At 42.0% G+C, this 230,686-nt stretch carries 144 protein-coding genes, 6 tRNA genes and 52 pseudogenes; 96 read left to right on the forward strand and 106 right to left on the reverse strand.

What is annotated here, in order from left to right; genetic code table 11:
* Positions 1–307: 307 nt before the first annotated feature.
* The 3 genes from N4T56_RS07370 to N4T56_RS07380 all read right to left on the reverse strand — a co-directional run bounded on the left by N4T56_RS07370 (position 308) and on the right by N4T56_RS07380 (position 1,699).
* Positions 308–592 carry a hypothetical protein gene (locus N4T56_RS07370; RefSeq protein ID WP_261732763.1) on the reverse strand — a complete coding sequence of 95 codons (285 nt, stop codon included), beginning with the start codon at positions 590–592 and terminating at the stop codon, positions 308–310.
* A complete protein-coding gene (locus N4T56_RS07375) occupies positions 592–894 on the reverse strand; it encodes a hypothetical protein (protein WP_261732764.1) in 303 nt (100 codons plus the stop codon). Before N4T56_RS07375 ends, N4T56_RS07370 begins: the two co-directional genes overlap by 1 nt.
* Before the next feature lie 124 nt (positions 895–1,018).
* Positions 1,019–1,699 carry a hypothetical protein gene (locus N4T56_RS07380; RefSeq protein WP_261732765.1) on the reverse strand — a complete coding sequence of 227 codons (681 nt, stop codon included), beginning with the start codon at positions 1,697–1,699 and terminating at the stop codon, positions 1,019–1,021.
* A gap of 1,559 nt (positions 1,700–3,258) precedes the next feature.
* Here N4T56_RS07380 and N4T56_RS07385 point away from each other — a divergent pair.
* The 6 genes and pseudogenes from N4T56_RS07385 to N4T56_RS07410 all read left to right on the forward strand — a co-directional run bounded on the left by N4T56_RS07385 (position 3,259) and on the right by N4T56_RS07410 (position 10,126).
* Positions 3,259–5,012: pseudogene (locus tag N4T56_RS07385) on the forward strand (protein adenylyltransferase SelO).
* 249 nt (positions 5,013–5,261) lie between these two features.
* Positions 5,262–5,912, forward strand: a complete 651-nt coding sequence (locus N4T56_RS07390; RefSeq protein ID WP_261732766.1) for a hypothetical protein — start codon at positions 5,262–5,264, stop codon at positions 5,910–5,912.
* Entirely contained in the window at positions 5,905–6,771 is an 867-nt protein-coding gene (locus tag N4T56_RS07395) for a DUF3307 domain-containing protein (protein WP_261732767.1), read from the forward strand. Before N4T56_RS07390 ends, N4T56_RS07395 begins: the two co-directional genes overlap by 8 nt.
* Positions 6,772–7,419: 648 nt before the next feature.
* Positions 7,420–8,166: a (Fe-S)-binding protein gene (locus N4T56_RS07400; protein WP_261732768.1), complete on the forward strand. Its 747-nt coding sequence runs from the start codon at positions 7,420–7,422 to the stop codon at positions 8,164–8,166.
* 8 nt (positions 8,167–8,174) lie between these two features.
* Positions 8,175–9,562: pseudogene (locus N4T56_RS07405) on the forward strand (lactate utilization protein B).
* Position 9,563: 1 nt separating this feature from the next.
* A pseudogene (locus N4T56_RS07410) lies at positions 9,564–10,126 on the forward strand (LutC/YkgG family protein).
* Between the two features lie 718 nt (positions 10,127–10,844).
* On the opposite strand, the gene N4T56_RS07415 reads toward N4T56_RS07410, so the two are convergent.
* Positions 10,845–11,234, reverse strand: coding sequence for an ArsR/SmtB family transcription factor (locus N4T56_RS07415; RefSeq protein WP_261732770.1), 390 nt, complete (start codon positions 11,232–11,234; stop codon positions 10,845–10,847).
* A gap of 7 nt (positions 11,235–11,241) precedes the next feature.
* Positions 11,242–11,511, reverse strand: coding sequence for a hypothetical protein (locus N4T56_RS07420; RefSeq protein ID WP_261732771.1), 270 nt, complete (start codon positions 11,509–11,511; stop codon positions 11,242–11,244).
* Between the two features lie 165 nt (positions 11,512–11,676).
* On the opposite strand from N4T56_RS07420, the gene N4T56_RS07425 reads away from it, so the two are divergent.
* Both N4T56_RS07425 and N4T56_RS07430 read left to right on the forward strand, forming a co-directional pair.
* Positions 11,677–12,693 (forward strand): permease, encoded by a 1,017-nt coding sequence (locus N4T56_RS07425; RefSeq protein WP_261732772.1) that lies wholly within the window; start codon positions 11,677–11,679, stop codon positions 12,691–12,693.
* Positions 12,694–12,780: 87 nt separating this feature from the next.
* On the forward strand, positions 12,781–13,464 hold the full coding sequence (locus N4T56_RS07430; RefSeq protein ID WP_261732773.1) for a type 1 glutamine amidotransferase: 684 nt from the start codon (positions 12,781–12,783) through the stop codon (positions 13,462–13,464).
* A 111-nt stretch (positions 13,465–13,575) separates the two neighbouring features.
* On the opposite strand, the pseudogene N4T56_RS07435 reads toward N4T56_RS07430, so the two are convergent.
* Positions 13,576–14,446 (reverse strand): annotated as a pseudogene (locus N4T56_RS07435) (LysR family transcriptional regulator).
* 263 nt (positions 14,447–14,709) lie between these two features.
* Between N4T56_RS07435 and N4T56_RS07440 the strand changes: the two are divergent.
* From N4T56_RS07440 to N4T56_RS07465, 6 genes and pseudogenes are all read left to right on the forward strand, one after another.
* Complete coding sequence (locus N4T56_RS07440; RefSeq protein ID WP_261732774.1) at positions 14,710–15,354, forward strand: GntR family transcriptional regulator; 645 nt, start codon at positions 14,710–14,712, stop codon at positions 15,352–15,354.
* A gap of 54 nt (positions 15,355–15,408) precedes the next feature.
* Positions 15,409–16,287 (forward strand): methylisocitrate lyase, encoded by an 879-nt coding sequence (gene prpB / locus N4T56_RS07445; RefSeq protein WP_261732775.1) that lies wholly within the window; start codon positions 15,409–15,411, stop codon positions 16,285–16,287.
* Between the two features lie 93 nt (positions 16,288–16,380).
* Positions 16,381–17,505 carry a bifunctional 2-methylcitrate synthase/citrate synthase gene (prpC, locus tag N4T56_RS07450; protein WP_261732776.1) on the forward strand — a complete coding sequence of 375 codons (1,125 nt, stop codon included), beginning with the start codon at positions 16,381–16,383 and terminating at the stop codon, positions 17,503–17,505.
* Between the two features lie 80 nt (positions 17,506–17,585).
* A pseudogene (gene acnD / locus N4T56_RS07455) lies at positions 17,586–20,179 on the forward strand (Fe/S-dependent 2-methylisocitrate dehydratase AcnD).
* Positions 20,180–20,524: 345 nt separating this feature from the next.
* Positions 20,525–21,694: a 2-methylaconitate cis-trans isomerase PrpF gene (gene prpF, locus N4T56_RS07460; protein WP_261732777.1), complete on the forward strand. Its 1,170-nt coding sequence runs from the start codon at positions 20,525–20,527 to the stop codon at positions 21,692–21,694.
* Positions 21,695–22,134: 440 nt separating this feature from the next.
* Positions 22,135–24,067, forward strand: a pseudogene (locus N4T56_RS07465) (cation:proton antiporter); the annotation flags it as partial.
* A 339-nt stretch (positions 24,068–24,406) separates the two neighbouring features.
* Here N4T56_RS07465 and N4T56_RS07470 read toward each other — a convergent pair.
* Together N4T56_RS07470 and N4T56_RS07475 are read right to left on the reverse strand one after the other, a co-directional pair.
* Positions 24,407–24,538, reverse strand: a pseudogene (locus N4T56_RS07470) (thioredoxin-dependent thiol peroxidase); the annotation flags it as partial.
* Positions 24,539–25,091: 553 nt separating this feature from the next.
* On the reverse strand, positions 25,092–25,631 hold the full coding sequence (locus N4T56_RS07475; protein WP_160054380.1) for a DUF4377 domain-containing protein: 540 nt from the start codon (positions 25,629–25,631) through the stop codon (positions 25,092–25,094).
* 201 nt (positions 25,632–25,832) lie between these two features.
* Between N4T56_RS07475 and N4T56_RS07480 the strand changes: the two genes are divergently transcribed.
* On the forward strand, positions 25,833–26,756 hold the full coding sequence (locus N4T56_RS07480; protein ID WP_261732778.1) for a M12 family metallopeptidase: 924 nt from the start codon (positions 25,833–25,835) through the stop codon (positions 26,754–26,756).
* Positions 26,738–27,283: pseudogene (locus N4T56_RS07485) on the forward strand (type I restriction enzyme endonuclease domain-containing protein); the annotation flags it as partial. The gene N4T56_RS07480 and the pseudogene N4T56_RS07485, both read left to right, overlap by 19 nt.
* A gap of 129 nt (positions 27,284–27,412) precedes the next feature.
* Here the strand turns inward: N4T56_RS07485 and N4T56_RS07490 are convergent.
* Positions 27,413–28,789: a DEAD/DEAH box helicase gene (locus N4T56_RS07490; protein WP_261732779.1), complete on the reverse strand. Its 1,377-nt coding sequence runs from the start codon at positions 28,787–28,789 to the stop codon at positions 27,413–27,415.
* Entirely contained in the window at positions 28,783–29,310 is a 528-nt protein-coding gene (locus N4T56_RS07495; protein WP_261732780.1) for a hypothetical protein, read from the reverse strand. The genes N4T56_RS07490 and N4T56_RS07495 overlap by 7 nt, the downstream gene beginning before the upstream one ends.
* A gap of 102 nt (positions 29,311–29,412) precedes the next feature.
* Between N4T56_RS07495 and N4T56_RS07500 the strand changes: the two genes are divergently transcribed.
* The gene (locus tag N4T56_RS07500) at positions 29,413–29,718 is read left to right on the forward strand and encodes a helix-turn-helix domain-containing protein (protein WP_261734773.1); all 306 of its coding nucleotides are present in this window, start codon (positions 29,413–29,415) and stop codon (positions 29,716–29,718) included.
* A 343-nt stretch (positions 29,719–30,061) separates the two neighbouring features.
* Here N4T56_RS07500 and bcp (N4T56_RS07505) read toward each other — a convergent pair whose 3' ends face one another.
* From bcp (N4T56_RS07505) to N4T56_RS07540, 8 genes and pseudogenes are all read right to left on the reverse strand, one after another.
* Positions 30,062–30,532, reverse strand: coding sequence for a thioredoxin-dependent thiol peroxidase (gene bcp, locus N4T56_RS07505; protein ID WP_390904023.1), 471 nt, complete (start codon positions 30,530–30,532; stop codon positions 30,062–30,064).
* 134 nt (positions 30,533–30,666) lie between these two features.
* Positions 30,667–31,152, reverse strand: coding sequence for a hypothetical protein (locus tag N4T56_RS07510; protein WP_261732782.1), 486 nt, complete (start codon positions 31,150–31,152; stop codon positions 30,667–30,669).
* Complete coding sequence (locus N4T56_RS07515; protein ID WP_261732783.1) at positions 31,152–33,161, reverse strand: hypothetical protein; 2,010 nt, start codon at positions 33,159–33,161, stop codon at positions 31,152–31,154. The genes N4T56_RS07510 and N4T56_RS07515 overlap by 1 nt, the downstream gene beginning before the upstream one ends.
* Positions 33,082–33,354, reverse strand: a complete 273-nt coding sequence (locus tag N4T56_RS07520) for a hypothetical protein (RefSeq protein WP_261732784.1) — start codon at positions 33,352–33,354, stop codon at positions 33,082–33,084. The genes N4T56_RS07515 and N4T56_RS07520 overlap by 80 nt, the downstream gene beginning before the upstream one ends.
* Before the next feature lie 12 nt (positions 33,355–33,366).
* Positions 33,367–35,721, reverse strand: coding sequence for a hypothetical protein (locus N4T56_RS07525; RefSeq protein WP_261732785.1), 2,355 nt, complete (start codon positions 35,719–35,721; stop codon positions 33,367–33,369).
* A gap of 1 nt (position 35,722) precedes the next feature.
* Positions 35,723–37,123 (reverse strand): tyrosine-type recombinase/integrase, encoded by a 1,401-nt coding sequence (locus N4T56_RS07530; RefSeq protein WP_261732786.1) that lies wholly within the window; start codon positions 37,121–37,123, stop codon positions 35,723–35,725.
* Between the two features lie 90 nt (positions 37,124–37,213).
* Positions 37,214–37,549 (reverse strand): annotated as a pseudogene (bcp, locus tag N4T56_RS07535) (thioredoxin-dependent thiol peroxidase); the annotation flags it as partial.
* 79 nt (positions 37,550–37,628) lie between these two features.
* Complete coding sequence (locus N4T56_RS07540) at positions 37,629–38,165, reverse strand: glycine cleavage system protein R (protein WP_261732787.1); 537 nt, start codon at positions 38,163–38,165, stop codon at positions 37,629–37,631.
* Positions 38,166–38,447: 282 nt separating this feature from the next.
* Here N4T56_RS07540 and dapA point away from each other — a divergent pair, with 282 nt between their 5' ends.
* The 4 genes and pseudogenes from dapA to N4T56_RS07560 all read left to right on the forward strand — a co-directional run bounded on the left by dapA (position 38,448) and on the right by N4T56_RS07560 (position 45,017).
* Positions 38,448–39,329, forward strand: coding sequence for a 4-hydroxy-tetrahydrodipicolinate synthase (gene dapA / locus N4T56_RS07545; RefSeq protein WP_261732788.1), 882 nt, complete (start codon positions 38,448–38,450; stop codon positions 39,327–39,329).
* A gap of 7 nt (positions 39,330–39,336) precedes the next feature.
* Positions 39,337–40,428 (forward strand): annotated as a pseudogene (gene bamC / locus N4T56_RS07550) (outer membrane protein assembly factor BamC); the annotation flags it as partial.
* A gap of 414 nt (positions 40,429–40,842) precedes the next feature.
* Complete coding sequence (locus tag N4T56_RS07555; RefSeq protein WP_261732789.1) at positions 40,843–41,925, forward strand: efflux RND transporter periplasmic adaptor subunit; 1,083 nt, start codon at positions 40,843–40,845, stop codon at positions 41,923–41,925.
* Positions 41,922–45,017: pseudogene (locus tag N4T56_RS07560) on the forward strand (efflux RND transporter permease subunit). Before N4T56_RS07555 ends, N4T56_RS07560 begins: the two are co-directional and overlap by 4 nt.
* 67 nt (positions 45,018–45,084) lie before the next feature.
* Here the strand turns inward: N4T56_RS07560 and N4T56_RS07565 are convergent.
* The 3 genes and pseudogenes from N4T56_RS07565 to fadE form a co-directional block, all read right to left on the reverse strand.
* Positions 45,085–45,309 (reverse strand): annotated as a pseudogene (locus N4T56_RS07565) (PaaI family thioesterase); the annotation flags it as partial.
* A gap of 184 nt (positions 45,310–45,493) precedes the next feature.
* Entirely contained in the window at positions 45,494–45,781 is a 288-nt protein-coding gene (locus tag N4T56_RS07570; protein ID WP_261732790.1) for a hypothetical protein, read from the reverse strand.
* A 90-nt stretch (positions 45,782–45,871) separates the two neighbouring features.
* Positions 45,872–48,320, reverse strand: a pseudogene (gene fadE, locus N4T56_RS07575) (acyl-CoA dehydrogenase FadE).
* Between the two features lie 259 nt (positions 48,321–48,579).
* Here fadE and N4T56_RS07580 point away from each other — a divergent pair.
* Positions 48,580–49,356 carry a class II glutamine amidotransferase gene (locus N4T56_RS07580; protein WP_261732791.1) on the forward strand — a complete coding sequence of 259 codons (777 nt, stop codon included), beginning with the start codon at positions 48,580–48,582 and terminating at the stop codon, positions 49,354–49,356.
* Here N4T56_RS07580 and N4T56_RS07585 read toward each other — a convergent pair.
* From N4T56_RS07585 to trhA, 3 genes are all read right to left on the reverse strand, one after another.
* Positions 49,342–50,340: a DUF3108 domain-containing protein gene (locus tag N4T56_RS07585; protein WP_261732792.1), complete on the reverse strand. Its 999-nt coding sequence runs from the start codon at positions 50,338–50,340 to the stop codon at positions 49,342–49,344. The two genes, N4T56_RS07580 and N4T56_RS07585, sit on opposite strands and share 15 nt — an antisense overlap.
* A gap of 42 nt (positions 50,341–50,382) precedes the next feature.
* Entirely contained in the window at positions 50,383–50,727 is a 345-nt protein-coding gene (locus tag N4T56_RS07590; RefSeq protein ID WP_261732793.1) for an MGMT family protein, read from the reverse strand.
* 100 nt (positions 50,728–50,827) lie between these two features.
* Positions 50,828–51,511, reverse strand: a complete 684-nt coding sequence (gene trhA / locus N4T56_RS07595) for a PAQR family membrane homeostasis protein TrhA (RefSeq protein ID WP_261732794.1) — start codon at positions 51,509–51,511, stop codon at positions 50,828–50,830.
* Positions 51,512–51,767: 256 nt separating this feature from the next.
* Here trhA and N4T56_RS07600 point away from each other — a divergent pair, with 256 nt between their 5' ends.
* Positions 51,768–52,358, forward strand: a complete 591-nt coding sequence (locus N4T56_RS07600; protein WP_261732795.1) for a hypothetical protein — start codon at positions 51,768–51,770, stop codon at positions 52,356–52,358.
* A 22-nt stretch (positions 52,359–52,380) separates the two neighbouring features.
* On the opposite strand, the gene rrtA is transcribed toward N4T56_RS07600, so the two are convergent.
* The gene (rrtA, locus tag N4T56_RS07605; RefSeq protein WP_261734774.1) at positions 52,381–52,962 is read right to left on the reverse strand and encodes a rhombosortase; all 582 of its coding nucleotides are present in this window, start codon (positions 52,960–52,962) and stop codon (positions 52,381–52,383) included.
* A 171-nt stretch (positions 52,963–53,133) separates the two neighbouring features.
* Positions 53,134–53,850, reverse strand: a complete 717-nt coding sequence (queC, locus tag N4T56_RS07610) for a 7-cyano-7-deazaguanine synthase QueC (RefSeq protein ID WP_261732796.1) — start codon at positions 53,848–53,850, stop codon at positions 53,134–53,136.
* Positions 53,851–54,053: 203 nt separating this feature from the next.
* On the opposite strand from queC, the gene queE reads away from it, so the two are divergent.
* Positions 54,054–54,722 carry a 7-carboxy-7-deazaguanine synthase QueE gene (gene queE / locus N4T56_RS07615; RefSeq protein ID WP_261732797.1) on the forward strand — a complete coding sequence of 223 codons (669 nt, stop codon included), beginning with the start codon at positions 54,054–54,056 and terminating at the stop codon, positions 54,720–54,722.
* A gap of 97 nt (positions 54,723–54,819) precedes the next feature.
* Here queE and N4T56_RS07620 read toward each other — a convergent pair whose 3' ends face one another.
* From N4T56_RS07620 to N4T56_RS07635, 4 genes are all read right to left on the reverse strand, one after another.
* The gene (locus N4T56_RS07620) at positions 54,820–55,878 is read right to left on the reverse strand and encodes a PLP-dependent cysteine synthase family protein (protein ID WP_315903022.1); all 1,059 of its coding nucleotides are present in this window, start codon (positions 55,876–55,878) and stop codon (positions 54,820–54,822) included.
* A gap of 196 nt (positions 55,879–56,074) precedes the next feature.
* Positions 56,075–56,159 (reverse strand) — tRNA-Tyr (locus tag N4T56_RS07625).
* A 28-nt stretch (positions 56,160–56,187) separates the two neighbouring features.
* A tRNA-Tyr gene (locus N4T56_RS07630) sits at positions 56,188–56,272 on the reverse strand.
* A 97-nt stretch (positions 56,273–56,369) separates the two neighbouring features.
* Positions 56,370–56,454 (reverse strand) — tRNA-Tyr (locus N4T56_RS07635).
* A gap of 125 nt (positions 56,455–56,579) precedes the next feature.
* On the opposite strand from N4T56_RS07635, the gene N4T56_RS07640 reads away from it, so the two are divergent.
* The 3 genes from N4T56_RS07640 to N4T56_RS07650 all read left to right on the forward strand — a co-directional run bounded on the left by N4T56_RS07640 (position 56,580) and on the right by N4T56_RS07650 (position 60,048).
* Positions 56,580–57,119 carry a VC2046/SO_2500 family protein gene (locus N4T56_RS07640; RefSeq protein ID WP_261732798.1) on the forward strand — a complete coding sequence of 180 codons (540 nt, stop codon included), beginning with the start codon at positions 56,580–56,582 and terminating at the stop codon, positions 57,117–57,119.
* A gap of 58 nt (positions 57,120–57,177) precedes the next feature.
* Positions 57,178–57,468 (forward strand): YfcZ/YiiS family protein, encoded by a 291-nt coding sequence (locus tag N4T56_RS07645; protein WP_261732799.1) that lies wholly within the window; start codon positions 57,178–57,180, stop codon positions 57,466–57,468.
* Positions 57,469–57,816: 348 nt separating this feature from the next.
* Positions 57,817–60,048, forward strand: coding sequence for a bifunctional diguanylate cyclase/phosphodiesterase (locus N4T56_RS07650; protein ID WP_261732800.1), 2,232 nt, complete (start codon positions 57,817–57,819; stop codon positions 60,046–60,048).
* Here N4T56_RS07650 and N4T56_RS07655 read toward each other — a convergent pair.
* A complete protein-coding gene (locus N4T56_RS07655) occupies positions 60,045–60,527 on the reverse strand; it encodes a YchJ family protein (protein ID WP_261732801.1) in 483 nt (160 codons plus the stop codon). The two genes, N4T56_RS07650 and N4T56_RS07655, sit on opposite strands and share 4 nt — an antisense overlap.
* Positions 60,527–61,060: a YybH family protein gene (locus tag N4T56_RS07660; RefSeq protein WP_261732802.1), complete on the reverse strand. Its 534-nt coding sequence runs from the start codon at positions 61,058–61,060 to the stop codon at positions 60,527–60,529. Before N4T56_RS07660 ends, N4T56_RS07655 begins: the two co-directional genes overlap by 1 nt.
* Before the next feature lie 196 nt (positions 61,061–61,256).
* On the opposite strand from N4T56_RS07660, the gene smrA reads away from it, so the two are divergent.
* A complete protein-coding gene (gene smrA, locus N4T56_RS07665) occupies positions 61,257–61,859 on the forward strand; it encodes a DNA endonuclease SmrA (RefSeq protein WP_261732803.1) in 603 nt (200 codons plus the stop codon).
* Positions 61,860–61,950: 91 nt separating this feature from the next.
* Here smrA and N4T56_RS07670 read toward each other — a convergent pair.
* Positions 61,951–63,821: pseudogene (locus N4T56_RS07670) on the reverse strand (M2 family metallopeptidase).
* Positions 63,822–64,015: 194 nt separating this feature from the next.
* On the opposite strand from N4T56_RS07670, the gene N4T56_RS07675 reads away from it, so the two are divergent.
* Positions 64,016–64,657, forward strand: coding sequence for a TetR/AcrR family transcriptional regulator (locus tag N4T56_RS07675; RefSeq protein WP_188924121.1), 642 nt, complete (start codon positions 64,016–64,018; stop codon positions 64,655–64,657).
* An 11-nt stretch (positions 64,658–64,668) separates the two neighbouring features.
* Positions 64,669–66,945, forward strand: a pseudogene (locus tag N4T56_RS07680) (acyl-CoA dehydrogenase).
* A gap of 356 nt (positions 66,946–67,301) precedes the next feature.
* Here N4T56_RS07680 and pyk read toward each other — a convergent pair.
* A pseudogene (gene pyk / locus N4T56_RS07685) lies at positions 67,302–68,741 on the reverse strand (pyruvate kinase).
* 319 nt (positions 68,742–69,060) lie between these two features.
* Positions 69,061–69,915 (reverse strand): MurR/RpiR family transcriptional regulator, encoded by an 855-nt coding sequence (locus N4T56_RS07690; RefSeq protein WP_261732804.1) that lies wholly within the window; start codon positions 69,913–69,915, stop codon positions 69,061–69,063.
* A gap of 339 nt (positions 69,916–70,254) precedes the next feature.
* Between N4T56_RS07690 and zwf the strand changes: the two genes are divergently transcribed.
* The 6 genes and pseudogenes from zwf (at position 70,255) to N4T56_RS07720 (ending at position 78,542) form a co-directional block, all read left to right on the forward strand.
* The gene (gene zwf, locus N4T56_RS07695) at positions 70,255–71,724 is read left to right on the forward strand and encodes a glucose-6-phosphate dehydrogenase (RefSeq protein WP_261732805.1); all 1,470 of its coding nucleotides are present in this window, start codon (positions 70,255–70,257) and stop codon (positions 71,722–71,724) included.
* A 9-nt stretch (positions 71,725–71,733) separates the two neighbouring features.
* The gene (gene pgl, locus N4T56_RS07700; RefSeq protein WP_261732806.1) at positions 71,734–72,432 is read left to right on the forward strand and encodes a 6-phosphogluconolactonase; all 699 of its coding nucleotides are present in this window, start codon (positions 71,734–71,736) and stop codon (positions 72,430–72,432) included.
* An 11-nt stretch (positions 72,433–72,443) separates the two neighbouring features.
* Positions 72,444–74,272: pseudogene (gene edd, locus N4T56_RS07705) on the forward strand (phosphogluconate dehydratase).
* A 20-nt stretch (positions 74,273–74,292) separates the two neighbouring features.
* Positions 74,293–74,937, forward strand: coding sequence for a bifunctional 4-hydroxy-2-oxoglutarate aldolase/2-dehydro-3-deoxy-phosphogluconate aldolase (locus N4T56_RS07710; RefSeq protein WP_261732807.1), 645 nt, complete (start codon positions 74,293–74,295; stop codon positions 74,935–74,937).
* 658 nt (positions 74,938–75,595) lie between these two features.
* Entirely contained in the window at positions 75,596–76,219 is a 624-nt protein-coding gene (locus N4T56_RS07715; RefSeq protein ID WP_315903023.1) for an ATP-binding cassette domain-containing protein, read from the forward strand.
* 76 nt (positions 76,220–76,295) lie between these two features.
* Positions 76,296–78,542 carry a S41 family peptidase gene (locus tag N4T56_RS07720; RefSeq protein ID WP_261732808.1) on the forward strand — a complete coding sequence of 749 codons (2,247 nt, stop codon included), beginning with the start codon at positions 76,296–76,298 and terminating at the stop codon, positions 78,540–78,542.
* A gap of 128 nt (positions 78,543–78,670) precedes the next feature.
* Here the strand turns inward: N4T56_RS07720 and N4T56_RS07725 are convergent.
* A pseudogene (locus N4T56_RS07725) lies at positions 78,671–78,901 on the reverse strand (IS5/IS1182 family transposase); the annotation flags it as partial.
* 5 nt (positions 78,902–78,906) lie between these two features.
* On the opposite strand from N4T56_RS07725, the pseudogene N4T56_RS07730 reads away from it, so the two are divergent.
* From N4T56_RS07730 to N4T56_RS07760, 7 genes and pseudogenes are all read left to right on the forward strand, one after another.
* A pseudogene (locus N4T56_RS07730) lies at positions 78,907–79,107 on the forward strand (tyrosine-type recombinase/integrase); the annotation flags it as partial.
* 3 nt (positions 79,108–79,110) lie between these two features.
* Entirely contained in the window at positions 79,111–80,079 is a 969-nt protein-coding gene (locus N4T56_RS07735) for a PIN domain-containing protein (protein ID WP_261732809.1), read from the forward strand.
* A gap of 1 nt (position 80,080) precedes the next feature.
* A complete protein-coding gene (locus N4T56_RS07740; protein ID WP_261732810.1) occupies positions 80,081–81,040 on the forward strand; it encodes a bacteriophage abortive infection AbiH family protein in 960 nt (319 codons plus the stop codon).
* 384 nt (positions 81,041–81,424) lie between these two features.
* Positions 81,425–81,658: a hypothetical protein gene (locus N4T56_RS07745; protein WP_261732811.1), complete on the forward strand. Its 234-nt coding sequence runs from the start codon at positions 81,425–81,427 to the stop codon at positions 81,656–81,658.
* A 470-nt stretch (positions 81,659–82,128) separates the two neighbouring features.
* On the forward strand, positions 82,129–82,689 hold the full coding sequence (locus N4T56_RS07750; protein WP_261732812.1) for a hypothetical protein: 561 nt from the start codon (positions 82,129–82,131) through the stop codon (positions 82,687–82,689).
* A gap of 435 nt (positions 82,690–83,124) precedes the next feature.
* Positions 83,125–83,532: a hypothetical protein gene (locus tag N4T56_RS07755; RefSeq protein ID WP_261732813.1), complete on the forward strand. Its 408-nt coding sequence runs from the start codon at positions 83,125–83,127 to the stop codon at positions 83,530–83,532.
* Positions 83,533–83,746: 214 nt separating this feature from the next.
* The gene (locus N4T56_RS07760; protein WP_261732814.1) at positions 83,747–84,439 is read left to right on the forward strand and encodes an aspartate/glutamate racemase family protein; all 693 of its coding nucleotides are present in this window, start codon (positions 83,747–83,749) and stop codon (positions 84,437–84,439) included.
* Between the two features lie 57 nt (positions 84,440–84,496).
* On the opposite strand, the gene adhE is transcribed toward N4T56_RS07760, so the two are convergent.
* A complete protein-coding gene (gene adhE / locus N4T56_RS07765; RefSeq protein ID WP_261732815.1) occupies positions 84,497–87,094 on the reverse strand; it encodes a bifunctional acetaldehyde-CoA/alcohol dehydrogenase in 2,598 nt (865 codons plus the stop codon).
* A gap of 674 nt (positions 87,095–87,768) precedes the next feature.
* Between adhE and N4T56_RS07770 the strand changes: the two genes are divergently transcribed.
* The 5 genes and pseudogenes from N4T56_RS07770 (at position 87,769) to N4T56_RS07790 (ending at position 93,876) form a co-directional block, all read left to right on the forward strand.
* Complete coding sequence (locus N4T56_RS07770) at positions 87,769–88,440, forward strand: HAD family hydrolase (protein ID WP_261732816.1); 672 nt, start codon at positions 87,769–87,771, stop codon at positions 88,438–88,440.
* A gap of 22 nt (positions 88,441–88,462) precedes the next feature.
* Positions 88,463–89,425 (forward strand): sugar-binding transcriptional regulator, encoded by a 963-nt coding sequence (locus N4T56_RS07775; protein WP_261732817.1) that lies wholly within the window; start codon positions 88,463–88,465, stop codon positions 89,423–89,425.
* A 162-nt stretch (positions 89,426–89,587) separates the two neighbouring features.
* Positions 89,588–91,304 (forward strand): annotated as a pseudogene (locus N4T56_RS07780) (purine-cytosine permease family protein).
* A gap of 124 nt (positions 91,305–91,428) precedes the next feature.
* Positions 91,429–92,950: pseudogene (locus N4T56_RS07785) on the forward strand (mannitol dehydrogenase family protein).
* A 5-nt stretch (positions 92,951–92,955) separates the two neighbouring features.
* Positions 92,956–93,876, forward strand: coding sequence for a carbohydrate kinase family protein (locus tag N4T56_RS07790; protein WP_261732818.1), 921 nt, complete (start codon positions 92,956–92,958; stop codon positions 93,874–93,876).
* 166 nt (positions 93,877–94,042) lie between these two features.
* Here the strand turns inward: N4T56_RS07790 and N4T56_RS07795 are convergent, their stop codons facing one another.
* From N4T56_RS07795 to N4T56_RS07835, 9 genes and pseudogenes are all read right to left on the reverse strand, one after another.
* Positions 94,043–95,404, reverse strand: a complete 1,362-nt coding sequence (locus tag N4T56_RS07795) for an anti-phage deoxyguanosine triphosphatase (RefSeq protein ID WP_261732819.1) — start codon at positions 95,402–95,404, stop codon at positions 94,043–94,045.
* Positions 95,405–95,412: 8 nt separating this feature from the next.
* A pseudogene (yfbR, locus tag N4T56_RS07800) lies at positions 95,413–96,001 on the reverse strand (5'-deoxynucleotidase).
* 109 nt (positions 96,002–96,110) lie between these two features.
* Positions 96,111–97,325: a pyridoxal phosphate-dependent aminotransferase gene (locus tag N4T56_RS07805; RefSeq protein WP_261732820.1), complete on the reverse strand. Its 1,215-nt coding sequence runs from the start codon at positions 97,323–97,325 to the stop codon at positions 96,111–96,113.
* Between the two features lie 276 nt (positions 97,326–97,601).
* On the reverse strand, positions 97,602–98,162 hold the full coding sequence (gene efp, locus N4T56_RS07810) for an elongation factor P (RefSeq protein ID WP_188922307.1): 561 nt from the start codon (positions 98,160–98,162) through the stop codon (positions 97,602–97,604).
* 49 nt (positions 98,163–98,211) lie between these two features.
* A pseudogene (gene earP, locus N4T56_RS07815) lies at positions 98,212–99,397 on the reverse strand (elongation factor P maturation arginine rhamnosyltransferase EarP).
* Positions 99,398–99,489: 92 nt separating this feature from the next.
* Positions 99,490–100,017 carry a flavodoxin FldA gene (gene fldA / locus N4T56_RS07820; RefSeq protein ID WP_188922309.1) on the reverse strand — a complete coding sequence of 176 codons (528 nt, stop codon included), beginning with the start codon at positions 100,015–100,017 and terminating at the stop codon, positions 99,490–99,492.
* A gap of 51 nt (positions 100,018–100,068) precedes the next feature.
* Complete coding sequence (gene ybfE / locus N4T56_RS07825) at positions 100,069–100,341, reverse strand: LexA regulated protein (protein WP_188925939.1); 273 nt, start codon at positions 100,339–100,341, stop codon at positions 100,069–100,071.
* Positions 100,342–100,347: 6 nt separating this feature from the next.
* Positions 100,348–100,569 carry a DUF2788 domain-containing protein gene (locus N4T56_RS07830; protein WP_160052447.1) on the reverse strand — a complete coding sequence of 74 codons (222 nt, stop codon included), beginning with the start codon at positions 100,567–100,569 and terminating at the stop codon, positions 100,348–100,350.
* A gap of 99 nt (positions 100,570–100,668) precedes the next feature.
* Positions 100,669–101,442, reverse strand: coding sequence for an alpha/beta fold hydrolase (locus N4T56_RS07835; protein ID WP_261732821.1), 774 nt, complete (start codon positions 101,440–101,442; stop codon positions 100,669–100,671).
* A 296-nt stretch (positions 101,443–101,738) separates the two neighbouring features.
* Between N4T56_RS07835 and seqA the strand changes: the two genes are divergently transcribed.
* Positions 101,739–102,374 carry a replication initiation negative regulator SeqA gene (seqA, locus tag N4T56_RS07840; RefSeq protein ID WP_261732822.1) on the forward strand — a complete coding sequence of 212 codons (636 nt, stop codon included), beginning with the start codon at positions 101,739–101,741 and terminating at the stop codon, positions 102,372–102,374.
* Between the two features lie 48 nt (positions 102,375–102,422).
* Positions 102,423–104,067, forward strand: a pseudogene (pgm, locus tag N4T56_RS07845) (phosphoglucomutase (alpha-D-glucose-1,6-bisphosphate-dependent)).
* A 271-nt stretch (positions 104,068–104,338) separates the two neighbouring features.
* On the opposite strand, the pseudogene katG reads toward pgm, so the two are convergent.
* From katG to dacB, 4 genes and pseudogenes are all read right to left on the reverse strand, one after another.
* Positions 104,339–106,528, reverse strand: a pseudogene (gene katG, locus N4T56_RS07850) (catalase/peroxidase HPI).
* 329 nt (positions 106,529–106,857) lie between these two features.
* The gene (locus N4T56_RS07855; RefSeq protein ID WP_261732823.1) at positions 106,858–108,030 is read right to left on the reverse strand and encodes a DUF1624 domain-containing protein; all 1,173 of its coding nucleotides are present in this window, start codon (positions 108,028–108,030) and stop codon (positions 106,858–106,860) included.
* Between the two features lie 1,046 nt (positions 108,031–109,076).
* Positions 109,077–110,490 (reverse strand): annotated as a pseudogene (locus tag N4T56_RS07860) (TonB-dependent receptor).
* Positions 110,491–110,621: 131 nt separating this feature from the next.
* Complete coding sequence (gene dacB, locus N4T56_RS07865; RefSeq protein WP_261732824.1) at positions 110,622–112,259, reverse strand: D-alanyl-D-alanine carboxypeptidase/D-alanyl-D-alanine endopeptidase; 1,638 nt, start codon at positions 112,257–112,259, stop codon at positions 110,622–110,624.
* Between the two features lie 689 nt (positions 112,260–112,948).
* Here dacB and pssA point away from each other — a divergent pair.
* From pssA to N4T56_RS07895, 5 genes and pseudogenes are all read left to right on the forward strand, one after another.
* Entirely contained in the window at positions 112,949–114,289 is a 1,341-nt protein-coding gene (gene pssA / locus N4T56_RS07870; RefSeq protein WP_261734776.1) for a CDP-diacylglycerol--serine O-phosphatidyltransferase, read from the forward strand.
* Between the two features lie 73 nt (positions 114,290–114,362).
* The gene (locus N4T56_RS07875; RefSeq protein WP_261732825.1) at positions 114,363–115,163 is read left to right on the forward strand and encodes a tRNA-uridine aminocarboxypropyltransferase; all 801 of its coding nucleotides are present in this window, start codon (positions 114,363–114,365) and stop codon (positions 115,161–115,163) included.
* Positions 115,164–115,695: 532 nt separating this feature from the next.
* A complete protein-coding gene (locus N4T56_RS07885) occupies positions 115,696–115,917 on the forward strand; it encodes a hypothetical protein (RefSeq protein ID WP_261732826.1) in 222 nt (73 codons plus the stop codon).
* 69 nt (positions 115,918–115,986) lie between these two features.
* Positions 115,987–117,997, forward strand: a pseudogene (locus tag N4T56_RS07890) (RecQ family ATP-dependent DNA helicase).
* Positions 117,994–118,269 (forward strand): hypothetical protein, encoded by a 276-nt coding sequence (locus N4T56_RS07895; RefSeq protein WP_188922334.1) that lies wholly within the window; start codon positions 117,994–117,996, stop codon positions 118,267–118,269. The pseudogene N4T56_RS07890 and the gene N4T56_RS07895 overlap by 4 nt, the downstream one beginning before the upstream one ends.
* Before the next feature lie 80 nt (positions 118,270–118,349).
* Here the strand turns inward: N4T56_RS07895 and eco are convergent.
* Positions 118,350–118,906: pseudogene (gene eco / locus N4T56_RS07905) on the reverse strand (serine protease inhibitor ecotin).
* Positions 118,907–119,098: 192 nt separating this feature from the next.
* On the opposite strand from eco, the gene N4T56_RS07910 reads away from it, so the two are divergent.
* Entirely contained in the window at positions 119,099–120,121 is a 1,023-nt protein-coding gene (locus tag N4T56_RS07910; RefSeq protein WP_261732829.1) for a GGDEF domain-containing protein, read from the forward strand.
* 74 nt (positions 120,122–120,195) lie between these two features.
* Here N4T56_RS07910 and N4T56_RS07915 read toward each other — a convergent pair.
* From N4T56_RS07915 to N4T56_RS07925, 3 genes and pseudogenes are all read right to left on the reverse strand, one after another.
* Positions 120,196–122,913, reverse strand: a pseudogene (locus N4T56_RS07915) (bifunctional acetate--CoA ligase family protein/GNAT family N-acetyltransferase).
* A gap of 204 nt (positions 122,914–123,117) precedes the next feature.
* Entirely contained in the window at positions 123,118–126,306 is a 3,189-nt protein-coding gene (locus N4T56_RS07920) for an efflux RND transporter permease subunit (RefSeq protein ID WP_261732830.1), read from the reverse strand.
* A 5-nt stretch (positions 126,307–126,311) separates the two neighbouring features.
* Positions 126,312–127,496 carry an efflux RND transporter periplasmic adaptor subunit gene (locus tag N4T56_RS07925; RefSeq protein ID WP_261732831.1) on the reverse strand — a complete coding sequence of 395 codons (1,185 nt, stop codon included), beginning with the start codon at positions 127,494–127,496 and terminating at the stop codon, positions 126,312–126,314.
* A 177-nt stretch (positions 127,497–127,673) separates the two neighbouring features.
* Here N4T56_RS07925 and N4T56_RS07930 point away from each other — a divergent pair, with 177 nt between their 5' ends.
* Positions 127,674–128,234, forward strand: coding sequence for a GNAT family N-acetyltransferase (locus N4T56_RS07930; RefSeq protein ID WP_261732832.1), 561 nt, complete (start codon positions 127,674–127,676; stop codon positions 128,232–128,234).
* A gap of 521 nt (positions 128,235–128,755) precedes the next feature.
* On the opposite strand, the pseudogene trxB reads toward N4T56_RS07930, so the two are convergent.
* A pseudogene (gene trxB / locus N4T56_RS07935) lies at positions 128,756–129,710 on the reverse strand (thioredoxin-disulfide reductase).
* 201 nt (positions 129,711–129,911) lie between these two features.
* Complete coding sequence (gene msrA, locus N4T56_RS07940) at positions 129,912–130,391, reverse strand: peptide-methionine (S)-S-oxide reductase MsrA (RefSeq protein ID WP_261732833.1); 480 nt, start codon at positions 130,389–130,391, stop codon at positions 129,912–129,914.
* A gap of 233 nt (positions 130,392–130,624) precedes the next feature.
* Here msrA and astE point away from each other — a divergent pair, with 233 nt between their 5' ends.
* The 5 genes and pseudogenes from astE (at position 130,625) to nadA (ending at position 136,767) form a co-directional block, all read left to right on the forward strand.
* The gene (astE, locus tag N4T56_RS07945) at positions 130,625–131,644 is read left to right on the forward strand and encodes a succinylglutamate desuccinylase (RefSeq protein WP_390904114.1); all 1,020 of its coding nucleotides are present in this window, start codon (positions 130,625–130,627) and stop codon (positions 131,642–131,644) included.
* Between the two features lie 197 nt (positions 131,645–131,841).
* Positions 131,842–133,057: pseudogene (locus tag N4T56_RS07950) on the forward strand (thiamine pyrophosphate-dependent dehydrogenase E1 component subunit alpha).
* A pseudogene (locus N4T56_RS07955) lies at positions 133,023–133,999 on the forward strand (alpha-ketoacid dehydrogenase subunit beta). Before N4T56_RS07950 ends, N4T56_RS07955 begins: the two co-directional pseudogenes overlap by 35 nt.
* Before the next feature lie 9 nt (positions 134,000–134,008).
* Complete coding sequence (locus N4T56_RS07960; RefSeq protein WP_261732835.1) at positions 134,009–135,589, forward strand: dihydrolipoyllysine-residue acetyltransferase; 1,581 nt, start codon at positions 134,009–134,011, stop codon at positions 135,587–135,589.
* A gap of 110 nt (positions 135,590–135,699) precedes the next feature.
* Entirely contained in the window at positions 135,700–136,767 is a 1,068-nt protein-coding gene (nadA, locus tag N4T56_RS07965; protein ID WP_261732836.1) for a quinolinate synthase NadA, read from the forward strand.
* A 206-nt stretch (positions 136,768–136,973) separates the two neighbouring features.
* Here nadA and gap read toward each other — a convergent pair whose 3' ends face one another.
* The gene (gap, locus tag N4T56_RS07970) at positions 136,974–137,984 is read right to left on the reverse strand and encodes a type I glyceraldehyde-3-phosphate dehydrogenase (RefSeq protein ID WP_188923313.1); all 1,011 of its coding nucleotides are present in this window, start codon (positions 137,982–137,984) and stop codon (positions 136,974–136,976) included.
* Between the two features lie 234 nt (positions 137,985–138,218).
* Positions 138,219–139,049, reverse strand: a complete 831-nt coding sequence (locus N4T56_RS07975) for a DUF2989 domain-containing protein (RefSeq protein ID WP_261732837.1) — start codon at positions 139,047–139,049, stop codon at positions 138,219–138,221.
* Between the two features lie 200 nt (positions 139,050–139,249).
* Here N4T56_RS07975 and N4T56_RS07980 point away from each other — a divergent pair, with 200 nt between their 5' ends.
* The 5 genes from N4T56_RS07980 to N4T56_RS08000 all read left to right on the forward strand — a co-directional run bounded on the left by N4T56_RS07980 (position 139,250) and on the right by N4T56_RS08000 (position 142,117).
* Entirely contained in the window at positions 139,250–140,686 is a 1,437-nt protein-coding gene (locus tag N4T56_RS07980) for a glyceraldehyde-3-phosphate dehydrogenase (RefSeq protein WP_261732838.1), read from the forward strand.
* Between the two features lie 482 nt (positions 140,687–141,168).
* Positions 141,169–141,244: transfer RNA gene (locus N4T56_RS07985), tRNA-Gly, on the forward strand.
* 41 nt (positions 141,245–141,285) lie between these two features.
* Positions 141,286–141,359, forward strand: a tRNA-Cys gene (locus tag N4T56_RS07990).
* Between the two features lie 49 nt (positions 141,360–141,408).
* A tRNA-Leu gene (locus N4T56_RS07995) sits at positions 141,409–141,494 on the forward strand.
* Between the two features lie 221 nt (positions 141,495–141,715).
* Positions 141,716–142,117 (forward strand): hypothetical protein, encoded by a 402-nt coding sequence (locus N4T56_RS08000; RefSeq protein ID WP_261732839.1) that lies wholly within the window; start codon positions 141,716–141,718, stop codon positions 142,115–142,117.
* Between the two features lie 675 nt (positions 142,118–142,792).
* Here the strand turns inward: N4T56_RS08000 and N4T56_RS08005 are convergent.
* Positions 142,793–143,660, reverse strand: a pseudogene (locus tag N4T56_RS08005) (PA4780 family RIO1-like protein kinase).
* A 228-nt stretch (positions 143,661–143,888) separates the two neighbouring features.
* On the opposite strand from N4T56_RS08005, the gene N4T56_RS08010 reads away from it, so the two are divergent.
* Positions 143,889–144,362 (forward strand): YciI family protein, encoded by a 474-nt coding sequence (locus N4T56_RS08010; RefSeq protein ID WP_261732840.1) that lies wholly within the window; start codon positions 143,889–143,891, stop codon positions 144,360–144,362.
* A 144-nt stretch (positions 144,363–144,506) separates the two neighbouring features.
* Positions 144,507–144,806 carry a 2OG-Fe(II) oxygenase gene (locus tag N4T56_RS08015; protein ID WP_261734777.1) on the forward strand — a complete coding sequence of 100 codons (300 nt, stop codon included), beginning with the start codon at positions 144,507–144,509 and terminating at the stop codon, positions 144,804–144,806.
* Positions 144,807–144,868: 62 nt separating this feature from the next.
* Here N4T56_RS08015 and yfaE read toward each other — a convergent pair whose 3' ends face one another.
* From yfaE to ubiG, 5 genes and pseudogenes are all read right to left on the reverse strand, one after another.
* Positions 144,869–145,234 carry a class I ribonucleotide reductase maintenance protein YfaE gene (gene yfaE, locus N4T56_RS08020; protein WP_261732841.1) on the reverse strand — a complete coding sequence of 122 codons (366 nt, stop codon included), beginning with the start codon at positions 145,232–145,234 and terminating at the stop codon, positions 144,869–144,871.
* The gene (nrdB, locus tag N4T56_RS08025; RefSeq protein WP_261732842.1) at positions 145,224–146,354 is read right to left on the reverse strand and encodes a class Ia ribonucleoside-diphosphate reductase subunit beta; all 1,131 of its coding nucleotides are present in this window, start codon (positions 146,352–146,354) and stop codon (positions 145,224–145,226) included. The genes yfaE and nrdB overlap by 11 nt, the downstream gene beginning before the upstream one ends.
* 67 nt (positions 146,355–146,421) lie before the next feature.
* Positions 146,422–148,711: pseudogene (gene nrdA / locus N4T56_RS08030) on the reverse strand (class 1a ribonucleoside-diphosphate reductase subunit alpha).
* 536 nt (positions 148,712–149,247) lie between these two features.
* Positions 149,248–149,910: an HAD family hydrolase gene (locus N4T56_RS08035; RefSeq protein WP_261732843.1), complete on the reverse strand. Its 663-nt coding sequence runs from the start codon at positions 149,908–149,910 to the stop codon at positions 149,248–149,250.
* A gap of 94 nt (positions 149,911–150,004) precedes the next feature.
* The gene (gene ubiG / locus N4T56_RS08040; RefSeq protein WP_261732844.1) at positions 150,005–150,727 is read right to left on the reverse strand and encodes a bifunctional 2-polyprenyl-6-hydroxyphenol methylase/3-demethylubiquinol 3-O-methyltransferase UbiG; all 723 of its coding nucleotides are present in this window, start codon (positions 150,725–150,727) and stop codon (positions 150,005–150,007) included.
* A gap of 388 nt (positions 150,728–151,115) precedes the next feature.
* Here ubiG and gyrA point away from each other — a divergent pair, with 388 nt between their 5' ends.
* From gyrA to N4T56_RS08070, 6 genes are all read left to right on the forward strand, one after another.
* On the forward strand, positions 151,116–153,827 hold the full coding sequence (gyrA, locus tag N4T56_RS08045; RefSeq protein ID WP_261732845.1) for a DNA gyrase subunit A: 2,712 nt from the start codon (positions 151,116–151,118) through the stop codon (positions 153,825–153,827).
* A 212-nt stretch (positions 153,828–154,039) separates the two neighbouring features.
* Positions 154,040–155,131 (forward strand): 3-phosphoserine/phosphohydroxythreonine transaminase, encoded by a 1,092-nt coding sequence (gene serC / locus N4T56_RS08050; protein WP_261732846.1) that lies wholly within the window; start codon positions 154,040–154,042, stop codon positions 155,129–155,131.
* Positions 155,132–155,320: 189 nt separating this feature from the next.
* A complete protein-coding gene (locus N4T56_RS08055) occupies positions 155,321–156,721 on the forward strand; it encodes a ferredoxin reductase family protein (RefSeq protein ID WP_261732847.1) in 1,401 nt (466 codons plus the stop codon).
* A 9-nt stretch (positions 156,722–156,730) separates the two neighbouring features.
* On the forward strand, positions 156,731–156,946 hold the full coding sequence (locus N4T56_RS08060) for a 4Fe-4S dicluster domain-containing protein (protein WP_137227248.1): 216 nt from the start codon (positions 156,731–156,733) through the stop codon (positions 156,944–156,946).
* Positions 156,946–157,962 (forward strand): FAD-binding protein, encoded by a 1,017-nt coding sequence (locus tag N4T56_RS08065; protein ID WP_261732848.1) that lies wholly within the window; start codon positions 156,946–156,948, stop codon positions 157,960–157,962. The genes N4T56_RS08060 and N4T56_RS08065 overlap by 1 nt, the downstream gene beginning before the upstream one ends.
* Positions 157,963–158,005: 43 nt before the next feature.
* Positions 158,006–158,734, forward strand: coding sequence for an FAD-dependent oxidoreductase (locus N4T56_RS08070; protein WP_261734778.1), 729 nt, complete (start codon positions 158,006–158,008; stop codon positions 158,732–158,734).
* A 53-nt stretch (positions 158,735–158,787) separates the two neighbouring features.
* Here N4T56_RS08070 and N4T56_RS08075 read toward each other — a convergent pair.
* Positions 158,788–159,982 (reverse strand): annotated as a pseudogene (locus N4T56_RS08075) (amino acid aminotransferase).
* A gap of 425 nt (positions 159,983–160,407) precedes the next feature.
* Between N4T56_RS08075 and aroA the strand changes: the two are divergent.
* The 9 genes and pseudogenes from aroA to N4T56_RS08120 all read left to right on the forward strand — a co-directional run bounded on the left by aroA (position 160,408) and on the right by N4T56_RS08120 (position 168,485).
* The gene (aroA, locus tag N4T56_RS08080; protein WP_261732849.1) at positions 160,408–161,688 is read left to right on the forward strand and encodes a 3-phosphoshikimate 1-carboxyvinyltransferase; all 1,281 of its coding nucleotides are present in this window, start codon (positions 160,408–160,410) and stop codon (positions 161,686–161,688) included.
* 183 nt (positions 161,689–161,871) lie between these two features.
* Positions 161,872–162,561, forward strand: coding sequence for a (d)CMP kinase (cmk, locus tag N4T56_RS08085; protein ID WP_261732850.1), 690 nt, complete (start codon positions 161,872–161,874; stop codon positions 162,559–162,561).
* Positions 162,562–162,677: 116 nt separating this feature from the next.
* A pseudogene (gene rpsA / locus N4T56_RS08090) lies at positions 162,678–164,346 on the forward strand (30S ribosomal protein S1).
* Between the two features lie 77 nt (positions 164,347–164,423).
* The gene (gene ihfB, locus N4T56_RS08095; RefSeq protein ID WP_188920789.1) at positions 164,424–164,711 is read left to right on the forward strand and encodes an integration host factor subunit beta; all 288 of its coding nucleotides are present in this window, start codon (positions 164,424–164,426) and stop codon (positions 164,709–164,711) included.
* 122 nt (positions 164,712–164,833) lie between these two features.
* Complete coding sequence (locus N4T56_RS08100; protein WP_188920792.1) at positions 164,834–165,130, forward strand: LapA family protein; 297 nt, start codon at positions 164,834–164,836, stop codon at positions 165,128–165,130.
* Between the two features lies 1 nt (position 165,131).
* Positions 165,132–166,292, forward strand: coding sequence for a lipopolysaccharide assembly protein LapB (gene lapB, locus N4T56_RS08105; RefSeq protein ID WP_261732851.1), 1,161 nt, complete (start codon positions 165,132–165,134; stop codon positions 166,290–166,292).
* Between the two features lie 55 nt (positions 166,293–166,347).
* Positions 166,348–167,049 (forward strand): orotidine-5'-phosphate decarboxylase, encoded by a 702-nt coding sequence (gene pyrF / locus N4T56_RS08110; protein WP_261732852.1) that lies wholly within the window; start codon positions 166,348–166,350, stop codon positions 167,047–167,049.
* 28 nt (positions 167,050–167,077) lie between these two features.
* A pseudogene (locus N4T56_RS08115) lies at positions 167,078–167,906 on the forward strand (SDR family oxidoreductase).
* A gap of 26 nt (positions 167,907–167,932) precedes the next feature.
* A pseudogene (locus N4T56_RS08120) lies at positions 167,933–168,485 on the forward strand (DUF2058 domain-containing protein).
* Between the two features lie 68 nt (positions 168,486–168,553).
* Here N4T56_RS08120 and N4T56_RS08125 read toward each other — a convergent pair.
* Positions 168,554–169,498, reverse strand: coding sequence for a hypothetical protein (locus N4T56_RS08125; RefSeq protein ID WP_261732853.1), 945 nt, complete (start codon positions 169,496–169,498; stop codon positions 168,554–168,556).
* A 213-nt stretch (positions 169,499–169,711) separates the two neighbouring features.
* Here N4T56_RS08125 and N4T56_RS08130 point away from each other — a divergent pair, with 213 nt between their 5' ends.
* The gene (locus tag N4T56_RS08130; RefSeq protein WP_261732854.1) at positions 169,712–171,469 is read left to right on the forward strand and encodes an acyl-CoA dehydrogenase C-terminal domain-containing protein; all 1,758 of its coding nucleotides are present in this window, start codon (positions 169,712–169,714) and stop codon (positions 171,467–171,469) included.
* Positions 171,470–171,565: 96 nt separating this feature from the next.
* Here the strand turns inward: N4T56_RS08130 and N4T56_RS08135 are convergent, their stop codons facing one another.
* The 14 genes and pseudogenes from N4T56_RS08135 to hyaA all read right to left on the reverse strand — a co-directional run bounded on the left by N4T56_RS08135 (position 171,566) and on the right by hyaA (position 183,845).
* Positions 171,566–171,730: a hypothetical protein gene (locus N4T56_RS08135; RefSeq protein ID WP_261732855.1), complete on the reverse strand. Its 165-nt coding sequence runs from the start codon at positions 171,728–171,730 to the stop codon at positions 171,566–171,568.
* Positions 171,731–171,789: 59 nt separating this feature from the next.
* The gene (locus N4T56_RS08140) at positions 171,790–172,134 is read right to left on the reverse strand and encodes a hydrogenase maturation nickel metallochaperone HypA/HybF (protein WP_188924262.1); all 345 of its coding nucleotides are present in this window, start codon (positions 172,132–172,134) and stop codon (positions 171,790–171,792) included.
* Positions 172,134–173,141, reverse strand: a complete 1,008-nt coding sequence (hypE, locus tag N4T56_RS08145; protein WP_261732856.1) for a hydrogenase expression/formation protein HypE — start codon at positions 173,139–173,141, stop codon at positions 172,134–172,136. The genes N4T56_RS08140 and hypE overlap by 1 nt, the downstream gene beginning before the upstream one ends.
* A complete protein-coding gene (hypD, locus tag N4T56_RS08150; protein ID WP_261732857.1) occupies positions 173,131–174,258 on the reverse strand; it encodes a hydrogenase formation protein HypD in 1,128 nt (375 codons plus the stop codon). Before hypD ends, hypE begins: the two co-directional genes overlap by 11 nt.
* The gene (locus tag N4T56_RS08155; RefSeq protein ID WP_261732858.1) at positions 174,258–174,497 is read right to left on the reverse strand and encodes a HypC/HybG/HupF family hydrogenase formation chaperone; all 240 of its coding nucleotides are present in this window, start codon (positions 174,495–174,497) and stop codon (positions 174,258–174,260) included. The genes hypD and N4T56_RS08155 overlap by 1 nt, the downstream gene beginning before the upstream one ends.
* A 2-nt stretch (positions 174,498–174,499) precedes the next feature.
* Complete coding sequence (gene hypB, locus N4T56_RS08160; protein ID WP_261732859.1) at positions 174,500–175,249, reverse strand: hydrogenase nickel incorporation protein HypB; 750 nt, start codon at positions 175,247–175,249, stop codon at positions 174,500–174,502.
* 176 nt (positions 175,250–175,425) lie between these two features.
* Positions 175,426–176,994 carry a Kae1-like domain-containing protein gene (locus tag N4T56_RS08165; protein ID WP_315903084.1) on the reverse strand — a complete coding sequence of 523 codons (1,569 nt, stop codon included), beginning with the start codon at positions 176,992–176,994 and terminating at the stop codon, positions 175,426–175,428.
* On the reverse strand, positions 176,978–177,382 hold the full coding sequence (locus N4T56_RS22435; protein ID WP_315903085.1) for a Sua5/YciO/YrdC/YwlC family protein: 405 nt from the start codon (positions 177,380–177,382) through the stop codon (positions 176,978–176,980). The genes N4T56_RS08165 and N4T56_RS22435 overlap by 17 nt, the downstream gene beginning before the upstream one ends.
* 81 nt (positions 177,383–177,463) lie before the next feature.
* A pseudogene (locus N4T56_RS22440) lies at positions 177,464–177,727 on the reverse strand (acylphosphatase); the annotation flags it as partial.
* A gap of 157 nt (positions 177,728–177,884) precedes the next feature.
* Positions 177,885–179,774 (reverse strand): NiFe hydrogenase, encoded by a 1,890-nt coding sequence (locus N4T56_RS08170; protein ID WP_261732860.1) that lies wholly within the window; start codon positions 179,772–179,774, stop codon positions 177,885–177,887.
* A pseudogene (locus N4T56_RS08175) lies at positions 179,740–180,297 on the reverse strand (HyaD/HybD family hydrogenase maturation endopeptidase). Before N4T56_RS08175 ends, N4T56_RS08170 begins: the two are co-directional and overlap by 35 nt.
* 5 nt (positions 180,298–180,302) lie before the next feature.
* Positions 180,303–180,969 (reverse strand): annotated as a pseudogene (gene cybH, locus N4T56_RS08180) (Ni/Fe-hydrogenase, b-type cytochrome subunit).
* 29 nt (positions 180,970–180,998) lie between these two features.
* Positions 180,999–182,704: pseudogene (hyaB, locus tag N4T56_RS08185) on the reverse strand (nickel-dependent hydrogenase large subunit).
* A gap of 2 nt (positions 182,705–182,706) precedes the next feature.
* Positions 182,707–183,845: pseudogene (gene hyaA / locus N4T56_RS08190) on the reverse strand (nickel-dependent hydrogenase small subunit).
* 377 nt (positions 183,846–184,222) lie between these two features.
* On the opposite strand from hyaA, the gene N4T56_RS08195 reads away from it, so the two are divergent.
* Complete coding sequence (locus N4T56_RS08195; RefSeq protein ID WP_261732861.1) at positions 184,223–185,074, forward strand: mechanosensitive ion channel family protein; 852 nt, start codon at positions 184,223–184,225, stop codon at positions 185,072–185,074.
* A gap of 59 nt (positions 185,075–185,133) precedes the next feature.
* Here N4T56_RS08195 and N4T56_RS08200 read toward each other — a convergent pair whose 3' ends face one another.
* The 5 genes and pseudogenes from N4T56_RS08200 to N4T56_RS08220 all read right to left on the reverse strand — a co-directional run bounded on the left by N4T56_RS08200 (position 185,134) and on the right by N4T56_RS08220 (position 189,691).
* On the reverse strand, positions 185,134–186,036 hold the full coding sequence (locus N4T56_RS08200) for a DMT family transporter (protein WP_261732862.1): 903 nt from the start codon (positions 186,034–186,036) through the stop codon (positions 185,134–185,136).
* Positions 186,037–186,221: 185 nt separating this feature from the next.
* Positions 186,222–187,323, reverse strand: a pseudogene (locus tag N4T56_RS08205) (alkene reductase).
* A gap of 277 nt (positions 187,324–187,600) precedes the next feature.
* Entirely contained in the window at positions 187,601–188,410 is an 810-nt protein-coding gene (locus N4T56_RS08210) for a RecX family transcriptional regulator (RefSeq protein WP_261732863.1), read from the reverse strand.
* Positions 188,411–188,489: 79 nt separating this feature from the next.
* Positions 188,490–189,089 (reverse strand): hypothetical protein, encoded by a 600-nt coding sequence (locus N4T56_RS08215; protein WP_261732864.1) that lies wholly within the window; start codon positions 189,087–189,089, stop codon positions 188,490–188,492.
* Entirely contained in the window at positions 189,077–189,691 is a 615-nt protein-coding gene (locus N4T56_RS08220; protein WP_261732865.1) for an MFS transporter, read from the reverse strand. Before N4T56_RS08220 ends, N4T56_RS08215 begins: the two co-directional genes overlap by 13 nt.
* Before the next feature lie 350 nt (positions 189,692–190,041).
* On the opposite strand from N4T56_RS08220, the pseudogene N4T56_RS08225 reads away from it, so the two are divergent.
* The 3 genes and pseudogenes from N4T56_RS08225 (at position 190,042) to N4T56_RS08235 (ending at position 194,586) form a co-directional block, all read left to right on the forward strand.
* Positions 190,042–191,233, forward strand: a pseudogene (locus N4T56_RS08225) (efflux RND transporter periplasmic adaptor subunit).
* Between the two features lie 3 nt (positions 191,234–191,236).
* Positions 191,237–193,180, forward strand: a complete 1,944-nt coding sequence (locus N4T56_RS08230; RefSeq protein WP_261732866.1) for a MacB family efflux pump subunit — start codon at positions 191,237–191,239, stop codon at positions 193,178–193,180.
* Between the two features lie 2 nt (positions 193,181–193,182).
* Positions 193,183–194,586, forward strand: coding sequence for an efflux transporter outer membrane subunit (locus N4T56_RS08235; RefSeq protein ID WP_261732867.1), 1,404 nt, complete (start codon positions 193,183–193,185; stop codon positions 194,584–194,586).
* Positions 194,587–194,663: 77 nt separating this feature from the next.
* Here the strand turns inward: N4T56_RS08235 and yddG are convergent, their stop codons facing one another.
* Complete coding sequence (gene yddG / locus N4T56_RS08240; RefSeq protein WP_261734779.1) at positions 194,664–195,554, reverse strand: aromatic amino acid DMT transporter YddG; 891 nt, start codon at positions 195,552–195,554, stop codon at positions 194,664–194,666.
* Between the two features lie 578 nt (positions 195,555–196,132).
* Between yddG and N4T56_RS08245 the strand changes: the two genes are divergently transcribed.
* The 3 genes from N4T56_RS08245 to N4T56_RS08255 all read left to right on the forward strand — a co-directional run bounded on the left by N4T56_RS08245 (position 196,133) and on the right by N4T56_RS08255 (position 200,514).
* Complete coding sequence (locus N4T56_RS08245; protein ID WP_261732868.1) at positions 196,133–197,035, forward strand: multiheme c-type cytochrome; 903 nt, start codon at positions 196,133–196,135, stop codon at positions 197,033–197,035.
* Positions 196,930–197,784, forward strand: coding sequence for a cytochrome c3 family protein (locus tag N4T56_RS08250; RefSeq protein ID WP_261732869.1), 855 nt, complete (start codon positions 196,930–196,932; stop codon positions 197,782–197,784). Before N4T56_RS08245 ends, N4T56_RS08250 begins: the two co-directional genes overlap by 106 nt.
* A 792-nt stretch (positions 197,785–198,576) precedes the next feature.
* Positions 198,577–200,514 (forward strand): Ig-like domain-containing protein, encoded by a 1,938-nt coding sequence (locus N4T56_RS08255; protein ID WP_261732870.1) that lies wholly within the window; start codon positions 198,577–198,579, stop codon positions 200,512–200,514.
* A 640-nt stretch (positions 200,515–201,154) separates the two neighbouring features.
* On the opposite strand, the gene N4T56_RS08260 is transcribed toward N4T56_RS08255, so the two are convergent.
* Genes N4T56_RS08260 through N4T56_RS08270 form a run of 3 tightly spaced genes read right to left on the reverse strand, consistent with a single transcriptional unit; the run spans position 201,155 to position 202,344 of the window.
* Positions 201,155–201,649, reverse strand: a complete 495-nt coding sequence (locus N4T56_RS08260; protein ID WP_261732871.1) for a hypothetical protein — start codon at positions 201,647–201,649, stop codon at positions 201,155–201,157.
* A 33-nt stretch (positions 201,650–201,682) separates the two neighbouring features.
* Positions 201,683–202,162, reverse strand: a complete 480-nt coding sequence (locus N4T56_RS08265; RefSeq protein ID WP_261732872.1) for a hypothetical protein — start codon at positions 202,160–202,162, stop codon at positions 201,683–201,685.
* A gap of 32 nt (positions 202,163–202,194) precedes the next feature.
* A complete protein-coding gene (locus N4T56_RS08270) occupies positions 202,195–202,344 on the reverse strand; it encodes a hypothetical protein (RefSeq protein WP_261732873.1) in 150 nt (49 codons plus the stop codon).
* Between the two features lie 191 nt (positions 202,345–202,535).
* On the opposite strand from N4T56_RS08270, the gene N4T56_RS08275 reads away from it, so the two are divergent.
* Both N4T56_RS08275 and N4T56_RS08285 read left to right on the forward strand, forming a co-directional pair.
* A complete protein-coding gene (locus tag N4T56_RS08275) occupies positions 202,536–202,943 on the forward strand; it encodes a response regulator (protein WP_261732874.1) in 408 nt (135 codons plus the stop codon).
* 3 nt (positions 202,944–202,946) lie between these two features.
* A complete protein-coding gene (locus tag N4T56_RS08285; protein ID WP_315903024.1) occupies positions 202,947–205,325 on the forward strand; it encodes a PAS domain-containing protein in 2,379 nt (792 codons plus the stop codon).
* 356 nt (positions 205,326–205,681) lie between these two features.
* Here the strand turns inward: N4T56_RS08285 and N4T56_RS08290 are convergent, their stop codons facing one another.
* The gene (locus N4T56_RS08290; RefSeq protein ID WP_261732875.1) at positions 205,682–206,158 is read right to left on the reverse strand and encodes a DUF302 domain-containing protein; all 477 of its coding nucleotides are present in this window, start codon (positions 206,156–206,158) and stop codon (positions 205,682–205,684) included.
* Between the two features lie 507 nt (positions 206,159–206,665).
* Between N4T56_RS08290 and N4T56_RS08295 the strand changes: the two are divergent.
* Positions 206,666–207,501, forward strand: a pseudogene (locus N4T56_RS08295) (CLCA_X family protein).
* A gap of 106 nt (positions 207,502–207,607) precedes the next feature.
* Here the strand turns inward: N4T56_RS08295 and N4T56_RS08300 are convergent.
* The 3 genes from N4T56_RS08300 to N4T56_RS08310 are packed head-to-tail and all read right to left on the reverse strand — an operon-like array spanning position 207,608 to position 211,098.
* Positions 207,608–209,797 carry a DEAD/DEAH box helicase family protein gene (locus N4T56_RS08300; RefSeq protein WP_261732876.1) on the reverse strand — a complete coding sequence of 730 codons (2,190 nt, stop codon included), beginning with the start codon at positions 209,795–209,797 and terminating at the stop codon, positions 207,608–207,610.
* Positions 209,769–210,500 (reverse strand): phospholipase D-like domain-containing protein, encoded by a 732-nt coding sequence (locus N4T56_RS08305; protein ID WP_261732877.1) that lies wholly within the window; start codon positions 210,498–210,500, stop codon positions 209,769–209,771. Before N4T56_RS08305 ends, N4T56_RS08300 begins: the two co-directional genes overlap by 29 nt.
* A gap of 16 nt (positions 210,501–210,516) precedes the next feature.
* Positions 210,517–211,098: a class I SAM-dependent methyltransferase gene (locus tag N4T56_RS08310; protein ID WP_261732878.1), complete on the reverse strand. Its 582-nt coding sequence runs from the start codon at positions 211,096–211,098 to the stop codon at positions 210,517–210,519.
* Positions 211,099–211,438: 340 nt separating this feature from the next.
* On the opposite strand from N4T56_RS08310, the gene N4T56_RS08315 reads away from it, so the two are divergent.
* Positions 211,439–212,086, forward strand: a complete 648-nt coding sequence (locus N4T56_RS08315; protein ID WP_261732879.1) for a HEPN domain-containing protein — start codon at positions 211,439–211,441, stop codon at positions 212,084–212,086.
* 456 nt (positions 212,087–212,542) lie between these two features.
* Here N4T56_RS08315 and N4T56_RS08320 read toward each other — a convergent pair whose 3' ends face one another.
* From N4T56_RS08320 to N4T56_RS08370, 13 genes and pseudogenes are all read right to left on the reverse strand, one after another.
* Positions 212,543–212,881, reverse strand: coding sequence for a hypothetical protein (locus tag N4T56_RS08320; RefSeq protein WP_261732880.1), 339 nt, complete (start codon positions 212,879–212,881; stop codon positions 212,543–212,545).
* Between the two features lie 318 nt (positions 212,882–213,199).
* Complete coding sequence (locus N4T56_RS08325; protein ID WP_261734781.1) at positions 213,200–214,288, reverse strand: alkene reductase; 1,089 nt, start codon at positions 214,286–214,288, stop codon at positions 213,200–213,202.
* A gap of 18 nt (positions 214,289–214,306) precedes the next feature.
* A pseudogene (locus tag N4T56_RS08330) lies at positions 214,307–215,395 on the reverse strand (alkene reductase); the annotation flags it as partial.
* A gap of 259 nt (positions 215,396–215,654) precedes the next feature.
* Positions 215,655–217,909 (reverse strand): annotated as a pseudogene (locus N4T56_RS08335) (efflux RND transporter permease subunit).
* Positions 217,860–218,753 (reverse strand): efflux RND transporter permease subunit, encoded by an 894-nt coding sequence (locus tag N4T56_RS22710; protein WP_390904024.1) that lies wholly within the window; start codon positions 218,751–218,753, stop codon positions 217,860–217,862. Before N4T56_RS22710 ends, N4T56_RS08335 begins: the two are co-directional and overlap by 50 nt.
* A gap of 3 nt (positions 218,754–218,756) precedes the next feature.
* Positions 218,757–219,935 (reverse strand): efflux RND transporter periplasmic adaptor subunit, encoded by a 1,179-nt coding sequence (locus N4T56_RS08340; protein WP_261732881.1) that lies wholly within the window; start codon positions 219,933–219,935, stop codon positions 218,757–218,759.
* Positions 219,936–220,088: 153 nt separating this feature from the next.
* Positions 220,089–220,967 (reverse strand): NAD(P)-dependent oxidoreductase, encoded by an 879-nt coding sequence (locus tag N4T56_RS08345; protein WP_261732882.1) that lies wholly within the window; start codon positions 220,965–220,967, stop codon positions 220,089–220,091.
* Positions 220,968–221,453: 486 nt separating this feature from the next.
* Positions 221,454–224,436: pseudogene (locus N4T56_RS08350) on the reverse strand (TonB-dependent receptor).
* Positions 224,437–225,027: 591 nt separating this feature from the next.
* Positions 225,028–225,471 (reverse strand): glutathione S-transferase C-terminal domain-containing protein, encoded by a 444-nt coding sequence (locus N4T56_RS08355; RefSeq protein WP_390904025.1) that lies wholly within the window; start codon positions 225,469–225,471, stop codon positions 225,028–225,030.
* Positions 225,399–225,713: a glutathione S-transferase N-terminal domain-containing protein gene (locus N4T56_RS22715; protein ID WP_390904026.1), complete on the reverse strand. Its 315-nt coding sequence runs from the start codon at positions 225,711–225,713 to the stop codon at positions 225,399–225,401. Before N4T56_RS22715 ends, N4T56_RS08355 begins: the two co-directional genes overlap by 73 nt.
* Before the next feature lie 87 nt (positions 225,714–225,800).
* Positions 225,801–226,153: pseudogene (locus N4T56_RS08360) on the reverse strand (YkgJ family cysteine cluster protein).
* A 172-nt stretch (positions 226,154–226,325) separates the two neighbouring features.
* Positions 226,326–228,565, reverse strand: a pseudogene (locus N4T56_RS08365) (peptidase U32 family protein).
* A gap of 194 nt (positions 228,566–228,759) precedes the next feature.
* A pseudogene (locus N4T56_RS08370) lies at positions 228,760–230,362 on the reverse strand (ABC-F family ATPase).
* Between the last annotated feature and the right edge of the window lie 324 nt (positions 230,363–230,686).

Here is a 230,686-nt window from a genome sequence, read left to right on the forward strand (position 1 = left end):
GTGCGCTTTAGGGGTAATTGAGGCGGGTTTGAAGAGTTTTGGATATCACAAGCAAAGGCCCTGGGACACAGAACATATTGAGTAATGCCAAGCTCGAATAAACAAGCTCGAATAAATAGTGAAGAAAGCAGGATTATATTCACTAAAATATGGATGGATCGCAGTTCATTATTGTAATAACTAGCTAACCAGAAAGTGAGTTAGGTCATTTTTTAAAAAGAGTAAATGAACCGCCCTGTGCGGAGCCGCATGCAGGGTGGTGTGGGAGCTGGAGGTTAGATACCTCTGGCTACCCGATTATAGCCACCTAATCTATTTTCGGTTTTTCTTTTGTGACAGTTGAAATTAGTAATGGGGTAGCGATACCTAAGTGAACTGCCATGAATTCATTAATATTAATGCCAATTTTTTGATATAAGACAACTGTAGCTCCGCCAAGTAAAACCATGATTAAAGTGACAATCCAGTAGTACCAAGAGGTAACCCAAACAGGCTTTTTCCCTTTAGCAAGATGCCTCAAATTATAGAGAGCTAATACTTCAGGTAAGGAACCACCTATAACACCATAAAAAAATGCCTCGTTAAGGGTCACTACGAATCCCCCAATTTTTCAGCGTTCATTGCCCTGAATGCTGTATAGAAATCTCTAATAACTGAACGTCTGTGTTTTAAAGTGTACAAATCTTTTCCAGATTTTGATTTCATAACAGAATGTCTTATTCTTTTGTCAGAATTTAGCACCCCTTTCACCAAGTCAACTCTCACGCTCACAGCTTTAGAAATGCCTTCGGCGGTTCTATAATCCCAGCGATTATCTTCCAGTGCTTTAATGACCTTGGCTTTAACTTCTTCCGAGCTACGATTTCTAGAGGTCTTAGCCTTTTGATATTTCATAATGCTCACCTATAGCTATAACGCCCGCATAACGGGCAAAATACGTAGGCTACAATACCAAGCCAAGCTCAGGGAGCCTACGAGTTTTTGTCCCTTGCGAGCGCAGCGAGTGTTAATGCGTTTGTTAGGTATTCTTTGCCAAAAACTTCAATAGAACACTTTGCGTGTAAGACAGCATTTCCATCCGTTCTTTGCTGGTTGTACTTTTTACTTCTGCCCAACGGCCATGTCTCACTGGACTGGCAAAGTTAGTAATCTTAGTGTCCACATCTTCACGATTAGTACCAAGATCTTTGTGCAGATCTAACCAGCCTTGCGAACCTTGTCCTGTATTATACGACTTAGTTATTGCTTCAAGTGCTCGGTAACAATAAAAAGCACAATCCATAGTGTCAGTGATTGCTCTCATATAATCTCTTAAAGCCATCCTAAAATAGACGTTTTTAACAGAAAAATGTAGGGAATCATTAAATACTTTTGTTTGTTCAAATTCGTTTTTTGTGTCCGCTTTAACGCCAAACACAATCGCCTGATCTTTTTCGTCAGAGCCAAATACATTGATAATTTCTACAGAGTAACCGCAGTTTAAAGAGAAACCCAAAGCGCTCACTATCATTTGCGCATTATGCTCTACGGTTAATTTAGCACTAACTATATCTTTAATTGGAGTATCGAATATTGCATTTAACTGACCAGCATCACAGGTAATTTTTAAATACCCGTGTTGCTTCATGTCCATTGATATTTCACTAAACTGAACAGCTGCTCTTTCTGGAAGAACTTTGCCGGAAATAAAATACTTCATCCTGAATACCTAACAGCTTATTGAAGGGCAAATAAAAATTAAAGTCAGCCTTTAACTTATTGATTATTAACATCCTACATTTACTATCTTCTTGATGTAAAGCAGTTTTATTTAACTCTACTGACAAATTTAAAAGTAGCCCCAAGATGCTGCAACAAATAAAAGTACATTTATTTCAGTGTGTTAAAAGATAAACAAATTGTTTACCGTACAGCTTTAGTTTACTTACTAGCTGATTTAACTAAAAACACACTAAAAACCATTACAACTGTTTTTGTTTACAGTACACACAACATAAAGGTGGGGAATATGGCTTACACAGGATATTTTCCGGTATTTTTAAGTCAGTTAAGATGCAGTTTAACGCTGGAGGTTGCGACACGACGTGAGTGGCCGTAGGCAATAAGTACAAAAGTAAAAAGTATAAAGAAACACCTGGATCCCGGCTCAAAAGCATTGCTGGGACGACGAGCGGGTTGCAACAGGCCTTTTGGCCTGACCAGAATTTAGTTGAATAAGGGGAAAGTAATTAATAAACAATAGTTTATGTTTTTTGAAATGAATTTTTATTTTTTTAAAAATGCCTAAATTCAACTCCGAAATTGAGGCCGTTGAAGAAAATGACGTGAGCTAGCCATGGCCTTTCTAGCACATCCATGTGCTTCAAGGCATTCAGGCATCCTGCCTATCAGAGCCAGCTAGCTTTAGAGGGGAAGGGTCGTTCCTTGGCATCCATGCCACCACGACATTTGTGAATCCATTCACATCAGACTCCCATCTGAAGCGTTAGCATTTTCATTTTTTACCATAAAGAGGTGGCTGAAGAACACCGAAACGCGGTCAAAAGCTGGATTCAACCACGTCGCGAAATTATCGCTTTTCAGATAATTTTGATGTGGCGGCTGGGAGATCCAAGAGGGAACAGACGTTGGTTTCCTCTTGGTCTGGTGTGGGCGAAGCGCCACGACCTTAGTGGCCGTAGGCCATAAGTACATAAGCACAAAGCAAACACCTGGATCCCGGCTAAAAAACATTGCCGGGACGACGACTAATGAAACTTAACTGAATCAGCGTAACATTTAATCCAACTCTGGAGTCCGCGAAGCGCCACGACGTTAGTGTTTGTAGGCCATAAGTACAAAGGCACAAACCTAACACCTGGATCCCAGCTTAAAAGCGTTGCCGGGACGACGGTTAATGAACCTCAATTGAATCAGAGTAACATTTAATCTAACTCCGGAGTCAGCGAAGCGCCACGATGTTAGTGGCTATAAGTACATAAGTACATAAGTACATAAGTATAAAAAAACACCTTATCCCTATGACAAGATGCCAATTTTGTAGTTGTAGCAAAGTCTGCTTTTCATTAGTACAAGCTGTCGTTACCATAGATTTGTTTCTTTCAGGCTCTTTCAACTATTACAGCGCAGGCTTTCTACATATTTGCTGAAAAGATCCGCTTCTAGAACTCGAACAAATCATCGTCGACACGATAAACCATACCGTGGGGAGTTTGACCATAACAAACATCCCTTCGACTCAAACAACAAGGTATCTCTATGACTCATCAACTGTCCCTGCAAACACCCGTTACTGTCGAGACAGTCGACGATCTCGCTCAGTTGGTTGACTATTCATTGATGAATACGCTTAACCGCGATCCTGACGCAACAGTAAATGGCCACGACCATGCGCCGCGGCAAGTGTTTTCAGGCCATTATGTCCCCGTAAAACCGACCCCGATTGAACATCCTGAATACATAGCCCACAGTAGCCGTTTTTTTAGTGAGTTGGGTTTTGCCGATAGCATGGCGCAGTCTGCCGACTTTATGCGCTTATTCTCTGGTGATCTGTCAAACGTTCCTGAGCCAATGAGTAAAGTGGGGTGGGCGTGCGGTTATGCCTTGTCTATTTACGGCACCGAATACATTCAACAATGCCCATTTAGAACCGGTAATGGCTATGGCGACGGGCGGGCGATGTCGGTGGTTGAAGCGGTTATCAATGGCAAGCGTTGGGAGATGCAACTTAAAGGCGGTGGTCGTACGCCATATTGTCGCGGAGCCGATGGCCGTGCGGTATTGCGCTCGAGTGTGCGTGAGTTTTTAGCACAAGAACACATGCACGCGCTGGGTGTGCCCACGTCGCGCTCGCTCAGTTTATATGTGTCTAAAACCGAAACGGTGCAGCGGCCTTGGTACTCTGAGGGCTCGCGTGAGCAAGATCCTGACCGAATGATCACCGAAGCCGTGGCAATTTCGACTCGTGTAGCGCCGTCATTTATTCGGGTAGGGCAGCTTGAGCTCTTTGGTCGCCGAGCTCGTAAACATGAACATCCCCAAGCGATGGCAGAGCTTGAACAGCTGGTGCTGCATTTAATTGATCGTGAATACGCTGATGTTATCGACCCGCAACTTTGCCTGCGCGATAAAGTACTCAAGCTTGCAAGTGAGTTCCGTAACCGTTTAACGTCATTGGTGGCTAATTGGGTTCGCGTGGGTTATTGCCAGGGTAACTTTAATAGTGATAATTGCGCCGCCGGTGGCTTTACGCTGGATTACGGCCGTTTGGGTTTTGTGATGTGTTTAACCCACAATATCAACCATGGATCGGCGGCGGGCAGCACTTTGCCTTTTTAAATCAAGACGCTGCGGCTGAGCGAAACTACTTGATGTTTTGTACTGCATTAAGTCCATTGCTAGCAAATGAAGCTGATGGTTTAGATGAACTTCAACAATTGGTTAATGATTTTTCTACCAAGATGCAAACCCAAATGGAGCAGATGTGGGCGAGCAAGCTTGGGCTTAACTCGTTTGATGCCGCGCTATTTAATGAGCTTGAAACATTGATGCAGCAAACACCAGTGGATTACACCCTGTTTTTCCGTGAGCTTTCATCGTTACCTGTTGATATTGGTCCACTGGCAAAAAGCTTTTATCGAGACTTGTCGCAAGCACCAAAAGGGTTGGAACAACGTTGGGTGGCGTGGCTAGCACAGTGGCAGTCGCTGCTTGGTAAAGATGCCAATAGCGATGCCTCTAGCAATGAAACTAGCGTATTGACTCGCAGCCGTGACGAAATCGTTAAGCAGATGAAACAGGTTAACCCTAAGTACAGCTTGCGTGAATGGTTACTGGTGCCGGCATACCAACAAGCGAGCCAGGGTGATTATACTTTGATGCGTGAATTGCAGAAGGTGATGACCCAGCCATACGCTGAGCAGTCTCAAGAAATGGAAGACAAATACTATCGACTTAAGGCATCTGAGTTTTTTGGCGTCGGTGGCTGCTCGCATTTAAGCTGCTCGTCATAACGCTGAGGTGATAGTGGTATAACAGGCGTGACGCTCAATGCACTTGTTTGGGCTCGCTCAAGTTAACTGAGACGCTACAGTGTCATTGAGATTAGCTTAAAATGGCTAAATGTTAACGTTTAGCCATTAACGGCTAAATCTATCGATATGACTCGTGTTCTTAAGCGCTATTAGCCAAAAAAGGCTAAATTTGCATTATTAGCCGAAAGTGGCTAAATTAGTGTCAGTCTGCAAACAAAGGAGCGTTATGTGGAGCCTACCTATAAGCCTATCGCGGTAATTGTCGGCGATGTTGTTGATTCAACCAAGCTTACATCAACTCAATTTGAGCATCTGCTTGAACGGATTAAATCTATCCAGACATGGATAAGTAAAGGGCATAGCGCCAATGCGCACAGTATTGAGCGCGGAGATGAATTTCAGTCAGTGGTGCATGATATTGAAAATGCCTTGAGATACACCATTGTCTACCGCATTGGCATAAAAGCGCTGGGGAAAGCCTTTGATAGCCGCATTAGTTTTGCTATTGCAGCACATGCTGAGTTACGTGAGTCGGTGTCTGAGTCGATGGGCACTGCCTTTGTGCTTTCTGGGCGAGGGCTTAATGGCCTTAAGCATGACAGATTATTATTCAGCTCAGATAACGTAGCTTTGGCAGAGTATTTTGACTTGTTGGTTAAGTACCTTGATAAACAACTGACCGAACTAACCGCGCGCCAATGTGAAGTCATGCTGCCCATGCTGCAAGCACGTGAAGACTTATCAATTAGCGAGCTTGCAGAAAAGCTTGATATCGCGACGGCAACGGCCAGTAAGTCACTTAAAGCATCAGGTTGGCCATTGATTAATGAGCTTAATTGTCGGTTTGTCGACAAAGTTGCGGGGCTCAAATATGACTGATTTTTTCGGCGTGCTTATTCCATTTTTATTGATCCACATTATCTGTGATTTTTATCTTCAGCCTGACAGCTGGATTGAAGCTAAAAAAGCGCACACTTATCGTTCGTCAAAGTTGTACTTACACTCGCTGTTACATGGCGTAGGGTTAATACTGCCAGCGTTGGTGCTAGATATTGATTGGCGTTCAACTGTTTGCCTCGTTGTGATTGTTGCCGTGACGCATTTTGTGATCGATTTATGGAAGGTGACCACTCCCAAGGGCAATAATGTAGCCTACTTTGTGATTGATCAGGCTTTGCATGTGTTGGTACTGGCAGCGATTGCGTTTCATGTCACCGATGGGGTATCGATTGATGCCGTGTTACAGCATGAACATTTCTCTAATGGCGTGTTAGTAGTGTGTGCTTATTTGCTGATCCTTAAGCCTACATCCATTGTGATAAGTGCTGTGTTAAGCAAATATCCCATCGTTAACCCAGCAGACGTTAATGAAGTAAAAACAGAAGCTGATACTCAAGCTGACATAGATACTCAAACCATCACGAACAGTGCTGCTGCGCCTGTTATCTCTGTTAGCCCTGCTAAAGATGAGTCGACGAATGTCAGCGGTTTAGTTGCGGGTGGCGAGTTGATTGGTTACCTAGAGCGATTATTAATACTAACGTTTACGCTGGTGGGCAGCTATGCCGCTGTGGGGGTTGTATTAGCCGCTAAGTCGATATTCAGATTTGGTGAGTTAAATCAATCAGCTAACCGTAGCATGACAGAGTATGTATTGATTGGCTCATTACTGTCGGTGGTGATCACAACCCTAATAGGGGCGATAGTGTCATTGGGTTTAGGTGTAAAACTGAAATAAATAACCTCAGCCTGACGCTATTGTGATGGCAAGAAAAAATCATAAAAAAAGCCTCTAAATCGATAGAGGCTCGATAATCTTATGCAGATTAAAAGCGATACCTATAATCAGCGTTTATCTCCATTCCCATAACAGATAGACGCTGAGTATAGTCACCAAGCATTGTGTAGACAGTTGATTATATTCAATTAAGCGTTACTGTAATTTCAATTAAGTTTTTCTCAATCAAGATTAAATTCAGCCCTAAATACAATCAAACAATGCCAAAGCGTTGTACCCGCTAGATTAACATCAGTGTGAATAAATCCATTTAGCAACATTGTTAAAAGGGGGAAGTCACTGACGTTACCCTTAAGTTGATTTTGCAAAATTGATGAAAAAGTCACAATCATAAAAGCACTATCTGCGACATTGTGTCGCAGGCATCGTTGACGCGAGGTTAAAAATTGCACGATTTATGTCATTGTTGTTGATCTATTCACCATAAAAATGAAAAAGTCTGTCGCGATATTTGCTAAATAAGCACTACATTTTATAAGGGTATAAGCATACATTGTTGACTCGATAATAAGTCGTTAACCATCAACTTGGGCGAAAACAGTTTGCTAAGTTAATGAGTATTAACGCGTTTGGGGAACATACTATCTTATGAAAATAGCGCTATTTATTCCGTGTTTAGTTAATCAAATGATGCCAGAAGTGGCCATCGCGACTCTGCAAGTGTTGGAGAAGCTGGGGCATGAAGTGGTTTTTCCGCAAGGGCAAACCTGTTGTGGCCAACCCATGACCAATTCGGGTTGTTTTACTGAAGCCAAAAAAACCACGCTTAAGTTGCTTAACGCCTTTAAAGGCGTTGAATGTGACGCCATTGTTTGCCCTGCTGCGAGTTGCCTGGTTGCAGCCAAAGAAAACTTTCATGAGTTTGACAGCAGCCAAGAGGCTCAAGATGTGATTAATAAACTCTATGAGTTGACCGAGTTTTTACATGATATTGCGCCAATTGATGGCTTTGCACGACCAATAAACAAAAAAATCAGCCTGCAAATGAGCTGTCACGGTATCCGTATGCTCAACTTGGCCACACCAACAGAGGAAATGGGTAAACAGCGATTTAATAAAGTGGAGGCTGTATTAGGCAAGATTGCAGGGCTTGAGATTGTTTATCCGGCGCGTATTGATGAATGTTGCGGCTTTGGCGGAACCTTTGCGGTTGATGAGGGCGCTGTGTCGGCCAAAATGGGTAAAGATAAAGCGCAGGCTCACGCCGCAACGGGGGCTCAATATGCTGTAGGTTTTGACCCATCTTGCTTATTGCATTTAGACGGCATGATCCGCCGTCAATTATTGGCCATTGAAACCCGCCATATTGCTCAAATCATTAACGATGCCCTCTAGGAGACACCATGACTGAATTATATTCTGCATCTGGCTCAAAGGTGCATTCACATAAAGCGGATATATTTTGCCGTGACGAAACCCGCGTCGATTGGCACTCAAAAGCCTTATGGGTACTGCGTGAAAAGCGTGACCGTGCAGCGGCGAGTATTCCAGAGTGGGAGCAATTAAGACAACTTGGCTCAGAGCTTAAGCTGCATACCTTAACTCACCTAACAGATTATCTGCAGCAATTTGAACAACAATGCCAAGCCAATGGCATTGTGGTGCATTGGTACAAAGATGGCCAAGAGCATAACCAAATTGTATTGAATATATTGGCAAAGCATCAGGTTAAACGTTTAGTTAAATCTAAATCGATGCTTACCGAAGAATGCCACATGAACCCATTTTTAGAACAGCACGGTATTGAAGTTGTAGATACCGATTTGGGTGAACGGATCATTCAGCTAGCTAAGATGCCGCCATCGCACATTGTGGTGCCCGCCATCCACATGAAAAAACAAGAAGTGGGTGAGTTGTTTCATCAACAATTGGGCACTAAAAAGGGGGAATCAGACCCATTGTATTTAACCCGTGCTGCCCGCGCCCATTTAAGGGAGAAGTTTTTAACGGCTGATGCAGCAATGACTGGCGTTAACATGGCCATTGCAGATAAAGGCGCTGTTGTGGTGTGTACCAACGAAGGCAATGCAGATATGGGCGCGAACTTGCCTAAACTGCAACTGCATTCTATGGGTATCGACAAAGTGGTGCCGAATATGGATGCCGCTGGTGTATTACTGCGTACTTTAGCTCGTAATGCGACAGGGCAACCGGTAACCACCTATTCATCATTTTACCGTGGTCCGCAACAGGGCGGTGAGATGCACGTGATTATTGTTGATAATGGCCGCACAGAAATGATGAAGGATAAAATTTTAGCCGAATCATTGAAGTGTATCCGCTGTGGTGGTTGTTTAAACACCTGTCCGGTTTATCGTCGCTCTGGTGGTTACAGCTATAACTACACCATCCCTGGGCCAATTGGTATTGCAGTTGGGGCGCAGCATGACGACACAAACTCAATTCCGTGGCCTGCACCCTATGTGGCAGTTGTACTTATGTATGCCCAACTAAGGTGCCATTAGACAAAATAATTGCTCATCACCGTCGTTTAAAAGCAGAAGCTAAGACTTTACCTTATGGCAAAAGCGGTTATATGCCTTTGGTTGGTCGATTTATGGCAAATGAAGCCATGATGAATACGTCAATGTCTGCGGCAAGGCTGGCTTTGCGTGTGTTACCTGGCAGTTTACTTAAGCCATTTAGTGGTGCTTGGGGTAAATATCGCGAGTTGCCTATTGCGCCAGAGTCAAGCTTTGCCACTTGGTATGCTAAAAATCGGAGTCGTTAATATGTCGAGCAAAAACAGTATTTTATCAGCGTTAAAACAGTCAGCATTAACCGCGCATCCGATGCCAGTAATCGATATAGAGGTGACACCACAGCCATTAGTTGACACCTTTGCTGCAAGCCTCGCTACTGTTGCGGGAGAGTTACATCAACAAGGCGGTTTGGCGGCATTACAAGCCAAAGTCGATGAATTAATGGCGCAAGGTTTACAAGTCTTGTCATTGGTTGAGGGGGTTAGCGGTAATCGTCAAGTACCTAATACGGCTCATGAATTGGCAGATATTGATTATGCCATTTTAGCGGGGGAATTAGGTGTTGCTGAAAACGGTGCTATTTGGGTGAGCCAAACGCAGCACCGGGTGACGCCTTTTATTTGTGAGAACTTGATTTTAGCCTTACCTGAAAAGGCGCTGGTGGCCAATATGCACCAAGCTGTGAATCAAGTGTCTTTAGCACAAGGAGAATTAGGTGTGTTTGTGGCAGACCATCTAAAACGGCAGATATTGAACAAGCACTGGTTGTGGGGGCGCACGGTGCATGCAGCCTTCAGGTGTATTTGTATTAGTGTTATCCGAAGGTAAATAGGTGCAAGGCTGGCTCATGTTAGGTTACTAACATGAGCCAGCTTAGATAAGTGCTTTGCATCTGTTTTCGAGCAAAAGCATGTTAGCTAGTTTCTCGTCGCCCCAACTCTCACGTCGTCCCGGTAAGGCTTTTGAGCCGGGATCCAGGTGTTTGTACTTTTTATGGTCTGCTGCCACACCAGATCAAGAGTGGTTGAGGCTATCTAACTAAACAAAACTAGGGAGTTAGGCAACGATACTCAATGAAATCACTTCTATGACACGCGGTAAACCCATCCCTGGGCGCTCTACGAAAACATCCATGTTTGTTATTTAAAGATCTGGAAATGACTATTGCCATTAGATGAAGTATTGTAATTGGTTATACCGTAACGCCAACTTAAACTGTAGAATGCTAGCTGAGTTAATGTGGTAGCATTTAGTTTTCTAGACTCTTAACTCTTACTCAAAATACTGCCTTCAAACCGCACAGGACACAGACCATTCCTCCTTGCATGACGGAGATCATGGGTGTAGAGATATTTGATGTAAATGAATATCTTTATGCGTGCCTAAATCCAGTTTTTATAGATTATTCGTTTAACTCTGGTTTGATTCAGCAGAGATAAAACCTTTGAGTCGTCGTATTCAATAACCTGCCAAAATATAACGTCTTGCCATTCTAGTTAAATGTTACTCTCGAAAGATAATAGCTACTCGTTAAGATATTAAATTTAACCATTCCTCGCTATTTGCCCCAATCATGCATTCGCCATCTACGCGCATTGAAAGCCTTTGTTTACATCGGGTCGTGATGTCAGAAAATCTTTCTTTCGGCAGGCAACGCACTGACTCAATTAATTTGTCTAAATGAGGCTCAAGTTGATAAGCAAGTGTGTAGTAAACCCACTTGCCTCGTTTTTCTTGGGTGAGTAAGCCTGTTTTATAGAGCATTTTTAAACTACGTGAAGCGTTGTATTGAGTCTCCCCCGTTACATCCATTGCTTCAGCAACTGTAATACGTTGATCTACATGAACTAACAACCAAAATAGACGTAGTCGATTGGGCTCAGCAAGCGCTTTTAGCGCGTCAATATAATTATCGTCCATCACTGCTTTATGTTTTTCTATTACCATGTACCATTATAGCGATTCCTATGAAGAAAACGATACTTGAATGAGTACCGTGAAACATGACTTCGGCTTCATCTGCGCCAGAAAATAGGGCAAACCAAAAGAAAGGGCAGAAAATCCCCAGCAGTGCGGTATTACGCCCTCCCTTAGTTAACTCTGATATGTCCTTACCACTTAAAAATGCCGAAATCATCTTAAACAGATGAGTATATGCACACAGCTTAGTTAAGCTCTTAAAAATTGCTTTGTTCATCTACTTCTCCTGACATTAATAACTCTCGTTAGCTCTCATTAACCCGAGACGACCACCATCGACACAACATTATTTTCTCACAAATTAACATGCATACTTGCACAGATGTGCATCTGTGTATATATTGCTTTCACATTTAAGATCTACATTTTTTAAGGTGATATTGTGAATACAGATAAATTAATGATTGCACTCAACGAGTTTATCCATGTTGGGGGGGCGTTGGTGATTGTTATTGCCATAGTTTCAATCTTGACAGGCTTTATGCGTGAGTATATTCCACAGGACAAATTACAGAAAAAGCTCACTAAGCATGAAAAGTGGGAATCGTTATTCGGTGCATTATTTGGAATGTTGACGCCTTTTTGTAGCGCATCGGTCGTACCTGTAACGATGGGAATGGCGACAATGGGAGTGTCCTTAGGTACAGTATTGAGCTTCCTAATTTCAGCGCCTTTATGTAACTTCATTGTGTTGGCTTTAGTGTATGCCACTTTTGGATTTAAAATAACCGCAACCTACCTAGCGCTAACTTTCCTTGCAGCCGTCTTTGGTGGCTGGTTCATTACCAAAACACCGTGGCGTAATGAGATCAAACGAGATGGCGAGTTAGATAAAGGAGCAGCACCATCAAGTTGTTCGCCAGCTCCATCCTGCTCAGCAGCACCTAGCGTTTCAGCTTGTGCCCCTGCACCTAAGATGACGCAGATTAATGCAAACCCAGGAAGTGGCTGTGGCTCAGTAGAACCCTCGACGATCGTTGGAACAGAGCCCAGCAAAACACAAAATGCACTACGTTTTGCATTGGCACTCTTTAAAAAAATTATCCCTTACGTACTACTTGGAGCATTGATTAGTGGAGTATCTGCCGCTTACCTACCAACTGAACTAGTTGAAAAATATGTCGGTGGTGACAACATTCTATCAATCATATTTGCAGCGTTCATTGGTGTCCCTCTGTATTTGCGCATCGAAATGGCAATACCCTTACTAAAAGTTTTAATAGTTAAAGGAATGGGGCTTGGCTCTGCAATGGCGCTTATCATTGGCGGGACTGGCGCGAGCTTACCTGAAATTGCTTTGGTCTCTTCGGTGCTAAAACCAAAAGCTGTTATCGCATTTGTTTCTATCATTTTAACCACGGCAATCCTTGGTGGTGTGCTATTTCAATACGTGTTCTAGCCTGCTAAGTGCAAGTACATCAATTATGGTGTACTTGCTCCCTAATTCTTTTCAAAATCAGAGTTTAATATGAAAATCGGAATATTATTGTGTGGCGACACTCCTGAGCCTCTTCAGGCCGAGTTTGGTGAATATTCGGCGTGCTTAGAGCAGCAATTTAGTTTGAAGTCATCAAGTTCAGTTAGTGTTTGGAATGTATACCAGATACATGAATTTCCACAAGATGTAGATGTATGTGATGTATATATCATCGGTGGCAGCCCTGCTGGCGTTAATGATATGGACGAATGGCTTGAACCATTAAACCAATTTATTTATAAAGCGTTCCATGCTCGTAAAAAGTTATTTGGAATTTGCTTTGGCCACCAAATCATCAATCACGCACTAGGTGGTGAAATACAGAAATCAGATAAAGGATGGGGACTTGGCATATACGATGTTATGTTGTTTACGGATTTGGGAGAGCTTAAGCAGGGAGAAGGCTTATCTTTAATTGCCATTCATCAAGATCAAGTCATTAAACCAGCCCCTGATTTTGAAGTGGTAGCGGGTAATGTGTTTTGCCCTAACTATATAACAAAATATCGAGACCAAGTATTAACGGTCCAGGGGCACCCTGAATTTACTTTTCCATTTATGGCAGCCTTATTAAAAGAACGACAAGGAAAATTCAGCTTAGAAGAGATAGATAGAGTATTGGCACAGAGCGTGTTACTCCATGATGGCGAACGTTTTAATGCTGTGGCAAAGCATTTTTTATTTGGGCATTGAAGGTTCACGTATGCCAATCGCTTTATCTCACGGTGAAGGGCGAGTTGAGTTTGAGTTTGTATGGTAGGTATTGCTAACTCATTATTGGACACATCTCTTTTATGCTAGGCGTTAAAATAGATCAAAAATGCTGATACAACGTTGCTGAATAAACTCGATAAACAGCTTCACTTTTAGCGGTTGTTGTCGGCGCTGATGATATAAAATACTGATCCTGCGATGCTCTCCAGCCCAGTCTGGTAATACTCTAACCAGTTCGCCTTGCTCAAGCTGCGGCTTAACAAACAATGCGGGCCCATACAAAATCCCACCATCTGCCACAGTGGCTTTAACCGCAGCATGAATATCGCCTAAGGTCAGTTTTGCTGGTAGCGTCATAGTAAAATTCTTGACCGTTTTTATGTTTAAGGCTCCAATTAAACAGTGGCCATACTTTAATCAAAGGGAACTGAATTAATTGCTGTGGATGACGTAACTCGGTCAACTTTTCGGCAAATGTGGCAGAGGCGTATAACCCATAATCCAGCACACCTAGTGATGTCGATACCCACGACGAGTCGGGTTGAGCACCACCGACAATGGCAATATCAACACCTTCATCAATCAAATCAATCGTGCTGTTATTTTGCGTCACATGCAGCTGTATATGTGGATGTAACTTAGAAAAATCATTTATCGCATCAATCAGGATCATCGACGTAATCGAGATGGGCGTACAGATCCGTAAAGTCGACTGTTGCTCATTAATATGGGTTGCAGATAACTGGTCAAATTGCGCAACGAGTTGATGGTAACGGTCAAACAGCGCGCCGCCTTCTTCTGTTAAGCGTAATTTGCGTGTGCTGCGCATGATCAGCTGAGTATTCAGATTACGTTCTAATTTGCTGATCTTTCGGCTCACCGTCGCGACGGGTAATTGTAATGCAGTTGCGGCAGGCGAAAAACCACCGGCATTAACCACATGAATGAATAAATGAATCAGCTCTAATTGTGGGACCTGATGGCTGGGTCATGCGCATTCCTTGTCGTGTAGCTAGGTTGATCTGTGAGGCACGATATTGGTCGTCATTTTAGCATGCATTGCTTATTAGAGATGCAAGCCAAACACCGGTTAAGCGTTTATCTGATCATTAAATGCACTTTGTCGACAATAAGTAGCCTTTTATGGTTGTTTTATGTTCTAAACTTGCTATATTGTCGACAACTTGGTGTTAATTATTCTATTTACATGTTCAAGGTATCACTATGAGCCAACCGATAACCGCTGCAGATAAGACCTTTATAGCACTACGCGACGACATCGTCGAAGGTCGTATTGAAGCCGGTTCAAAGTTAAGCGAGACTGAATTGTCGACAAAGTTTGCGGTCAGTCGCGCCGTGATCCGTGAGGCCATTAATCGCTTGGAGTCTTGTCACATTGTTGAGCGTAAAGCCAATGTGGGTGCTCGGGTGGTGGCGTTGTCGCCGCAAGGGTTAATTGAGTTGTATCAAGTGCGCGAATCGCTTGAAGGCATGGCCGCACGCTTAGCGGCAACCAATATGACCGACGAAGAAATTGCCGACTTAAGCGCATTATTACAATCTCATTTTGATGAGGTCAAAGGCGGTGAGTCATATTATCAAGAAGCCGGTGATGTGGACTTTCATTATCGGATTATTTTAGGTAGTAAAAACAAGCACCTAATTTCTATGTTATTTGATGGCATTTATCATTTAGTGCGCATGTATCGCGTACAACTTGGCATGGCGGAGCCGCGTGTGACCACCGCTTATGATGAACACAAACACATTGTTCAAGCCATTTTAAATCGTGACGCTGAATTGGCTGAAATGCTAATGCGCCGCCACATTTTATATTCTAAAAACAGTATCGAACATAAATTATTGTAATCGCTGACATGTGGCGTGAAACGTCACTCACGACATTGTATAAAGGGGAATAGCATGAGCGCAGGGAAAAAATTTCGTCAAGCCTTAGTTAATAACAAACCATTGCAAATTGTGGGCACTATTAATGCCTATTCAGCAATGATGGCTAAACAAATTGGTCATCAAGCCATTTACTTGTCAGGCGGCGGTGTGGCCAATGCATCATACGGTTTACCAGACCTAGGTATGACATCACTTAATGATGTGCTGGTGGATGTACAACGTATTACCTCAGCCTGTGACTTACCTTTATTGGTCGATATTGATACCGGTTGGGGCGGGGCGTTTAACATTGCTAAAACCGTGCGTGATATGGAAAAAGCCGGTGCAGCCGCGGTGCACATGGAAGATCAAGTGGCGCAAAAGCGTTGTGGTCACCGCCCTAATAAAGAGATTGTGCCCGTTGAGGAAATGGTCGATCGCATTAAAGCGGCGGTTGATGCGCGTACCGATCCAGACTTTTTCATTATGGCGCGTACCGACTCGTTTGCTCAAGAAGGCTTAGACGCTGCGATTGAACGTGCTAAAGCCTATGTAGCAGCAGGTGCAGACGGTATTTTTGCTGAAGCGATTAAAACCGAAGCACATTACCGCGCATTCTCACAAGCGTTAGATGTGCCTATTTTGGCTAACATTACTGAGTTTGGCCAAACCGAATTATGGAATAAACAGCAGTTAGGTGAGTGGGGCGCGGCAATGGTGTTGTACCCATTAAGCGCATTTAGAGCCATGAATAAAGCGGCTGAAATGGTCTACAGCGCCATATTAACCGACGGCGATCAAAAGGCCGTCGTTGACAGCATGCAGACACGCATGGAGCTTTATGATTACCTGGGTTATCACGACTACGAGCAAAAATTAGACAGTTTATTTGCGGAAGGCAAAAACAAATAAGCGTATAAAATAAAGATAAACAACAAGACTCAAACCCTACATATGTGTGTCCTTGATGGGGGCACACAGCAAGCATAAGAAGGAAGATATATCATGGTAGACAAGAAATTATCAGGTGCAGGATTACGTGGTCAAAGTGCTGGCGAAACAAAATTATGTACCGTAGGTAAATCAGGTTCTGGCCTGACTTATTGCGGATACGATGTGTCAGACTTGGCAGATAACGCCACCTTTGAAGAAGTTGCTTACTTATTATTTAATGGCGAATTACCGACATCTGCACAATTAAGTGCTTACAAAGCCGAGTTAACGGCGCAGCGTGATTTACCCGATGCGTTAAAAGCGGTACTTAAGCTGATCCCTGCTGACGCTCACCCAATGGATGTGATGCGCACCGGTTGCTCATTTTTAGGGAACCTTGAACCTGAAGTGGATTTTACTCAACAACACCAGGCAGCTAACCGTTTATTGGCCGCATTTCCTGCCATTATGTGTTACTGGTATCGCTACAGCCATGACGGTGTAGAAATTGATTGCACTACAGATGAAGAATCGCTTGGTGGTCATTTTCTTAAATTGCTACGCGGCGAAACGCCGTCTGATCAACATCGTAAAGTGATGGATGTGTCGTTAATTCTTTATGCAGAGCATGAATTTAACGCCTCTACCTTTACCGCGCGTGTATGTGCATCAACCTTATCTGATATGTATTCGTGTGTCACGGGCGCTATTGGTACTTTACGTGGCTCATTACACGGCGGCGCTAACGAGGCCGCCATGGACATGATCCAAAAGTTCAGCTCACCGGCTGATGCCAAAGCGCAAATGGCAGGCATGTTAGAACGTAAAGAAAAAATCATGGGCTTTGGTCATGCAATTTATAGCGTGTCTGATCCACGTAATGTGATCATTAAAGCCTGGTCTGAAAAACTAGCCCATGAACATGGCGATACTTCGTTATACGACATCTCTGTCGCGTGTGAAGAGTTTATGTGGGACACCAAAAAGCTGTTCTGTAACGCAGACTTTTTCCATGCCTCGGCTTATCACTTTATGGGCATTCCAACCAAACTGTTCACCCCAATCTTTGTTTGTTCACGCTTAACCGGTTGGGCTGCGCACGTAATGGAGCAGCGCTCAAATAACCGCATTATTCGCCCAAGTGCTGATTATGTGGGTAGTGAGCCTCGTAAAGTTGTGCCAATTAGCCAACGTTAATCCACTGGCCGAGCTTTAAGGCTCGGCTTTTTCGATTTTGATAGTCGATCACCCAATTTGTATTAACTGTGGATGTTGTTATGAATACTCAATACCGTAAATCTCTACCTGGCACTCAGCTCGATTATTTTGATACTCAAGAAGCGGTTAACGCCATTGAGCCCGGTGCTTATGCCAAACTACCTTATTGTTCACGTGTGTTTGCCGAGAACTTAGTACGCCGTTGTTCACCTGATATGCTGGTTGACTCGCTAAAGCAGTTAATTGAACGCAAACGCGATTTAGATTTTCCGTGGTTTCCAGCGCGTGTAGTGTGTCACGACATTTTAGGCCAAACCGCATTGGTTGACTTAGCCGGTCTGCGTGACGCTATTGCTGAAAAAGGCGGCGACCCGTCAAAAGTAAATCCAGTCGTGCCGACACAATTGATTGTCGATCACTCGCTTGCAGTTGAGCATGCTGGTTTTGAAAAAGACGCCTTTGAAAAAAATCGCGCCATTGAAGACCGCCGTAATGATGACCGTTTCCATTTTATTAACTGGACCAAAACGGCGTTTAAAAACGTTGATGTTATCCAACCGGGTAACGGCATTATGCATCAAATCAACTTAGAGAAAATGTCGCCAGTGGTTCATGCCCTCAATGGCGTGGCATTTCCTGACACTTTAGTCGGCACCGACAGCCATACTCCGCATGTTGATGCGTTAGGTGTTATCGCCATTGGTGTGGGCGGGTTAGAAGCTGAAAGTGTTATGTTAGGCCGCGCATCGTATATGCGTTTGCCAGACATTGTAGGCGTTGAAATTACCGGCAAACCACAACCAGGTATTACCGCGACCGACATCGTACTTGCGTTAACAGAGTACCTGCGCGCTCAAAAAGTGGTGTCGTCGTATTTAGAGTTTTTTGGCGAAGGTACGACCCATTTAACCTTGGGTGACCGTGCAACCATTACCAACATGACCCCAGAATACGGCGCAACTGCCGCGATGTTTTATATTGATAAACAAACTATTGATTATTTAACACTCACTGGCCGTGATGATGAGCAGGTTAAGCTAGTTGAAACTTACGCTAAGCAAGCGGGTTTATGGGCTGATACCTTAACTGAAGTGGAATATGAGCGCGTGTTGCATTTCGATCTCTCTACCGTTGGGCGTAACATTGCTGGGCCATCAAATCCGCATAACCGCGTGCCTACTTCGGAACTTGCCGCTCGTGGGATCAGTGGCGTGGTTGAAAACGAGCCAGGTAAAATGCCAGACGGCGCGGTAATTATTGCCGCAATTACCAGTTGTACCAATACCAGTAATCCGCGCAATATGATTGCTGCCGGCTTGTTAGCCCGTAATGCTAATGCCCGCGGTTTATTGCGTAAGCCTTGGGTGAAGTCATCACTGGCCCTGGCTCAAAAGCGGTGCAATTGTATTTAGAAGAAGCAGGCTTGTTACCCGAGCTTGAAAACTTAGGTTTTGGCATTGTTGGTTTTGCCTGTACCACCTGTAATGGCATGAGCGGCGCGTTGGATCCTGTGATTCAACAAGAAGTGATTGACCGTGATTTATACGCCACTGCTGTATTGTCGGGTAACCGTAACTTTGATGGTCGTATTCATCCATATGCTAAACAAGCATTCTTGGCTTCACCGCCATTAGTCATTGCCTATGCCATTGCTGGTACCATTCGTTTTGATATTGAAAAAGATATCCTAGGTATCGATAAAGATGGCAATCCTGTCACCTTAAAAGACATTTGGCCGACCGATGAAGAAATCGATGCCGTCATTAAAACCAGCGTTAAGCCAGAGCAGTTCCGCAAGGTATATGAGCCTATGTTTGACATAAAAGTTGAATATGGCAGCCATGTTAATCCGCAGTACGACTGGCGGCCACAAAGTACCTATATTCGTCGTCCACCTTATTGGGAAGGCGCATTAGCCGGTGAGCGCACCATGAAGGGTATGCGTCCGTTAGCGGTATTGGGTGACAACATTACTACAGACCATTTATCACCATCGAACGCGATTATGCTCGACAGCGCCGCAGGTGCTTATTTAGCTAAAATGGGCTTACCAGAAGAAGATTTTAACTCGTATGCCACCCACCGTGGTGACCACTTAACCGCGCAGCGTGCGACATTTGCTAACCCTAAACTGTTTAACGAAATGGTGCAGGAAAACGGCAATGTTCGCCAAGGTTCGTTAGCCCGTATTGAGCCAGAAGGCCAAGTTACCCGCATGTGGGAAGCCATTGAAACCTACATGGAACGTAAGCAGCCATTGATTATTATTGCCGGTGCTGATTATGGCCAAGGTTCGTCACGAGACTGGGCAGCAAAAGGAGTACGTCTTGCCGGTGTCGAAGTGATTGTGGCAGAAGGTTTTGAGCGGATCCACCGTACCAACTTAGTCGGAATGGGCGTATTACCACTTGAGTTTATTAAAGGTGAAAACCGTCATACCTATGAGATTAACGGCACAGAAACCTTTGATGTCGTTGGCACTCCAAAACCAGGAGCCATGTTGTCTGTTGTGATGACGCGTCTTGATAAGGAGCAAGTGACGATTCCAGTTAAGTGCCGCTTAGATACTGCTGAAGAGTGCTCAATTTATGAGGCGGGCGGTGTTCTGCAACGCTTTGCGCAAGACTTTTTAGCCAACGAAGCGGCTAGCTAGTTCTTAATCGCTATATCGGCAGTGTGTTACTAGGGTCTGTTGATCTTTGCTGGTTGAATTTTGTTCGAGTTAAAAACGTTTTAATCGAGGCGAATGGATTGATGCCTAGCAATCTAAGCAAAATCCATTTAACAAAGAGTAAAACGTTTTTAGCCGAACCCTTCGGGCAGCGTTTGTTGACCATTTTTACTGCGTTATCGACTTTTTATGTAGAATAACTACACCTCAAAGTCTCTGCCGCGCAGTTGTAAATGTGAGTAATGGCCAACAATTCGCTGCAAAAATAACCTTGAAAGATCAACAGACCCTAGGCTACCGATTTTTCATTTTTTGTAGGATGTTGTTATGGCTCATTTACCACAAATTAGAATACCCGCCACTTATATGCGCGGTGGCACCAGTAAAGGGGTATTTTTCAGTTTAACGGATTTACCTCAAGCCGCTCAGGTTGCTTATCCTGAGCGTGATGCCTTGTTATTGCGGGTTATCGGTAGCCCAGATCCCTATGGTAAACACACTGATGGCATGGGCGGGGCAACCTCGAGCACCAGTAAAACCGTGATTTTATCAAAGAGCACTCAAGCCGATCACGATGTTGATTATCTGTTTGGCCAAGTTGCCATTGATAAACCCTTTGTTGATTGGAGCGGCAACTGCGGTAATTTAACAGCAGCAGTGGGATCGTTCGCCATCAGCAACGGCTTAATTGACCCAAACCGTGTGCCGCACAATGGCACCGCAATAGTGCGGATTTGGCAAGCCAATATTCAAAAAACCATTATTGCTCATGTGCCCATGACTGACGGTGAAGTGCAAGAAACCGGCGACTTTGAACTGGATGGCGTGACCTTTCCTGCCGCAGAAGTACAAGTGGAGTTTTTAGACCCTGCCGACGGCGAAGGTGCGATGTTCCCAACCGGTAATGTGGTTGATGTACTTGATGTGCCTGGTATTGGCAGCTTTAATGCCACCATGATTAATGCAGGCATTCCGACCATCTTTATTAATGCAGCAGACATCAATTATGTGGGCACAGAGCTGCAAGATAACATTAATAATGATGACGAAGCCTTAACCATGTTTGAAACCATTCGTGCCTATGGTGCGGTTAAAATGGGCTTAATAAAACACATTGATGAAGCCGGAGCGCGCCAACATACGCCGAAAGTGGCTTTTGTCGCCCCTGCCAGTGAGTATGTATCTTCAAGTGGTAAAGCGGTGACCACTGCAGACATCGACTTAGTAGTACGTGCATTGTCGATGGGTAAATTGCATCATGCCATGATGGGTACGGCAGCAGTGGCTATTGGTACCGCCGCAGCCATTCCTGGCACCTTAGTTAATTTAGCTGCTGGCGGTGGTGAACGCAGTGCAGTGCGGTTTGGCCATCCGTCTGGCACATTACGTGTGGGCGCTGAAGCGCAACTTATCGACGGTCAATGGCAAGTGAAAAAAGCCATTATGAGCCGCAGTGCTAGGGTGTTAATGGAAGGTAAGGTGCGCGTGCCGCAGTAACTTGTATTGATTATTTAGCATGAAAAAAATAAAACCTTGGTATTCCAAGGTTTTTTTTGCTGATTTAATCGTCTGTAAGATAAAGGTGAGATGATAATTCGACATAAATATTTAACAATTAAATTATAGGCTTAATAACAAATTTTGCGAATTGTAGGAAATGTGATAATCGTCAAAAAACACTTGATCATGTAGTAAAATTAGTATGTTATATGCTGAATTTCTCACGGCGCATCGTGTATTTTTTATTGCTGAGGCAGTTATTTTATAAAGAGCAAAAAATTCTGATGGCACAAGGTGTTATCGTTTACATCACATTTACCTTGGTTGGCTTAGGTTATAAAACATCAAGCCAGATAGAGAAAATAGTTCACGTATTATCGTGAAGCACATTGCAAGTGTGGCTAATTATTGCAGTGTTATTAAAAAAGGAATCAAATATGGTTGAACACATCACAGGCATGCTGGCATTAATCGGTGTGCTGTCGCTTTTGTGTCAATGGGTGGGCTGGAAGTTACGATTACCCGCTATTTTACCGCTATTACTGTGTGGTTTACTGTTAGGCCAGAGCTCTAGGCATTTTAGATCCCGATGAGATTTTCGGTGATTTGCTATTTCCGATTATTTCCTTAGGGGTTGCAGTCATCCTGTTTGAAGGTGCACTCACACTTAACTTTAAAGAGATCAAAGATCACGGCCGCATGGTCACCAACCTGGTGAGTATCGGTGCATTAATCACCTGGTTAGTGATTGTGCCTGCTGCGCATTTTTTAATGGGTTTTGATTGGAGTATTGCCGCATTATTTGGCGCTCTAGTGGTGGTAACCGACCCCACTGTAATTGTACCTATGCTACGTACCGTTCAACCAAAATCTAACCTTGCCAGCATTTTACGTTGGGAAGGCATTGTGATTGACCCCATTGGCGCCTTAATGGCGGTATTGGTGTTTGAATATATAGCGGTATCGAATGATCCGACGACACATGTATTACATGCTCTTGGCTTAACCTTAGTCATTGGGTTTGGTTTAGGTGCTGTTGCAGGGTATTTAACGGGTTTGGCTATCCGTAAAAACTTATTCCCACACTACTTACTCAATACCGCAGTATTAACCATTATGCTTGGGGTGTTTGTTGGCTCTAACTTAGTTCAGCATGAGTCAGGTTTATTGACAGTAACCGTTATGGGGATCTTATTGGCTAACATGCGCGGCGTAGATATTGCTGATATTTTAGAATTTAAAGAAACCCTAACTGTGCTACTTATTTCGGCATTGTTTATTCTATTAGCGGCGCGCTTAGATTCTGGCGCCATGCTCGAGCTTGGTTTTGGTGGTTTTGCTGTGTTATTAGTGGTGATGTTTGTAGCAAGACCATTAAGTATTTGGATATCGGGGCTTGGGACTAATTTATCATCAAAAGAAAAATGGTTCTTAAGCTGGGTTGCACCACGCGGTATTGTCGCCGCAGCGATTTCATCATTATTTGCGATTAAGCTAGAAGAAGTTGGCTTAGAAGGCGCCAGCTCGATTGTACCATTAGTGTTTTTAGTGATTATTGGTACGGTTGTAATTCAAAGTTTAACCGCTGGGCGATGGGCAAAATATTTGGGCGTAAAAGAAGGTTCAAACCAAGGGTTATTAATTTTTGGCGCGTCTAATTTTTCACGTGAACTGGCTAAAGTCCTTATGTCTAAAAACATTAAGGTGGTGTTAGCTGATAATAACTGGGACAGTATTCGCCAGGCGCGTATGGAAAACATTCCAGTTTATTTTGGTAACCCAGCCTCTGAACATGCTGAAACCTACATGGACTTAAGTGGTGTTGGCCGTGTGTTAGTGATGTCGCCTTACCGTCAGTTAAACCCATTAGTGACCTTCTATTTCCAAGACTTACTTGGGGTTGAAAAGGTTTATGGTTTGAACAACGCCGACAGCGGCAGTGCTCGCCACCAGTTGTCAGAGTCGTATTTAAAACGCTTGTGTTTGTTTGGTGAAAATATTTCATATGCCAAAATTGCCAGCTTAATGGCCAAAGGCGCGGTGTTAAAAGTCACCAACATTACTGAAAACTTTACCTATGAACACTTTAAAAAGCGTTATGGCGAAACCGCGATGCCGCTGGTGTACCTAACTAAAGAAGGTAAAGTGAAAGTCTTGTCTGGCGTGGGGCCATTTGACTATCCTGTAGGGATTGAGTTGATAAGCTTGTTACCACAAGAAGCCCAAGACCAAGCGGTTATTCAGCGCGCATTAGATGATGAAGCCGACCGTAAAGCAAAAGCATTAGCCGAAGCCGAAGCGAAAGCCGCTGCAGAAGCCCGCGCTATTCGCGAAGCGGAAGAGGCTGAGCAACGTGCAATTGAAAAAGCACGCCGTAAAGAAGAAGAGTTAGCGAAGTTTGAAGAGCAAGAAAAAGCGCGACTGCTTGCTGAAGAACAAGCTGCACTAGTCAAAAAAGAAGCGGCTGAATTAGCCAAAGAACTGGCAGCTGAAGATAAAGCGAAAAAAGCGGCCGTACAAGCTCAAGCAACATCTGAAAGTGCTGATGAGTCAACCCAGGTTGATTCATCTACCGATGAAAATAAGCCAGCACAATCAACAGCCCCTAAAACGGTTTAATCGTCGGCGGGTAACAAAAAAGGCTTAGCAGTGATTGCTAAGCCTTTTTATTGGGTGTTGTACCAATATGAGTATGTAATGGAATTGGTATTATTCGGCTAACGTTGTAAGCACGACTTCGTGATGGTTTTTGGTTTTAAACTTATTCAACACATGGCTGATTTTACCATCAATGCCCACAATAAAGCTTAGACGGTGAATCCCATCATATATTTTACCCATGATACTGCACCCTTGATAATTATTTAAGACAGTACTATGACGAATTCTTATAAACTATATCTTTAACAATGAGTTAAGTTAATTTATTTACGTTTAATACTTACATTATATCAGTTGTCATAGTTTTATGTAAACAGGGTCACATTTAGCGGTTTTTGAGTAAAAAAATTGTCATAAAAAGTTGATCAAAGCTATGTAAGGGTAATAAAGCTAGAGCACTTTTGAAGAGATGCCATATAGGTCTGTGCCCACGTAAGTGAAAAGCTTACAGGTTTCCGAATGGTTTTTGGACATTTCTGAGTTACGAATGCCATCAGTGTATGCCTTGTTCGCATAAATAAAAATATGGGAAAATTCTATATCAGTGGCCAGTTTTAGTGAACCACTATAGATTTCAGTTTTGAAAAATATGGAAAATTCTAAACATGTGAAGTAATGGTGATTCAATACGGCCAATATTTATCGGCCGCTACAAATATTGATTGTTACTAGAGCGAATTTATCACTTATAATTGCACTATAATGGCTTTCTTATTTGCAAATTGATAGATTTCTAATTCCATGAAATTAAATTGATAACACCATTCCCCATATATTTAAAAGTGATTGTCACTATTCCACCTGAGTTATTCATATTTAATAAAGACTCACACAACGCTGTATCTTCACACTCAAATGATTGACTTAAAAAAAAGTACTCACCATCATTCATATGAATTGTTGAGTCAAGAAGTTCAACATTATCAATGACGTACTCCACACCCAATTCATCTTCAACCGATGAGTTGATACTAACCAATGAATACTGTTTACTTGAAGCGTCCGCAGAAGGTGAGCCATCCTCATTGACTTCGACTGTAAGCTCATAAGTATACCCCCACATATAAGTAAAGCCTTCAATTTCGTCATAAAAGAGCTTGCCATCAGCCAAAACGCAAAGCATTTGATTTACACCTGTGCACGGTTGCATATAAGAAGCTATGGAGGTTGACTGTTCATATGATGAAGCGTCTTTTTCGTCTGAATTGTTACAAGCTGACGCGAACATAAGGCAAACAAAAAACAAAAATGAAAATGAAAATTTAGATTGCATAACACTAATCCTTTAGTTTTATTGGATATAAATAAACATAATTATAAATTTTTATATTAGCAACAAAATAAAAACAGTAAATAGACGCAGATCACATCTTGGTAACAAAATTTTGACATATGTTACTATCTTTATTTCTAATTAAATTTCTGAATAAAAACCAATTTCGGACTTTTATTGATTGTAAATAGGATCGAAGGAATGAAATTATTTAACTATTTAATCTTATCTTCATGCATTACACTGTCACTAAACTCACACTCGAAAACGTATGATATATTGGTAGAAGGCGCCGATGAAAATAATGTGTTGGTTCACAAAACTCTAACAGTTGAGAGATCAAAAGGTGAATATATTTTTGAAGGAGATATCATTGTCACTGAGCATATTGAAACTCTAAACACTCCAACTCCTTATTCCGTTATCATTAGCGGTAGTCAATATAGATGGGATTTGGGTGTAATTCCTTATACCATTTCAACAAATTATAGCACCAGTCAAATAAATTCAATTCTTCAGGCGATGAGTGATATAGAAGATGTTTCAGGTGTTATTTTTGTCGAACGCTCGAATCAAGCGGACTATATCTCTATATACAAGGGCTCAGGTTGCAGCTCTCAAGTAGGGAAGCGAGGTGGCTCTCAAAATGTTAGTTTAGCAGATGGTTGCTTTAGCGGCGGAACACCTACACATGAACTCCTACATGCTGCAGGCTTTTGGCATGAACAATCACGGGAAGATCGTGATTCATATATTACAATTAATTGGGAGAATATTATATCCGGGAAAGAGCACAATTTTGAACAACATATTTCTGATGGGGAAGATGTTGTACTCTACGACTATAATTCTATAATGCACTATCACTCGACCGCTTTTAGCTCTAATGGTCAAGCAACTATTTCGAGAAATGACGGTATGTCTTCTCTAGGTGGTTCTGTTATGACTTCGACAGACATTTCTACTCTTCGAGAAATGTACGGTTATCTTCAAGAAGTTGATTTAAACGTAAATTACCATTATTGCTACGGCGAAAACTCTCTCAATTGGGCATCATATAATGATGATGCTGATTATTATGAGATTCAGATAAATTCAGGGTATGCGTTTCACCAGAGTTCTTAGAAGACGTTAAGAACATAAAAGAGAAAAATCTTGCTGTCGAGTTACTGGAAAAGTTACTTCGTGACGAGGTTAAATCTCGGATGAAAAACGATGTCGTTCAGGAGAAAAAATACTCTGAACGCATTATGTCTACACTGCAAAAATACCATAACCGTAGCATTGAAACTGCCCAAGTCATTGAAGAACTGATTCAATGGGCTAAAGAGATGCAAGAAGACGCTGAAATGCTTGATAGGCTCAATCTTTCTGTTGATGAAATTGCCTTTTACCGTGCATTAATCGAAAACGAAGAGTCAGTTCGTCAACTTGGTGATGATAACTTACGTAGCTTGGCGATTGAGTTAACTCAACAATTACGAAAGTCAGCAACAGTTGATTGGCAAAAGCGCGATAGTGTGCGAGCCAGAATGCGTAATCTTGTACGAAGGTTATTACGGCGCTGGAAGTACCCGCCAGATGCGGCTGAAGAGGCGATTAAGCTTGTACTTGAACAAGCTGAAGTGTTGGCCGATGGTTGGTATAGGTAGTATTTTTAATAGGTGATATGGTGTATGTGCGGACTCACTATGCCCCATAGCCAATTAAATATGTTGTTTCTTTGGCCTGTTAGAGTTCCTTTTGCACAATAATTCAAATAAACCATTCTTTGTCTTATGTTATTGAGCATAAATCAGATAGCTCGAAAGGATCTGTGATTTAAACGAAGACAAAACTAAATCATCAATTTTGTTTTTGCCCCTAAGTTGATGATTGTTAATATCACCAGATTCATAATCAAACTGTGTGCTGGTCTTATTCTCGTTAGAAAATGAAGATTTTTTGGGTAAAGATTTTTGTGTTGAATTATCCATGCTGTCGAGTAAATGGGCAGATTTTTGATAAGTGTATGTTCCTGGTACTGCTTCGTCTAATCGTTTGGCATACTCAACTAACTTCGGCTCTGCTAGCATGAACATATAAGCAAAATGACTTTGTGTTTGTGTGACGCGAAGTATCCTGCCTAGTATCTGTCGAAAGTAGAGCTCAGTAGTAACATCTGTAAGATTGCAGCAAACTTGCAGTCTGGGTATATCAGTTCCTTCACTTATCATCGCGATGCTAATAATCCATTCGGATTGATTATTTTTGAAATACTCAATTAACTCTGGTGAGTCATCTAGCCTGCAAGACACTAGGGTTGATTCTTTGTTGAAGTGGCCAGATAGAATAGATTGAATTTGCAAAGCATGAAGGTATGACGACGCAACAATTAAACCTCCTGCATTGAGTGAACTGCATCTAAGGCTATCTAGCTGCTCAATACTTTGAGACAATAAATGTTTGATTACCTCAGGATGTTTAATAATGGCTTGATAGCTAACTTCTCCTTCTTCTAGAAGGTGTTGTAGATTGTCATATGTCTGAAGTTGATGGTTTTTCTTTACGACAACATGTTCAAGATCAATCGCTGTTATTTGTGGCATGCGACATACATTGTCTTTAATGGCTTCGACAATATCATATGAGAAATCACACAAAATATTACCGTCTGGGTCAGTATATTTTGCAAAAGGTATTGGGAGAGTATCGGTGCGCCAGGGCGTTCCGGTTAAGGACAATGTATAAGTCGCTAAGTTTTGGATTGTTGCCAGTAGCTGCATTCCCCAAACATTTGAGGCTGAATCACCATCTCCAGCGCAATGATGTATCTCATCAAAAATAACTAACACTCTGCTATTACTTAAATCACTAATTAACTCGGTTGTATTGATTAAAGAGTGGTAAGTTCTCGACATCCCTAAGGCTCCTAAGCGGCCGTTAAATTTCCGATGTAATACATGTTCAAAAGTGTGCTCAATACTTTGGCAGACTATACGAGATGGTGAAAAGCAAACGACATAATCCACTTTATTATTGTCGATGAGTGATTTAGCAATATGAGCCGCAGCTATCGTTTTCCCTGCACCAGGACAAGCCAGCATAAGATACCCGGTCTGTTGGCTATAGGTGTCTGTCGCGTGTTGGATACAGCGATTTTGCCAGTCCCTTAACATGTTATGTTGTCCTCTATTTCAGTAGCCTTAATTATTTTGTTGATAGCACTAAGGCGACCATATAGATCTGAGGCATGATCTCTTGTCTTATTAAGCAACGACAAAATGGTTTTGTTTTTTTGAGGAAATTGTTCTAAGTAATCTTGATAAGCTTGTATTTCGCCTAAAATTATCTTCAATTCGGTACTTGTCTTAATTTCTTCTGTCATTAATTCGTTTGAGGATGTGCCTTCCACAACATGAGTTTTAGTTGTTTTTTCATACTCACTTTTTTGTAAAATTACGAGAAGTTCAGGGGTAATTAGATAAACGCGTGCATTGTTTTCGCCTGTCGCAACGATTAAATCTTTTGTTGTTAGGGCATGAATATTTCTCGCAACTAAGCGCTGTGCTTGGATCTTCGATAATTTAAATAGATTTTCAGCTAATTCAATAAGTTGTTTTCGGCCTATTGAGGTTCCCTCAACCCGCATCAATAGCTTTCTGAATTTTTGATTCAAAGAAATAGTTTCGTTAGTCATGTTCCGATCTTAAAAAATTAAAAAACTTAGGATTGCTAAGTATACAGGAATAAGTAAAACTTAGACAATCTAAGCATGAGAGATTTTGAAGATGAATATAAATTGCATAACAATCCAATACCTGAGCGGCTTAAACAGGCTCGAAAGAAAGTGGGTATCTCGCAGAAAGAACTGGGCGTAAGAATCGGCATGGATGAAAGTTCAGCTAGTGGCAGAATGAACCATTATGAAAAGGGTAGGCATGTACCCGACATTCAAACGCTCAAAAAAATGGCTAATGAATTGAAAGTGCCACTAAACTACTTTTTTTGTGAGGATGACCAAAGTGCAGAGCTAGCTGTACTTGTTGCTCTGTTAAGTGATGATGAGAAAAAATCGCTAATAGCATTACTTAACAATACAAAATGAATTTAGGGTCAAATATGCAAAAAGATCTTGTTAGTTGTAAGCGATATCCAGATAGAGCTTTTTTTCTTTTGTAAGCCTGTTCAAAGGTATTCGATACCCTGTCGATATGGTATTTATGCCCGACGATACTGTAATCGTGGTTGTAGCAGGAGCTCATTACCGATGCAAATCAGACTTAATAACAGTGCAAACAGATACAACCTCAGTTGAGTTCAAAAAACTTGAAGACTTGAAATATTCAATTAAAGCAGATCAGCTAAGCTTTTATATTCCTGCCCTTGTTCATAAACAACTCACCTTGTATTCCGAATTTAATCAACAAGAAGTTATAAATTAGTCTGATTTATTTATTGCTTGCTATTAAGTAATCTAAAACTACTTCATGGTGATCTTTAGTTTTGAATTTGTTAAATATGTGCTCAATATTACCAAATTCATCAATAAGGAAGCTTGTGCGAACTACGCCCATGCTCTCTTTTCCCATGAATTTCTTCAATTGCCATACGTGGTATTTTTCACATACTGCGTGGTCTTCATCAGCGAGTAGGGTGAAGTTCAATTCTTGTTTATTAATGAAGTTTGTAAGTTTTTTGGGTGTATCTGGACTAATACCAAGAATGACCACATTAAGTGCAGCCAGTTTCGCTTTAGAATCACGTAACCCCTGTGCTTGGATTGTACATCCAGGGGTGCTGGCTCGAGGGTAAAAATAAATAAGTGTTTTTTTTCCTTTAAGTTCAGATAGAGTTACTGAGTTACTTTCCTGATCTAAAAGTGTGAAATCAGGTGCGACCTGTCCAACTTCAATTGTCATTTCCATATCCTTTAAATGTTGATTACAGCGTAAGTTTAAGCATGTCTATTTTGGAACATTATAAATACGCTAGAGTTTACAATAATAGGGTTGCAAGTTAGTCCAGTCTAGTGATTGCTCTAAACAGGACGATTTTATCTGAATTTTCCTTCGATAAGGTTATCTGGCCTTGCTTTTACGACTTTATCCATTGCCTTCTCTCGCTGACTTTCATGCAGCATTCCCATTAAGTCTTGAACTATTTTGATATGGATAGCTGCTTGTCTTGCTAGTGCTTTCTCATGGCTTCTGGAAAGGTCTAAGTATTCCTTTTTCTTATTATTCGCTTGAGTCTTTTCGCTTTTAAGTTTTTTAACTTCAGCTTGTAAAACCTCAACTGGTGATTTACCAGATCCATCCAGTGTTACACGAACTTCAAGTGACTTATTTTTCACCATTATTTGAACATCTTCATGCCTTCTTAGTGAACCCACAGAAAGCCCAGCTTCTTTTTCAACAGCACTATTGTTGATTTTCAGTTTACCTTCTCGTGCTTTTTTTCTTAACTCACGATTCTCTGGCTCACCCTCTATTAATCGCTCTAGGGCTTTTACTAGTTTGTTTTTTGTTGATTGTGTCATTATGAAGTCACTCCGAAAGGAAGAAGCAGGGCTTCTACTTCTTTTGGTATCACTACGGGCTCATAGCTTATACCTAAATCATTCATAATACGCTCTGCTGCTGTGATTTTTATGTACGCCTCTGACGCTGTTTGAGGAGTTAATTCATCATGCTCAATATCCCAAAGCATATTGATTTCAGCCTCTTTACGTTTTGCTTCGGCGAAGACCGCATCGACAATATAGTCGTTCTTACAGTCAACACATTCTAAAAGATTTACTTGTGTGCGCAAACTACAACCTGTTGATGTGCAGTAAACGCCAGGCGCTACAGCATGGATATGACGCTTCTGATCTCGAATCTGCTTTTTCCAGTAACTTATCGAAAGCATGTCGTTATCAATTTTATCTTTAAAAAGATTGCGCTCAGCTTTCATCATATTTTTGGCGAACTCTTTCCCTTTACCACCAGCAACACGCTCTTTATTGGCAAGTTTTTTATAAATGTTTAGGTAGGTTTGTGCTTTTTGGTCAATCCTTTCTTCATCAAGGGCGTAGGCTAAGTTTTGTTTTTGCTTTCTAAATTTCTGGAATTTACTTGCGTTCTTAGCGTAATGCCTCGTCATCGCCATAGACACATGGCTAAACTGTTGTTTGAGCTGTGGAAACGCACAAAGCTCATAACCGATAAGATAGTAAGCAAAAGAGCGTCGAAGTTGATGCCCTGTAAATGTGTAATGATCACCAACATTAAACGAAACCTTAGGGTCTGAAATTTTTAAATCAATTAAATCGTCATTAGTAAGTGCAAGTTTCTCACCCATGACATCTTCAAACCAAGACACACAATGTATACCTATTTGGTCTTTAGAAATAGGGCTTACCTCGTCTTTTGATTTATAGAAAAATGCAGATGCGTCTGTGGCGTATTCTCTTAATGGTTTATTTAAATCCTGAAGTATTTCGAAAGCTTTCGCACCGATCAATGTTGTGACAAACTCATCTTGTTTTGACTGAGAACCTCTTGCTGTCTTTGATAGATCTGCATGAATAACATAGATAGATTGTTTTAAAATTGTCTCTTTTGTTAACCCATTTACAGTATGAAGATGAAAAATCTCATCAGAACGCATTCCAGATCGAGACATTAACGCCCATATACAGCAACCGCTAAACTTTTTAAAGAGTGATCGGGCTTCCATAATATCTGTAATTATCCAGTTTCCTATTTTCAATATTCTATCAGGATAGAATTTGTCTAATTGCTCAGAGCGAATCTCGGGTGAGTGCTTATACAGTAACTCAAGAATGCTTGCTTCTGTTGAATTGCTGAGATTAAGAAATGCTGTTTGAAAGGCTCTTTTTCTTTTATTAACAGCAGGAGTTGAAGATTTTAAATATATAACAGGCTTACCATTTCTGAACAGCAATTCATTGGTGACAAAATATTTGGCGTATCCTTGATAGATCCTGTCATAATAGGTTGTTATATAATCTGTCAACTTTCTCAATTCGTCACGGATCGAGTACAGTTCATTTATTTGCGCTTCTGATGCTTGAAGCCCCAAATAATACAATCGCTGAGGGATGACCATGTATTGTTCTTTTTCTTTAATTTGTAAGGCAAGGTCTGATGACGAGACTTTTTTCGTAAGACCAACCTCAAAAGGTAATCCTTTTTTCTCTATATGTAGCTTATTGAGTGCGTTGTAGATATTTGATCTTTCAAAATCAATATTGGTGGAATCACTCTGTATCCATATTTCTAATCGGTCGATGTTAACGAACTCAAAACTATTCTGGTTGTCTCGTAGAAGTGGCTCAATGAGTTTTTTTAAATCCTTGATAGTATTGTAAATAGAAAGGAATGAATAGTCTTTAGGTGATAGCCATATCATTTTTAAAGCAAGCGCTTTTAATTGATTACGGAGATTGCGCTCAATCACTTTTTTATTTAAAGTGAAATCTAGAGTCTTTGTGAGATCTTTTTTGTGGCTCAAAGAAAGAATGAAGTTTTTTCCATGCATCATTGTCACCAATCTTACCTAACGATTCGCCCGTAACACTAAAGCCGATATCAAGTGCTTCAAATTTATCCCAATCACCGCATTCAATCGCTGGCTTTAAAACATCATTAAGATAGTTTTTGTATGCACCGACTATATTCTGAGCTTTTATGATTGTTTCAAGTTTGTCAATTTCATATTCGGGTATTTTTATCATGAAAAATTCCAATTATCTGTATAAAGCCAAGATAGCGTGATCCATTGTTACTCGAGGATGTCGACCGTTTTTATTAAATAACACCATAGCTCCCTCATACACATCTTCACTTGCAGCATCAAGAATTAATTCAAAAGCGGAAATCTTTTCATGGACTTCCCCTTTTGCGTCTGGGTAGTAGTCTAATGCGTTTTTCAGTACATCAATGAAAGAGAGAAGTTTATAGATCGATTGAACCTCATCAACTGCCTTGGCTGCCTGGCACTTGTAGCACATATCGTATTCAATACAAGGCAGTTTCAAACCCATAGCATTGTTGGTTTCACTCTGAGTATTTTTGCCTTCTGTGTTTTGTTGTCCGTTACAATAAATACCATTTGGATTTGTACTAACTTTTTCTTTCTCTTGTTTCTTTTTCCATTCGTCATGTGCAAGCATTGTAATACCGAGTTTCGCCAAAACTTCTCTTTTAGCATCTTCAAAAGTAATATCTTCACTCAATTGCTCCATCACTTGAATGGCTTGCGAAATGATGATTTTATTAAGGCTAGGGTCACCATTGGCATAGTGTTTATCAATGGTGCTAAGCAGATTTTGAAGAATACTTTGCACACTGCCTTTGCCATTATCTGTATAGACTTGATTACTGGTCATCTCTCTCCAGCGGCTGGAAACAAGTGAAATGAAATACTCATTTGGTTCAATTGACCATGTATTCATTTGAGCAGATGTGATCAGACTAATTCCATCCCAGTCACGAGGATCAGCATTTTTACCACCTCGTTTCAGAAGTAAGCGCTCATGACTTTTTGTACATTGCATATCTGCTAACTCTGTGGCGAATAACTCTATATCTTGAATTATGGTTATAGCGGCAGCTGGAACAGTGAAGAAATGGCTATCACCGTTTCTGTACTCGAATGAAACATTGATATTGCCTTCGGAGTCTTTGTCAGAATAGGATAGAGGAAGAAGGATTCCTTTTAATGGCAGATCGGTATAACACGATAAGATGCAATAGGCGCTATTGGTTGCCCCTATTAGAGTTCTCGATTTGGTTTGTTTGTGATGCTCTTTGCTTACAATGACTCTGCCAAGTTCATTGGTTTTTTTGTTAATCTTTATAGCTTGTTCGTTTCTATAGCTATAAAACAGTTCTATGAACCATGGCAGAGTGGAGGCTCGATTGGGTGATAGTAGGTTTAATTGCACTGATAAATGTTTATTTAGTTCTTTTAGATTGAAGTATTTACTTGGCTCACCTTTATTATTGAGATTATAGATTAACTCCGAGCCCTCATCGCTATTTCCGTACAACTTTGAAAGTGTCTCAAGAGTTTTAATAAATTCTACACCATTGTGCTTATTAATATCGAAACTCTCATTGGTTAATAAGGCGTCTACCTCTCTATTTGCCCGTACTTTAGAGCTAGTTACTTTTACCACCTGTAGACTTTTATCACGTTCATTAGTATGTATAATAATTGGATGAGCGAGGCCTTGTATATCGCTATCGTTCAGCGAAGTGAAAAAACACATAAGATGATAAGCAGCCCCCATCACTAGGTTAAATGCGGCAGAAGGCTTTACTGAAGTTTGTTTTTTATTATGACCATGTGATTGAGTCTCTAGAGAGGTTTTAATTGAAATAACTTCAAGGTGCCCATCCATATCAATCGAAAGCAACAATTTATCAGGCAATCTTAAATTTTGTTTTTTTACTGCAATAAGTTGTGGTGCTATTGTGAAAAATAAATTGCTTAGCCGAGAAACGAGGAGCTTTTCTTCTTGCTCAGAATAGCCTCTGAAAGGGGATTGGTTACCAGTAAATCCTCTGTGTAGGATTGCCCATGAGCTTGCGCTTAACCCACACCAGTCAAGTATATTACGAAGTCCTGAAACAATACCTGAAGCGGTTGTTTCCTTGATTCCAAGCTCATCCCCATTACACCTTTCCCATAACTTTTTAGAAGGGTGATACATTTTTATTCTATGTCTTAACTCTCCATCATTCCCTGCGAATTTTAAATACCCTTCTTCTGAAAAAGGATCTACCTTTGCATAATCACAAAATACAATGTAACCACGTAAAATTTCATACAATGCAGTTACAGTATTAACAGATTTTCCTTGCTGAACGTTGAGTTTAGCATTTTTACAAAATCTCATTAAATAAGGTACACGCTTCTCAATTCTATCGTATTTGACATTGGCACTAAGGTGCAACAAATGTGAAATATCAAAGTCGGTTACTATTCTGCTTCTACAGTCCCTGTAAGGAATATGAAAGGCTATTGGTATGACATTTTTGCTATTTCTAATGTGCTTTATTACTTTTGAGTTTTTAGCAAGTGGGCTTTTTGCCATGCTACCACCCCCCACTAATTTTATTATTTTTGCTTTTAGCGACTTTTAACTGTTCATCATACTTATTCATGAACTGAACGTACTTCTCTGTCGTTGAAGTACTTACATGCCCCATAAGCTCTGCTAACTCGTCCATCAAAAATTCATACCCAACATTTCGTATTTGAGACTGACTCAAAAGCCAATGAGTGGCAAAGGTGGAACGTAAATCGTGTATTCGGTAGTACCATGTGGGCTCTATGGTTCGGATGAACCTTCTCAACACCCCGAAATGAACTTCCAAGGTGTTTTCTGTATAAGGGATACCTTTATTCGATAAAAAAAGGTAATCAGTGCAATCCAATTCACATTTAGAATCGATCAACACCTTGCGTTTGATTAGGTTTTTTTGCCTTTGCTTACTCTCTTTGTATTGTTCTAATTCTTCGTAAAGTGCTAAAGGGATCTCAACAGTACGAGGCTTACTACCTTTGGTGTGTGTAATGAAAATGGGTACAACTTCTAGTTCACCAAAATCGTTGTTACCGATATTGTGTGCTGGAAGGTGTGTGGCTTCATCTATCCTAAGTCCAGACTGCTCGCACAACCGTATCATTAGGGATATAGGCTTTGGCAACGTATCTATATTCCTATAGAACAACTCTTTATGATCTAACGTCATAGGTTTCAATTTTTTATAAATAGGTGTGTTAGCATACCTTGGAAACATCTTCATGATGTTTGACATTTCATAAACTCGTTTAACATCGGATTTAGTATGAGCAAGCATATCGTGTTGATTAATGTCTTCATAAATCTCAACTGAAGTGAAATGCGTTAATACATGTTCATCATCATTTTTCAGATAACCATGTCTGTGCATCCATTTGTAGAATCCAATAACGGCTCCCATATAGCTTCTTGCAGTGGCAAGTGAGTATGCTTCATCACCTGTTGAATTTTGTTTAGCACGACAGTTTGCTAAAAGATGTTCAGCAAAACGCCATGGTGCACCTTCTTCTTCATACTTAGTTAGAGACTTATACGTTAAATACTCTGGAGGAATCTCGTTACCATCGTCATCCAATTGTGGATAATGGGTAGAATCTAAGTAACGAGTATAAGCGAGTAACCCTTTTGCAATTGAGTTTGTGTCCTTAACTGCTCCTGCACCACGTATCTTAGATACAAGGTACAGAGATTGTGGGTAAACAATACTCCCATTAGGTGCAATGATAATATCTGTTTTCTTGGCGCGTGATGGGAGGTTGGAAGGGGAAAGGTTAGCTAAGAAAATGACCTCTCCAGAGTCAGCATTAATGCTCTCTGAAATTTTAAGTTTCGCTAATGAATCTACTACTATTGATAGCAATCGGTAGTCATCATAAATATCACTTTGATTTTCATCATGCGTTCTTGTCACAAAACATCCTCACATATGTTCACCACATATCAAAGATAGCTTGTCATAAAAAATAATCAAGGTTTTTTGTCATGCAATTTTATCAAGGTTGAATTTTTTTTCGCCCCATACGCCGAAAGCATCTGCTACAGCGTGGTCTTCGTCACTGAGTAACGTAAAATTGAGCGCTTGTTTATCAGCAAACTTAGCCAGTTTAGCGACGGGGTCTGGGCTGATGCCAAATACGGTGACGTTTAGGTCGTCAAGCTGTGCTTTAACGTCTCGTAAGCCTTGAGCTTGTACAGTACAACCGGGAGTCGAGGCTTTTGGGTAAAAATATACAAGTACAGGATCATGGGTTAATGCTTGTTGTAATGAAACGGTTTCACCCGCTTGGTTTTGCAAACTAAAATTAGGAGCGATGTCGCCCACGCTTAAGGTGTTCATGATTTTTTCCTTATCAGGTAATTTGCAGACAATACGATGCAATGACGAGCGAGGTTCAACAACTGTTTGAACCTTATCACTAAGGCGCTGCAATGCCTTGCATTCGTTTAATGGTGCACTCTAAAGACATTGACTCAGCCAGCTCATGGATACTATTCTCAAGTGTGAGTAAGTCGACTTTGTCTGGTATATTGATGGCCAACAAAATGGATTGCGTTTTGAGATTGTCGTTATCGTCGGCATGCGAGCGAACCGCTGCGAGATCTAAACCTTTGTCTGCTAAGAATTGGGTAATGATTTTCATCGACCCACGTTGGTCTTCACCATTGAAAATGACTTCTATTCGCGAAATAAAGTTTTTAGGCGTGTGTTTAGAAGTACGCTTCATCACCGTCATTAGTTCAAGTTCGACACTTAAACTCGGTAATAAACTTTCAATTTTAGTGATGGCTGCCCAGGAGCCAGATATCATCATAATTAGGGTAAATTCATTACCAAATAACGCCATACGACTGTCGACGATATCGCACTCACACTCACTAGCTAAACGCGCTAAACGACTCACTAAACCAGGACGGTCAGCGCCCATTGCCGTAACGACCAGGTAGTTGGTCATGGATTTTCCTCACTGTCGATATCTTGTTGCGAAAACGCCTACTTAAGCTCTGCGTTTATATGCGGGAGCTAATGCTAACATTTAACCGCAAAACACCTCAAGATTCTAACTCATATCGGTCACATTAATACGATTATTTTTTACTGGAAGAGCTTTAAAAATGCTAGGTTATACCAGTATAAAGAACTGAAGTGAGTTATTTCGGAGATTGCTTGCCGTAGTGCTTGTCATTAGTGGTTGGCATCAGTAACATAGCGAATCCTGAAAACTTGGGGAAGATAGATGATAAACGGAAGCATCGTAGCCTTAATCACACCAATGAATAGTGATGGCACAATAGATTATGCAAGTCTTGAACGGCTTGTTGAGTTTCATATCGAAGAAGGCACAGATGCCATTGTGGCAGTCGGTACGACCGGTGAGTCGGCGACGTTGCCAATGAAAGAGCATGCTGCTGTAGTGGCTCAAACCGTTAAATTTGCCTCAGGCAGAGTTCCTGTGATTGGCGGTAACGGCGCTAACGCGACCGCAGAAGCCATTGAATTAACAAAGTCTCTGCAAGATACCGGTGTTGCTGCAATGCTCGGTGTAACCCCATATTACAACAAGCCGACGCCTAAGGGATTAATTGCGCATTACAAGGCCGTGGCTGCGTGTACTGATATTCCGCAGATTTTATACAATGTACCAGGGCGAACTGCCGTGGACATGAAACCAGAAACCGTGGCTGAATTAGCAAGCGTAAGTAACATTATTGGCGTAAAAGAAGCCACTGGCGACGTCAGTCGTGTTGCACGTTTGCGTGAACTGTGTGGCGAAGACTTTTTGCTTTACAGCGGCGACGATGGCACTGCTCGTGAGTTTTTATTACTTGGCGGTAATGGTGTTATTTCGGTTGCAAACAATGTGGTTCCACGTGCGTTTAAAGCCATGTGTGATGCAGCATTAGCCAAAGATGCCCAATTAGCTAAAACGATAGATGAGCCGTTAACTGGGTTATACAGTTCTTTATTTTGTGAAGCCAACCCAATCCCAGTGAAATGGGCAGTTCACCACATGGGGTTAATCTCTCATGGACATATTCGTTTGCCTTTAACTGAACTTTCTGAGCAGTTTCATGGTCTGTTAATAGAAACAATGAAACAAGCCCAAATAAAGGTATAATAAATTCATGTTAAAGAAAGTCACTCCGTTACTTCTTGTTGCAGCAGTTTCAGCTTGCAGTACCCCAATTGAGCGTCGTCAGGCCAATGGTACTGACGATTTTCTCAATGCCGAAACCACACCAATTTTAACGATCCCTGAAGGATTAAATGCGCCTACTTACAGCAAGGAATACGATATTCCATCTGTAGGGACTAAAGCTGATAAATCGTTAATTGGTAAAAAACTTGATATCCGTGCACCACTGCAAGTATTGCCAATGGCTGAAGGTACTCATATTGAAGAAACAAGTGACAACATCCGTGTTGTGATTGATTCAATTGAGAGTACCACTGATCTAAAACAAGAAATTTTTGATGTTATCAAAGGTTACTTATTGAAGAACAATATGGCTATTCGTGTTGAAGATTACGAATCAGGTGTGATTGAAACCGATTGGATTGAACACGAAGAAGTGATCGAATCAAACTGGTGGGGCAGTGATAAAGTCTACACCCTGCGTCAACGTTATAGATACAATATTGATGTTAAGCCACACGGCCGCTCAGGCAGTGCTTTAATTAGTTTGCTTGAACATGAAGAGTTCTATGACGGTGAAGATCAAAAAATCTTACTGAGCGGTGACGATAAACGTCGTTACACCACTGATATGCTTAACAATGCCATTAGTTATATGAGCATTGAGCGTGACCGAGCAATCCGCGCTCAGCGTATTAAGCAAAGCTTAGGGATTAAAGTTGATTTAATCACAGGCGGTGTTGATGACCCTGCATATTGGTTAGCTGATGCTAATTATAATTCTGTTTGGAATCGTTTACGTATAGTGCTGCCTGAAATGGGCTTTGATATTGTCGATATGGATAACAGAAAAGGCTTGTTCTTCATTAGTTTAGAAGAAAGCGGTGGTTTCTGGAGCTCGTTATGAGTCGAAGAAAAGCTTACATTGAAAAAGGGTAACTATCGCTTATTGCTTGAAGAGACTGATAACCCAGAGCAAACAAAAATCTTACTACATGATGTAGAAGACAATGAACTGGGCAATGAAGCGATCACCGAAGTGTATCAAGTATTATCTGACTTAATGCAAGAAGATCGTAAGCCAGCTGGCGAGAGCCAACAACAGGCACCTGTTCAACGTGAAGAACGTGGCGAAGGTGGTAAGAAGGACGGTCAAAGACCCTAAGTGTTTTAATCAATAGATTAAAAAAGGCGCATTTATGCGTCTTTTTTTTAAGCTAATTGTCACAATATGTGTCGATTGTAAGCTATTTGTAACAAGTTAATCTGTAATGATGGGTGTTAAATTAGGCTTTATGCGATTTTATGCAATATTTATGCGTTAATGTTGAGTAGGGTGTATGTTTTTTGCATAAACAAACATGATGAACCACTTTTAACATAAATTCGTAATATGTTGGCGCAAGTAAAACGTCTTGAAGCAAGCGGTTTGCTGAGTACAATCTCTGTTATAAATAATAAATATTCATTTTCCCTGGATGGTTACGGACAAACAATGAAAAAAATATTCTTACTGATCGCCTTAGTTGTAATTGGCCTGTTAGGTTACAACTCATTTGTGCCTCAAAAGACTCAAACTCAACGGCCAAGACCCATACCAAACGTAGTGGTGGCAAAAGTTGAAGTGATGCCGATCCGTGATGAAGTTGAAGCCTTAGGTACTGGCAGAGCTTATGAATCGATTATCGTGACATCTAAAGTGTCTGAAATCGTCAATGAAATTAATTTTGATGATGGTGACATCGTTAAAAAAGGTGCCGTGTTAGTGCGGTTACGTAACGATGAACAAAAAGCCAAAGTGGTAGCGGCAGAAGTTAAATTAACGGAAAACCTACGTGAACTTGACCGTATTCGTTCATTGGTAAGCAGTAAAACCATTGCAGAATTAGAGCGTGACCGTTTACAAAGCCTTATTGACACCACCCGTGCTGAAGTTGCGCAAGCTAAAGCGGCCTTAAACGATAGGATTATTTCAGCGCCTTTTGCTGGGCGTCTCGGTTTACGTCAAGTCAGTATGGGCAGTTTAGTCACTCCTGGCGAGCAAATCAGCACCTTAGATGATGTGAGTAAAATCAAATTAGACTTCTCAGTACCTGAGCGGTTTATTCAAGAGTTACAACCAGGCAAATTAGTAGAAGCACGCGCAGTTGCTTATCCTGATCGTATATTCAAAGGGGTTGTGACTTCGATTGATAGCCGAGTCAATCCTCAAACTCGCGCTGTAATTGTACGTGCTGTGTTGCCAAACTCAGATCTTAGCTTATTGCCAGGTATGCTAATGAAAGTGAAGCTGATTAAACAAAGCCGTGAAGCACTTTTATTACCTGAAGCGGCCATCATTCCAATTCAAAGTAAGCATTTTGTTTATATCGTTGGTGCGGACAATAAAGTGATTCAGCAGCAAGTGACATTAGGGATCCGTTCAAGAGGTTGGGCTGAAATTACTGAAGGACTTGATATTGGCCAGCAAGTGATTATTCGTGGCATTTTGAAAGTACGTCCGGGTGATGAAGTTAAAGTTCAACAAGCAGAAAACTTTAAATTTGCCCAAGTCGAAGATATGGAGAAGTCAGCATGATATTAACTGACTTATCTGTTAAACGGCCAGTTTTTGCATCTGTAATCAGCATTTTATTAATTGTATTGGGCTTAGTTTCATTTGGTAAGTTGCCGCTGCGCGAATACCCCAATATCGACCCACCGATTGTGTCGGTTGAAACCAGTTACCGTGGGGCGAGTGCTTCAGTGGTAGAAAGCCGTATTACCCAGCTGATTGAAGATAAAATCAGTGGTGTTGAGGGTATCCGCCAAATCAGTTCATCAAGTAGCGATGGCCGCTCAAACGTGACGATTGAGTTTGATATTAATCGTGATATTGAAGCCGCGACCAACGATGTACGTGACAGAATTTCGGGGTTATTAGAACAGTTACCAGAAGAAGCCGATTCACCGTCTATTTACAAAGCTAACGGCAGTGATGAAGTGATTATGTGGTTAAATTTGGTCTCTGATCAAATGGATACACTAGAGTTAACGGATTACGCTAGCCGTTACTTAGTTGACCGTTTCTCAGTCATCGATGGGGTGTCAACGCTACGCCTTGGTGGTGGTAAGGTTTATGCCTTACGGATTTGGATTGACCGTCAAGCTTTGGCTTCTCGCAACCTTACCGTGTCTGATGTTGAAGATGCATTACGCTCTGAAAACGTTGAATTACCCGCAGGTTCAATTGAATCTAAAGACCGTCACTTTACCGTTCGCTTAGATCGGGTATTCAAAACAGCAGAAGATTTTTCTAACTTGGTGATCACTCAAGGCGATGATGGTTACTTAATCAAACTTGCTGATGTTGCCAAAGTTGAAATTGGCTCAGAAGAAGAGCGAATTATCTTTAGAGGCAACAAAGAATCGATGATTGGCCTTGGTGTGAGTAAGCAATCAACGGCGAATACACTTGAAGTTGCCCGTGCTGCTAATGCGTTGGTTGATCAATTAAACCCAACATTACCAGCAGGTATGGAAATTAAACGCTCATACGACAGCTCAGTATTTATTGAAGCTTCCATTGATGAAGTGTACCAAACCCTGTTTATTGCCATGGTGTTGGTCATTATCGTGATTTACCTGTTTTTAGGCTCAGTTAGGGCAATGTTAATTCCGGCAATCACTGTACCAGTGTCGCTATTAGCGACGTTTATCGTGCTTTATGCCTTAGGTTATACCATTAACTTACTGACCTTACTGGCCATGATTTTAGCCATCGGTATGGTGGTTGATGACGCGATTGTGATGTTAGAAAACATTCACCGGCGTATCGAAGAAGGTGACTCACCATTAAAAGCCGCTTTCTTAGGCGCACGAGAAGTTGCCTTTGCTGTCGTAGCAACCACATTGGTATTGGTCGCGGTCTTCATGCCTATTACCTTCCTAGAGGGCGATTTAGGTAAGCTATTTAAAGAGTTTGCTGTGACCATGAGCGCTGCGGTGATATTTTCAAGTATTGTTGCGTTAACGCTGACTCCAATGATGTGCTCCAAATTACTTAAACCGGCTGATCAAGACCCATGGCTCGTTAAGCAAGTCGACAAGTTGATGGACAAATTATCTGACTGGTACTTAGTTACATTGAATACTGGGATGAAGCGTCCTGTTATGGTGTCGCTCGTGGTGTTAATTGCTTTTGGTTTGAGTGGCTATTTGCTCAATAAAGTGCCGCAAGAGTTTGCCCCGCAAGAAGACCGTGGTTCAATGTTTTTAATTGTTAATGCATCCTCAAGGCGCCAGCTTTGAATACATTGAAAAGTACATGGATGAAGTAGAAGGGCGCTTAATGCCATTGGTAGAAGCCGGTGATATTAAACGTTTACTTATTCGTGCACCCCGTGGTTTTGGTGCAGGAGCTGATTTCTCAAATGGTATGGCTATCATTGTATTAGAGGATTGGGCTGAGCGTCGTAGTGCTAATGAGATTATTGTTGATATACGCGCTCGTTTAGCCGATTTGGCTGGCATAAGAGCGTTCCCTATCATGCGACAAGCTTTTGGTCGTGGCGTTAATAAGCCAGTACAGTTTGTCATTGGCGGTCCCAGTTATGAAGAACTGGCTGATTGGCGAGACACCATGCTTGAGAAAGCCAAAGACAATCAAAATATCATTGGCTTAGATCATGACTATCAAGAAACTAAACCGCAATTAAGAGTGATCATTGACCGTGATCGCGCCGCGGATCTTGGGGTATCTATTTCGCATCTTGGGCGTACTTTAGAGTCAATGTTAGGGTCACGCCTGGTCACTACCTTTATGCGTGATGGCGAAGAGTATGACGTGATCGTAGAAGGTAACCGAGATAATCAAAACACGGCCACTGATATGGAAAATATCTATGTGCGCTCTGACCGCTCACATGAGCTAATTCCGTTATCAAACCTAGTGACGATCGAAGAGTTTGCCGATGCCAGTTCGCTCAATCGTTATAATCGTATGCGTTCGATTACCCTTGAGGCTAACCTCGCACCCGATTACAGCCTAGGTGAAGCGCTTGATTATCTTAATCACTTAGCCAGCACTTATTTACCTGCTGAAGCCGTAATTAGTTACAAAGGCCGTCATTGGATTATCAAGAATCTGGTAACTCGATGAACTTTGTCTTTTTACTGGCATTGGGCATTGTGTTTTTGGTGTTAGCGGCGCAATTTGAAAGCTATATTCACCCGATGGTGATTATGCTTACGGTGCCATTGGCGACCTTAGGTGCGTTAATCGGGTTGTGGCTGACTGGCCAAAGTATCAATATTTACAGCCAAATTGGCATCATCATGTTAGTCGGATTGGCCGCTAAAAATGGTATTTTGATTGTTGAGTTCTCTAACCAACTGCGAGACCGTGGGGTTGAGTTTCAACAAGCCATTTTGCAAGCTTCTTCTCAGCGCTTAAGGCCTATTTTAATGACAGGGATCACCACTGCAGCCGGCGCTATTCCGTTAGTGATAGCTTCTGGTGCAGGGGCTGAAACTCGCTTTGTGATTGGTGTGGTGGTGTTGTCGGGTATTTTATTGGCAACCTTCTTTACCTTGATTGTTATCCCGGTGGCATACAGTCTATTTGCCCGTAATAGTAGCTCGCCAGAAGCGGTGGCAAAACGGTTGGAAATCGAGTTAGCAGAAGATTAATAGCTACTCACAAATAAAAAAGCCAGTCATGTAAATGACTGGCTTTTTTGTTATCCCCCTAAATGTTTTACGGACGCAAAATAAGGCAGCTTGCTGTAGCGGTAGCGAGTAACCTGCCATCTTCTGTGGTTAAGGTACCTTCTGAAATACCTAAAGATTTAGACAAGTTCATTAAATTACCCTTGGCGACTAAACGCGTATTTTGTGGCACAGGGCGAACCATTTTAATATTGAGATCAATAGTTGAATAACTGACGCCTGCTGGTAATGCAGAATGAACAGCACACGCGGTTACTGTGTCTAGGGTCTGTTGATCTTTGCTGGTTGAATTTTGTTCGAGTTAAAAACGTTTTAATCGAGACGAATGGATTGATGCCTAGTCATCTAAGCAAAATCCATTCAACAAAGAGTAAAACGTTTTTAGCCGAACCCTTTGGGCAGCGTTTGTTGGCCATTTTTACTGCGTTATCGACTTTTTATGTAGAATAACTACACTTCAAAGTCTCTGCCTTGTAGAAATGGCCAACAATTCGCTGCAAAAACAACCTTGAAAGATCAACAGACCCTTGTACCGTTGCCGCAAAGCCACCGTGTACACCGCCCATTGGATTAAGATGGTGTTCATTTGCAAAGGCTTCAAACATTACGTTGCCTTCATTGACATCGATGGGATTCATCGGGATGACTTCGTTAATTGAAGGGGCGGGGATTTCGCCATTTAATATGGCTTGCATTTGTTGTAATCCAGTGAGATTTTTCATCATTAACCTTTACGCTTTATTTTGCAATTCACCATTTTTAGCGATAAAAAAAGGTAAAGCGCAGGCTTTACCTTTTTGACTTCAGCTTAGCGATTAAGCTGCTTTTCCTTGCTTGGCTTTAGGCGCAAGTTGTGCACGTAACTCTTCAGTGTCAAAGTCATCAACGTTAATTGATTTCAAACGACCAATTTCAGCACGTTCAAGTAAAGCGATTTCGCTGTCGCTTAACACACCAAGCGCTTTACCTTCTGCAGCAACTTTGTCTAACCACATAAATGGTAGACGCTTACCGGCAGCTTTACAGACTTTGTCATAAAGCGGTTCGGCTGCAAGAATATCTTTAAAGGTTTGTTCTTGAATACCCACAACGTTGAACTCTGATGGGATCCAGAATTGGCCTTTACCTAAACGGTCACGACTTGCACATGGCGTTTGCATGATCTTAGCCACTTTGTGATCTAATACATCACTAGGGCGTTTAATTGGACGACCAAACGGGAAGATAACGGCGCGTAATACAATGCCAAGCCCCATTGGGAAGTTGTTAAGCAAGTCATCTAATGAATCTTGTAACTTGTATAACGAATCTTCTACAGCCCATTGTACTAATGGTAAATCTTCAGTTAAACGGCCATCATCTTGATAACGTTTCAACGTAGCAGAAGTCAAATATAGCTGGCTTAATAAGTCACCTAAACGAGCAGAAATACGTTCTTTACGTTTTAGGTTCCCACCTAATGTTGCCATAGCTAAGTCAGATAGTAGCGCTAAGTTAGCACTGAAACGATTCATCTGTTGATAATAACGTTTGGTTTTATCTGAATACGGGCTATTGGTGAAGTAAGATGAGGTTAACCCCATCCAGAAGCTACGAATAAAGTTAGACGTTGCAAAACCAATATGACCAAAGATGGCTGAGTCGAAGTTATCTAAACCACGGCTAGCATCAGTATCAAATGCAGATTCCATTTCGGCCAATACATATGGATGACAGCGGATTGCGCCTTGACCATAAATAATCATTGAGCGGGTTAGAATGTTTGCGCCTTCTACTGTAATGGCAATCGGTGCCGCTTGATAACCACGACCTAAATAGTTATTTGGTCCAAGACACACGCCTTTACCGCCGTGAATGTCCATTGCATCAATAACACATTTTTGCATTCTGTCTGTTAAGTGGTACTTAACGATGGCAGAAATGACCGATGGTTTTTCACCTAAATCAATTGCAGTCGTGGTCAATGTTGACACGGCATCCATAAGGTAAGCATTACCACCAATACGTGCCATCGGCTCTTCGATACCTTCTAACTTACCGATAGGCAATTTAAATTGACGACGAATACGCGCATAAGCCCCCGTTGCTACCGCAGCCGTTTTAACACCACCTGCAGAGTTTGATGGCAGGGTGATACCACGACCAACAGATAAACACTCAACTAGCATTCTCCAACCTTGGCCGGCCATTTCAGGACCACCAATGATGAAGCTTAGTGGTACAAATACTTCATTACCGCGTGTTGGACCATTTTGGAACATACAGTTCAATGGGAAATGACGACGGCCAGTTTCAACACCTGGAATGTCAGTTGGAATAAGCGCACAAGTAATGCCTAATTCTTCTTTATCACCTAACAACTGCTCAGGGTCACGTAATTTAAAAGCTAAGCCTAATACGGTAGCAACAGGTGCTAGCGTAATGTAACGCTTGTTCCACGTTAGCTTCATACCAAGTACTTCTTCGCCTTGGAATTCACCTTTACATACCACACCGAAGTCAGGAATAGAGCCTGCGTCACTGCCTGCTTCTGGGCTAGTTAGTGCAAAACATGGCACTTCTAAACCTTGCGCTAGGCGAGGGAGGTAGTGGTCTTGTTGATCTTTAGTGCCATAGTGTTGTAAAAGCTCACCAGAGCCTAATGAGTTAGGTACACCCACTGTTGAAGCAAGTTCACTGCTTACACCGGCTAATTTTTGTAGCACACAAGATTGCGCATAAGCAGAATACTCTAAACCGCCGTACTTCTTCTTAATGATCATTGCAAAGAAGCCGTTGTCTTTAAGGTACTGCCACACATCTTGTGGAAGATCACCAAGTTCATGCGAAACTTGATGTTGGTTAAGCATTTTACAGACTTCTTCAACTGTAGCCATCTAAGAATGCTTGCTCTTCGGCGCTTAAGCGTGCTTTTGGATAATTATGAAGTTTGCTCCAGTTAGGGTTACCAGCAAACAAATCTGCTTCCCACCAGGTCGTTCCCGCTTCAATGGCTTCTTTTTCGGTAGAAGACATCTCAGGCATAATGCCGCGATAAACTTTCAACAGTGGACGACTGATGTAATTTTGTCTGAAAGATTTGATGTTTAATGGCAGTGCGATAACAAGGAATACTATCCATGAAATGACACCAATAATGTCCAATGTGCTGCCAACGACCATGACAACTGCCGCAGCAATTGTGGTCGATAATAGCGATACGCGAAGGTATGCCATTGCGCCAAGCACAAAGATCATCGCGATGATCCAAAGTAGGGTGGTCACTGTACTTCTCCTTAAAGCTATTTTACAGGCAGAAAATAGCTTATTTATTATTGATCTGATTCACAGGAACCGCTGTGGTCTGACCTGTGTCACATAAAAGTTAACCTTATCTAGCCTCGAATACAAGTGTTTTTCAAACAATTGTTTGAAAAATTGTGTGTTTGAAACGTTCCACTCAATAAGCATAGTAGATACAATACGTTCGACTTATTAAAATCGGTCAAAATAGCTCAATTTTACCACTATAAAGGCAAGTTTAATGTGCGAATTACTGGCGATGAGTGCCAATGTGCCAACAGATATTGTGTTCAGTTTTACAGGCTTAGCCGAACGAGGTGGGGTAACCGAGCCTCATGTTGATGGTTGGGGTATTACCTTTTATGAAGGCAAAGGTAATCGTACTTTTAAAGATGCGTCTGCGAGTAGTCAGTCGCATATTGCCGATTTGATTAAATCTTATCCGATTAAGAGTGAGATTGTGGTCAGCCATATTCGCCAGGCCAATCGAGGTTGCGTGTCATTGGTCAATACTCACCCCTTTAGCCGTGAATTGTGGGGCCGTTACTGGACTTATGCCCATAATGGACAGTTAACAGGTTACCAGAACAAATTTACGGTATCGCGTTTTCAACCTGTCGGTGACACTGATAGCGAATTGGCTTTTTGCTGGATTTTAGAATCAGTGGTTAACCATTTTGGTGAGCAAGAACCAGAAAACATGAAGCCAGTATTTGACTATATTGCCAAGCTTGCAGATGAAATTCGTGAGTTAGGTGTGTTCAACATGTTACTGAGTAATGGCATTGATTTAATGGCATATTGCACTAACAATTTATGTCACATTACCCGCCGTGCACCCTTTGGTAAGGCAACTTTGATTGATACCGATGTGGTGATTGATTTTAGTCAAGAAACCACGCCAAATGACGTGGTGACCGTGATTGCGACAAGACCATTAACCAACAATGAAAATTGGGTCGTGCTCAGCCCTGGCGACTGGAAGTTATTTAGAAAAGGCGAGTTAGTCCTCGGCTAATTGTTTAATATCATCGAGTTCAGATTCTGTTATTTGCGCATCATTTTCAGCTTCGGCAACGAGTTCATCTATCGATGTCGAAGCATCCGTTGCAGGGTCGTCAATAACAATGGGGGTCATTGGTGGTAACGGTTGGTCAAATTGATAAGTGGCTAACTGAATGTCTAGCTGCTTACTGCCTTTTGAGAAATGGCTTAATCGCACGGGCAAATAGGCTAAGTCAGGCGCCATCCAAAAATAGGTTTGACGTTTTTTGGCTTTCTTTGCAGCGCGAACCACTTCGACTTTAACTGTGTCGTAAGTACCACTGTCTAATACCACTTGTTCTTTGCCCAGTACTCTAAATTGATAGTCATCGACTTCTTTTTCTTTGACCATCTTGTAATCTAACGGCCGGGTATTGGCTGCTAAGTCCATTCTAAATTGCAATTGCACCATGAGCGGGTCAAAGACTCTGTCCTGGTAAGGAAGCTTAAGTGCATCTTGTTTGTAAATGGTGTGAATGAATTCTTGTGCTTTGGCAAAGGCGGTTTGCTCTGTGTAATCGCTACCCGTACCTGTGCGTTCATGTACATACCTAAACGGTACAAGCTTGCCATTTTCTAAGGTAAATTCGCTGGTTAACTGTCGTTTATCAGACAGTAATAGCAGGCTGACATTACTGTCAAAATGGTAAGTGTAATATCCAGTATTGGTAGCGGGCAAGCTATAGCTGGCCTCACCTAATTCGATACTGCCGTAAAACACTTTATAGTTGGCTTTATGCGCCGTTAATGGAGATAAAATTGCGGCTTTTTCAAATTCGGATAACGGAACAGCAGGAATCAATTGTGCTGTTTTTTCTGTCATTACTTGGGCTTCTTTTTTGCTCAACTGGCCTGTAGATTCACTGTCGGTAGGCTGCAGTGAAGCCGCAGCCTGCACATAAAGTGTTGGGCTGATGCAGAGTATTAATGTACAAAATCGCGTTAATTTATTGCTCAATGTATAAATACCTCAACAATTAATATATTTAACAGATTGAAACTAAAAGGGTAATGTCATTACCAATGTTGCAAGATCTGGTTTCCATTGATATTGAGACAACGAAATCTTGCCAGTGTTCACTGCTATCCCTTCTAATCTGAGTAATTCTTGTTGTTGCCTATAGAGGTCAGTGTCTTTAGCAAACGAAATTTTCCCCTGGCTATTTATTACTCTATGCCAAGGTAGTGCTAAAGAGTCAGGCGCGAGTTTTAAGGCTCTTGATACATATCGAGCTCTACCTGGTAATCCCGCCAAATCCGCTACTATTCCATAAGGTAACACAGAGCCGTGAGGGATAAGATTAACAATAAACCATATTCGCTCCATGGGCGTAACTGAAGTCATGGGGATCCGATTAACGTGGTAATATTAGCGACAGATAATAGAAAAACTGCGACTAATGTACAACCGCAATTTTGTATATGAAGGATTGTTAATGAGTGGCTTAGAGTACCGTTAAGTAGATACAAAAGAAGTGACTAAACGCGCCACCAAGTACAAATAGATGCCATATAGCATGATTAAATGGAATGCGTTTACCTACGTAAAAAATCACTCCGAGGCTGTAAAATAACCCGCCAGCTAATAATAAAGTTAACCCTAGCGCCGACAACTGGCTTTTTAAATCATCCATGACAGTGACACACAGCCATCCCATGACTAAATAAAGCACCACACTAAAGGCTTTAAAGCGGCCAATAAACAAGGTTTTAAATATGATGCCACCCAAGGCTAGAGCCCAAATTGCACTAAGTACAATGCTAGCTTGCGGACTGTGTAAACTGATTAGCATAAGCGGGGTATAAGTCCCCGCAATTAACGTGTAAATAGCGCAATGGTCGGCCATTTTAAAACGTTTACGCCACACCATACTTTGGCTTGAATGATATAACGTCGAAGCCAAAAACAGCACAATAATACTTAAGCCATACACCACAATTCCGCTGGTTTGCACAAACGTTAATTGTGCAGGTGCTTTGATCAACATTAATACCAATCCAATCATTCCCGCCAGAACGCCTAAGGCATGGGAGCTGGCATTGGCTAATTCTTCTCTGGCGCAATAGTCAGATATTGACGTGGTCGTCTGGGGTTGAGAAGTCGTTAATGTATCTGTTAAAGAGTTCATAATATCCTGTTTGCTAAGCTGTATGGATTTTCAGCGAAGTTAGTCTATCAGCCTAAATACTAAAATGCCACATTTAAGAGTACACGTGTAAGCTTAAATTGCTGCTTAATGAATTATTGTTTTTTTTCAGTGTTTTGAGGTGGTGAGGTTAATAAAGGTTCATAACTAGAGTGACTTGAACTGTAAGATTTAATGCTATTGAAACGGCATAATCACGTTATACTGAGGTAATTATTCTTGGCTTATTCATTTTTTTATGACGGATAAAAATCATCTTCATCGGCATGACGCTCAATCGTGTGATTCTGATGACTCTCTCGCTAAGTTACCCGCTGAGCCGTTTATGCACTCAGCAACAGACAGCGTACATATTGATTTTGACCCAGCAATGACCCCGTTTGTTGACGCTAAAGAGGACACTAACGACACGCTTTTACAACAACATCAACAACAGGTTGCTGATGAGATTCAGTTACAGTTCTTAGGTGCAATTTCGACTTCCCCTAACGATAATAAGCCACTTTTAATTGACGTTGAAACCGAAAAAAATAAAGGCTTGCAAGCTAAAGTAAGTCAACTCGTTAGTGAACATAGTTGGCTGCTCGTTTTGATGATTCATGTACTAGTGGTAACCATAGCACTGATTTTTGGACGAGTAGATATTAGCGGATTAAACGACATTCCACTTGAGCAAACCGCGCCCAAGCCCTTGCCCGTATTGAATAGTTATCTCATTACTGAAGAGCAATACAACAAGCTAGTTGAAAAAGCACAGCAAGCAGAGCTGTCAACACCTCGCTTGGCCATTGATGATCAACAAGTGCTAACAAAACCAACGGAGCAGTAATCTATACACTGCGGGAGGAGGGTTAAGACAATTTATTGTATTTAAAGCGATTGGCAATCAGTGACCAACACACTGCACACAATAAACCACAAATAAGCCCGACCAAATGTGACTCGGTTGCCACTCTGGCCGCGATTAAATCGGTGATACTTGCAGATGCACCAAAGTATTGCTCATAAGCCACTTTTGCTATCACTCCAATAAGCAGCAAATAACCAGACATATAGCCTTTACGAATGTCCATCATGGCACCAAAAGCAAATAAGCCATGCAGCATACCGCTTAATCCTACATAGGCTTTAAGGCTGGGGTAAAACAGGTACAAACCAATGCCTTCTAGTACGCATAGACATAAAAACAATAAGACGAGTTTTTCAGGATGGCGTTTGTAATGCACCTCATGCAAAAATACGATGACCCAAAACCCCGCCAAATTCATAAGTAAATGCCACAAATTGGTATGTAATAGGTTGCCTGTCAGTAAGCGCCACACTTGCCCATGGGCAATCTCATCATAACGGTAGCTTAAATATTGGTCGATAGGCAAAAATGCAGGTGTTGGAATGTCAGCAGCAAACAAGGCTATACAGATGACACTGATCATCACCAAAAAATGATAGAGATTCAACAGCGTTAGAATGTCTGGCCAAAATTACCTCTAAACATCATTTTTGTGTTTTATCGCAACAATTAATTAGTATAGTCAAATTAGCTCATAAAGTTGGTTTTATTACTTTTAACAATAAAACCTTATCTGTTGAGTGGATCCGCCGGATCAGTTACTTGTCATTTTTTGATTGAGTGATGCCATTACTGATGCTCGGTTTTGCAAGTAATCATCTAAACCGCGTTGGCGTAATAAACAAGCTGGACAATCACCACAACCGGTACCAACAATACCGTTATAACAAGTTAAGGTTTGTTGTTGCACTAAGTCGAGTTGTTGATATTTGTCTGCCAATGCCCAGGTTTCAGCCTTATTTAACCACATTAATGGGGTAATGATTTTAAGCGGTTTATCCATTCCGAGAGCAAGCGACTGCTGCATAGACTGTATAAATTCATTACGGCAATCTGGATAGCCCGAGAAGTCTGTCTCACATACACCAGTAATAATGGCATCGCAGCCAAGTTGATAAGCATAAATACCGGCTAAAGTTAAAAACAGAATGTTTCGTCCTGGTACAAACGTGTTCGGTAAACCATTGTTCATTAACTCATGCGAAACCGGGATAGCATCACGTGTCAATGCGGATATCGCCAGTTCGTTAAGTAATGTGGTATCCATAACTTTATGACTGGCCAAATTCAGTTCAATGGCTAACGCTTTGGCCACTTCTATTTCCTGGCGATGGCGTTGACCGTAATCAAAGGTAATCCCATGGACTTCGTCATATTGCGATAAAGCTTGAATAAGGCAGGTGGTCGAATCTTGGCCGCCGCTGAATACAACAAGCGCTTTAGTGGTGTTTTTTACTGATGTATCTGACATGGGTATACTCATTAACGTTCTGAAAATTGACCTAGGATACTGACCTAAGTCGCTCAGAAAAAATCGAATTGATATTTTACCTAAGGTCAGCTTAAGTGCAAAGCCAGCGGCGTAAATACTTGCAGCTAGATGTAAAATACTCTATAAATGCCGGCCTGTTGTTTGTCTGGTGCTTGGCTGGGCGTAAAAAAGTAAGGTAAAACATGAAATATCCAGTTAACGAAGTATTCGAAACAATACAAGGTGAGGGCTGTTTTACTGGCGTGCCTGCACTTTTTGTTCGTTTACAAGGGTGTCCGGTTGGATGCGCCTGGTGTGATACTAAACAAACCTGGGATGTATTACCTGAAAATAAAGTCAGCGCCGAACAAGTTATTCAAGTCGACGGCACCATTGGTCGTTGGGCCGATCATACTGGCAGTAGTTTAATCCAAGCTTTTAATGATAAAGGCTTTACGGCAAATCATATTGTATTAACCGGTGGAGAACCGTGTTTATATGATTTAACTGAAATGACCAGCGAATTTATTGTTGCAGGGTATCAAGTGCAAATTGAGACCAGTGGCACTTTTGAAGTTAAATGTCATGACTCGGTTTGGGTAACGGTGTCGCCTAAAGTGAATATGAAAGGCGGTTATAAAGTCCTTGAGCAAGCGTTAGTGCGCGCCAACGAAATTAAACATCCTGTGGCCACTGAAAAACATGTTGATGAATTAGATTCACTACTTAATGGCATTGACCTAACCAGTAAAACCATCTGCTTACAGCCCATTAGCCAAAAAGATCGTGCGACAGAGTTGGCGATGAAAGTCTGTATTGCTCGCAATTGGCGTTTGTCTATTCAGACTCACAAATATTTAAATATTGATTAATACCCATCAGTACAAGAATGATCTTGGTATAAGCTCATATATCCAAATGATAAAATAATGCCGCAATCAATCTGCGGCATTATTGTATTGAGGTGACTTAAAGCAAACCACTATCATTAAAATTTTCAAGCTTTTGGCGATAATGTTCAAAGCAGCCAATATGGGTGTCGATCCATTGTGGATTGTAATAAGTATCTAAATAACGCTCACCTGCATCACATATTAAGGTCACAATAGACCCTGTTTGGCCTGCTTGACGCATTTTCGTCGCTAATAATAGTGCACCGTATAAGTTGGTGCCGGTCGACGCACCCGTTTTACGACCAATCAGCTGTTCTAACCATAAAATTGTGGCAACAGAAGCCGCATCAGGTATTTGCAACATCTCATCTATCACACCGGCAATAAACGAGGGTTCTACTCTCGGTCTGCCAATCCCTTCAATTTTGCTGTTTTTATCACTGACAATATTGGCATCGCCACTGGTAAAGTAATCATAAAACACTGAGTTTTCAGGGTCGACAACACACAATTGAGTCGCTTGCTGTTGATAACGAATATAACGACCAATGGTGGCACTGGTGCCACCTGTACCTGGGCTCATCACAATCCAACTTGGAATGGGATGGGGTTCTTTTTCCATTTGATTAAAAATAGAATCGGCAATGTTGTTATTACCACGCCAGTCAGTTGCACGCTCAGCATAAGTAAACTGGTCTATATAGTGGCCATTTAATTCTTGCGCTAAACGTTCTGACTCGGCATACATTTGGCTACCATTATCAACAAAGTGACATTGGCCACCATAAAATTCGATTTGTTGAATCTTCTTTTTTGCCGTGGTTTTTGGCATCACAGCAATAAAAGGTAGCCCTAATAAACGTGCAAAATATGCTTCTGAAACCGCTGTACTGCCAGACGATGACTCTATGATTGGCGTGTTTTGTTTTATCCAACCATTACATAATGCGTACAAAAACAAAGAACGGGCTAAACGGTGTTTTAAACTGCCAGTGGGGTGGGTGCTTTCATCTTTTAAATAAATATCAATGCCGGTTAATTGCGGCAAATCTAATTTGATTAAATGCGTATCAGCAGAACGTTGGTAATCTGCTTCAATTTTTGCGATGGCCTGATTGACCCAAGTTGTCGGCATGATATTACTCGTTATTACAAATGGGCATAGATAATAACCAATATAAATAACGAAAAGAAGTGATAATTTTTTAACAGGGAAGTTGAAGATTATTTTGAATTAAATCATAAGATAATGAACGAAAAAATAAATGAATAAAAAAACGTAGAAAGATTAAAAGCAGGAGGATTAAACGAAGATAGCGCAAGATGTAAAATGGTGGAGGGAGAAGGATTCGAACCTTCGAAGGCTGAGCCGTCAGATTTACAGTCTGATCCCTTTGGCCACTCGGGAACCCCTCCACTGCGAAAGAAGATAACAAAGAAAAGATGGTGGAGGGAGAAGGATTCGAACCTTCGAAGGCTGAGCCGTCAGATTTACAGTCTGATCCCTTTGGCCACTCGGGAACCCCTCCACACGATTTCTTTACTACTTACTTTCTTTTTACACTTTAACGTTTTTGTTTTAGTCATCGAAATCACTAAAACGGGTACATCTTATAATAACGCAAATGGTGGAGGGAGAAGGATTCGAACCTTCGAAGGCTGAGCCGTCAGATTTACAGTCTGATCCCTTTGGCCACTCGGGAACCCCTCCTCAATTGCGGCCGCCATAGTATTCACAAACCCTTTGTATGTAAAGCCTAAAATTGAAAAAAATTCTAAAGTTTTGATTTATTTGGTCGATAAAATATCAATGCACAAGAGTAGTGATGTTTTTATATGCAAATTGAGTCAACATTAGTCAATGAGTTACAAATAGGCAGCCGATTAAACGGGGTGATTGAACAAAATCGTCGTGGTGAATTTGGTTTACTATTGGCTATGTTATCGGCAGATGCCCGCGACATGGCTCAATTTCAGTTAGACAAGGATCTTAATGTAGATCAAAAATTGCGCAAACAGTTTTCACTGCCTCCAGCACAATCTCTAGTTGCTGATGTGTCAACCGATATTCACGTCACCGATAACGCGCCGCTATTTCAACAGCAGGGCGCGCGTCAATTTCAATTACAACAAGCATTAACGCCAGAAGCCTTTGTGATAAGAGACGCGCAACCCGATGCCATGGTCGAAGTATTAAGCAACTGTGATGAGTTAACTAAACGCAAAGCATTGAACAGTTACCAACAACATACTGTGATTGAAGACATGCACTTCATTGATCAATTAGCGACACAGCGTAAAATAAGCCAAACGATGGCCAACAATATGCTTAACAAACAAGTAATTTTTTTACTTATTTGTGAGCTTGGCAAATAAATGTTTGTAACGTTTACGTTAGCATGTGTGCACTAAACCATGCACCCGAGGTGACAAAATGATTAAACAAATTAAACAACAACAATCTGATTCTGTTAATGATAGTTGCACCGACTGCGGAAGCTACGTTGATATTGGCGCGGTAGTAGAAGCTGATGACACCTTATTGCAAGTCAACCTTAATGGTGACAATGCATTAGCACAAGCGCAAGAATTGCAGCAAGCCGCACTCGAACGCTTTAGCGACACTACAGCTAATATTGAGCAGCAAGCTGATAGCGTTACGCTGTCATTGCAGTTTGCTTTTAGTGTAGAAAAAATGATCTTTCAATTAGAACACGCACTGTAATAACACAAAACTAGTGGGTTTGTTTAGTTAAATATATGAGCTAAATGTTTATTATATATAAGGTTTTATGCTTTTTTAACGCAAGCAAAAAGGAATAAGTCACGACAAAATGGATTGCTGTTTGTGGATAACAAGTGTAATCTGCCGTTAATTAAACAAAGGTGTAGTAGCTATAACTTATTTATAGTGGTCTCGGTGCCTTGATGCGGATTTCGCTCCATAGTTTACTGTTATTTATCTGATGTGTTTTATATCCAATTAAGAATAAAAATCATTTTAAATGATTAAGAATCAGATAAATCAGATAAATCAGATAAACCACTAAAGAAGCCATGTTTCGGGATTTAAATGAATCAACAAGAGAAACAGCACTTATTGGAATTAATTGTAAATTCCAGTGCTAAACAACAAGGTGATTTTTCGCAGACTTCAGCATTGGTATGTCAATTGCTGCAAGAGCACTTTGACGCGTCTTTTGTGTCTGTCTGGTTACTGACCACAGACACAGACACGTCCGAGGTAAATCCCAATGATCACTTTGTGTGTTCACACAAGCTTGTGGCCAGCCAAATTGCACCGTCATTAAGCCACACCCCTGCATTACGCAAAATACACAAACTGCTTCCTCAATTTTTCACTGAATTGCGTTCTCACCGATATATTTTATCAAGCGAACCACAACAGCAATCTCTCATAAGTCAATTTTCAGATTATTACCAACAACATGGAATCAAGACCAGTGTTGATGTGGCTATTCGTATTAATGGCCATATTGAAGGGGTATTGTCGATTGAGCATTGTGAAGACACAATATGGCTCAAATCAGCGATTCAATTTGCCATTCAATGTGCTGACCAACTTGCGCTGACATTAGCGACTCGCCACACTTATGACAGTAATGAGCAAATATATTTATTACGTAATGCAACAGAGCAATCTGAGCATGTCGTGATGCTAGTCAATACCGACACTGGGATTGTTGAGTATGTGAATGATGCCCATGAAAAAATGACCGGGTCACCCAGAAACACCATTGAACATCACAGTGCGAAAAATCTCGATATATTCAAAAGTAACCAGCTGCTATATAGCAGCATTATTAGCCAAATACGCAATAATGAAGTGGTTAAGGGTAACTTAAAACTAAAACGTGCCGATGGCAGTGATTATTGGATGAGTTATCACTTTTCTCCTTTTGTGACTGAGCTCGGAAAACACTATGCATTGGTATCAAGCTATGACAATTCAGCGGAATACTTGCATAAAGCAGAGTTAGAGCGCTTAGCCTGGCACTGTAATCTTACCGGTTTACATAACCGCAGTTATTTTATTCCGCAATTAGAGCGTGCTGTTGATGGTACGTTAATACTCATTGATTTACTGAGCTTTAAACGGTTTAACGATACTCATGGCCATGAGCAGGGTGATGCGTTGTTGATTGAAATTGCCCGTCGCTTAAAACATTTCGCCAGTGCCTCAAACGCCATTGATGTCGCTCGAATTGGTAGTGACGAATTCGCCATTTTGTTACCTGAAAGCGAAGATGATAATCCCCAGGCTCTATCTGATTTTGAGCAAGTGATTAAACGTTTATATTTAAACCTTGCAGCACCATCGGTGATATCACGAGAGAAAATTGAACCTAAAACAGCACTTGCCGTCGTTGATATTAAATCGGTGGCGGGATTATTTACGCCTTTATCCTGTGCCGATATCACTTTACAACACGCTAAAAACAAGTCAGAAATGCATTACCAGTTCTTCAATGCAGACCTGTTGAGCGAATTTACCACGAACGCAGAGATTGAACGCGATTTACATCAAGCAATCCGCGGGCGTGAGTTTGAGTTGTATTATCAGCCGTTAATGGATTTAAAAACCAACCAATACATCGGAGCTGAGGCGTTAATCCGTTGGAATCATCCTAAAAAAGGTGTGCTTTATCCTGGCGCATTTATTGAAATTGCCGAGCAAACGGGCATGATAAATCCTATCGGTGAATGGGTACTAGAGTCGGCATGTAAGCAACTTAATTTATGGCAACACAAAGACGTTAATATTGCGATGCACGTAAACGTGTCTGCAAGACAGTTTTTTAGTGGTAATTTATATGAGCAAGTGTGGCGTTTAGTCACTCGTTATCGTATCAAGCCAAAAACCTTAGTGCTTGAAATCACCGAAACCGAGTTAATGGGCGATATTCGCTATGCCATTAACTTGTGTCATGAATTAGCTGAACTGGGTGTAGGATTGGCGATCGATGACTTCGGTACTGGCTATAGTTCTATGAAATACTTGAAACAGTTCCCCATTTCTAAATTAAAAATAGATCGTTCCTTTATTATGGATATTTCATCGAGCCGTGAAAGCCGTGAAATTGTCAGCGCCATAATTGCGATGGCTAATGCATTGAATATTTCGCTGACCGCAGAAGGGGTTGAAACCAAAGAGCAAGAAGCGTTTTTAAGCTCAAGTGCCTGTCACCATGCGCAAGGGTATTTGTACAGTCCGGCTATTCGAGTGAACGATTTTGCGCAATTTATTGAACACCATGCCACCTGGGTACCCGTCGAGCATTAATGGGTTAACTTGGCACAGCATTGTTTAAACTTTTTACCACTATGGCAAATGCACGGCTCATTTCTTTCGGGTAATTTCGTGTGCATTTGTTTGCCCTCAGTATAAAACCACCGTCCTTGTTGCAAAACAAAACTAGATTGCTCGTATATGGCATCTATCTGTTTATCTTCGATATACCAAGCTTTAAAGGTCACTTCGCCAGTAGTGTCTAACTGTTTCGTGTTTATCACTTGTAAACCTAACCAATGGGTATTGCTGTGGGCTAACTGTTCAACGGTTAATCCTTGGCGATAGTCAGGGTGGTGCGTCGCGAGTAAATAATCAAATTGAGCCACCACAAACGCACAATAGCGCGAACGCATCAGTTGCTCAGGCGATTGAGCAACTGATTGCTTTACATGTAACGGCAAGCAACATTGTTGGTAGGCTTGCTGGCTGCCACACGGGCATAAATCAGCAGGGGTAATCTGTGCCGTCATTATGGATTAGTACTCGTCTCGATGTTGGGCGAGCTATTAAATTGGCGACCATAGTAAAGATTAGGCACAGGCTTAGCATCATAATAAAATTTTGCAGTTGCGTGAGTGTTTGAGTCAACACTAATACGCCATTGGTCATCACTGTCTTTTGCAAAAATGGTCACAAACTTACCTGCAAATTCACTCACCGGCTCACCGGAGTCGGCACCCGGGTGAAAACGCACTAAATAATAACCTATGTCGGTGGCGGTATTTTTATCTATATGGCGTACAACAACCCTAAAGTCGACTTCCAGTTTGGCTTGCTTGCGTTTAATTTTGTCAAAAAAACGCGTATACAAACTGACAATATTCGCTTTACCGTGGATAATGCCTTTGTCTTGGGTTTCTGAAATGTAAACCGCATCTTCAGTATAAATTTGTTCTATGCTAGAAAGGTCTAAATGTTCAAATGCATCGGCTAGTTGGGTAAAATTTGCGTTTAGGGTCTTATTCGATACAGTATCTGCCGCGACAGAGTTTGACGTGGTCATACATAACCCTAAGGCCAGTAAAGCCCCAGTAATTCTTAGTGTATTCAAACGGATCAATATTTTCTTCAATGAGTGTTTCTCTTTTTTATAATAGGTAAAACAAACTACAGTAGTGCGTTACCGTTTTCATAACTATAAATTATTCAATGATTTTGCCAAAGCGCATAATCTTTACAAAGTATGTAGGAGGTAAACCATGTCGTTTAAAGAAGATGATTTATTTTTACAAGAAATGGCAGATGTCACCCCCTTAAAGTCAGAGCGTCAAAGCATTGCTGCACAAACATGGTCAAACCCGCTCAGTGTAACCGAGGCTCAACTGGCAAAGCGAGCTGCGGCCGAACAACATGAATTGTTACAGTTATTACCGACCGATCCGCATTTAATTTATCCATTGCAGCCAGATGACATGGTTAGTTATAAAATTGATGGCATTCAAGATGAAGTGTTTAAGCAATTAAGATTGGGTAAATACCCAATTAAAACAGTATTAGACTTGCACGAGTATCGTCTTAGCCAAGCACGCGACAGCTTGGTGAATTGTGTGCTGAGTGCATATGATCGCGGCGAGCGCAATATATTGATTATTCACGGTAAGGGTTACAAAAGTAAACCGTATCCGGCAGTGATGAAATCTGCCGTGTGTCATTGGCTACAACAAATTGAACCAGTGACGGCTTATCACTCTGCTACACGCAATCAAGGCGGTGTGGGGGCGGTGTTTGTGATGTTGAAGAAGTCCCAACAAAAGAAAATTGAAAACAGCGAGTTGAATCGAAAAGGCAGTGGTTTTAGATAAAAAAGTGGCGCTTTTCAGCGCCATTTTTTTGATTTACTTCTGCATCACATTCAAGTATGAACCGAGTAATTAATCTCGGTTTATCACAGTATTACCAACCACATTGGCGGTTAGCTTCAGTGTTTTGCTCATCTAACCATACTTGTAATGGCGCAAAGTAATCTAATACTGCCTTAGCATCCATTTGTTTGGTACCTGTGACAACATTAAGGGCTTCAGGCCATGGTTGGCTCGCACCCATTTCAAGCATTTCATTCAATTTAGCGCCTGCGGCTTTCGTTTCCGTAAATACTGCAACGGTGAACAGTAGCCAGTATCGCCAGCAATATCACACAAAGCTTTGTGGAATTGGAACTGTAATACATGGGCTAAAAAGTAACGTGTGTACGGTACATTTCCTGGCACATGATATTTAGCGCCCGGGTCAAAATCAGCTTCGCTACGCGCAATAGGCGCTTTTACGCCTTGGTATTTTTCTCGTAACTCCCACCATGCTTGATTGTACTGCTCTGGCTTAATCGTGCCGTTAAATACCTGCCAGCGCCACTGGTCAATCATTAAACCAAACGGTATAAATGCAATTTTATCTAGAGCTTGGCGTAATAGTAGACCAATGTCTTTAGAGGCGTCAGGTACTGTGTCTAACAAGCCAATCTTTTGTAAATACTTAGGCGTAATTGACAATGCAATGGTGTCACCAATGGCTTCGTGGAAACCATCATTGGCAGAGTTTTTAAAAATAAACGGCTGATTTTTATAAGCACGCTGATAGAAGTTATGCCCTAATTCATGGTGAATAACGGTAAAGTCTTCAGCACTTTTTTGAATACACATTTTAATGCGAATATCATCTAGGTTGTCCAAGTCCCATGCTGATGCGTGGCATACCACATCGCGGTCTTGTGGCTGAACAAACAACGAACGGCTCCAAAAGGTTTCTGGCAGTGCGTCAAATCCTAACGAGGTAAAAAAGCCTTCAGCTTGTTTCACCATTTTGATTTCGTCATAGCCATTTTTGGCCAATAACTCAGTTACATTATAACCCGGGTCGGCATTTTCGGGTGCAACATTGTTATAAATGGTGCCCCATTGTTGTGCCCACATATTACCGAGTAAATGGTAGGAATAGAGTACGGTTTGAGGCGCAACGTCGTCACCGTATTGCTCGTTTAGTTCACCACGTACATAACAGTGCAATGAGTCATACAGTGGTTTGATTTGGTCCCATAAACGGTCAAGTTCAGCAGAAAAATCATCAGGCTTCATGTCATATTGGCTGCGCCATAGCTCCGACAAGTCAGCGTAACCCAGATCTTTAGCACCTTCGTTGGCGAGTTCAACTTCGCGTTCAAACAAAGGTCGCATTGGCTTGGCGATTTCGCGCCAGCCTTGCCATGCTTCAAGCAGTACAGCTGGGTCTTTCGACTCTGCCATTAAATTAGATAATTCAGGTTGAGTTAAACAGCGACCATCAGCAAAACAATACTTACCTTTACCGTATAAGCCGTTAAGCTCAGAGGCAATACTGGCTAACTCTGCATTTTTGGCAGGATCGAGCGGAGCAGGTAACACTAGGCTACTGCGTAAGCTATTAAGCTTTCGGCTGTTAACCGCATCGAGTGCGACATCAGCATACTTTGCCGCTTCAGTAGCATAGCGAACTGATGTTGAGGTGATTTTTTCACCCATTGCAGCAGATAATGCCGCGGTATCATCAGTAATGAAGTTTGAATAAATCCACTCTGCGCGATTGGCTTCAACAGATAGCGCCGCTAAGTCGGCTTCAGCTTGATTAATAAAGGTAATCGCTGCCGCACTGTCAATTTTAGGTTCACTTGTTATTTGCGGTTGCTCTGTTGTTGACGTGTTAACAGACTCTTGGGTGTCATTACAGGCACTCAGACCTAACACGAGTGACACGATTAGTGCAATTTGAGACGGTTGTTTTAAAGGGAAGTTCATTAATTGGCATCCTTGTTTTTCTTATCGGCGTTAGTTTACCCAAAAATGGCCAACATTGCATAATAGTGACCAATCTGTTGCAGTTATTGCAGTTTATCTTGTTTACTTAACACAAAAAATCCAACAATTTCGATTGACATCTGTGCGCTCAATGATTAATTTAAACGGGTGTTTAAATTAACTTGGGTCATGGGATGGCAAGCCGTACTGATACAAAAACAAGAATACTCGATGCAGCTGAAAAGTTGTTTGCTGAGAGAGGTTTTTCTGAAACTTCGTTACGACTGATCACCAGTAAAGCTGAAGTGAATTTAGCATCAGTCAATTATCATTTTGGTTCGAAAAAAGAATTAATCCGTGCAGTATTAGCAAGATACTTAGATGTGTTTATGCCAAACGCTGCCATAGAGATTAAACGTTTACACAATGCACCTGAAGATGCATCACTAAACGAAATATTTTCTGCTTTAATTAAACCGTTATTAGAACTGAATAAAGTGCGTAATGGCGGCACAATCATCTTTTTACAATTGTTAGGTCGAGGCTACATTGAAAGTCAAGGCCATTTACGCTGGTTTATTACCACGCATTATGGTGAACACTTAGCCACATTTGTGAAAGCGGTAGTCGCTAGTGCACCACATATTCCGCCAGCAGAAATGTTTTGGCGTTTGCACTTTACCCTAGGAACCATTGTGTTCACCATGGCGTCAGCTGACGCATTAAATGAAATCGCTGCAGCCGATTATGGTGAACACAACAACACTGAAGCAATTATTCGCAAAGTCATTCCATACATGGCAGCTGGTGTTGCTGTCCCTGTGTTAAATAATTAAGAAGGTATAAAATGAGTATCGTCATACTGTTACTTATAGTAATCATTGTCCTCTTTGGTGTTCGTAACATCCGGATGCAGTTTATTACGCGCCCGGTGTTTACGTTCTTCAAAAAAGTATTGCCGCCTTTGTCGACAACCGAGAAAGAAGCAATGGAAGCGGGCGACGTGTGGTGGGAAGGTGAGCTTTTCCGCGGTAAGCCAAACTGGAATACTTTACACGGTTACGGAAAACCAACATTAACCGCTGAAGAACAAGACTTTATCGATAATCAAGTTCAAACAGCTTTAACCATGATCGACGATTTTGACATTGTTCATCATCGTAAAGATTTACCGCCAGAGTTGTGGCAATACTTTAAAGAACAAGGTTTCTTTGCGTTAATCATTCCTAAAAAATACGGTGGCCGTGAGTTTTCAGCTTATGCTAACTCAACTATCGTTGCGAAAATTGCCACACGCAGTGTCAGTGCCGCTGTAACGGTAATGGTGCCCAACTCTTTAGGCCATGGTGAGTTATTAACTCATTATGGTACTCAAGAGCAAAAAGAGCGCTGGCTACCGTCTCTTGCTGTCGGTAAAGACATTCCTTGTTTTGCGTTAACTGGCTATGAAGCGGGCAGTGATGCAGGCGCAATCCCGGATTTAGGTATTGTGTGTCGTCGTGAATTTGAAGGTGAGGAAACATTAGGTTTAAGCCTTACGTGGAACAAGCGCTATATTACCCTCGCACCTGTTGCAACGGTATTAGGCTTAGCTTTCCAAATGCGTGACCCTGATGGTTTATTAGGCGATGTTAAAAATTTAGGCATTACCTGTGCTTTAATCCCAACCGATCACGAAGGCGTAGAAATTGGCCGTCGTCATAACCCATTAATGATGGCGTTTATGAACGGTACCACTAGCGGTGAAGATGTGTTTATCCCGTTAGACTGGATTATTGGTGGCCTCAATATGCGGGTAAAGGTTGGCGTATGCTGGTTGAGTGTTTGTCAGCGGGTCGCGGTATTTCATTACCAGCACTTGCTACCGCATCTGGCCATGTGTCGACTAAAACCACCACAGCTTACAGTTATGTTCGTCAGCAGTTTGGTATGCCTATTGGCAATTTTGAAGGCGTACAAGAAGCCATGGCACGTATTATTGCCAATACTTATCAGCTTGAAGCTGCACGTCGTTTAACCACTCAAGGCATTGACTTAAAAGTGAAGCCTTCAGTTGTGACTGCAATAGCTAAGTACCACATGACCGAGTTAGGCCGTGATGTGCTTGAAGATGCTATGGATATTCAGTCAGGTAAGGGGATTCAACTAGAGTATAAAAACTATTTAGGTCATGCATTTATGGCTAACCCAATTTCGATCACGGTTGAGGGTGCAAACATTCTAACCCGTTCATTGATGATTTTTGGTCAAGGTGCAACACGTTGTCATCCGTATGTATTGGCTGAAATGGAAGCCGCTGCGATGGAAGATGAAACATCGGCATTAGATCGTTTCGATTCATTACTGCTTGGCCATATGGGTTACGCCATTGGTAATGCATTACGCTCTTTTGGAAGTGCGTTAACCGGCAGTCGTTTTGCCAGTGCACCCGTTAGCGGCTTCGCTCAGCAATATTACCGCGATATGACGCGTATTTCGTCTGCACTTGCGATTATGACTGATCTATCGATGTTGATTATGGGGGGCGACCTTAAGCGTAAAGAAATGATTTCTGCACGTATGGGTGATGTATTAAGCCAATTGTATCTTGCTTCAGCGACTTTGAAATTGTTTGAAGACAATGGCCGTCAACAAGATGACTTACCCGCAGTGCATTACGCAATGACTGAGCGTTTACACTTAGCAGCAAAAGCGTTAGAAGATGCTATTCGTAACTTCCCAAGCAAAATTGCTGGGGTATTATTACGCGTATTGATTTTCCCATTAGGTAATCACTTTAATGCGCCAAGCGACAAGTCTGCTGTCGATGTGTGTAAAGGCATGCTTAAACCTGGCTTCAGCTCGTAATCGAATTACGTTCTTATGCGGTGAGTTTGAGGGTGACACTAGCGGTATTGCTGAAGTTGAAAATGCATTCTTAGCAAAATATGCCGCTAAAGACCTGTATAAAAAGTTGAAGAAGGCACAACGCAGTGGTCACTTAAAATCTAAGTTACCCATGCTTGAGTTGTTTGATGTTGCGCTTGAAAAAGACATCATTACCCAAGCTGAACATCAGCAACTACTAGAAGCTGATGAATTACGCTTAGCAGCAATCAACGTTAATGATTTTGACAAGCTGTAAATGACGTAACATCGTGTGATAACAATTAAGCCCTGACTCTGTCGGGGCTTTTTTATTGCCGCTATCCGGTGGATCATAAAACACAGCATTAAAGTTTTATTAATGGTTTATATTCTTCACTGTAGTGATTATTCGTCATGTTTATTAGGCGATGGCGATGAATCAAGTGACAGATATTGCCCAATGAGCAACGCAAGTTGACGGCATTGATAAACCGCTTGGTTATGATTGCAGGAATACGACAGAAGCTAACGTAAATTAATTTAGGGCAATAAAAAAGCCAACCGCAAGGTTGGCTTTGTTTTTCGACCCACAAGCTCGCGAGTAAATGCTTTGTGTGGCTCGTAATTTGCTTATTAAGCTACAACAAGTACTTTACAAGTGTTGGTACCGCCGATGGTTTCCATCGCGTCGCCTTTCGTCATCAGTACCATGTCGCCGCTGGCTAAGTAACCCGCTTCAACCATGCAGTTTAGTGCTTCTTTCGCTAACTCATCAGCTGGATATGCTGTTGAGTCAAACTTAATAGGTTGTACACCGCGGTAAAGCGCCATGCTGGCTAAAGTCTTTTGGTGACGTGACAGTGCAAAAATCGGTAAGCTTGAGCTGATGCGTGACATTAATTTAGCTGTCGCGCCAGATTCAGTTAACGAGATAATCGCTTTTACGCCAGCTAAGTGGTTAGCGGCATACATAGTTGATAACGCTATGGTTTCTTCAACAGAAGAGAAGCTTTGATCCATACGGTGTTTAGACACTTTCACACTTGGGTGTGATTCGGCACCTAAACATACGTTAGCCATCGCCAGTACGGTTTCTTCAGGGAAGTCACCGGCCGCCGTTTCTGCAGACAACATCACTGCGTCAGTACCGTCTAACACAGCGTTAGCCACGTCCATGACTTCAGCACGAGTTGGCATTGGGTTTGTGATCATTGACTCCATCATTTGGGTCGCAGTGATCACTGCTTTGTTTAACTGGCGTGAACGTTGAATTAAACGCTTTTGTACTGCAACTAGGGCAGCATCACCAATTTCAACACCTAAGTCACCACGGGCAACCATCACAACGTCAGATGCTTTAATCACATCATCCATCGCTTCGTCTGTTTCAACGGCTTCAGCACGTTCAACTTTAGCGACGATTAATGCGTTGCTACCTGCTTCTACAGCCAGCTTACGTGCAAGGTCTAAATCAGCACCTGTACGTGGGAATGATACTGCTAGGTAATCAACATCAATCATTGCAGCCGTTTTAATGTCTGCCATGTCTTTTTCTGTTAACGCAGGAGCGGTTAAGCCACCGCCTTTTTTGTTGATACCTTTGTTATTAGACAAAGGGCGCAACAGTAACAGTGGTAAACACTTTACGGCCTTCAACACGCTCTACACGTAATTGAACACGACCATCATCAAGCATCAAAATATCACCAATCACCACATCATCGGGTAATTGCTTGTAATCAATACCCACTTGGTTTTCATCGCCTTCACCTTTCGCTAGTTCAGCGTCTAGGATGAATGCATCACCTAAGTTAAGCATGATTTTTTTGTTATCTTTAAACGTAGAAACACGAATTTTAGAGTACTTGTAAGTCACCTAAAATGGCCACATGCTTACCCAATTCTTTCGCGATGTTACGTGCATCTGTAGCACGTTTTAAATGATCTTCTGGTGAACCATGTGAGAAGTTAAGTCTAACAACGTTAGCTCCTGCTGCGATAATTTTACGTAAATTATCATCGCGGTCAGTTGCTGGCTTCAAGTGTTGTAACGATTTTAGTTCTGCGGAACATGAGATACTCCGTTAAAATGAAAAGAAAGATTTTTGTTAAATAGAATTTGGTTATTAAAGTAGCTTAGTAATCTTAGTACTTAAATGATGCATATATATTAACAGACATTCTTAATTAATGTAGTAAAGTTACAAACAAAAAGACGTTTTTTAGTGTGTAATTTATGTGACAGATAAGTGATTTCTACAATAAAAAAAGCCTGCTGGGGTTATCCAGCAGGCTTTCATTGATTTTTAAACTGATTTTTTGCGGTTAAATGTGGAGATCAAATACACCGTCTAAGTGTAATAATTTAACAGCTTTTACGTACTTTTAGCGCTTAAATGGTCAAATCTTTGTTGATACGTGATTCTTTTAGCACTTCTTTTACGCGTTTTAGGTTGTCACGAAAACGAGGACTACGGCGTAATGTAAAGCCTGTTGCTAAGACATCAATTGTCACTAACTGTGCTAAACGTGATGCCATGGGTAAGTACATGTCGGTGTCCTCAGGTACTTCCATGGTGACAGGTAGTGTACACTCAAGTGATAATGGCGAGTTACGAGCGGTAATACCAATCACCGCAGCGCCATTTTCACGGGCAATACGGGCGATTTCAATTAATGATTTGGTGCGGCCTGTGTGCGAGATAAGCACCACAACGTCACCTTCATTACAATTAATACAGCTCATACGTTGCATTAACACATCATCGAAACAAATCACTGGTACATTAAAACGGAAGAATTTGTTTTGCGCATCGTGAGCCACAGCAGAAGAAGCCCCAAGACCAAAAAACGAAATTGTTTTGGCTTGAGTCAATACATCAACGGCTTTATTGATAGCCGCTGTATCAAGGCTTTGGCGAGCGGTATCGAGCGATGCCATTGAAGATTCAAAGATTTTTGTTGTATATGAGTCTGGTGAGTCGTCTTCTTCAACATGTCGACTAACATAAGGTGTACCGTTAGCAAGACTTTGAGCCAAATGTAACTTAAAATCAGGGAAACCCTTGGTATCGAGTCGACGACAAAAGCGGTTAACGGTGGGCTCACTCACATCAGCCATTTTGGCTAAGGTTGCGATACTAGAATGTATAGCTGTCTGCGGTGAGGCTAATATGACTTCGGCAACTTTTCGTTCCGATTTACTAAATTGGGTAAGGCTTTTTTGAACCTTTTCTAGGGTATTCATATGCAAGCATCCGCTTATAGTAGCTGGTTGAGTAGGGAATGTAAGTTTTATACCATAACTTACAGGAATTTCGTGATTTAAGTTATTTTTTTACCTTTTACACGATCCTGTTGTTATTTTTCAAGACATAGATCACGGTTAAATGGTTCCTAGGCCTCTTTATAGGCTGAAAATCATACCAGATATTAGACCTGAATGACTAGGTTGTTGATGATGCAAAATTTGCAAATTAAAGATGCAAAAATTAGATTCTGTTGTTATATTACAACAAAAGTGTGTTTTTATTCATCGACCGAATTCGAACATGGCGCACACACATAATCAGGAGAGCTTTCAGCAATGGGCAAATCAATTGGAGCCAAGGCTTGTGACTTCGTACTTTTCGGTACAAAAGGCGACTTAGCTAGGCGTAAATTATTACCTTCTTTATATCAGCTAGACAAAGCAGAGTTACTCGATAAAGAAACTAAGGTCATTGGTGTTGCGAAAGATGCATTCACTCATGATGAGTTTATCGCCATAGTCACTAAAGCGTTAAAGACGTTTGTTAAAGATGAAATTTGCCCTACTACGCTAGAACGTTTCCTGAGCCGCTGTCATTATATCGGCACCAACTTTACCGAACCAGAAGGCTATAAAGCTTTCCACGATTTACTTGAGCCAAGTAAACGTGTCATGGTGAACTACTTCGCAACTCCCCCTTCTATTTTTGGCGCTATTTGTCGTTGTTTACACGAGCAAAACCTGATCCAATCTGACACCCGTGTGGTACTCGAAAAGCCTATCGGTACCGATTTAGAGTCGTCACACGTGATCAACGATCAAGTGGCCGAGTTCTTTAACGAAAACCAGGTTTACCGTATTGACCATTATTTAGGTAAAGAAACAGTACAAAACTTGATTGCACTGCGTTTTGCTAACTCGTTATTTGCTTCTAAGTGGGATAACCGCACGATTGATCATGTCCAAATTACCGTTGCTGAAGAAGTGGGTATTGAAGGTCGTTGGGGTTACTTTGATGGCGCTGGCCAAATGCGCGACATGATCCAAAACCATTTATTACAAGTGTTAACGCTTGTAGCAATGGATCCGCCAGTCAACCTAGACGCTGACAGCATTCGTGACGAAAAAGTTAAAGTGCTTAAATCTCTGCGTCCAATTAACCAAGACAACGTGTACGAAAATACCGTCCGTGGTCAGTACAGCGCAGGCTTTTTAAAAGGCTCACCTGTACCAGGTTATTTAGAAGAAGACGACGCGAACACTAATTCAAATACCGAAACCTTCGTGGCATTGCGTGTTGATATTGATAACTGGCGTTGGGCTGGCGTGCCATTCTATTTACGCAGTGGTAAGCGTATGCCGTTCAAGAGCAGTGAAATTGTGGTGTACTTTAAAAACCCACCACACAATTTGTATCGCGCAAGCTATCGTAATCTTCCACCGAACAAGTTAACCATCCGTTTACAACCGCATGAAGGGGTTGAAATCCAGATGATGAACAAGGTGCCAGGTCTTGAGCAAAAGCAACGCTTGCAAACCACCAAACTGGATTTAAGTTTTACCGACACCTTTAAGAGTGAACGTATTGCCGATGCTTACGAACGTTTACTGCTTGAAGCCATGCTAGGCAACCAGGCCTTGTTCGTACGTCGTGACGAAGTTGAACAAGCGTGGACTTGGGTTGACGGGATCATCCAGTCTTGGGAACAAAGCGGTGAAAAGCCGAAACCCTATCCAGCTGGTACTTGGGGACCTGTCGCATCAGTAGCGTTAATCACTAAAGACGGCCGTTCTTGGGACGAGTAGGGAGCAGACATGATCAAAGAAACTGTATTTAAATCGTTTGATTCACCCGCTGACTTAGAAGCTAAGTTAGCCGACAAAATTGCACAGCAATTACAAGATGCTGTTGATACACGCGGTAAAGCCAGCTTAGTGGTGTCGGGTGGGTCAACACCATTAAAGTTGTTCAATCTGTTAAGCCAAAAGTTAGTTGATTGGAGTGATGTGTATATCACGTTAGCAGACGAGCGATGGGTGAATGCAGATGAACAAGACTCAAATGAAAGATTAGTTCGTGAACATTTATTACAAAATCGTGCCGCCAGTGCCAAGTTTCGCGGTCTTAAAAACATGTTTGCCACCCCAGAAGCGGGTTGCGACATGACCAGTGAGTCATTGGCTAACTTTCCACGCCCGTTTGATGTGGTGGTGCTCGGCATGGGGACTGACGGCCACACTTGTTCATGGTTTCCGTGCAGTGCCGAACTTGACAATGCACTGACCACTAAAAATTTATGTGCTGCTGTTAATCCGACAACAGCCCCACATGCTCGGATTACGTTATCTAAAGATGCCATTTTGAATAGTCGTCAGATTTATTTGCATCTTGTCGGAGAGCCAAAATTAACTGTATATCATCAAGCACTTGAAAACGATGATGTTACCCAAATGCCCATTAGAGCCGTATTAGCGCAGCGTAAAACGCCCGTTGATGTGTTCTATAGCGCGTAAGGAGTTTTACCATGCATTCAGTAGTACAAGCCGTCACAGATAGAATCATTGCTCGCAGCCAACAGTCGCGATCAAGCTATTTATCTGCGCTAAACGATGCTAAAGCTCAAGGCGTTCACCGTAGCGCATTAAGCTGTGGCAACCTTGCACATGGTTTTGCCGCCTGTCAGCCAGTTGAAAAAGATTCACTGCGCCAATTAACCAAGGCAAACATCGGCATTGTGACCGCATTTAACGATATGTTATCGGCACATCAACCCTATGAAACCTATCCAAACATGCTTAAGCAAGCTTGTGCTGATGTGGGCAGTGTTGCTCAGGTTGCCGCAGGCGTTCCGGCAATGTGTGACGGTGTGACTCAAGGTCAACCGGGCATGGAACTGAGCTTATTAAGCCGTGAAGTGATTGCCATGTCGACGGCAGTGGGTTTGTCGCACAACATGTTTGATGGTGCTTTACTATTAGGCATTTGTGACAAAATCGTTCCTGGTCTATTGATTGGTGCATTGAGCTTTGGTCACTTACCGATGTTGTTTGTGCCAGCCGATCCAATGAAATCCGGTATTCCTAATAAAGAGAAAGCTCGCGTACGTCAACAATTTGCTCAAGGCAAAGTAGATCGTGCAGCATTATTAGATGCTGAGTCTAAGTCTTATCACAGTGCTGGTACTTGTACTTTTTATGGCACGGCAAACTCTAACCAATTAATGTTAGAAGTCATGGGCTTACAGTTACCGGGTTCATCGTTTGTAAACCCAGACGATCCATTACGTGACGAATTGAGCAAAATGGCGGCTAAGCAAGTGTGCCGTTTAACCTCAATGGGCACGCAATATACCCCAATTGGTGAAATCGTTAACGAAAAGTCTGTGGTTAACGGCATCGTAGCTTTATTAGCCACCGGCGGTTCAACTAACCTTACCATGCACATTGTGGCGATTGCCCGTGCCGCTGGCATTATCGTCAACTGGGATGATTTCTCTGATCTATCTGCAGCTGTACCACTATTAGCCCGTGTTTATCCAAATGGTCATGCTGATATTAACCATTTCCATGCTGCTGGCGGTATGGCGTTATTGGTCAAAGAATTGCTTGATGGTGGTTTGATCCATGAAGATGTTAATACTGTTGCCGGTTACGGTTTACGTCGTTACACCCAAGAGCCGCGTTTTATTGATGGCGAGTTAAAGTGGGTTGACGGTGTAACTGAATCGTTAGACAAAGAAGTATTAACCCATCTTGATACGCCTTTTCAAAGCAACGGCGGTTTAACCTTACTTAAAGGTAACTTAGGCACGCGCTGTGATCAAAGTGTCTGCGGTACCTGCAGGTAACCGAGTGATTGAAGCGCCTGCGGTTGTGATTAACGATCAAAACGAAATCGATGCCTTGTTTAAATCTGGTTCACTAGACCGAGATTGCGTGGTTGTGGTTAAAGGTCAGAGCACTAAAGCCAATGGTATGCCTGAACTACATAAACTCACGCCATTTTTAGGTACCTTACAAGACAAAGGTTTCAGAGTGGCATTGGTTACCGACGGTCGTATGTCTGGCGCATCAGGAAAAGTACCCGCTGCCATTCATTTAACGCCAGAAGCGTTAGACGGTGGCTTAATTGCAAAAGTGCAAGACGGTGACTTAATTCGTGTTGATGCTACGACAGGTGAGTTATCACTTTTAGTTGATGAAACCGTATTAGCTAGTCGCACCGCTGGGGTTGTTGATTTACACCATTCAGCTTATGGCATGGAGCCGTGAATTGTTTGGCGCACTTCGTCGCAGTTTAAGCAGCCCAGAAACGGGTGCTCGTAGTACTAATGCGATTGATGAATTATATTAAAAATGAAGGAAGTCGGTAATATGATTGAGCCTAATAACTGGTCACTCCAACCACAAGATGTGTTTAAACGTAGCCCAGTCGTTCCGGTTATGGTGATTAACAAACTAGAACATGCTGTGCCTTTAGCGAAAGCATTGGTTGCAGGCGGTATCAGTGTATTAGAAGTGACCTTACGTACTCCTTGTGCACTCGAAGCCATTGCAAAAATCGCCAAAGAAGTGCCTGAAGCCCTTGTGGGTGCCGGCACTATTTTAAATGAAGCTCAGCTTAACCAGGCGGTTGCAGCAGGTTCGCAGTTTATCATTACTCCAGGTGCCACAGTTGATTTATTAAAAGCGGCTAAAAAGGGCACTGTGCCATTAATCCCTGGTATTGCCAGTATTTCTGAAATCATGGTGGGAATGGAGTTAGGTTACACTCACTTCAAATTTTTCCCTGCTGAAGCTTCAGGCGGCGTGAATGCACTTAAGTCATTCTCTGGTGCACTAGCAGACATTCGTTTTTGTCCAACAGGTGGCATCAGCCCAGCCACTTACAAAGACTATTTGGCTTTGCCAAATGTTGATTGTATCGGCGGCAGCTGGATTGCACCAACAGATGCAGTAGACAATGAAGAATGGGATCGTATTACACAGTTATGTAAAGACGCGCTAGCCGCCCTTTAATTAACCCTGTAATGACATCACTCTAAAAACCAGCTAATCGCTGGTTTTTTTTATGGCTTTTTCATATAGCCGCAAGTATGTTGCCTGAGGTCACTAACATCTTGGGGCTTCGCCACACCATAGCAAAGGCCGTAAGTTTTAACTTACGCAGGGTAGTGTAATCGTCTTCCCGGTAATGCTTTTGAGCCGGGATCCAGGTGTTAGTTTTTACGTTTTGTACTTATGTACTTATGTACTTATGTACTCATGGCCTACGGCCACTAACGTCGTGGCGCTTCGTCCACACCAGACCAAGAGGAAACCAACGGCTGTTCCCTCTTGGAACTCCCAGCCGCCACATCAAAATTATCTGAAAAGCGATAATTTCGCGACGTGGTTTGATCCAGCTTTTAACTTCATTTATAGCCAGCTTTGGCCTTATTCGAAAATGCTAACGCTTCCGATGGTACATCCTGTACCTCGAAAGCTAGCCTGACATCCATGTCAGGACTCACGCTATTTTCTTCAACGTCCTCAAGTTCAGAGTTAAATTTGAACATTTTAAAATCAAGACAACTAACTCGTTTATGCCCCAGAGTCAGTTGAATAAACCACAAGACCTCCTGAAGGTCGTCTAGAACTAATTGACGTTTCTTTTCAATACGGCGCGGGTTCTCCAATGCTGTTGAAAAACCTGAATCTAACTGTGAGCGCTGGAGAGTCGATAGCAATAACAGGTCCTTCAGGTTCGGGAAAGTCTACATTGATGAAGATTATGCTCGGGCTAATGCCTCCTACCTCCGGAAAGATATTGTTTGATGGTAAAGATATCACTCAATTAGGGTTGAAAAACTATAGGAAGGTGATCTCCGCTGTGCTTCAGAACGACACGCTTTTTGCAGGTTCGGTGTTAGATAATATTACGTTTTTTGACACTTCTCCAAACTTGCTTAAGGTAGAAAAGGTAGCTAGTTACGCGGCTATTCATGGTGAGATTGAGTGTATGTCTATGGGGTATAATAGCTTAGTTGGAGACATGGGGTTCTGCTTATCTGGTGGCCAGTTACAAAGGGTGTTGTTAGCCAGGGCTCTTTATAGAGAGCCTAGTATTCTTTTTATGGATGAGGCGACAAGCCACCTCGATAAGGGGAATGAGAGTCGCATTAGCGAACAAGTAGCTCGGTTAAATATGACTCGAGTGTGTATCGCCCATAGGCAGGAAACTCTTTCTAAGGCCGATACAATTTACGAGTTAAGCAATGGTGTATTGAGCACCGTTGGTGATAGGGTGGTGAACATATAGTTTTTTTGATCTGCTCTTAAAGTGATTACTATGGTTTTAGTATAAGAAGAAGTAAAGGATTCAGGAAGTTAATAAAATGGAAAAAAATATACGTATCATGGTTTTGTTGCTTTCTTTGTTAGCGGCTTTCGGAGGGATGGCTAAGCCTCGTTTACCTGACCTAGATTTCGAAACCTACGATAAGTTCCCCAGTAGTGGGTGGAGGGTATCTGGAGGGGAGGCTGGGTATAGCTTTTCGGTTGATGATAAGGTTTTTCAACGTGGGCAGCGATCAGTTTCGGTTGAGTTTAAAGGAAGTAAACCTAACGCTGGCTCCTTTGGTTATTGGTTGGCGCTCCAAGCGAAGGGGCAAAACATTAAGTTGAGAGGGGCTGTAAAAACTGAGGGTATTACTGATGGATGGGTGGGGTTGATGCTTAATGTTCACCCTGATCAAGCCTTTAGTAATATGCGAGAGCAGAAATTATTCGGTGACAATGATTGGAGGGATTTTGAGATTAGTTTGGATGTTGAACTCAAAAATGCCTCTGCGATTACAGTTGGTGGTGTGTTATCGGGTAATGGGAAAGTTTGGTTCGATGATCTTCAGATACTGATAGACGATAAACCATTAACAAGTTCTCAACTACGTGAGACTCCTCGCGCATATAAGGATGACGAATTTGATTCTGGTTCAATGTTGGTTTTGTCTGGGGTGGATGAGGCAACACTAATAAACTTAGACCTTTTAGGGAGGGTGTGGGGGTTTCTGAAATATCACCATCCAAATGTGGGAGGGGGAGATTATAACTGGGATTATGAATTGTTTAGGTTTCTTCCAGATTATCTTTCAGTTGTGGATGTTCAGGAGAGAGACAAGAGTCTGGTAGGTTGGATCGATCGGTTAGGTAAGGTGACTCCGTGTATTGATTGTAAAGTAACAAATCAGGAGTCTGTTCTGAAGCCAGATCATAGATGGTTTTATGAATTTGGTCTATCAAAAGAACTAATCAAAAAATTGAACTCGGTTTATGAGGGGCGGAGACAAGGCGCGAGCTTTTATGTAACCACAAACAGCAGGCGGAGGGTCATTTTTTCAAATGAAAAAGCTTATTCTAATATGCCGTATCCAGATGATGGGTTTAGATTATTAGCTTTATACCGGTATTGGAACTTGGTTCAATATTTTTTTCCGTATAAGCATTTGACTGATAAGGAGTGGAGTAGTGTTCTCGCTGAATATATTCCATTGTTTCTAGGGGCAAAAAATCGGTTAGATTATGAAAAAGTGGCGCTATCTTTAATGGGTGAGCTTAAGGATACGCATGCTAATTTATGGGCTGGTCGCGGTGAAGTTGAAAAAATGCGAGGTGAATTTTACCCACCAGTTTTCACAAGGTTTGTTGAGGGTGAGCTTGTTGTGGTGGATTTTTACACGGAAAACAAGCGTGATATCAGCGATATGTCCCGCCTGAGCGGCCTGTCTATAGGTGATGTTATTACAGAGATCGATGGTGTCGCCGTGGAAGAGTTGGTTAGGGATAAGCTGCGTTATTACCCTGCATCAAATGAAGCTTCAAGGCTAAGAGATATTGCTCCTGATTTGTTGAGGTCGAATAAGGCTAAAATAGATATAAGCTTTAGGCGCGACAAGTTAATGGGTAATACGTCGCTAAAATTATTCAAAAAGGAAGAGTTGCACGTTTTCCAGTTGTATCGCAAACCTAAGGGTGAAAAAAGCTATAAAACTATCGATGGGGATATTGGTTACGTTACGTTGGCCACCATTGAAAAAAAGGATGTGGATTCTATAAAAAATCAATTCAAGGATGCGGCAGGCATTATAATTGATATTCGAAATTATCCTAACACTCCATCAATGTATAGCTTGGGTTCATTTTTCGTGGAAGATAAAAGAGCATTCGCGAAATTCACTTATCCAAACATAAATAACCCGGGTGAGTTTGGCGTTGGTAATGTAGCGGTTCTTAAACCGTCGGAAGTGACTTTTAAAGGAAAGCTAGTTGTCTTAGTGAATGAAAACACGCAAAGTCAAGCTGAGTTTACTGCGATGGCATTTAGGGCGGGTAGAGACACTGCGATAATAGGGAGTAAAACGTCAGGTGCAGATGGCAACATTGTGAGCTTTGCTCTGCCGGGTCTATTAAGGACGACTTTTTCCGGTCTTGGAGTTTATTATCCTGACGGTGGAGAAACTCAAAGAGTAGGTATTATTCCTGATTTTGAGGTGAAGCAAACCATAGAAGGAGTGAAAGAAGGTAGGGATGAGTTAGTGGAAAAGGCTATTGAGGTAATTAGAACTAGGGAAGCTGCGATTAAGTAGTCAGATTCTCCCTACATGAGCCCCAAGGCCATCATTATCGACGTCCTGTGGCTCTATTTTCTTATTTTCAGCTAAAAATCGTCTCTATGAGGCTGATTTTGGACCTGTTTTAAGTCAATTTTCCCATTTTAGGTAGATCTCGCCTGTGCGCTTATTAATTGGTCGACTCCCACTAGGTTCGCCAAGTTGAATAACATCACCAGCTGACTGTCGTTTTTAACCAGTTCCTTGTACCTGGCTTTGACGAAACCAAACTGACATTTAACTATCCTAAATGGATGTTCAACCTTGGCTTGGATACTGGCCTTCAGGTATTCGTAACGGATGGCCAGCTTGTTCTTGCGTGGGAGCTTCTTCAACTCTGGCAGTAAAACTTGGATTGAATGCGGACTACTATGGCACTCATTCCATGCGCCGTACTAAAGCAACCTTGATCTATGCCAAAACAAAAAACATCAGAGCGGTACAGATTTTGCTGGGGCACTCGAAGCTAGATAACACTATTCGTTACCTTGGAGTGGAACTGGAAGACGCTCTGAGGCTCTCAGAGCAAACAGACTGCTGAGGCTTGCTGATACAGGCTTTTCTCCTGAAAAGCCTGTGCCCCAAATCTGAAGAAGCAGCTTCTATGATAAAGAAGATGCAAAGAGATGCGATGTTCCTAAGAAACACCCCCAACCTTGATTGTCATGGCATCTTCACCAAGGTTAAAGGTGATGATATTTATGTTGTTATCAGTGAAAAATTTGATGACTTCGTCGAAAACGGCTACGTCGAAACAATTGATGTAAGCACTGTTAACCCTCAAGTTGTATTTGATGCTTACTTCAACAACCTTCCTCCTTTTGGCAAAGAATCAAAAAAGCACGAATTCCCTGATGCATTTGCGCTAGAAGCTATTAAACAGGTGAGCTTAGCTAGAAGATATCCAGTCTATATCGTTAGTGACGATGGCGATATGAAATCATTCTGTGAGAAAGAAGATAACTTCATTAATCTTGAAAACGTAGATGACCTAATTGACTTGATTGTTCGAAGCGACAAAGCGTACGAAGAACCAGCCAAATTTGCTGATGAAATATTCGAACAACTCCTAGAACAAATCAAAGCGGATGCCCTGCAAGCTCTCGAAGATGGCGAGTTCAACTATGAAAACGCAGATCCTTTCGATGATATTATCAATTCTATAGAAATCAACTCGGTGAATGTTGAGAAGAAAAACTTACAGAATGTCGATGCCGAACGTGCAGAATATGAAGTAGAATTTGAGGTGGTTGTTACGGCAGATTACCGATTCTCAGATTATGATCGTTCACCTTGGGATCCTGAAGACAAGCAATATGTATTCGTCTTGAGTAATGAGTCAACAGTAAAACATAAAGAAACATACACTGCCCATTTCACACTTGCCTATCCAGATGGATTAAAAGCTAACGCATACATTGAAGAGTTTTACTTCCAAGATACATATTTTGAGCTGACTGATAATGACTCCGAAGTCATTAACTTCAAAGAACTAGATATCAACGGTGACTGACATGAAGCTATATGTAATAGGTAATGGCTTTGATGTTTATCATGGCCTTGAAACTAGCTATACATCTTTTGGACTTTATCTCAAAAAAAACTACAGGGAAACATATGAACTATTGCTCAACTATTACGGGTTTGCTGATTTAGACCCAGATTGTCCAACAACAATGTCAGACCCTTTATGGTCTGAATTTGAAACAAGTATGTCACTGCTTGATAAATATTCTGTTTTAGAAGCAAACATGGATGCAATGCCAAACTATTCCTCAGATGACTTTAAAGACCGAGACAGATACACGCTTTTAATTGAAATGGAGAGAATACTGGGCCTTCTAACCACTGAACTGTATAAAGCATTCAAAGAGTTCATTTTGGCTGTGCAGTTTCCTATGTTTGATCATAGCCGTTCAGTAAATATTGATAGGGACGCTATCTACCTCACATTCAACTACACAGATACACTTTCTCAATACTACGCAGTCCCCGATGAGAACATATTATTTATTCACGGAAAAGCCAATACACATGTTGATGAGCTAATTCTCGGTCATGGTGTTGATCCTGAAAATTTCAAAGAGAAGCCTGCTGAACCACCATCAGGATTGAGTGATGAAGACTTAGAGCGTTGGATGGATTATCAATCTGATCAATATGACTACTCATTCGAGCTTGGTAAGAATTCTATCAATCAGTATTTCTTAGCCACTTTCAAGAGCACAGATCAGATCATAAAAAACAATGAAGACTTTTTTGCAAGGCTCGGCAATATTGATGAAGTATATGTTCTCGGTCACTCATTAGCTGAAGTAGATTTACCCTACTTCCTGAAGTTGGGGCAATCAGTCAGATCTGATGCTAAATGGGTTGCGACATTTTATGACCCTGATGATGAGGAAGTACACCGTAACACTCTGAAAGGATTTGGAATAGCCAACGTTGCAGTTGTCAGAATGGAACAGATCTAAGCAATAAAATGAAATATCATTAGCAATTGCGGTTGATTCGAACATTGCTTTTTCTAATGCGAAGGATTGAATTTTGAACATCAGCTCTAACTCGAAATTGTCCATAAATGAGTGAGATGCCTCAGCTTGAAATGCCTAAATTCAACTCTGAACTTGAGGTCGTTGCAGAAAATGACGTGGCGGCTGGGAGATCCAAGAGGGAACAGCCGTTGGTTTCCTCTTGGTCTGGTGTGGGTGAAGCGCCACGACGTTAGTGGTCGTAGGCCATTTTTTAATTTCGTGGGGCAGTGAACGTTTATAAAAATAAGCATTGATGAAAACAGTACAAACGCCATTAAAAATCATGGGCGACATTATTTTTCTAATAAGCCGAGGAAGTACGGGATGGATTTACTTTTTATCATATACTTTGCTCTAGCCATTTACTTTGTGTTAAGCCTTGTCATATCAGTCTTCTTAGCTAAAAGAGGGGACTTGGATAATGTGCAAAAATTTGCTCAGATTGTTCTTGTCTGGTTAATCCCATATTTTGCTGCTATTGCTTTGTGGCAGTTTAACAAAAGCCAAGATCAAGCAGTCTGCAAGCATTCGAATTTTGGCGGAGGATTCAAGAGATAGCAGTGGTGCTGGATCAGATGGTAATCACTAATTATATGCTTATAACAAACCACTAAATGCCCTCGTTCTGCTTGTTGGGACACTTATACGTCATCGGAGGATCTATAATTTATGGTAACTAAAAAGTTAATTATGCGCTTTCTGGGAGCTCTACTAGGTATAACATTTATATTGATGGGGATATGGAGTTTAATTCATCCAATTTTTGGCGGAATAACAGAAATGTTAAGCCATATTTCTCAAATATTAATTGGCTCATTGTTTTTGTTTTATGCTGTAACTGGTTACAGTTCAATTTATAAATTTATTCATCGTATTAAAAATAGATAGTTACGTATAACACATATGAGCCTTCTATTAGTCAATAGGCGAGCATTCATTGTTAAAGTGGGTATTTTCTGTTTTGCACTCAAATTAAAACCAAATTTAGTTGAGAAATAGTAAAACCTAGCTTCTCATAAAGGGTAAACATGACAACTCACTTCATTTATACCAAGAAACAACGTTCGTCAGCATTGTTACTGATTTTAAATGCTGTCGTGGCACTCCTTTTATACGTAGCAGCTCACAAATATCTACCAAGGTTAACGAACGATACCCATGCGCTAGCACAACTGTTTGAGGTTGTTGATGTCGCCATTTGGGTTGTTGAAGCGATATTACTTGGATTAGCATTATGGTTTTGGTTTGAAAATAAACAAATTAGGGTGTGTGTCACGCCAACCACTTTATCCTATTTTGACCCCACCTTTGGGGATGTGAGCTGGCAGGTCAAGGTTTCTGACATTACGCAATTAAAACAAATCAACCATACAGGGCAAGAATTTATGTCAAACCTGATAGTGCTCAAAAATGGAGAACATAGGCAACTAATGTATTCAAATTATCGTGGATTTGATCGACGTGCTTTTTTTGATGCACTTGTATTAGCAAACCCGAATATCATTGTGCCAGAGAGTATATACAGCTACAAAATACAAAGGCCGTCATGGGCTAAACGCATTCGGAAAAAGTTTGACCTAGATGAGTAATCTTTTAAATAATATCGTTTGATCAAAAAAATTGAGTCGGATTAAATTAAAAGTCATTATTTACAATTCATTACTGATTAATTCTTAATCGAGACAACTCTAACTAAAGCCACTTCATACACCATTTCTATCTTTTTATAAGCGTTTTCCATTATTAGCATTAACACTAAATAAGAGAAATACCTGATCTACATTGACTCAAAAACATATTAGGAGGAAATTGGTAGTGCAGGGAACAAAAAACAACCAGTTTTTGGTGGGTAATAAAGGTCGAAATCTAACACAAAGCGCTCCATTCGTTCCCTTTGGTCACTGAGGCCATCAAAACTGCACTGTAATTGATATTCGTGCAGTTTATATCATTACGCTTAACGTTAGGTGGTAAGACATTAATAGGACACTTGCTAAAGACTTTTTATCCAGAAGGAGTCCATTATGAATAGCAAACACAATCATGATTATAACGATCACCAACTCGACCATAGTGATCATAAACATGACCACTTAGATCACCAACAATGGCAAGCTGACCATAGAAACTGGCGTATTGAGCACAGCAAGTTGCTCGCTACCCTACACAGCATCGAAGCCGAAATTCACCAGCATGAAGCGCAAATTCTCGCGCATGAGCATGAAATCATGACTCATGAGATTGAGATTGCACGTCATGAAAAATTAATTAATAAGCATGAACGCTCGGGTGAACGAGGTGGGCATAATGGTGCTCAGGTTAATCATGATACTCAACATAAAGCTCATAATGTTTTTGCCAGTAATCATGAGCAATTGAAACAACGTCATCAAACAATTTGTCATAAGTTAAAAGGGCTGAATCTATCCTGATGAGCCAATGGTTCGATAGTAAACTTGATTACTATAGCTGTTGGGATTGACGCCGCTAAAACATATCGAATTGCTAGCTGAAGTCAATGCTTTGCTGCGCCAGCGTTACTCTGAAGTTTAGTCGCTACAGAGTAACGTTGATCAATGGATGCATTAACGAGTTTTTGCTATAAATGTTTATACTTTAATTGCTTCTTATTTCACAGGAATAAGCATGAAAACCATTGGTATGATTGGCGGTATGAGTTGGGAGTCGACACAAAGCTATTATCAGGCGATTAACAAAGGGGTTAATGCTGCGTTAGGTGGCTTACACTCAGCAAAGATATGTTTGTACAGCGTCGATTTTGCTGAAATTGAAGCTCTGCAACATCAAGGGTTATGGGATGAAACCGCCAAGATATTAGCTGATGCGGCTGTAGCGGTTGAAGCCGGTGGTGCTGATTTTGTGCTGATTTGTACCAATACCATGCACAAAGTGGCAGATAAGATCCAGGCGCAAATCTCAATACCGATTTTGCATATTGCTGATGCGACCGCTAATGCTCTCCTTGTTGATGGCGTTACTAAAGTCGGATTATTAGGTACTCGATTTACCATGGAGCAAGACTTCTATAAACGCAGGATCAGCGACAATTATCCCATTGAAGTGATTGTGCCCAATATAGAAGACCAAACGAAAATTCATGATGTGATATATCAAGAGTTATGTTTAGGAAAGATTAACCCGCAATCAAGGCTGGCTTACTTAGCCATTATCGATAAACTCTTTGCTCAAGGTGCACAAGCGGTGATTTTAGGTTGTACCGAAATTGCCTTGCTAGTGCAGCAGCAACACACTCATGTACCGTTATTTGATACCACTCAAATCCATGCTGACAGCGCGGTATTGATGGCGTTAACTTAAAAAAATGCCTTAAGCGTGGTGGCGCTTAAGGCGTTGTGTATTAGCGTTTAAATAATACTAGTCTTTATATGCACGGCCATAGAAGCTGTCTAATAGCACTTGTTTAATCTCGCTAATGAGTGGGTAACGAGGGTTTGCACCAGTACATTGGTCGTCAAATGCATCTTCTGCTAATTCATCTAACTTGGCGATAAAGTCTGCTTCATTAACACCGGCTTCTTGAATCGAAGCTGGGATCCCAATGAGCTTTTTAAGCTGTTCAATTTTCTCAATCAGTTTTTCCACTTTTTGCTCGTCTGTTTTACCACCTAACTTTAAGTGTTCACTAATGGCGGCATAACGACATAATGCTTTAGGGCGATCGTACTGACTGAACGCGGCTTGTTTGGTTGGCATGTCTGTCGCATTAAAACGAATAACGTTAGAGATTAACAATGCATTGGCAAGACCGTGTGCTAAATGAAACTCCGCTCCTAATTTGTGTGCCATTGAGTGACAAATACCTAAAAATGCATTGGCAAAGGCAATACCAGCAATGGTGGCGCCGTTATGGACTTTCTCACGAGCGACTGGCGCTTTTGCACCTAACTCATAAGCATCGGGTAAGTATTTTACCAATAAATCTAATGCCTGTAGTGCCTGGCCATCACTGTATTCGTTAGCCATCACACTGACATAGGCTTCTAATGCGTGGGTGACTGCATCAATACCGCCAAAGGCTGTTAACGATTTAGGCATATCCATCACAAGATTAGGGTCAACAATCGCCATACTTGGGGTTAACTCGTAATCGGCAATAGGGTATTTCATGCCTGTGGTTTCATCGGTTACTACCGCAAAAGGAGTGACCTCTGAGCCTGTGCCTGATGTGGTTGGTATCGCCACCATTTTGGCTTTACGACTCATTTTAGGAAACTTGTAGATACGCTTACGAATATCCATAAAGCGTAGGGCTAAATCGGCAAAATCGACATCTGGGTGTTCATACATTACCCAAATGATTTTTGCAGCATCCATGGGTGAGCCGCCACCTAATGCAATAATCACATCTGGCTGGAAGCTTTGTGCAACCGCTGCGCCTTGACGAACAATGGCTAATGTTGGGTCGGCTTCTACCTCGTAAAAGACTTCAGTTTCTAGTCCTTGTGCTTTTAAAATCTTTAAGGTTTCGTTGCAATAACCATTATTGAACAAGAATTTGTCGGTAATGATTAATGCACGTTTTTTATCGCTTAACTCTTCAAGGGCAATCGGTAAACTGCCACGGCGGAAATAGATTGAAGATGGAAGCTTGTGCCACAACATGTTTTCAGCCCTCTTAGCGACCATTTTTTTGTTGATTAAGTGACTTGAGCCAACGTTTTCTGAAATAGAATTACCGCCCCAAGAGCCGCAACCTAAGGTTAATGATGGCGCTAACTTGAAGTTGTATAAGTCGCCAATACCGCCTTGTGAAGCTGGAGTGTTAATTAAAATTCGCGCGGTTTTCATTCTAAAACCAAAGGCTTTGATGCGCGCTTCTTGAGTGTCTTGATCTGTATATAAACCAGAGGTATGGCCAATGCCGCCAAGGGTGACAAGGGCTTCTGCTTTATCCATGGCCTCATTAAAGTCTTTGGCCTTGTACATGCCAAGTAATGGTGAGAGCTTTTCATGGGCGAAGGCTTCAGCGTCGTTAATGTCGGTCACTTCGCCAATCAATACTTTAGTGTGGCTGGGTACGGTTATGCCTGCCATAGCAGCTATCGTTACTGCACTTTGACCTACGATGTCGGCATTAAGTGCGCCCTTTTTAAGAATGACATTTTGCATAGCAGCGGTTTCAGCTTTTGACAATATGTAACCACCATACTGAGCAAAACGTTCTTTTACTTGCTTATAGATGCTGTCGACAATAATCACCGCTTGCTCTGACGCACACACCACACCGTTGTCGAAGGTTTTTGACATTAAAATTGAGCTCACTGCACGTTTAATGTCTGCGGTTTCATCAATCACAATTGGGGTGTTACCCGCGCCAACACCAATAGCAGGCTTACCAGAAGAGTAGGCGGCTTTCACCATACCAGAGTCACCAGTGGCTAAAATCAAATTGATTTTGTCGTGTGTCATTAATTGGTTAGACAGTGCCACACTAGGTTGGTCTATCCAGCCTATAATGTCTTTTGGTGCACCTGCTGCAATCGCGGCTTCTAGTACGATTCTGGCTGCGGTTGTGGTTGAGTTTTTAGCCCGTGGGTGCGGCGAAAAGATAATACCGTTGCGGGTTTTTAAGCTAATAAGGGCTTTAAAAATGGCGGTAGAGGTTGGGTTGGTTGTTGGTACAATTCCGCAAATTATCCCTACGGGCTCAGCGATTGTAATGGTGCCAAAGGTTAAATCTTCAGACAAAATACCGCAGGTTTTCTCATCTTTATACTTGTTATATATGTATTCAGACGCAAAGTGGTTTTTAATGACTTTGTCTTCAAGCACGCCCATACCGGTTTCAGTCGCGGCCATTTTGGCAAGTGAAATGCGCGCATCTGCTGCAGCTAAGGCTGCGGCTCTAAAAATAACATCGACTTGCTCTTGGCTAAAATTAGCAAACTGAGCTTGTGCTTTGGCTACACGTTCAACTAATAGATCAAGTTCTTGAGTGTTAGTTACTGTCATGTTGATTTCCTCTAAAAATATTCAACAAATCGTTTTTGTAAAATATTCTTTGTTAATAAAATTACAGCCATTTACACAATATTGTTGTGATAATGGCCACAAATCGCCTATGAATGTAATTTTATTACAACATGTTAAGCCTGTTTTTAATCTTTTTTGGGCTTAAATTAAGCGTTTATTTATGCGGCCTTTAGCATTTAGACGGCAATTTGTGATGTACAACAATGGTGCATTTAGATGTGCTCATCAGTAGCCAATTTACGTGGTGTTAAACAGATTTTATCATTGTTCTCTATTTAAGATAGAGTGATTTTTAATCAACTGTAACATGGTCGCGGTATAAAATTTAACAAAGTTGAAATATTACACGATTGAATTTAAATAATATTTTATTACTGCCAACTTAATATAAGCAATGGCTAAACCTTGTTTTGCTTATTTAATTGAATAAATGTGATTGACATCAATATGAAGAAAAGGGAATATGCTCAACAAGAGGGCATATGCTCACAGTTAGAGCAAAAGCTTAATTAAAGGTGTTAATGTGGACTCGGCAGTTGTTATTTTGCACAACGTTGATACATACCAGACTGATCAACAGTAAAGTTACCGAATTATCACTGAGCCAATGTACTATAGGGCATTGTTTTTACTCTATTCATTAAGGCGGGTTTATGAGCAACCATACACAACTGGTGATTTTTGATTGTGATGGTGTCGTTATCGACAGTGAAGTGATCAGTGCCAATGTGCTTATCGACAAGTTGGCACTGTTAGGTGCTGAGATTGATATGGCGTTTGTACAGCAACATTTTTTAGGCTGCAAATTTGCCACAGTGGCTCAAAAAATCGAAGGTTTATTGTCACTCACATTACCGCCACATTTTGAAATAGAGTATCGCGAGCAGCTATTAGCGGTCTTTGAGCATCAATTAACCCTAACCGCTGGGATTAACAAGGTATTGCCACAGTTAACTGTACCTTTTTGTATCGCCACCAGTAGCAGTTTACCTCGAACAACCAAAGCGTTGTCAGTGGTTGGGTTAACCGATATTTTTAATGGTTGTGTGTTTACGGCAAGCGAAGTTAAGCAGGGTAAGCCTGCACCCGATTTATTTTTACATGCCGCTGAACGTATGGGAGTAAAACCGGAACATTGCTTGGTGATAGAAGACAGCTTTTTTGGTGTAACAGCCGCTGTCGCAGCCAATATGCCTGTATTACATTATGTGGGTGGCGGCCATATGAACCCTGATAATCAAACGGTTCAACAGGCATTTGCGCAAGTACCCGTGTTGAAACACTGGGATGATTTTTCCGCACTTTTGCCCGCGTTGATGCGCTAATACTGAATAGGATAAATATAAGATGGACAATAAGTCTAATTCAGAATTAGCACGCTTAGAAGATGCAGCAAGAGCGGCATGGTTATATTACGTTGCTAAAAATACTCAAGACGAAATTGCGCAAAAGTTAGAAGTATCAAGACAATCTGCGCAACGACTCGTGGCGCTGGCTGTCAGTGAAGGGTTGATTAAAGTACGCCTAGACCATCCAATTAGCCGGTGTATGGAGCTCGCCGAGCAATTAAAGCAGCGCTTTAATTTACTGGAATGCGAAATCGTGCCGAGTGATCCAGCTGACCAAAGTTCAACGCATGGTTTAGCGCAAACCAGTGCTGCAGTGTTAGAGCGTTACTTAAAATCAGATACACCTAAAACCTTAGCATTTGGAACCGGCCGGGCACTCAAAGCCTGTATAGATGAGTTACCGTCAATGCAATGTCCGCAACATAAAATTGTGTCGCTGCTCGGTAATATGATGTCAGATGGATCTGCTTCAGCATTTGATATTGTTGTGAGTATGGCTAACAGGGTACAGGCTAAACATTATCCTATGCCGTTGCCAGTGATTGCCCATTCGGTTGCTGAAAAACAGTTATTACATGGGATTACACCAGTAAAAAGTATTTTAGCGTTAGCCCAGCAAGCAGATGCAACTTTTGTGGGGATTGGCCAAATGGGTAACAACTCACCATTAATGGTTGACGGTTTTATTGACCTGGCAAAAGCGAATGAATTAGTTAGCGATAACGCTGCCGGTGAAATTATAAGCTGGGTATATGATAAACAAGGGCAATTAATTAACAATTCGATAAATGAATTAGTGATGAGCGCGCCGTTGCAACTTAATGCTAGCAAACCGGTATACGGTATAGCCGCAGGGCAAAGTAAAGTGAATGCCATTTATGCGGCATTAAAAGGTGGATTAATTAATTCATTAATCACCAATGAATATACTGCTGAACAAATATTACAAAAAATTAAATAATTTATGTTGTACAACAACATGAGTGCAAGAGAAACAAAAAATGGGGTTATTATTTCGAATAAAACGAAATAGTAAATAGTCAAAAAGGTAAGTTGTTTAATTTTATCATCGTATTTTGGTGAGGGATTAATTTACCTGCGAAAAAACAGGAACATAAAAATAATGACTACAAGTCAACACTCCCATTCATTTGATAAAATGAATGAAGAGCAGCTTCCAGTTGCCAAAAATAAGCTCCACGGTTGGAAACATTTTGCGGGTTTGTATGCCGGGGAGCATGTGGCCGCGACCGAATTTGTGATTGGTGCAACTTTTGTTGCCTTAGGTGCATCAACCATTGATATTCTTTTAGGGTTACTGATTGGTAACCTGTTAGCGATGTGTTCTTGGTGGCTATTAACTGCGCCTATTGCAGTAGAAACACGTTTAAGTCTTTATAATTATTTAAATAAAATTGCTGGTGATTCAATGACCAAGCTCTATAACTGGGCTAACGTTATTATTTTCTCGGTGATATCCGCCGCGATGATCACCGTGTCATCCACCGCAGTACGATTTTTATTTGATATTCCCGCCCAATTAAATTGGTACCCAAGTAGCTTATGGTTTGTGATGATTGTCTTAGCCGTCGGCTCTATTGTGGTCGTGGTCGCTATGTACGGTTTTTCAACGGTTGCCGATTTTTCTAAAATTTGTGCTCCTTGGTTGTTTGTCATCTTTATCGCGGGCTCATTTACGTTATTTCCAGCGCTGTCAAATCATGTAATAGGCAGTACGACCTTAACGAATTGGCAAGACTTTATCACTATTGGCGACAATTCAATCTGGACTGGGGTGAATGATAAAGGCGAAAAAGGCATTGGTTTACTTGAAGTAATAGGCTTTGCTTGGGCTGCTAACTCGATTACCCATTTTGGTTTAATCGACATGGCTATTTTCCGTTTTGCGAAACGCAAAAGTTATGGCTTGTTTTCAGGCGTAGGGATGTTTTTTGGTCACTACATTGCGTGGATCTCTGCAGGTATTATGGGTGCAGGTACTGCTGTGCTTTTAAAAACCACCATTACGCAACTTGATCCAGGTGATGTGGCATATCATGCATTGGGCTTTTCTGGTTTTGTTATTATCATTATTGCGGGTTGGACTCACTGCAAATGCTAACCTTTATCGTGCCGGTTTAGCCGCTCAGTCAATCTTTGTTAATCAATCACGTGAACGCACGACCGCTGTTGTAGGGTTAGTGACCGTTGTGATTGCCTGCTTCCCATTTGTGTTTACCCAAATGCTGCCACTCTTAACTTATGCAGGTTTATTAGTTGTGCCAGTGGGCGGGATTGTGTTTGCCGAGCATGTGTTATTTCCTAAAATTGGGTTAACTCGTTATTGGGCTAAATATCAAAACCTCTCTAAAAGTACACCTGCTATTGCAACGTGGGCGTTAGCATTAATATTTGGTTTTGGATTAAATAGCTTAGATATTATTTCATTTTATTATTTATTTATTCCAACATGGATTTTTACCATCATCATTTATACCGTGTTAGCTAAAAAGTATGGCGCGGATTTAGATTATACCGATGCTATTTTAGCTGATGAAAATGACCAGCAACAGATTGCTGAATATCAAGAGTCTATGGCGATAAATGATAAAGATATTATTGATGACGGCAGTAAAATTACTAAATTATTAAATGGTTTTGCATTCGTATCGTTAATGACCATTACAATGTTGGCGGTTAATGTGATGTTCTTTAGTCCTAATATGGAAGTATATGCAGACAATAAAACATTATTCGAAAGCGTGTGTTTTGCTTGTACTATCATTTATTTTAGTTGTTCTTATGTTGCATTAAAACGTCATAAGAAATTGAATATCTAGTTTGAATATTAATTACTGTAATGGCTTAAAACGACTCTTATAAACAGTCGTCTTAAGTCTGGTGTGTTATTTACCGTAATAACACGTAGTTGTTTATTTGTTATTTTTTATGAGGCACATGCTCATGCAGAACGCTCAACTCAATCGCGCATCATTGAATACGCTAAACCAACAATCTCTTTCTACTTTACCTGCTGATGTTGATGTGCCGAAATACGATCGCAGTAAACTTACTGCAGGTATTGTGCATATTGGTGTGGGTGGCTTTCACCGTGCTCACCAGGCTATGTATGTTAATGAATTACTTAAAACACCAGGCTCAGAGTCGTGGAGCCATTTGCGGTGTGGGTTTATTAGAAGCGAATCGTGGTTTACGTGATGTATTGGTTAAACAAGATTACTTATACAGTTTGACTGTGCGCCACCCAAATGGACAGATTGATCATCAGGTAATTGGCGCGATGATTGACTTTTTATTTGCACCAGAAAACAAACAGCAAGTTATTGATAAGCTGATTAACCCAGACACAAAAATTGTCTCATTAACCATTACGGAAGGGGGTTATAACTTTAACCCAGCAACGGGTGAGTTTGATTTTACAAACCCTGAGATTATCCATGATATGGCTAATCTGCACGATCCCATTACTGCGTTTGGTTATATCACTGCTGCGTTAATGCAGCGTAAAGCACTGGGCATGAAACCCTTTACCGTTCAGTCTTGCGACAACGTTCAACATAACGGGGATATGACCCGCAAAATGTTATTAGCATTTGTCAGTAAAATTGATGCTGAACTGGGTCAATGGATAGAAGCTAACGTTGCGTTCCCTAATGCGATGGTTGACCGTATTACGCCTGTTACGATCAAAGCTGATATAGATTATGTCGCCAATACTTTAAATATTAATGATGAATGGCCAATCACCTGTGAAGCCTTTACTCAATGGGTTATTGAAGACAACTTTAGTGATGGCCGCCCAGCGTTTGATAATGTTGGCGCGCAGTTTGTTAGCGACGTTACTCCATTTGAAAAAATGAAAATTCGTTTACTCAATGCTGGTCATTCTGTTTTAGGTTTGTTGGGTTCAATTCATGGCTTTGCCACGATTGATGAAGCGGTTTCTGATCCATTATTTGCCACCTATTTACGCAAGTTTATGGACGATGAAGTGACACCACTGATTGAGCCGTTACCCGGGATTGACTTAAACCAGTATAAAGACACCTTAATTGAGCGTTTTGCTAACCCAAACATTAAAGACAGTTTGGCACGCATTTGTTTAGAAAGCTCAGCAAAATTGCCTAAGTTTATCATTGCATCGATTAACGAAAACATTGCGTTAAATCGCGATACTTCTTTAGCGTGTTTAGTGATTGCAACCTGGTGCTTATACAGCGATAAACAGGTTAATCAACAAGGTGAAGTATTAGATATTAACGATCAAATGGCTGCTCAATTACACGATTATGCAAGTAAAACCGGGCAAGATCCCCTGGCATTTTTACAGCTAACAGATTTATTTGGTGATTTAAATAATCAAGCCACATTCTGCAAAGAGTATCGTAAAGCCATTGCTGATTTGTATGCACCAAACAGCGATATTAAAGTGATAATGCAAGCCCGTTTACAAGCAAAGAGTTAATGATAATGAGCAGCGTATTAATTAATCATAAAACCAAGGCTGACATCAATATCAGCTGTTTTGGTGAAGTCTTATGGGATTGTTTCCCAGACGGTAAGCGAGTGGGCGGGGCACCATTGAATGTGTGTGTCAGGTTAAATGCGTTAGGCATTAAGGGCTCAATGATCAGTGCCGTAGGCGATGATCAATTAGGCCATGAATTACTGGCATTTATCGATGAACGTGGCGTTAATCGTGATTGTATTGCGATTAATCCGCTTAAAAGTACCAGTACGGTTCAGGTGACACTAGACAAAAATGGTTCTGCGTCATATGAAATCGTGGCTGATACCGCCTGGGACAATGTGGCATTAACTGACACTATTATGAGCCAGGTTAAGCAAGCTGATGTATTGGTATTTGGCAGCTTAATTGGTCGTAGCCCGGTGTCATTAGCGACGTTAACTGATTTAGTTAACCGTGCCAATTTCACCGTGTTTGACGTTAATTTACGTGCGCCACATTACGATATCGACAGTATTGTTAAGCTAATGAATCAAGCTGATTTTATTAAATTAAATGATGACGAGCTGTACGAAATTGCCAAGGCAATGGGCTCACCGTTTAATTCATTAGAACAAAATTTAGATTATATTGCAGCGCAAACACAAACCCAGTATTTGTGTGTGACAAAAGGCAGTCATGGAGCTTTGTTAAGTGTTAATGGGCAGAAGTTTTACAACTCTGGCTACTTAGTTAATGTGGTGGATACTGTGGAAGCCGGAGACTCGTTTTTAGGATCGTTACTGTATCAATTGTGCAGTGACAATAACCCGCAATATGCCATCGATTTTGCTTGCGCTGTTGGTGCTATGGTTGCCCAATCTGCTGGTGCAACACCAGTGTTAACGCTTGAGCAAATTAACGCTTTTATGCAACCCGCATAAATGGTGATGTTGGCGGAGATATAAAGCGTTATATGTAAACAGTTGTTGTATGTAAAAGTGAAGTGTCGTGTGTCGTTTGGGTTAGTTCCCCTTTATTTAACCCAGTAGCGCTTGGTTTTTATACTTATAAATAACCAAGCGCTTTTTTCTTTTTTAGCCAATAACATTAGTGCTCGTTGTTTAATTCTAAAATACCCGCAGTTTTTGAACCAAATAACTGTTGGTGCAATCGGCCTGCAAACTCATCTGTCATCCCTGAAATATAATCGGCAATAACACGCATAGGATTACTGTTTTCTGCATTTGCGGTTAACCAACGCTCGCGAGTATTGAGCGGCAATAAACGTTCAGGATCCGATGCAAAAGCTTCAAATAACTCCATTATAATTTGTTGACCCTTGTATTCGAGCATTTGAATTTCCGGTTTACGAATGACGTATTTAAACACCAGCTGTTTGAGTACATGAAGCGTTAAGGCAAAATCGGCCTGCAACTCTGCATTGTATTTGAGTAACTCGGCTTCAAAGTCATCGTTGCTTTTGATACTAATGGCCGTGACAAAACCATTGACCAATGTGCCTATGGCGTCTTTACGTAAATGATGCTCGTGGGAAAACAACTTCTCGCCAATGTTGGCGATTTCTGACTTGAGCCATTGATCATTAATGCTGTGCAGTTGCTCAACCACATCATGTTGCCATTGGCGTTGATTGACAATGCCCATCACGATGGCATCTTCTAGGTCATGCACGGCATAGGCGATGTCGTCAGCCAATTCCATAATCGAGCAATCTAACGACTTAAACCGAGTTTTGAGGTGAGGGTATTGGGTGTTGACAGTGCTTTGCTCACTGCTAATAAACCGTTGCCTATCGTTGTCGCTCAGTGCTGATAATACCCAATCACTAATCGGCTTGTCATCATCAAATAACCCTTTTACTGGCGGCCAGTCAGATGGCTTTAATTGCCTATGGTTTGCAATGTCGGGTTTGTTGAGATCAATATACAGTTGTGAATGCATGGCTGGGTATTTCATGATCCCAAGCAAGGTTCGCCGAGTGAGGTTCATCCCCCAGGATGGCGTGTAAGGTTCTAGTCGCGATAAAATTCTGAAGGTTTGGCCATTGCCTTCAAATCCACCATGATGACGCATCATATAATTGAGCGCCACTTCTCCGCCGTGGCCAAAAGGCGGATGGCCAATATCGTGGGCTAAACAAATCGATTCAATCAAACTCATGGAGTTAAGTAACGGCTTAAACTCTGGATATTTACGACGTAATTGTGCGGTAATACCGGTACCAATTTGCGACACTTCTAACGAGTGGGTTAAACGAGTGCGATAAAAGTCGTTCATGCCGACACCCAACACCTGGGTTTTAGCTTGTAAGCGTCTAAAGGCGGCAGAATGCAGTATACGTGCGCGGTCGCGCTGAAATGGACTGCGATGATCATTGCGACGTTGTTTGTCTTCACCTAATAGGCGCTGATGCCAAATATTGTCTTGCTGTGTTGTGGTATCGGACATAAGGCTCCTTACAGCATTTGATTAATTTCGTCTAAATTCAGGGTAAAGCTTGGGATAAAACAGTCTCTAAAATAACGTACTGCTGGGTTAGGGTTCTCATCAAGCATGTGCTCTAAACGCTTACGGGCACTGTTAAATTCACTGTTTCCGGCTTTGTGTTCTTCTAGACATTTTAAATAAGCGCACAGAGTGTCGGCGGCTTTCACTATGGCTTTATATTGTGGGTCGGCTTCTTGGCTAATAAACAAACTGCGATAATCGTCTTTAAACTCATCGGGTACCATTTCAAGCATACGCTGTTCGGCAATGGCTTCAATTTTTTTATATTCAGCTTCGATTTCTTTATTAAAATACTTAACCGGAGTCGGTAAGTCGCCGGTTAAGATTTCACTGGCATCATGATAAATGGCAATGGTTGCCGCTTGATTAGGGTCTAAATGGGTATCGAACTTTTTATTACTGATAATCACCAGGGCATGTGCAACCATAGCGACTTGTAATGAATGTTCCTGAACGTTTTCTGCGGCGCACGTTGTACATTAATGGCCAGCGTTGAATTAACTTCATTCGGGCTAAATGGGCAAATAGATGACTCATGAGACTCCTTACTGCGCTCAATCAACAATAATCTGTATATTGCCAGCTTACCTGAGCTTTAGGATAAAAAAAAGCGACTGTTCAGTCGCTTATGTTTGAGGCTTAATGATTATTGTTGGTAATCATCAAGAAATTCACCAAACTCAACTAAGGCTTTGGTGAGGTCTTCTTTATGCGGTAAAAATACGACCCTAAGATGGTCTGGCTCTGGCCAATTAAAGGCAGTACCTTGCACAAGTAATATTTTTTTTGATTTCAATAAGTCGAGCACTAGGCGTTCATCGTCACGTAAATTAAACTTTTTCATGTCTAATTTAGGGAAGGCATACAAAGCACCCTTGGGTTTTTTACAGCTCACACCTGGGATTTGGTTTAATAGCTCATAAACCGCGTCGCGCTGAACGGTTAAGCGGCCATTAGGTAAGATTAACTCATTAATGGATTGATAACCGCCAAGTGCAGTTTGAATTGCATGCTGATTAGGCACGTTGGCACACAAGCGCATTGATGCGAGCATTTCCAGGCCTTCAATATAGCTTTTAGCTGCTTTTAAATTGCCCGACAGCATCATCCAGCCAACACGGAAACCTGCAGCACGATATGCTTTTGATAAGCCATTGAAAGTAATGGTTAAAATGTCATCAGACAAACCCGCTGCAGGGATGTGTTTTGCTTCGTCATATAAAATTTTATCGTAAATTTCATCGGCAAATAAGATTAAGTCGTGCTGACGGCATAACTCGATAACCTGTAACAGTAACTCTTCGCTATACACTGCGCCGGTAGGATTGTTCGGGTTAATTAACACGATGGCTCGAGTGCGGTTGCTGATCTTACTTTTGATATCGTCTAAGTCAGGAAACCAATCGGCTTCTTCATCACAGCGATAATGCACCGCTTTACCGCCAGCAAGATTGGCAGCTGCAGTCCACAATGGGTAGTCAGGTGAGGGAATAAGTACTTCATCGTCGGTATTGAGTAGCCCTTGCATGGCCATTACGATAAGTTCAGATACCCCATTACCAATATAGATATCTTCAATATCAACACCAAAAATACCTTGTGCCTGGTAATGTTGCACAATGGCTTTACGTGCCGAGAATAGGCCTTTAGATTCGCAATAACCTTGCGCACTGGGCAGATTTAAAATCACGTCGCGCACGATTTCTTCAGGGGCTTCAAATCCAAATGGTGCCGGGTTGCCGATGTTTAATTTTAAAATACGGTGACCTTCGTCTTCTAAACGGCGGGCTTCTTTATGCACTGGACCACGAATGTCGTAGCAAACAGAGTCAAGCTTATTGGATTTGATAATGGGACGCATACTATTCTCAATAACTAATTACGGCTTAAGTTAGCGAACCATAACGAATTTATTGATATTGTGGAAGAGGCAAACGAGCAAATTGAATAATAATATCAGTCGTTCATGCTATTTGGGGCGCTACTTAAGCCTTTGCTTTAGTTTTTTATGCTGTTTGTGGTGCTTGTTTTAGTGACTTCGTGTTGGGTAGAGGCAAAAAAGCCAGCACGTATGCTGGCTTTTAAAGAGTTTACTTGAGTTATGGCTATTTCAGCTTGAACTCAAATTAACTGGCGATTAAACGCGCTTTTTGAACTCACCGGTACGAGTGTCAATTTCAATTTTGTCGCCCACTTTAACGAAGTCAGCCACAGTAACAGTACCGCCACCAGTGATGGTCGCTGGCTTCATTACTTTACCTGAAGTGTCGCCACGAGCAGATGGCTCAGTGTAGATAACTTCACGTACGATGTGTACTGGTAATTCAACTGAAATCGCTTTGTCGTTGTAGAAAGTGACTTGACACTGATCTTCCATACCATCAACGATGTATGCAGCTGAATCACCTAGGTTGTCAGCTTCAACGTCATACTGGTTGTACTCTTCATCCATAAATACATACATAGGATCAGCAAAGTAAGAATAAGTACAATCAAGACGTTCTAAAATGATGTCTTCTAACTTGTCTTCGCCTTTGAAGGTTTGTTCAGTGCCAGAATCAAGCAATAAGTTTTTTAATTTTAACTTAACGATTGCAGCATTACGGCCAGAACGAGTTGTTTCAGTTTTCTGAACAACCCATGGGCTGCCATCTAACATGATCACGTTGCCAGGACGGATTTCATGAGCAGTTTTCATTGTACTATTTCCTATATATATGGACTTTTTATATTTACAGAGCAGTATCTTAGCTATTTTTAACGAATTGAACTAGTCGACTCGCAAGATCTGCATCATTTAACGCGCTATTTGGCCAATTAATCGCATGTTGCTGTAATGGCAAAATAACAGAATTCAATTGCTGCCAGTGGTTAACCACGGCGTTTGCATCCCCTTGGTTGAAGGCCAAATTCACCTCAGCCCAGGTTGCTGCGATTTGTGCTGCGAGATTATCGCAGTAAATCCGCATAAAAGCTTGTAATTTTACTAGATGATAATCATCTTCTTGCGGATAGATGTGCCAAATAAAAGGTTTGGCTGCCCATTAGGCGCAAAAATGAATCTTCCCCCCGCACAATATTAAAATCACAGCTCCATAGCAAGCGATCAAAGCCTGTCTGATCGGTCATGGGTAAAATATGCAATGTGAGTTTGCCTAACTTGATCTGTTGCCCAGGTACTAACTCACTGACAAGGCAGGGAAGAAACTCAGTTAAGCTGTGTAAACTTCGGCCTTTAGGAATAAGCACATGCATCGCTTGAGTTGCGTGTTGCCATTGTTCAACTAATGCGCTGAGCGCAGCTGTTTCGTAACTAAACACGCTGATGACAGTGTCATCAGGCTCAATGTCACTTAAACCAAGTTGGCTAAATAAGGCCATTTTATTATTGGGGTTAGCTTGCCAGTTATCGCGCTCAATAAACAATTGCTGCTCACAAATTAATCCGCCCGTTTTGTCACTAAACCCTGGGAAGTAAAACCATTTTTTTACCCCATTTGCTTGAGTTGACGGTAAACCGTGACAGCCTTCTACCCAATCTTCGGCGCTCAAATACTCTAGGTTTAACCAATAGGGAACTGTACTTTGCGGTTGCTTGTGCAGTTTATCGATGACTGATTTTACTTGTTCGGGTAATTCACAAGCAAAGGCTTCAATAACCACTTCTCCGGCTATATAGTCTATATCCAATGGGTTATTCCAATGAAATATATTCACTCCATTAAAGGTTTGTCGCGGCTCAGTGGGATCTAGTGTGGGTAAAATATGTGAAAAGCTATGTAGGTCATCTACCCATAAATGCACTGTAATCTGGTATTCAGCGGCAAGTTGTTTGGCTAAACGCCAGGTGACGCCGATGTCGCCATAGTTATCGACTACGGTGCAGAAGATGTCCCAGTGTTTAGGTAATATATCGTGATCAGTTGCTGGCATAGTCATTATGAGTAATCTTATATAGCCAATACTAAAAAAGCGGCTCAACGCCGCTTTTTGTCAGTATTAGGTGACAGTATTAACAGATAATATTAGTCAGCTAATTCAGCTAAACACATTTCTTCGTAAATTTGCTTAACCCATGCATCAACACGTTCTTCGGTAAGTTCTGGTTGACGGTCTTCATCGATACCTAAACCGACAAAGTGATTGTCGTCTACCATCCCTTTAGAAGCTTCAAAGTCATAGCTTTCAGAAGGCCAGTGGCCAATGATGATACCACCGCGAGCTTCAACGATGTCACGCACCATACCCATGGCATCAAGGAAGTATTCTGCGTAGTCTTCTTGGTCACCACAACCAAAAATAGCCACTAACTTATCGGTAAAATCGATTTGCTCAAGCTCAGGGAAAAAATCATCCCAATCGCACTGAGCTTCGCCGTAATACCAGGTTGGAATGCCAAACATAAGCAAGTCGTATTCAGCGATTTGCTCTTTAGTGCTCTTAGCGATGTCTTTAACATCGAGCATGCTTTTACCCAGTTTTTTCTGGATCATTTTGGCTACAGCTTCGGTGTTACCTGTGTCGCTACCGAAAAAAAGACCTACAGTTGCCATTGTCTATCCTTTAAATATCTAGTTCGCGTTGTGCGATGTTCGAAAAACGTCTCAGTTGTCGAGTTGTTGTTGCAGAATAAATTCGATTAACTGGCTACGACTGATGTTACTGTCCAAAGCTTGTTGGTTCAAGGCATCATATAAATCTTGTGACACTTTTAACTCTATTCGCTTTAAACCGTTAGCGCGATCACGCTGAATTTGGTTTCGCTTATTGATCTTTAATTGCTGTTCCCGAGAAAGTGGGTTACTTCTCGGACGCCCGCGGCGTGTTTCACTGGCAAAAAGGTCAATAGTCGTTCTATCTGTTGTTTCTTTTGCCATTGTATTTTAACCGATCCCAGAGCCTTCCCAGGTCATCTGTATAATACCTTTTGCAATAAACCCGGCACAGCCGAGAAATAACACTGCCCAAACAATATATCGACCAAATTTAGGGACATCACCTTGTTTAAGCACATCATGGATTGCCATACCGATAAAAAAGAATATCGCAGCAAAAAACAAGTTCAAACCAACGGCTTCAATTTGATCCATGTACTGATTTAACATATTTCTACCTTCGCGTTAGTCATGTCTGGCGAAAAGAGGGCGCGAATATATCACATCGTGTCAGAATTGGGTATGTGCAAAAGGGTAAATAATTAAAATTTACCCTTGGTTTTGTTCAATAAACTCAGCCACGATACGATTGAATATCTCAGGCTTTTGAGCATGTAGCCAATGACCTGTGCCATTTAAGGTTTTTGCCGTCACTCGCGGAAATTGACGGACAATTTCATCGCGATGTTCTGCAGTTACATAGTTTGAGTCACCGCCTCGTATAAACAGGGTAGGCTTGTCAAAATGCACCTCAGCACTGATTGGCAAATCCCAACCAATAATACGCGGGTAACAATGAATTAGACCATCAAGATTCATCTTCCATTCAAAGCCGGTGTCGGTTCGCTGCAAGTTTTTAAGCAAAAACTGCGCGGTACCTTCATCTATGCCACTGGCCAGTAGATGAGCCAATGCCGACTTACGGCTGGTATGTTCATCAAAGACTAAACTGGTCAACGCAGCAAAAACTGTTTGGTGTCGCGGCGCATAAGCGACCGGGGCAATATCGGCAACCACCAAGCTTTTTACCCGAGTCGGATACAATAAAGCCATGGCCATGGCGATTTTCCCTCCCATTGAATGGCCGACAATGTGGACACTATCAATACTGAGTTGGTCAAGCAATTTCACCATTGCATTGGCAAGTGATGGGTAGTCCATCGTGTCCCAATGTTCACTTAGACCGTGGTTGGGCACATCGACCCGAACAACCTGATGGTTTTTTTCCAGTACACTGGCAAGGTTTTTCAAGTTATCTAAGTTGCCAAATAGCCCATGAATAAGCAGGACTGTTTCACCTTGGCCGTGAGAGACATAATGCATAGTGCGATAAACTCGTGACATCAAACAATGGGGCCGAATTTTGCGATAATGAACACAGCAAATCAAGTTTTGATGACCGATGACATCAATTTTGCTGTAAATTTAAACGCGAGATGCGAATTTTTTGTGAATATGTGCGATTTAATGATTTTGCCACTTTATTAGTAGGTTAAGCTTGGCTTACACTGAAGCCATATTTTTGATCGCACTACATTATTTTGATCGGCGATAGCCTGTTTAACGTGTCACGCACTGACGTTAAGCCTAAGACAAATAGAAGAATAAGGATGACTCTGATGAAATACATTGAAATTGATGAAGAACTTTATCGTTTTATTGCCAGTAAAACGGAACGTATTGGCGAGAGTGCTTCTGATATTTTACGTCGATTATTGCATTTATCAGTGGAAAGCGTTGAAGTTGATTTGCCACAAGCGATCAGCGAACCGAGCCTTGAAGCCGAACCGGCAGAAACAACAGAAGCAGAATCTCAACGTAGTGAGTTATTTAATCAGGCCAAAGCAGCTGTCGAAAAAGTCATGGCAGTACAGGCGCAACCTGAAGTTGTGGCTCACATTGAATCAAGCGTAACTGAGATTGACTTTAAATCGATTGTTAATGAACATTTATTAGCTCAACAAAAAGGGGCTGTAGGCCGTTTTATGTGGTTACTCGATAATTTACAGGCGGCAACTGGCAGCGACTTTAATAAAGTGCTCGATATTCAAGGTAAAGGTCGTTTGTATTTTGCCCGTTCAAAACAAGCGCTATTGGACTCGAGCCAATCATCGAACCCGAAAGAAATCGGTACTAGCGGATTTTGGGTCACAACCAATAATAATACCGCCAAAAAACAAAACATTTTTACCGAGGTATTGGAACATTTAGGTTGTGACAGTGAATATGCCCGCACCATTGCAGGCTATATTTAAGGTTTTTAAGTTTGTCATCCATTTTCATTTACTCGTAGGAGACCACTTGTGGCCATTCATCAACGCGCAGGACAGCAAGCAGTACAAACGGATTTAGTGAATATTCCTAAATTGATGAGTCACTATTATCGCATTATTCCCAATGTAGAAGATGTGCAGCAAAAAGTGACATTTGGTACATCAGGTCACCGTGGCAGTGCTTTTAACGCCAGTTTTAATCAAAACCACATTTGGGCTATTGCCCAAGCGGTAGTGGATTATCGTCAATCTGCGGGCATTACCGGCTATATGATTGTCGGTTTTGATACTCATGCATTGTCATATGCGGCATTTATGTCGGTAGTTGAAGTGCTGACCGCGAACCAAGTTAAAATTCTCATCCAAAAAGAGGATGGGTTTACCCCTACACCTGTGGTGTCACAAGCCATTGTGAGTGCTAATGCTAGTAAGCCCGCAGCGTTGATAGATGGATTAATTATTACCCCGTCACACAACCCCCCACAAGACGGTGGTATTAAATACAATCCTCCGCACGGTGGCTACAGCAGAAGGTGAAATCACCAAAGTCATCGAAACCAAAGCTAACCAATACCTTGCTGACCAATTAAGCGGCGTTAAGAAGGTTAATTATGGTGTGGCGGTGCAATCGGGTTGGATTGATGAAGTTGATTTTATTGCGCCATATGTTGAATCACTGGCTGAAGTGATTGACATGGAGGCGATTAAAAAAGCTAACGTTCGTTTAGGCGTTGATCCGCTAGGCGGATCTGGTATTTATTATTGGGAGCAAATTGCTGCGAAATACGGCCTTGATATTACCTTGGTTAATGACAAAGTAGACCCAACCTTTGGCTTTATGACACTGGATAAAGACGGCAAAATCCGTATGGACTGCTCGTCACCTTATGCGATGGCAGGTTTGCTAGCACACAGCGAAAGTTATGATTTGTGTGTTGGTAACGACCCTGATTACGACCGCCACGGTATTGTGTGCCCAGGCTTTGGTTTAATGAACCCTAACCATTATTTAGCCGTGGCCATTGATTACTTAATGACCCATCGTCCGCAATGGTCTGCTTCATTATCGGTTGGCAAAACGTTGGTATCGAGTGCGATGATTGACCGTGTGTGTCATGCACTAGGTCGCCAATGTTTAGAAGTGCCAGTCGGCTTTAAATGGTTTGTTGATGGTTTAGCCCAAAGCACCATTGCTTTTGGCGGTGAAGAAAGTGCCGGCGCGGCGTTTTTAAAACGTGATGCTAGCACCTGGTGTACCGATAAAGATGGCTTTATTTTGGCGCTACTGGCGGCTGAAATTTTGGCTGTGACCGGTAAAACACCTGCACAACGTTATAAAGAGTTAACCGATCAATTTGGTGAAAGCTTCTATACCCGTATTGATAGCCCAATAAGCCTGAAGAAAAAAGCCAAGTTTGAATTGCTCAACGCCCAAAGTTTTACTGAGACCGAGCTTGCCGGCGAAGCGATCACAGCGATTTTAAGCCATGCACCGGGTAACAATGCGGCTATTGGTGGGATAAAGGTGACCACTGAAAATGGCTGGTTTGCTGCACGTCCATCTGGCACTGAAGCATTATTTAAAATCTACGCTGAAAGCTTTATTAGCCAGCAGCATCTCGATGAGATTATTGCTCAAGCGCAAATCATGATTGATTCGGCTTTAAAAGGTTAGGTTTAATCGGTGTATGATACCATTTCCATTAATTATGTGACCAATCAGAGTCTGAGCGCCTCCTGCAAGGCGGATTTCTGTGCCTTCTATGCTGCTTAATAGTATTTTGACGTAGAGCAACTATGCCTACAATCCTATTACTTGCCTAGAAGGCACAGAATTACCGCTGAATGACCAGATAATTAGTGGAATTGGTATGACTCACAGTAATTTTAACGCGTAAATAAAAAAGCACTGAATAATCAGTGCTTTTTTTGCCTAACAAAGAAGGTTATGCCAGATCGAATCGATCGGCATTCATTACTTTGATCCATGCGTTAACAAAGTCCTTTACAAACTTTTCTTTTGCATCGTCTTGCGCATAAACTTCTGCGTACGAGCGTAAAATAGAGTTTGAACCAAACACTAAGTCAACACGAGTCGCAGTCCACTTCACTTTATTGGTACTACGTTCAACAATGTTGTACAGGTTAGTACCGACCGGTTTCCAGCTGTAAGCCATGTCAGTCAAATTGACGAAAAAGTCATTTGATAACACACCCACATTGTCGGTAAACACACCGTGTTGTGTGTTGTCGTAGTTAGTGCCCAATACACGCATGCCGCCAACAAGTGCTGTCATTTCATGTGCGGTTAAGCCCATTAATTGGGTGCGGTCTAGCATCATCTCTTCTGGCTGCACCACATAGTCTTTCTTTTGCCAGTTACGATAAGCATCGTGTAGTGGTTCTAACACTTCAAATGACTCAACATCGGTTTGCTCTTGGGTGGCATCACCACGACCAGGTGCAAACGGGACAGTGATATTAACACCAGCATCTTTTGCTGCTTGTTCAACAGCTGCATTGCCACCCAGTACAATAAGGTCTGCCATGCTCACTGATTTATTGAACCCAGCTTGAACGCTAGCAAGTGCTGCAAGCACTTTTTGTAATCTTGCAGGTTCATTACCTTGCCAATCTTTTTGTGGCGCTAAACGAATACGTGCACCATTCGCGCCGCCACGATAATCAGAACCTCGGAAAGTACGCGCGCTATCCCATGCGGTCGCCACTAACTCAGCAACGCTTAACCCTGTGGCTAAGATGTTAGCTTTTAAGTCATTGATTTCTTGTTCGGTTAAGCTGTAATCCACTTGTGGTACAGGGTCTTGCCAAATTAACTCTTCTGCTGGCACATCAGTAGCCTAAGTAACGAGCTTTAGGGCCCAAATCACGGTGAGTTAATTTAAACCAAGCGCGGGCAAATACGTCGGAGAAGTAGGCTGGGTCTTTATAAAAACGTTCTGAAATCTTACGGTATTGCGGATCCATTTTCATTGCCATGTCGGCGTCGGTCATCATGGGTTCGACTTTAATTGACGGGTCTTCAACGTCTGCAGGCTTGTGCTCTTCTTTAAGATCGACAGCCTTCCATTGCCATGCGCCAGCAGGGCTTTTGGTGAGTTCCCAATCGTAGTTCAGTAATAGTTCAAAGTAGCCGTTATCCCATTGCGTTGGGTTTGTGCATTCATGCGCCTTCAATACCACTGGTGACGGTATCGCGGCCAATTCCTCGGCTTTTTTTGTTGATCCACCCTAAACCTTGATCTTCTAAATCAGCCCCTTCTGGATCTGGACCTAAGTTTTCAGCTCGGCCGTTACCATGGGCTTTACCTACTGTGTGACCACCTGCGGTAAGGGCAACGGTTTCTTCATCATTCATTGCCATACGCGCGAAGGTAATGCGAATGTCGTGTGCGGTTTTAAGTGGGTCAGGGTTACCATCAACCCCTTCAGGGTTCACATATATTAAGCCCATCATGACTGCAGCAAGTGGGTTCTCGAGATCGCGCTCACCAGAGTAACGGCTGTTTTCAGATCCACTTGGTGCTAACCATTGTTTTTCCGAACCCCAATAAATGTCTTTTTCTGGGTGCCAGATATCTGCACGTCCACCAGCAAAGCCAAAGGTTTTCAACCCCATCGATTCATAGGCAACCGTACCGGCTAAAATGATTAAGTCAGCCCATGATAGCTTGTTGCCATATTTCTTTTTAATTGGCCATAAAAGGCGACGTGCTTTATCAAGGTTGCCGTTGTCTGGCCAGCTGTTAAGTGGAGCAAAACGTTGATTACCAGTGCCGGCACCGCCACGCCCATCGGCAATACGGTATGTCCCCGCTGAGTGCCAAGCCATACGGATCATCAATCCGCCATAATGGCCCCAGTCGGCAGGCCACCAATCTTGGCTCTCGGTCATTAATGCGGTGAGATCTTTTTTTACAGCAGCAAGGTCTAATGATTTAAAGGCTTCACGATAATCGAAATTAGAATCCATTGGATCTGATTTACTGTCGTGTTGATGAAGAATATCGAGGTTAAGTGCGTTGAAGCCACCATTCCATCACATCGCTGGCGACAGCTGTATTGCCACCGTGGTTTACAGGGCATTTGCCTTGAGTGTGTTGTGCTTTTTCCATGAGATGTTCCTTTATCACTAAATTAGTTTAAACGTTAAGCATCATTGGATTACTTTTTTAGGCTAACTGACTGTGATTACAAATTAAAGCGAGATTTATCTATCTATTTAATCGATTTTGCTAATGCAAGAAAGTACAAAAAACTGATTAATAATAGTACAGTTCTGAATAAATTAGGTTAAAGATTTATTTTTCTAAATTTTTGATCTAAATCATTAAATTTATGGATGTATGGCCAAGCTTTGCCAATGAATGTTGATAACGGGGGGTAGGAGATAAATCATGTGGTGCCTGGTTATTTTAGCACCACACGAGGAATATTTGAGGGATTATAAATATTTAATCCATGCTTGCTGACTGGCTTGTTTATAGGCACTAAATCGCTTTACTGGATAATACAAAAGAGCGATTAAACTTAAGGCGATTAGCCAAACCCAAGCCATATTGTCAACGCCTAATAGTTCACCATGATTGGCACCAAAAACGTATTTACTGATGCCATAAAGTAGCAGCAATACATATAAATGCAGAATATAGAAAAACATGGGCACCGAGCCAAAGGTCATCAATACCTGGCCAAACTGATTGTTTAAGCGCTCAAAGCCTACTAAAGCGATAAACATAACCCCAAGGGTTATCAATAAAAAGCTTAACGAAGGAGGGTACTTAGTTAAGTTAAATACCGACATTAACGTCTCACCTAAATTGTTGCCCATTTGCCAAGGTAGTGTTTCACCATAAATATTGCCGCCTCGTAACACAATAAATAGCACTAAGCAGCCAATACCCAATTGAAGTAATTGCCGTTGACGCTTGCTGGTGATTGACGATTTTGAAAATATTGGCTCTGCGGCATAACCCAGTAAAATCACGCCCATCCAAGGTAGTGCTGGGTAGCTTATTTTGACTTTTAACATGCCGTCGGCAATTAAATATCCCCGATCATGCAAAATCGTCCACAAGCTATAGCCCCACTCATTAGGCATAAACTGTATTGGAGTTAATAGGTTATGGCCAAATACTATGGCAAAGCCTAATAGCGCCATGATGGGGCGCGGTAAATTAATTAACGCAGCCAAGGTAAGCATGCTAAGACCGATTACCCATATCACCTGTAGCCATAAGGTGTGATAGTTGCCCATCCATGAAATATTGATCACTAATATTTCAAGTCCGATTAAAAACAGTGCCCGTTTTATTAAAAATTCACGTGCTGAACGAGGTTGTAGCGGGTTGCGGTTTGCATATAACCAGGCAGATACCCCTGTTAAAAACACAAATACAGGGGCACAGAAGTGGGCGGCAAATCGGCTAATAAACAATTCCCATGAAGTGGTGCTCAAATCCATGGGATCGCTTACTTGCATGTGCAAGTAAAAACGCTCACGAACATGATCAAGCAGCATAATCAACATCACCGCGCCGCGCATCATATCAATGCTGGATATCCGTTTAGCTTTGACTGCGCCATCTAGTGTGTTGATTGGTTGGTTCGCACTCATAAGATACGCTCGCTTTTACATTGTGTGGTTAGCCCATACCGCCTGTAAGGCAGAATCGCTATGGATGGAATAAGGCGCATCAGGCTCGTAGTCGATAGTCCGCACAACATTGATATTGCTTCTAGGCGGTTATTTAGCAATAGACTCATTGATTGAAGAACGCGTTTTCTGATTATGTGTCAATGTGAGTTGCCAATATTCTAGGGCGAGATTGTAAATGACAAACATTTACATTAGCAATGGCGAACACAACTTTTTACATGTTTTATGAAGCTGAACTCGGTACAAAATGATGAATTTATACACGTACAATCAGCATGTTAACTAAAATCCCGTTCAAGTTTGACATTTGTGATACTAATTAGGCGAATTGACGCGTCACAGGGCAAGCGATGTGGCTTAACTTATTGAATAAAGGGGCTGTTGTAAGATTTGGCTAAGTTCAGTTTTGGGCATAGGCTTAGCAAAAAAGTCTTCTTGAGCAAGATGGCTACTGAGTGACTTGATTAATTCAGCTATGTCTGCATGTGCAATACCTTCAGTAACAACCGATTAATTTAAATGGTTGGCTAAATAAATGACCGATTTAACCATGGTTAAGTCGGCATCTTGATGAGGGTTATTGTTGATAAATGAACGGTCAATTTAAATTTGCGTTACCAGCAGGTCGCGTAACTTGATTTTTTCGGCTGCGTTATTTTCCTGAGATGGGTGGCATTGACTGGAAAAAAGCCTATAATCGTTTGCTGGTATACATGGCGATGTCGGCTTGTTGTAAGAGTTGGCTTATATTGCGAGTTTGACTGGGGAAATTCTCACGCCAACCTCTAGCTCATAGTTTTCAATAAAAAAGGCCGAGTCGAGTGCGTTTTGAATTGCACCGATAGTGCTGTCGACTTGAGGTTGAGAAGATTGGCCGAAAACTGCGGCAAACTCATCTCCGCTGAATCGAAATAGTCGATTAAGTTACAGTCCTAAAACAACAGTGCAGCATAGCCTTAACTATGCTGCACTTTTATAGTATTAATCCGATGATAAAGCCTGAGTTAGCCTCTGTAGCCGAATAGTTTGTGTTCCATAATGGCTTTACTGACAGGCTCAGGTACAGTATCAACCCAATCACCTTGGCCGCGACAAATTTGTTGTAAAATTTCTCTAGAAAAAATATTAAATAACTCGGGGTTACTAGACTCAATGCTGGTGATAAAACCGTTATCTAGCACATGGCGGAATAAGTAACGCAGATTATTAGGCACACTAAGGGTATTTAAATCGTTTATTTCACCTTTGTCATCGCGTTCAGGGTACACAAATAAACGGGTGTTATCGGGGAATAACTTGCCAAAGGCTTCAAGAATACCGCCTTCCATACCGCGATAATATTCTTCGTCAAAGATTTGTTTAATATTAACAATACCCACCACAATACCAATTTGCAATTGGGTATATTGACGGAAATAAGCCCTTAATGAGAAGTAACGTGTGTAATCCGAGATCATCACGTTATAGCCTAATAAATTAAGCAACTTAACGCGCTCCATGATGTCTTTTTCAGACATATTGGCATCTTTACCGTGTAAGTCATTTAGCGATATTTCAGCAATTAATACAGTATTTTTATTTGTTACGCCTTCTTGTGTGGCAAAAGCTTTATAACCTTGCTCAATCATATCAACATTGAGTTTGGTAATCGGTTTAAAGGAGCCACGAATAGTTAATACGTTCTTTTTGTACAGCATGTCTGCCGGTACCGCAACGCTGCCATCGGCTTTAAACATAATCGCGCGGGTTTTCCAGCTGCGAATAAGGTGAATGTTTTTAGCTTGATTATCTACATCTTCAAAGTAAGGCTGCTTGAAAGTCGATACAATCAATTTCAATTCGATTGGCTTTCATGTTATCGCTCAGTGAGTCGATAATCATTTTTGGGTCTTCAAAATAATAGTAACTGGCGTAAATCAGATTTACCCCTAATATCCCCAATGCTTGTTGTTGAGCTTCTGCGGTATCGTCAAACATGCGCACATGGACAATAATGTTAGACGGTTCTGCCCCCGGGTACATTTGAATTCGCACACCACACCAGGCATGGCATTCATTTTTACGGTTAAAACTTTTCGCTGAAACGGTCGCGGCGTAAGTAAAGTAACGTGAGGATTTAGAGCGCACACCACCGACACGATCAACCACTAAATCGAACTCTTGTTCCATCATTGCAAGCACTCTGGCTTTGCTGACATAACGGCCGTCTTCTTGTACGCCATAAATAGCATCAGAGAACTTCATATCGTATGCAGACATGGTTTTAGCGATCGTTCCGGCCGCCGCTCCCGCCACAAAAAAGTTACGTGCCACTTCTTGGCCTGCACCAATTTCAACGATGGTGCCGTATTTCTTTTCATCTAAATTAAGACGAAGAGCCTTTTCTTTGGTACCACGTGAACTGACTTGCTTATCCATATTATCTCCACACGATTTACAACTAACGTTTACATACTGCCGGCAATGTTAGCGCAACCGTTTATATCTGTCAGTGTTAGATTGAAATTATTGAAGTTTTATTGTGCCAACTGCCTGAGTGAAAAAGTCGGTTAGTTGATGGGCACATCCAACATAGTTTGTAAAAACACCGCCGAAAAAGGTGCTCTTTGTTGTTTTTTAATTTGTGGGCTTAAGCCGTTTTCAATGAGTACAAACAAATAATCATGGCCGTTACTGGCTTTGACTCTGCCTGCTAAATTGGCCACGCCTAACATGCTGCCGGTTTTGGCAAACACATGGTTTTTTAACGGTGATTTATTAAAATAGCGTTTATAACGTAAGGTACCGCTGACACCCGATTCAGGCAGAGTGTCGAGTAAAAAATGATATTCAGGCATCTGGTAAACCGTTGTTAATACACTTAACACTTGCTCTGCACTGAGTAAGTTGTATCGTGACAACCCTGAACCATCGGCTAAATTGGCGTCGGCTAAATCAATCCCTAGCGAGTACAAAATGGCTTTCATGGCTTGGCTACTGCGAGCAAAATCACTGGGGGCTTGAAAATAAGCTTCGCCGACTTTCTTCAATAAACTGTCTGCGATCAAGTTGTCAGATTTTAACAACATGGTTGACAGCAGGTCTGTTAAGGTTTCAGAGTGATGGCTGGCAATGACATAACGTTGACCTGTTGCTGGGGATATTTGACTGCGGCTAAGCACCATAGGAGCCTTGTGCTCAATCCCAAGGCTGTCTAATTGCTTGTCGACAATGTTTTTCGCATAAAGGGCTGGGTCTGTAATGGCAATGGCCAATGGTAACGATTTTTCGCCCACATGACAGCCACTGAGATGGTATCGATTATTGTCAAAGCGGCTTAGGGTTAACTGACATGCTGGTTGGCTATTGGCTTGAGTGTATACCGAGCCTGTCGGTGCAAGTTTATGTTGTGATTGCGCCACTACAGGATTAATAAAATAGGCTTCATTGGTTATTTCAATAGGGCGTTTACCTACCATAGAGATACTGGCGGTTTTATCGTAACCTGTGGTTGATAAGCGGCCGTAAACACAATTTTTATCAATAATAAATGGGGATATTGGCGCGGCATAACAAATGCCTAAGTCGTCCCAAACCCAGCCAGGAGCTTGCAATTGGTTGTCTTGTTCACTGACTAAAATAATATCGCCATTGAGCTGAGTGATCCCTAAGTCACTCAAGGATGTCAGTAACTGCTGTAAGTCTTGAAATTCAAGAGTGGGATCACCACTAAACTCAAGGTAAATATCACCCTGAAACACTCCATTCACCACTTGCTGTTTGTCTATGGGCTGCTCAGCATAAGTACTAAGTTGGGTTTGATAGTAAAATCCCTGGCCTAATTGTTTTGTCGCGGCAAGTGCAGTAAGCAGCTTTTGAATACTGGCTGGTTGCATGAGCGATTGGTTATTGTAACTGAACACGGCTTGCTGAGTGGTCATGTCCCACACGCTAATGCCTAATTGCGAATAGGCTGGTTTAAGTAACTGCAACATATCGTCAAGGTATTGGGTTGCAGCAAGCTCTGAAGGGACTTGAGTTGTTGAGCTTGATGCTAAACTCGGCGGTATGATGATTTCAGCACTTGCCTGATTGGTGATCCCACACCACACACCTACGCCTAACATTAGGCGCACTAACGCATAAACTGAACCAGCAAAATACTTGCACAATAGTCGGGGTGACGCCGTTAACAACGCTAAATACATATCGGCCTGCAACTTATATAAAAAGGATTATGTTCAATCAGAGTATGGTGTAAATCTATTTTAGCTTAACAAAGCAATCGCTGATATGGCTATGACGTTGGTGAATAAAATATATTGTTGCTGTCAATGAGGTGAATATTTCACTGGTATTGGTGATTGGTAAGCATGAGGCAACGGTTTTCACTGTTAACGCAAAGATTCTGATGTCGTTCGTGCTCATTTTTCACTGGCTTCTGTTTAAGACAATACTTATTTATAACATGACGGCTGTACGCATTTTGAGCGATTTGCTATGTGGTCAGGCTGGTCGCTTAGCAAGCAAATTGACAATATTTTAGCGCTATCGCCCGTTTTTCATACAAAGAAGGCCACAAAAAGCACCTTTAGGTAAGAAACACCTTGCTCATCACCTTGTTAGTCGGTAATTTCTATCAGCTAAATTATGCGCTGAAACGAACATGCGATTCGAGTACCACGCTTTTACGGTGTTTTTTTGATTGACCTAGGTACTCAGTGTTGTTTGTCAGGCCGAAAAATATTGATAACCAAGTTGACACATCATCAAAGTATTTTTGATTGGTGGTTCACTTGTTGCTGATTAAAAAGTGAAGTCAATGAGTGGTAAAAATGACAAGTGTAATAGTGAAGCCGTCCTGTGATGTTTGTTCATTTTTTCTCATTGTACTGCGATGATCACCCATTTTAAGGAGGATGCCTTGCTGTATAAGCTAGGTGGAATTGCGCTAAAAGCTGATGCTTTGTCTTGGTTACTTAATCCTAAGGATTTTAAGCAAGCCTTATTAGCTAAAATTGAGTCTGCAACATCTTCAATTTATATTGCCGCGTTATACGTCGAAGACGATGAAGCAGGCCGTGAAGTATTGCATGCATTATTAGCCGCAAAAGCACGCCAACCAGATTTAGACATCAAAGTATTAGTTGATTACCATCGTGCACGTCGTGGTCTAATTGGCCATAAAGGCGACAGCGGCAATTATATTCTTTATCGCAACTTGATGGCCGATGCTGAACATCCATTTGATATTGTTGGTGTACCGGTTAAGTCGCGTGAGTTTATGGGGGTATTGCACCTCAAGGGTTTTATTATTGATGATGCAGTTATATACAGCGGCGCCAGCATTAACAATATTTACATGCAACAAAAAGACAAATACCGTTTTGACCGTTACCATGTAATCGAGAGTGCTGAACTGGCTCGCAGTATGCGCGACATGATCAAACAGCATATCACCAGCGATTCAGCTGTGAGCGTGTTGAGCCATGCGGCTGACAATGAAATCAACCCTGAAAAACAAGATGTTAAAACGTTTAAGCATCGATTGTCTCAGGCTCGTTACCAGTACGAATCCACCACGATAGGTAATCGGGTTACCCCATTGATTGGCTTAGGCCGCAAAAATAACCCGCTGAATAACACCGTGATTAAACTGGTTGAAACATCTAAAGAGCACTTGTTTATTTGTACGCCGTATTTTAATCCTCCTGCCATGTTGAGCAGGGCGCTGGCCAAACATCTGCGCGCAGGTAAAAAGATTGATATTGTAGTAGGCGACAAAACGGCTAATGATTTTTATATTCCGCCAGAGCAAGATTTTTCGACCATTGGTGCTTTGCCCTACATGTATGAGCAATCGTTACGCAAATTTGCTAAGCGCCAACAATGGGCTATTGAAAACGGCCAGTTGAATATTCATTTATGGAAAGATGGTATTAACAGCTTCCATTTGAAAGGCATCAGTGCCGATAACCGCAAACACTTGATTACGGGGTCTAACCTTAACCCTCGTGCCTGGGCGTTAGATTTAGAAAATGGCTTATTGTTACATGATGAATCGGGCAGTTGGAAATCGTCGTTTATTGCTGAGCAGCAGCATATCTTGTTGCACACTGAACGCTTATTTCATTACAGCCAAATTGATACATTACGTAAATACCCAAAACCAGTGAAAAAAATTATGAACCGTATCCGTCGTTTAAAAGCTGACTTTTTATTGCGACGTATTCTATAATCTTCATTGAATAATCAGTATTCTCCATTCATCATCTTAAGGGTGATGAATTTTTTTCACTTCAGAGTTTTTTATGACCCAAGTTGTTAGTCAAACCTCAAAAGCAGCTATACATGCGGTTCATCGACTGCATGCATACCGTAAGTCGCTGTCAACTAAACCGTTTGGTGCTCGGGGTAAAAAGCTCATTCGCTGTAACTTATGTTTGTTGGGTGAATTATTTTGTACTTGTAAACATCGGCAATATTTGACTACCCAAGTCAGTTTTATGTTGATTATGTATAATGATGAAGTGTTAAAGCCAACTAACAGTGGCCGCTTAATTGCCGATTTAATTCCTGATACCCATGCTTTTTTATGGACTCGTACTAACACTGATCAACAGATGTTGGCGTTATTAGATGATCCGCACTATCAGCCCTATTTAGTGTTTCCGCAGCAGTACATCGAAAATCAGCAAGCTGTGGTGAATCAAATTATGCCGCAAGCGTTATTACAACCCAGCAACAAGGTTAAAACGCCTTTATTGGTGATGTTAGATGGTAGCTGGCGAGAAGCCATTAAGATGTACCGTAAAAGCCCTTATTTACATCAAATGCCGGTGTTGTCGTTTGCACCAGAAGCATTAGCGACATATGCGCTGCGTAAAGGCAGCCATGATTTTCAATTAGGCACTGCTGAAGTGGCATCATTAGCATTGAGTGCAGCCCAAGAACCGCAAAACGGCTTAGCGCTTTCTGCCTGGTTTGATCTATTTGTTGAATCATCATTGCTTGGACGTAATCGCCGTGCTAAAGAAACCTTAACGCCAATTGAGCACTACATTAACGCATTTACAGATGCTCTTACGGCGAGCAAGCAACAAATAGACTAAAGCGCAGGACATATTTGCATATTGGCCGATTTTACGGGATGCTTATTAGATAACGTGATACTAGGGTCTGTTGATCTTTCAAGGTTATTTTTGTAGCGAATTGTTGGTCTTTACTCACATATATAACTGCGCGGCAGAGACTTTGAGGTGTAGTTATTCTACATAAAAAGTCGATAACGCAGTAAAAATGGCCAACAAACGCTGCCCGAAGGGTTCGGCTAAAAACGTTTTACTCTTTGTTGAATGATTCTTTGCAAATAAAGAGTTGCTTAGATTGCTAGGCATCAATCCATTCGCCTCGATTAACACGTTTTTAACTCGAACAAAATTCAACCAGCAAAGATCAACAGACCCTAGGTACATTTTATTAATAAGGACTTTATAGCACGCATTATGGAAGACTTGCTCAACACACGTTCACAATACAGCGCAACAAAATTGGTGATTTTATATCGGCTTGAACCTGGGTGTTTAGGCTACTGATGGCGTTGATCATATTGTCACTTTTTGCCAATTAGCAGAACGTGCGTTAGTGCATTTAAATGCCGATATATGTCAGTGGATTTTAGCGCCTCGTTTTGATAAGTCTCTCATTGAATTTCAATACAGTTTGGCTGGAAAAGTGTTGTCTCACGACAAAGCCGTTAAGTTTGTTGCCTCGTTTGACCAGCAACTTGATGTGATTGAGGCGCAATTTGAAGACAAGCTTACTCAGTTGATTAACCAATACATTGCCCGTAAAGCAGTGCCTTAAGTCGCTAATTTTTCTTTTCGCTTAACCCTATGATGTGATGGGTTTAATCACTATATTCAGGGATTATCTATGTCAAGCATTACCCCAAACGCAGATTCAGGCCAAGGCGTTACCTCTGCAAGCCTACACCAATTATTACAACAGCAATTTGGCTTTGATCATTTTAGAGCTGGCCAACAAGCGGTAATCGAAACCATTTTAGGCGGCCAGTCTGCGTTAGCGATTTTCCCTACGGGCTCGGGTAAGTCTTTGTGCTATCAATTTTGTGCTCAACAATTACCCCATTTGACCTTAGTGATTTCACCCTTATTAGCGTTAATGAAAGACCAATTGGCCTTTTTAGCCAGTAAAGGCATTGCTGCGGCCAGTATTGACTCTAGTTTAACCTATGAACAAACCCAACAAGTGATGCGAGATGTGCGTGATAATCGCACCCGGATTTTAATGGTCTCGGTTGAACGATTTAAGAATGAGCGCTTTAGGCAGTTTTTGCATTCTGTGCCAATTTCTTTACTGGTGGTCGATGAAGCTCACTGTATTTCTGAGTGGAAGTCATAACTTTCGTCCTGATTATTTAAAAATACCGCAATTTTGTCAGGCATTTTCTATCCCGCAAACCCTGTTACTGACCGCGACAGCCACAGCGCAGGTTAAGCACGATATGGCCTCGCGTTTTGGTTTAGCACCAGCACAAATCATTCAAACCGGCTTTTATCGCGCTAATCTCGATTTGTCGGTCTTGGCGGTCAGTCAGCAAGATAAAAATATCCAACTCGTCGATTGCGTTAATTATTATGCTAACAACGGCCAAAAGGGTGCCGGTATTGTGTATGTGACTTTGCAGCAAACGGCAGAAGATGTGGCACAAGTATTAATTAATCAAGGGATTAACGCTCGCGCATATCATGCAGGTATGGAGCAGGAGGCGCGCCAAAGTATTCAGCAACAGTTTATGGATAATCAGGTACAAGTTATCGTTGCTACCATTGCTTTTGGTATGGGCATTGATAAGTCCGATATTCGTTTTGTTATTCATTATGATTTACCCAAATCGATTGAAAATTACAGTCAAGAAATCGGCCGTGCAGGGCGCGATGGTCAATTGTCTCATTGTGTTACATTAGCGAATCTCGATGGGTTAAATACGGTCGAAAACTTTGTCTATGGTGATACGCCTGAGCCTGAAAGCATCAAGCAATTACTTGAAATCATTGCTGATGAAACGGATCAAGGGCGCTGGGAAGTTCAAGAACTGCCATTATCTACAGCCTGTAACATTCGCGGCTTGCCATTAAAAACCTTGTTTGTGCAATTAGAACTACTTGGGGTGATTAGCCCAAGTTTTGCGTATTTTGCTGATTTTAAATACCGCTTTGTAGAAGATATGCAGGTTATTTTGAAGCGCTTTAACTCTGAACGTCAGGCTTTTTTAAACCAAGTATTTGAACATACTCACTTTAAAAAAATCTGGGGGCAGTTAGATTTTGACAGTTTGTATCAACAATATGGTGCCGAGCGCCAACGTGTTGTGGCGGCATTGGAGTATTTAGCTGAGCAGCAGCTGATTATTCTTGAAACTAAAAAAATCACTCAGGTGTATAACGTTAATCAACAGGCGCTTGTTCATCCTGCACAGTTACAGGCATTAAGCTTGCAGATAAGCAACTATTTTGCTGATAACGAGCGCAAAGAAATTGTGCGTATTAGCCAACTGGTGGCATTTTTTGAGCTCGACAGCTGTTTAAGTGCCTCATTGGCCGAATACTTCGACGATCAAGCCGCGCCGAAATCATGTGGTCATTGCAGTGTTTGTCGTGGTCAAATTGCGGTATTATCTAAACAGGCGTTAGCTCCATTACCAGACTCAGCTAACGTTGCTGCATTGCTTGCGCCATTACACCAAGTGGCTCAGGCTAAATCGCTACCCACTGTGACTGTTGCGACACAGGCTAAATTTCTTGCTGGTATGGTGATGCCAAGGTTTAGCCGTTTAAAAGTCAAACAATTAGACGGCTTTGGCCGTTTTAGTGCTTACCGATACCAAGATATTCTGGCTGCTGTTAACAAGGTGAATTCATGAAACCCGTTCCTGAAGCATTATTAAAAAAACACGCCAATTTAGTTCAAAGTGAGGGGGTCACTGTGGTGTCTCACACCCAACGAGAAGTGGGTGAGTGGGTATTACAAACCTTGATGATAGAAGATTGCGATGTGCCGTTTAAGTACAAACGCCCTAAACGCTTTAAAAGTTTACAAGGCCAAAAGGTCAACCTCATTTATTATCCAGCCAAAGAATCTGTGGCTGGATTTGAAATCGAAGTCATGCAAGTGGTTCGGGTTAGACGCTACTAATCGCTCTACTACTGGCAGCCTTAATTCCACATAATAGTATTAACCTAATGATGGCAGGCTATTGATAATTTAACTATTATCTATTTAATACTGTAGTTAAATTCACTTACCGCCCGCCAAATGCGATAACGTAATTGAGCATCTTTAGGTAAATAAAATACCTTTGGCAAACGGCTATCGTATGCTTGGGTAAGGCTGTCATTGAGAACCACAAATTGTGCTTTTTTGCCATCTGTACACATCATTCGGGTACTTGGCCTTGCATTATGTTGTTCACTTGATAATAACGGTAACCCCAGCCGTCGAGTGACAGGGTCTGGATTTCGCCTATTAACTTTACCTTGTTGCAGTCAACCAGCTTATTTTGACCTACCTGGATTTCAATTAAATACTCTGACTCATTGTTTAGCTTAGGTAGGGTTATGATGTGTTGCACCATGTTGGCTTGAGGCGCAGGATACATTTTTGTGTCTGCTTGAGCCTGATAGTTTTCTGTATTCATTACGCTGGATTGAATGGGTATTGTGTTTAATGGGTCGTTATTGGTTTTAGGGGTGGCCTGGCTCGCCAATGACACGCTAGCAATAAGTAAACTAGCGGCCATGAGTAGCGGCTTATATTGTGCAGTTGTGCGCATTGTTGTTAATTCCTTATGAGTATGAATAACGACTTAAACGATTGAGCAGGACAAAAGGGTTATTTACAATGATGTATTTTCAAACAAAAGTTTGCTTAAAATTAACATCTCTAATTGAGTTTAGATCATAAGTATGACATAACATACTGATAACCTTTGACACATTGTTTTTATCATAAGGTATCGTTTTCGATGCACAATAATCAAAATTTAGAACAAACCTCGCACATATTGCACCTCGTGTTGCCTAAAATGTCTGAGTTAGCCATTCCGGTCACGCCTGAAAACTATGCAATTTGGTTTGATTATTTTGCCGAAACTAACCTCAATTTAAAACGGGCTATCGATGGCTTAATTGCCAATGATGTTAAATTTACCCCGGAAGTTAATCTGGGTTTGTATAATCGCTTTATTGAAGAGCGCTCGCCTGAAATCATCGAAAACGTCCAAATAGAAACGCAAATCTTAATCAATAGTTTGGTCCATAAAATTGAGCTGTTAGGCGAGGGCACGGCAAACTTTTCCGGCAACTTAAGCGAGTTTAACCAAAAACTGCAATCTAACCCTAATTCTGATGAGTTAACCTTGTTAGTGATGAGTATTGCCGCAGAAGTGGAACAAGTGATTGCCAGTAACCGCCATATGTCTGAAAGCTTAGTGTCGCTGTCTGATGAAATCGCCAACCTTAAAAGCGAGATGGATAATTTAAGCAAGGTGGCCATGACAGACGAGTTGACCTCGCTCAATAATCGCCGCGCTTATGAATTGTTTGCCGCTGAACAAATGACTAAGTTTACCGACACGCAAACCGTGTGCAGCTTGTTGATGATAGATATTGATAATTTCAAACAATTTAATGAAACCTTTGGTCATCTGATTGGAGACAAAGTGCTGGCTTATGTGGCACTAGCCATGAAACACACGGTAAAGGGGGATGACTTAGTTGCACGTTATGGCGGTGAAGAGTTTGTGGTGATGTTGCCCAATGCTAAGTTAACCGATGCAGTTAATGTAGCTGAAAAAATTCGTGAACGTATTTCGCTTAAACAATTATCGATTGGTAAAGAAAAGAAACAAAACTTAGGTCATATTACGGTATCGATTGGTGTGGCAACCATTCAAACCGGCGATGATGCCGATACCTTATTAGCACGTGCAGATGAGCAATTATATATAGCTAAAAGAGCAGGTAGAAACTGCGTAAAATATGCTTAATGAGTTCAGTTAGATTTGTATAGAATAACAAGGCCAGCAGTCAATCTGCTGGCCTTGTTATTGAATGCATGGGCTTAATCATTAGTTTGTTTGTCTTTGTTCTGTAAGTCCATATGCATTTTTATCAAATGTTCTTCCATATCAAACGACACGGTAAAGCCCAACGATTTGGCTAAACTGGCCATATTACGGTTTTCAAACATGGTGAATCCGGTTAAGTACAAGGTATTGTTGTTTTTATAATAAGTAATCAGTTTTTCGAGCAGTAGCTTACCTAGGCCAATACCCTGGTAATCACTGCGGACAGCCATGGCAAATTCAGCCTCGGTGTTATCGGGGTCAATAGAGGCTCTTACCGCGCCGAGAGTGAGCTCTTCACCCTCTGCGGTTGCAGTGGTCGCAATAAACGCCATTTCACGCGCATAATCGATTTGAGTGAGTACGGCCATCTCTTCATGGGTCATCTTAGAACGCATTCCAAAATAACGTTTGTATCTGTCTTCATCGCTAAGTGAATTATCAAATTCTAAATGCTTAGGCTCATCTTCTGGCAAGATGGGTCTTAACATGACGGTTAAACCGTTTTTAAGTGTGGAAGTTTGTTCTAACTCTTTGGGATAAGGCATGATAGCCAAACGGCCAATATTGTCTTGTGGACTGTCATGCAGGCGCATGTTGACATCTAGTAAGGTGATTTTTTCGCCCGCGGCTAACACGGGGTTTATGTCTATTTCGGCAATTTCTGGACAGTCGATAACTAACTGAGATATTTGGGTCAACATAAGACATAGCGCATTCATGTCCAGGCTACAGTGGTAAATGCCTGTCGCGCAGCTTATTGGTTTTCAGTGCTTGAATCACCATATAACGCGCCAAGGCCATATTCAATGGTGGCAATGCTACGGCTGCATCTCGAGTAGGATCCCATTCTGAGCCACCTTCGCCAATACAAATCGCAGAGTACAAATACCGGGTCGTTAATGACTGACACGCGGATTTCTTGTGCGCCTGCCGTTAATGCCATTTTTTGAATAATCAGTCCATCTATTTTGGCTTTGGGGTTAATTTGATGAACCCTGTCAATAATCGAGTGCGCAGCATGGCTAACATCATCATCTGAGGTTAAATTGAGCACCACGCCGTGAACATCTGATTTATAGAGTAGGTCAGGTGACTGCACTTTTAGCGCGACCGGATAACCCGCGCTATTGGCGACATTAACCGCTTCGTCAACATCACTGACAAACCAGGTATCGATGGTGTTTAAACCATAAGCTTTTAATATATCAACCGCTTGATGGGTTTCTACCACAGTTTGTCCGCGGTCGAGAGCCTGTTGTAATAGGGTTTTGGCTATATTGCGATCGGCTGGGATATTGTCGGGGATCGACAACGGCACTTCTTGTAATAATTTTTGGTTACGGCGGTATTCGACCATGTGCATAAAGGCCGCACAGCACCCTCAGGGGTGCGATACGTAGGAATGCCAGCTTTGGTAAAGCGTTTACGCCCCAGGTAGGCCGAGTCTTCACCGCTCCAGTTGGTTAAAATATTTAACTTATGCCGGTTAGGGTTCTTATTAATTGTTTCAATGATGCTTGTGGCTATCTCGACACTTTCAGCCAATATTGACGGTGAATGCAACACTAAAATCGTGTCGACGTCATTGCTATTCATTAACACTTCAAGGGTTTTTGCATAACGCTGGTGGTCTGCATCGCCAATCATGTCGATAGGATTTTGCCTTGACCAGGTGTCTGGTAAAATGGTGTTCAGTTCGTTTATGGTGTTGTCAGACAATTGCGCTAATTTACCGCCTTTGATAATTAACTCGTCAGCCGCCAAAACCGCAGAGTACGCCGCCATTACTCATAATAATTAACCGCTCACCTTTTAATGTAGTTGAGTGGGCAAGGCTTTCTACTGCGGCAAACAGTTCAATTAAATCATTTACCCGCAGCATACCTGCACGACGAAACGCCGCTTCATATACGGCGTCGTTACCACCAATGCCGCCAGTATGGAGCATGGCTGCTTTCATGCCTTCATGGCTGCGGCCAGATTTAATCACAAAAATAGGTTTGTTTCGCGCAGCTGCGCGAGCGGCGGATAAAAAGTGACGTTTTTCATTAATGGAATCAATATAAAGCATGATTGCACTGGTTTTGCTGTCGCGGCCGAGGTAATCCAGCAGCTCATCAAAGTCGATATCAGTGGCATCACCAAGCGAAATAAACGATGAAAAGCCAATGCCCTTATTGTTGGCCCAATCTAATACTGTGGTACAAATGGCTGCTGATTGAGACACAAAGGCAATCTTGCCAGATATGGCACCCGCATGGGCTAAACTGGCGTTTAATCCGATGGGCGGTAAAATCATCCCGAGGCTATTTGGCTTCAACAACCGCATACCATAACGTTTAGCATATTGTTTGGTCAGTGTGAGCAAATCATTACCGTGCTCGTCGGTTTGTAACGCCATACCCGAGGCCATAATAATGGCCACTTTGCAGCCAAATTGGGCTAACCGTTCAACAATGCTGGGTACTTTTTGCGCGCTAGTGCATATGATGGCTAAATCAGGTTTAATTGGCAGGGCTTCAATATTAGGGTAGGCAAGCACACCCATTACCGCCGTGTATTTAGGGGTTACGGGCATTATCGGTCACTGAAAATCCACTGGATAATAAGTTTTTCATGATGCCTTTGCCGGCACGCTTATCACCATTTGATGCACCAATAACCGCGACTGACGTGGGCTTAAAGAGAGAATGAATACTGCGTTGACTCATATTGGTGTCCTGTGGTGATAACCGATGCTAATCAGATTAGCATATTCTCAGTAAATTGATGATGTTGCACTATTTATTATCATCAATTTATCCCACCGCGATCATCCAGTTGTCATGCCTACTACTAATACCATATATGCATTTAATTAGAATAAAAAAAGTAGCCTTACAAATAAGGCCCTTAATCATGTATCGCTGTAAGTGCTAGTTTTGTTGTGACTCTTCTAGCGTGTTATTTGGCGTGGCAGGTGAGTAAATACCGATAATTCGTGAAATTAATGCCTTTGTATCTTCAATGGCAATATACAAACATGGAATTAAACACAGGGTTACCACAGTGGCAAACAACACACCAAAGGCTAATGATACAGCCATAGGGATCACCATTTGCGCCTGCATGCTGGTTTCAGACATGATAGGCACCAAACCGATAAAGGTGGTTAACGAGGTCAACATAATCGCTCTGAAGCGTTTACAACCTGCATTGAGTACCGCTAAACGCATCGGCACGCCTGCTTTACGTGAGTTATTGACATAATCGACCATAACCAGTGAGTCATTCACCACTACCCCGGCTGCCGCGATAATGCCAAACATCGATAGGGCACTTAAATCAATGTCTAAAATGATGTGACCCATAACAGATCCGATAACCCCAAACGGAATGACCGACATGATCATCACAGGCTGAATGTAAGAACGTAGCGGGATAGCCAATAAGCTGTAAATCACCAACAACGACAAGATAAAGTCGCGCATTTGAGTGTTAGCGCTATCTAGTTGTTCCTGGATATTACCAGATACTTCACTGCGAACTTGTGGGTATTTAGCCAGTAGCTCTGGGATAAAGTTATCGCGAATATCTTTGGCGAGCTTAAAGGGTTCAGCCTGTTCTGCATCAACCGAGCCCCATACGTTAATGGTACGGCTGCCATTTTCACGACGTATGCTATTAACCCCTTGAACCACTTTAATGTCAGCGACTTCAGATAACGGCAACTCACCACCTTGTGGTGTTTTAATTAACACATCTTGCACCAATGATATTGAGTTTCGCTGCTCTTCTGGGTAGCGCAGCATGACTTTGATTTCTTCACCATTACGGATAATGCGCTGCGCTTCTAGACCATAAAAACTGTTGCCCACTTGCGAGGCAATATTAGCTAAGGTTAAGCCTAATGCATTGGCTAACGGTTTTAATTGGAACTGCACTTCTTTGGCACTGGATTGCCTGCTGTCGTTGACATCACTTACGCCTTTTAAGCTGTTGAGCTTTTCTTTTAACATCATTGAGGCGGCAATGAGTTGCTCTTCGTTGTTGCCTTCAAGTCTAAAGCTGATGTCGCCATCTTCACGGCCGCCACCCATTAAACTGTCTTGAATGGTAAACGACTTAACTCCAGGAATTAATGGCATGGCTTGGCGCCAAAGCTCTGCTAGGGCAAAGGTGTCCATTGGGCGTAACTCAGGGTCAACTAATTTTGTCATCACTTCTGCATTAGTTTGGCCTTTTAGGTCAACTTGCATGTCAGAAATCATTCGTTGGCCGTATTGTTGCTCAACCTCTTTGTCGACTTTATATAATGTTGCTTCAATGGCAAGCGCTGCGGCTAACGTTGCTTTTTCTGATGCATCCACGTTCATTTCAATTTTAATTCGTGGGAAGTCATGAGGGATTTTAGGTTGACCAATAAAGCGTACTAAACCGCCACCATAAAGACCAGCACACACTAAAATTAAACTGATAAACAGCATGATCACTGCGTAGCGATATTTAATGGCAATTTCTAATGATGGACGATAAATATTCTCAATGTATTTCGTTAAATTACGGTCTACTGCACCTTGAACAAAGTTGACGCCATTACGCAACCAGTCCAATGGGTTTTTAGACCCAGCCTTAACGACCTTAGGTTTTTTCATGTGAGCTAAATGCGCAGGTAGGATCAGTTTTGACTCAACCAATGAAAAGAGCAAACATAAAATCACCACGTAACCAATGGCCTGACCAAAGGCAGAAGAGGAATCGTCATCCATAGTAATAGGTAAAAATGCCGCGATGGTAGTCAAAACACCAAAAGTAGCTGGCATCGCCACTTTTTGCACCCCACGGATCACGCTTTCAATACTTTGGCCGTGCTCTTCTGATTCGCTGTGGGCACTTTCTCCCATCACAATCGCATCATCAACCACAATACCAAGCACTAAGATAAACGCGAACAAACTGATGACGTTAATGGTGACATCAATAAATGCCATTGGCATAAACAGTAGCGTACCTAAGAAACACACTGGTAGGCCCATCATGACCCAAAATGCTAAACGCACTCGTAAGAATAGTGCCAACATTAAAAATACCAATACCGCACCGCTTTTCATGCTGTCTAACATAAGTTGTAAGCGGCCATCTAGGTAGTAGGTCATATCTACCCAAGGCTCAAGTTTAACCCCTTGTGGCAAAACTTTTTTCTTTTTATCAACATAGGTACGAATAATCTCGGCAATGTCGGTAATACTTTGGTTTTTTGCGGCGCCAATAAAGAAGGTGACAGAGTTTTTACCATTAAATTTAGAGTATTGAATGCCTTCCTCAAAGCCATCATCAACTACGGCTATTTCACCTAATGATAATTTGGTGCCGTCATCTAATGTCAATAAGGGTAGCTCTTCAAACTCATAACCGACATAAGCCTGATTTTGAACTCGCAAGTTAATGTAGCCGTTTTCAGCTTTAATTTGCCCTGCCGACATATTACGAGAATACCCTTGTACCGCTTGGGCAACATCATTAAATGTTAGTCCATATTCGCGCAGCTTATCTTTGCTGACTTCGATACTAATCTCATAACCCAAACCACCGTAATATTCTGAAATATTAACATTGGGAAGTTGCATGATTTCATTGTGAATTTTATCGCCCAAATCTTTTAGTTGGCGTTCGGACATATCACCATAAAGACTTAAGTACATCACTTCTTGTCTAAATTTGATCCGTTCAACTTTAGGCGGCTCCATGTCTGCTGGGAACGTTGATATTGAGTCAATCTCAGATTTGATTTCATCGAGTACAACTAAAGGATCGTATGACTCCTCAACCTGAAAATAGCCCTGAGCCATGTTACGGTTTGAGTAAGTAATCACCCGTTTTAAACCTTGAATACTTTCAAGTGCTTGTTCAATCTTAATGGTGATGCCTTCCTCTACCTCTTGTGGTGCAGTACCTGGGTAGACAGCGCTAAATTCAATCCAGTTGATTTCAACTTCTGGAAAAAACTGCTTTCGAATAGTGCTTGCGGTTAACAGACCACCGATTAAGATGATGATCATTAGCAAGTTTGCCGCAACACTATTGCGGGCAAACCAGGCTATGAGTCCTTTGTGAGTATCAGCCATGATTGTTATTCACCTTCCATCGCAAGTTCAGAGGCATCTTTTTCTGCTTCTTTTTGCAGAATGCGGTCTTCGGGTAGTGCTACTTTCATTCCATCAATAGGGTAGTCAAGGGCAGATGTGATCAGTTGCATACCGTTTTCAAGCCCGTCAGTGATAACAACGTTCGCACCATCTTGGCGGATAACCGTCACGGGTTTATAACGCAAGGTTTTTTCTGCATCCATAATGGCTACTGTACCGTTGATCACTAAATGACGAGGCACAACGGCAACATTACCCACTTCAAGTCCGGTGACTTCTGCGGTGACATAGGTACCGTATCGTAATTCTTTTTTGTTGGTATTTAAGCCATATGGATCATCAACTTCAGCGACAAGGTAAGTCATACGACTTTTGCTGTCGACCACGCCTTCACTACGCACAATCTTACCGGTCCAAGTGTGTTTGCTGCCGGCAAAATTGCTATATAAATTTACCGAAGTACCCACACCTTTTGCTTGTAAATATTGCATTTCTCTATCAGCGATAGGTAAGCGGATTTCGGCTTTATCAGTGTTGAGTACTTTACCTACTAGGTTGCCTTTGCTGACATATGAGCCTAAGCCAATTTCACGCGCTTCAATTAATGCATCATAAGGAGCACGGATCACGGTACGTTCCAAATCACGTTTGGCACGATTTAAGCTGGCTTCTGCACTTTTTAATTTGGCGAGTTCTTGGGCTAATTGTGGTTTACGTAGGCTTAAATCCGTTGGTTTTTGATTGGTAATATCAGCCCATTCTCTAATAGCGACTTCGGCATTGGCGCGTTCTTGTACTAAAGAGGCTTTTGAGGATGCAATATTGGCTTGGGCGTCAAGTAAGCTTGATTCATAATCGCTTGAATCAATCTTTGCCAACACTTCGCCTTTTTTAACAAAGCCACCTTTAACAAAGTTAGGGTCTAAATAAATAATTTCACCACCAACCTGAGCAACTATTTCCGTGGTGTATTTGGCATTAACCACACCATACGAATCAACGTTAAAGGTCATAGGCTGATATATAATCTCTTTAACAGACACTAATGGCGTCGTGTCGACTGGTGGTTTCTCTTCTGGTGGTTTTTTTAATGCAGAAAGCCCAACCAGACCTGCAACGCCAATGCCTAACACCACAAACGGTAAAATTATCTGTTTTTTAGTAGCCACAATGCTTCCTTTTAAGTGATTTTGTATTGCAGTGTCTTCCCCAACAAACTGCAACTAATCTATTTTATACGTTATATGTTAATCGAAATGTTTCTTGTTTGTTGTGTCAATGTGTAAACTTGTGTTTCAGTCAAGATTGATTTTTAACCATATTGTAATCGGTTAACAGGAAACGCTATGCAAATTACCAATACGTCTAGATTACAACTGTCACTATTAACTCTTGATGACGGCGCATTATTGTTTGAATTAGACCAAGATGAGCGGGTAATGCACTTTTTAAATGGCGGCATTATAACCACACAGCAACAAGTTGATACAGTGATGCTGCCAAGGTTAGCGCAATATTTAAACCCAGAAAAAGGTTGGGGTTTGTGGAAGGTACAGGCACTTGATTGCGCCGAAAATGATAAGCACCAATTAAGTGGTCAATATTTAGGTTGGATTTTAGTCCGGCCGATGCATTTTTTTACTCAACCTGAGCCCAATAACATTGAGCTTGGCTGGCGTTTTAAATATGCCTGTTGGGGAAAAGGTTATGCGACAGAAGCGGCTGATGCTGTGATGCAAGCGATAAGTGCATTAGATGAGGTGACTCATATTAGCGCGGTGGCCGTTGAAGATAACCTTGCATCTATTGCGATTATGAAAAAACTCGGGATGCAATTTCAATATAAACGACTTCACCGCGATCCCCTTGGTGATACCGAAGCCGTGTTTTATCAAAAAGCGGTTTAATACCAATTCCACTAATTATCTGGTCATTCAGCGGTAATTCTGTGCCTTCTAGGCAAGTAATAGGATTGTAGGCATAGTTGCTCTCGGCAACTGCTCCTGCGTTGCTCTACCTCCTGCATCCATGCAGTCGTCGGCAACTGCTCCTGCGTTGCTCTACCTCCTGCATCCATGCAGTCGTCGGCAACTGCTCCTGCGTTGCTCTACCTCCTGCATCCATGCAGTCGTACGTCAAAATACTATTAAGCAGCATAGAAGGCACAGAAACCCGCCTTGCAGGAGGCGCTCAGACTGTCCATTTCTTTGTTGCATTGCCTTAGAAGGGAATAACCATTATTTCAACAATGCGCCTCAAACTGAACAGTCTGAGCGACTCTGATTGGTCACATAATTAATGGAAATGGTATAAGTTTTATTGTTGAATTGAGTGATTAAATTTGATTATTGCAGACAATAAAAAGAGCAGAAAATCTGCTCTTTTTATATTTGGTTTTCACTCGGTGGTGTATAAGTTTACAAGAGAATTACTTTTGAGCGTCAAGGAAACGCTCGGCATCTAATGCTGCCATACAACCCGTGCCGGCAGAGGTGATAGCTTGACGGTAATGTTGGTCCATTACGTCGCCACAAGCATAAACTCCTTCAACGCTAGTTTGTGTTGCGTTGCCTTGCAGACCACTGTTTACTTTTAAGTAACCGTGGTTCATTTCTAACTGGCCAGCAAAGATACCTGTATTTGGACTGTGACCAATGGCCACAAATACACCAGCAACTTCTAAATCGGTAACAGAACCGTCTTTAGTGCTCTTCTTTTTAAGGCCTGTTACACCCATCTCGTTACCTGTCACTTCTTCAAGTGTTTGGTCTAGGTGTAAAATGATGTTGCCGTTAGCCACTTTGTCCATTAGACGGTTGATCAGAATTTTTTCTGAACGGAAACTGTCACGACGGTGAATTAAGTGTACTTCAGAGGCAATGTTACTTAAGTAAAGTGCTTCTTCAACAGCAGTGTTACCACCACCAATAACGGCCACTTTTTGGTTACGATAAAAGAAACCATCACAGGTAGCACAAGCAGAAACACCACGGCTCATAAAGGTTTCTTCAGATGGGAGGCCTAAGTATTTAGCTGACGCACCAGTGGCAATAATTAATGCATCACAAGTAAATTCGCCATTGTCGCCTTTTAAACGGAAAGGGCGCTCAGTAACATTAACTTCGTTGATGTGATCGAAAATAATTTCGGTATCAAACTTTTCAGCGTGCTTTTGCATACGTTCCATTAACGCTGGATCGGTTAAGTCTTCAGCATCGCCTGGCCAGTTCTCAACTTCTGTTGTAGTGGTTAATTGGCCACCTTGCTGCATACCTGTGATCATTACAGGTTTTAAATTTGCACGCGCAGCATAAACTGCAGCGGTATAACCCGCAGAGGTCAGAACCTAAAATTAATAGGTTAACGTGACGAGCTTCACTCATGATTTTGTTCTCCGATAACATGCCTTAAGCAATTTGCTTGGAATTGTATGGAATTTACATCGGCGGGTAAAGGGAAGTTAACAGTAGTAAATCGATTGCGCTAATCTATTGTGTAAATATTATTGTTCAGGCTGCTTAATGAATAGCATTTGCCAGCCTGAATTGCTGATAAAATTGGTTAGACGTTTAATGTTACAGCGATTAATACACTAAATGACAAGTCGGTAGATTATTTTTTTCTAAGTAATTTTGATGATAATCTTCAGCAACATGGAATGTTTGTAGTGGTACAACTTCAGTCACTATATGGCGTTGGCTCCATTTACCACTGCGCGCTAATGCCAATTTAGAGGTTTCAGCCTGGGCTTTTTGCTCTTTATCGTGGAAAAAAATGGTGCTGCGATATTGAGTACCAATGTCGCCACCTTGCATGTTTAACGTGGTCGGGTTGTGATTTTTCCAAAATACCTCTAAAAGCTCGTTGTAACTGACCACTTCAGGGTCAAACTCAACTTGTACGACTTCAGCATGGCCGGTAGCACCGCTTTTGACTTCTTTATATGTGGTTGCACTGTCTTTACCGCCCATGTAACCACAGGTTGCGTTACTCACTCCGTTAATTTCACGGAAAAAATACTCAACACCCCAAAAACAACCTGCACCAAATGTTGCTAACGCCATCACATACCCTTAAAACAAATTATAGAAGTCTAGATGGCTGTAATTGTGTTGAATATTTTCTGTTTTTGCAAGCAAACTTTGATTAATAAATAAATCTAACTTATAGCAACAATAAAATACGTTAGGGCTATGATAGAATCCGCGCCAATAAGTGCAAAATGAATCCACAGGAACGTGGTATTGATTGCGCCGTATAATAATGAAACAAGGAGTTCATCGTGTTATCTGACCTTATGATAAACAATGATTTTTTAGCTTATACTTTAGCAAATCCAACTCAATTACCAGCCGCGTATGACTTTATGTTGGGTCAACATACTCGCGTTGAGGTACTAGACACTGGGGTGATTGTGTTTTCTCCCGCAACAGCCAGTAAAGATATTGTGTTGTCGTGTGCGGTACACGGTAATGAAACGGCTCCCATCGAAATTTGTAACCAACTCATTAGCGATTTACTCAACCAGCGTATTATTGCTAAACAACGAGTGATGTTTTTAATTGGTAATCCAGCAGCCATCCTCAACAAAACGCGGTTTATAGACGAAAATATGAACCGGTTATTCAGTGGCGCTCATTCAAAAGGTGAGGGCTTAACCCACCCAGAACGCCATCGTGCTAAAGCGCTAGAGCAATATGTGGCAGACTTCTATAATGCTAACAGTGACCGCCAACGCATTCATTACGATTTACACACGGCTATTCGTCCATCAAAGCATGAAAAATTTGCCATTTATCCGTACCGCCCAGGTCGTGCATTCAGCGGCGAGCAAATGATGTTCTTAGCTGATTGCGGCGTTGACACCATCTTATTTCATCATGAGCCTACCACTACCTTTAGTTATTACTCTTCTGAGCAATTTCAAGCAGACGCCTTTACCGTAGAATTAGGTAAAGTGATGCCATTTGGCCAAAATGATATGAGTCGATTTGCTCAAACTCATACTATGCTTGAAAAGTTAATTACTGAATCAACATTGCCTGTTGTGACGTTTGACCCAAGCAAAGTCAATTTGTACAAGGTTTCACGTTCAATTAATAAGCATTTTGATGATTTTGAGTTTAGCTTTGCCGGTGACACCAAAAATTTTAGTGCGTTTAAACAGGGAGAAGTGTTAGCGACAGAAGGTGGCAAGCAAATCACAGTCGAGCAACCAATAGAAGCGATAGTATTTCCTAATGAGAACGTGCCGATTGGTCAACGTACGGTGCTTTGTTTGGTGCCTGCACCAAACGAGAATATTATCAATAATTAATCCAGCTGAAGATATTCTGAAACAAGTATCGTCAACTGTAGTCGTAAAGCAATATATACATGTTAATCGTGAGTAAAATGCGTTTACAGTGAAAGTAGGTATTGATAGGTAGTTTACGTTAACGTAATGTTTACTTGAACCATATAAATGAAGCGGTATTAATATTGAATATCGCTCAACAATAACAAGAGCATAATATGAGCAACGCACCACTGACCAATGAAACAGTGCACCGTGTCAGCTTCTTAGACAAAGCGTCATTGCACATCCCTATTTTGCGCATTTTGCAAGCTGACGGTACCACGTATGAAAACGCGGTATTGCCAGTTATCGACAAGACTTTAGCTGAAAAAATCTTTGATACTTGTGTTTTTACTCGAGTATTAGACGAGCGTATGTTGGGTGCGCAGCGTCAAGGACGAATTAGTTTTTATATGACCTGTACTGGTGAAGAAGCCTCTATTGTGGGCAGCACCGCAGCACTTGATAAAGACGACGTCATTTTGGCTCAATACCGTGAGCATGCCTCATTGCGTTACCGCGGTTTTAGTACTGAACAATTTATGAACCAAATGTTCAGTAACGAAAAAGATTTAGGTAAAGGGCGGCAAATGCCGATCCATTACGGCAGTCGTGAGCTCAATTACCAGACTATTTCCTCGCCGCTTGCCACTCAAATTCCACAGGCAACTGGTGTGGCTTATGGTATGAAGTTACAAGGCAAACGTAATGTGGCCATTTGTTACTTTGGTGAAGGGGCTGCGTCAGAGGGTGATTTTCACGCTGGATTAAACATGGCTGCAGTTCTCAAAGCACCGGTTATTTTCTTTTGTCGTAACAATGGTTATGCCATTTCTACTCCTACCGAAGAGCAGTTTGCCGGTAACGGTATTGCCAGCCGTGGTGTAGGTTATGGCATGCACACTATTCGTGTTGACGGTAACGACATGCTGGCAGTACTAGCAGCAACGCAACAAGCTCGTGCCCATGCGATAGAACATAATGCACCAGTACTTATAGAGGCGATGACTTACCGTTTAGGTGCGCATTCTTCGTCAGATGATCCTTCTGGTTATCGTTCGAAAGAAGAAGAAGCTAAATGGCAACAACATGATCCAGTTAAACGATTCAAATTATGGATGATTAACAAAGGCTGGATGCAACGAAGCTGACGAAGCTAAGTTATTTGAACGATATCGAGAAGAAGTGTTAGCAGCAGTAAAAGTCGCTGAGAAACTCCCTATCCCAAAACTGGATGAAATCATCGAAGACGTGCTTGATAAACCAACCCCAGCGCTAAGAAAGCAGCTTAAAGAGTTGAAAGAGCATATTAATAAGTATCCAAAAGCCTATCCTAAAAGCGCAGGAGACTCTAATCGTGGCTCAAATGAATATGTTACACGCCATCAATGAGGCGTTATCAATTGCCATGAAAGCCGACGAGCGCATGGTAATTTTTGGTGAAGATGTTGGCCACTTTGGTGGGGTTTTCGGGCAACCTCTGGTTTGCAAGAACAGTTTGGTCGCGACCGTTGTTTTAATACACCACTAACTGAACAAGGTATTGCAGGTTTTGCTAATGGTCTAGCATCTTATGGCATGACTGCGGTTGCTGAAATTCAGTTTGCTGATTATATTTTTCCGGCATTCGATCAAATCGTTAATGAATCGGCAAAATTTAGATACCGCAGTGGTAATCAATTTGATGTAGGTGGCTTAACCTTCCGCACACCTTACGGTGGCGGAATTGCCGGTGGTCATTATCACTCTCAATCCCCTGAAGCCTATTTCACCCAAACACCGGGCTTAAAAGTGGTTATTCCACGTAATCCAGAGCAAGCCAAAGGTTTGTTATTAGCCGCTATTCGCGACCCAAACCCGGTGATTTTCTTTGAGCCAAAACGCTTGTATCGTGCCTCAGTAGGCGAAGTGCCAGCGGGCGATTACCAAATCGAACTGGGTAAAGCTCAAGTGGTTAAGCAAGGACGCGACATTACTGTGCTTGCATGGGGCGCGCAAATGGAAATTGTAGAAAAGGCTTGCGAGCGTGCTGAAAAAGAAGGTATTTCTTGCGAAATTATCGACTTACGCACTCTAGCGCCTTGGGATGTCGACACGGTGGCAAAATCCGTGACTAAAACCGGTCGTTTATTGATTAACCATGAAGCGCCGCTAACCGGTGGTTTTGCCGGTGAAATTGCAGCAACCATTCAACAAGAGTGTTTCTTATCACTAGAATCGCCAATTAGCCGTGTGTGTGGATTAGATACTCCGTATCCGCTCATTCATGAAAAAGAATACATGCCTGATGAGTTGAAAACCTTCGAAGCCATCAAGGCCTCAGTGGCGTTTTAGGAGTAAGATATGATTAAAGATTTTATTTTACCCGACATCGGCGAAGGTGTGGTTGAGTGCGAACTAGTGGATTGGTTAGTGAGCGAAGGTGATATCGTCACTGAAGATCAACCGATTGCTGATGTCATGACCGATAAAGCGTTAGTGCAAATTCCTGCACCGCATGCCGGAAAAATCACCAAGCTATATTATGCCAAAGGCGATATTGCCATTGTTCATCAACCTTTGTATGCCGTTGAAATGGATAGCGACAATATGGAGTCACTACAAGCGCCAACGGCAGAAGTCACGCCTGTTGTTGAAGGGCGTTCAGAGGTTTCTTGTACGAGTCAGTCAAACATAGAAGACTTTTTACTGCCCGACATTGGTGAAGGTATTGTTGAGTGTGAGCTCGTTGAGTGGCTTGTTGAAGAAGGTGATATGGTGGTTGAAGATCAGCCCATAGCTGATGTGATGACCGACAAAGCGTTAGTGCAAATACCCGCTATGAAAGCGGGTAAAATTGTTAAATTGCATTACCGTAAAGGCCAGTTAGCAAAAGTGCATTCACCGTTATTTGCCATTGAAGTTGAAGGGGACAGTGTCGATTTTACACAGGTTACCGACACTGTAGTGGCACAAACTGCAGCCCCAACAGTTCAAGTTTCTAGTCAACCTGCGAAACAAGGTAAAGCATTAGCCAGCCCAGCGGTTCGCCGTATGGCACGAGCTTTAGACATTAACATCGCAGAGGTTAATGGCAGTGGTAAGCATGGCCGCGTTTATAAAGAAGACATTGAACGTCATCAACAAGGTTTAGCGATTAAACCTGCTGTCATCCCTGTAACAACGTCGAGTGTAGCAACGCCAACCAGTACCGAAGTGGCAACCATTAGCCAACCAGGTGCTGATCGTGTTGAACCAATTAAAGGCGTTAAAGCGGTGATGGCTAAGATGATGGTTGAGTCTGTATCGACTATTCCACATTTTACCTACTGTGAAGAATTTGATTTAACTGAGTTAGTGACTCTGCGTGAAGAAATGAAACAACGTCACTCAAGTAATGAAGTTAAGCTGACAATGATGCCATTCTTTATGAAAGCCATGTCACTTGCTATGACCGAGTTTCCAATACTTAATAGCCAAGTGAATGCAGATTGCACCGAACTGACTTATAAATCTCGTCATAACATTGGTATGGCTGTGGATTCAAAAGTCGGTTTATTAGTGCCGAACGTTAAAGATGTGCAAAGTAAATCAATTTTAGATATTGCTGCTGATATTACCCGCTTAACCATTGCAGCACGTAGTGGACGAGTATTGCCTGCAGATTTAAAAGACGGAACGATTTCAATCTCTAATATTGGCGCTTTAGGTGGCACGGTTGCTACACCTATTATTAATAAACCAGAAGTGGCCATCGTTGCTTTAGGTAAATTACAGATGTTGCCACGCTTTAATGCTAAAGGCGAAGTGGAAGCGCGAAACATTATGCAAGTGAGTTGGTCTGGCGATCATCGTGTCATTGATGGTGGCACCATTGCCCGTTTCTGTAATCTGTGGAAACATTACCTAGAGAAACCACAAGAAATGCTTTTAACCATGCGCTAAGCATAAGGGCACATTAGAGTAATTTAGCCAAAAGGACGCATAAAGCGTCCTTTTGTTTTGAGGCTCTTTTTCGTATAATACTCGGATATTGTCACTAGATTGGAACCTGTATGAGTCTGTCGGCACCTAAAATTGAAACTATTGAGTATCCGTTTCCACCCAAACCTGCCGTGTTGTCTGACGCTGAAAAAGCACAATATAAAGCACGAATTAAACAGTTGTTGATCGACCAAAATGCGGTGTTAGTCGCCCATTATTACACCGATCCTGAAATTCAAGCTTTAGCAGAAGAGACGGGCGGCTGTGTATCTGACTCGCTTGAAATGGCGCGTTTTGGCCGTGATCATCCAGCCAAAAAATTGATTGTTGCTGGGGTTAAGTTTATGGGCGAAACCGCCAAAATCTTAAGTCCTGAAAAAACCATTTTAATGCCAACACTTGAAGCAACCTGTTCATTAGATTTGGGTTGTCCTATCGAAGAGTTCAATGACTTTTGTGATGCTCACCCAGACCACACCGTGGTGGTTTATGCCAACACCTCCGCGGCGGTAAAAGCGCGTGCAGATTGGGTTGTAACCTCGAGTATTGCGTTAGAGATTGTAGAACACCTAGACAGCCTAGATAAAAAAATCATTTGGGCTCCAGACCGTCACTTAGGTTCATACATCAACAAGCAAACTGGCGCAGACATGTTGCTGTGGCAGGGCGAATGTATAGTGCATGATGAATTTCAAGCCAAAGCGCTACGTGAGCTCAAAAAACTGCACCCAGGTGCGGCCATTTTAGTTCACCCAGAATCACCAGCAAGCGTGGTTGAGCTTGCAGATGCTGTAGGCTCTACCAGCCAGTTGATCAAAGCGGCGCAAACCATGGCAAATGACACGTTTATTGTGGCCACCGACCGCGGCATTTTTTACAAAATGCAACAAGCGGCGCCAGGTAAAACATTAATTGAAGCTCCGACAGGTGGCAACGGTGCAACGTGTAAAAGCTGCGCACACTGTCCATGGATGGCCATGAATGGTTTGCAAGCCATTGAACAGTCATTGATCAATAGCGATAAAACCAATCACGAAATCTTTGTCGATGATGAGCTACGCATTAAAGCGCTTATCCCACTGACACGGATGCTCGATTTTGCTAAAGAGTTAAACATGAAAGTGAAGGGCAATGCTTAATCAGCGTTTACTTTAGCAAGCATAAAAGAGCCGACATCAAGTCGGCTTTTTTGTGCACCGGGGTTAACTTACTTAGGTTTTGGGTGCTAAGACGTTGATGAACACAGGACGTATGGAATAAAAAATGATTTGCCGCAGGTAACAAAAAGCCCCGCATCAATGCGAGGCGCTTAAGCTAAATTCAACTAGCTAATCTACAAGGTAGATTACTTAGCATTCATTAGTGCAACAGTGTTGTCTAGCATGCGGTTACTGAAACCCCACTCGTTGTCATACCATGCCATTACTTTGACTAAACGACCTTTAACACGTGTTTGTGTTGCATCGAAGTTAGATGAGAATGGGTTGTGGTTGAAATCGATAGACACTAATGGCTCTTCGTTAATCGCAAGCGCTTGATTAAGTGGATATGCTTTAGCTGCATCGGCAACGATTTGGTTAACTTCTTCAACAGTTGTGTCACGTGACGCTAAGAATGTTAAGTCAACTAACGATACGTTTACTGTAGGTACACGTACTGCTAAACCGTCAAATTTACCTTGTAGCTCAGGAACTACTAGACCTACAGCTGCAGCAGCACCTGTTTGAGTCGGGATCATCGACATTGCCGCTGCACGAGCACGACGTAAATCAGTGTGGTATACGTCTGATAAACGTTGATCGTTAGTGTATGCATGAATCGTCGTCATTAAACCAGACTCAATACCCACAGCATCACTTAACGGCTTAGCTACAGGCGCTAAACAGTTAGTGGTACATGAAGCGTTTGAAATCACTGTCATGTCTGCAGTTAATACGTCTTGGTTAACACCGTAAACAACAGTAGCGTCAACATTTTTACCAGGAGCAGAAATGATCACTTTTTTCGCGCCAGCGTCTAAGTGTGGTTGTACTGCGGCTTTTGAAGTGAAAATACCAGTACATTCATACACTACGTCGATGTTTAATTCTGCCCAAGGCAAGTTTGATGGGTCACGTTCTTGGAACGTTAGGATTTTGTCACCATTGACGTAAATCGCTTCATCATCGTGATCAACTTTTGCATTAAAGCGACCATGTACGGAATCGTACTTGGTTAAATGAGCATTGATCGATGCATCACCTAAATCATTAACTGCAACGATTTCGATTGGGTAATCTTTTTCGCTTTCATAAAGTGCACGTAGAACATTTCTTCCGATACGGCCATAGCCGTTAATTGCTACACGGATAGTCATCTCATATCCCTCAAGTGATAAAATAATTTGGTGGCATGTCGATCGCCTGGTTGTAAAATTACCAAATTAACCGTAATGGTCAAGTGAAATCACCCAAAAAGGGCAATTTAGGGTGATAATTTTCGTATTTTTTTTACATTTAGCACGTTTTGAAGATAATTTAAGCACAGTTTTGTAAGTTGGCATATATCAGCTATTGATGCTTTACGCGATTCAGACCGCAAAAGTCCTAGTTTATTTGAACAACATTTCACTTTCACTGCCCATAAAACGCTCAGCCATAACCGCTGCAACCAGTTCAGTGGCTTGTGAATCTAATGTCAGCGCTAATTGTTGGTTGCCATGAACCATGGCCAACAATTGGGCTTCATCAGCATGTTGTAAACTGAGTAATAAATAAGCCCGAGTTAACAGGTATTCTTTTTCAGGATTTTGTTGATGCCGATAAATTGAGGCAAGCGCTAAAAACCAATCTGGATTTATTTGGCTAGAGTCAGTTGTGCCTAAAAGGTGTAAATACAAACTTTTTGCGTTGTCTGGCGACGAACGAACATAGTGTGCAGCAAGTTGACTAATCATGTATGGGTCAGATAACTGGCCTTGTTGATAGTGTTGCTCAACAATTTCTAAGCCCGCTTGATCGTTAAAACGCATCCAGCGATAAAAGGCTAAATAGACATCATTATTGGTGCGAGTAAATTCTTGTAATTCGGCTAATGTTTGAGTGCTTACTGCAAATGCTCGCTCACGGTCTCGGGTGCGGTCGGTATTGAGCTTATGTTTGACGCCCGCAGCAAGTTCAATGCAATGACTGTAGTCTTCAAGGTAGATTAATTGTTGATAAAGTTGTTTGCCGCTGGGCTCAGGCGTTTGTTTTAATAAGTAGCGGTGGCGAATAAGGTCGCCTTTTTCAAACCGACACCAACTATCTTTGTGTAAATCTGCACAAAGTTCAGGATTATTTTTACAAATCAGGTCGCTATTACGGTCATTATTGCAGCCAAAAAGACCAAATATAGCCCCTATAGCGGTAAATGATGTAATTAATACAAAATTTCGACTCAAAATCGTCTCCATGCACTAAATTGCCTAATAAAATTACATATTTAGCGAAAATTTGTTACTGGCGAAATTGTTGATATTTCATTACAATGTCGCCGACCAAGAGGGCTTTGCCCATACAATAAACTTATTATTGGTCTTTTCTTTTTGTTACTCAAACCTTTCTGTTAGATAACTGGAAAAGTGAGATAAAGGATCCCTACATGAGCGCAGATAAACATTTACAGAGCTGGCAAGAACGTTTCGAAATGGCAGAAGCAATGCAACCATTGCTTGGCAAGTTGTATCGCAACCAAGGCGTTGAGGTAATGGTATATGGTAAGCCATTATTGAACGCATCAACCATCGAAATCATTAAGTCACACCGTTTAGTACGTCGTCATGTCGGTGAAAAGTTACGCCTTCGCGAAAGTTTCCCATTTGTTGAAGCACTTAGCAAATTAGCCATTAAGCATTGCAGAGTGGATATCGGTAAATTGGCGATCAACTACTGGCGTAACAACAAGGATGCAAGCGGTATTGAAGCTTATATGGCTGACGCATTAGCACCTGCAGTAAACCATGGTGATGATACTCCTGCACGTGATGTTGTGCTTTACGGTTTCGGTCGTATCGGTCGTCTACTTGCCCGTTTATTGATTGAACGTACAGGTAAAAGCAATAAAATGCGTTTACGAGCCATTGTATTACGTGGTGGTAAAAAAGGTGATTTAGAAAAGCGTGCCAGTTTATTGCGCCGTGATTCAGTACACGATCCGTTTAACGGTTCAGTTGAAGTTGATGAAGAAAATAACGCCATCATCGCTAATGGTACGTATATTCAAATCATTTATGCCAATTCTCCAGACCAAGTTGATTACACTCAATATGGCATAAACAACGCATTAGTCGTTGATAATACCGGTATTTGGAAAGACGAAGATGGTTTAGGTTTACACCTTAAAAGCCCTGGCGCAAGCAAAGTATTGCTAACAGCACCAGCTAAAGGCGCAATTAAGAATGTGGTATATGGCGTCAATGAAAATGATATTTTAGACGAAGACACAATTGTGTCGGCGGCAAGTTGTACCACTAATGCCATTACCCCAGTACTAAAAGCCGTTAACGATAAGTACGGTATTGAAAATGGTCACGTTGAAACTATTCACTCGTACACCAATGATCAAAACTTAATCGATAACTATCACAGTGCTGAGCGTCGCGGTCGTAGTGCGCCATTAAACATGGTTATTACTGAAACGGGTGCCGCCAAAGCCGTGGCTAAAGCACTACCGGTTTTACAAGGTAAGCTAACGGGTAATGCTATTCGTGTACCTACGCCTAATGTGTCAATGGCGATTATCAGTGTGAATTTGAACGCTGAAACCAACCGTGACGAATTAAACGAATACCTTAAAGACATCGCTCTGCAATCTTGTTTACAAAATCAAATTGACTTTACCGAGTCAACAGAGATTGTATCAAGTGACTTAGTGGGTTCACGTTACGCTGGTGTTGTTGACTCGCAGGCGACCATTGCAGAAGGTAAGCGTGCAATTTTATATGTTTGGTACGACAACGAGTTTGGTTACAGCTGTCAAGTTGTTGGCGTGATGCAAAAAATGTTGGGATTAACCACATTATCATTACCTAACGTATAACTTTGGAAAGTAATTTATACTCTGTTGATAGAGATTAGATTAAAAGCACCTCAAAAGAGGTGCTTTTTGTTTTGCTAGCATTATGTAGAAGAGTGATAAGCTCAGTCACGCCGTTAAAACATTATATAAATGTGATTGTTTGTGGTAATAATTTGACTCAAATTGCTAAATAATAACCACTATGATGATTTATGCACCAAACAGTCATTTTGTTGCAATAATCCTGTTGTTATTGATTGACTATCCAGATCAAATCGGTAGAATGCCATTCCGCAGTCAGGGGAAACATCCTAGACTACAAAGATGTAAAGATTTAAAATGCGACATTAGCTCAGTTGGATAGGTTGGTAGACGATACCTTTCTCGCAGTGTTAAAAATTGCATGTACGAAGATTGACAATGCGACATTAGATCAGTTGGATAGGTTGAAAGACGATACCTTTCTCGCAGTGTTAAAAATAGCATGTACGAAGATTGAAAATGCGACATTAGCTCAGTTGGTAGAGCGATACCTTGCCAAGGTATAGGTCATCGGTTCGAACCCGATATGTCGCTCCAATTTCTTATCTCCTCCGATGGATTTGAATTTGGTAAAGCATGGCGCGATGGCAGAATGGCTATGCTGCGGATTGCAAATCCGTCGATCTCGGTTCGACTCCGGGTCGCGCCTCCACAGAATTGCGTTTAATGGTTACTGATGGTAACGGTTAAAACAACACTTTGCCCGAGTGGTGGAATCGGTAGACACAAGGGATTTAAAATCCCTCGCTGAATAAGCGTGCCGGTTCAAGTCCGGCCTCGGGTACCATCCTTTACATACGTTAAGTATGGTGTAAAAAAGCCTCGACATTAGTCGGGGCTTTTTTACATCTGAGATTTGAGTTTGATTGTTAAGGATAAAAGTCAAAAGCAAAATCCCTCGCGCTCTGGTTGAATGTTCAAGTTATGGGTGATATTAGTATGTTATGCTTGGTTAACTATTCAATAAGTTATTATGTTTAACATCGTTCTAAGGATGGAGCTTAAACAATGGTGATGTATTTTTTAATAGTTTCAGTTATTTTTATTATTCTTAGTGCATTACTGAAATTTAGATATGTTTTATTTGTATATGTGATTGGTAACATTCTGTTATTTATCTATTTTGCAATTTCTGGTCAAGTAGGTGCATGGTTTATTTTAATTTATCAAATACCAGCCCTTGTACCTGCTTTTCTTGGTATTTGTATCGGAACAGCCATCGGTTATAACGTTAGACCTATTATTGAGAGTAAACTATCAATTTTCGGTAATAAGTTGTGTGCGCGAGCAACAAAAAAGCAAGCTTCTGATTCAGCTTTAAATCTAAATGGTACACCTAGAGCTTATAGCAATGCTGAGAATGATTATTTACTTGACACAAATGAGATTCAAATTAAGTCGTTATATTAAATATACTATGGCACCATTTCGTTAAACTAAATTAAACTTTGAGTTTGAGCCCGATTGAACACTTTTCAAATGTAATATTTAAATTTGTTAGGTCAGGGTAAACTTTTATAAAAACAGTTTAAGACTTATCCATTAAGCTAATTTTTGTCCATAAATGAGTTAGATGCCTCAGCTTGAAATGCCTAAATTCAACTCTGAACTTGAGGCCGTTGAAGAAAATGACGTGAGCTAGCCATGGATGGCGAGCTAGCTTTAGAGGGGAAGGGACGCCCCATCTGAAGCGTTAGCATTTTCGAATAAGGCCGAAGAACACTCAGACGAAGTTAAAAGCTGGATCTGACCACGTCGCGAAATTATCGCTTTTCAGATAATTTTGATGTGGCGGCTGGGAGTTCCAAGAGGGAACAGCCGTTGGTTTCCTCTTGGTCTGGTGTGGGCGAAGCGCCACGACGTTATTGGCCGCAGGCCATAAAGAACAAAACACCTGGATCCCGGCTAAAGAGCATTACCGGGACGACACAGTATTTCGCCGCGCAGGGGGAATTGCTGTCTCAAGTGTTAGTGGCCGAAAACCATAAAAAGCAAACACCTGAAGCGGCTCAAAAGCCTAACCGGGACGACGTTAGAGTTAGGACTATATTAAAGGAGGTTGTTGTTCCGCCAGATTATAATGGCTTAATCATCATAATGATCATTATCAATCGCCTGTTGGCGTTCGCGTTTAAACTGCGCTTCTTCATAGGCGGCGTTAATTTCTTCAAGTACCGAATCTATATCAGCCGAGTTATTGTCGTCTTCAAACAAGCCTGTGAGTGCGGTATCTGGCTCTAATTCACCTTGCTCATATAGAGCCTACATTTCTTTGGCGTATTTGGTTTGTAGCAGTTCTGGTGCAAATTGGCCGTAGTATTCGGTCATATTATTTACATCACGATATAACATGACTCTGGCATTGTTGTTAGCGGATGCATCGACGGCTTGTGGTAAGTCGATGATCACTGAAGTCATGACTATCAACTAATACATTAAATTCAGATAAGTCACCGTGCACAATACCGGTACACAACATACGAACGATATAGCCCATCATGGTGTGATGCTGTGACATGGCTTGTGCATGGGTTAAGTTAACATCGTTTAAACGCGGTGCGACATCGCCGTTTGCGTCGGTGATCAACTCCATCAATAATACGCCGTCAAAACAACCGTAAGGCACAGGCACGCGGATTTTCGCTGCTGCGCATTGATACAATGCATCTACTTCTGCATTTTGCCAGGCTTTCTCTTGTTCTTCGCGGCCGTATTTAGAGCCTTTTTCCATCGCGCGGCCACGACGGCTATTTTTGGTTTTACGTCCTTCTTGATATTGTGCTGCTTTTTTGAAGCTGCGTTTTGTCGCTTCTTTATAGACTTTGGCACAGCGGATAGCGTCACCACAGCGGATCATATAGACCGTGGCTTCTTTACCGCTCATCAATTGGCTTATGACTTCGTCAATAAGGCCATCGTCAACCAGAGGTTGTAATCGTATTGGGGTTTTCATAGCGCCCGTTATACATGAGTTGTGCCAAGGATGATATATTTTGGCAGACTATTTTTCTGTTGAATCGGTAAGCGGCATTTTTTATACAATTGCTGTCTAAAAAACGTCAGGAGTTTGTATTGACTCACCTTGTTGTCAGTGCAGCAGTTTGCATGGGTTTCGGGTAAGGTAAGGGCTTGTTGGTGTATCGCTTTGATAATCGTCTTTTAGCACACAAAAGGAATACCGATGAAAACTCATTCTCGTATGTTAGTCAGTTTATTGATGATAAGCGCGATAATGTCATCGCCGTTACAGGCCAAAACACAGGTCAATCCATTGTTTGATCAAGCTCGTGCGGCAAAAACAGGGGCAGATGAATACGGTATGAAACGCTATGTAATGGCATTTCTTAAACGTGGTACAAATCGTGATCGTCCTAAAGCAGAAGCGGATGAACTGCAACGGTTACACATGGCCAATATTGGACGTTTAGCCGAAGAGGGTAAATTGGTATTAGCTGGTCCATTTTGGGGGGATGGTGATTTACGCGGGATTTATATTTTCGATGTAGAAACCATTGAACAGGCTCAACAATTAACTGCAACCGATCCTGCAATTAAAGCAGGCAGTTTGGTCATGGAATTAGTACCCTGGTATGGCAGTGCTGCATTAATGGAAGTTAACGCTATCCATAATACGCTTGCCAAAACGCTGATGTAATTTATCAATGGTTTATGGTTTTTTTATACCACGAATATTGAGAGCGGATGAAAACTTAATAACATATGCATAATTGAATGGTCTTTTGGCGTTAGCCTCTGAGGTATAACAGGTACAATATCCTTTGTTTAGTTGATAAGGATTATTATGGCCAATGTAGTGAACAAAACGATATTCAGTAGTCGAGTATTTTCCGTTAATTTAGTGACTTATCAAGAGAATCATCGAGTGATGACACACGTTGATCCTGTGCAGCAAGGACGATACTACAAGTTCAATGTGGTGATTAAACAGCCTCATGTTGGGGGAGTCTTTACCTGTAAAAAATACATTATAAATCTGTTTAATCGCGTGTATTTGTTTCGCCCTGATCTTTATGAACATAGCGTGACTAAGATACAGTCCGATAAACGGGTTTTATTAAGCATTGCAGTGAACATTTAAAAGGCTCTCTTATGTATCACGCGTGACACTTATGCAAGCCTATGCAGTAAAAACGTGGGTGATTAGCTTTCTTGTGCGAGCTTGGTAAGGAGTGGAGCAGGTTGATGAGTGTTGTATTGACGTTTTGCGACTATCTCAACACCCTGGCAAGACAGCTTAAGGTTGAGGTCGGTTTCTGGTATACAACAGCAGGGTAGGCATTCATCAGCTTTTAGTTCAGCTAATGGCTGGGTAAGGTAACTCACTTCACCCGAAATCACGGTAGTTTTACAGGCGCCGCAAAAACCATTACGGCACTCTGAAAATACTTTTACTTTTTTCGACTCAAGCGCTTCTAGTAAGCTTGAATGTTTGCCGTCAAACAAGATAACGGGTTGACCTTTCAAGCTTACGATTGGGGCTTTTTTGAAATACTTCTTATAAGTCAAAGTCTAAAAACTCATCGCCATCGACAGAAGAATCAATTTGTCCTACAAGGTAAGAAGACACTTCAACTTCTTGTGGAGCCACCTGAACAGCATCGCTTTCTAGCCAGTTTTTCATCCACGGAAGTGGGTTTGAAGATTCTTCGTACGGTTGTGGTAAATGCACTGACTTCATACGTTGGTTAGTAATATATTCAACATACTGACACAAAATTTGTTCGTTTAGGCCGATCATAGAACCGTCTTTAAACAGATACTTAGCCCATTCTTTTTCTTGTTCAGCGGCTTTAACAAACAGGTCGTAAGCTTCTTGTTGACACTCAATGGCAATTTCGGCCATTTCAGGGTCGTCTTTACCACCTTGCATTAAGCTTAAAATGTGCTGAGTGCTGTTAAGGTGTAAGGCTTCATCACGGGCGATTAAGCGAATGATTTTGGCATTACCTTCCATTAGACGTCGCTCTGCAAAAGCAAATGAACACGCAAAGCTTACATAGAAACGAATCGCTTCGAGTGCGTTAACCGACATCATGCATAAATACAGTGACTTTTTAAGAATGCGTAAGTTGACGGTAATTTTTTCACCGTTGACGATATGCGTGCCCGAGCCGTGCAGGTTATGCACCTGAGTTAGCTTGATCAAGTCATCGTAATAACGGGCAATGTCACCTGCACGTTTTAAGATGTGATCATTTTCGACGATATCATCAAATACCACTGACGGGTTATTAACGATATTACGAATAATATGGGTATATGAACGTGAGTGAATGGTTTCAGAAAACGACCAGGTTTCAATCCAAGTTTCTAACTCTGGTAAAGACACTAACGGCAAAAACGCCACGTTAGGCGAACGACCTTGAATAGAGTCAAGCAGGGTTTGATATTTAAGGTTTGAAATAAAAATGTGCTGTTCGTGCTCTGGTAAAGCACCAAAGTCAATTTTGTCACGGCTGACATCAACTTCTTCGGGGCGCCAGAAAAACGATAATTGTTTTTCAATCAGCTTTTCAAAGATTTCATATTTCTGTTGATCGTAGCGAGCCACGTTAACTGATTGGCCAAAAAACATAGGTTCTTTAGTGGCATCGTTAGGTGTTTGACAAAATGTTGAGTAAGCCATTATTTAGGTGTCCTGAAAGCGCATTTGAAAAAGCGGGGAAGTCCCCGCTAATAATTCCATTAGATGATTAAATCTTGCAAGCTCCGCCTGCGCAACCGTCATCTTCTTCCTCTACGGCAATCAAGTCGTCAAACTGATCTTTAGCGCCGTCACGGGTGTTATGATAGTACAAAGTCTTAACTCCTAACTTGTACACACTTAACAAATCTTTAAGTAAGGTTTGCATGGGTACACGACCGCCTTCAAATCGGCTAGGGTCGTAGTTAGTGTTAGCTGAAATTGCCTGGTCAATAAACTTCTGCATAATGCCAACAAGTTGGATGTAACCGTCATTGTTTGGCATGTTCCATAACAATTCATACTTGTCTTTAAGTTGGTCAAAGTCAGGTACTACTTGCTTTAATTGTCCGTCTTTACTGGCCTTAACACTGATTAAGCCGCGTGGAGGCTCGATACCGTTAGTCGCATTTGAAATTTGCGATGATGTTTCAGACGGCATTAATGCAGACAAGGTTGAGTTACGTAAACCGTATTGTTTAATATCGCTACGGAGTGTTTCCCAATCCATATGTAATGGTTCATCACAAATCTTATCGAGGTCACGTTTATAAGTGTCGATAGGTAAGATTCCTTGCGAGTAAGTGGTCTCGTTAAATAACGGACATGCACCTTTTTCTTTAGCAAGGTTCATTGACGCTTTCAATAAATAGAACTGAATCGCTTCAAAGGTTTTGTGAGTCAGGTTGTTTGCTGAACCGTCTGAGTACTTCTTGCCATTTTTAGCGAGGTAGTTAGCAAAGTTAATCACACCAACACCTAGGGTACGGCGGTTCATTGAACCAAGCTGTGCGGACTTAATTGGGTAATCTTGATAATCCAATAAATTATCAAGGGCACGTACGGCTAAGTCGGCTAACGGCTCGAGTTCAGATAAATCTTCAATTGCCCCTAAGTTAAGCGCAGACAGTGTACAAAGTGCGATTTCACCATTGGGATCATCAATGTTATTCATTGGCTTAGTCGGCAATGCAATTTCTAAACATAAGTTAGATTGCTTAATTGGCGCGACTTTAGAGTCAAACGGACTATGAGTATTACAGTGGTCACGTTTTGAATGTAGATACGGCCAGTAGAAGCTCGTTCTTGCATCATTAGTGAGAATAACTCAACCGCTTTGATTTGTTTTTTACGGACGTTATTGTCTTGTTCATATTGAAGGTATAAACGTTCAAACTCGGCTTGATCTTCAAAGAAGGCGTCGTAAAGGCCGGGTACGTCTGATGGGCTGAATAAACTGATGTATTCGCCTTTAATCAAACGTTGGTACATGAGTTTGTTTAGCTGTACACCATAATCAAGATGACGAACACGGTTGTCGTCAACACCACGGTTGTTTTTAAGGATACAGTAACGACTCAACTTCTAAATGCCATAACGGGTAGAATAGGGTCGCTGCACCACCGCGTACGCCACCTTGAGAACAAGACTTGACCGCAGTTTGGAAATACTTATAAAAAGGCAAGCAACCTGTGTGGAATGCTTCGCCGCCGCAGAATAGGGCTACCTAACGCGCGGATACGACCTGCGTTAATACCAATACCTGCACGTTGGCTGACATATTTAACGATAGAAGATGCCGTTGCGTTGATTGAATCTAAGCTGTCATCACATTCGATTAATACACATGAACTGAACTGACGCGTAGGTGTACGCACGCCAGACATAATAGGTGTAGGTAATGAAATCTTAAACTGTGAGGTCGCATCGTAAAAATCTTTAATGTACTTTAAGCGCACATCTGCTGGGTAACGTGCAAATAAACACGCCGCCACAAGAATATATAAAAACTGCGCGCTTTCATAAACTTCATGAGTCACACGGTTTTGCACCAGATATTTACCTTCTAACTGCTTAACCGCAGCATAAGAGAAGTTCATATCGCGCCAGTGGTCGATATAGCTGTCTAGAATGTCGATTTCTTCACGAGTGTAGTCGGCCAAAATATGCATATCATATTTGCCCATTTCCACTAAACGCGTCACATGATCGTACAACTTAGGTGGCTCGAACTGACCAAAGGCTTTTTTGCGTAAATGAAATACCGCAAGGCGAGCCGCTAAAAATTGATAATCTGGCGACTCTGGCGAGATTAAGTCAGCAGCGGCTTTAATAATGGTTTCATGAATGGCTTCTGTAGGAATGCCGTCAAAAAACTGCAGGTGAGATCGAAGTTCAACTTCAGATACTGAGACGTTTTTTAATCCCTTGGCTGCCCAAGTGATTACGCGATGAATTTTATCTAAATCGATATTTTCACGTTCGCCACTGCGTTTAGTGACTGTCATATTGCTATTCATTGAAGAGAGGCCTTGGTTCTATATCTGGTCATGTGATCATGTTCAGGATGCTGTAGCTTTGATTCGATCAGAACAAATCACAAAACAGTTCCATGTTAAAACAATCAATGTGAATGGACTTACGGCAATGTCTATCTACACTACACTCACGATACTAACTACGCCTTTTGTACGACAACAACGTAGTGTTTTGATTGTTACCCACACACAAGATATGGTGTTATTTATTAACTGAGATACAAGATAGTGAGGTTTGAGTTGATTTGCAAGCCACAATTACATTAACTTCTTGTGGATAAGTTGAGGATAACGGCTAGGGTTAGTAACGGCTAACCCTAGAGCCCAATTTTTTATAGTGTTTTTGATAGGTGATGTTTTTTCAATCGATAGATTAGAAAAATTTGATCGCTAAAATAAGCAGCGATCAAAATAATCAGCCCATTTTTAGATTGATCTTTTAGCCTATTTGATCTGCGACGTTGGCCGTAATCAATTGAGCACAATTATTCTGAATGTGATTGCAATTCACCCTTGGCTTATTCAACAAAAAATTGATTTAACGACGCGCCATGCTCAAAGTGGCGTTTAGCAGGCCATAAATGTGGATTGTCGGCTGCAGACAAGTAACCCCATAACGCAACGCCACCATGCATGTTGGCATTGTCAGCGGCCACTAAGTCACGCTCTGCATCGCCAAGATATAAAATGTGTTCTGGCGGGACTGCGATTTGCTGTGCCGCTAACAACATAGGCGCGGTATGCGGTTTAGCGTGGCGAGTACTGTCACCGCTTACCATGGCTTTAAGATGAGGTGTTAAGCCGAGTTTATCAACCAATGGCCGAGCAAAACGGGCAGGTTTGTTGGTGACCACCCCATAAGGGATCCCTTGTTGGTCTAATAAAGTCAGCAGCTCTGGTAAATCATCAAATAGACGACTGTGCTGACCGTTTATACGGCCATAATGTTGTAATAGTCCTTGCTGAATACTGATCTGCAAGGCTTCATCTGCATCAGGAATCGCGGTTTTAACCAGAAATAAACTGCCATGGGATGCGGCATGACGCATCTTATCAAGGGGTTGAGCACTAAAACCGGCATCATCTAAACTTAAATTAAGTGCATAAACTAAGTCTGGCGCGGTATCCGCAAGGGTACCGTCAAGATCAAATAGCACGCCTTTAACATCATGTTTATGCACTGTGTGGTTCCTTTTATCCTGAGGGGAATGAAGCTTGAGAGCAGGACACCGATAAACTTAGTGTTTATCGGTGTTACTTGATTGGTAAATACAGTTAGTCGGTTTTTTGTGTGGCAATCATGTAGTTTACATCGACACTATTAGTGTATTTAAATACGCCAGATAATGGATTGTAAGTAATGCCGAGGGCGTCTTTACACAATAAATCTGTGTTATCTATCAGAGCCATAAGCTCAGATGGGCGCATAAACTTGCTGTGGTCATGAGTTCCGACTGGCAGCATTTTCAATAGATACTCGGCACCAATAATCGTTTGCAAGTAAGACATCAAATTGCGATTTATGGTCGAGAAAAATACAAATCCGTTAGGTTTAACCATGTCACAACATGCCTGGATAACCGATTGTGGGTCTGGTACGTGCTCAAGCATTTCCATACAGGTGACGACATCATAGTATTGACGATGATTATCGCGGTGTTCTTCTGCCGTCGTTTTAAGGTAGTTTACTGTTACCCCAGAATCTAATGCATGCAACTTTGCCACTTCTAACGGTTCAGTACCCATGTCGATGCCGTCAACATTTGCACCAATACGCGCCATGCTTTCAGATAAAATCCCGCCACCACAACCAACATCTAATACTTTTTTACCAAATACGCCACCTGAGGTTTGATCAATATAATTTAAGCGTAGTGGGTTCAGTAAATGTAATGGTTTGAACTCGCCATCAAGATCCCACCAAGTTTGCGCCATGGCTTCAAATTTTGCGATTTCTTCAGGATCAACATTGGCCGGTAATTGTTCAGCGTGTGACATAAGCTAACCTAAGTGTCTAATAATGTATGGCGGTTATTATAACGATTACCTTAGCGAATAGTAGTCAACATTACGCTTTTGCCAGGTTGTGCTGGTTATAAAATCACCGTTTAGTATCGCGGCTGACTATTTTTATAAACCAAAGCGCTTAAAGCTGCAGCAGTTTGGCTTTTATGTCGGCATATTGAGTCGATATATTTAGCAAGTGAATATACTAAATTTGCTGAAAATATTGGCTTTTTTATAAATTTTGCCCTGCATAGTACATTTGGCTGGTGTTTGCTCTGGCGACATTAATTATCTGTGTTAGAATGCCAAATCACGTTTTTAAGCTAGATAATAATATGGAATATTTATTGTCAGCTAATTTTAGGGGAACGCGCAGTTTATGACTGATCTGGCATCATCTATTTCGCCAATTAATATCGAAGACGAACTTAAGAATTCTTACCTTGATTACGCCATGAGTGTAATTGTGGGTCGTGCATTACCTGACGTACGTGACGGTTTAAAACCAGTTCACCGTCGCGTATTGTTCGCCATGAGTGAATTAAAAAACGATTGGAACAAACCATATAAAAAATCCGCTCGTGTTGTTGGTGACGTAATTGGTAAATATCACCCACATGGTGATACCGCTGTATACGATACTATTGTTCGTATGGCGCAACCTTTCTCGCTTCGTTACACCTTAGTTGACGGACAAGGAAACTTTGGTTCGGTCGACGGTGACTCTGCAGCTGCAATGCGTTACACCGAAATCCGTATGCAAAAGTTGGCGCACTCGCTGCTTGCCGACCTTGAAAAAGAAACCGTCGACTTTGTTCCTAACTACGACGGCACAGAATTTATTCCTGCGGTATTACCTACCCGTGTACCTAACCTGTTAATTAACGGTTCTTCAGGTATTGCGGTGGGGATGGCGACCAATATTCCGCCACACAACTTAACTGAAGTTGTGCAAGGCTGTTTAGCCTTAATCGCAGAGCCTAGCTTGTCGATTGAACAGTTAATGGAATACATTCCTGGCCATGATTTCCCAACGGCAGCATCGATTAACGGTCGTAAAGGCATTATTGATGCCTATAAAACGGGTCGCGGCCGAGCTGTGATGCGTTCTAAAGCTGAAATCGAAATCGAAGATAATGGTCGTGAACGCATTATCGTTCATGAAATTCCATATCAAGTGAATAAAGCTAAGTTAATTGAAAAAATTGCTGAGCTAGTAAAAGACAAAAAGATTGAAGGCATCAGCGGTTTACGCGACGAGTCTGACAAAGACGGTATGCGTATCGTGATTGAAATCAAGCGCGGCGAAGTGGGCGAAGTTGTATTAAACAACTTATATGCTCAAACGCAAATGCAGTGTTCTTTTGGTATTAACATGGTGGCATTGACCAATGGTCAGCCTAAATTGTTTAACCTTAAAGAAATGCTTGAGTGCTTTATTCTTCACCGTCGTGAAGTGGTTACTCGCCGTACCGTGTTTGAACTGCGTAAAGCGCGCGAACGTGCTCACATTCTTGAAGCACTTGCCATTGCGCTGGCGAACATCGACCCAATCATTGCATTAATTAAAGCCTCTCCAACACCAGCTGAAGCGAAAGTGAAGTTAGTTGCACAAGGGTGGGAATTAGGCCATGTACAAGGCATGCTTGAAAAAGCAGGCGATGATGCTGCACGTCCTGAATGGTTAGAGCCTGAGTATGGCATCCGTGACGGCAAATACTATTTAACAGAACAACAAGCGCAAGCGATTCTTGAATTACGTTTACACCGTTTAACCGGTTTAGAACATGACAAGATTTTAGCTGAATACGAAGACCTATTAGTGCTCATTGCGGGTCTATTATTGATCCTTCGTAGTCCAGAGCGTTTAATGGAAGTCATCAAAGAAGAACTAGAAGAAATTCTAGAACAATATGGCGATGCCCGTCGCACCGTGATCAACGCTAACGAAATTGATATGAGCCTTGAAGACTTAATCAATGAAGAAGACGTTGTGGTGACCTTATCGCACTTAGGTTATGCCAAGTACCAGCCATTGTCTGATTACCAAGCACAACGCCGTGGCGGTAAAGGTAAAGCAGCAACTAAAGTTAAAGACGAAGATTTCGTTGAAAAACTATTGGTTGCTAACACCCATGACACCATTTTGTGTTTCTCTGATTTTGGTAAAATGTATTGGCTTAAAGTGTACCAGTTACCGCTTGCGAGCCGCACAGCTCGTGGCCGTCCAATTGTTAATTTGTTACCACTGTCTGAGGGTGAGCGCATTACTGCGATTTTACCAGTACGTGAATACGCTGATGACAAATACATCATCATGGCGACCGCTGACGGTACCGTGAAGAAAACGGCATTAACAGCTTACAGTAACCCTCGCGCAAACGGCATTATTGCGGTGAACCTAAAAGATGGCGACCAATTAATTGGCGTCGACATTACTGAAGGTAGCGATGACATCATGTTGTTCTCTAACGAAGGTAAAGTGGTTCGCTTTAACGAAAAAGCCCGTGATTCTGAAACCGGTGAAGTGAAGATTGATACTGAAACGGGTGAAGAAATCATTGCATTACGTCCAATGGGTCGTACAGCAACGGGTGTACGTGGTATTAAGCTTGAAGACGGTCAAAAAGTGGTATCACTGATTGTACCTAAAGGTGATGGCGCAATCTTAACGGTAACTGAAAACGGTTATGGTAAGCGTACTGAACTAGACGAATACCCAGCGAAGAGCCGTGGCACTAAAGGTGTGGTATCGATTAAAGTGAGCGAACGTAACGGTTCGGTTGTTGGTGCCGTTCAAGTCGGTGATTTCGACGAAATCATGCTTATTAGTGATAAAGGTACACTTGTTCGTACGCCTGCAGAAGGCGTATCAATCATTGGCCGTAATACTCAAGGTGTGACCATCATCCGTACCGCAGATGACGAGAAAGTCGTTGGCTTGCAACGTATTGAAGAAATTCAAACTGAAGATCTACTCGATGCTGACGGTAATGTGATTGTGCCTGCAGATGCGATTGAAGGTGAAGTTGCTGCAGAGCAACCTGCAACAGACGTAGCTGATGATGCAGAAGGTGACGAACAGGAATAACCTGAACGTAACACCAATGCAATGATAACGAGCGCCTAAGGGCGCTCGTTTTATTTTGCGGAAAATTATTCATCAAAATAGGTAAATAAAGGCCTATTCAACAGCACATAAAGCCCTTAGTATTAACGGCTATTATGATAGTAATCGTATGCTCAGTTGTGTCGACAGGGCATATGATTGTTATGAGTACAAACTGAATCAAGGAGTTGTCTGTGAGCGCGATTTATAATTTCTGTGCGGATTCTGCGATGTTACCTCAAGCTGTAATGCAAAAAGCACAACAGGAATTAATCAATTGGAATGGTCTTGGTGTCTCCGTAATGGAAATAAGCCATCGGAGTAAAGAGTTTATCGCCTTAACTGAGCAGGCTGAAACCACCTTGCGCCAGTTAATGCACATTCCAAAAAACTATCACGTGTTATTTATGCACGGTGGTGGCCGCGCTCAGTTTTCTAATGTGGTGAATAACTTTTTAGGCGACAACGGCCGTGCCTTGTATTTAATCAGTGGCCAATGGTCGTCTTCGGCAGTTATTGAAGCACGCAAAATGGTTGGTGAAAGTCAAATTGACAGTCTTAATATTGTTGAAAACGTTGACGGACTAAACCAGGTTAATTTGCCAGATCTTAATGCTATCGATAAAGACTATCGTTATGTGCATTACTGCTCTAATGAAACCGTTGACGGTATTGAAATCTTTGAAGAGCTAGAAAGCCCATGGCCAGTGGTTGCCGATCTGTCATCGACCATTATGTCTCATGACATTGATGTCAGTAAATATGGTCTTATTTATGCTGGTGCACAAAAAAACATTGACTCATCGGGCTTATCAATTGTGATTGTACGTGACGACATGCTTAAGTTACCTGCATTGCCACAATCGTCTATCATGGATTACCGTGTTGCGGTTGAGCATGGCTCAATGTTTAATACGCCGCCCACGTTTGCATGGTACTTGGCATCAGAAGTGTTTGCCTGGCTAGCGGCAAATGGTGGCGTGAGTGCAATGGCTGAGGTCAATCAACAAAAAGCAGCATTACTGTATGATTGTATCGATTCAAATCCATTTTATAAAAATGGTGTTGCGCCGCACAATCGTTCGCGCATGAACGTCACTTTCCAATTGGTCAATGACACTCTTGATGGCGAGTTTTTAAAACAGGCAGAGCAGGCGGGTTTAGTTGCGCTTAAAGGCCATCGTATTGTCGGCGGCATGCGCGCCAGCATTTATAATGCGATGCCATTAGCAGGTGTGCAAAAACTGGTTGATTTTATGAATCAATTTGCCCAACAACATGCTTAACGGTTATTGCCATTGCTAACGCCTCAACTGAGGCGTTAAATCAATAAAAGCTCTTTTAGCGTAAATTGTGGATGACTCATCACTTATCTTTGCACAGTTTTACGCTTAAATACGTGTTTGTTAACCCCTTTTTAACCGCATAAGCTTTATAGTCTTTCCATGGTGTTTTGACACTCATGGAGACATATAATGACCACCCCAACAGCAACAAAACCGCCTATTCATAAGGCCAGTATTAACCCATTACAACTGCCTAAAAGTACCAAGTTGGCAGTGGCATATTGCTTTGTGGTGATCGTGCCGGTTGTCATAGCACAGCTTTTAGGTATGCAAATTGAAGGTATTTACACCAGCATATTAAGTGCGGTTAACTTACTTGCAATGAGTGTGTTTTTTATGCAATTTCCGCTTGCGGGTCGCATCAAGCAATTACCTTTGTTCGCCAATATTGACTGGGGGATCACCAAACACAAACAGCTCGGGCAGTATTTAGGCATATTCTTTTTCTTACATCCCATTTTGATTTTGCTGCCTAAAGCCATGATGTCATTTGACGACTTTAGTGTCAGTCTCATCAGCGCAATTACGTCACCCCATTTATTAACAGGGATCCTCGCCTGGGTAACGATGGCAGTGTGGGTGTTAATGTCGGTGTTTAAAGATAAGCTCAATATCAAATATGAAACCTGGCGTTTTCTGCATGTGATTGGCTTTAGCATTATCGCCACACTGGCAACACTGCATATCACCACAGTGGGCAGTCATGGCCAGTATAATCAACAATTTAATGTAACTTGGTGGCTGCTATATGCCGTTTCTATGACATTAATTGTTTATAACTATGTCATTAAACCGCGTTTAATTAAGCAACGCCCTTATGCCATTTCTCATGTTGAAAAAATGAATGAGTCTGATTGGCAGGTTAACATTGCACCTACCACTTCCAATACTCTGGCATATCAACCTGGACAATTTGTTTGGCTCAATACGACGGGCAACCCTTACAGCTTTGAGCAACATCCATTTTCAATTGTGAAAGGTGCTGAGCAAGGCCAATTAGGGTTTATTATTAGAGCACTTGGCGATTATACCTCGTCACTTGATCAATTAACTGTAGGTCAAACCGTGTTTGTTGATGATCCCTACGGCTGCATGACGCTAGATCAAAGCCAGCTTGCCAGTGGTATCACCCTCATCGCCGGCGGAGCGGGGATTGCACCAATGTTAAGCTTATTACGCCAACTTGCCGCGCAACATGATCCACGGCCTATTCGGTTGCTCTATGCTAACCGCACCCAGGCGCGCATGGTGTATGTTGATGAGTTAGTTGAGCTTGAAAAGACCATGATCGATTTTAAAGTACAGCTAGTATGTGAACAGCTAAATGTGCATGATGACAGCTTACCGAGTTACCTCGTACCAGGACTGATTAACCAAACGCTTATCAATGGCACCATGACAACAGGTAAAGAGTCACAATGGGCGTTTTACTTATGTGAGCCAAAAGGGATGATTTCTGCAACGACAACACATTTACACACGTTAGGCATTACTCAACCGCAAATTAGTTTTGAACAACTTGCATTTTAGGAGCGCAGCATGCCAATTAAACAAATTTCTGGATGTATTGGTTGTGAGGCTTGCGTTAAAAGTTGTCCAACCGATGTTATCCATATGAATAAAGAAACAAATAAAGCCGAAATACGTTATCCAGAAGACTGCCAAATCTGTCATTTATGCAGGCTGTATTGTCCTGTAGGGGCGATTACTATCACGCCCGATAAAAGTATCCCTGTTATGGTTTCGTGGAGGTAATGATGAACCCTAAAGCTAACTTATCGCGTCGTCAGTTTATTGGTATTGCTGGCGGCATTGCAGGGGCTGCAGCATTAGCCAATATTCCGTTTGATGCACCCGCGCAAGAAAATAAACCTAAAATTGACAGTAATGGTTTCGATATAGAAAATCGCCACCTTGACGTATTGATTATTGGTGGCGGCATGGCCGGTGTGTTTGCGGCGGTAAAAGCCCATGACGCTGGCGCTAAAGTGTTGATGGTGTCTAAAGGTCGTGTTGGCAGCTCTGGGTTAACTCCTTTTGCCAAAGGTATTTTTAGTTACGATAAAGCTAATGCTAGCATGAGCATTGATGAATTTGTCGACACAGTGACAGAATCTGCAATACAAACCAACAACCCTGTGTTTACCAGGCAACTTGCCGAACATTCTTATGCGCGGGTACAAGAATTAAAGGATTGGGGTTTTTTTGACTCGCCACTCTATAATCACAGTTTTATGAAGCCTCTGAATGAGCGTAATATACCGATTGAAGAGCGCATGATGGTTACTCATCTACTCAAACAAGATGGCCGTGTGGTTGGCGCGTCAGGATTTAGTTTAGATCTGCAAAAAATCGTTCATTACCATGCAAAAACCGTAGTGTTATGCACCGGCTCAGGTGGGTTTAAACCCAATGGCTTTCCGGTATGCGACTTAACCCATGATGGCACCATCATGGCTTATAAAATTGGTGCAAAAGTCACCGGTAAAGAATGGAACGATGGTCATCCCGGCTCTGCTAAAAACTCTGGGTCAAGCTACGATAATTGGCATGGGCAAATTGAAGAAAAGCCATCGATCACCTCAGCGCAAATTAACCATCACTTGGGTGTAGATATGAATTATCAAGCATACACACAAGGTGCGCCCGTTATGATGATGCCACCAAGGCCTCAACGCCCAGGCGAGAAGCCTAAACAGCAAGCCGTAACTCAACAAGCGGTCTTTCCTGCTGGTAGCCATTTGTGCCAGCAGCATTTAAACAATCAGTAAGCCACCCCCAAAACCACCAGAACAAGGGTTTTTACGTGGTTTGGTGTCAAGTAAAGGTCACTCTTACCCACCAGGTATGGGCGGCGAGCAAGTGGGCGGTTCAAGTGCTGGGATGGCAATTCATAAATCAGAAGGGCTAGTGCCAATTAATGCCCAAGGTTTGTCGACTATTCCTGGTTTATATGCCGCAGGTGATGCCTTAGGTTCTTATATGTCGGGCGGTATTTATACCCAAATTGGTTCATCTTTAGCGGGTTCAGCGGTACAAGGAGCAATTGCAGGGGCTGCGGCAGCCAATGACAGTCTCGGTATGGCCAGCAAGTTAGATGTGTCTGAACAATATTTGGCATTGGTTAATCAGCAAATTTTAGCGCCATTAAAGCGTGAACGTGGTTATAGCCCCGCTTGGGTGACTCAAGTGTTGCAGGGAGTGATGATCCCAAACTTTGTGCTTTACATCAAAAAAGAGCGCATGATGCAAGCCGCGTTAGCGTATGTTGAGGAGCTCAATGAGCACCATGTTCCCATGTTGATGGCAGATGATTTACATGCGCTTCGCTTAGCGCACGAAACTGAAAATATGATCATCACCGCAGAGATGAAGCTCAAAGCATCTATTATGCGCAAAGAAAGTCGCTGTAGTCATTACCGTTTAGACTGTCCTGATATTGATTACGAAAACTGGCAAGCGTGGATAAACATCTCTAAAGATGAAAAAGGCAACATGGTATTAGAAAAGCAACCATTTGAGAGTTGGCCCCACTTTAGTTAGGCATTCTGAGATGAAAAAACCGACTGTTAAAGTCGGTTTTTTTCTTTAGCTTGTTATTTGATTACTGCCGCGATTGATTTAGCAAGATAATCAACGTTTGCTTCGCTAATACCGGCAATGCTAATGCGGCTTGAACCGACCATATACACACTGAACTCTTGCTTTAAAGTGGCTACTTGCTCAGGGGTTACCCCTAAAAATGAAAACATGCCTTTTTGACGAGCGATAAAGCTAAAGTCTCGCTCAACACCATTCGCTTTTAGCTGGTTAACCAGCATCTCACGATTGCCGTTAATGCGATCGCGCATAACGGTTAACTCTTCTAGCCATTGCTGTTTAAGTGCAGGGGTACCGAGAATGGTTTCAACTATGGCCGCGCCATGTGCTGGCGGCATCGAATAAATACAGCGGATAACATACAATAATACCGATTGCGCGATATCGGCCGTGGCGCTGTCTTTTGCAACAATAGTGCAAGCACCGATGCGTCTCGCGGTAAAGGCCAAAGTTTTTAGAGCATGAGCTACATAAAATCATGCTTTCCACTGCCGCAGCCATTTGACGCACGCCGTAAGCATCTTCGTCAACACCATCCCCAAAACCCTGATAAGCCATGTCTATTAGTGGTGTAAAACCTTGTTTCACCGTAACCTTAACCACTTCATCCCACTGCTCAGGGGTTAAATCCATGCCGCTTGGATTATGGCAACATGCGTGCAATAACACTACATCGTCTTTACCTATGGTGTTTAAGGTTGCCAACATTTGTTCAAACTTGAGGCTCTTGGTGTCGTAATCATAATATGGGTAGGTCTTTACCGTAATACCCGCTGCTTCAAATAAACCAGTATGGTTGTACCCATGTAGGGTCACTCACCCATAAAACGGCATTAGGGTTACAGCGGGCAATAAAATCAGCCGCTACGCGCAATGCGCCAGTTCCGCCTGGGGTTGATACAGTACGTACTCGGTTGGCTATAAGTGCACTGTGACTGGCGCCAAAGGCTAATTCAGCCATTAACTGATTAAAGGGAGCTGAACCCGTTGGCCGATATAGACCTTAGTTGTTTCTGTGTCTAGACGGATTTTTTCAGCGGCTTTTACACAGTCTAAAATCGGAGTGTGACCCGCAGGATCTTTATAAACCCCAACGCCTAAATCAACTTTATTGGGATGTCTGTCTTCACGATATTGCGTCAAAAGACCCAAAATTGGATCAGACGGTAAGGCTTTTAGGGTATCAAACATGAATGGAACCTTGTATTGACTATTTGCACTAAGCATAACGTGCTTTAAACACAGAGTTAAAGTCAAAATTGGCCGCCTAGATAATAAAATGCTTATTGAGATTTTTTCAATTGGAAAGTTAAATGAACGGACAAATAATACTGTCATATCGAGAGATTATCTGCTGTAATGGTGCTCCATTACAGCATTTGGTCTATGTTAACGCGAAATCGTGTTGAATAGTCGATGTTAACAGACATAAATAATTCATTTTATGCTTGATATCACTGTGACGATCCGTATTTTATAAGCATCAATGAGTCGCTCGCACTGAATGGACTATGTAATGAATTTGTTCCACTTGATTTACGCTGTTTAGCAATAACTGAGTGATGTTTACCACCAAGATTAATCTGACGTTAATCTGTAGCAAAAGAAGAAAGCGAATGAAGCAACTGCGTCTTAACCCAATTACGTGCATCAACGGCGAAATTAATATTCCTGGCTCTAAAAGTATTTCTAACCGTGCATTACTGTTAGCTACACTCGCTAAGGGCAGTACCACTCTAACCAATTTACTTGATTCAGATGACATCCGTTATATGTTGGCATCGCTTAAGCAACTAGGTATTCAGTACAGTTTAAGTGACGACAAAACTGTGTGTGTGGTTGAAGGCAACGGCGTACCAATATCGTCTGACACCGTTCAAAATTTATTTTTAGGCAATGCAGGCACCGCAATGCGTCCTTTGTGTGCAGCGTTGACGTTAGGTCAGGGTGAATTCACCTTAACGGGTGAGCCGCGCATGGAAGAACGTCCTATTGGCGACTTAGTGGATGCGTTGCGTCAATTAGGCGCCGATGTGACTTACCTTAAAAACGATGGATTTCCACCATTAACCATTAATGCAACAGGCCTTAATGGCGGTGATGTCGAAATTGCCGGCGATTTATCAAGTCAGTTTTTAACGGCTTTGTTGATGGTTGCGCCGCTCACTAAAGATAGCGTAAACATTAAAATTAAAGGCGAGTTAGTGTCTAAGCCTTATATCGATATTACTATTGCCTTGATGAAGCAGTTTGGTGTTGAAGTGATTAACCATCAATATCAACGTTTTGAAATTAAAGCCGGTCAACAGTATGTATCACCTGGTAAAGTGTTAGTTGAAGGCGATGCCTCATCTGCATCGTACTTTTTAGCGGCGGGTGCCATTCAAGGCGGTGAAGTCAAAGTCACCGGCGTTGGCCGTTTAAGTATTCAAGGCGATGTAAAATTTGCCGATGCATTAGCACAAATGGGCGCTCAAATAGAGTGGGGCGATGATTACATCATTGCCCGTAAATCGCCATTAACCGCCATCGAAATGGACATGAACCACATCCCTGATGCGGCCATGACCATTGCTACCGCTGCGCTATTTGCTAAAGGCACCACCAAACTGACTAATATTTACAACTGGCGCATTAAAGAAACCGACCGATTAGCCGCAATGGCGACAGAGCTGCGCAAAGTGGGCGCAATTGTTGATGAAGGTCATGACTACATTACCATTACGCCACCAGATCAGTTAAACACTGCCGATATTGATACTTACAACGATCACCGCATGGCGATGTGTTTTTCAATGTTGGCTTTCGCTGATTGTGGTATTACCATCAACGATCCAGACTGTACTTCTAAAACGTTTCCAGACTACTTTGCCCAGTTTAGTCGTTTAGCTAAATAAGCTGATAACCTCGGTTTACCCGTCGCCGTTTTGTGTTTCTTTACAATACAAAAGGGCGATCTTGGTTTAAATATCTAAAAATTCATCAGTAATTAACATTTATTTGTTATACAATGCGCGCGCTTAATTTTGGTAACCCCCTTTTTTACTTTCAGGGAAGATAGATTATTTTCGGAGGAAATTATGTCTGAACGGTCTCCAGTGATCACAGTTGATGGCCCTAGCGGTGCAGGGAAAGGGACGATCTGCCAATTATTGGCGCAGCATTTAGGCTGGCATTTGTTAGACAGTGGTGCAATTTATCGTGTGTTAGCGTTAGCCGCTATTCACCATGATGTAGAACTCGAAAACGAAGAAGCCTTAACACTATTAGCAGCCCATCTTGACGTACAATTTTTAACGGGTACTGAAAACGATGCCATTAAGGTGATTTTAGAAGGCGAGGATGTTACCAGCACCATTCGCACTCAAGAATGCTCAAATGCCGCCTCTAAAGTGGCTGCATTACCGCGTGTTCGCGAAGCATTATTACGTCGTCAACGTGCATTTTGCGCAGCGCCAGGTTTAGTGGCCGACGGCCGTGATATGGGAACGGTCGTTTTCTCTAAAGCACCTGTAAAAATATTTTTAACTGCGTCCGCTGAAGAACGGGCGCAAAGACGCTATAATCAGTTGCAGGACAAGGGCTTCGATGTTAAAATCGATCGCCTTTTAGCTGAAATTATCGAACGAGATGAACGCGATATTAATCGTGCCGCCTCGCCATTAGTTCCTGCTGAAGACGCACTTGTTATTGACACAAGCGGCGTAGGCATTGACGATGTGTTAAAGCAAGTGCTTGAATATGTTGAACAAAAAATTACTGTAGCCTAATCGAATTCCCGGTTAACGCGCACAGTAGGTATTCGTGTTAAGGATGATACGAATAATATTACTAGACTCCACATCTAGGATGGATGGTGGTTTATTTAATGAAAGTAACCTAAAACATGACTGAATCTTTTGCTGATCTCATTTGAACAATCCCTTCAAACCCTAGAGTTCCGTCCAGGTTCTATCGTTCGTGGTACAGTTGTTGCCATCGAAAACGGTATGGTACTTGTTGACGCAGGCCTTAAGTCTGAAAGCCCAATCTCTGCTGACGAATTCAAAAACGCACAAGGCGTTTTAGAAATTCAAGTAGGCGATGAAGTTGACGTAGCGCTTGACTCTGTTGAAGATGGCTTTGGTGAGACTCAATTGTCTCGTGAAAAAGCTAAGCGTCATGAAGCTTGGATCGTTCTAGAAAAAGCGTACGAAGATGCTGAAACTGTAATCGGTATCATCAATGGTAAAGTTAAAGGTGGTTTCACTGTTGAATTAAACGGTATCCGTGCCTTCTTACCAGGTTCTCTAGTTGACGTGCGCCCAGTTCGCGACACCGCTCACTTAGAGTACAAAGAATTAGAATTCAAAGTTATCAAGCTTGACCAGAAGCGCAACAACGTTGTTGTTTCTCGTCGTGCAGTTATCGAATCTGAAAGCAGTGCAGAACGTGATGCACTTCTTGAAAATCTACAAGAAGGCCAAGCAGTTAAAGGTATCGTTAAGAACCTTACTGACTACGGTGCATTCGTAGATTTAGGTGGAGTTGACGGTCTATTACATATCACTGATATGGCGTGGAAGCGTGTTAAGCACCCATCTGAAATCGTTAATGTTGGTGACGAAATCAACGTTAAAGTTCTTAAGTATGACCGTGAGCGTACTCGCGTATCACTAGGTCTTAAGCAACTTGGCGAAGATCCATGGTTAGAAATCAGCAAGCGTTACCCAGAAAGCACTAAGCTTACTGGTCGCGTAACTAACCTTACTGACTATGGCTGCTTCGTAGAAATCGAAGAAGGCGTTGAAGGTTTAGTACACGTTTCTGAAATGGATTGGACTAACAAGAACATTCACCCATCTAAAGTTGTTAACCTAGGTGATGAAGTTGAAGTGTTAGTACTAGACATCGATGAAGAACGTCGTCGTATTTCTCTAGGCCTTAAACAGTGTAAAGTTAACCCATGGGATGACTTCGCGACTAAGTTTAACAAAGGCGACAAAGTATCTGGTAAGATCAAGTCAATCACTGACTTCGGTATCTTTATCGGTCTTGACGGTGGAATCGATGGTCTTGTTCACTTATCTGACATTTCTTGGAACGGTACTGGCGAAGACGCAGTGTCTGAATACAAGAAAGGCGACGAAATCCACGCAGTGGTTCTATCTGTAGACCCAGAGCGTGAGCGCATCAGCTTAGGTGTTAAGCAAACTGAAGATGATCCATTCAACGCATACTTAGCTGACAAGAAGAAAGGCACCGTAGTTAACGGTACTGTTTCTGCTGTTGACGCAAAAGGTGTTACAGTTGAATTAGCAGAAACAGTTGAAGGTTACATCCGTGTAGCTGACATTTCTGCAGAGCGCATCGAAGATGCATCTACTGTATACTCAGTAGGTGACGCAATCGAAGCTAAGTTCATGGGTGTAGATCGTAAGAACCGTTCTATCAGCTTATCTATCAAAGCGAAAGATGAAGCTGAACAGAAAGAAGCGATTGCTACTCTGAACAAGCAAGATGACGTTGTAATGAGCAGTGCGATGGCTGAAGCTTTCAAAGCAGCTCGTAAGTAATCGAAAATCGTCTGTTGTATGGGGACACCGTCCCCATTAGGCGACTGTGTTTGGCTTGATAATATGGGATAGCAAAGATGACAAAATCTGAACTGATCGAAAAACTCGCCACTAGGCAGTCGCAATTGTCGGCGAAAGAAGTGGAAAGTGCAATCAAAGAGATGTTGGAGCAAATGGCAACAACATTAGAAGGCGGTGATCGTATAGAAATCCGTGGCTTTGGTAGTTTTTCTCTTCACTATCGTGCACCTCGTACTGGTCGTAACCCAAAAACAGGCACATCTGTTGAATTGGAAGGCAAGTATGTACCGCACTTTAAGCCTGGCAAAGAACTGCGCGAACGTGTCGATGCTGTTAATGTTTGATTAACGCTTTAATAAAAAGCCTCCTTTTGGAGGCTTTTTTGTATCTAAACACAGTCAATGCTGGTCAGCTTAGTAAATTTCTTGGATAATCATTATATTGATGCGTATACATGGAGAATAACGTGAGATCTTTTATTGTCATTGTACTAATTGGATTACTGTTTGTTTTAGCCTTATTGTTTGGCGCTAAAAACGAACAAATTGTCACTTTGAGTTACTTTATTGCCGAAGGTGAATACCGCTTACCCGTCGTACTTGCGAGTGTGTTTTTTGGTGGGTTTATCATTAGTTGGATATTTGCGAGCTTTTACATTATTAAGCTTAAACTGGCATTACGTAAAAGTAATAAAGCACTCAAAAAATTTACCACAGTTGATGCGATAAACATCGACGTACCCGCTAAGGATCAAGCTGTCTAGTATGCTAGAAATCTTGTTCTTGCTATTACCCATTGCCGCTGGATACGGTTGGTACATGGGGCGACGCAGTATTCGCCATAGTGATAGCCAACAAAGTAAGAAATTAAGCCGAGACTATTTTACTGGGCTTAATTTTTTACTGTCAAATGAGTCAGATAAAGCTGTAGACTTATTTATTAGCATGTTAGATGTGGATGATGAAACCATTGATACACACTTATCATTAGGGTCATTGTTTCGTAAGCGTGGTGAAGTAGACCGCTCAATTCGGATCCATCAAAATTTAATTGCTCGCCCAAGTTTAACCAATGAACAGCGCGATATCGCGATGATGGAGTTGGGTAAAGATTACATGGCGGCAGGTTTTTATGACCGTGCAGAAGAAATCTTTACTAATTTGGTTAACCAAGACGATCACAGCGAAGAAGCTGAAACACAGCTTATCTTGATTTACCAGGTGACCAAAGAATGGCAAAACGCCATTGATATTACTAAGCGTCTTCCACGCAAGCGCCAACAAGCGCTAAAAAACACCACCGCCCATTTTTATTGCCAGCTTGCCGATGAAACACCTAACGACGCCGATAAAATAAAAAAACTGCAACAAGCCATCAAACAAGATGCCAAATGCGGCCGTGCCTGGTTAACCCTTGCCAAAATTTACCTCGACGCAGGGCAATTTGATCAATGTAAACAAGCGCTGTCAGAGCTCAAAGTGGCCGACATCGACTTATTTGCCGATGGCGTTGCTATTGCAAAACAAGTCTATCGCGATACTCAAGACCCAGAAGGCTTTCATGAGCTGCTTGCCAAAGCGATTGCCGACGGTGCAGGCGCGAGCGTCGTCGTCGCCCTAGCCGAACATAAAATCACACTAAACCAACACCAAAGCGCTGAAACCATGATGCTTGATAATCTATATCGCCATCCCACCATGAAAGGGTTTCAGCACTTAATGAAATTACACATAAAACAAGCAGAAGATGGCCAGGCAAAACAAAGTTTATCTATGCTTGAGCAGCTTGTTGAACAACAAATTAAATTCCGCCCAAGTTATCGCTGTACCGCCTGTGGTTTTCCATCTCACGGATTATATTGGCATTGCCCGTCATGTAAACAGTGGGGCAGTATTAAGCGTATTAAAGGCCTGGACGGTGAATAACCCCGCTCAAAACACTCTATAATAATTAACACATGCTATTGCCGCTGGAGTTCTAATGACTGATAAATCAATTGTAGTTGCCCTCGACTATGACAATAAAGCTGACGCGCTGACTTTCATTGATAAACTCGACCCCAACATGTGCCGCTTAAAAATCGGCAAAGAAATGTTTACCTTATTTGATCCACAATTGGTCAAAGACATTCATAACCGTGATTTTGATTTATTCCTCGATTTAAAGTTTCACGACATTCCCAATACTGTAGCGAAAGCCGTAGCCGCTGCGGCAGAGCTAGGTGTGTGGATGACCAATGTCCATGCCAGTGGTGGCTTAACCATGATGCAAGCGGCAAAAAAAGCATTGCAGCCATACGGAAAAGACGCACCATTACTAATCGCCGTGACCGTATTAACGTCAATGTCTGATGAAGACTTAGCCTTGCTCGGTATTAATGTGCCAGCCTTTGAACATGTGTTACGTTTAGCTAAACTGACTCATCAGGCAGGGCTTGATGGCGTGGTGTGCTCAGCTCAAGAAGCGAAATTACTTAAATCATCATTCGGCAAGGATTTCACCCTAGTGACACCAGGCATTCGACCTGCAGGCAGTGATGCTGGCGATCAGCACCGGGTCATGACGCCGCCACAAGCGATTGCAGCTGGCTCTGATTACCTCGTGATTGGTCGGCCAATCACCCAGGCGGCAGACCCATTGGCTGCGCTGACTGCAATCCATCAATCTTTACAGCTGTCGTAACATTGACAGCAATACCAATAAGGGAGTGATTATGACTGCAACAGGATTTGATTACACAGGTAAAAATGTCGTTGTCGTTGGCGGCACTTCAGGGATTAATTTGCAAGTGGCCATTGCATTTGCACAAGCCGGTGCCAATGTTGCGGTAGCGAGTCGTAGTATTGATAAAGTGAATGCTGCGGTTGCCCAACTTAATCAGGCAAACCCGAATGCAGTTCACATGGGGGTGAGTTTTGATGTGCGAGATAACGACGCACTAACTCTCGGCTTTAATGAAATTGCTAAGGCGTATACTCATATTGATGTGTTAATCAGTGGCGCAGCCGGTAATTTCCCTGCCAGCGCAGCGAAACTGTCAACCAATGGGTTTAAATCTGTTATTGATATTGATTTAATCGGCAGTTTTCAGGTGTTAAAGCAAGCCTATCCTTTATTGGCTCGCCCTAATGCCAGTATTATCCAAATTTCAGCGCCACAGGCCTTTATTGCCATGCCACTGCAAGCGCATGTATGTGCAGCCAAAGCTGGGGTTGATATGTTAACACGCACATTAGCGTTAGAATGGGGCGTTGAAGGTGTTAGAATTAACTCCATTGTGCCAGGTACCAATTGCCGATACCGAAGGGTTTAATCGCTTAGCACCCAGCGATGAATTACAACAACGCGTGGCTAACAGCGTGCCCTTAAAACGTAATGGTCAAGGGCAAGATATCGCCAATGCGGCCTTGTTTTTGGCCTCAAACATGGCATCTTACATTACAGGCGTTGTATTACCGGTCGATGGTGGTTGGTCTTTAGGTGGCGCCAGTATCGCGATGACCGAATTAGGCGATATCGCCGCTAAACATGGCTTATAGACATTAATATTTAAAGGTAACAAATCATGGCAAATGCATTACAAGATCAATTACTCAAAGCCGGTCTTGCCAGCAAGCAAAAAGTACGCGATGTAAAGACCCAGCAACGTCGTAATAAAAAAGCCAAAGTTGATGACGGTAGCGGCGAGCTTAAAAAGCAAATTGCTGAACAAAAATTACAGCAGGCTAAAAAAGATAAAGCATTAAATGAACAGCGCTTTGCACAAGCGTCTGAAAAAGGCCAGGTCTCGCGGCTTGATCACTGAGTTTTCTAAATTTGCCATCAACATCCCTAAAGATGCTGAGCTTAAATTTAACTACACCTTAGAAAATAAAATTTACTCTTTGTACATTACCGATAAAATTCAAGCTGAACTGCTAAATGGCACTTTAGGTATTGTGCGTCATGAAGACAAAAGTTATTTGGTGCCGCATAAGTTAGCTGAACGGGTTAAATTGTTGGTGCCACAGTGGTGTGGATACTTATGGGATAAAGCCGCTAAAGACTCGGTAGAGCAGGTCAGTGATGCCGACGATCCGTATGCAGATTACGCCATCCCAGATGATTTAATGTGGTAATTAATTCCACAAAATAGCCTCTTTACAGAGGCTTTTTTGTGTAAAAATATTGATACCCGCTCACCGTATTACGATAACTTTGATTCGTTTTCTGTTGTTGGTTTTGCTGTTAACGCAAATACTTGTTGGCAGTACGCTAAATGATGGCGGATATTATCTAAAAATTGTGAAGCCTGGTAATCCACTAAATACCAGTAACTGGCTTGCGTTTGTGGGAATTCATTATAAAACAGTGTTTCGGCAGTGATGAGGTCATCTTGTGTCGCATATGATAACCAATGCACGCTAGGTAAATTGCTCAATGCCGCTAACAATGCATATTGTAAATCGGGTTGCGCAGGGCGCTCAGAAGTCGCTTGCAAAGCCAAAGCCTGAGATGTGCCTACATGATATTTCGGCTTAACATCGCTATTTTTGCGGTGAATAAAATCACTCAATAACACTTCAAACGGGTTAATGTCAGGTTGTTCAGATTGAGTATTAAGCTCTTCTGGAATGGCGGCTTGATCAATCAATAACCCCGGCCAGTGAATATGCGGGTTTGTTAATTGTAATCCCAGTGCAAGTCTACGCTCACCTAACCAGTTATGTACCATGCAGGGTAAGTGTTCCTGCTCGCTTAGCCCGTGTGAACGTTTAAGCGATGGCATGAGCGACAAACGTTGTACCGTCATGTCACTGGCTAAAATTGACATCAAAAAACAGGTGACGAGCCCTGATGAAGGCCAACAATGCAATTGTTGTTCGAGGGTTTGTGCTACTTGGGTTAATAGCGCGACCAATTGCTGATCATTAGGGCTGTTGCTTACCGCAAAAGCATGAGGTGATTCTGCATACGATCCATTACAAATATTGATGACATTGTCTGCCTGATGTTCGGTTGCATTGAACACAAACGTATGGCCAACGTCAGCAGGATGCCAGGCACCTTCTGCGTTACCTATCACCGTAACTTGCTGGTAAGGTATAAGAGTTTTATCTTCAGGTGTGGCGGGATTTTGTGGCGTGTGCATTCAGTTTGGTTCGCTTTTTAACATATCAACATCGAGGCGGTATCATTTTATGGTTAACCTGATAGCGCAGGGTTACAGATAATTGTAACTCATTGATCTGGCATAATGTCGATTATCTTAAAGGGTCACATTTTGTTTAAAAACCTTTTCTTTTTGTAACGCTTTAGTATAAATTAAAACAACTGTTTTAATTATTCGTTTTAAGAGAGCCCTATGTATCCATATCAAGCCCCATTAAAAGACATGCAATTCTTGCTAGAAAACGTTTTTGATGCGCCAACAACCTGGCAGCAACTTCCAGCAATGGCAGAAACGGTAGACATGGATACTGCGTTAGCTATTTTAGATGAATCAGCCAAAATTAGCCGTGATCTACTGCAACCTTTGAACCGCAATGGCGACGAGCAAGGGGTAGTACATAGCGGTAATGACATCATTACCCCAGATGGCTTTAAAGAAGCCTATAACCAGTTTGCCGAAGGCGGCTGGGTGGGTTTATGTGGAGAAGCTGATTTTGGCGGTATGGGCATGCCTAAAATGTTGGGGGTGTTAGTCGACGAAATGGGCTACAGCACCTGTAACTCTTTCACGCTTTATAACTCGCTTACAGCAGGTGCGGCGCTGTGTATCAATGCCCATGCAACAGATGAGTTAAAACAAACCTATTTACCTAATTTATATTCTGGCCAATGGGCTGGTGCCATGGACATGACCGAACCGCATGCGGGTTCTGATTTACGTGGCATTCGCACTAAAGCCGAACCATTAGAAGATGGTAGCTATTCAATTACCGGTAATAAAATCTTTATCACTGGTGGCGATCACGACCTAGCAGAAAACGTTATCCATTTAGTGTTGGCCAAGTTACCAAACTCTAATGGTATTTCATTATTTTTAGTGCCTAAAATCCGTGTTAATGCCGATGGTAGCCTAGGCGAAGCTAATGGCGTTACTGTCGGTTCAATTGAGCATAAAATGGGTCTAAAAGCCTCTGCAACGTGTGTAATGAACTACGACAATGCCGTAGGCTATCTCATTGGCCGACCTGCTCGTGGCTTAGTGTGCATGTTCACTATGATGAACTACGAACGTTTAGCCATTGGTTTACAAGGTTTAGGCAACGGACAAGCGGCTTATCAAATGGCCAGCGATTACGCTAAAGAACGTCTTCAAGGCGTTGCTGCTGCGGGGTCGCCAACAGGAGCCACTTCTGATCCTATTATTGTGCATGGCGATGTGCGCAGAATGTTGCTCACTATCAGAGCCTTGACTGAAGCTGGACGTGCACTATCTGTGTATACCGGTAAGCAGTTAGACTTAGCCAAATACGCCAGCGATGATGTGCAAGCCAAAGCCGTTCGTTATGTTGGTTTATTAACGCCAGTATCAAAAGCATTTTTAACCGATCGCGGCTTAGATACCACTGTGATGGGCCAACAAGTGTTTGGCGGCCATGGTTATATACGTGAAACCGGCATTGAGCAGTTTGTGCGAGATACCCGTATTGCGCAAATTTATGAAGGCACTAACGGTATTCAGGCGATAGACTTTTTAGGCCGTAAAGTGACCGGTGACAATGTTGCAACTTTGACAGAGTTTGTGGCAGACGTGAACGCGAGCCTCGCTGAGTTAACCCAAGCTAATGCCGATCATAAAGCGACGGTAAGTCAGGTGTTTGCCGAGTTATTGGCCACTGCTAATTACATCAATGACAATAAACATGAACAACCTGCACTGGTTAACTCATGTGCGGTCGACTTTTTAGATGCGTTTGGTTATGCACTTTATGGTTATTTCTGGTTATTAATGGCAGATAAAGCCAGCGGCCATGAAGATGCAACCTTTGCCGCGCAAAAGCAATATGTAGCCGATTTTTATATGGACAAGTTGTTGTCTAAATCTCAATACCATTTATCGCAAGTTAACCAAGGTGATAAGTCTATTATGGCCATGCCAGCGGAGATGTTCTAAGCATCGATGTTAGACACGCTATTTAGATGATAAACAGCAGTAAAGCCTTCCACTGGAAGGCTTTTTAATGTCTGTAAGTTTTTCTTTTAGTACAGGTTATTTGCTGCGTTTCCAAAATATAAACGCCACTATAGCCACCAAGGCGATGGCCGGTGCAAGGTCCATTAAGTGATGAAATAATCCAACACCACCGTGTCCCTCATGTGCCATAGCAAGAGTTGGAGTAGCGGCAAGAATAAAGGCAAGTGATAAGTATTTCATGGTGTAGTCCTTTTATTGTGTTCACTTTTTTTGTTTTACGGTTTGTGTGGTTAATCACGTCAGGTATCGAGTACGAGTTGCATTAACATCATGTCTTCGCCATCAATGACTAATGTATTATTACTGGTACAAATTGGGCAGATAATGGTGCGCTCATCAACTTGTGACTGTTGGTCACAATCGCGGCATTGCAGCACCAATGGTTGAATATTCATCACCAATTTGGCGTTATGGCAAATGGTTTCAAGCTTAAAGGTTTCAAATGCTTGAGCTAACAAAGCCGGCTCTACGCCACTTAAAATGCCAATTTTAAGTTCTACCTGCTCAATGCCTTGCGCCTGATGTTGCTGCGCTAAGCTTTCACATTGTTCCATTAACGACATGACTATTGAATATTCGTGCATTAACAAATCCTTGGCAGTAATTCACCTTGCGGTAAATCCAAGTAACGACTACTGCCCCAAGGCGTGTTTAAAATGACTTTTCCCGGTTGTTTCCTGGTGACATGGCCAATGATTGCAGCCTGTTCACAATGGCCATAGCGCTGCATCACTTCTATTGCGCCGTGGGCAAGCTCTTTTGGCACGGACAGTAAAAAGGTGCCTTCATTGGCTAAATCGTAAGGTTCAAAACCAAATAGTTCACATAAACCTTTGACCTCATCGCACACAGGGATGGCGGTTTCATCGACACTGATGCCCACATTAGAGGCTACTGCCCATTCATTTAAAACCGCTGAAATACCGCCTCGAGTCGCATCACGCATCGCGTGGATTTTAATGTTTGCCGCCAGTAATTGCTCGACAATAGGCCACAGGGTGTCACAGTCACTGCAAAGTGATGACTCAAGGGTCAAGCCATCACGAGCCATTAAAATAGCAGCGCCATGACGACCTACGTCTCTAGAGACAATAATCGCGTCGTCTGTTTGTAAGTGTTTCGCCGAAATGTTTGGGTTTAAAATACGCCCAACACCTGAAGTATTGATAAACAGGCCATCGGCACAGCCTTTAGGCACCACTTTGGTGTCTCCGCAAACAATTCTGGCGCCGGATTTATGTAACTCTTCGGCCATGCTGTTCACTATGGTGTTTAAGTCATCAAGCGCAAACCCTTCTTCAATAATAAAGCTGCAGCTTAAGTATTCTGGTTGAGCGGCCATCATCGCAAGGTCATTCACCGTGCCAGCTACGGCTAATTTACCGATATCACCACCGGCAAAAAAGAGTGGTGAGACCGTAAAAGAGTCCGTTGTAAAAGCAATATGGCCACACATATTTAATTTGGCGGCATCTTCTTGCGAGGCCAAAATAGGATTGTTAAACGCGTTAAAAAACATCTCAGTAATTAACTGATTCATTTCTTTACCGCCACCACCATGACTTAGCTGTACTGTCTTTTTAATTGCCATTTTGCACCTCCCCATAGCGATAATAAGCGTTACAAGCTCCTTCTGAGCTCACCATACAACTGCCCAATGGCGTTTGTGGCGTACAGCCTCGGCCAAAGACTTTGCAGTCCTTTGGTTTTGATAGTCCACGTAAAATGTCACCACATTGGCACGCTTTATGGTCATCAATTTCATCTGTGGGTAGCACATCAACGTAGATACGTTCAGCGTCTCGGTGTTGATACTCAGGTTTTAAAGTCAGCGCAGAGCGGGCAATCAGGCCAAGTCCACGCCAACGAAAGCTGTCTCGCACGGTAAAATAAGTATCCACCAATTGCTGTGCAGCAAGGTTGCCCTCATAGGTCACTGAGCGGCTGTATTGATTATCTAGCACAGCTTCACCAGACACTTTTTGTTTTACAATGCGTAAAATAGATTCCATAACATCGACAGGTTCAAAGCCAGACACCACCACAGGCGTGTTGTAATTGTCGACTGCTGGCTGATAAATTTTGGCACCGCTGATCACGCTTACATGCGCCGGACCAATAAACGCATTTACTTGGGCGCGACTGTCAGCCATTACTGCATCGATGGCAGGGGGCACCAGCACATGATTAATATGAAATAATAGGTTGGGGATGTGTTGCGCTTCAGCCTGGGCAATTAATGCTGCGGTCATCGGAGTTGAGGTTTCAAAGCCGATGGCAAAGAAAATCACTGTTTTATCTGGGTTATCACGGGCGATGTTTAGTGTATCGAGTGGATCGTAGATGGGGCGTATATCGCAGCCCTGAGATCGAAATTGCGCTAGGCTACCCATAGACCCTGGCACCCTTATCATATCGCCGAGGGTGACTAAAATAACATCATCCTGACTGGCAAGTACTGCCGCATGGTCAATACGTTCTTTTGGCATCACGCACACCGGACAACCTGATCCGTGAATAAAGCGAATGTTGTCTGGCAGTAGCTGCAATAACCCGTATTTCATAATGGTATGTGTATGGCCACCACACACTTCCATTATGTTAATTTGTGCTGTGGTTTGCGCTGCTTGCTCGCGAATTAAAGCCGCTAAATGACCAATTGTTTGTGGATCTCGAAACCCTTGATAGAAGTCATTAAGGGTGATCATTACTCTGACTCCAATTGCATTTTTTCGACGATTTCTTGGTATAAATCGAGACTTTGTTGTGCATCTTTCTCATCGATTTTATTCATCACAAAACCAATATGGATGAGTACAAAGTCTCCTTCTGTTAACGGTTCGGTCACTAAATGACTGCTCACACGACGACGCACGCCTAGCGTGTCAACTGTCACGCTAGCATCGTCATGTATTTCAACAACTTTTGATGGAACTGATAAGCACATAGTTAGTGCTCCAGATTATTATCAATCCAATGCGCAAAGACATTCATTGAATCAGAATTTTTCACTGAGACTACAAAAAGCTCAACATTAGGATTTAACTTTTGTAGCTGCGTTTTAGCTTCTTCAATACTAAAATCAAAGTATGGCAGTAAGTCAGATTTGGTAATTACCACCACATCTGCGCGGCGAAACATCACCGGATACTTTTCAATTTTGTCATCGCCCTCTGGCACCGACAGCAAGACGATATTTTTATGAGTGCCGACATCGTAGCTGGCAGGACAAACGAGATTACCGACGTTTTCAACAAAGCAAATATTAATGGGGTTAAGGTCAATATGGTGTAATGCGCCATGCACCATAAAGGCGTCTAGATGACAAGCTGAACCCGTTTGAATTTGATACGCATTAATTCCTTTGGCAATTAAGCGGTCGGCATCGCGTGAGGTTTCTAAATCGCCTTCAATCACCGCGAATTTGTGATTAAGGTATTCGGGAAGGCATTCAAGTAAGGTGGTCTTGCCGCTACCCGGGCTACTCATTAAGTTAAAAGCAGTGACATGTTGAGCCGCAAAATGATCGCGATTATGTTGCGCTTCAATATCATTTTTATCCAAAATTTTGTGGATAACAGCCAGGGTCTTCTTATCATTTAATTGAGGGTTACTATGAAGTTGCCCATGATGATCGCCATGAGTATGTTGATGCCCCACATCGTCATGGGTGATAGAACAGCCGCAATCTTTGCACATGTTATTTCCTTGTAAACCTGATTTACCTTAGTTCTAGTGTCAGATAACTTACACATGGAATCTTTGATGCATGTCAGCTTTTAATAAAAACAAAGTGAACAAGCGCAAAATCAAGATAAAAATGTGACCTGAACCACAGCAGTAATCTTGTAAACCATGCAGTTTGTATTATTTTTCTAGTGTTTTTTTTGCGCCCACCAATTTACGCCATACCATAATTGACCCAGAGCGATACCGCCGTCATTAATGGGCACATGTTGGCTGGTGAATACCTGATGATTAGCACGTTTACTTAAAGTTAAACATTGACTGAGTAGGGTTTTATTTTGAAACACGCCACCACAAAACACTTGCGGGTAATCACGATAATCTTTCGCCACCCGATCAATCTTATCTGCTATTTCAGCCATAAATTGCCAACATAGTTGTTGAGTTAGGTGAGCTGTTGTTATCGGTGAGTCTTGTTCATGCACAGCTAGCACCAATTGAGTAATAAATTGGCTGCTATGCCACTGAATCACATCGCTGATATCCGCTTTAGGTGCGCGATATTGCGATAAGTTAATCTCATTTATCGCAGTTTTATACTGACTGTTTTGATCAGCGACTTGTTGTAAATATTGATTGGCCGCGGTTTCAATCATCATTCCGGCCTGGCCTTCATAGTCATTTTGCTCAAGTAAGTTTAGCCCAACAGCTAACGCATCAAATAATCGACCTACCGAGCGGCACTTAATACAGTGGCTGTTGTTTATCCATAACCTATGCAAATTAGTCACGGTTTGTGTGCCTAACTGCTTAATGGCGTTAATGGGCAAACGTAATACCTGCTCAAGCGGTAAATGCTCAAATAACAGTGCCAATAATATGCGTACTGGCTGCTTAATAGCTTGCTCACCGCCAATCAAGGTAAACTCACTAAAATGGGCGAGGGTAGTAAAGCCATTTATGTCGGCTAGCATTACCTCGCTGCCCCATAAGGTGCCGTCATCGCCAAGCCCAGTACCATCAAAACTTACGCCAAAAACGGTATCTGTGTGTTGATGAGCTGCCATTACCGATAATACATGGGCGTAATGATGTTGAACGCCAACACACTGTGCGCTGGGTAATTCATGTTGTTCTTGATACGCCATAGCCCATTGTGTGGGAGCATATTGTGGATGATTATCATGGACTAAATGGCTTGGGTTAAAGTCATATAAACGGGTAAAGGTGGCCAAACTTTGATGAAAATATTGTTGCGCCTCAAGGCTGAATAAATCCCCAATGTGTGGCGACAATATCATGTTGTGATCAAAACCAAAGGCGACAGTATTTTTTTGCTGTGCGCCCACCGCTAGCACATGACGAGAGCCAATGTTCTGCTTATCATCAATATTAATAGTGAGTGGAGCATACCCTCGCGCTAAACGAATCACCTGAATTTGATTATCAATCACTTGTACAACGCTATCATCACAGGCATTAATAATGGCTCTGTTATAGTTCAATATTGCATCGACTACATGGCCAAGGTGACATTTAATCTCTGCGCTATCACCAATAATAGGCTCGCCACTTCGATTTGCACTCGTGGCAACAATGGGATTACCGACAAGTTGCATCAGTAAATGATGTAATGGTGTATAGGGTAAAAATACCCCAAGCTTATCAATGCCTGGTGCTAATTGCCTACTTAAACCTAATGGATTAATCGGTAGCTTGGTTAATAAGGTAATGGGTTTTTCAGCACTGTTTAGTATAGTCCCACTCGGTTTGGTTAGCCGTTACACATAGCCTGGCCTGGTTTAGATCTTTTATCATAATGGCTAACGGCTTGGCAGGGCGCTGTTTACGTTGGCGTAGCCTAGATATGGCGTCATCGTTGGTGGCATCACACACTAAATGGAAACCACCTAGGCCTTTAATGGCTATAATTGCCCCTTGCTTGATCAATTTGGCGGTTTGCTCTAACAGATTATTCTGATTTAACAGGTCATCTTCAGTGAAAGCGTTAAATGCTGGCGATAAAATACTTAATTGCAACTGCGTACCACATTGTGGACAGCTTACTGGCTGCGCATGGTAGCGCCTATTGAGAGGGTCTGTGTAAGATGCCGCACACTCAGGACACATATCAAACTTAGCCATAGCGGTATTACAACGGTCGTAAGGCAAGGCATTGATAATGGTATAGCGCGGACCGCAATTGGTGCAGTTGGTAAACGGATAATGATAATGACGGTTGTTAGGATCGTTTATCTCGTCTAAACAATCCTGACAGACACTTTTGTCGGCAGAAATAGCCACATTGGCATGCTCACCAGGCAATACCTGACTGTCGATAATACTAAACGTATTAAAACCGACATCGGCGCTGCTAGGCGTTTGTTCAATAAAATCGATACGGGCAAGTGGCGGTGGGCTACTGTGTAATGTCTCGATAAATGTATCAATCGCAGCAGACGGCACCTGTAATTCAATCGTCACGCCTAAGTGATTATTGAGTACCGAGCCAAATAAGTTGAGTTCTGTGGCAAGCCGATAAACAAAGGCCGAAAGCCGACCCCTTGTACAATACCTTTAACAAATACTGTAATTTGCATTGAGTGATTACCGATTTAAATAAAGTCAGTTATGGCTAAGATACTCGTTATCCTCGGCGTTGTTTGAGATACAGACCACCAATGGCAATATTAACCCCATCTAGATCCAATAGTGGATTGAGTTGCAACGGATAGTTTTTACCAATGCGTAAATGTACTCGTTCAGCAAGTACCGGGTTTGCAAAGTCACTACCGGCGACTACCAGTTGTTTAATGCCCACATTTTGATCCACATGCTCAACCCAATGACTGAGGTAATCGGCAAACGAGTCATGAAACGCAAAAGCAAGTTTTGCTAAGTTGACATCGCCCGCCAGTTTAAAGCTCATAAGCGAGCCTAATGTTCTGCACCAGTTGAGGCTGCGATAGCCAGTGCCTTTGGTGAGCGGAAAATCAATTCTGGGTGCATTATTGTCTTGATATGACATTGCTAACGCGATAAATCGGTCTGCCAACTCTGTCACACTTACCGGCTTACCATGATGGCTATTGATTTGGCCTGCACCAATAATGGCCGCTGCCACAGCCATTAATTGCGTTAATGCGCTGTCTTTATCCGATAAATGCAAATCCAGTAGTTGGTTATATTCAGCCGGATGTAATTGTTTAAATTTATCGAATAAGTTTTTTTGAGGCGAATCTAACAAGCTATGGCACACCTCATACCCGCTGTTGGGTAACGTAGGCAGTTGAAAAAATAACCCTGCATCACTTTGGCTATCAACCGTAACAATTTGGCTGGCATGGTGCCGACCAAAATACAATACAGCGGCATTTTTGACATACTGTGTCTTGTTATGATGTTCATGGTCATTGTGGCGTAATAACCCTGCCGACAATGCACATAAACTGTAATTGATGTGAGTCGCGTTGTCGGGGGCAGCTGATTGAGCTTTTGGCTCATGCAACGATACAACCTGCCATTGCAGTTGATCTGCGGTGCTTTTTGCTAAAAACTTATGTTGATCCGTTTGATATTGGTATTCATCGTGCAAACAGGTGAGGTTGCTTGGCAACGCCATTTTTCCAGACTGTAGCTCGGATGTGGGTATCCAATATTGCGCCACCCCAGCCAACCTTAATGGTGGGTCGATATGTGGATTAACCGTGTTTAATTGGTTTACATATACCCAATGAATACCTTTTTGACGCAGCATTTCGCACAAAATGACTAACAACCGGTTTTCAGCAAACTGAATATCGTATAACGGGGCGTGCAAAACAGGATGGTCGCTACACGGTCTGACCCTTAATAACGGTTTTTCAATGCTCGACAAAGCTAAGACTTGGCTGTCAGAGATACAAAATTGGCTATTGAGCGAATTAGGATTACAAATTAACACTCTCGGTTGTTGATAATCAGCCAAACTGACTTTACTGCTCGATAAGCTTAATTGCAGCCCAAGCATGGGTAACACAAGTTCCTTGCTGGCTAACAAACTGTTTGCCATGGCGCTAATGTCAGTTTTAGTGAGCGATTTGAGTTCACGGCTGAGTTTATAGTGGCCTTTGCAGTGCTCACAGGCCAAATTAATGTCGCCAAAAAGTGGGTGTTGATTATCACCAAATTGCGGCTGACAATGCTGACAAAAATACAAAGGCAACCCTTTATGATGCTTTACAATAAAGGCATTTGTTGATCCCGCCTTGGCATCAATACGTTTAATTTCGGTATGTTGTAGCCACACAGACAGTAAAAAATCGGCAGCAATGTCGTCTGCTAACTGCTCTAATTCAGCCTGAGGCGCACTGGCTTCTATAAAATAACAAATTGCGCCGGTGTCGGCATTTTGCTCACGGCCTATGCTGATATTAAGTTTATCTAAGTGTAAGTATTGATTGCATAAATGTGCATATAGCGGCACAGGTTTTTGGCAAACAAAATTAAAACGAATGGTGTGGTTACGCGTCGGCATAGCAACCTCGCTTATAGGCATCTGGGATCACCTGTTCGATAGTTAAATCGGCCTTGCATTGGTAAGTAAAGCCAAGCGTTGCTAAATGTGCAAGTAGGTAGCCTTTTCCATTGTGGGAATAGCCTGTAACAGGTGAGGGGTTAAGCCTAACGTCATGGGTTCAATTACCGTGGGAGTGACGCCTAAAACAAAGGTGTGTGGCCTGTCGCCAACCATGTCCATCATGTTTAGGGTTTGTAGCATTTCAACCTCGTGGGCACTGCCTTGCCAGTCAATTTCAGCAGGAGCATGGTCAAAATCAAAAAAGTACACTTCACCCTACCTCTACATCCACGCTATTGACCGTGTCGACTACGATTAAATGATCATACTGACAAATGATGGGGATCAACCCCTGAGCCAAGGTACCGCCATCAATAATATCGAGTTGATATTGCGAGTGGTTAAATTGATATTTATCATTGATATAATTGACAAAATGTACGCCGACTCCTTCGTCGGCGTACAATACATTGCCTATACCTAACAGCAATATTTTTTTCACGCTAATTAGTGATCCTTATGGTAGTCGTAACCTGAAACAATGGAGTCGACAGAGTTATGTTTAAAGCGAATGCCAGACCACACCGCCATATACACATGGATCACCACAAAGATGATAAATGCCCAGGTTAAATAGTGATGAAAAATCCGCAGATTTGCTAAGCCGCCACAAAGCGCCGTAAACCAGGCGGCCATATCACCTAATAAACCACCAATACCTAAGTGATACACATTGGCATAAAGCGCCAAACCGGTAATACAAATGATTAATGCCACAAATGAAATCGCCACATAAGTCATAAACTGTAACCAGTCCATACACCCCAGATTTGTGTAAATTGCCCATCCAGAAGTACGATTTAAGCTGCACTATCCAGCTGTTAATACTCATAACATCTTTAAATGATTTTCTTTCAATGTCATTACGACTAAAGAAAAACAAATAAAACCGCACTAAGGTGATACTCGTGAGTAAAAATCCGAACACAATGTGAGCAAAGCGGATCCAACCTTGCACTAACACGTCTGAGCTTTCAGGTGCCACTAAAAATGGCCACGAGATATAAAACCCGGTGATCACTAACACCAAAATGGCCAAAGCGCGAAGCCAATGAAATATGCGAATGGCCGGAGTAAATATCAGCTTCCTATTGTGGGTTGCGATATGTTCCATACTTTATCCCTCCTAATCCATTGGCCTAATTAAAATCCGTTAGGATCAATTTTGAATTGGCCAAGCGTTTGTTTGTTGTAATCCATCACATGGACAGAACACGCCATACAAGGATCGAACGAATGGATAATACGAATCACCTCTAGCGGCTTAGTTGGATCTTCAAGTTGTAAGCCAATGAGCGATGCTTCATAAGCGCCCATTTTTCCTCGTGCATCAACAGTAGCCTGCATTCCAGGTTGTGGGCACCACAGCTTGATAGTTTTCAACCTTACCGTCTTTAATGCGGATCCAATGGCTAAGCATGCCGCGTGGTGCTTCAATCATCGAATAGCCTTCATAGACCTGATTAGGGTCAATTTCAGGTTTAACATAGGTCGATTCATCAGACTGAATGTTGGTCAGTAATGCGTCAAAAGTGACTAAACTGGCCTGGCCGACGAGTAACGTTTGCAGCATACGTGCAGCGGTTCTACCTAAGGTGGTAAATAGCGCATCGATAGGTAAACCAGTGCGAGCCAACAGACCATCAACGGCATTGACGACGGTTTGATTACCACGGGCGTAGTTCACCAATAAGCAGGCAAGAGTGACCCACTTCAACCGGCTCGTCTTGATAGCGGGGTGACTTAACCCATGAATATTTACCGTCACCGTCTAAAGTCGGTAATTTGCCATACACAGTATCGCGTTCCACAAACCCTGTGTAATCAGGAATGGTTGTGCCTTCGTATGGATGTTGTGCACCATCGGCTTTGTACCAGGCGTGTGTAACATCTTCGCGGATTAAATCAGGATTAATGTCCATCACATTGGCTAAATCGCCTTTAATGATCACCCCTTGTTTAAACAAGTTTTGACCATCGGCCATAATAAAGTCATCACCACACAAGAAACTGCTTACGTTCACACCACCGAGCACACTGGCTTCAGTGCCAAATGCTTCTGCGGCCATCACTATGTCAGCTTGATACGCACGTTCAATAAAGTCTTGTACAATAGCGTGTTTTTGCTTCCACTCTTGCAAGCGTGCTGGGCTTAACATGTCGCGTACAGAGGTGACACCACCGACCACAATCGATTGTGGGTGAGGGGATTTACCGCCAAAAATGGCAAGCATTTCAGCCGCTACCCGTTGTACTTCTAGTGCTTTTAAGTAATGTGATAACGCAATAAGGTTTTGTTCTGGCGTAAAGCGATAAGTGCTATTCCCCCAATATGCATTAGCAAATGCACCAAGCTTGCCGGTTTCGACTAAGCCTTTCACTCTAGCTTGTACTGCTTTTAATTCACCTTCACCTGCAGCAATGGGGGCGTCTGAATAATTCATAGCCACTTTAGCCGCTAATGCAGGGTCGGCGCTTAATGCTGACACCACATCAACCCAATCTAGGCCATGTAAATGGTAAAAATGCACGATATGATCATGCATATACAGTGATGACTGCATTAAACTACGCAAGTACTTTGCATTGAGTGGAATTTTTACCCCAAGGGCATTTTCAACGGCCTCAGTACCACAACGATAATGCGAATAAGTACACACGCCACAAATACGCTGCACAATTAAGCCCACATCCATAGGTGTGCGACCTTTTAATATTACTTCAATACCGCGCCACAAGGTCGATGATGACCAGGCTTTAGTGATGACATTGTTGTCATCGACTTCAACTTCTACGCGTAAATGGCCTTCGATACGGGTGATTGGGTCGATTACGACACGTTTACTCATGATTATTCCTCCAAAGGCTTAGCAAATACGCTAGCTACTGCATGGGCGCCAATACCAACAACGGTCGCACCTAAAATAACCGCTCCAATGGTGTCTGCGGTGGCATCAATGCCGTGTAAAAGTTGACGTCCTAGTGGTTTCTCAAAATCCGCCATGTCATCCCAGAAATTCGGTTCAGAGCAGCCCATACAGCCATGACCGGCTAACACTGGCCAACTGGTGTGATGATTAAAACGTTCGGTAGGGCAGTTGTTATAGGTATAAGATCCCTTGCAGCCCACTTTGTATAAGCAGTAGCCTTCTTTGGCACCTACATCGCCAAATTCTTCAACAAACTCACCAGCATCAAAACGGCCTCGACGTTCGCAGTTATCATGTACCCGTGCACCGTAGGTACCATTTAGGGCGATTAAACATGTCTAACGCAGGTAATTTTCCAAACATAATGAAGTACATTAATGTGCCAACAATGTTCTTCTCGCTTGGTGGACAGCCACCAAGGTTAATCACGGTTTTATTGACCACCTCATGCACACCTTTTGCTCCAGTTGGGTTTGGTGCAGCAGCTTGTACCCCACCAAACGCGGCGCAGGTGCCGACTGAAATAATGGCGGCAGCATTTTCAGCGGCTTCTTTGACAATGTGCAACCCAGTGTGTCCCTTACAACCTACGGTTAAATACGCGCCGTTATTGGCGGTAGGCACCGCGCCTTCAACGGCGAGTAAATAACGGCCTTTGTAGGTTTCTAAGGCATGCTCAAGGTTTTCTTCAGCTTGCCAGCCCGACGCGGCCATTAAGGTCTCATGATACTCAAGTGAGATATGATCAAAAATTAAGGTGTCTAGATTTGGCGAGTCGGTACGAATAAGCGACTCAGAGCATCCGGTACACTCAGCCATGTGTAACCAAATTAACGGCACACGATCGGCTAATTCAGCAGCTTGAGCCACCAGATTACTAAAGGGTAAAGGAAGAGCTAACATTGCGGTGACCGAAGCGATTCCATTTAATGAAGTCTCGGCGAGATATGCCTAGGTCGGCCATTTTTTGTTGTAAGGTTAAAGGCTGACGTTGAGCAAATTGACGTAAATAATCAATCCGCTCTTGGCCTTGCTTATAAAGGGCTGCATGTGTGTCCATGTTGATACCTTCTACTTAATATAGCGCGGGGCTAATAAATAATTGCATTCCATCAGTATCAATATTAAAACTCAGCCAAAAATCATCCTTGATGTAAATCAACTTGCTTAAAATTCTCTTAACATATCCTTTATATTTGTGTCTAATTTATGATGTTGATCAAGTTAACAAATTTGCACATGGACAAATTGTCGCAATCGCATAATGCTCCCAAAGTGTGATCTCGAAGGTGTTATCTGTCTATTATTGAATCTAATGTCATTATCTAATCAATATTTACTGAGCGTTTACCTTGTTTTCTCACGGTATAGACAATAGAGTGTCGGCTATAAAGGCATAGCATTTTTTAATAAATTTTTAACAAATAGGGCGTGGGTTTGGCAGATAACATAGCATTAGTCATCGATTTTCTTTTTGAGCATAAATTGTTTTTAACGGCGCTAATCGTCGTGATCATTTCATTGATTAAACACGTCATTATTACGGCAATCCGGGGTGACGTTGCATTTTTGTCTGATGTGCAGCGTAAATGGATGTCACGCACTAAAAATGGCGTTTTTGTACTCACCATATTAATACTGTTTTTGTTGTGGCAAACCGAGGTAAGCAAATTTGCCTTATCAGTTACAGCCATTGCCATTGCGCTAGTGATTGCTTCTAAAGAAATCATTCTGTGTTTTACTGGTTCGATTCAGCGCGCGAGTTCACGTTCGTTTGTGATTGGAGATTGGATTGAGGTGGGCAATATTTATGGTCAGGTGATTGAGCACAATCTAATGGCGACCGTCATTCAAGAAATTGACCTACAAAATGGACAATATCATTTCACCGGTAAAACCGCGACATTACCTAACAGCATGTTTTTTACTTATGCGGTTAAAAATCATAACTTTTTAAAGCGCTATGTTTATCACCATATTACGATCACCGTCGCCAAATTTGACAATTTATACCCGTTATTTCCGGCGTTAATTAAACAAATCGACCATCATTGTGAAGACTTTATTGAAGTGGCTAAACGCTATAACGGCGTGATTGAAAAGCATGCAGGTGTTGATTTACCAGGAAGTGAACCGCATATCCACGTGACCAGTGGTGCAACGGGTGAGCAAAATGTCCATATTATGATATTTTGTCCAACCGAGCGCGCAATAGAATTAGATGACTTAATCCGTCAAGATTTTATGCAAGCCTACCACCAGCATTTTGGACAACAGACCCAGCAGTAAGGCAATAAATGGCTTTACGGGCATTGGCGAAGAGTGACACTTCGCCGATATTTTTATCTCTAAGGTTTTTGAGTGGCCACAACAGTTTGTGCTACGGGGGGCTTATGCTGAAGTTTGATATAGATAAACAATGACAAAATGATTATCCCGCCTCCAATTAACTTTTGAGCTTCAACTACTTCCCCTAGCAAACTAACAGATAAGATCAAGATCCAAATGGGTTCAAGAAGCATGATTAATGAAGCTTTTTCAATCTTAACGCTGAACTGACCTAGGGTTTGAGATAGGTAGCGAATACACGTCGCAACAAATGTCGATACCGCAAACCAAAACAAAATGTGGCTATTTAAATGCACACTTTCAGGGCTCATAATCAGCATCACAATCAGGCCGACACTGCCTATCATAAACAATTGCACACAAATGGAAGTCAGTGGCTTAACGCTGTTTAATACCTGTTTGTTGAGCACAAAATGCAACGATAACAGCACCGACGACAATAAGAAAAACCATTGGCTTGTTTCAATAATCCAACCATCGGTTAAGGTCAGCAACATAATCCCAATACATGTGACCGGTAGCGTAAGCCAAAAAATTCGTGGTGGACTGATTTTATACAGTAGCCATGAAATAAACGGCGCAATGATCATCGCTAGACTCATAATAAATGCACCTACTGACAAGGTATTCGAGATAGAAATCGCATAAACCCACACCTCAATAGAGGCTGCCAATACCAAACCCACAGTACAAAGTGACAATACCTGTTTAAACCTTAAGGCAAAAACTTGCTTAAAACAAAAAGGTATTAAAATAATGCTGGCCAGTAAAAATCGGGCGGTAACAAAGGTTTCGCCAGGTACTTCTAAAATCACTAACTTTGAGGCTATCCAGCCTATACCGGCCAACATAGTGGACAGTAAAATCAATAATTCACCACGGTATGATTGTGTGTTAATCAAAGTAGGACTTCCAAATTGATGACAGGGTGATGAGGAGTGTCAAATACTAACAAAAATAAGAGGTCGCTAAAATAAAAAAGCGACTCATCAGAGTCGCTTATTGACTTAATTTACATTGTGAAAAAGCCGTTAACCATGTTGATTTTTATAGCTATTGATTCAATCAATCAATTGAACATGCTTAACTAGCTTGCACTGTATTCTGGGTAATCAGTTAGGCCTTTTTCTGCGCCGCCAAATAATGTCTCAGGTGTATGCGCCGTTAAAGGGTATCCGTGTTTAATGCGTGTAGGTAAATCTGGATTTGAAACAAATGGACGACCAAAACCAATCATATCAGCGAGTCCCGCTTCAATGGTTTGCGCAGCCGTTTGTGCGGTATATCGACCCGCATAAATTAATATGCCTTTATATGCCGCTCTTACAGATTCTTTAAAGCCTTTTGGGGTTTCTGGCGCATCATCCCAATCGACTTCAGCAAAGTGAATATAAACCACATTGAGTTTATTCAATAATGTAGCCGCCGCGACATAGGTTTCAACAGGGTTAGTATCAACAGTACCATTGAGTGAGGTAAACGGGGCTAGGCGCACGCCAACTCGTTCAGCGCCAATGGCTTCAGATACCGCCGTCACCACCTGGGCAAGAAAACGCAGGCGATTTTCAATATTGCCACCATATTCATCAGTACGGTTATTGGCATTTGAGTCAATAAACTGATTAATTAAATAGCCGTTTGCAGCATGTAATTCAATGCCATCAAAACCTGCTTCTATGGCATTCAACGCAGCTTGGCGGTATTGATCGACGACATGGTCAATATCAGCTTTTGTCATTGCGCGAGGCATCACTACATCAACAAAATCGGGTGCATTTGAGCCATCATCAACAAACACTTTTACATTTTCAGCTTTAAGGGCAGAGGATGAAATGGGCTGTTCGCCATTAATGTTATCGGGGTGTGTCACACGGCCAACATGCCAAAGCTGGGCAAAAATGGTGCCGTTGTTAGCATGCACAGCATCAGTGACTTTTTTCCAGCCAGTAATTTGCGCTGCACTGTAAATTCCTGGTGTCCAAGCATAACCTTGACCTCATGGCTGAAATTTGTGTGCCTTCTGCAACAATAAGACCTGCAGAAGCACGTTGGGCATAATACGTGGCCATTATGTCGTTGGCTTCGTTGCCCGGTTGTGTGGCACGCGAACGGGTCATTGGCGGCATCACAATACGGTTTTTCAAGCTTAAATGACCCAGTTCAATGGGTTGAAATAATGCATCTGACATTGGGTATTCCTTGCAAAGTAGTAGATTGAACTTGAATTAGTTAGATTTGGTCAATATCTGAAATGACATAAAAAGGGAATAAGGCTAAATGTAATTTTTTAGCGCATCAGCAAAATACAAACCAGCCTGACTGATGAAAGATGAATCACAATAGTGATATGTTACACCCACTGAATGAAAGATTTAAATTATGATAAATTATCAATTTAATAATTTTTTGTTATCACTCTCAATCAATTATCGTAAGAGGGAGGTCAGGCTTAGGTATTGATAATCGCTATTCATCATCAATCACCATCGCTTCTTTAATCTCATCACTGCTAAAGCCTTTGCGTGACAAATAAGCATAAGCTTTCGACTTTTCTTTATAATCAGCTAAGTTATAACGCTTTTTGGCCAGCTCATTTTTGCAGCTTTGATAAAAATCGACGTCATCAGACAAACTGAGTTGATACACCGTGTCTTCGAAGTCAGTCACATCGATTAGCCGTTGTTTGAGTTCTTGTAAAATCAGGGTTTTACCTTTGCCTTTATTGAACAGCTTGATTATCTCTCGGGATAAGTCGGCTTTGTCTGCTTTAATGGCTAATTTTGAACGCAAGGTATCGCGCTGCGGATGTTGGGCTAACGCGTGGTCAATTTCGGCTCGCGAAAAACCTTTAGTAGTCATTTGCGCATAGACTTTTTCTTTGCTGGTGGCACTAAAATTATCGTACTTATTACGCAACCTCACAGCGGCCATGGCATAGCTATCAATCTGTTGTGCCTCAACCACTTGCTCAATCGCGTGTTCAATATCGCTAATGGCTATACCGCGTTGTTGTAATTTACGTTTTATTGCACCCGCGCCAACTTCATTGCTAAACGCCAGCTCACAATAGCGCACCGCAAATTCAACATCTTGTTTTACATAGCCGACTTCAAGCAACCTCGCCAATACGATATCAATCCATTGTGGGTTATCGGTTTTGCGTTCAAGTTTGCTGCGGATTTCCTTAATAGTGAAATCCTGCTGGCTTAAATGCCAATAAGCACTATTGAACACATTATCAATGGTTTTCGCTTGTCGAAGTGGAGGACGCTGCATAATCGTTTGTCGATTGATAGTGAATTTAGCCACATTCTAGCAGAATGTAGCTATGGGATACTGCACTTCTCACTCTTGCTTATGGTGTTGTAAGGTGATCAACAACATAAGCCCTGTTTTTCGCCTTAAACCACATGATGCTGGCTAACGCGCCAATGCTAAATTGAATAATCCCTAAACTGTGGATTAAATTATCTGGGTGTAATGTCACCAATGTCATCCCAATTGCGCCTGCCATCATAGAGCAAAACTGGATCACCGCGACGGCAGAACCTGTGTCACTGGTTTGTTGTTCTAGCATTAAGTTAATGCCCGGTACACGGGTTACAATGACCATTAAGGTTGCAGGCGCAGCTAGGCAAGCAAACAACCATGGCGATAAGTGACCTATGTTGTATGTGAGTATGCCAATCAGCATTAAAATAAAATAACACACACTAATAATGTTACTGACCTTCACTCGGTTAGATAATTTGATATAAATGCTTGGATCAAATGAGGCAAAAAAAGCATTAAACGCGAACGCATAACTAAAGGTTTGTTCAGATAAACCGAAACCGTCGATATAAATGTATGAACCAGCAGCCAAAAATGACATTAAGGTCATCGGGGGCAGAGTAAAAATCAACAGCAGCGAAATAAATCGAGGGTTATTTGATACCACCGCTAATCGGCCCATGATCGTAATATTGATCCCGTATAACGTTGCGGTATGGTTTCACTAAACCCACAGGCAACGACTGTCGAAAAAGCACCAAAAATAGCCAACGCAAAAAACATCATATGCCACGAGCCTATTTTTAATAAAAATGCGCCCAGCACTGGGGCGACCATAGGTGCAATGATCACTAACGACATTATCGTCGCCATAATTTTTTCGCGCTCGCGGCCAGTATATAAGTCTTTTACGATAGCGGTGGCCACCACAGTGACGGCACTACCACCAAACGCTTGCATAAGCCTAGCACCAATCAGCATCTCAATATTGTTTGCCAGTGCACACAACAAACTGGCGACCACATAAATGCTTAACCCCAGCAACATAATGGGTTTACGGCCAAACTTTTCACTTAGTAGTCCCCAAAATAATAACCCCAGTGCATACGTGACAAAGTAAACACTGAGAGTCAGGTTTACCATGGTTTGCGTGGTATTAAGCATCTCGACCATCGTAGGCAAGGCCGGTAAATACAGGTCGGTTGTTAACGGTGGAAATGCGCTGACAATCACCAAAAAGAACAATGTGCCAGATGAGCCTAACAAGGGTTGTTTAACGTTCAATCTTATACTCCAACTGATTGAAATTTATTCAAAACGATAACCATTTAAATTGACAATATATTGTACCTTATGGTGGGTTAAGGCAGGGTTAAGCTGAAGCATTTTTTTGGAAACAACCATGAGTTTTTATATTTCAAAACATATTGTTACATATCTATTTACATTCAATTACGTTGTGATGACATAGTTTTACAACACGCCATGTAAAATTATCTCATTAAAATAATGCGCTAAATACCTAGCGACAAAAAACTTCACGTTAAACTTTGAACATTTTGGTTGTTATAAATTTACTCTCAAAATCAATCATTGTAATTAACCCATGTTGTACCTGTGGATGTGACTAAAACATGAAAAAAACCAGTAGAAAAAAACTGATTATCGTCATCATTACCATCGTGTTGATAATTGCGGGTGGTGCTTTTTATGTCTTAAACAGCGGCAGTCCCGCACCAAGTTATGCCACTGAACCTGTTCGCCGTGGTGATATTGAAAACAGTGTGTTGGCTAATGGCATGCTACAAGCATCTAAGTTAGTCAGCGTGGGCGCGCAGGCTTCAGGACAAATTATCAATTTACCGGTTTCGCTCGGGCAACAAATTAAACAGGGTGAGTTAATTGCTCAAATTGACAGCTTAACTCAGCAAAATACCTTGAAAGAAGCCATTGCCTCACTGACAAGTAACGAAGCAGAATACCGAGCCAAACAAGCACAAATAAATCAGGCACAACAAGAGTTTGATCGTCAAAAAGCCATGTTAGCCGACAACGCCAGTTCAAAAGCAGACTATGAATCAGCGCAAGCATCATTACTCGTATATCAAGCCGAACTCGACCAATTAAAAGCACAACAAGAGCAAGTTAAGCTCAGTGTAGAAAGCGCACAACTTACCCTTGGCTATACCACTATTAAAGCCCCAATGGATGGAATGGTGGTGTATACCGCGGTGACAGTAGGTCAAACCGTTAACTCTTCACAATCTACTCCAACCATTGTTGAGCTAGCTGATTTAAGTAAAATGACCGTCAAGGCACAAATATCTGAAGCTGATGTAATCAAGGTTAAACCAGGGCAATCGGTATACTTTACGATTTTAGGTCAACCTCAAAAGCGTTTTCACGCCACATTACGTGCGATTGAACCAGAGGCCGACCATTATGGACGGTGACGACAGTGATATGACCTCAAGTGACACCGACGCCATTTATTACAATGGCCTGTTTGATGTTGATAACCCTGACGGTGTGTTACGTATTGGCATGACAGCAGAAGTGTCGATTATTCTTAATCAAGCCAAAGATGTCATTGTTGTGCCATCACAAATACTGCAACGTAATCCTGAGCCAAGGCCGAGCTTTAGCGTACCGGTATTGGTTAATGGTGAAATTGAAAATCGCAATGTCACTGTTGGTATTAACAATAAAGTCAATGCCGAGATTACCGAAGGACTTGAAGAAGGCGATCAAATTGTACTCGGGGCAGCCTCATCCGATACTTTTAGTAACAAACGAGGCAATCGACGCCCACCGATGGGGTTCTAGGTCATGAATGAACCTTCTTTACTCAATGTATCAGGTGTTTATCGCTCCTTTAATGCTGGCGAGCAACAACTCACCGTACTTAACGACATTAATCTCAACATCAAACGTGGCGAAATGGTGGCGATTGTTGGCGCCTCAGGCTCGGGCAAATCGACCTTAATGAATATTTTAGGCTGTTTAGATAAACCGTCTAAAGGGCAATATTTCATTAATGGTCAAGACACCTCCACCATGGATGCAGACCAATTAGCGCAATTACGTCGTGAACATTTTGGTTTTATTTTTCAACGTTATCACTTATTAGGTGATCTTGATGCCGTAGGTAATGTGGAGATCCCCGCAATTTATGCCGGTAAAGATAAAAAACAACGTACTGAACGTGCTCAAAGTTTATTGTCTCGTTTAGGGCTTTCAGATCGGCTTGACCATAAACCCGGCCAACTTAGTGGTGGGCAACAACAACGAGTCAGTGTGGCACGTGCGCTCATGAATGGCGGCGATGTGATCTTAGCCGATGAGCCAACCGGTGCACTAGATAGTCACAGCGGTAAAGAGATGATGAGCTTGCTACAAGAGCTTCATCAGGATGGTCACACCATTATTTTGGTCACCCACGATATGGACGTCGCTCATTTTGCAGATCGCATCATTGAGCTTAAAGACGGGGTGATTATTCGTGATGTTGAGAATGCACAGCCAACAGCACAAAAGACATTACCTGATGTACCCAGCACAAATACCTCGTGGTTAAATTGGGACCGTTACATCGAAGCATTTAAAATGGCCTTGCTTGCCATGTTATCGCATCGGTTGCGCACCTTTTTAACCATGCTTGGCATTATCATTGGTATCGCATCAGTGGTGTCAGTGGTGGCGCTCGGTGAAGGTTCGCGCCAATCTGTATTAGAAAACATCAGTTCTATGGGAACCAACACCATTGATATACGATCCGGTACCGGGTTTGGCGACAGACGCTCTGCCAGGATCCGCACCTTAACAGCGCAAGATAGCGAATCGCTTAAAGTGTTGCCCTATGTCGACAGTGTCACACCTTCAATTAGTAGCGCAGGCACTATTCGTTATGGTAATCAGGCGGTTTCAGCCAGTTTTAGCGGAGTGGGAATCGATTACTTTAGGGTGCGAGGTTACACGCTAGCCGCTGGACAATATTGGGATGATGCCAGTGAGACTGATATGGCGCAGCAAGCAGTCATTGACGATAACACACGTAAATCATTGTTTCCTGAGCGTCCAGCGGTTGGCGAAGTGATTTTTCTAGACGATTTACCTGTGCGTATTATTGGCGTCACCCAAGCTAAAGAAAGTGCATTTGGCAACAGTGATTCACTCAATGTTTGGGTGCCTTACACCACAGTGTCTGCCCGCATGGTCGGTCAGCGCTATCTTGACAGCATTACGGTGAGAATTGATCAAACAGCATCAAGCAGCGCAGCAGAGCAAGGCATTATTGCACTACTCAAAATGCGCCATGGTACAGAAGACTTCTTCACTATTAATACCGACACGATCAGGCAAAGTATCGAAAAAACAACCCAAACAATGACATTGCTTATCTCCGCCATTGCCGTGATTTCACTTATTGTGGGTGGCATCGGGGTGATGAATATTATGTTGGTGTCTGTCACCGAGCGTACCCGAGAAATAGGTGTGCGTATGGCGGTAGGCGCAAGGCAAGGCGATATATTACGCCAGTTTCTCATTGAGGCGGTATTAGTGTGTTTATGTGGCGGTGCCATTGGTATTGGCCTTGCGTTCTTCATTGGCCAAATATTTGCCTTTAGCGGTGGGAGTTTCCAAATGATTTACTCTACGGCATCCATTGTTGCTGCATTTGCCTGCTCAACGTTAATTGGAATTTTGTTTGGCTTTTTGCCTGCCCGTAATGCTGCTCAGCTCGATCCCGTTGATGCATTAGCGAGAGAATAATAATGATAAAACCAAGTGTTACACTCAAACTGTCAAGTATTGCACTGTGCATGTCGCTCACTACCGCCTGCAGCGTTACTCACACTGATTTTACGCCGCCCGAGGTGAGCATACCTGCAAGCTGGCAAAGTGTGAGCGTTAATCAGCAAGTTAAACTTGACCCCTGGTGGCATCGCTTTAATAACCCAGAGCTTAACCAGCTTATCGAGCAAGTGTTATTAACCAATAACGATTTAGCGCTCGCTACGTTAACCTTACGTAGCGCAAGGTTGCAAGCGGGGTTAACCGACACACAACGCTACCCACAAATCAGTGCCAACATGGATGGCAGCAAAACAAAAAACCTTGATGGCGGCTCCAGCACAAGTGACTATGGCACTAATTTATCATTGAGTTACGAAGTGGATTTATGGGGTCGTGTTTCTGCAGATATGGACGCGGCTAAATGGGCCAGCTTAGCCAGCGAACAAGACAGAGAAAGCACCGCTCAAAGTTTAGTGTCTACAACTGCAACATTGTATTGGCAAATTGGTTACCTTAAACAAAGCCTTACTCTTAGCCAAAATAGTATTGATTATGCGCAGCAAACTTATGATCTCGCAGAGCGTCAATATCGTTCTGGTGCCGTGTCGCAGCTCAATGTATTTGAAGCAAAACGCAGCTTAGCAGGCCAACAGGCAAGCCATAGCGAACTTGAGCAACAACTCGTAGAAGCGCAAAATGCCTTAGCCATTTTGTTTAATCAGCCGCCAACTCAAATGGCCATTAACATTAAGCAGTTACCAGACACTGAACTGCCTAGCATTGCAGCAGGTATTCCTGCCGATGTGTTAATCCGCAGGCCAGATGTGAAATCGGCACTGTATGATCTTAAATCAGCTTATTCAGCAAAAGATGCCACCTTTGCCGGTTACTTACCCACGTTGTCGCTATCGGGTGCTTTGGGTACATCATCAACAGAGCTAAAAGAATTACTGCAAAACCCCATTGGTACGCTGGGAGCCAATTTAGTATTGCCCTTTGTGCAATGGAACGAAATGCAACTGTATAAAGCGCTTGCCACCGTTGAGGTTGAGTCTGCCGTTGTGAGCTACAGACAAACCTTGTATAACGCATTTCAAGAAGTCGATAACGCCATTTCTGCACGGCAACATTACCAATATCAGGCGCAAAAATTAACTGAGCAATACCAAGCTGCTACGGCTGCGGAACATATTTACGCCAGCCAATATCGCAATGGTGCTGTCAGTATTCAAGACTGGTTAGATGCCCAAGAAACCCAGCGCAGCGCCGAAGTCTCGTTATTAGCCAACCGTTATAATTTGTTTAGCGCTCAAGCAACATTATATCAAGCCCTTGGCGGCAGCGATATTGCGCCTGCGGTACCGGTTCAACAAACTGAGTAAATGAGATTGCCCCTTAACCTTAATCCTCAAAGCACGCTCTCGCGTGCTTTTTAACTTTTATGGGTATTCGCCAGCGATTATTGATGATGTGTCACCCAAAAGCACATCAATGAACCGACAGTGACTAATGCTACGCCTTGCCAAAATGAACCGGTGAGCGAGATCGATAAGTAAACAGACGCAAACATCGTTGAAAATACCGGGGTAAAATACGACAGTGTGCCTAATAAGATGATATTGCCGCCAATCACAGCTTGATTCCACAGTGCATAACCAGAACCAATCACAACACCCGCCAAGATCAGTATTGCCAAATTCGATATCGAGAATCTAATACTGGCCTCATTACTCAAAAAATATTGAATCCACAAGGTTATCGCTGTTGCTGCAAAAAACAGCACAATAGCATTGTTACCCTGACTTATTTTTTGGGTCACAACACAATAAATAGCCCAAATAAACGCAGCAGAAAACGCCATAAAGTAGGTCAGGGGGTTGTCGGTAATATTGGCTAATAAGATATCAACTGAAATGCCTTTGTCACCGGCAATACACCAAGCAACACCACTAAATGCGATACATACACTTGGGTATATCAACCAATGGATTTTTTTACGGTTCAGCATAACGCTCAATAATATGGTTAGTGCTGGCCATAAGTAATTAATGATCGCCATTTCTATTGCTTGATGTCGGCTGTTAGCCATACCTAAAGACAGCGCTAAACATATCTCATAAATGACAAATAAACTGCCGCCAATCAATAGATACTTTTTAGGGGCTGTACGTATTTTAGGCACACCCATCACTGACATTAAAAACAGTGCGCTCACGCTATACAACATGGCAGCGCCTGCAATAGGGCTAAACAGTTCAGATAAGTCTCGTATAAACGCAGTGACACTACTCCACAATAAAATCGCAATAACACCATATAAAGTGTATTTATTTTCACCAGCAACAGACATCGTACCCAACATGATTAAATTACCCAGAAAAACATGACAATATTACTGTAAAAACAGATAGGTGCAACCTGTCTTAATAGCGCAATATTTTTGAATAATTCGGGCATTATGAAAAATTTTCAGATTGTGCTTATGTATTGAGAGAGATATCCATTAACACTATTCGACGCGGTTAAAACGAGTTTGCAATAGCCTTTCGCTAAATGGGTTAGTAACGCAGAGCTTGTTGAATTATGGAACCTTTTCCAATATGAGACCTGTAAAAGGCCACATATTCACTGCGCTTGCCTCAGTGCTCATTTTAGAAAAAACACAGATTATTATCACTAATTAGGTATAAAAATGAGCTTTATGTGAGCGAACGTTCAAAGACTACGATAAAATCAATTTCTAGTGTCTTATGTGTTCGGTGATTTATATTTAATTAAACATTAAGTATAAATTGAAATGAGTACGCATAGGCGATTATCAATATTCATTTAGCTATTAGTTGACAATAGACATTTATCTACAATATTGAGTTTTGTAAAATAAATAAGTGTTGGCTGAATGTTATTTAATAATAATTTTAGGATAAAATGATGAGAAACATAATTAATCCAATATTGTCAGTAAGTACAATATGCCTAATATTATCTTCATTCAGCGCCCAAAGTAATGATGAAACGCCTAATGTCGACTCGGCAACAGCCGCACATCCACCAATAATGGAAGTCATCAGTCGCGGCGAATATGCTGGAGCCAAAGCTTGTGGCGCTTGTCATAAACAAAAATACAATGACTGGGCTGGCTCGCGACATGGCTCTATGCTGAGAAAGCTCTACACCGATGGTAATACCATTACCGCACCATGGGGCACCGCAGAAACCCCACTGACGTTTAAAGACAGTGGTAATCACCAATACACTTCATACATGAAAGGCGACAAATACTGGGTAACGCTACATGATGCCGTAAACAGTAAAAACGATCTCGACTTTCAAATTGATGTGGTTGGCTACAAAACAACACAAATGTTTTTAAGTTGGGACGAAGCCAATCAAAACTACATCACCATGCCATTCATTTATTGGGACTGGGAAGACAGTAACCCAAAACAACCGTCTCCAGATAACCAATGGACGCCATTAACAAGCGGTATATTCTTTTATAACGCAGATGGAAGCTTATTTACTGGCGACAAACTAGAGCTAAGCAAACGCGCCTTTGGCTTTACCAATTTTTGCATGGAGTGCCATAGCACAGGCTTTGAAGTTAGCAGCTGGGAAGTGCAAGATACGGCATTAGGTAACCGTGTTATCCCTGTCGACAATACTAGTAAAACCGTTGAACTTGGCATCGCTTGTGAAAAATGCCATGGCCAGGAGCAAAGCATGTGCGCACGCAAGATGCAGATGACATTATTCAGCCAATTAACGAACTCACGGGCGAAAAAGCTGGCGACCAATGCAATGTGTGTCATATCGCGCCAATATCATTAAACAGCCCAGCAGCGATTCAAACAGGCTATGGTTATAAATTTAATCATAATGACCCATTAGGACACGGTATGTTTCCCAATGTAGGTGATGACTTAACCGAGTTTCAAGGCTCTGCACCTTACAATGTCAGTTACTGGCCAGGCACAAAAATTAGACGCCAAATTCGAACTCACGCCCTAGAATTAGCAGAATCAAAACACGGTAAGGCAGGCTTTACCTGTGTGACATGTCATGATCCTCACTCACAAAAGCTTAAGTTTGGCGGCGATGAAGACAGCGATAAATTATGCAGCAGTTGCCATGCTGAAAAAGACAGCGATGCACATAAACTTAAGGCACATAATGCCGTCGACATAAAATGTACTGATTGTCACATGCCATGGATGAAACATGCTGGTGGACGTGGGCACCGTTACGATGGTCGTTCACACTCTTGGGATTTATTAACCCCAACAGATTCGTTAAAAGGGTTTGACTTGTTACGACCCTATACCGAAAAGGGCGCAGATCCTGATGCACAATTAACCAAAGATTGGCAAAGTATTCAGGCCATTAAAGACTTATGCTACGATAACTTCAATTATCCAATAAACGTTGTAGGCTGTGTCAAGTTTGATATTTTGCCCAATGCTTGTTCAAGCTGTCATACAGACGAATTCCCAACACCGGGTGTATTCACTGATGCCGAGCGTGCAAAATTGGAAGAAGGTGAAAAACGCCTAGAAACATTTATAAAATTAACCAAATAGTATGATTAAACATCTTTAAAAGTCTAAAGAGATAATAAAGGACACTCAAGTAAATTGAGTGACCTTTATTAGATTTAATAACAATTAACAATAGTTTACCTGTTAATATTAGATTATTATATGACGATATCTTGTATTGAATATAACAACCAAACCGTAATAATAAGTTTTTATATGACATTAATAGTATAATAATTTCCACTTCTATTTTATTTTATAAATCAAGCATTATTGTAATGATTTAGAATTCTCTTATATTATGATAAAAACAATTATAATCACTTGATTAGCGGTCGATATTAAGGTTTTTCAACAAGGTGTTTAGTCAAGCCTAAATAAGGTGTGGCTTATTTAGGTTTTTCGCACGTTAAGTGGTCGTTTTTCGCTCTCGATATCCCCCCATCCCAAAGTCAATAAGAATATCGATTTAAAATATTTAAAGTCAGACACTTAATGTGTACTTCATCTCTTGCTTGAACACTCATTCTAGTTCTTAATTTTGATGAGTATCACTAAATAGGTATTTATTTAAAGTGATTATGAGCAATCGTTCAAAATGTAATGTATCCTTGATTAAGTACTAAGTTAATTGTTTATATATGAATCTATTATGTACGAATTATGCGAAAGAGGCGGTGAAATATGTAAAATAAAGCAGTGCGCAACATTGTAAAATAATGAAATTAAAATAAACCTTTACATAATCGCTAAATATAGTCGCGATGGTTTAATGCACGCTTTTTTTAGCATATTAACCTTACGAATTATATTAAATGGTGAGTTTTAGGAAATATGATGAATAAAAAAATTAAACCATTGTTGTTAACGACAGCAATATGTCTCGTATTATCGGCCTGTGGTTCAGATAATAATGATGAAACCACAGTTGTAGATCCAACCACCCCAACAACACCAACAACACCAACAACAAACCAGAGCCCCCAAGCCTTTCCTGACATTGCTACCGTAACTCAAGGGGAAACTATCACCATAGATGCTCTTGCGAATGATACTGATCCTGAAAATGACACGCTGACTATCATCTCAGCAGAAGGGCTCATCATTAGCGGTAATATTATTAGTTACACAGCACCTATCGATGCTGTGGGCGACAACGTATTTAATTACAGCATTAGCGATGGTGCTTTAGAATCATCGTCCACAATTACGATTACAATATTAGATAAAGCAGATGAAAATGTGGCGATTAGTCGTGGTGAGTATGCTGGTGCAGAAACCTGTGCCACATGCCATCAAGAAAAATATGATGACTGGGAAGAGTCACGCCACGCCTCAATGCTCAGAAAACTCTATAGTGATGGCAACATCATAACAGCCCCATGGGGAACAGAAGAGGAACCACTTACGTTTACAGACAGTGGAAACCATCAATATACGTCGTACATGAACGGCGATAAATACTGGGTAACGTTACATGACGCGGTAGACAGTAGTAACGATCTCGACTTTCAAATTGATGTGGTTGGCTACAAAACAACACAAATGTTTTTAAGTTGGGACGAAGCCAATCAAAACTACATCACCATGCCATTCATTTACTGGGACTGGGAAGACAGTAATCCTAAGCAGCCATCACCCGAAAATCAATGGACTCCACTTACCAGTGGCATATTCTTTTATAACGCAGATGGAAGCTTATTTACTGGTGATAAACTTGAATTAAGTAAACGTGCATTTGGTTATACCAACTTATGTATTGAGTGTCATACAACCGGTTATGAAGTCACAAGCTGGGAAATTAAAGATACGGCATTTGGTAATCGTGTTATACCAATTGACAACACCAGTAAAACAGTAGAATTTGGAATTGCCTGTGAAAAATGTCATGATTCAGGGGCTGAACATGCGCGCACGATGAGCCCAGATGACATTATTCAACCCACTAAAGATCTTACCGGTGAGCAAGCTGGAGATGAGTGTAACGTATGTCATATTGCGCCAATATCATTAAACAGTCCTGCAGCTATCCAAAAAGGTTACGGTTATAAATTTAATGCCGACAACCCATTAGGGCATGGCATGTTCCCAAATCCAGGTGACAATCTTGACGAGTTCCAAGGTTCTTCGTCAGACAATATTAGTTACTGGCCAGGCACCACTATTAGACGTCATATCAGAACTCACGCATTAGAACTCGAAGAGTCTAAGCATGGCGAATATGGAATGTCTTGTGTAACTTGTCATGATCCTCATTCACAAAAGCTGAAGTTCAATGCTGAAGATGATTCAGATGCATTATGCATAAGTTGTCATGCAGAAAAAGACAGTGATGATCATAAACTTGCTTCTCATAACCAGGTTGACGTTAAGTGTGCTGATTGCCATATGCCATGGATGAAACATGCTGGTGGACGCGGACATCGTTACGACGGTACTTCACACTCTTGGAATTTATTAACACCAACAGATTCACTTAAAGGTTTTGATGAGCTCCGCCCATATACTGAAGCGGGTGCCGATCCTGATGCGCAATTAACCAAAGATTGGGAGAGTATTCAGGCGATTAAAGACTTATGCTACGATAACTTCAATTATCCAATCAACGTTGTAGGCTGTGTCAAGTTTGATATTATGCCCAATGCTTGTTCAAGCTGTCATACAGACGAATTCCCAACACCGGGTGTATTCACTGATGAAGAGCGTGCAAAATTAGTCGAAGGTGAAAAACGCTTAGAAGCCTTTAAGATTTTAAGTGATATCAATGATTAAGTAAAAATACTCACAAGTGAGTTAACTTAAAATGCCACTCAAGCAAGTTGAGTGGCATTTTTATTTGCAATATAAATCAATCAACACCTACATACTATTAAGATTGCCTAATACCAATTCCACTAATTATCTGGTCATTCAGCGGTAATTCTGTACCTTCTAGGCAAGTAATAGGATTGTAGGCATAGTTGCTCTCGGCAACTGCTCCTGCGTTGCTCTACCTCCTGCGTCCATGCAGTCGTCGGCAACTGCTCCTGCGTTGCTCTACCTCCTGCGTCCATGCAGTCGTCGGCAACTGCTCCTGCGTTGGTCTACCTCCTGCGTCCATGCAGTCGTCGGCAACTGCTCCTGCGTTGCTCTACCTCCTGCGTCCATGCAGTCGTCGGCAACTGCTCCTGCGTTGCTCTACCTCCTGCATCCATGCAGTCGTCGGCAACTGCTCCTGCGTTGCTCTACCTCCTGCATCCATGCAGTCGTACGTCAAAATACGATTAAGCAGCATAGAAGGCACAGAAACCCGCCTTGCAGGAGACGCTCAGACAGTCCATTTCTTTGTTGCATTGCCTTAGAAGGGAATAACCATTATTTCAACAATGCGCCTCAAACTGAACAGTCTGAGCGACTCTGATTGGTCACATAATTAATGGAAATGGTATAAAAATCCAATATAGCTATAGCCCTTGGATTTATAAAAGGCTAACTCCACTTTTTTAAATGAGTCGACATAGGCCGCCACCAAAGGCGTAAACGCAATAATCGCAAAAATGTGCTTAACCTCACCATCGGGTACAAAACCCACAGAATGTATCAACCAATGTGTTAGATCAAACATCCTAAGAAAAATAATAACGAACAACCCTAAGGCTAGAGAGATAAACAGCTGACACCATAATAACCGATCAAAACGCCAAAGTAGCCGAGATATACTAGAAAAGAAAAAGACATAAGCATAAAACCCACCAAGTAACATAACCGCTAATATATCCAGGGTTTCAGGCATTAAAAAGTAACTAAACGCAGGAATGACATACCAAATCATCTTCTTTTTATAAACAACGACAAATTGTTCTGCTTTAACAATGATGTCGTTGGGTAATGAGCTGGCTTGTTTCATGTTGGTTTGCTCTGTTTTCACTTTAACTAGGTCACTTTAACTAGGTCACTTATGCTATTTCATCTTTACTAAAAGTGCAGCTAATTGGCTAAGTGCACCCTCAAAATCTAATTCATCAATCGACTGACACAAGGCAATGACATCGGGTGTAAATGGGCTGTTTTTCGCCAGTTTTGCTTGCACAGCCCGGCAATGGTGAACAGCATTAAGATTGCCTTCCAGTAAGTGTTGTTTAAGCGTATTAAGCTCAGTGGTTAACTGTGTTAGCGAGAGCGCTTCAGAAGCGTTCTGCGTTGATGCGATAGGATCAACGTGGGTTGATGTGGCTAAAAGTGCATGGATTTGAGCTAATTCAGCTTGAGCGAGTTGGGTAATATGTTGGCCTAAATTGGCGTACTCGGCAGTGTTATATGTTGTGCCATTAAGCTGGGTTAATTTACGCTCCCAATCATACAATGCTAAATGTAATGAGGTCAGTCCTGCGGTACCGGCAGTGCCTTTAAGGGTATGTATTAATAATAAAAGCTCACTCACTTCGCCTTGTTCAGCCAGTTGTTTAATGTCGTTTAGCTGTTGGGTGAGTTTTTTTCAAAAATAGCAATCAAACGGCGATAAAAAGCTTCATTACCGGCAAAAGGCTTAAGTAAGTCCTCTAGATTTGTAGGCTGTACATCGCTAAGCGACTGTGAAGTACCGACCATTTTGTTGGCTTTCATTACATCGACACTCTTAGTTGAAGCAGGCGGTTAATCATTGTTTTTAATGCCTACTATGAGTAAATGTTGAAATACGAGAAATGCATTTAGGAAATATCAGTGTATTTATTCAATGGCTTAGTTTGCTTCATTAACAATTATAATACAATATTAGAGTCAGTTGATGCTAAACCTATCGAATAGGAGACCAAATGCAATTAGAGAACATTTTACATGTAGAAGATGATGAATCTATTCGTGTCATCGTAGACATGGCGCTAGTCGATTTATCTGGGTATACACTGGTTTCTTGTGATGGTGGAAAAAGCGCATTAACCCAGATAGACCAATTTACCCCAGATTTAATTTTACTCGACGCCATGATGCCAAGCATGGACGGTTTACAAACCTTAATTGAGTTGCGTAAAAAACCACATTGCCAACATATTCCTGTGGTATTTATGACCGCGCGTATTCAACAATCAGAGCAACAAGAATATCTCGATGCGGGCGCCGTCGCTGTCATTGAAAAGCCATTCGACCCGATGAGCCTTGGCAATCAATTAGCGACCATCTACCAAACGTATATTGCCGCAGCAGACAATCATTCTTCGGAGTAACTAATGCAAAAGCCTGTTAAACCAAAAACAGAGCAACAACGACTGAGCGCATTGTTCAACACAGGCTTGTTAGATACCGAGCCAGAGCTGCGGTTTGACCGTTTAACCCATTTAGCCCAGCTTTGTTTAGACACTGAGATTGTTCTAGTGTCATTAATCGACAGCGATAGACAATGGTTTAAATCAAGGCAAGGTCTTGATGCATGCGAAACTCACCGAGATATTTCTTTTTGCGGCCATACCATTTTAGGTGACGGGATTTTTGAAATACCCGACGCCCAAGTCGACAACAGATTTACAAATAATCCTCTAGTACTGGGTGCCCCCTTTATACGCTTTTATGCCGGTGTGCCCTTGTCAATTAATGGGGTAAATATTGGTACGCTTTGCTTTATCGACAGTAAACCACGGCAATTTACCGACAAAGAGCGCCAAATAGCTACCGAGTTTGGCAAAACCATTGAACAAGAAATTCAAGACAGATTACAAGAACATGCCCACGAGATACTTGCCGCAAGAGAACAAATGTACCGCTCGGTGCTTGAGGGAACTCGAATTGGTACCTGGCAATGGAACGTACAAACCGGTGACACTGTGCTTAACGAACGTTGGGCAGACATTATGGGCTACACACTCGCGGAACTCGAACCCGTATCAGTCGACACCTGGTTAAACTTGTTGCATCCAGATGATGTTGCCGACTCAGATGCTCAATTAGAAGCCCACCTCAATGGTAAAGCGCCATTTTATGACATTAAATGCCGCATGAAACACAAGCAAGGGCATTACGTGTGGGTGCATGACCGAGGTAAAGTGGTCTCTTACACTGCTGACGGTCAACCCTTGATGATGTTTGGTACCCATGCCGACATCACCCAACAGCAATTGAGCGAAATTGCATTACTACATAGCCGCGATGAACTGTATAAGTTAACCCAGCAATTGCCCGGTGTGGTTTATCAATATCAATCGTGGCCAGATGGACGCAGCGCCTTTCCTTATGCTAGTACCGCGATTGAAGAAATTTACGGCGTCACTCCCGAAGAGGTGCGACATGATGCTACCAATGCCTTTGCTAAAATTCATCCAGATGATTTAGGTTTGTTAGTTGACAGCATTGAGCGCTCTCTTGAAACCCTCAACCTCTGGGAACTTGAATATCGTATCATCGCTAATAATGACTCGTTTAAGTGGCTTTCAGGCCGTGCCACACCAGAAAGAATGCCAGACGGTAGCACCTTGTGGCATGGCTATATTCAAGATATTACCCAAACAAAAGAGCATTACCTCAAACTAGAAGAGCTAAATCAACAGCTTAATGTAGCACAGCAAAGTCTTGATTTAGCTAGTGAACAGGCGCAAATCGGCTATTGGCAAGCATCGCTAAAACAGGGCACATTATGGTGGTCGCCAATGATCTACCAAATCTTTGGCTTAAATGAGCAAGACTTCAGCCCCAGTGTTAGCTTATTTAAGCGTGCAGTGCATCCTGACGATGTGTCAAAAGTTGAACAAAGTGAAGACCAAGCCCGCATCACAGGCATTCACAATGTCATTCACCGTATTATTCGGCCAAATGGCGAGGTACGTTGGGTACATGAGCTAGGGCAACTTGTCTCTGAAGATAAAAACCCAGAGTTAATCATGATAGGCTCGGTACAAGACATTACCGACAGAATGAAATTACAAAAGATTAAAGATGATTTTATCTCAACCGTGAGTCATGAACTGCGTACACCATTGACGTCCATTAATGGCGCATTAACCCTATTACAATCGGGTAAAATTGTCAGCCTGCCAGAAAAAGCCCAAAAGCTGATGGATATAGCCAGCAGTAATTGTTTGCAGCTGAGTCGATTAATTAATGATCTGTTAGACATTGAAAAGCTGGCAGCGGGTAAAATGTTGTTCGAAATGAAACCGTTAAACGTGCCTCCGCTGTTACAGCGCGCGCTTAACGACCATCAACCCTATGCCGATCTGCACAATATTATCCTAGAGTTGCAATATGCATCCCAAATCAACGATATGAGAATATACGTTGACGAACATCGACTACTGCAAATTTTGACCAACTTTTTATCAAATGCCGTTAAATTTTCACCTCAAAATGGCCAAGTAACCTTGTCTGCTTCAGTGATAGGTGATCAAATTGAAATAGCCGTGCAAGACCAAGGCTGCGGTATATCTGACGATTTTAAAAGCAGAATTTTTGAAAAGTTCTCACAAGCAGACGCCAGTAGCTCAAAAGTCAAAGGCGGCACAGGGTTAGGCTTAGCATTATGTAAAGAACTTACCGAAGCCATGCACGGTAAAATTGGCTTTAACTCAAACTTGGAGCAGGGGGCTCGTTTTTATGTGCGATTTGCACTAACAAATTAACCCCTTAACACAAAATATCCCAGTGTACGTTTACGGCCACTGGGATTTTTATTGGCTTGTGGCTAGCCCTCGCAATAATACCATTTCCATTAATTATGTGACCAATCAGAGTCGCTCGGACTGTTCAGTTTGAGGCGCATTGTTGAAATAATGGTTATTCCCTTCTAAGGCAATGCAACAAAGAAATGGACTGTCTGAGCGTCTCCTGCAAGGCGGGTTTCTGTACCTTCTATGCTGCTTAATAGTATTTTGACGTAGAGCAACTATGCCTACAATCCTATTACTTGCCTAGAAGGTACAGAATTCCCGCTGAATGACCAGATAATTAGTGGAATTGGTATAACATGATTCAGTGATTATTTACTTGATGTAGTCGCGGCCTTACTTAACGATTCAAGCACATTACTGATTTTATCAAGCACCGCATCACAACCTTTAATGTCATGACGTTGCTTAAGGTATTGCGGATTGTTATACGACAACCACACTTTGTTGTGCGCATCTTCAGTAATGAGTACTTTTTGGGGCAAATCGATAGCCACCTGCTGATTACACTGCATTAATTGAGTGCCAATTTTAGGGTTACCAAACATAATCACCTCAGTCGCAGGTAAACTTAACTCAACACCTTCGGCATTTTTTTGATGATCAATCCGCGCAAATACCGTAAAACCTTTATTTCTGATAATTGATTCAAAGCGGTCTGCAGTAACTTTGGGTGAATATTGGCTTTGGTGAGTAATCAAACTGTCGACAGCAGACACGGCTGTGCTGGTGAATACTGAGGTCGAGGTAAAAAACAGCGTAATCGCCAGCGAGAGATTTTTGATCATACAATGCTCCATTTGTGATGCGTAAGCCTAGCAACTAGAGAAAGCTAGAGACTAGAAACTCATAATAGATGTTAGGTTTAAATTATTAGGTTTAAAATGTTAGATACAATGACTAAATACAACATATAGCCAAGGTCTCTATAAACACAAGCATAAATACACGTAATTGCTGGTGGCCGTAACAAAGCTAGCGGTGATGAGAGTAAACTGACGAGACGCTTAATTATCCACCTTATCTTTTGACTACGCATTCACTAATCTGCATACAGGTTAAAAAATTACCGAGGGTTATACGTTTATTATTGCATGAATTGGAATAAATATTCATTTACTAATGTTCGTTATCATGAGTGTTTAGGCGGGTAAATCAATCATTCTAGTGGTAGATAATCACTCCACATGTGTAGATATACATGGCGCTCTAGTTGTAAACTATCCGATAAAGCCCTTGTTTAATAAGAGGTTCAGTTTGTTAATAAGAGGTATTGTTTGGCGTCATATCATGCATTGTTAAATCACCAGCGCTACTTTGATCGTATAGGCTCAGATTACCGTCAAGGCAGTTCTGTGAGCTTTTTAGACATCAAACACACCTTTGGTTTACGCCACATTCGCGTGGGTAAATGGGTTAACCGTGAAGAATCTGCACTGGCCGCCAATTTGATTTTTGATTCAATGGCCGACCTTGCCAATATTTTACGTGTGCCCCCCGAGTTAATCGGCTTGCGCGGTAGCCTCAGGTTTGCCTTTGGCTCAGGTGGGCAAAAAGGCGTGCAAGCACATTACTCACCCGCTTATAAAGAATTAGCGCTGGCAAAAAATGCCGGAGCAGGGGCATTAGCCCACGAGTTTTGGCATGCGTTCGATCATTACATCGCCGATAAAATGTTTATCGACGACAGCCTATTAAGCCCAGACGGTTACATGAGTACAGCGAGCCGCTTTGCCTGCGCCACAGACCACTGGCTGGCAGATAAAACCATGGTCGATCATCCGTTAAATCAACAGTTATCAAGGTTATTTCAAGTCACTTTTTTAAGCGCCAACGGCCAAGAGCCCCACGACTATGTTCGCCGCTCAATCGCATTAGACAAACAGCAAGGTTGCCACTATTTTGCCAAACCGACCGAAATGATGACCGCGCTTTTGAAGCCAGTATCGAAATGTATTCAGAAACCCACGCCGAGATAACCAACCCATACTTAGTAAACAGCACCATCAACTCACCTCTATCCAAGTTAGGCGCATATCCAGACGCAGAGCACAGCGCGCAAATCTACCAAGCATTAATGGCCTATTTTGAACCACTGGGGATTGCATTTGATAAGCAGAGTGGCGGGTAGGTGACAAGTAACAAGTTAAAAGTACTAGGTTGTATAAATAGCTCGCGATGAATTTCTATCACAAGATTAAACGTCATTCTGTAAGGCTGATTAGCTGAGTTTTTTATTAAACAAAATCAACGGCATCTAACACCTGCTTTAATCGTGCAAACGTGACCATGCTTTCATTGGCAATCATAGGTGCATAATCAAGATTTTGTGCATTAAGCTGGTATTGACCATTTGGTAATTTACTCACTTTTCGCAGTAAATACTGATTGTCGCCAGCGTCATCCTGTATTTCGATAGCCATGATTTTACCTGTTATTGAACCTGCATTAATGGCGGTAACACGTTCAAGTAATAATAAATCACCATCGTGAATGGGATTCTTGCCACCATTCATCGAGTTACCACTGGCTGGGGCAATAAAGTAAATCGTGGGATCAAGTTTACTGTATGTGTTGTTTAGTTTGAGTAACTCATGATTATCATCAGTACCCGTTTTAAAATGACCACAGGCAATTTTTAAATCTGGGTAAAAATTAAGTTGAACAGTGTCTTTGGTATTAGCTGTTTTAGCGAATGAAACCACATTGTCTTTTTCATTGTTAATAGCAAGATTTTTGGACTTTTGACGCTCGCTGTAACGCGCTAACAGTAATTCAGTTAGTTCTCTGATTGCCATTGATAACAGAGAGATATCTGCGCTATTTATTTCAATATTGGCTTGCAATTGGCCACTTTTTACAACAAACCACGGCTGTGGATCGGCCTTATCTTGTTTGCATAAAAACGTTATTGGGTTGTTCAGCCAATAGGTTTTCCATTTAGGTGAGTTTGCATCGATGGTTTGCAAGTCGGCTTTAACATCTTGAACCCATAACTTAGGATAACGTTTAAATATGTGCCAACTTTTAACACAGACAGCTTCAATTGTAGGGGGCTGATTTAAACCATCTAATTCTATAAATGCTTCCAGTAAGATGGCTTTAAAACACTTGCTCATTGAGACTTTTTCTATGCCTTGACTGAGAAATGTAAGATAAGGTGCTAGGTTAGCTATTTGCTTATTTTCGCTTTCATCTTGTTCTTGGCTTAACACAAGTTCAAACCAGCTACCAAACTGCTTGGTCATTTTATTCCAAGCATAATCACTTCTAAAAAACTCAGTTGCTGTTGGTCGATGCTCTAAATTATCTCTGAGTAATCGATATTGTTCATCTGCTTTGGTGTAATCGAGTTTCAGTTGTCGCCAAAAGTCGATTAATTGTGGAGCGATATTAATAACACAGTCTGGATGAAGCTTTGGCGCGTCGAGCTCTTTTAATGTCTTTTTGGCATCACTTGTTTGCAGTAACGCCATTGGGCGATTTAAAAAACTAATATGATTTCCTATGAAGTCGATTACTGATACATAGGTTTTATTAGTGTCGGGTGACGTGCGTAGACCTCGGCCTAACTGCTGTAAAAATAAGATTTTTGACTCAGTAGGGCGCAAGATCAAAATAGTGTCAATTGAGGGTAAATCCGTACCTTCATTGAATAAATCGACCGAAAAAATAACTTCAATTTTGCCCATGGCTAAAAGGCTCAGTGCCTCACCACGTTTTACTTGAGAGTCACTGTGAACAGACACTGCGTTTATGCCTTGAGTCGTAAACCATGTAGCCATAAAGTCTGCATGTGCTTTAGACACACAAAATGCCAAGGTGCGTTGCTGTTTATATGATTGCCAATGACCAAAAATGTGTTTTGCCCGTTTTTGAGTGGCAAATTTGAATTCAAGCGTTTTAGGATCGAACTTACCATTTCGCCATGGTAAATCACGATAATCTACGGTTTCGTCATTAATGCCTTGGTAACGAAATGGCACCAAAATGCCTAACTCAATACCATCAACGATGTTCTTTTCGTACACCAAATTGTTATCGCACAGGGACAAAATATCAGCTTGATCGGTTCGCTCTGGCGTGGCGGTCAAGCCAAGTAAAAATTTGGGCGTAAAATGGTTCAATAAAGCCTGATAGCTAGAGGCTCCAGCATGGTGGAACTCATCGACAATCACATAATCAAAATAGTCAGGTTTGACCTCGTTTAAGTATTTTTGTTTGCCTAGGGTTTGTATTGAGGCAAACACAACATCTGCATCCAGAACCTTTGAACTGGCATTAAAATGGCCACTGACAAGCATAGGTAGTAACGACTTAAAGGTGCGTTCAGCTTGCAATAAAATCTCTTCTCGATGTGCTACAAAGAGCACTTTTTTGGCATTAAATTGTTGTACATCAAATGCGGCTAACCATGTTTTGCCCATACCTGTTGCCAACACAACTAGGCTGCTTAGATAGTTGCTCTACACGTGTTTGTGCTAATGCATTTAAGGCTTCTTGTTGGGCAAAGTTAGGGGCGATATCTTCAGGTTCAACTTCATTAACAATCATTAAAGGCGGTTTTACCTTTTTTCGTTGCTCTGCATAATCGTTGATAAATTGATTATTTAAATCAATAGCCTGAGGATGATTAAATATCGAAGAAAACTGCTCACGAATGTAATCAAATTCACTTGGGTGCTGATTTTCGACCAAATCATGGCGTAAGCACCATTCAAAGGCATGGGTTAATGCTGTCTTACTGATGTTATTAGAACCAATATATGCACTGCCAGTTTGTGATGAATCCAACTCTTGCTTCACAAAAATATAGGTTTTCATGTGAAAACTTTGTTGGGCTTGGCAAGTAAATATCTTGGTTTGCGCTCCACGAGATTGCAAAATCATTAAATGACGTAGTGCAACGGGATCTGTGATATGCAGATAATCAGAGGTGATAATAGCAATAGAGGCATTACGTTCTAACGCATCAGATAGGCTGTCAAATAGTAGATTTAGCCCTGATTGCTGGATAAATGAAACAGATATTTCAATGGAGGTCGCGCGATTAATCGCTTTTAATAACTTAGGTAAAAGCGGGTCATCCATACCACCGCTGGTTAATACAGGTCCTTCTGCTAACTTCATATATTATCTCTGTTTATTAAGCTTTAATAAAAATGGCATTTAGCCATTTTTCGTTTTCACGACCAGGGCGAACATCTGTTGTTATCCATGTTTGTTTTATCGATAAACCTGTGTGTTCAATCCATTGCAGTAACAGTGTTTCATTAGCATCAGCAAAGAAACGACCATTATGGACTCGCTCTTGATCGCCATACTTGAAAGAACAATAAAATACGCCGTTTGCTACTAAGGTACTGGCTAAATGTAGAAAAGTAGCGGGCAGGGTGTTTGCCTCTACATGAAGTAAAGAGGCACAAGCCCAGATACCATCAAATTGCTCAGTTTTGTCTATTTCATCAAAACGACATACCAAAACGGGTTGACCAATTAACTCTGCGGCAGCTTTAACGAGTTCGCGACTGGCATCAATGGCGGTGACTTTAAATCCCATTTCAATAAATGCTTTACTGTCGCGACCAGACCCGCAACCAGCATCTAATATACGCGCTCCCAACGGTAGGTGTTGGATAAAAGGGTGGTAAAGTTCGCTCACGTCAGCATTAACAGTAGAGTCAAAAAAAGACTGTGAATTTGTATCGTAGAATTCGATGGTAGACATAACTAAGCCTATGATTTGATTAATTTGATTCTAGCTTATATGTAGTAAACGGCTCAAGCATTTAATAGTGTTAATTCAATCTCTAATCAGTCTATTGATTCAGTTAGTGGTTCACTTAAATTATTTTTAAATAGTGCTGTTTTTCGGATGGAGGTTTTATCTAGCTTTGCGATTTACTCATTTTGTGATGTCTTAACGATAACGGTTATTTTGTATAATTAACAGGGTGATACAAGATAAAAATTGATAGCATAATTGTTAAGATGCTGTAGTGTTGCTTATAAACCTATTGGTTTTTTTGCTATTTATGCAGTATATGATTTCGGATAAGGATATTGGAATGAAGTATCACACATTAAAACAACAACAGCGGCAGGTTCGTGGTGAGTTTTGTGAAGGTTTGGCGTTAAGGGTGCATCGGGCGTTAAGTTGGTTAGACAAGTCTGAAAAATGTGCAGACAAAGACAGCCAGTTTATATTTCTTTGGATCGCGTTTAATGCCGCTTATGCACAAGACACTGAAGTATTAAGGCATACTGAGTCTGAAGCATTTTCTAAGTTTATAAATAAGTTAGTTAATCTTGATACTCACAACCAGATTTATACTCTGCTTTGGAGTGAGTTTTCATCCAGCATTAGGGTGTTGTTAGCCAATAAATTTGTGTTTCAACCTTTTTGGGATTTTCATAACGGTAAAATCACTGAGGAGGAATGGCAAACGCGGTTTGCTAAAGCAAAAGTGGCGGCAAATTATGCACTGGCTAACAAGTCGACTGATGCACTAGCCTCAATTATTTTACAGCGCTTATATACCTTAAGAAATCAACTCGTGCACGGCGGTGCAACCTGGCAAAGTTCGGCTAATCGCGACCAAATTAGAGACGGCGTGGTGTTTTTATCTCAGTTGGTACCGATAATTATCACGATAATGATGGATCACCCAAAAGAGTTGTGGGGTGATGCCAATTACCCCGTGGTGCCGATTTAACGCTTTTAGCAATGGGGGCTTTGCTGTTGTTTAACGGCCGAAGAGCTAACACCTGGATTCCTGCTCAAAAGCATTGCAGGAATGACGGAATTGAGGGCGTTGTAGGAATGACAGATGTGGGGCGTTGCTTTTGTCTTATGCCGTCATCCTCAAATGCTTGTATTGGGGATCAGGTGTTGCTTTTTCTGTTAATAATCTACTTGTTTTATGACATTGATTGCGGTTGGGTACGACGGCCTTTTTGAGGGGACTCGGTGGCTGGTGTCTGGGTTAGTTTTCATGGTTTGTAAAAATTGGTTGTGTTGTGGGTAGAAACTTAGGTGGAGTGGGCGGTGGTTGCCGTAGTAGTACAGGCGATCAAATTTTAGGTTTTCGCATATCCACAGCGCTACGTGTTGCATAGTAATGGCATGTGTTTTCAATTGCGGTTGTTGGGCAATGGCGGGCAGAATAAAGTCACATGCGGCGCCAAAACGTGTGCAAATAAGAGTACTGTTTGTTGTTCAGTTCGTGGGCACAATGTTGGTCAAGCTGCGGGGCGATGTGTGGGTTGGGGTTTTTAGCAATTAGCCTTGCCAGTTCTGGTGAGCAAAATCCGTAGGTTAATGTTATCGGTCCAAATTGGTCAACAATGGGATCAAGCAGTCTTGTTGCCAATGCACTGAGTGCGCGCCAGGTGTCGGGCTGTTTAGGTAAGTTTTCAAGTTGATGCAATTGTGCCGTGCTGCCACAGTTTATAAGGTCTGCATAGGTAAAATGGCGGCTGGCTTTGCCATTGATATTATAAGAAAACAATTGACATCCCTGTTGGTGTGCACACATTGGTTGTAACCATACCCTGTATTGATTATGTTGACTAGATAGCAGTGTTAAGGAAGTGCCAATATGTTGATCATGTTATGACATGTGATCGGTTTAGCTTTAGTAGTAATGCTTTTATATGGCGGTTAGATAACTTGCTTAGTCACCATTGATAATTGTATTACATAGCAATTAAGGGATGAGCTTTTGTTGTGAAGTGTCTGATTTTTAACGTTGACGAGTTAAAAAAAGCCCAAAACCGAGTTGGTTTTGGGCTTGTAGCATAACGTTAGTGGTATAGGTTAAGACTTATTACGCCTTATATTGCGGGTAGTCGCTGTAGCCTTTGGCATCACCACCATACAAGGTGAGGCGTGCGTCGGCGTCAAATTCGGCTAATGGCCAGTTATGGTAGAAACGTTCAACCAAATCTGGGTTAGTGACATATGGCGTGGCAAATGCGACTAAATCGGCATACTGCTTGGCGAGCAAGACTTGTGCTGTCTCTTTGGTTAACTTGCCTGCGATCATGATTGGGTTAGGGTATACCTCACGCACTTGCTGGCGAAACGATTCTGGCACCTCAAGGTAACGTGAGATGTTTTCAGAAAAGTGCACGTAGGCTAAATCTAATTTCACCATATTTGCCAATGCTGCTAGTGTTAGCTCAACAATTTCAGGATCTTCTTCAGTAAAGCCTTCAATGACATGCGGTGATAGTCGCACAGCCACTTTGTTGCCGCCAATGGCATCAGCTACTGCGGTGAGCGTTTCTAATAAAAAGCGCATTCTATTTTGTTGACTGCCACCATATTGATCTTGGCGCTGATTACTTTCTAAGTGTAAAAAAGTGTCAAACAAGTAGCCGTGTGCTGCATGAATCTCGACACCATCAAATCCGGCTTCTATGGCATTTTTAGCCGTTTGCACAAAATCGTTAATGGTATTGTTGATATCTTCTTGAGTCATGGCTTTAGGTTGTTCAGTTTCGATCATCCCAAAACCACCTTCTGGCAATGGGTAAAACACTTGGTCGGGGATTTTAATCGCCGATGCTGCCACAGGTTGTTGGCCTGAAATGCTTGAATGACTGCGACGACCTACATGCCACAATTGAGCAAATATCTTCCCGTCTTTGGCGTGTACGGCTTGTGTGACCTGTTTCCAGCCCTCAACTTGTGCTGTGGTGTAAATGCCTGGGGTCATTGAGTAGCCACGGCTTACTGCAGAAATAGGTGTGCCTTCACTAATAATTAACCCCGCACTGGCGCGTTGTTGATAATAATCAGCCATGATTTGGTTGGGTACATCACCTGGCTGTGAGCTGCGTGAACGTGTCATTGGTGCCATGACAATTCGGTTGTTGGTATTAAGTGATGAGCCGCTAAAAGGCTGAAACAATAAGTGGTCTTGTACATTGTAGGTTGGGTAATCTGTTAAGCCTACTTCGCCACCACCAAAGAGGGTTTCGGGCACGTGTTTGGCTAATGGGTAACCCTGTTTAATGCGCTCTGGTAGGTCTGGGTTTGCAACAAATGGGCGACCAAAACCAATCATGTCGGCTAAGCCTGAGTCAATGGCGTGATGGGCTTTATCGCCATTGTAGCGGCCAGCATAAATCAACACACCGTCAAATGCGTCACGTAAACCTTGCTTGAATGAGACAGGGATATCTGGTGCATCGTCCCAATCGACTTCGGCAATATGTAAATATACAATGCGATGTTTGTTCAGTAATGCCGCAGCGGCTGTGTAGGTGTTAATTGGGTCAGCATCGACAGTGCCGTTGAGTGTGGTGAGCGGGGCGAGGCGTACACCCACACGATTAGCGCCTATGGCGTCGACCATGGCACCGACCACTTCATCAAGAAAGCGTAAACGATTTTGTAAACTGCCGCCGTATTGATCGGTTCGTTGATTAGATTCTGAATCAATAAATTGGTTAATAAGGTAGCCATTGGCAGCATGCAGTTCGATACCATCAAAGCCTGCTTCTACTGCGTTAATGGCAGCTTGTTTAAATTGTGCCACAACTTGTTGAATATCATCTATGGTCATTTCACGTGGTTGTGCGGCATCGACAAAACCGGGTGCATCGGTATTGTTGTCGATAAACACTTTTACGTTTTGTGCTTTTAGTGCCGACGATGATATAGGTTGCTCACCGCCAATGTTGTCTGGATGGGTAACACGTCCAACATGCCATAACTGGGCAAACATGGTGCCGCCTTTGGCATGCACGGCATCTGTTACTTTACGCCAGCCTTGAATTTGCTCTGCGGTATAAATGCCCGGAGTCCACGCATAACCTTTACCCATGGCTGAGATTTGGGTGCCTTCTGAAATAATCAGTCCTGCTGTAGCACGTTGTGCGTAGTACGTTGCCATTAAATCATTTGCAACGTCACCAGGTTGGCTAGCTCTAGAGCGGGTCATTGGTGGCATAACAATACGGTTTTTTAGGGTGATATCGCCCAGTTGAATGGGTTGAAAAAGAGATGTTGTCATTTTGTGAGCCCTCATAAAGAATTGACCACAGAGTAACAAATAACACTGATTTGATTTATAGCGTTAATCGCAAATGATTTTTGTTAAATATGCAAAAATCAAAGGGGTAAAATTGTTGAGTTATGTAGCGTATTGACCAGGTATAGTGTTTTCTTGCTTAACCAATAATCAATTTTTTTGTAAAAATACTGACCACCAATGCGTTAATTAACTCCCGACAGTGACATAGGTGTCACTGTCGGGAGACTCAATTTGTATATTAATGCGTCGGTTTAGGGTTAACCATTTTTAAAATTATCACTAAAAACAGTGGTGCAAAATACAAGACTAATAACGTTGCGCCTGTCATTCCGCCCAATACTGAGGTACCAATTGCGTTACGAGCATTAGCGCCTGCGCCACTGCTTAACACCAAAGGTAAAACCCCAAGACCAAAGGCGAGTGAGGTCATTATGATAGGGCGTAAACGCATTTCACAGGCTTGAATGGTGGCGTCAATCATGTTGGTGCCCTTGTCATAAAGCGCCTTGGCGAACTCGACAATTAAGATGGCGTTTTTAGCGGTTAAGCCAATGGTGGTTAGCACACCCACTTGAAAATACACATCGTTTTCCAGCCCGCGTAGCATAATGGCCGCGAGTGCGCCGAGTACACCCAAAGGCACAACTAAAATAATCGCAATGGGAATGCTCCAGCTTTCATATAATGCCGCTAAACAAATGAATACCATAAGCACTGAGATAGCATAGAGTATTGGCGCCTGGTTTCCGGCTTCTAACTCTTGGTATGACATACCTGACCAACTGACTTGTACATCTGTTGATAGCTCAGCTGCGATAGCGTTGATTTCATCCATTGCATCACCCGTACTGTAGCCTGGTGCTGCTTCACCTAAAATCTCAAAGGCTGAGTTACCATTAAAACGTGTCAGCTGTGGTGATCCTGTGCCCCAATGTGATGAGGTAAATGCTGACAGCGGTACCATTTCATCTTGATTGTTGCGAATAAGCCAATGATTAAGATCTTCTGGCGTCATGCGGTATTGAGCTTCAGCTTGAATGTAAACTTTTTTAGAGCGTCCACGGTCAATAAAGTCATTAACGTAAGATGACCCCCAGGCTATCGACAATGAGTTGTTAATGTCGTCGATATCAAGGCCAAAGACTTTGGCTTTTTCATAATCAATATCTAAATAAAATTGTGCATTGTCTTCTAGACCGTTAGGTCTGGAGTTTTGCAAAATTGGGCTTTGGCACATTTTGGCTAAAAGTTGATTACGCACTTCGATAAGTTTGTCGTGGCCAATTGCGCCAACATCTTGAAGGTAAAAATCAAAACCAGAAGATTGACCAAGCGCTCTAATTGCGGGGCTGCTAAATGCAAATACTGAGGCTTTTTGTAATCAGAAAAATACGCCATCGTGCGTTGAATAATTGCGTTGACGTTGGTGTCGTCTGTGGTACGTTCTGACCAGTCTTTTAAGCCAATAAAGGCCATACTTGCATTTTGACCTCTGCCAGAAAAGTTAAATCCAGACACAGTAAATACCGTGTTAACAACCTCTGGTTCATTTTGTTGTAAGTAATCTTTAATTTCGGTCATCACCACGGCAGTTTGATTGAGTGTTGAACCTGTCGGTAATTGCACCATCATTAAAAACTCACCCTGATCTTCATCAGGTAAAAACGAGCTGGGTAGGGTGTTATACATATACGCGGTGCCAGCTAACAATAAACCGTAGATTAAGGTAAAGCGTAACGGCCGAAGTAGCACACGTTTTATTGAACCTTTGTACCCATTAGACAGGCGGTCGAACAGGCGATTAAAGCCATTGAAGAAACCATGAGTGGATTTTTCTTTCGGTTTTAATAAGCTTGCACACAACACTGGGGTAAGAATTAACGCGACAAGTACCGACAATACCATTGCAGACACTATGGTTAACGAGAACTGTTTGTAGATAGCACCGGTAGAACCCGACATAAAGGCCATTGGAATGAATACCACTGCAAGTACCATGGTTATGCCCACTAGTGCGCCAGTGATTTGCTTCATCGACTTTTTAGTGGCCTCTAATGCCGAGAGGTTTTCTTCGTGCATGATACGTTCAACGTTTTCAACTACCACAATGGCATCGTCAACAAGCAACCCGATGGCGAGCACCATGCCAAACATGGTTAAGGTATTAATAGAAAACCCTAATACCGACATAATGGCAAAGGTACCAAGCAATACAACTGGAACTGCAATGGTTGGGATTAATGTTGCTCTGATATTTTGTAAAAACAATAACATCACAAAAAATACTAATACGATGGCTTCAAATAAGGTTTTAACCACTTCAGTAATCGATAAACGAATAAATTTATTGCTGTCTGTGGCTTTGGCCATGGCTAAACCCTGAGGAAAGCCTTTTGAAAGTTGCGCTAATTTGGCATCAACGGCTTCTTGAGTGTCTAACGAGTTAGCTTTCAGATGCGAGCGTGATAGCGATACCAGATGAGCCATAACCATTAAATACTGGGATAACGCTTGAGTCTTCGCTGGCTAATTCAACTCGTGCAACATCATTTAGGCGAACTTTCGATCCGTCTTCATCTACTTTGATTAAAATGTTTTTAAATTCATCAACTGTGGTTAATAGGCTTTGTGCGGTAATGGTAGCGTTAATTAATTGTGTATCGGTTGCCGGTACGCCACCGAGTTGTCCCACGGTAACTTGGCTGTTTTGTACTGACACTGCGGCTGATATATCGACGGGGGTTAAGTTGTAGCTATTGAGTTTAGCGGGGTCTAACCAGATACGCATGGCGTAGGATGCACCAAAAATAGTGACGCTTCCCACACCATTTACGCGGCTGATAATGTCTTTAATGCTTGAGTTAGCATAATCCTGAATGTCTGCCGTACTCATGGTGCCATCAGGTGAGTATAAGTTGGTGACTGACATAAAACCTGAGGTACTTTTTTTAACCGTTGTTCCTTGGTTTTGCACTGCGGTAGGCAAACGACTACTGGCTTGTTGTAGGCTATTTTGCACCTGTACCTGAGCAATATCAGGGTCGGTATCGGCGCTAAAGGTTAAAGTTATTGAAGCACTGCCTGATGAGCTACTGCTTGATGACATGTAAAGCAGGTTGTCTAGCCCTGTCATGCTTTGCTCAATGACTTGGGTAACGCTGTCTTCAATGGTCTTTGCTGATGCACCAGGGTAAGAGGCACTGATGGTAATGGCTGGCGGCGCAATAGTAGGGTACTGCGCGACAGGTAGACTCATTATTGACGTAATACCCGCAAGCATTATGACGATGGTGATAGCCCATGCAAATATAGGACGGTTTAAAAAGAAACTAGACATATCTTAACCCTGCGAAATTGAATGAGCGTCTGCGGTGGCGGTATCGCCTGATTGTTCAGCTTGGCTATCGACGACAACCATTTGGTTGTTTTTCAATTTATTGAGATTATTAACCACCACATTATCGCCAACGTTAAGGCCTGTTTTGACTACCCATCCGTTACCCACTTCGCTGCCAAGTTCGACTGATTTTTTGATGATTTTATTGTCTTGGTCGACAATAAATACTGATGGAAGGCCTGACTGGCTTCTTACCACTACGGATTGTGGGACAACCAAGTAATCTCGCTGCTCTGGCATTGAAATACTCGCGCGCACGTACATGCCTGCTAAAAGACTATTATCAGGATTTGGAATAATGGCTCGTAACGTCACACTGCCCGTTGAGTTATCGGCGCGGGTGTCGGCAAACTCAAGTTTACCAGTATGTTGGTAAAGGGTACCGTCTTCTAATGTGATAGTGACAGGGATGGTAGGGTGTGTGCCACGTACGTTAGTGAACTCTTGTCTTAATTTGTATAACGACACCGAAGATTGTTGCATGTCGACGTAGACATTATTGGTTTGAATAATGGTGGTTAAATAATTTGATTGGCCAGAAGTGAGCAATGAACCTTCTGATACTTGTGAAAACCCGGCATAGCCAGAAATAGGTGCCTTTATTTGTGTGTAAGACAATTCAATGTTGGCGTAGTCTAATTCTGCTTGGCGAATGGCGACTTCAGCTTGTGCTTGTAGGTAGTTTGACTCTGCATCGTCAAGCAGCTCCTGGCTGGTTAGGCTTTTCTTCATTAATGCCTGATAACGTAAATAGGCTTTTTTAGTACTTTGTTCACTGGCTAAGGCTTTTTTCAACTCAGCTTGTGCGCTATTTACCGTTGACTGATAAGTGGTTGGATCAATTTGAAACAACACATCGCCTTCGTTTACGTAGCTACCTTGTTTATATAATCGACTTTTTACTATGCCGGTGATTTGAGGTCTTACTTCGGCTTCGTTAAAGGCGGTAATTCTGCCTGGAAGTTCAGTATTTAATCGTAAACTAGTGTGAGACAGGGATAGGGTATCGACGTGTATATCTTGCGCTGGGCGGATATCTGATTGCGTTTGATCTGAGCAGGCTGATATTGCGAAAGTGACGAGTAATAATAAAGACAGTTTACTAACATTGAGCTTAAGCATAATGAGACCTAGGTTTAAACAGTTGACACTAATTTAACACCAGGCAGGTTAAGGCGGGGTTAATGCTTTTTTGATGAAAATAAAAAAGGTCTCCGTAATGAAGACCTTTTAAATGTTGCATCTATTAAGCCCTTATTGGGCAATGCGATAGGACTATTTTGCTAGCTTAACAAAGTAATCAAAGATTTCTGGTACGTTGCCGTTACCTAAACCTGAGTCAAATGCAGCTTGTAAATTAGCAGATGAACCTTCGGCAATTTTAGATTCTGTGCCTAAATCTTCTACCATTTTCAAGAAGTAACCTAAATCTTTATTGGCGTTAGCAATTGAGAAGCCTAAGTCGCTTACGCCATCTACCGCGTAGTTTTTACAAAACTTCATAAACGGTGAGTTAGATGGACCTGCTGACATGATGTCGAACAGTTGTGCACGGTCAACACCGGCAAGCTCAGCTACAGCAAATGCTTGAGACATGGCACATACAGTGGTCATACCCATAAAGTTATTGATTAACTTAGTGGTGTGGCCAGCGCCTAATGCACCTAGGTGGAATACGTTTTCGCCTTGCTCATCAAGCACAGGTTTTACCTTGTTAAAGGTATCGATGTCGCCAGCGGCCATGATGTTTAATAAACCGTCTTTTGCGTGTGCAGGTGTACGGCCGAGTGGGGCATCGATCATACCTGCGCCTTTAGCGGCAAGGTCGGCACCGATTTTGCGGGTTGATGATGGGATTGAGGTACCAAAATCAACAAGCACAGCACCTTCTTTAATCCCTGCTAGGATACCGTCGTCGCCATATACCAGTTTTTCAACGACTGCTGATGTGGTGAGACACAACATGACAATGTCACTTGCTTCGGCAAGTTCTTTACCTGACGTTACTGCGTTTGCACCACGTGCAACACACTTTGCTACAGCATCTTGGTTGAGGTCCATTACATTGAGTTGATAACCTCTTTTTTGTAAGTTCTCAACCATGTTGCCGCCCATAAGGCCAAGGCCGATAAATCCGATGACTGGCTTTGTCATATCTAACTCCTACATATATTGGTTTTGCTTAACTGAGTGTTGTAAATTGCTGTGCCTTTAAAAGGCGTGCTATGCGAGTTGTGTTGGCATAGGGCGCAGGTATCGCAATTTGTTATTTTGAATTATTTGAACCCGTAAAATGGCAGGATTATCGACCTGCTTACCAAGCTGTCTTACAAAATGGTAATAGACCTTGGTTGTGTTGTCAAACAATTACTGCTGGTTGGACTGACAAACTTAATAGGGCAGTATATTTGTTTGTTTTGCATACTTGTTACTGAAATATTATGGGTATGGCAACAAGGTTAAGGCGTTATCATTTATGGATTTTATGATTCATTAACGTTCAATTACTGGATTAATTCTTGGTGTGTTGTCTGTTTGTTTTTGAGCTTAAAGTGTCATAACAAGATTGCAGCGTAATAACACCAAAGGGTTTAATCAAAAGAGCCTATCAAGTTGATAGGCTCTTTATGTTGTTGGCTATTAGAATTTAGCTCGAACGCCTAGTGTGTAACGTTGGTCAGCTTCGCTGTAAGCCCATACTGAACCAAGCTCTGTGGTGTATTCAATTGGCTCACCTGTTAAGTTTACTGCGTTGGCAACAACGGTAAAGTGCTCGTTGATGTCGTAACTAACAGAGAAGTCAAACTGGCCACGTGCTTCACGGTAACTATTACCTACAGTAGGGTCGTAGTTGTCAGCTGTTGGATCATTTTGGTTAAATACGTTGTAACCTAATGCACCTACAGTTTGTACACGTTTAGTGCTTTGGTCATCTAAATAACGGTCACGCCAATTGTATGCAAGGCGTAGCTGTAAATCTTCGCCTTCCCAGTAAATCTGCGTGTTTGCTGTATGTTTTGAGATATTAAGCAATTGGTTTCCGTCTGGTTGCTCACTGTCTGCAAACGTATAGTTAGCATTAACACCTAACCCTGACCAGATACCTGGTAAGAAATCAAGCTGTTGCTGGTAACCTAGCTCTAAACCACGTACTTCACCACTACCGCCGTTAACGTCAGTTTCAATGACAATACCTGTGCGGCCTGCTGCTTTTTCAGCATCAACATAGGCTAAGCCCTGGTCTTGAGTTGCATTGATGATGTCGCCTTGGCTTTCACCTGCGGTGTTAAGCAAACAGATGTTGTTCCACTGTGTGGTGTTTTGGCCAGAGATAGTGCTTGAGTCGGCTAAACAGCTACTGTCTGTTTGAGTGAACGATTTAACATCTTTGTAGAATAGTGCTGCAGATAAGATACCGCCGTCACCAAAGTAGTGTTCTACTGATAAGTCATATTGCGTTACACGGTAAGGATCTAATTGGTACGAACCTTGAGTACCGGTTACTAACGAGTTATCGATAGACAGTGCAGGGCTTAATTCACCAAAGTCAGCACGACGCATGACTTTTGCCGCCGCAAAGCGTATTAAGGTTTCTTGTGACAAGCTATAGGTCACGTTTAAACTTGGTAAAAAGTCTGAATAATCATTTTTACCGGTATCAAGTACTTTGTTTCCGTTGGCATCAACTGATTCTACAATGCTTGATTCCAGTTCAGTTTGAATATAACGACCACCCACAACCGCTGAGATGTCTTCAAAGTCTAAATGGAATTGTGCGTAGATTGCGCTGGTTTTTTCATTAATCGTTTTATAAGCACCTGTGTCTTCTACCATGTTGTCGGCTAATGAGCCGTCCATAGCGTAAGAGGTACCTGCTAACATTTGTTGAACTAATGCATAGGTTGCTTCAGCATCTTGTAGTTTTTCAGCATCGTAAACATTGTAGGTGAGTAAGTCATTTTGACCGGCAATGCCTGTTTGGTCGAAAGAGTTGTCCATGTTAATGGTTTTAAAGCTGTCAGCGATAATGGCGTTATCAATCCAAGTAGGGCTGTATAAACCATCTTCGTTGGTGGCTCTTTTATATGAATCTTTTAAGGTGTTACCGTTTGGCTTAAGGTCAAAGCGGTTTGCTGTGTAGTCTCGGTCGGTAAAGCGGACACCTGCTTTAACTGCTGTGACAAAATCAACACCAATATCATTAACTTTAAGGTCAAAACGTAACGCTTGTTCTTCGTTGTCTGTATCTAGCGTTTTGTGGTAAAACTCACGGAAAACAAGGTTGTCTGGGTTGGTAAGCATGCCGGTGTCAGCAAACACATATGACGGAATACCACTACCACTGGTTGAGCTACCGGTACTGGTGTGAGTCACTAAATCTAATGTTGGCTCTGTACGTTCAATTGGACGTAAGTTAAATTCTGAAGCTGTTTGGCGCTCTTCTGATTTTGAAATCGAATATTCACCAGACAATTCAAAATTGTCGTTAATTATCCACTCAGCACCAATGGCATGAGAGGTTGTTTCACTGGTGGTAAAATCACTCCAGGTTTTTGGAATGGTTAATACGCCAGTTAAATCATAATTATGCAGCTGACCATTACTGTCATAATAAGAGTCGCTACGTGGTGATACAGAGCCACCGACGTCAAGAATAGAGTAGGCTGCTTGGCCACCATCTAATTCTGTCGCGTTCATATCAAGATAAACGTTAAGGTCTTCGTTTGCTGGTGCCCACTGTAATGATATGCCGTAAGCGGTACGTTCACGTTCTTCGGTTTTTTGTTCAACAGTGCTTTCTGTACGGCGTAAGTATTTACCGTTAGAGCCGCCAGAGACATCGACCGTGCCGTCACCATCAATATCAATGTCGTCTTCTAAAGTGACTTTGTTAAAGAATTCATCACGACGTAATTCGCGATCTAGGTATGAAAAGTTAACCGATGCACCAAAGGTACCATTGTCGCCTAAGTCCCAGTTATCACCCATTGCAGCAGTGAAGTTAGGTGCTACGTTTTCTGTTTTGTCGGCATATTCGCCGTCAAGTGTGATGGCAATAAGCGGTTCTGAAAGTTCAAGTGGACGTACAGTTTGCATATTAACTGTACCGCCAAGTGCACCTTCTATCATTTCTGGTGTAGGCGACTTAATAACTTCAACTGTTTTTAAGAAGCTTGAAGGGAAGTCATCTAGGCTAATACCGCCACGACCAGGGTACAGCAGTTGAGCGGCCATTAAGTAATATTAAGTTTTCAGATACACCACGAATGGTCACCGATTCGCCGACACCAAAGTCAGATGCGATTGACACACCGGTAATACGTTGAAGTGCTTCTGCAATGTTGTTATCTGGTAATTTACCAATATCTTCTGCAACGATAGCATCAACAATACGGGCATCAGTACGTTTAAGTAAATTGGCTGCTTTTAAGCTACCAAAGATACCGCGTACCGCAATGACTTCGATTTCGCTTGTGTCTACTTCTTCTACTGTTTGTTCTTCATCTGCAGCAAATGCGCCAGGCATAGTTAACACTGCCGTTAACGTTGCACCAAAAATGGTAATGTTGGTCGCTTTAAATTTAGAGTTGCTAAACAATGCACTTATTTTATTAAGCTTCATAATTCCCCCCAAAGAATATGGTTTTGGTATGACAATCCGGTCTACCAATTGTTGTTGTTTTATTCAACAGTAACATTTATATAACACGATGTTGGTGAATGCAATCTATATTACCAAATTATTAACATTGTCATACCAAGGTCTATGTTGTGGTCATTTGTGCTATGAGGCGCTACCTCGAGGGTTTGCCGCTTAATTTAGCACTAAATAGGTAGGTATTTATCGGTAATCAAAAAACACAATTCCAAATCTCATTAACGAATTACCAACATTTGTTCGTTTTAAGAGGATTGCCCTGGTAAATGGTTTGGTTAACCGCGTTTAAATTATTGGTATTACCTTTGGTGAGTTTAACTGCTACAAAGCATTTGCGGCGCGCAATAAACACTGTGTAAATTGATGTTTGTTTTAATCACAGTGACTCAAGGTGGATTGATAACATTTAAGGGACGATAAATGTGTATGATTTGCAGGCTATTTAGGTAATGTGTATGCACTTTTATTTGTGTGGAATATAATGAAATAAGGGCTAGCTCGAGCAGGCTTTGTGGAGATAGGGTCGCATTAGTTACAACAACGACAAGCTTCGGCTTATTGGCCGTGACCAAATATATAGTCTTGTTTAGTTTCTAGCCATAATGGATATTGCGCCATGACCTTAGTGAACATTTTGCTTTGTAAGTAGTGGTTAAGCCATTGGCGTAACTTTGGGTAGGGCGCTTGCAGATACCATTGACGTTCAACTCGAGCAAACTGACGGATAAACGGCATTAAGGCTAAATCGGCTAGGCTAGGGTGGTTTGATATTAAATATTGATGTTGTATTAATCGTAATTCGAGCTTGCTTATATATTGCTCGCAAGCTTGTCTATCGGTAGTGAGTGTGGGTTCATGATAGCGTTTGGCACAGCGGTATCGCTCAAGCAACCCTTTAAATTCTGTATCAAACTGAGTGATCATCGCTAGCATTTCGGGTAATGCGTTAGCTGATTGGCTGTGAAGATAGTTATTGGGGTCAGTTTGAGAAAAGGCCACTGCATAATGCTGAGGCTTTCATCAATAACATCACTTTGGCCAGTCGCTGTGTTGGCTTTGAGCACTAATACCGGCACGGTGGCTTTGGGTGATGCGGCAAGTAATTCTGCGGGTTTATTGCTTAATACTAGGTCACGTATATGCACTTGTTGGCCTGATGCGTAAATTGCCAACCTTGCGCGCATTGCATAAGGGCAGTTTCGTAATGAGTAGAGCACAGGTAATGTCATTGGCAGTGTCATGATGTGTTCTCTTTTTGCTGTCGTTAAAGCTGTTATTACGATGTTCGCACTGGTATTGGGTTAATTTGCACAGACTAAATCAAAGCTTTACACCAATACCTGGCGTGTGTTAGCAATATAATGATGGATTTGCTGTTCTGTTTTGGTGTCGATCATTTTGTCTGGTGCGCGATCTTCAGGGCAGGGCATACGAGGTGTGGTGCCAAACAGTCGGCAAATAAGTGGCCGCTGTTCATAGACTTCGCAACCATTTGGATCTAAATGCACACAGTTCCATTCAGCTAATGCAGCGTCATGTTCTGCGTCGGATTTAACCGGTAGCCTGGCCATTTCAGCAGATGAGGTGGTGACAGGCTGCAGCAATCATGGCAACCGGGTTTGCATTCAAAAGAGGGAATACGCTCTCGGAGTAGATCGACTATTTCTATGTCATTATTCATATCATTACTTCTATTGTATTAACTATAACGTTTTACTCTTTACGCTGTGATGTTAAGTGGTTGATTATAATTAAATATCATATTAACTCAAACGTATCGCGGTACCCATTGACTCAGCACATTCTTGTTATCGTTACGACTGTGTCAATGGGGCTGCTAAAAGTGGTTGGCTTTATAAACCTTGCTGGTATTGCGCATTGGTCGACACTGTCACCAATTGGTTAAGTTGTACTTTGGCTTCGTTTACGCCTTTGAGCACGTTTTCAAAGTGGTTAACCAATTGCACTTTGTCAATTTCAGCTTTTGAGCCCGAACCAATATTGGTTAAGTCGATAAAGAACTCATCAAATAAATGGGATAAGTCTTCAACCGCTTCGATATTTAAAAACTGCTCATGGTTATAAATACTTGGGTAGCCCCCTTTTTGTTTGTCGACCGCAAAGGAAATGCCTTTGACGTTTGTAATGGTGGTAGCTTTTTCGCATTTGAGCATGCAGCCGTCTTCAATACTGGGTTTATTACAACCTACAGTTTGTTGGAAAAAACATTGGCGGCTGGTCATCATTAAAATGGGGTGATAGATGCTGTACAGCAGTTTAAAGTTTTTCGGCCTGGCGATGTTTCTAATTTGGTTACGGTTAATCTCGTTAGAAATAAACGCACCCGCGCAATTCAACTGCTCTTGCAGTGTCATTAACGCGTATGAGTTGGTGGTGTTTAAAAACGGCCCGCAATCCATTCGATATCCATTTCAAAGGCTTTAAATGCCACGCCGGTATTATTACTGACAATACGCGCAGGTTTTACTGCTTCTAGCAGTCGCACAGCTTCTATATAGTCTTTACCAATTAATACGGCTGGAAACCATGGGATTAACCTTGGGTTACGTAAAAAGATGTCGATGTATTTATTATCATTTTTCTTAAAGCTTTCTGGCAACTTAAAGTAAATATCGGCATCGGTCACATCGCATAAGTTAACGTCTTTTTCATCGCATATTAACAATGATAAGGTTGGTGTCTCGGTTACTTTTGGGTACTTAATTAACTTAGGTAGCGTAACAGCGGCAATGTATTCTCGTTGTGTAAGTTGCAGTAATAATTGGTTTTTAAGTTGGGTAAGTTGGCTAAATGGCAGCGTTAAATTGGTATCTAGGTTATCGAAATTAAACGGTTGTAGTTGGTAACCCGCGCTTTTTAAACTCTTAAAGCGTTTTTCAATTGCGACTTGATCGATTTGTGACTCAGTTGCTATTGAGAGTGTTGTGTCTGATTCAATGACAAAGTGTTGTTCTGGCGTGGTGACAGTAATCGACAGCGTCTGTCCTACTTTACCCGCAAATGCGAGGGTTAAAGATGGTTTTGCGATGCTTAAATGGTTAATTTTTTCAGCAACTAATTCAACAATAGCATCTTTAGCGGTCGATAATGTGTCTTGTGCTTCTTGGATTTGCACCACAGATATCGCATTGCTGACGTCGTTGGCATGTTTAAAACTGTTATCGCGCGGATTGTCGATAAACATGTCTTTGGTGAGATTACCTTTCAAAAATGAGTTGGTAAAATCGCGGTTAAACACTTTATATAGGTTTGAGTCGTCAGCCAATAGCCTGCCAGTGTCGACAAACTGATCAATTTGCTTGCGCCAAGTGTCTACCACAGTGTGTACGTATTGCGCGCCTTTAATTCGACCTTCAATTTTTAATGAATCAACCCCTGCATCCACTAACTCTGGTAAATCAAAATAGGCGGAATTGTCTTTCAAGTTGAGCGGAAACTTATTACCTGCTGCGGTGATTTCATATTCGTCGCGACACGCTTGGCTACAGCGACCGCGGTTACCTGAGTTGCCGACACTCACTGAGCTTGAATAACATTGACCAGAGAAAGCAATACATAAGGCGCCGTGCACAAATACTTCAGTGAGAACACCGTGATCGTGTGCCAGGCTCGTTAAGCTTTTAATTTCGCCGAGGTTTAACTCGCGCGATAAGTTGACTCGTGTGGCGCCAATTTTGGCCAAGAAACCAATTTGACCTTCATTATGTGTCGTTAACTGGGTTGAGGCGTGAATGGCTAATGATGGGAAATGTTTGCTGACTAGGTTAAATAACCCTAAATCTTGTACTATGATGCCGTCGATGCCGGTATTAACCAGTTGGTTAAGAAGCTTAACTAACGTAGGAACTTCGTTTTCCAGAATAACAATATTCATGGTTAAGAAGACTTCACATTGGTATTGGTGGGCTAGGGCGATCACTCCGATTAAGTCATCGAACGACAAGTTAGCCGCTCGGTTACGGGCGTTGAAGGTATCTAGGCCACAATATACCGCGTTGGCGCCGGCTATGATTGCTGCTTTGATTGCATCGACGTCTCCACCGGGTGCCAGTAATTCGATTTTTCTCTTCATGATAAATTCGCTTTGTTAGTCCGTTAATATGAGTGAAATAAGTGGATGTAACATCTTTATGCTGTTGCTAAACCGTCAAGCTGAAACGGCCTAAAAGTAAAAGGCCTCTATTGTGGCTTAAGTTCGCCATCAATAAAGGCCTATATTACATCGCTAACTGCGATGAACCGCAAGCTTATTAGCCGTTGTTAATGTTATTGCTTGCTTTCGACTTCAGCTTGGCTTGCAAGATATTCATCGAAAGTACCTTGGAAGTTTATCAGCTTTTTGTCTTTAACATCAATGATTCGCGTTGCAAGTGATGATACAAATTCACGGTCGTGACTCACAAATATTAAAGTGCCTTCAAATAATTTCAAGGCTTGATTTAATGCTTCAATCGCTTCCATGTCCATGTGGTTAGTAGGTTCATCCATTACCAACACGTTAATGTCCATCATCATTAACTTACCGAATAACAGGCGGTTTTTCTCACCACCTGAACAGTTACGCACTTTTTTGTTGGCGTCATCTTCGGTAAATAATAACCGGCCTAACATGCCACGAACCATTAAATCATTGTGTTTTGGGGTACGCCACAGTGACATCCAATCAAATAATGTCATGTCATTATCAAAGTCTGCACTGCTATCTTGCGGGCAATAACCAATGGCGGCATTTTCTGACCATTTGACACGGCCGTGATTATGTAGAAGTTCGTTAACTAAACAACGTAATAGGGTAGTTTTACCCACGCCGTTTTCACCGATAATCGCCAATTTAGAACCCGCTTCTAAGATGAGGTCGCCGTGTTCAAATAAGACTTCATCAAAGCCATGGCCTAACTCTTCAAGTACTAGCGCCTGGCGATGTAACTTTTTCGATTCGGTAAAGCGAATTGATGGGGTAATACGGCTAGATGATTTAACGTCATCAAGCTTAATTTTATCCATTTTTTTGGCGCGTGAACTGGCTTGTTTGGCTTTAGAGGCATTGGCACCAAAGCGGTTAACGAAGTCTTGTAGTTCGTCAATTTCTGCACTTTTCTTGGCGTTACCTGCTAATAACTGCTCACGAATAAGGCTTGATTGCTCGAGAAAGTACTCGTAATTACCTGGGTAAATGCGTAATTCGCCGTAGTCAATGTCAGCCATGTGAGTACACACAGAGTTCAAGAAGTGTCTGTCGTGCGAAATGATGATCATGGTGCACTTACGCTTGTTAAGCTCTTCTGCTAACCAACTAATGGTATGAATGTCTAAGTTGTTGGTGGGTTCGTCGAGTAACAAAATGTCAGGGTTGGCGAATAAGGCTTGTGCTAATAACACACGCAATTTCCAACCTGGTGCAACTTGTTGCATTAAACCGAAGTGAAATGACTCTTCTATACCAGCCTCTAATAGAATTTCACCAGCACGACTTTCTGCTGTGTAACCGTCCATTTCAGCAAATTCGCTTTCAAGATCGCCAACACGCATGCCGTCTTCATCGGTCATTTCGGCTTTGCTATAAATGAAATCACGCTCTTGTTTGACTTTCCATAACGCAACGTCACCCATGATCACGGCATCAACTACGCTGTATTTTTCAAAGGCAAACTGGTCTTGGCTTAACGTGCCAACTTTTAAACCTGGTGTTATGGATACGTTGCCTGAGGTTGGGGCTAACGCGCCACTGAGAATTTTCATGAATGTAGATTTACCACAACCATTTGCGCCAATTAAGCCGTAACGATTGCCATGGCCAAATTGCGCCGAAATGTTTTCAAACAACGGCTCATGTGCCAAACTGCATAGTAATATTAGCGGTAGAAATCAAAACAAGTTTCCATAGAGTGGTACAGCATCGTTATCGACAAACAGTAGCGTTGTGAAAATAAGACTGATAGGGCTTAAGACATAAGGTCGCGGATTATACAGGGAAGTGCTCGATTGTCGATTTATTATCTATGTTACTTAGGTTTTAGGAGATGAACCAACAACCACATAATGTGCGGCTGTTGGTTAAGAATGAATACAAACTTTGATAGCTAACTGTGCGTTTTACTAAGAAAATATCAATCCATACTAAAAGCAGTAGCGATTAAGCCTGCCAATGTTGTCACTAACACCAAGAATCCACCTTTGTTATTGTCAGTTCGTA

Origin of the sequence: Shewanella phaeophyticola (genome assembly GCF_025398315.1) — a bacterium.
GTDB classification, from domain to species: Bacteria; Pseudomonadota; Gammaproteobacteria; order Enterobacterales; family Shewanellaceae; genus Shewanella; species Shewanella phaeophyticola.

Coding starts and splice junctions, on each gene's coding strand:
- N4T56_RS07440 (WP_261732774.1), top strand. CDS start 14,710: ATGAGCCAACCGATAACCGCTGCAGATAAGACCTTTATAGCACTACGC.
- N4T56_RS07540 (WP_261732787.1), bottom strand. CDS start 38,165: ATGACCAACTACCTGGTCGTTACGGCAATGGGCGCTGACCGTCCTGGT.
- hypD (WP_261732857.1), bottom strand. CDS start 174,258: ATGATCACCCTTAATGACTTCTATCAAGGGTTTCGAGATCCACAAACA.
- N4T56_RS08340 (WP_261732881.1), bottom strand. CDS start 219,935: ATGCTTAAGCTCAATGTTAGTAAACTGTCTTTATTATTACTCGTCACT.
- N4T56_RS07420 (WP_261732771.1), bottom strand. CDS start 11,511: ATGAACAAAGCAATTTTTAAGAGCTTAACTAAGCTGTGTGCATATACT.
- N4T56_RS07495 (WP_261732780.1), bottom strand. CDS start 29,310: ATGACTAACGAAACTATTTCTTTGAATCAAAAATTCAGAAAGCTATTG.
- N4T56_RS07650 (WP_261732800.1), top strand. CDS start 57,817: ATGAATCAACAAGAGAAACAGCACTTATTGGAATTAATTGTAAATTCC.
- N4T56_RS08130 (WP_261732854.1), top strand. CDS start 169,712: ATGTATCCATATCAAGCCCCATTAAAAGACATGCAATTCTTGCTAGAA.
- N4T56_RS07655 (WP_261732801.1), bottom strand. CDS start 60,527: ATGACGGCACAGATTACCCCTGCTGATTTATGCCCGTGTGGCAGCCAG.
- N4T56_RS07755 (WP_261732813.1), top strand. CDS start 83,125: ATGAATAGCAAACACAATCATGATTATAACGATCACCAACTCGACCAT.
- msrA (WP_261732833.1), bottom strand. CDS start 130,391: ATGGCGTTAGCAACATTTGGTGCAGGTTGTTTTTGGGGTGTTGAGTAT.
- astE (WP_390904114.1), top strand. CDS start 130,625: ATGATAAACAATGATTTTTTAGCTTATACTTTAGCAAATCCAACTCAA.
- hypE (WP_261732856.1), bottom strand. CDS start 173,141: ATGGCAATTAAAAAGACAGTACAGCTAAGTCATGGTGGTGGCGGTAAA.
- aroA (WP_261732849.1), top strand. CDS start 160,408: ATGAAGCAACTGCGTCTTAACCCAATTACGTGCATCAACGGCGAAATT.
- trhA (WP_261732794.1), bottom strand. CDS start 51,511: ATGAACTCTTTAACAGATACATTAACGACTTCTCAACCCCAGACGACC.
- N4T56_RS07960 (WP_261732835.1), top strand. CDS start 134,009: ATGATTAAAGATTTTATTTTACCCGACATCGGCGAAGGTGTGGTTGAG.
- N4T56_RS07620 (WP_315903022.1), bottom strand. CDS start 55,878: ATGCCGACAACTTGGGTCAATCAGGCCATCGCAAAAATTGAAGCAGAT.
- N4T56_RS07760 (WP_261732814.1), top strand. CDS start 83,747: ATGAAAACCATTGGTATGATTGGCGGTATGAGTTGGGAGTCGACACAA.
- cmk (WP_261732850.1), top strand. CDS start 161,872: ATGTCTGAACGGTCTCCAGTGATCACAGTTGATGGCCCTAGCGGTGCA.
- N4T56_RS07515 (WP_261732783.1), bottom strand. CDS start 33,161: ATGATGCATGGAAAAAACTTCATTCTTTCTTTGAGCCACAAAAAAGAT.
- N4T56_RS07580 (WP_261732791.1), top strand. CDS start 48,580: ATGTGCGAATTACTGGCGATGAGTGCCAATGTGCCAACAGATATTGTG.
- N4T56_RS07895 (WP_188922334.1), top strand. CDS start 117,994: ATGAAACCCGTTCCTGAAGCATTATTAAAAAAACACGCCAATTTAGTT.
- N4T56_RS07480 (WP_261732778.1), top strand. CDS start 25,833: ATGAAATTATTTAACTATTTAATCTTATCTTCATGCATTACACTGTCA.
- N4T56_RS08155 (WP_261732858.1), bottom strand. CDS start 174,497: ATGTGCTTATCAGTTCCATCAAAAGTTGTTGAAATACATGACGATGCT.
- yddG (WP_261734779.1), bottom strand. CDS start 195,554: ATGTCTGTTGCTGGTGAAAATAAATACACTTTATATGGTGTTATTGCG.
- queC (WP_261732796.1), bottom strand. CDS start 53,850: ATGTCAGATACATCAGTAAAAAACACCACTAAAGCGCTTGTTGTATTC.
- N4T56_RS07415 (WP_261732770.1), bottom strand. CDS start 11,234: ATGGACGATAATTATATTGACGCGCTAAAAGCGCTTGCTGAGCCCAAT.
- N4T56_RS07525 (WP_261732785.1), bottom strand. CDS start 35,721: ATGGCAAAAAGCCCACTTGCTAAAAACTCAAAAGTAATAAAGCACATT.
- N4T56_RS08300 (WP_261732876.1), bottom strand. CDS start 209,797: ATGGGCAAAACATGGTTAGCCGCATTTGATGTACAACAATTTAATGCC.
- N4T56_RS07710 (WP_261732807.1), top strand. CDS start 74,293: ATGATTGAGCCTAATAACTGGTCACTCCAACCACAAGATGTGTTTAAA.
- N4T56_RS07520 (WP_261732784.1), bottom strand. CDS start 33,354: ATGATAAAAATACCCGAATATGAAATTGACAAACTTGAAACAATCATA.
- bcp (WP_390904023.1), bottom strand. CDS start 30,532: ATGACAATTGAAGTTGGACAGGTCGCACCTGATTTCACACTTTTAGAT.
- N4T56_RS07690 (WP_261732804.1), bottom strand. CDS start 69,915: ATGAATACCCTAGAAAAGGTTCAAAAAAGCCTTACCCAATTTAGTAAA.
- gyrA (WP_261732845.1), top strand. CDS start 151,116: ATGACTGATCTGGCATCATCTATTTCGCCAATTAATATCGAAGACGAA.
- zwf (WP_261732805.1), top strand. CDS start 70,255: ATGGGCAAATCAATTGGAGCCAAGGCTTGTGACTTCGTACTTTTCGGT.
- N4T56_RS07745 (WP_261732811.1), top strand. CDS start 81,425: ATGGATTTACTTTTTATCATATACTTTGCTCTAGCCATTTACTTTGTG.
- N4T56_RS08305 (WP_261732877.1), bottom strand. CDS start 210,500: ATGAAGTTAGCAGAAGGACCTGTATTAACCAGCGGTGGTATGGATGAC.
- N4T56_RS08140 (WP_188924262.1), bottom strand. CDS start 172,134: ATGCACGAATATTCAATAGTCATGTCGTTAATGGAACAATGTGAAAGC.
- N4T56_RS08275 (WP_261732874.1), top strand. CDS start 202,536: ATGCAATTAGAGAACATTTTACATGTAGAAGATGATGAATCTATTCGT.
- lapB (WP_261732851.1), top strand. CDS start 165,132: ATGCTAGAAATCTTGTTCTTGCTATTACCCATTGCCGCTGGATACGGT.
- prpB (WP_261732775.1), top strand. CDS start 15,409: ATGAGCGCAGGGAAAAAATTTCGTCAAGCCTTAGTTAATAACAAACCA.
- ihfB (WP_188920789.1), top strand. CDS start 164,424: ATGACAAAATCTGAACTGATCGAAAAACTCGCCACTAGGCAGTCGCAA.
- N4T56_RS07490 (WP_261732779.1), bottom strand. CDS start 28,789: ATGTTAAGGGACTGGCAAAATCGCTGTATCCAACACGCGACAGACACC.
- prpC (WP_261732776.1), top strand. CDS start 16,381: ATGGTAGACAAGAAATTATCAGGTGCAGGATTACGTGGTCAAAGTGCT.
- N4T56_RS07720 (WP_261732808.1), top strand. CDS start 76,296: ATGGAAAAAAATATACGTATCATGGTTTTGTTGCTTTCTTTGTTAGCG.
- N4T56_RS08235 (WP_261732867.1), top strand. CDS start 193,183: ATGATAAAACCAAGTGTTACACTCAAACTGTCAAGTATTGCACTGTGC.
- seqA (WP_261732822.1), top strand. CDS start 101,739: ATGAAATACATTGAAATTGATGAAGAACTTTATCGTTTTATTGCCAGT.
- N4T56_RS08055 (WP_261732847.1), top strand. CDS start 155,321: ATGACCACCCCAACAGCAACAAAACCGCCTATTCATAAGGCCAGTATT.
- N4T56_RS08315 (WP_261732879.1), top strand. CDS start 211,439: ATGAAGTATCACACATTAAAACAACAACAGCGGCAGGTTCGTGGTGAG.
- N4T56_RS08345 (WP_261732882.1), bottom strand. CDS start 220,967: ATGACAAAGCCAGTCATCGGATTTATCGGCCTTGGCCTTATGGGCGGC.
- N4T56_RS07400 (WP_261732768.1), top strand. CDS start 7,420: ATGAAAATAGCGCTATTTATTCCGTGTTTAGTTAATCAAATGATGCCA.
- N4T56_RS07910 (WP_261732829.1), top strand. CDS start 119,099: ATGCACAATAATCAAAATTTAGAACAAACCTCGCACATATTGCACCTC.
- N4T56_RS07555 (WP_261732789.1), top strand. CDS start 40,843: ATGAAAAAAATATTCTTACTGATCGCCTTAGTTGTAATTGGCCTGTTA.
- prpF (WP_261732777.1), top strand. CDS start 20,525: ATGGCTCATTTACCACAAATTAGAATACCCGCCACTTATATGCGCGGT.
- smrA (WP_261732803.1), top strand. CDS start 61,257: ATGTCGTTTAAAGAAGATGATTTATTTTTACAAGAAATGGCAGATGTC.
- nrdB (WP_261732842.1), bottom strand. CDS start 146,354: ATGGCTTACTCAACATTTTGTCAAACACCTAACGATGCCACTAAAGAA.
- N4T56_RS07795 (WP_261732819.1), bottom strand. CDS start 95,404: ATGTCCGATACCACAACACAGCAAGACAATATTTGGCATCAGCGCCTA.
- N4T56_RS08210 (WP_261732863.1), bottom strand. CDS start 188,410: ATGCAGCGTCCTCCACTTCGACAAGCGAAAACCATTGATAATGTGTTC.
- N4T56_RS08065 (WP_261732848.1), top strand. CDS start 156,946: ATGATGAACCCTAAAGCTAACTTATCGCGTCGTCAGTTTATTGGTATT.
- N4T56_RS07775 (WP_261732817.1), top strand. CDS start 88,463: ATGGACAATAAGTCTAATTCAGAATTAGCACGCTTAGAAGATGCAGCA.
- hypB (WP_261732859.1), bottom strand. CDS start 175,249: ATGTGCAAAGATTGCGGCTGTTCTATCACCCATGACGATGTGGGGCAT.
- nadA (WP_261732836.1), top strand. CDS start 135,700: ATGAGTCTGTCGGCACCTAAAATTGAAACTATTGAGTATCCGTTTCCA.
- pssA (WP_261734776.1), top strand. CDS start 112,949: ATGATCACCCATTTTAAGGAGGATGCCTTGCTGTATAAGCTAGGTGGA.
- N4T56_RS07770 (WP_261732816.1), top strand. CDS start 87,769: ATGAGCAACCATACACAACTGGTGATTTTTGATTGTGATGGTGTCGTT.
- pyrF (WP_261732852.1), top strand. CDS start 166,348: ATGACTGATAAATCAATTGTAGTTGCCCTCGACTATGACAATAAAGCT.
- N4T56_RS07570 (WP_261732790.1), bottom strand. CDS start 45,781: ATGATGAAAAATCTCACTGGATTACAACAAATGCAAGCCATATTAAAT.
- N4T56_RS07600 (WP_261732795.1), top strand. CDS start 51,768: ATGACGGATAAAAATCATCTTCATCGGCATGACGCTCAATCGTGTGAT.
- N4T56_RS07645 (WP_261732799.1), top strand. CDS start 57,178: ATGATTAAACAAATTAAACAACAACAATCTGATTCTGTTAATGATAGT.
- N4T56_RS07875 (WP_261732825.1), top strand. CDS start 114,363: ATGACCCAAGTTGTTAGTCAAACCTCAAAAGCAGCTATACATGCGGTT.
- N4T56_RS08010 (WP_261732840.1), top strand. CDS start 143,889: ATGAAAACTCATTCTCGTATGTTAGTCAGTTTATTGATGATAAGCGCG.
- N4T56_RS08000 (WP_261732839.1), top strand. CDS start 141,716: ATGGTGATGTATTTTTTAATAGTTTCAGTTATTTTTATTATTCTTAGT.
- N4T56_RS07675 (WP_188924121.1), top strand. CDS start 64,016: ATGGCAAGCCGTACTGATACAAAAACAAGAATACTCGATGCAGCTGAA.
- N4T56_RS08270 (WP_261732873.1), bottom strand. CDS start 202,344: ATGAAAGCCAACAAAATGGTCGGTACTTCACAGTCGCTTAGCGATGTA.
- N4T56_RS07590 (WP_261732793.1), bottom strand. CDS start 50,727: ATGACTTCAGTTACGCCCATGGAGCGAATATGGTTTATTGTTAATCTT.
- N4T56_RS07920 (WP_261732830.1), bottom strand. CDS start 126,306: ATGGCTGATACTCACAAAGGACTCATAGCCTGGTTTGCCCGCAATAGT.
- adhE (WP_261732815.1), bottom strand. CDS start 87,094: ATGACAGTAACTAACACTCAAGAACTTGATCTATTAGTTGAACGTGTA.
- N4T56_RS08060 (WP_137227248.1), top strand. CDS start 156,731: ATGCCAATTAAACAAATTTCTGGATGTATTGGTTGTGAGGCTTGCGTT.
- N4T56_RS07660 (WP_261732802.1), bottom strand. CDS start 61,060: ATGACCACGTCAAACTCTGTCGCGGCAGATACTGTATCGAATAAGACC.
- N4T56_RS07640 (WP_261732798.1), top strand. CDS start 56,580: ATGCAAATTGAGTCAACATTAGTCAATGAGTTACAAATAGGCAGCCGA.
- N4T56_RS08170 (WP_261732860.1), bottom strand. CDS start 179,774: ATGCCTATAAGCGAGGTTGCTATGCCGACGCGTAACCACACCATTCGT.
- N4T56_RS07835 (WP_261732821.1), bottom strand. CDS start 101,442: ATGCATTATGTCTCTCACGGCCAAGGTGAAACAGTCCTGCTTATTCAT.
- N4T56_RS07830 (WP_160052447.1), bottom strand. CDS start 100,569: ATGTTAAATCAGTACATGGATCAAATTGAAGCCGTTGGTTTGAACTTG.
- N4T56_RS07980 (WP_261732838.1), top strand. CDS start 139,250: ATGAGCGCAGATAAACATTTACAGAGCTGGCAAGAACGTTTCGAAATG.
- N4T56_RS08215 (WP_261732864.1), bottom strand. CDS start 189,089: ATGGGCCGATTAGCGGTGGTATCAAATAACCCTCGATTTATTTCGCTG.
- dacB (WP_261732824.1), bottom strand. CDS start 112,259: ATGTATTTAGCGTTGTTAACGGCGTCACCCCGACTATTGTGCAAGTAT.
- N4T56_RS07715 (WP_315903023.1), top strand. CDS start 75,596: ATGCTGTTGAAAAACCTGAATCTAACTGTGAGCGCTGGAGAGTCGATA.
- N4T56_RS07375 (WP_261732764.1), bottom strand. CDS start 894: ATGAAATATCAAAAGGCTAAGACCTCTAGAAATCGTAGCTCGGAAGAA.
- N4T56_RS07475 (WP_160054380.1), bottom strand. CDS start 25,631: ATGCAATCTAAATTTTCATTTTCATTTTTGTTTTTTGTTTGCCTTATG.
- N4T56_RS22715 (WP_390904026.1), bottom strand. CDS start 225,713: ATGACACTGCCAATGACATTACCTGTGCTCTACTCATTACGAAACTGC.
- ybfE (WP_188925939.1), bottom strand. CDS start 100,341: ATGGCAAAAGAAACAACAGATAGAACGACTATTGACCTTTTTGCCAGT.
- N4T56_RS08285 (WP_315903024.1), top strand. CDS start 202,947: ATGCAAAAGCCTGTTAAACCAAAAACAGAGCAACAACGACTGAGCGCA.
- N4T56_RS07395 (WP_261732767.1), top strand. CDS start 5,905: ATGACTGATTTTTTCGGCGTGCTTATTCCATTTTTATTGATCCACATT.
- pgl (WP_261732806.1), top strand. CDS start 71,734: ATGATCAAAGAAACTGTATTTAAATCGTTTGATTCACCCGCTGACTTA.
- N4T56_RS07740 (WP_261732810.1), top strand. CDS start 80,081: ATGAAGCTATATGTAATAGGTAATGGCTTTGATGTTTATCATGGCCTT.
- N4T56_RS07930 (WP_261732832.1), top strand. CDS start 127,674: ATGCAAATTACCAATACGTCTAGATTACAACTGTCACTATTAACTCTT.
- rrtA (WP_261734774.1), bottom strand. CDS start 52,962: ATGATCAGTGTCATCTGTATAGCCTTGTTTGCTGCTGACATTCCAACA.
- N4T56_RS07790 (WP_261732818.1), top strand. CDS start 92,956: ATGAGCAGCGTATTAATTAATCATAAAACCAAGGCTGACATCAATATC.
- N4T56_RS08255 (WP_261732870.1), top strand. CDS start 198,577: ATGATGAATAAAAAAATTAAACCATTGTTGTTAACGACAGCAATATGT.
- N4T56_RS07855 (WP_261732823.1), bottom strand. CDS start 108,030: ATGAGTGCGAACCAACCAATCAACACACTAGATGGCGCAGTCAAAGCT.
- N4T56_RS07380 (WP_261732765.1), bottom strand. CDS start 1,699: ATGAAGTATTTTATTTCCGGCAAAGTTCTTCCAGAAAGAGCAGCTGTT.
- N4T56_RS07510 (WP_261732782.1), bottom strand. CDS start 31,152: ATGACACAATCAACAAAAAACAAACTAGTAAAAGCCCTAGAGCGATTA.
- N4T56_RS08310 (WP_261732878.1), bottom strand. CDS start 211,098: ATGTCTACCATCGAATTCTACGATACAAATTCACAGTCTTTTTTTGAC.
- N4T56_RS22710 (WP_390904024.1), bottom strand. CDS start 218,753: ATGTCTAGTTTCTTTTTAAACCGTCCTATATTTGCATGGGCTATCACC.
- N4T56_RS07750 (WP_261732812.1), top strand. CDS start 82,129: ATGACAACTCACTTCATTTATACCAAGAAACAACGTTCGTCAGCATTG.
- dapA (WP_261732788.1), top strand. CDS start 38,448: ATGATAAACGGAAGCATCGTAGCCTTAATCACACCAATGAATAGTGAT.
- N4T56_RS08135 (WP_261732855.1), bottom strand. CDS start 171,730: ATGAAATACTTATCACTTGCCTTTATTCTTGCCGCTACTCCAACTCTT.
- queE (WP_261732797.1), top strand. CDS start 54,054: ATGAAATATCCAGTTAACGAAGTATTCGAAACAATACAAGGTGAGGGC.
- N4T56_RS08290 (WP_261732875.1), bottom strand. CDS start 206,158: ATGATCAAAAATCTCTCGCTGGCGATTACGCTGTTTTTTACCTCGACC.
- fldA (WP_188922309.1), bottom strand. CDS start 100,017: ATGGCAACTGTAGGTCTTTTTTTCGGTAGCGACACAGGTAACACCGAA.
- efp (WP_188922307.1), bottom strand. CDS start 98,162: ATGAAAACTGCTCATGAAATCCGTCCTGGCAACGTGATCATGTTAGAT.
- N4T56_RS07805 (WP_261732820.1), bottom strand. CDS start 97,325: ATGCGTCCCATTATCAAATCCAATAAGCTTGACTCTGTTTGCTACGAC.
- N4T56_RS08245 (WP_261732868.1), top strand. CDS start 196,133: ATGATGAGAAACATAATTAATCCAATATTGTCAGTAAGTACAATATGC.
- ubiG (WP_261732844.1), bottom strand. CDS start 150,727: ATGTCACACGCTGAACAATTACCGGCCAATGTTGATCCTGAAGAAATC.
- gap (WP_188923313.1), bottom strand. CDS start 137,984: ATGACTATCCGTGTAGCAATTAACGGCTATGGCCGTATCGGAAGAAAT.
- N4T56_RS08230 (WP_261732866.1), top strand. CDS start 191,237: ATGAATGAACCTTCTTTACTCAATGTATCAGGTGTTTATCGCTCCTTT.
- N4T56_RS08125 (WP_261732853.1), bottom strand. CDS start 169,498: ATGCACACGCCACAAAATCCCGCCACACCTGAAGATAAAACTCTTATA.
- N4T56_RS22435 (WP_315903085.1), bottom strand. CDS start 177,382: ATGGCTAAGTTTGATATGTGTCCTGAGTGTGCGGCATCTTACACAGAC.